The following is a 220,347-nucleotide window of genomic DNA, read 5'->3' on the forward strand; positions in this document are numbered from 1 at the left end:
GCAATTGTCGATTTGGGCGCTGTTCATGCAGGCCAGCTGGGTGGTCAAGCTGGTCATGATCGGGCTGCTCTGCGCCTCGGTGTGGACCTGGGCGATCATTATCGACAAGCTGGTTGCCTATGGCCGCATGCGGCTGGCGCTTAACCGCTTCGAGCAGGTCTTCTGGTCCGGGCAGTCGCTGGAGGAACTCTACCGCACGCTCGCCGACCGCAAGACATCAGGCATGGGCGCCATTTTCGTCGCCGCCATGCGCGAGTGGAAAAAGAGTTTCGAGAAGGGCGCCAAGACGCCGCTCGGGCTGCAGACCCGCATCGACAAGGCGATGGATCTGGCGCTGACGCGCGAGATGGAGAAGCTGGAGGGCCGCCTCGGCTTTCTCGCCACCACGGGCTCGGCAGCCCCGTTCATCGGCCTGTTCGGCACGGTCATCGGCATCATGACCTCGTTCCAGGCCATCGCCGGCTCCAAGAACACCAGTCTTGCGGTTGTCGCACCCGGCATCGCCGAGGCGCTACTGGCGACGGCCATCGGCCTGCTCGCCGCCATCCCGGCCGTTATCGCCTACAACAAGCTGTCATCGGATGCGAGCAAGCTCGCGGTGCGCATGGAAGGGTTCTCCGACGAGTTCTCCGCCATACTCTCGCGCCAAATCGATGAAAAAGTCGCGCCGAAGGCCTGAGGAGTAACTGATGGGTATGTCCGTAGGCATGGCGGGACGCGGCGGGCGCGGCCACAGGCGGCGCGGCCGTCACCATGGGCTGATGTCGGAAATCAATGTCACCCCGATGGTCGACGTCATGCTGGTGCTGCTGATCATCTTCATGGTCGCCGCACCGATGCTGACGGTTGGCGTGCCGATCGACCTGCCCGACACGCAGGCCAAGGCGATGAATGCCGACACGCAGCCGATCACGGTCTCGATCGACGCCACGGGCAAGATCTTCCTGCAGGAAACCGAGATCCCGATCGAGGAATTGGTGGCCAAGCTGCAGGCGATCTCGAAGACCGGTTACGAGGAGCGCATCTTCATCCGTGGTGACAAGTCCACCGACTATGGCACGGCGATGAAGGTGATGGCCCGCATTTCGGCCGCTGGTTACAAGAATATCGGATTGGTTTCGCTGCAGGAACAGGATCAATAGACGCGAGATGAAGACCGGCCTCACCACATCGGTGATCTTGCACACGGCGGTGCTGGCCTTCGGCCTGTTCACCCTGTCGGCGCCGGCCGCGCTTCCGTCCGCCGATGTCGAGTCCGTCGCGGTCGACATCGTGCCGATGGAAGCCATCGCGCAGACGCTGCAGGGCGACAAGAAGGCCGTCATGCATGAAAAGCCGGCGCCGCTGCCAACGCAGCGTCCCGACATCGTGCCGGCCGCGCAGAAGGTCGGCGAAAACAGCGTCGACACCGACAAGCCGATAACGCCGGAGGCCAAGCCGAAGCCCGTCGATATGACTTCGGCCCCGCCGCCCGCCCCGACTCCCAAGGAGATACCGAAGACCGAGGACGTGCCGAAGCCGCAGGAAAAGCCGAAGCCCATTCCGGCGACGGAAGTAGCGCCCGCGCCGACGCCGAAGGAAGAGGTCAAGCCCGAGCCGGTCAAGCAGACCGAGCCCAAGCCGACGCCGGCCAAGCCGGCGCCGACCCCGCCGCCGCAGGACAAGACCGCCGCAATAGATCCGACGCCCGAGGTTAAGCCGGATGCCGTCGCCGAGGCCATAGCCAAGGATCCGCCGACCGAAGAGACGCGGTTGCCGAGCTCGGCGCCCGCACCGGAAGCACGGCCGAAGCCGCAGCCGGCACAGGCCGAAAGCGCCAAGGCCCCCGAGCGCAAGGATGCCGACAAGCCGGTCAAGGAAGCCTCGTCGAAACCGAAGTCCGACGACAAGCAATTCAACGCGAACGAGATCTCCGCGTTGCTCGACAAGCAGAAGCCATCCGGCGGCGGCGCCAAGCGCTCGACGCAGCAGGCCTCGCTCGGCGGCGACAAGGACCAGGGTCAGAAGCTGTCCAAGTCGGAACAGGGCGCCCTGGAAAGCCAGTTGGGTGGGTGCTGGACATTGCCGGCCGGCCTTGAGGGCTCGGAGAATTTCGTCGTGGTCGTGCGCTTCAACCTGGACAATTCCGGCAAGCTCGATGGCCGCCCGTCTGTCGAGAAGTCGAGCGGCAACCGGCAGTTCGATGAAAGCGCGGTGCGCGCGGTTCAAAAATGCGACGTGGCCGGCCTGCAGGTTCCCGCCGGCAAGCAGGACATCTGGAACGACATCCGGGTCACGTTCGATCCAAGGGAGATGCTCGGCCTCTAGGCCTGGCGCCCACCCAATCAAAGAAGAGAAGCGAGAAGATATGAGATCCTTCCTCAAGCCGCTCCTGACGATTGCAGCCATGGCGCTGGGCATGACGGCCGTAGTCCCCATGCCGGCATGGGCGCTCGTCGAGCTCAACGTCAATAAGGGCAATGTCGAGCCGCTGCCGATCGCCATCACGGATTTCCAGGGCGGCGACGCGCTTGGCGCGCAGATTTCCCAGATCGTCACAGCCGACCTGAAACGCTCCGGCCTGTTCGCGCCGATCGACAAGAGCGCCTTCATCGAGAAGATCTCGAACCCGGATGCCGCCCCCCGCTTCGACGACTGGAAGGTTATCAACGCGCAGGCGCTGGTCACCGGCAGTGTCAGCAAGGAAGCCGACGGCCGCATCCGTGCGCAGTACCGGCTTTGGGACACTTTCGCTGGACAGCAGATGTCGGGTGAGCAGTTCTTCGCCAACGACGCCAACCAGCGCCGCGTCGCCCACATCATCGCCGACGCCATCTACGAGCGGCTGACCGGCGAGAAGGGGTATTTCGACACGCGTGTGGTGTTCATCGACGAGTCCGGCGCCAAGAACGCACGCAAGAAGCGCCTGGCCATCATGGACCAGGACGGCGCCAATGTCCGCTATCTCTCGGACGGACGCTCGATCGTGCTGACGCCACGTTTCTCGCCGAACCGGCAGGAAATCACCTACATGTCCTATGAAAGCGGCCAGCCGCGGGTCTATCTCCTGCAGATCGAGACCGGGCAGCGCGAACTGGTCGGCAATTTCCCGGGCATGACCTTCGCGCCGCGCTTCTCGCCCGACGGCCAGAAGGTGATCATGAGCCTGCTGCGCGACGACGGCAATTCCAACATCTTCGCCATGGACCTGCGTAGCCGCTCGACGACACGGCTGACCAACTCGACCGCCATCGACACCTCGCCTTCCTATTCACCGGACGGCAGCAAGGTGGTGTTCACCTCCGACCGCGGCGGCCGCGCGCAGATCTATGTGATGGGCGCCGACGGCTCGGGCCAGACCCGCATCTCCTTCGGCGACGGCGTCTATTCGACGCCGGTGTGGTCGCCGCGCGGCGATCTCATCGCCTTCACCAAGCAGACCGGCGGCGAGTTCCAGATCGGTGTCATGAAGACCGACGGCTCTGGCGAGCGCATCCTGTCGTCCGGTTTCCAGCAGGAAGGACCGACCTGGGCGCCGAATGGCCGCGTCTTGATGTTCTTCCGCGACTCCAATGGTGGTCCGAAACTGGTTTCGGTCGACCTCACCGGCCGCAACGAGCAGCCGATCCCGACCTCGAATTTTGCTTCGGACCCGGCATGGTCGCCGCTGCTGGAATAGCGTCGGCCGAATTGCCACACATGCTGAAAAGGGGCCGTTTCGGCCCCTTTTCCATGCCTTCGTCGCGTTTTGGCCGCATTTCCGCCTAGGGTCCGCGCCAACTGTGACCCTGGATCATAAGGTTGCGGACGGGCGGCCTAAACCAAATTTTAACCGTGTTTCTTGAATGCCGGTTAACCCAAACGTGGTTACTGGGTGATCAACGAAATCACTCGAAATGCGAAGGAGAGGCGGCATGGGCCGTATCGCAGCACTTACCAGAAACCCGGTCATGATCGCGCTGGTGGCGATGCTCGCCATCGCCGGTTGCGCTTCCAAGAAAACACCGAACAATGCCGCCGACCTCGGTCTCAATGGCGCCGGTGCCGCAACGCCCGGCTCGGCGCAGGACTTCACCGTCAACATCGGCGACCGCATCTTCTTTGATACGGACTCGTCCTCGATCCGCGCCGACGCGCAGACGACGCTCGCCCGCCAAGCGCAGTGGCTGAACCAGTACAAGCAGTATGCCATCGTCGTCGAAGGTCATGCCGACGAGCGCGGCACGCGCGAATACAATCTGGCGCTCGGCGCCCGCCGCGCCGCGGCCGCCCGCGACTTCCTGGTTTCCAAGGGTGTCGCTTCCAGCCGTCTGAAGACCATTTCCTACGGCAAGGAACGTCCGGTCGCGGTGTGCGACGACATCTCCTGCTGGTCGCAGAACCGCCGCGCCGTCACCACGCTCAGCGGCGCCGGTTCCTGAGTTGCCCGCGCGTCGGGGGACGCGAGCGCGCCGACTGGCAAAAATGCAACACAGCTTCGCGAAAGGCGGCCTTCGGGCCGCCTTTTTCATATCCGGGTGTCCGAAACAAAATTTGGCCGAAGTCTCGCGTCCTGCTATGAGCCGAGGGCGCTTGGCTGGTCCCATTCTGATTGGAAGGCGCGAACAGACTAACGACACACGGCGAGAGGCACATGCATTTGAGATCGGTTCTGAGCGGCACGCTTGCGGCGCTGCTCCTATCAGGCTTCACCGCCCTGGCAAGCGGTCCGGGCGCAGGCGGCACAGGGCAGTCAACCGACAGCGGCTTTTCCTTCCATCTGCCGAGCATCGAACTGCCCAGCCTCTTCGGCGACAAGAAGAAACCCGACCAGGTACAGCTCGCGCAGCAGTCAAACGGCGCCGGGGCTACCGGGCTCGAGGACCAGCTGCGCCAGATGAACGGCAAGATCGAGGAGCTCAATTTCCAGATCCTGCAGATGCAGGAACAGATCCGCAAGCAGCAGGAAGACAACGAGTTCCGCTTCCAGCAGCTGGAAGGCGGCGCGCAAGGCGGACAGCCTCCGGCGCAGAAAAAATCCGACGCCACCACCGGCGCCAACACCGATGTGGCGGCGGCCCCGGCAACCCAGGCTCCGACCGATGCCGCCGCCGCGCCCGGCGGTAATCAGTCCGCAGGCGGCAAGACGGTCGAGGACGTCATCGTCGAATCGCCCGATGGTGACCCAGGCAAGGTGATCCCCGGCACGGGAGCGCAGGAAAAGACCTTTGGTTCGATCACCGTCGACAAGAACGGCAATGTGATCGATGCCGGCGGCAACACCCAGTCGACCACGCCGGCGCAAGATACTGCCCCGGCCACCGGCGCTCCGGCTAAGGCCGGCAAGTCCAATGGCACGATCGTCGCGGCGCTGCCCTCCACAAAAGACCCGGAAGAACTCTACCGCAATTCCTATCAGTTCATCCTGTCGGGCGATTACAGCACCGCCGAACAGGGTTTTCGCGATCATATCTCGCGCTTCCCGCGCGATGCAAAGACGGCGGACGCGCATTACTGGCTGGGTGAATCGCTGCTTGGCCAGCAGAAATACCGCGACGCGGCGGAGGTCTTCCTCGCCGCCAGCAAGGACTATCCGAAGGCCAAGAAGGCACCTGACATGCTGTTGAAGCTCGGCGTGTCGCTGGTCGGCCTCAAGCAGCACGACGTCGCCTGCGCCACCTTCAGCGAAGTCGGCAAGCGCTACCCCGATATCTCCAATGCACTCAAGGAACGCGTCAAGCAGGAGAAGGCCCTGGCTGCGTGCTGATTTTTCCCAAGCATGTCCTGAGCCCAGGACCGCGACTGCTTTTGGACGACATGCGTTGATGCTCGACACCGAGCCTGATCTTTCGACCAGACTTTTTTCGCATATCGATTTTGCCCACGGCGCCGTTGCGGCCGTCTCCGGCGGCAGCGACTCGACCGCCCTGCTTCTCCTTCTCAAACACCATCTCGACCGAACCGCATCGTCCGCGAAGCTGCTGGCCGTGACGATCGACCATGGCTTGCGTCAGGGTTCGGCAGCCGAGGCGCAAGCCGTGGCGAAGCTGTGCGCTGAGCGCGGCATCGCCCACCGCATCCTGGCCTGGTCCGGGCGCAAGCCATCGACTGGCCTGCCGGCGGCGGCGCGGGAAGCGCGCTACCATCTGCTGGCCGAGGCGGCGCGCGCGGAGGGCATCGGCCTGATCGTCACCGGTCATACCGCCGACGACCAGGCCGAGACGGTGCTGATGCGGCATGCACGGGGCCGGGAGCTTGCCGACATGGCAGGCCGTGGGCTTGCCGGCATGGCGCCGGCCACCCTCTATGACTGGCGCGAGTGGATCGTTCGCCCGCTTCTGGGCACCCGACGCTCGGCGCTTCGCGATTTCCTGCGGCGCGAACATATCGGCTGGGCCGATGACCCGACCAATATCGACGAGGCCTTCGAGCGCCCGCGCGTGCGCGCAGCACTTGCCGGCGAAAGTGCCGAGCATATGGAGAATGCGCTGCGGCTCGCCGGCCACGCCGCGGTCGAGCGCAGGCAGCTTGGCGCCAGCGCCGCCGGTCTGATCCGTCGCTTCGCCAGCCAGCCGAGCACGGGCCTCACCCGGCTCGATCCCGCTCTGCTGATCGCGGACGACCAAGCGGCTATCTATGCCATGCGCATCCTGCTGGCCACCGTCGGCGGCGTTACCTTCCTGCCGGACCAGGCGCGCAGCGCGGCGCTGTTCGGCCGGCTGAAGGCTGGATTTCTTTGCGCCACATTGTCGCGGACGGTGGTCGATTTGCGGCGGGCAGGTCTCTTCCTGCGCCGCGAGGCGCGGGGTTTGCCGCCCGCCGCCACCGCTGTCGACAACACCATCTGGGATGGCCGCCGCCACATCACATTGAACGACAGGTCCGGCGCATTGTTGATCGTCCCGTTGGGGGCGACAGCAGCGAGGCGGCTGGCGATCGATGATGGAGAAACCCCGGCAAGGCTGATGCGTGCCGCACTGGCCGCGGAACCGACATTGCGGCAAGCCCTTGAAAACCCTGGTTTGCCGCAGGGCGAGCCGCGCTCGCCAGCGTTGGCGGCGCGACCGGTCGTGTCGCCGTTTGCCCGCTTCCTGCCGTCTTTCGATCTGGCGCCGGCGCGGGCCGTCGCCGAACTGATCGGCGCGTCACCGCTTCCCGCTTCGCCATTGGGCGGCCACAGTGCCGATTGACGGTGGTCGAAAGCTTAACCCAGACTTGCTGTTCTGCTTGGCAAGGGGAGACGCTCTCCCTATGTTAGGCCCAAGTTTCCTCTCATGATGCTGTCCGTGCGCGGACGCCAACGGGACAATTGATGAATCCGAACTATCGCAACCTCGCGCTCTGGGCGATCATAGCGGTCCTGCTCATCGCTCTCTTCAATCTGTTCCAGACGCCGCAGACGCGCGGGGCTTCGAGCGACGTGCCTTATTCGCAGTTCCTGCAGGATGTCGCGGCCGGTCGGGTCAAGACGGTGACCATCGCGGGCGCCCGCATCACCGGCACCTACACCGACAATTCCACCGGCTTCCAGACCTATTCGCCCGGCGATCCCCAGTTGGTCTCGCGGCTGCAGGACAAGAATGTCACCATCAATGCGCGGCCTGAAACCGACGGTTCCAATTCGCTGTTCGGCTACCTGATCTCCTGGCTGCCGATGATCCTGATCCTCGGCGTCTGGATATTCTTCATGCGCCAGATGCAGTCCGGATCCGGGCGCGCCATGGGTTTTGGCAAGTCGAAGGCCAAGCTTCTGACCGAGGCGCATGGCCGCGTCACCTTCCAGGACGTCGCCGGTGTCGACGAGGCCAAGGAAGATCTGGAAGAGATCGTCGAGTTCCTGCGCGATCCGCAGAAGTTCCAGCGCCTCGGCGGCAAGATTCCGCGCGGCGTGCTTCTGGTCGGCCCTCCCGGCACCGGCAAGACGCTGCTCGCCCGCTCGGTCGCCGGCGAAGCCAACGTGCCGTTCTTCACCATTTCGGGTTCGGACTTCGTCGAGATGTTCGTCGGCGTCGGTGCATCGCGCGTGCGTGACATGTTCGACCAGGCCAAGAAGAACGCGCCCTGCATCATCTTCATTGACGAAATCGACGCGGTCGGGCGCCATCGCGGCGCCGGCCTCGGCGGCGGCAATGACGAGCGCGAGCAGACGCTGAACCAGCTGCTGGTCGAGATGGACGGCTTCGAATCCAACGAAAGCATCATCCTGATCGCCGCCACCAACCGGCCCGACGTGCTCGATCCGGCGCTGCTCAGACCAGGCCGTTTCGACCGCCAGGTGGTGGTGCCGAACCCTGACATCGTCGGCCGCGAGAAGATCCTCAAGGTGCATGTGCGCAACGTGCCGCTGGCGCCCAATGTCGACCTCAAGGTGGTCGCGCGCGGCACGCCGGGCTTCTCCGGCGCCGACCTGATGAACCTGGTCAACGAGTCGGCGCTGATGGCTGCGCGACGCAACAAGCGCCTCGTCACGATGGCCGAGTTCGAGGACGCCAAGGACAAGATCATGATGGGCGCCGAGCGCCGCTCGTCGGCCATGACCCAGGCCGAGAAGGAGCTGACCGCCTATCACGAGGCCGGCCACGCCATACTGGCGCTCAACGTGCCGTCGGCCGACCCGCTGCACAAGGCCACCATCATCCCGCGTGGCCGCGCGCTCGGCATGGTCATGCAGTTGCCGGAAGGCGACCGCTATTCGATGAGCTACAAATACATGATCTCGCGCCTCGCCATCATGATGGGCGGCCGCGTCGCCGAGGAGTTCAAGTTCGGCAAGGAGAACATCACCTCGGGCGCCTCTTCCGACATCGAACAGGCGACCAAGCTGGCGCGCGCCATGGTCACGCGCTGGGGCTTCTCCGACAAGCTCGGCCATGTCGCCTATGGCGACAACCAGGAAGAGGTGTTCCTTGGCCATTCCGTGGCGCGCACGCAGAACATCTCGGAAGAGACCGCGCAGATCATCGACGCCGAAGTGCGCCGCCTGATCGACGAGGCCTATTCGACGGCGAAGTCCATCCTGACCAAGAAGAAGAAGGAATGGATCGCGCTGGCGCAGGGCTTGCTCGAATACGAGACGCTGTCGGGCGACGAGATCAAGCAATTGATCGCCGGCGAAAAGCCCGCGCGCGACCTCGGCGACGACACGCCGCCCAGCCGCGGCTCGGCCGTGCCGAAGTCCGGCGGCCGCCGGAAGAAAGGCCCCGAGCCCGAAGGCGGCATGGAGCCGCAGCCATCGAGCTGAACCAGGGCGGAAAGCAGATCCTCGGGACAAGCCCGAGGATCACGGCTCAACGTCCGCGTGACCGCTTTATCCGCGGTATTCGATTTTATGATTCAGCTTTCAGCCGCGCATTGCACAGGCTGTAATAACCGCCGCCCTTCTGGATCCAGCGAAGGCCGTTCAACGTACCCGCCTCCTTGTTGCCGTGGTAACCCTGCAGGCAGGTCTTCATCCGCGCCTTCGCGGGCTTTTCGGTCTTGAACTCGGCGGCGAGGGTGGTCGGGAATGTCACGCCTGACGGCGCTACAGTGGGGGCGACCGCCGCGTCGGTTTCCTTTTTCGGCTGCGGCGCGGTTTTGACGGCATCCCCGCTGACACTCTCCGCAGCGGGCGTCGCGCATTTCTCCTTGCGGAAAGCGGCCCAGTCCATGCCGTTCAAAGTGCCGCCTTCTTTGGCTGTCCGATAGGTCTCGCCGCATTCCTTCATCGTCAGTGCGCTTGCAGGGGCGACGCTCCAAGCAACCGATGCCGTCACAGCCAATACCGCCAATTTCAAATTGGGCATAAGATCCTCCCGGTTGATAACAAGTTAGACATCCTTTTGTATACTGTTTGTTCCTGATATGTTCAACTAGAATCTTTGGGAGCCAGCGATAAGCCCGGCGGTGGGCAGTGTGGGCGAATTGATGCCGACAGCTCCCGCGATAGATGCGAGCAAGGCCGCGGGCGTCGTCGCGAGCAACAAAAGGCCCGCGAAGCAGATGCATCGCGGGCCTTTGCCTGTCCTTGCCAGACTTTCCGTCTAACTCAATTCGATCTCAACCGGCCCATGCCTCATCGATCCGGGGGAATGCGTGGCTTAGCCCTTCAGCTTGGCGTTGCACAGGCTGTAGAAGCCGCCGCCCTTCTGGATCCACTTCAGGCCGCCAAGCGCATTGGCGTCCTTGAGGGCATAGTACTGGTCGAGGCAAGTGTGCATGCGGCCCTTTCCGGGGGTCTCGCTGGCATATTTCGTCGAGATCGCGGACGGGAAGGTGACGCCCTTGGGCGCAACCGTCGTCGGCTTTGCCGGCTCCTTGGTGTAAGTTGCTTCGCTCGGAGCAGGCACGCTGTCGTCATCGGAGGCGGCGGCGCCGCATTCGGCCTTGCGGAAGTCGTTCCACTTCTGGCCCTTCAGCGTGTTCGCCGTCTTGGCAGCCTGGTACTTGGCGCCGCACTCGGCCATGGTCAGGCCCTTGCCGTCGGCGGGAGCCGCGGCGGCCTTGGTGGTTGCCGGCTTGGTGGTTGCAGGCTTGGTGGTGTCAGCGGCGGCGGATGCGCCGGCGGCGCATTCGGTCTTGCGGAAGTCGTTCCACTTCATGCCGTTCAGCGTGCCGGCGGCCTTCGCCGCCTGGTACTTGGTGCTGCATTCCTTGGCCGTCAGGCCTTTCGCGGTGCTGTCGGCTGCCGCGGCGGCGGCCTTGGCCGGCTTCGTTTCGGTGGCCTTGGCCGGCTTCGTTTCGGCCGCCTTGGTCGTGGCCGGCTTGGTGTCCGTGGTGGCGGCGGCATCGGTGCCGCATTGTGCCTTGCGGAACTGGTTCCAGGTCTGTCCGGCCAGTGTCCCCGCATCCTTGGCGGCGTTATACTTCGTGCTGCACTCGGCCATCGTCAGTGCGTTGGCTGGCGCGGCCAGAAACAACGTCACTACGGCGAGGCCGGTCAAAGTGGCAAGTCGGTGGATGAGCATGGCGTTTCTCCGTTGCAGCAGCCCATTATACGTCCCAGCGAATCAATAACGCTCAACGGTCGGTTGCGCCAGATGCTAAGTGGCGTATATATCGCCCAAAGCTCGCTTCTCCCGATAAGGTGATGAAATCATTGTTCCTTACCGGGTCAAAAACAAGATTTTCCGCGTGCATCCGCAGCGAATAGCTCGCAGAACTGGTATATTGCGACGCCGCGGTGGCGCCATGTCAGGACGCAGCCTTGTTGTGTGCGGTGCACAACAATGATTTTCTAAGGATTGGTTACATATAATCACACAATGTGATCATGGCGCGCTGGCCAATTATGGCATGAGATGCCGGCAAAGAACCTTTAGGGAATTGAACTCGCATGGCAGGGAATTACTTCGGCACGGACGGCATCCGCGGGCGCGCCAACAAGTTTCCGATGACCGCGGAAATCGCCATGCGGGTCGGCATGGCCGCGGGGCTTTCGTTCCAACGCGGCAGCCACCGCCACCGCGTCGTTCTGGGCAAGGACACCCGGCTTTCCGGCTACATGATCGAGAATGCGATGGTGGCGGGTCTTTGCGCCGCCGGTATGGATGTGTTCCTGCTCGGACCGATCCCGACGCCCGCCGTCGCGATGCTGGTGCGTTCACTGCGCGCCGATATCGGCGTCATGATCTCGGCTTCGCACAACCCCTATTACGACAACGGCATCAAGCTGTTCGGGCCGGACGGCTACAAGCTCTCGGACGAGATCGAAGAGCGCATCGAGAGCATGCTCGACAAGGATATCGAACTGACACTCGCCGATTCCGACGGGCTTGGCCGCGCCAAGCGTGTCGACGGCGTGCATGACCGCTACATCGAGTTCGCCAAGCGCACATTGCCGCGCTCGATGTCGCTTTCGGGCCTCAGGATCGTCGTCGATTGCGCCAATGGCGCGGCCTACAAGGTGGCCCCCGAGGCGCTGTGGGAACTCGGCGCCGAAGTCGTGGCCATCAATGTCGAGCCCAATGGCTTCAACATCAATAAGGAATGCGGCTCGACCCATCCGGCCGGCCTGCAGAAGAAGGTGCATGAAGTGCGCGCCGATATCGGCATCGCGCTCGATGGCGATGCAGACCGCGTCGTCATCGTCGACGAGAACGGCGCGATCGTCGACGGCGACCAGATCATGGCGATGATCGCCGAGTCCTGGCACCAGAGCGGACGGCTTGCCGGCGGCGGCGTGGTTTCGACGGTCATGTCCAATCTCGGCCTCGAACGCTTCCTCGGCGACATGAAACTACAGTTGCACCGCACCAAGGTCGGCGACCGCTATGTCGTGGAGCATATGCGCGCGCATGGGCTCAATGTCGGCGGCGAACAGTCCGGCCACATCGTGCTGTCGGATTTCTCGACCACCGGCGACGGCCTGGTGTCGGCGCTGCAGGTGCTGGCCTGCATCAAGCGCCAGGGACGTCCGGTCAGCGAACTGTCGAAGAAGTTCGAGCCGGTGCCGCAACTCTTGAAGAATGTCCGTATCGCCGGCGGCAAGCCGCTCGAGGAAGCTCCGGTCAAGGCCGCGATCGAGGATGCGCGCAACCGTCTCGGCAAGGCCGGGCGTCTCGTCATCCGTCCGTCCGGCACCGAGCCGCTGATCCGTGTCATGGCCGAGGGCGACGATCCGCAGCTGGTCGAGGCCGTCGTCAACGACATTGTCGAGGTCATTTCGGAGACCCGCAGCGCCGCCTGATCTCCGGCGCCCTCAGAGTGTTTCACCGTTTCACGGAATTGCTCCGGGGCGCCACGTCGCTGCTCGGTTGCATCCAGGCCCGCCTTTTCGGCGGGCTTTTTTGTTGGCCGGGGATCGACCCCCTTACTATCGAAATCATGCCCGGATTCCTCGAATTTTACAGATTCGTGGTTAATCGACAGGGTTAAACGCCTTTTAACTTTTCCAATTCATTATCCACGCCTGAAAGCCAATCTCGTTCGGACGCGATCGCGTGCCGAGGGTTCCTAGGGGTGACAAGCATGTTCAATACAGCAAGAAAGGCCCTGCTCGCGCTGCTGTTCGCGGGCCTGGCCTGGCCAGTGTTCGCAGCCGACCTGCCTGAGCCGCAGGTCGAAGAGGCGCCGCCGCCGGTCTACGAGCAACCGGTCGACGTCGGCGGCTGGTATATCCGTGGCGACATCGACTATCACAAGTCCGATGTGCGCGGCATCGACTACATGACCTACGGCATCGATCCCTGTAATTGTACGGTCATACCGGGCGGCAAGAGTTTCGACTACGGCAAGCTCAAGGGCGGCTTCTCGCTCGGCGGCGGTGTCGGCTACAAGATCAATGAGCACCTCCGTGCGGACGTGACCGCCGACTACTGGTTCAAGTCGAACTTCAACGGCGGTACCTCGGATCTCGTCTCGACCTCGACCGAAGTGTCGAAGATGAGCGCCCTGTTGCTGCTGGCCAACGCCTATGTCGATATCGGCACCTGGCACGGCATCACGCCTTATGTCGGCGCCGGTATCGGCGGCGCGCGGGTCAAGTGGGATACCCTCTACGACCCGAACACCACCGAGACCAATCCCGGAGCATCGAACTGGCGCTTCGCCTACGCGCTCATGGCCGGTGCCTCCTATTGCTTGACCGACAAGATCATCCTCGATGCGGGCTATCGCTTCTCCCATATCCAGGGCGGCCGCATGTTCGAATGGGATGCGAGCAGCGCCGGCCCGGGCTTCGACCGCGGCATCAACACCCACGAGGTGCGCGGCGGCCTGCGCTATCAGTTCGGCGGCAACAATGGGTGTGCGGCACCGGTGGTGGCCTATCAGCCTGAACCTGAGCCGATCTACACCAAGTAAGACCTATTCGAGAAATCACAGAGCCGCCCGGCACAGCCGGGCGGTTTTCGTTTGAGCTGGCGCCAACGAATTGCCTGGAGCATCGCCTCGAACGGTGCCCACTCTTGGGCGATTACGCGCCAGCGAAATCAATTCGCTAACGCTCTGTTAGCCTTAACTGTGACTTAACCACTATGGTTAACAATGCCTCCTGAAACGATGGCTGCCATGTCGATTGCAGGTGTCGTCAAATCCGGGAGTCGGGGACCATGACACTCAAATCGCGTATTGTGCTGGCGCTTGCCGGACTCGGCCTCTTGCCGCTGACACCGGCAGTCGCAGCCGACTACGATCCGCCGATCTACGCCGACCAGGCGCCCGATTATGTGCCGGTCGAGGTCGGCTCGGGCTGGTATCTGCGCGGCGACGTCTCCTATCTGGTGCAGAAGAGCTTCAAGAACGATGATTTCGCCTTCACGCCGGCGAGCTTCGACGAGAAAGAAGATCCTATCTTTGCGAGCATCGGCTTCGGCTATCATTTCAACGACTATCTGCGCGCCGATCTCAATCTCGGCTATCTGCCAGGCAACAAGATTGGCGTTGGCTACGACGATTCACTGAGCGTCGTGCCGCCGGCAACCTCCACCGTCGCATCGGCGGAGCTAAAGAACTACGCCTACTCGCTCATGCTCAACGGCTATGTCGACCTTGGCACTTATGTCGGGATCACCCCCTATCTGGGCGGTGGCATCGGTATCGTACAGAGCACGCGCAAGCTCTCGGCCAGCTACTTCACCAACAATAGCGATCCCACCGACGATCTCGTCCAGCAAGACGACAGCACAAAGTATTCCTTGGCCTATACGCTGAATGCGGGCCTTGCCTACCAGGTGTCGAAGAACGTTTCGGTCGACCTGGGCTATCAGTATTTCTCCGCCCCGGATGCCGAATATGTCGCGGCTGCAAGCCTGACCTCCTTCCCGGTCCACAAGGGCATCAGCAATCACCAGATCAAGCTCGGGCTGCGCTACGATCTCTGGTAGACCCGGCACGGACGACGATGTTAGCGGCGGATCCCGGCGGTCCGCCGTTCGCGTTTGAGATCACGCGATCCTGATCGCGGATCGCCGGTATCCCGGCAGCGACAAAAACTTTCCTCTTGACGCCCGAGGCCTGAACGCATATCGCCGTCCGTGGGCCACCCCTCCCCAACGAGGGGCCACTATCTGGAAGGATAGACCACGATGACGACACCTACGAAGCCCGGACTCCGTCCGGCAAATCCCAATTTCTCTTCAGGTCCCTGCGCAAAACGCCCCGGCTGGTCGGTCGAGGCGCTGAAAAATGCCGCGCTCGGCCGTTCCCATCGCGCCAAGATCGGCAAGACCAAGCTCGAACAGGCGATCGAGCTGACACGCGAAATCCTCCAGGTCCCTGCGGACTACCGCATCGGCATCGTGCCGGCGTCGGACACCGGCGCCGTCGAGATGGCGCTGTGGTCGCTGCTCGGTGAGCGTGGTGTCGACATGGTCGCCTGGGAAAGCTTCGGCTCCGGCTGGGTCACCGATGTGGTCAAGCAGCTGAAACTGCCCGACGTGCGCAAGCTCGAGGCCGGCTATGGCGAGTTGCCGGATCTCTCCAAGATCGACTTCGACCGTGACGTGGTCTTCACCTGGAACGGCACCACGTCAGGCGTGCGCGTGCCGGACGGTGATTTCATTCCCGCCGACCGCAAGGGCCTGACAATCTGCGACGCCACTTCGGCCGCCTTCGCGCAAAGGCTCGATTTCGAAAAGCTCGACGTCGTCACCTTCTCCTGGCAGAAAGTGCTTGGCGGCGAGGGCGCGCATGGCATGCTGATCCTGTCGCCCCGAGCCGTCGCGCGGCTGGAGAGCTACAAGCCGGCGTGGCCGCTGCCGAAAATCTTCCGCCTGACCTCCGGCGGCAAGCTGATCGAGGGCATCTTCAAGGGCGAGACCATCAACACGCCGTCGATGCTGTGCGTCGAGGACTATCTCGACGCGCTGCACTGGGCGAAGTCGATCGGCGGGCTCGATGCGCTGGTCGCCAGGGCGGATGCCAATACGGCGGTGCTCGACGGATTCGTCGACAAGTCCTCGTGGCTCGGCCATCTCGCCGTCCAGCCGGCGACGCGGTCGAACACCTCGGTCTGCCTGTCCTTCACCGATGCCGATGTCGCGGCGCTCGACGCCGACGGTCAGGCGGCTTTCGCCAAAAGGCTGGTGTCGACGCTCGACAAGGAAGGTGTCGCCTATGACATCGGCTCCTATCGCGATGCGCCTCCCGGTCTGCGTATCTGGTGTGGCGCGACGGTCGAGACCTCCGATCTCGAAGCGCTGCTGCCCTGGCTCGACTGGGCCTTCGCCGCGCAGAAGGCGTCGCTGAAAGCGGCGGCCTGAGATTTTCCGTGGCGGCCCGCGGGCCGCCCATTCTCGGATCAATCCCATTTCAAGGAGGCCGCCATGGCGCCCCGCGTACTCGTCTCTGACAAACTCTCTCCCACCGCCGTGCAGATATTCAAGGATCGCGGCGTCGAGGTCGACTATCTGCCCGACCTCGGCAAGGACAAGGAAAAGCTGCTCGAAGTGATCGACCAGTATGACGGCCTTGCCATCCGCTCGGCGACCAAGGTCACCGAAAAGCTGATCAACGCCGCCACCAGGCTCAAGGTCATCGGCCGCGCCGGCATCGGCGTCGACAATGTCGATATCCCGGCGGCGAGCCGCAAGGGTATCATCGTGATGAACACGCCCTTCGGCAATTCGATCACGACGGCCGAGCATGCCGTGGCAATGATCTTCGCGCTGGCGCGCCAGATCCCGGAAGCCAACGCCTCGACCCATGCCGGCAAGTGGGAGAAGAACCGTTTCATGGGTGTCGAGATCACCGGCAAGACACTGGGTGTGATCGGCTGCGGCAATATCGGCTCGATCGTCGCCACGCGCGGCGTCGGCCTCAGGATGCATGTCATCGCCTTCGACCCGTTCCTGTCGGACAAGCGTGCCGAGGAGCTCGGCGTCGACAAGGTCGAACTCGATGAGCTGTTCGCCCGTGCGGACTTCATCACGCTGCACACTCCGCTGACCGACAAGACGCGCAACATCATCGATGCCGGGGCGATCGCCAAGATGAAGAACGGCGTGCGCATCATCAATTGCGCGCGCGGCGGGCTGGTCGTCGAAGCCGACCTGATCGCGGCGCTGAAGAGCGGCAAGGTGGCGGGTGTCGGCATCGACGTGTTCGAGGTGGAGCCGGCAGAGCAGAACGCCCTGTTCGGCATGGAGAACGTGGTGGCGACGCCGCATCTCGGCGCCTCAACGGCGGAAGCGCAGGAGAATGTCGCGCTGCAGGTCGCGGAGCAGATGTCGGACTATCTGATCAAAGGCGCCGTCTCCAACGCCATCAACATGCCGTCGATCACGGCCGAAGAAGCGCCGCGGCTGAAGCCATTCGTCAAGCTCGCCGAAGTGCTCGGCGCCTTTGTCGGCCAGGTCACCGAAGACCCGATCACGGAGGTCGAGATCCTGTTCGACGGCTCGACCGCGACGATGAACACGCGCGCCCTGATCAGCGCGACGCTTGCCGGGCTGATCCGTCCGCAGGTCTCCGACGTCAACATGGTTTCGGCGCCGATCATGGTGAAGGAGCGCGGCATCATCGTCGCCGAGGTCAAGCGCGACAAGTCGGGCGTGTTCGACGGCTACATCAAGCTGACGGTCAAGACCGAGCACAGGACGCGCTCGATCGCCGGCACCTGCTTCTCGGACGGCAAGCCGCGCTTCATCCAGATCAAGGGCATCAACCTCGACGCCGAGGTCGGCCAGCACATGCTCTACACCACCAATGCCGATGCGCCCGGCATTATCGGCCTGCTCGGCACGGTGTGCGGCGAGAACGGCGTCAACATCGCCAACTTCCAGCTTGGCCGCAACCGGCCGGGCGGCGACGCCATCGCGCTGCTCTATCTCGACGCGCCGTTCCCCGAAAAGGTGCTGGAGCAGGTGCGGGCGCACAAGTCGATCGACTCCGCCAAGCGACTGCAGTTCGACGTCGGCGGGATCTGATCCAGGCTTTTCGCCTAGATCGGAAGGCGCGGCGTTTGTCGCGCCTTCTTGCTGCTCAGCGCGCCCTGGCCGGCCGGGTCATCGCGCTCTTACGTCCACTATGTTCGGCAAGCCCGATGCCACCCAGCACGAGGACAAGCGCCAGCGCCTGATAAAGCTGGAACGTCTCGCCGACGATCACCACCGAAAGCAGCGTGCCGAAGATCGGCACCAGGTTGATGAACAGGCCGGCGCGGTTGGCGCCGATCAGTTCGTTGCCCCTGATGTAGGTTATCTGCGAGACGACCGAGGCGCCGATCGCAGTGTAGACGATGACCGTCCAGCCGCGCGCGTCGGGCACGATGGCCTTGCCGGCGGCGACCTCCCACAGCAAGAAGGGCAGCGAGGTGATGAGCGCGGCGATCGACATGGCCAGCATCAGGCTCTGCCAGCGCAGCGCCGGCTTCAGCCGCAGCCCGACGGAATAGCCGCTGTAAAGGATGACCGCCACCAGCATGATGGCGTCGCCGAAATTGAGCTCCAGCGTCAGCAGCCGGCGCGGATCGCCGTGGCAAGCGGTCAGGATCACGCCGGCAATGGTCAGCACGACGCCGGCGATCTGCGCCCAGTTCACGCGCAGCCGGAAGAAGACGAAATTGGCCGTCATGATCAGGATCGGCATCGCCGCCTGTTCGATCGAGACGTTGATCGCCGTCGTGTAGTTGAGCGCCGTGTAGAAGATCACGTTGAACAGTGTGAAGCCGCTGGCGCCGAGTGCCGCCAGAATGAGCCAGTGCCGGCGCACCACAGGCCAGTCCTCCTGCATCGTGCGCCAGCCGATCGGCAGCAGGATCGCCACTGCCAGCATCCAGCGCAGGAAGACAAGCATCATCGGCGAGACGTGATCGACCGCCAGCTTGCCGGCCACCGAATTGCCACCCCACAGCAAGGTGGTGAGCAGCAGGAATAAGTAGGCGCTTCGATGCATCGCGGGATTCCGGCCGCGACGGATGCGTCGCGGTGTTTGCCGGCCTATTGCCCCTCGCAGCCCAAGTAAATGATGTCAAAGCCGAAAATTGTTGTGCCTCAGGGCGTTTTCGGCGGCAAAGAAAGGTCGCACTCGCGTGGTCTTGACGCTATAGAGGCCTGTCGTTTCGAACCATATCCAAGCCGCTCGGCGGCGTCTCAAGGGAAAAGAAACATGGCCAATGTGGTGGTCGTCGGCTCGCAGTGGGGCGACGAAGGCAAGGGCAAGATCGTCGACTGGCTGTCGGAGCGAGCCGATGTCGTGGTGCGTTTCCAGGGTGGCCACAATGCCGGCCACACGCTGGTCGTCGACGGCAAGGTCTACAAGCTGTCGCTGCTGCCATCCGGCGTCGTGCGGCAGGGCAAGCTGTCCATCATCGGCAATGGCGTGGTCTTCGATCCGCATGCTTTCGTGGCCGAAGTGGCGAAGCTCAAGGCGCAGGGCGTCGAAGTGACGCCGGATCGCCTGAAAATAGCCGAAAACACAGCGCTTATCCTGTCGCTGCACCGGGAGCTGGACGGATTCCGCGAGGACGCCGCCTCAAATTCCGGGACGAAGATTGGCACGACCCGCCGGGGCATCGGTCCGGCCTATGAGGACAAGGTGGGTCGGCGCGCGGTGCGGGTAATGGATCTGGCGGATTTGGAAACGCTGCCCCTGAAGGTCGACAGACTGCTGACGCATCACAATGCGCTGCGGCGCGGGCTTGGCCATGGCGAAGTCACGCATGACGCGATCATGGCCGAGTTGACCTCGGTCGCCGACGAGATCCTGCCCTATATGGACCGTGTCTGGAAGATTCTCGACGACAAGCGCCGCGCCGGCGAGCGCATCCTGTTCGAGGGCGCGCAAGGCACGCTGCTCGACATCGACCACGGCACCTATCCCTTCGTCACCTCGTCGAACACGGTTGCCGGTCAGGCCGCCGCCGGCTCGGGCGTCGGTCCGGGCGCCATCGGCTATGTGCTCGGCATCACCAAGGCCTACACGACGCGCGTCGGCGAAGGTCCGTTCCCGACCGAACAGAAGAACGAGATCGGCGAATTCCTCGGCACGCGCGGCCATGAATTCGGCGTCGTCACCGGACGCAAGCGCCGCTGCGGCTGGTTCGACGCTGTGCTGGTGCGCCAGGCCGTCGCCGTCAACGGAATCAAGGGCATCGCGCTGACCAAGCTCGACGTGCTCGATGGGCTGGACGAGATCAAGGTCTGCACCGGCTATCGCCTCGACGGCGAGATGATCGACTATTTGCCGGCCAGCCAAGGCGCGCAGGCGCGTGTCGAACCGGTCTATGAGACGCTGGAGGGGTGGAAAGGCACCACTGCCGGCGCGCGCAGCTGGAACGACCTTCCGGCCCAGGCCGTCAAATATGTCCGATACATAGAGGAGTTGATCGGCGCGCCGGTGGCACTCCTCTCCACCAGCCCGGAACGGGACGATACGATACTTGTGACCGATCCGTTTCAAGACTAGTTTCTGAAGCCTTTCCGGGCATCTCGGCTGATTTGCGGGGGCCGGCGCGGAAGCAAAAATACAGGTCGACTGAAGCATGGCAGATTTTGTTGCTGTTCTGAAAAAGGCGCTCGGCAGGCACGGCGACGAGACGCCCGAAAAGCGTACGCGCATCTATGACAGCGTTCGCTCCATGCTGGCCAAGAAGCTCGAGGAATATTCGCCGCCGCTGGCCACCGAAGCCATAAGCGCGCAAAAGCATTCACTGGAAAACGCCATTACGAGCGTCGAGCGCGAGTATGCCAAGAGCGTGCCGGAAACGGATCCGCTCGCTGAGCTGGAACACATCTTTTCCTCGATCGACCGCAACAAGAACCAGCCGAGCCATACGCGCCAGCCGGTGAAGGCGGAGCCGGCGTGGCCGGCACCGCCCGCCGCCAAGCCGGAACCTTACCGTCCCGCGCCCGCCGCGAAGCCCGAGCCTTACCGTCCCGCGCCGCCGCCCGCAGCCAAGGCCGAGCCAAGCTGGCAGAAGCCCACGCCGGTGCAACCGGTGGCCCCCGATCTCGCCGATCGTGCCTTGCCGGGCACGGATGATGACCAGGACGATGACCGCGCCGATGTCTTCCCGAACGATGAGGAGCCGGCGGCGGCCGATACTTTCCGCCTGCGTCCGGCCGAGCGCAGGCGCAGCTATGGCGGGCTGATCGCCGCCGTCGTCGCCTTGCTGGTCATTGCCGGCGGCGGCTATGGCATCTGGCTGAACAAGGGCGCCTTCGGCAAGATGCTGGGCCTGGGCGGCAGCAAGGTCGTCGCCAAGACCGAACCGGTGAAACCGGCGCCGGCCAAGCCGGCGACCGACGCCGCGCCGGCACCGGCGCCCGCGGCAGGCGCCGAGGCGACGAAATTCACGCAGCGGCTGACGCCCGAAGGTGGCGAAACCGATCCCGGCCCGGCCGGCGGACAAACCGGCATAGGCGAAGGTGAATCCGTCGCAGCGCTGACGACACCGCCATCTGCGACGAATGCGCCGGCCAATCCGCCCCCGGCTGCAGCCGCGCCCGCGGCGGCGCCAGCTGCGGCAGCACCTGCCGCGACCGCACCTGCGGCGGGCACCGCGCCCGCCGCAGCCCCGCCTGCCAACGGCGCCGCACCCGCCGCAGGTGCGCCTGCCAACGGAACCGCACCCGCGGCGCCGGCCAATGCCGCTGCCACGCCGCCGCCCGCTCCGGCGGGCGCCGCGCCCGCGGCACCGGCGGCTGCCCCGGCGGCGGCCTCGGTGCCGGTCGGCCAAAAGGCGATCTTCTATGAGGAGCGCACCAGCACCGCGCAGGGCTCGGCCGAGCCCGGCAGCATCGTCTGGTCGCTGGTGCAGGAATCGCCCGGTGGCGACCTGCCGCCCGAGCCGGCGATCCGCGCCGAGGCGACCATCCCCGGCAAGGACATCCAGTTGCGCATGACCATCCGCCGCAACACCGACCAGACGCTGCCGGCCAGCCATATCATCGAGATGATCTTCCTGACGCCCGACGGTTTTGAAGGCGGCGGCGTCGACAACATATTGCGCGTCGCGATGAAGAGTTCCGAGCAGGATGCAGGCAGCCCACTGATCGGCATCCCGGCCAAGATCGCCGACGGCTTCTTCCTCGTCGCGCTCAACGACACCAAGGCCGACGAGGACGCCAACATGACCTTGCTGCGCGGCCAGGACTGGATCGACGTTCCGGTCGTCTACAAGACTGGCCGGCGGGCATTGCTGACCATGGAAAAAGGCATTCCCGGCGAGAAGGTGTTCGACGAGGCGATCAAGGCCTGGCAGACGAAGACGGCGGGCTGAGAAGGCGGCGTAGCGGTCGCCTTCAATCAGAAACCCTGGAGCAGCATGTCGGCGCGGCGACGGTATCGTCATGGTGCCTGGAAAGGTTTCCTTCTGGGTTCTGCAATTCGGAAGCGTCGAAGGCCGACACAAACTGTGTGACCATCACATGATCTTTGCCATTTATAGCGAAGGTCGGGTTCAGTCGGCGGCCAGGAACCGGCGCTGTGTCAGGCGGCATTAAGGGAATGACGACCCTCGTGCTCAGCCCTTCGAGAAGGTCTGACTGCACATCCAACAGATAGCCGTCGCTCTCGCCATTCCGATAGAAGTCGTAACGCGCCATCAGAATGGCCGATGTCTGGCCAATGGCAGTCCGTTGCGCCTGACATATTCATTGGAACTTTCGATGGCTTCCTTATTTTCTTCCTGCCATCGACGCGTTTTTTCCGCCGCTATCGCTTTCGCGATACCTGCCTCGGCGGCGCGGGAGATGTTGATGCCCAACGCCTTGGCGTCTTTGATCAATTGAGAGTCAATGGACGTGTTGACGGACGTTCTCTGAGGTTTTGGTGCCGGTTGAAGCATGGAGAGGCCCTTCTTTATGCGCATAATATGCGCGCACAAAAGCCCCATACAATCGTTTACCCTTCCATCTCCTCGCGCAGCATCTCCAACTCCAGCCACTCTTCCTCCAGCGCGGCCAGCGTCGCGCGTTCCTTGTCGAGGGCGGCGATGGTCTTCTGGAAGGAGGCCGGATCGCGCTCGTAGTAGGCCGGGTCGGCAATGTTGTTCTCCAGCCGCGAGATCGAAGCGGTCACCGCCTCGATCTTCTTGGGGAGCGATTCCAGGGCGAATTTCTGCTTGAACGACAGTTTCTTCGCCGGGCCTTTTGGGGCAGCCGGCTCGCTCTTGCCAGGCGCCGGCACATCGGCGGCTTCAGCCTTGGCGCGCACCTTGCGGTCGTCGAGCCTGGTGCCGCCGCGCTGCGCCAGCATGTCGGAATAGCCGCCGGCATATTCGACCCAGCGGCCGCCGCCATCCGGCGCGATGATGCTGGTGACGGTGCGGTCGAGAAAATCGCGGTCGTGGCTGACCAGGATGACGGTGCCGGCGAAGCCGGCGACCAGTTCCTGCAGCAGTTCCAATGTCTCCATGTCGAGATCGTTGGTCGGCTCATCGAGCACCAGGAGGTTTGCCGGCCGGGCCAGCACGCGCGCCAGGATCAGCCGCGCCCGCTCGCCGCCGGACAGTTCGCGCACCGGCGTGCGCGCCTGCTCCGGCTTGAACAGGAAATCCTTCATGTAGGAGACGACATGGCGCTGCTCGCCATTGATGACGAGGTTTTCGCCGCGTCCGTCGGTGAGGTATTGCGCCAGCGTCTCCTGCGGGTCGACCGCGTCGCGCTTCTGATCGAGCGTGGCGATTTCCAGATTGGTGCCAAGCCGCACCGAGCCCGCCTCCGGCGCCAATTCGCCGGTCAGTATCTTCAAAAGCGTCGTCTTGCCGGCGCCGTTCGGCCCGACGAGGCCGACACGATCGCCGCGCTGGATGCGGGTCGAGAAGCCCTTGACCACGGTGAGGTCGCCAAAGCTCTTCTCGATGTTCTTGGCTTCGATCACCAGCTTGCCGGATTCGGCGGCGTCGCTGGCCACCATGGTCGCGGTGCCTTCGGCGCCGCGATGGCCGCGGAAGCGCTGGCGCATGGTCTGCAACTCGCCCAAGCGGCGCATGTTGCGCTTGCGGCGCGCGGTCACGCCATAACGCAGCCAGTGCTCCTCGCGCACGATCTGGCGGCCGAGCTTGTGCTGCTCGCGCTCTTCCTCTTCCAGCACCTGGTCGCGCCATTCCTCGAAATGGCCAAAACCCTTGTCCAGCCTGCGGGTCTGGCCACGATCGAGCCAGACGGTGGCGCGCGACACGCGCTCGAGGAAGCGGCGGTCGTGCGAGATGACGATGAGCGCCGAGGAGGTGCGCACGAGTTCCTCTTCGAGCCATTCGATGACCGACAGGTCGAGATGGTTGGTCGGCTCATCAAGCAGCAGAATGTCGGGCTCCGGCGCCATGACGCGGGCGAGGGCCGCGCGCCTGGCTTCGCCACCTGAGAGATCGCCCGGCCGTTCCTCGCCCGTGAGACCAAGATGCTCCATCAGATAGCTGGCGCGGTAAGGATCGTCGGCTGGCCCGAGCCCCGCCTCGACATAGGCGCGCACATTGGCGAAACCTTCCATGTCGGGCATCTGCGGCAGATAGCGGACGGTTGCCGAGGGCTGGCGGAACACCTCGCCGTCCTGCGGCTCGATCAGGCCGGCGGCGATCTTGAGCAGCGTCGACTTGCCGGACCCGTTGCGGCCGACCAGCGCAATCTTGTCGCCGGCTGAAGCGGTCAAGGCGGCGCCGTCGAGCAGCGGCGTGCCGCCGAAGGTCAGTCTTATCCCGTCGAGATTGAGAAGGGGCGGGGCCATGTCAGCTTTCAGGTAGTGGATACGGATGCGCGAGCAGCAGCGCGCGGCCGTGGCCGAGCGCGATGTCGAGGCGACCGCGAACCTCGTTGGAAATGGTCAGTGACGAGCCGAAGGCCACCTCGACCTGGCTCAATGGCCATTTGGCGCCGGTGACGGTCAGGCCGGCAAGTTCGGAAAAGCCGAGGATGGAAAACAGCGTGCCGTCGGCATAGTCGAAACCGGCTGTTCCCGACAGCAGCGGGACACCTTCCTGGGCGCCACTGGTCAGCAGCACCTTCGTTCCGGCCTCGGCCAGGCGCAGGGCGAGCGCCAGATGCAGGAAAGCGTGGTCGGCGCGCTTGCCGCCGAACGCGCCTGCCAGCAACAGGCTGGTCGCGCCGCGCTCGAGTGCTGCGGCGATCGCCAGTTCGCCGTCGGTCTTGTCCTTCTCCGCCGGGAAGGTCCGGCGGGGCACCGCGGCAAGGTCGGCGGGGAGATCGGCCGGGACGGAATCGAAATCGCCCACCCACAGTTCCGGCACAAGGCCTAGCAGCCGCGCATGGCCGATGCCGGCGTCGGCGGCAATGACGCGCGAGCCTTCGACCTGGCGGTCGAGCCGGGGCGTGCGGATGAGATCGCCGCCAAGCAGGATGGTGAATGTGCTCATATCCTGTGGCCCTTACCAGCCCGGCACGGGAAACGGAAGGCCGGCAAACTGCCACTTGCGCGGTTCCCCGGCCCGGCCTATGTGTCGAAACGCTCTAACGGGGTGCCGGACGCGATCTTCGCGGACCGGCTGAGAGGCAGTCTCGCCAACCCGCTGAACCTGATCCGGTTTGTACCGGCGGAGGGATTAGACGTTTCGGACAGTCCGGCGCCTCAATTCCTTGCAATTCGAACGAAGGAGGCGCCGATGCGCACGCTTTTATACGCTCTTGTCTCGACCATGGTTGTGGCGCTGTCCGGGCCGGCCTTGGCCAAGGACAAGCTCACCATCTACACCTATGAGAGCTTCACCGCCGACTGGGGTCCAGGTCCCGTGGTGAAGAAGGAATTCGAGGCCGAATGCGGCTGCGACGTCGAGTTCGTCTCGGTCGCCGATGGCGTGGCCCTGCTCAACCGCGTCAAGCTCGAAGGCGCGTCGACCAAGGCTGATATCGTACTCGGCCTCGACACCAATCTCACCGCCGATGCCAAGGCTAGCGGGTTGTTCGCCCCGCATGGCGCGGTGAGCGATGTCAACGTGCCGGGCGGCTGGAGCGACGACACGTTTGTTCCCTTCGACTACGGCTATTTCGCTGTCGTCTACGACTCCGAAAAGCTGAAGACGCCGCCGAAGAGCCTGAAGGAACTGGTCGAAGGCAGTGCCAACGACAAGATCGTCATCCAGGATCCGCGCACCTCAACGCCGGGCCTCAGCCTGCTGTTGTGGGTGAAGTCGGTCTATGGCGACAAGGCGCCGGAGGCCTGGGCCAAGCTCAAGACGAAGGTGCTGACCGTGACGCCGGGCTGGAGCGAGGCCTATGGCCTGTTCACCAAGGGCGAGGCGCCGATGGTGCTGTCCTACACGACCTCGCCGGCCTACCACATGGTCGCCGAGAACACGCAGCGCTACCAGGCGGCTTCGTTCGAGGAAGGCGAGTATCTGCAGATCGAGGTCGCGGGCATCACCACCACGGGGGCGAAGAATCCGCTGGCGGCGAAGTTCATGGCTTTCATGACCGGCCCGAAATTCCAGGACGCGATCCCCGAGACCAACTGGATGTTCCCGGCCGGGAAGACCGACAAGCCGCTCAACCCCGCCTTCGACAAACTGGTCAAACCCACCAAGACCTTGCTGTTCAGCCCCGAAGAGGTCGCCGCCAACCGCAAGGCCTGGGTGGATGAATGGCTGGCGGTGATGAGCAAATAGGCGGGGTGGTGACGCCGGCGCAAACAACGGATTCACGCGTCAGCGCCGGCGTTGTCGCGCTCGCCGCGATCGCGCTGCTGATCGGCGGCGCGTTTGCCGGCTTGCTCATCGAAGGTGCCCATGACTTTTCAGGCGCCTGGGCGGCCTTCGATCCCTATCTGCTGCGCGTCGTGCGCTTCACGCTCTGGCAGGCCGTCCTCTCGACCCTGCTTTCGGCCATCCCGGCGCTGTTCGTTGCACGCGCCCTGTCGCGGCATCCGCGGTTTTTCGGTCGCGCCTTCATCCTGCAACTCTTCGCCGTGCCGCTGGCGCTGCCGGCGATCGTCGCGGCGCTCGGCATACTGGCGCTCTATGGCCGTGCCGGTTATTTCGCCGGGCTGTTCAGCGCCGTCGGCGGCCAGGGCTGGCCAGGCATTTACGGCCTGTCCGGCATTCTTGTCGCGCATGTTTTCTTCAATCTGCCGTTGGCGACTCGGCTGTTCCTCGAGGCGCTGCAGACCATTCCCGCCGACCAGTGGCGACTGGCGAGCCAGCTCGGCATGGGCGCGCGCCCGGCCTTCCGGCTGATCGAATGGCCGACGCTGCGCGCTGCCCTGCCGGGTGTCGCCGGGCTGGTCTTCATGCTCTGCATCACATCCTTCACCATCGTGCTGACGCTCGGCGGCGGCCCGGCCGCGACGACGCTGGAGGTCGGCATCTACCAAGCGCTGCGCTTCGATTTCGATCCCGCGCGGGCCGTCGCCCTGACATTGCTGCAGATCGCGCTGACCTTCATCGTGGTGCTGGCGCTGACGCGGCTTGGCGCCAATGTCGTCGGCGACACCAACCTGCCGGTGGCGCCGCGCCGTTACCTCTCCGTCAACGCGACCGAGGCGTCACTCAACGCCGTGCTGATCGTGCTGGCGCTGCTGTTCGTTGTCGGACCGATGGCGGCCACGGTGCTCGCCGGGTTGGGCGCCGATCTCGGCCGGCTCGCAGGCGAGGCCCCTGTCCGGCAGGCGACGCTGACCAGTGCTGTGCTCGCCTTCCTGTCGGCGCTGCTTTCGGTGATGCTGTCGCTGGCGCTGACCATGGCGCGACGGGCACTCGCGTTGAACCACCGCGCCGGTCCAGGAACACTGCTCGAACATGCCACGGATACCGGCGCCGGTTTTGTGCTGGTCGTGCCGCCGATCGTCATCGGAGCCGGCTGGTTCCTGTTGCTGCGCCATGCCGGCGATGTCTTTGCCATCGCCCCGGTCATGGTCGTCACCGTCAATTCTGTCATGGCGATGCCATTCGCGCTGCGCGCCGTTCGCCCCGCCTATGACGCGGCGAGCGAGCGCCACGAACGGCTCTGCGCGCAGCTCGGCATTTCCGGCTGGGCCAGGCTGCGGCTGGTCGACTGGCCATCTCTGCGGCGGCCGCTCGCCACCGGCTTCGCCTTCGCAATGGCGCTGTCGCTCGGCGATCTCGGTGTGATCGCACTGTTCGGCAGTGATTCCGTGCAGACCTTGCCCTACCTTCTCCTGGCGCGCATGGGCAGCTACCGCACGCAGGACGCCGCCGGCCTGGCGCTGCTGCTTGGCCTGGTCTGCCTAGCCCTGGTACTGGCGGCGGACTGGCTGGGAAGAGACAAGGTCCGAAATGTCTGACGGGGTGATGAGAGGGAAGGGCGTTCCGGTGCGGCTGGACAAAGTCTCGTTCAGCTATGGCGAGGCGCCGCTCGCCTTCGATGTCGCTTTTGCGGCGGCGGAAATCACCGCCATCATGGGGCCGAGCGGTTCGGGCAAGTCGACGCTGCTCAATCTGGTCGCCGGCTTCGAGACGCCGCAGTCGGGCCGCGTGCTGATCGACGGGGCCGATGTCGGCGCAGCGCCGCCGGCTGCGCGGCCGGTGTCGATGGTGTTTCAGGAAAACAACCTTTTTGCGCATCTCTCCGTCGAGCAGAATGTCGGGCTCGGCCGCTCGCCATCGCTGCGGCTGACCGAGGCCGACCGCGAGGCGATCGACGAGGCGCTTGCGCGCACAGGCCTTGGCGGCAAGGAAAAACGCTTGCCGCGCGAACTCTCCGGCGGCGAGCGCCAGCGTGTTGCCCTGGCGCGCGTGCTGGTCCGTGATCGCCCGGTGCTTCTGCTCGACGAACCCTTCGCTTCGCTGGGACCCGCCTTGCGCGACGACATGCTCGACCTGGTTGCCAGCGTGCATGCGGAGCGCGGCATGACGGTGCTGTTCGTCACGCACCAGCCGGAGGACGCACGCCGCATCGGCCGCAATGTGGTGTTTCTGGACAATTGCGCCGTCGCGGCCACCGGCAGCGCGGACGAATTCTTCGCCGGGGCTGGTCCGGAGGCGTTCCGGCGCTATATCGGCGCAAGTGCCGGCAATGCCGTATCACGAGATATTGCCCGGAAGCGGACATAATTTACGGTCAAACCGGCATCAGGCAATGGGGCGCTTGCTTGCCATGGCAGAAGTAGTGTGGCTAGGTCCGCCCTATTGGTCCGGCACAGGCCGTGATTTGCCTACGGTACTCGTCACACGCCCCGAGGGACGTGTGACGAGTACCGTAGAAATTTGTTTTTTGCGCATGACAGGTTCCGGAGATCGCCCCCGATTTTCGTGGTCATGCGCCGGGACCTGAAAGGAAGCCGTCCTGGCGATCGGCGTCGACAAGCTACGAATGAATCCGCTGGCGCGCTTTCTGGCGCTTGCCGGTTTTGCCGTGGCCTTGGCGAGCTGCCAGATGTTCACGCCTCCGGAAGTCCAGGAATCCGGTTTCCAGCCATCCGACAGGCCGATAACGGTCGACAATGTCGGCGCCAACAACAAGCTCGCCGAACTGGCCAAGGCGCAGCATCCGCGCATCCTGGCGACCTATGGCGGCGAATATTCCGATCCCAAGCTCGAGCGCATGGTCGCCAAGGTGGTCGGTAACCTGACCGTTGTGTCGGCGAACCCGACCCAGACCTATCGCATCACCATCCTCAATTCGCCCAACGTCAATGCCTTCGCGCTGCCGGGCGGCTATCTCTACATCACGCGCGGCCTTTTGGCGCTGGCCAATGATTCGTCCGAACTCGCCGCCGTCATCGCGCATGAAATGGGCCACGTCACCGCCAATCACGGGCTGCAGCGCCAGCAGCTGGAGGCCGAGGAAGGCCTGGCGACCAAGGTGGTCTCGGATGTGCTGGGCGACAGCCCGACCGCCAAGGCGGCTCTGATCCGCGGCAAGCTCCGGCTGGCGCAGTTCTCGCGCAACCAAGAGCTCGAGGCCGACGCCATCGGCATCAAGTCGATTGGCGAAGCCGGCTACGACCCCTATGCCGCCGGCCGCTTCCTGCAGTCGATGTCGGCCTATACCGATTTCCGTTCCATCAGCGGCGCCACCGACGCCAGCCTCGACTTCCTGGCGACGCACCCCAACACCCCGCAGCGCATCGACCTCGCGCAGCGCCATGCCCGCCAGTTCGGCGTGCCCGGCGTCGGTACGCGCGACCGCGATTCCTTCCTCGCCGGCGTAGACGGCCTGCTCTATGGCGATACGCCGGAAGAGGGCTATGTGCGCGGCGAGACCTTCCTGCATCCGGGCCTTGGCGTGTCGTTCACGGTGCCGGACGGTTTCATCATCGACAATTCGGCGGCGGCGGTGACGGCGACGGGGCCGGGTGACATTGCGATCCGCTTCGACGGCGTTTCGATCGACAAGAACCGCGCCTTGACCGACTACATCAGAAGCGGCTGGGTGGCCGGTCTCGATGACAGCAGCGTCAAACAGGAAACCATCAACGGCAACGAGGCCGCGACCGCGCATGCCAGTGCCGAAGGCTGGCAGTTCGATATCGCGGTGATCCGTGCCGGCGGCCAGGTCTACCGGCTGCTGACCGCGGCGCCCTCGGCCAGCACCTCTCTGGAGACGGTGGCGCGCTCGGTCAGCGGATCGTTCCGTATCCTGAGTGCCGCCGAGAAAGCAGCCTTGAAGCCACTGCATATCCGCGTGCTCACCGTGCAGCCGGGCCAGACCATGGGCTCGCTCGCCGCGCAGATGGTCGGCGTCGACCGCAAGCTCGACCTGTTCCGGGTGCTCAACGCGTTGTCGCCGGGGGCCGCGGTTTCGGCCGGCGACAAGGTCAAGATCGTCACCGACAAATAAGAGTACGCTGCAAACTCACCCCGCTGGACGCCTGCCGCGGTTTCTGTGCTTCCGGTGCACTCCGCTCCGGTTCTCGAAAACCACGCCATTCGCCTCAGCGGAGCGAGTTTTCAACGCACTCCTGCGCTGTGCTTTGAATGTCAGGCGGCTGTCGCCAGAAATTCCGGATTCTGTTTCACCAGCGCGACCTTGAGCTTTTCCATGGCGCGGGCCTCGATCTGGCGGACGCGTTCCTTGGAAATGCCGAGTGTCTCGCCGAGTGCCTCGAGCGTGGCGCCCTCGTCGTTCAGCCGGCGTTCCTCGATGATCCTGAGTTCCCGCGCGTTGAGCGCGTGAAGCGCTTCTTTCAACCAGCGTGAACGGCGCGCGACATCGATCTTGTCGCCGACGATCTCGTCGGGCAGCGGGTCGTCCGAGACCAGGAAGTCCATCCGCTCGGTCGCGCCCGCATCGTCGGCAAGCGGCATGTTGAGCGAGGAGTCGGGCGCCGACAGCCGTGAATCCATCATCGCCACGTCAGCCTCGGAGACGCCAAGCGCCACCGACACCTCGCGGTAGAGGGTCGTATTGGAAAGCGGCTCGGCGCCGTTCGCCAGCCGGGCGCGCAGGCGGCGCAGGTTGAAGAACAGGGCTTTCTGCGCGGAACTGGTTCCGCCGCGCACGATCGACCAGTTGCGCAGGATGTAGTCCTGCATCGAGGCGCGGATCCACCACGTCGCATAGGTGGAAAACCGCACTTCGCGCTCGGGCTCGAAGCGGGCGGCGGCCTCGAGCAGGCCGACATGGCCTTCCTGGATCAAGTCGCCGAGCGGCAGGCCGTAATGGCGGAATTTCGAGGCCATGGAAATGACCAGCCGCATATGGGCGACAGTGATGCTGTGCAGAGCGTTCTGGTCGTTGTCCTGCTTCCAGAGCAAGGCCAGCCGATGTTCCTCGTCGCGTTCGAGATAGGGAGCTTTCATCGCCGCGCGGACCATGATCCGTCCTGCCGTGTCTTCCATCATAAGGCGCTCCCTGGCACAGGCGATGTAACCGATGTTACGAACTTGGCAGGGCGTCGGTTGAAATCGCGGCGTCGCGCCCTAGAACAGCCAAAACTGCCATGCGCGAGAAAGGTTCCGCTGGCGCCGGCGGGCGGGGAATGCTGTGCGGGCGATTTCGACGCGGTTGCCGGGGATGTCCGGACACTGCAGGGAATCGGATTTAGAGAATTTGGTTTCAGAAATTCTTTGTTTTAGAAACCTGGTTCCTTATTCTTTCGGCTCGCATCTGTCATTTTCCAGCCCTCACAACAGGCCGTTGTCAGGCCAAGGACGGGATCACAAAAAAATGAAATGGTTCAAGTCGCTTATCGTCGCCGGAACGCTGCAGGCCCTGGCGGTCGCATCAGGTCATGCCGGCGCCAATCTCGACCAGATCAAGCAGGCCGGCGTCATCAAGGTCGGCACGGAAGGCACCTACGCGCCCTTCACCTACCATGACGCGTCCGGAGCCCTCGTCGGCTTCGACGTCGAGATCGCCAAGGCGATCGCCGACAAGCTAGGCGTCAAGGTCGAGTTCCTCGAGGGCAAATGGGACGGGCTGATCGCCGGCCTCGACGTCAAGCGATACGACGCCGTCATCAACGAGGTCGGCATCACCGACGCGCGCAAGGCCAAGTATGATTTTTCCGATCCCTATATCGCCTCCAAGGCGGTGCTGATCGTGCGCGGCGACAACGCCGACATCAAGACCTTCGCCGATCTCAAGGGCAAGAAATCGGCGCAGTCGCTGACCTCGAACTTCGGCAAGCTCGCCGAGGCGAGCGGGGCCGAGCTCGTCGGCACCGACGGCTTCGACCAGTCGATCCAGCTGCTTTTGACCGGCCGCGCCGACGCCACCATCAACGACAGCCTGTCGTTCCTCGACTTCAAGAAGCACAAGCCAGACGCCAATGTGAAGATCGCCGCACAAGAGGAAAATGCCGATTATTCCGGCGTCATCGTGCGCAAGGGCGATCCGGAACTGGTTGCCGCCATCAACAAGGCGCTGGCCGATATCAAGGCCGACGGCACCTACAAGAAGATCGCCGACACCTATTTCGGCCAGGACGTTTCGAAGTAACTTTGAGTGGGGCGAGTTGTCGCCCCGCAATGCATCCCAGCGGCGGGCCGTCTTTGACGGCTCGCCGCTTTTGTCGTGATATGGCTGACGCATTCGCGCTTCGATGATGCCATCTCGACCATTCTGGAGGGTCTTTCGTGCCGCACTGGCTGCAACTGATGCTAGAGTCGCTGCCTTCGCTGCTCTGGGCCGCCCTGATCTTCACCGTGCCGTTGACGCTGTTGTCCTTCGTGCTGGGCCTGACGGTTGGCCTCGGCGCCGCACTCGGCCGGCTGTTCGGGCCGAAGCCGCTGGTCATGCTCGTGCGCTTCTATGTCTGGATCTTCCGCGGCACGCCGCTGCTGGTGCAGCTGTTCCTGATCTTCTACGGTCTGCCGTCGGTCGGCATCCTGCTTGATGCTTTTACCGCAGCGCTGATCGGCTTCACGCTCAACGTCGGCGCCTACACGTCGGAGATCATCCGCGCGGCCATCGGCTCCGTGCCGAAGGGCCAGTGGGAAGCCGCCTATTCGATCGGCATGACATGGAGCCAGGCGATGCGGCGCACCATCCTGCCGCAGGCCGGACGGGTCGCGGTGCCGCCGCTCTCCAACACCTTCATCTCGCTGGTCAAGGACACCTCGCTGGCCGCCGCCATCACTGTGCCGGAAATGTTCCAGGCGGCCCAACGCATCGTCGCCACCACCTATGAGCCGCTGATCCTCTATGTCGAGGCGGCGATCCTCTATCTGGCGATGAGTTCGGTGCTGTCGGCCCTGCAAACGAGGCTGGAGGAACGGCTCAACCGCTATGGCGGCTTCCTGGAGGCACGCGCATGATCGGCCTCAGCAATATCGAAAAGCGCTTCGGTGACAATCTCGTGCTCAAGGGCGTGACGGTCGCGATCGCCGAAGGCAGCGTCACGGCCCTGGTCGGCCCTTCGGGCGGGGGAAAAAGCACGCTGTTGCGCTGCATCAACCTCCTGGAGATACCGAACTCGGGCACGGTGCGCATCGGTGACGAGACGCTCGAATTCCGGCCTGGCGTCAAGGTGCCTGCCGCCGACATCAGGCGGCTGCGCCTGCAGACCGGCATGGTGTTCCAGAATTTCCAGCTGTTCCCGCACCGCACCGCCATCGAGAATGTCATGGAGGGGCTGGTGACGGTGCTGAAATGGTCGCCTGAGAAGGCCCGCGAACGGGCGCTCGCTTTGCTGGAAAAGGTCGGGATGGCGCACAAGGCCGATGCCTGGCCGGCGACGCTGTCAGGCGGCCAGCAGCAGCGGGTCGCGATCGCCCGCGCCTTGGCGCCGTCGCCAAAGGTGCTACTGTGCGACGAACCGACTTCGGCGCTCGATCCGGAACTGGCGCAAGAAGTGGTCGACGTGCTCGGCAAGCTCGCCGGCGAAGGCACGACCATGGTGATAGCGACGCATGATTTGCGGCTTGCCTCCAAGATTGCCCAGGAAGCGGTGTTCCTCGATGGAGGCGTCATCGTCGAGCAGGGGCCGTCGGCCACCTTGTTCGGCAATCCGGAGCGCGAACGGACCAAGCGCTTCATCGCGACGCTGAAGCAGGAGGCGGAAAAAGAAGCCGGAGGGCAGGCGTAGGCGCTGCCATTGCCTTGTCCCAGCACAAAAAACCCGGCGCGAGGCCGGGTTTTTCGTGAACTTGAAGGCTCAAGAGCTCAGGCAGCTTCTTCCTGCTCGGCTTCCTCATTGTCGGCCTTGGCGCCGCGCTTAGGGCCCTTGTTGAGGTTGACCTCGATCAGGCGCACGGCTTCGGTTTCCGACATGCGGTTGACGGCCGCGATCTCGCGGGCCATGCGGTCGAGTGCCGCCTCGTAAAGCTGACGCTCGGAATAGGACTGCTCCGGCTGGTTGTCGGCGCGGTAGAGGTCGCGCACGACTTCCGAGATCGAGATCAGGTCGCCGGAATTGATCTTGGCATCATATTCCTGGGCGCGGCGCGACCACATGGTGCGCTTGACGCGGGCGCGGCCCTGCACGACCTTCAACGCGCGCTCGACATAGTCCTCTTCCGACAGCTTGCGCATGCCTATGGAGGTCGCCTTGGCGACCGGCACCTTCAGGCGCATCTTGTCCTTCTGGAAGTCGATGACGAACAGTTCCAGCTTATGGCCGGCCACTTCCTGCTCGTCGATCGACACGATCTGGCCTACGCCATGCGCCGGGTAGACGATGTACTCGCCAGTCTTGAAACCATGACGCGCACCAGTGGACTTCTTCTGCGGGGTGATCGTTGCCATTACGCCCTGAACTCCTTGTTGTGGGCCGGCGGCGGTGCCGGCTGAACTCGTGCGACCGGGGAAACCGATCGTTAGCCGCACAACAGATGAACCCACCGGAAAAGCCAGGACCGGCAAACCGCACGAACTGCGACCGCCTGACCCAGATCGCTCTGGTCCGGAATGGGATTTTCACCTTTCAGTGATTTGGGGCGTCTGCGCCATAAATCGACGTTGTGTCACCGGCATATTTGGCTGATGTAGCACAAAAAGTCGGAAGAATCAAGGTTTTGCTGCGTAAGCGAAGGCCACAACCGATCGCCGCCTGTCAAGGCGGTTAATCCGATGTGCCTGTTACGCTGCGTCATACAAGCCTTTACGGCCGTATTGTCAATCGCCTTCGCCGGGCTCGGCGGAGAAGTATTTCTCGAACTTGCCGGCCTCGCCGTCGAAGGTCTTGGCGTCTGCCGGTGGCTCCTTCTTGGCGGTGATGTTGGGCCATTTCTCGGCATATTCGGTGTTGATCTGCAGCCATTTGTCGAGACCTGGCTCGGTGTCGGGCTTGATCGCGTCGGCCGGGCATTCGGGCTCGCAGACGCCACAGTCGATGCACTCGTCGGGATGGATGACGAGCATGTTTTCGCCTTCGTAGAAACAGTCGACCGGACAGACCTCGATGCAGTCCATATATTTGCATTTGATGCAATTGTCGGTCACGACATAGGTCATCGGTCGGCTCCGGGACGTCCCAGCTTAATGGGCCAGTTTTCTTGGGCTTTTTCCGTGAGGTAACGCCTTTGTCTCTCGCTTGCAAGGGTTGCCATGCGCGGCCGCTTCGGCGTTGGCGGAATGGAATTCCAGGCGGCAGGCGCGGCGAGGGCGGCTGATGTCCCGCGGCAGCATCTCGTTTGCCGGGTTCCGTCCCGCCCCGCGCCCGCCGTCGCCCCGGGATTGCGGCTCGCGATCTGGCCGGCAAGCCTCAATCGTCGCCAAGCAAGCGGTCGGTCTGGCGGCGCTCTCGTTTGGTCGGGCGGCCGCTGCCGGCCTCGCGCAGCGCCGGAATAGCGTCGGGAAGGGCCTCGCCCTTCGGTGTGGGCGGCGGCGACATGTCCTCATAGAGGGCGCGGGCTTCCTCGGCCGGGCCGCGCCGGACACCGGCGCCAAGCACCTTCCAGACGAAAATGCGCCGGTCGAGCGTGATGGTCAGCACGTCGCCCGGCTTGACCAGATCGGAGGCCTGCGCTGCTTTGTCGCGATTGATGCGCACACGCCCGGCAATGACCAGCTTCGCCGCCAGCGAGCGCGATTTCACCGCGCGCGAGAAGAACAGCCATTTGTCGATGCGCTGGCGGCCTTCGGCAACCATCGAACCAAGCCTACTTCTTCAGCTGGTCGCGCAAGGCGGCGAGCTTGGCGAAGGGCGAATCCGGATCAAAGCGCACAGGACGTTCCTCGCGCGGCTTCGGTTGGTACGCGGGCTTTGCGCCCCCCTTGCCCTCGGGCCGGCCACCCTTCCAGTCGGGTCGGCCTTCACGGCGTTCGGGACGCTCGCCTTGCGGGCGCCCGTCACGGCGCTGTTCGCCTTCGCCCTGCGGCTTGGGCTTGAACTTCGAACGGTCGAAGCGCGGCTTGCCGGCGGCATCGCGACGTCCCTCATGGGCGGGACGTTCTCCGGGCGCGCCGGTGGTTTGCGCAGCGCCGGCCTCGGCCGGTGCATTGCCACGGCCGCGCGCCTGTCCGTTGCGCTGGCGGTTGTTGCGGCCTTCGTGATGACGGGGGCGCTGTTCGAAACGGCCCTGGCGCCACAGCAGGATCGGCTTGGGCGCTTCGGCTTCGGCGGCTGGCTCGCCGGCCGCCGCTTCGGCCACCACGGCTGGCTTGCTGGCTTCACCCTCCCCCCCGTGGGGAGGGCCGGCGCGCAGCGCCGGGGTGGGGGCGGCGGCGGTACCGTCAGCACTGCCTGCATCAACTGGCGCGCCGGCTTCGTCAGCACTGCCTGCATCGTTGGCGTCGTCACCCTCACCCGCGTCGCTTCGCGCCGCGACCTCCCCCATCGAGGGGGAGGTAAGGGCGCCGTCGCTTTCGATGGCGGTGACGTCGGAGATGGCTTCTGCAACGAGCGGAACTTCTTCCGTGGCTTCGGCCGAAGCTTCTTCCGCGACAGGCTCTGCTGTCGTTTCCGCTATGACCCCGGCCGGCGCTTCGAGGGCGCCCTCGGCGGCAGCCGGTTCCGAATCCTCGATCGCTGCCTCCGCGGCCGCGTCTGTAGCGGCGGCTTCGGCTGCCTTGGCCTGCTCGGCGCGCGCGGCTTCTTCCGCCGCAAGCTTGGCCGCGGCGGCTTCCCGCGCGGCGGTGTCCTGCGCTTCCAGCCGCGCCTTGACCTCCGCCGCCGGCTTCGGCTCGGCGCGGTAACCCAGGCCCTTCAGGATCTCTTCCATGTCGTCGGCGGTGGCACCGAGGATCGACATCATCGGCGGTGTCACCATGAAGGAATGGCCGTCATAGGCGCCGTCCGGACGCTGGCCTAGGCCGGGCTTCCAGTTGGTCGCCGGGCGGATGAGGTCCGCCAGCCGTTCCAATATGTCGATGCGCACGGCGCGGCGGCCGAGATTGCGGTAGCCGGCCAGTTTGTAGAAAGCCTTGTCGAAGGCCGGATCGATGACCACGGAGGTGCGGCCCGACGCCAGGGCATGGACGACGTCGCCGAAACCAGGCTTGTCCTTGCCGTCATTCTTCAGCGCCCACAGCAAGGTCACCAGCCCGGCGGGGGCCGGCTTGATCAGGGCGGGCACGAAGACATGGTAGGCGCCGAACCGCACACCAAGGCGGCGAAGGGCCGCGCGGCCCTCCTGGTCGAGCGACTTCATCTCCTCGGCTATGTCGCGGCGGTTGATGAGGCCGAAATTCTCGACCAGCTGGAAGGCGATGCCGCGGCCGATGCCGGAAATCTGGTCGGCGTTCTTCAGGTCGACGAGCGGCTTCAGCAGCGTTTCGATCTGGAAATTGACGAAGCGTTCGGCGCGCGCGGCGACCTTGTCGCGTGCCGGGCCGGTCAGCTGTTCGTCGGCGAAAAGCACTAGGCGCGGCTTCAGCGTGTCTTCGCCCGAAACCAGCGTGCCGATCGGCGCGCCGATCCAGCGCAGCGTGCCGTCCGAGCCGAGCGCCAGATCGCCATTGGCGCAGGCGCCGAAGCGTTCGGCGCGCGCCTCGAATTCGGCGGCAAGCGCCTTTTGCGCGGCCGTGCGCACGGCCTTGGCGTCTTCGCCGCCGGCGGTCTGGTCGGCGGTGAAGCGGAACCCTTGCAACTCGCCGACATGGTGGCCTTCGACAAGGACGGTTCCGGTAGGACTGATTTCGGCTTCAGGCATAGTATTTTCTCTAAGGCGCCGCATGAGGACGGAAGTCCTGCGGTCTACGAAGCGTTTCGTCAACCGCTCATGCAACGCATCCGACAATCTGTCTTCGATTTCGCGCGTCTTTTCCTGCCAGTGTGCCTGATCGGCCAGCCAGCCGGGCCGGTTCGACACGAAAGTCCATGTGCGGATCTGGGCAATGCGGTGCGACAGCGTGTCGATGTCGCCCTCGGTGGTGTCGGCGCGGCGCACCTGCTCGGCCATGTAGTTTTCGTCGACATGGCCATGACGGGCGAGGTCCATGTAGATCGAGGCGATCAGGTCGGCGTGCTGGGCAGGCGCAATCTTCCTGTAGTCGGGCAGCGCGCAGGCTTCCCACAGCAGCGCCACGCGCTTGGCATCGGTGGCGAGCGCGCGGATGTCCTCGTCGCGGGAGAGATATTCGAGCGCCTGTGCGTCGACCGCCGGCAATGCGCGCGTCAGGCCCTCGACCGGCGCGTTGGTCTCGATCGAGCGCTTCAGCGCATCGAGGCTGGCGAAGTCGAAATGGGCGGTGCGCCACTGCAGCACCTTCACCGGATCGAAGTCGTGGCTCTCGATCTTCTTGACCAGCTCTTCGTCGAGCGGGTCGACCTGGCCGGTGACGCCGAAAGTGCCGTCGCGCAGATGCCGGCCGGCGCGGCCGGCGATCTGGCCAAGCTCGGCCGCCGTCAGATTGCGATACTGGTAGCCGTCGAATTTGCGGTTCTGAGCGAAGGCGACATGGTCGAGATCGAGGTTGAGACCCATGCCGATGGCGTCTGTGGCGACAAGATAGTCGACATCGCCTGACTGGAACAGCGCCACCTGGGCGTTGCGGGTGCGCGGCGAAAGCGCGCCGAGCACGACGGCGGCACCGCCCTGCTGGCGGCGGATCAACTCGGCGATGGCGTAGACCTCGTCGGCGGAAAAGGCGACGATCGCGGTGCGGCGCGGAAGGCGGGTTAGTTTCTTAGAACCGGCATAGGCCAGGTGCGACAGCCTTGGCCGCGTCACCACCGAGACGCCCTTCAGCAGGCGCTGCAGGATGCCGTGCATCGTGGCAGCACCAAGCAGCAACGTTTCCTGGCGGCCACGCAGATGCAGGATACGGTCGGTGAAGATGTGGCCGCGCTCCAGATCGCCGGCGAGCTGCACCTCGTCGATGGCGACGAAGGCGGCATCCGTCTCGCGCGGCATGGCCTCGACGGTGCAGACCGAATATTTGGCGCTTGGCGGCTGGATCTTCTCCTCGCCGGTGATCAGCGCCACTTTGTGGGCGCCGACCTTTTCACAAACACGTGTATAGACTTCCCGGGCCAGCAGCCTGAGCGGCAGGCCGATGACGCCGGTTTCGTGCGCCACCATGCGCTCGATGGCGAGATGGGTCTTGCCTGTGTTTGTCGGGCCAAGCACGGCGGTCACGTCGCGGCCCGACAGGATCAGCGGCTCAGTGTGTTTCGGCTGGATGTTCATCGACCTGGAAATAAGGCTTTCTGGCCTCTGGTTGTCGGGAGCGTGCCTCAACTGGCGGGTATGACAGCCGACACATAGGGATTTCGGGCGCGAAGCGAAAGCGGAATGTTCCACCGGCGGCTTCGAAGGCAACTCTATCTGGCGCTAAATTGGCTGCTGCTTAACTGACGGAACGAGTCTGGAACGAATCAGCTACGAATCGGCGACTCGCTCAGATTCAGCTTTTGTTCACGGCTACATATGGATTTTGTGATGCTGAGTCTCACCACATGCTGAATCGTCGAACTGGCCCGTTTTATGCTGGGTGAGCCTTATCCTTAACGTTTGCCGGCAAATGAAAGGAGTGGCTCGATGGCTACCGCTCAAGATTATGAAATTATTAATCTTTCTAAATTCACCGTTAAGAAAACACAACTGAATCCGGGCCATTAACGTTAACTTCCGCTCAAAGCCGGAACGAATCGGCGACAAATCAGCGCCAGAGGAATTTTCCCGTTTTGTTCCCTCAATATCTTGTGTTGTGAACAGCTTATCCACCGAGGATTCACAGGCTGACCGAAGTGTTGTGCACAGCCGGAGTTCAGATGGCTCCACTCTTGGGCCCTAGCTTGGCACAAGGGTGCCCATAGATGAATTCGATGCGTCAGCGCGCGTCGTGGCCCATGACGTAGCGTTGCAGTGCCGGGCCAACATTCTTGATGATCTCTTCGTGGGACAGTGCCACCACCGGCCCGAGCCGTAGCAGATACCTGCACATCGCCAGTCCAAGCAACTGAGTGGCAACCAGTCCGGCACGACGGCCGGCATCCGCCGGATCACCTATGGAAGCGACCATCGGTTTCACCTGGTTGGCGAAAACTTCGCGGACTTTCTCGGCTGCATGCTCATTCGACGCGGCCGAGCGAAGCAGGATTATCATGCCGGGACCGTTGGCCGGCCCTTCCCAGTTAACGAGGAAGCGCCTGATCAGCGTTTCGCCGATAGTGGCGGGATCTATCCGTTGATCCGGCAACCGTAGATCCACGACAGCCGCCCTGGCGAACAGTTCATCCTTGCTGTGGAAATAGCGCATCACCATCGCCGGATCGATCGAGGCCTGGGCTGCAACGTCACGGATTGAGGCTCCGTCATAGCCGTGCTCGGCGAAAAGCTGGCGCGCTGCTTCGAGGATTTGAGCCCGCGTGCGGTCTGACTTGGTGATTTTCCTCGGCTGATTCTCGGTCATGAAGACATATATGTCAACGACTGTTGACAAATGCAATGCGGCTCGCTAAAAGTCAACGACTGTTGATAAATGGAGATGGAAATGCTGCCCGAGAAAACTGAAGTCCTCATCATCGGTGCCGGCCTACCGGCATGGCGCTGTCTATTGCCCTGCATCAGGCCGGTGTAGATCATGTGCTCATCGAAAAGCTTCCCCACGGTCTGCAGACGTCGCGCGCCGGTGTCATCCATGCGCAAACGCTGGAATCGCTCGAACCGCTCGGCGTTACCCAGCGGCTGAGTGAACTTTCTGTGAGGCTGGAAGATTTCACCATACGCGACCGAAACGTGGCGCTGCTCAAGCTCGATTTCGGCAGACTCCCATCTAGGCATCCCTATCTGATGATGCTCCCGCAGAACCTGACAGAGCAGGTGTTCGCCGAGCGGATATCTGCCCTGGGCGGCACGATTCATCGCGAAGTCGAGGCCGTGGCGGTAACTCAAGACGGTGACCGCGCGCACGTGACAGTGATCGAAAACGGCCAGGAAGAAATTATATCGGCGCGCTACGTCGTCGGCGCCGACGGCATGCAAAGCCTAGTGCGCAAGTCGGCAGGTATAGAGTTCGACGGCGAGGCCTATGACGGCTCGTTTGTGCTGGCAGACGTTCGTCTCGAATGGCCCGTGGGGCCGACCGAGGTGTCGCTGTTCTTTGCTCCGGCCGGACTGGTGGTGGTGGCTCCGCTCCCGGATGGATCGTACCGGGTCGTAGCAACAATGGATAAGGCTCCGGAAAAGCCTGAGGTCTCAGATATACAGGCATTGCTCGACCGCCGCGGGCCGACCAGAAAGAGAGCCCGGGTGCTCGGCGTGACTTGGAGTTCGCGATTCCGGGTTCATCATCGCCTCGTCCGGGCCTATCGCAAGGACCGTCTGTTCCTGATGGGCGATGCCGCCCATGTCCACAGCCCGGCCGGTGGGCAAGGCATGAACACAGGTATCATCGATGCGGTCGTGCTTGGCCAGTTGCTTGGCGATGTGGTGAACGGCATTCGTTCCGAGGCGGAACTCGACCTTTATGAAACACTACGCCGGCCGGCTGCTCAGGAGGTACTCGGCCTTGCGGGCAGGATGACCGACATGGCGCTTGCTCGCAATCCGGTGAAGCGGTTCCTGCGCAATCTGGCCCTCTCCGTGCTGAACCTCAGCCCGTTCTTGAAGCGTCGCGTTGCGCTGAAACTGTCAGGGCTCAGCCGGGCGCCGCTCGCGCGGCTGCCCGCGCCTTCAGGCACGCCGAGGTCATTGGAGGCCGGCAAGTCCAAAGCCGGACCCAAGCTAAAACTCGCCGCCTGACAATTGCGATTGTCAGGCGAGCAGACCTCCGCCGAGCGTCGGGACGTCTCAGACGAAGTACTGGCCACCATTGGCCGTGATGGTCGAGCCGGTGATGAAGCCGGCATCCTGCGAGGCGAGGAAGACGACGCAGCGCGCGATCTCTTCCGGCTCGCCGAGGCGGCCGACCGGGATCTGCGGCAGGATGCGCTCGTTGAGCACCTTCTCGTCGATGGCCTTGACCATTTCGGTGGCGATGTAGCCAGGGCAGATGACATTGACGGTGATGCCCGCGCGAGCGCCCTCCTGGGCGAGCGCCTTCGAGAAACCGATGTCGCCGGCCTTGGCGGCGGAATAATTGACCTGGCCGGCCTGGCCCTTCTGGCCGTTGATCGACGAGATGGTGATGACGCGGCCGAATTTGCGATCGCGCATGCCGTTCCACAGCGGATGCGTCATGTTGAAGACGCCCGACAGATTGGTGTCGATGACCTCTTTCCACTGGTCGCGGGTGATCTTGTGGAACATGGCATCGCGGGTGATGCCGGCATTGTTGACCAGTACCGAGACCGGGCCGAGGTCGGCCTCGACCTGTTTGATGCCGGCGGCGCAAGCGTCATAGTCGGCGACCGACCATTTGTAGACCGGAATGTCGGTCTCGGCCTTGAACTTCGCCGCCGCCTCGTCATTGCCAGCATAGTTCGCGGCAACCGAATAGCCGGCGGTCTTCAAAGCGATCGAGATCGCCGCGCCGATGCCGCGCGATCCGCCCGTGACGATTGCAACCTTGGTCATGTGTCCCTCCCTTTTTGTCACTGAAGCGAATAGAGAGTAGCGAATGGCGAATAGGGGTTTGATGTCCCATCGCGCCGACGCCGTTCTTTCCTATTCGCTACTCCCTATTCGCCATTCGCTCAGAGCGCTTCCACGCACATGGCCACGCCCATGCCGCCGCCGATGCACAGCGTCGCGAGGCCCTTCTTGGCGCCGCGGCGGCGCATCTCGTAGACCAGCGTGTTGAAGACACGGGCGCCCGAGGCGCCGATCGGATGGCCGATAGCGATGGCGCCGCCATTGACGTTGACGATCGAAGGATCCCAGCCCATGCCCTTGTTGACGGCGCAGGCCTGCGCGGCAAATGCCTCGTTGGCCTCAACCAGGTCGAGATCGCCGACCGACCAGCCGGCCTTCTCCAAAGCCTTGCGCGAGGCCGGGATCGGGCCGGTGCCCATGATCGCCGGATCAACGCCGGCGGTTGCCCAGGACGCGATGCGCGCCAGCGGGGTGATGCCGCGCCTTGCGGCCTCCGCTTCGCTCATCAGCAGCGCGCCGGCCGCTCCGTCATTGATGCCGGAGGCGTTGGCGGCGGTCACCGTGCCGTCCTTGTCGAAGGCCGGCTTCAGCTTGGTCATGGCGTCCAGCGTCGCGCCGTGGCGGATGTATTCGTCCTGGTCGACAATGGTGTCGCCCTTCTTGCCCTTGATGGTGAAGGCGACGATTTCGTCCTTGAACTTGCCGGCCTTCTGCGCGGCCTCGGCCTTGTTCTGCGAGGCCAGCGCGAACTGGTCCTGATCGTCACGGGTGATCTGGAACTGGCGGGCGACGTTTTCGGCGGTGTTGCCCATGTGGTAGCCGTTGAAGGCGTCCCACAGGCCGTCCTTGATCATGGTGTCGATCATCTTGTAGTCGCCCATCTTTACGCCGGCGCGCAGATGCTCGGCGTGCGGTGACAGCGACATCGATTCCTGGCCGCCGGCAATGATCACCTTGGCGTCGCCGGTGGCGATCTGCTGCATGCCGAGCGCGATGGCGCGCAGGCCCGAGCCGCAAACCTGGTTGAGACCCCAGGCGGTGGTCTCCTTGGGCAGGCCGGCAATGATCGAGGCCTGGCGGGCCGGGTTCTGGCCCTGGGCCGCGGTCAGCACCTGGCCGAGGATGACCTCGTCGACCTCGGCTGCCTCGACACCCGCGCGCGACAGAAGTTCCTTGATGACGACGGCACCGAGTTCATGCGCGGGCGTAGCGGCAAACGCGCCGTTGAAGGAGCCGACGGCCGTGCGCGCGGCGCTGGCAATGACGATGGAATCGGACATTTTCTTCTCCAGACTTCAAGGATGTTGTTCTATCGCTGAGGACTTTTCTTGCCCTTTCCCAACCCCAAGTCAAACCGGAAATCGGCATGGCGCCCATGCGCGCCAAGCAGGTCGCGCGCCGCCATGCCGGCGGGCGGGCCGCTGCTGCGCAGCATATTTTGCCTGCTATGCAGCACTATATGATCCCGCACTGCACAAACTGCTTGGAATTATGAGGCTTTTGCGCATATCCTCAAAAAGGGCGCAATCGTTACCGGCTGCTTACTCAGGCGCGCCGGTGTCCGGGGAGGATGCAGATGGCCGCAAAAGACGACCCGATCATTATCAAGAAATACGCCAATCGCCGCCTCTATAATACGGGGACGAGCACCTATGTGACGCTCGAGGATCTGGCCGACATGGTCAAGAAGGGCGAGGAGTTCACCGTCCAGGACGCCAAGACCGGCGACGACATCACCCATCCGGTGCTGACCCAGATCATTTTCGAGCTGGAGAACAAGGATGGGCAGAACATGCTGCCGATCCCGTTCCTGCGCCAGCTGATCGCCTTCTATGGCGACCAGATGCAGATGATCGTGCCGAGCTTCCTCGAACAGTCGATGATCGCCTTCTCCAAGGAGCAGGAGCGCTTTCGCGAGCAGATGAAGGGCGCCATCGGCAAGTCGCCGCTCGATGTGATGAAGATGGCGACGCCGATGAAGGCGCTGGAAGAACAGACCCGCCGCAACATGGAAATGTTCCAGAACGCTATGCGGCTGTTCACGCCTTTCCCGCCCGCGGGCTCGGCGCCGGCCGCGGCTCCCGCCGAGCCAGCCAGGAAGGACGCGCCGCCGGAGAAGTCCGACGATCTGCAGCAGCTGAAAGACCAGATCGCGGCCATGCAGCGCAAGCTCGACACGATGTCGTGAGCCGGCCAGCCGGCAAAGCCAAATCACGCTTGTAGGACACCAGGCTCCTTGCCCGAGGCGAAAGGAAGCTCTTCGTCCTGCCAGCCTGAAATGCCGCCGATCATGATCTTGACCGGCAGGCCGAGGCTGGCCAGTTTAAAGGCCGCCCGGTCCGCGCCATTGCAATGCGGCCCGGCGCAGTAGACCACGAACAGCGTGCCTGCCGGCCATTCTGCCATCCGCTCGGCCGATATCTCGCGGTGCGGCAGGTGCAACGCGCCAGGCACATGGCGGCGCTCATAGGCGTCAGGCGAACCCACCACGTGCAGAAGTACGAAGTCCGGCTTTCCACCGCGCAGCGTCGCGGCGACATCGGAACAATCGGTCTCGAGCGAAAGCCGGTGCAGGAAATGGTCGCGGGCAATCTCCGGCGAGGCCGCTGGAATGTCGGTCACATAGCTCATCAAGGGGCTCCATCACTGATGGAGCTGGTCTCCATCGCTTTTGATGGGGTTGACGTAGCGCAGCGAGCCAGGCGATTGCAGCTGGCAGCTTTGCCATATATCGTCAAGATCATGCCAAATGCGCCCCCTTCCAATCGGCTTGTCGTAGCAGTCGCCTATGACGGGCTATGCACGTTCGAGTTCGGCGTGGCTGCGGAGATGTTCGCCTTGCCCAGGCCGGAAATGGGTTCGGATTGGTACTGTTTTGCCGTCGCCGGCATCGATGCCGGCGAAATGCGTGCAATGGGCGGCGTGCGCATCGTCGCCGATGGCGGACCCGATCTGATCGGCGAGGCCGGCACGGTGATCGTGCCGGGATGGCGCGGTGTGGACTGTCCGGTGCCGCCCTTGCTGATCGAGGCGCTTCGGACGGCCAGTGAGCGGGGCGCACGCATCCTGTCCATCTGTTCGGGCGTCTTCGTGCTGGCCGCGGCTGGCCTGCTGTCAGGCAAGAAGGCAACCACGCATTGGCGCTACAGCGACAGGCTGAGGGAGATGTATCCCGACATCACTGTGGTCCCGGACGTCCTGTACATCGACGAGGGGAATGTGCTGACATCAGCCGGCAGCGCGGCGGGCATCGACCTGTGCCTGCATCTTGTCCGGCGCGACTTCGGCACCAAGGCGGCCAATATGGTGGCGCGCCGCCTGGTCGTGCCGCCACACCGCGACGGCGGCCAGGCCCAGTATGTCGAAAGTTCCGTTCCCGAGCCGCACGAACGCAGCCGGCTTGGACCGTTGATCGACAGAATGCGCGCGGATATTGCCGCCGACTATCCCGTTGCCGCCCTGGCCGAGCTGGCGGGGATGAGCGTGCGGACATTTCTGCGCCGTTTCGCGGCGGCAACCGGGGTCACACCAGCGCGATGGCTGCTCTCGGAACGGCTTTCGCGGGCGCGCACTTTGCTGGAAGACACGAGCATGCCGATCGACCGGATTGCCGAGACCGCCGGGTTTGGCGCGGCGGCGACGTTGCGGCATCACTTCCGCCGGCAATTCGCCACCACGCCCGCCGCCTACCGGGCGCGGTTCGGGACCAACTGCGCCTGACGCCTGACGCTCGCCGTCAGGGTAGCAGTCCCTCATAGCGGCCGCGTGGCCGGATGATGCTGCCGCTGACGATCTGCTCGACCATATGGGCGGCCCAGCCAACACTGCGCCCGAGCGCGAAGAGCTGGAACGGCGCATCGCGCGGCAAGCCAAGACCGCGCGTCACCGCAGCCAGGGCGAAGTCGATGTTCGGGCGCGCGCCGGTCATGGCAATGGCGGCCTTTTCCAACTGCTGCAGCGTCTCGTCGACAGGGATAGCTGCCGAAAGTGCGATGGCACGGGGATCCCCGTCCGGATAGAGCGGATGACCGAATGCCGGCAATGGCCGGTCATGGCCGAGCCAACGCCTGATCGCCGCATCGGCGCCATGCCGCGTCGCATCTTCAGCAAGCTGCATCACCGCCTCGCCGGCGCCACCATGGCGCGGACCGGAGAGTGTTGCCAGGCCCGCCAACAGGCACGCGGCAGGCGAGGCCCCGGTCGAGGCCGCAACGCGGGCGGCGAAGGTCGATGCGTTGAGTTCATGATCGGCAAGCAGGACAAGGGCGCGCCGGATCGCATCCGCACCCGCATCATCCACCGACCAGCCCCGCGCCAATCGCCGATGCACCGGATCCGGCCCCGCTTCGGCACCGAGGGCGCCGGCCAGCACGCCGATTGCGCGCGCGGCGTCGGCACATAACGAGGCGGCGCTGCGTCCAAGCGAAGGCCGAGACTGGCCGGCAAGCAAGGCAAGTTGGGCGAAGGCCGGGGCTCGGCCGGACTGGCGCACCGCATCCGGCAGCGGCGTTTCGAAACGGACAGGTTCAGGCAGGCCCCAAAGCACGGCGGCAGTCTCTTCCAGCGTGGCATGGTCGGCGAGCACGGCGGCGTTCCGGCCCCGATAGATGAGGTGACCGTGCCAGACGGTCGAAATTGCCGTTGCGATCGACGGCTCGCCCCAGGCAATCGCGCTTTCGGCGATGGCCGAGGGGCTGCGTCCGCGCGCCCGGCGTGTTGCCAGCGCCGCGATGTCGTCGGCGCGATACTGGCTGCGGCGCGGATCGGCCCGGTCGGGACGCATGCCGATGCGCCCGCGGCTGACATAGGCATAGAGCGTCTGCGGCCGCACCCTAAGCCTTTCCAGCGCCTCTTCCCGCGATAACCATTCCGACATTTTCGGCTCTGATATTGATTCTATTGATCAAGATTGATGCTTGGGTTGATCAGCCTTATCTCCGATCCGGAAAAGCTTCAAGGAGACAAGGCTATGGCGAATGGGCTCGATGATGTGGTGGCGGCCGAAACCGTGTTGTCCGACGTGGATGGTCTGGGCGGCCGCCTGACGATCCGTGGTCATTCGCTGGCGGAACTGGCCGGACGATGGAGCTTTCCGCAGGTCGCCCGGCTGTTGCTCGACGGTTTCTTCGACTATCTGCCTGGCGATGCCGAACTGGCGGCGCAACTGGGTGAGGCGCGTGTCGACGTGTTCGAGCGGACCCTGCCTTCACTGTCGCTGCTGGCGCCACTCGACATCTACAGCGCCATGCGCGCCGGCATGGCGCTGCTGCCGGACGGCGAGACACTGGCGGACGCGCTGCGGCTGATCGCGGCGCCCGCCGTGCTGACGCCAGCCTTGCTGCGCCTGCAGCGCGGCGAGCAGCCGGCTGCGCCGGACGGCAAGGCCGACCATGCCGCCGACATGTTGCGGATGCTCCGGGGGTCCGTCCCGTCTCCGGCATTGGCAAAGGCGCTTGACACCTATCTGGTGACCGTCTGCGACCACGGCCTCAACGCCTCGACCTTCGCCACGCGCGTCGTTGCTTCGACATTGGCCGGCCTGACCTCGTCGGTGCTGGCCGGGCTCGGCGCGCTCAAGGGGCCGCTGCACGGCGGCGCGCCCGGCCCGGTGATCGAGATACTTGACGCGATCGAGGCGTATGGCGATGCGGCCGGCTGGCTGCGCAACGAGATCGCGCAAGGCAGGCGGATCATGGGGTTCGGCCACCGCATCTACCGCGTGCGCGATCCGCGCGCCGATGTGCTGAAAGCAGTCGTGCGGCAGCTTGGCGGCGAGGGCGAGGCCGGCCTCCGGCTGGCTTTCGCCGAGGAGGTCGAAAAGACGGCGCTCGAGGTGCTGCGGATCGCCAAGCCGCAGCGCTCGCTGCAGACCAATGTCGAGTTCTACACCGCGCTGGTGCTGGAAGCGACGGGTTTCCCGCCACGGGCCTTCAGCAATGTCTTTGCCGCCGGGCGCGTTGCCGGCTGGATCGCGCATGCGCGCGAGCAGCAGACGACCGGACGGCTGATCCGTCCGCAGTCGCGCTATGTCGGCCCAGTGCCGGATCTGGTTGCCTAGGCATCCCTGACCCATAGACACGGCCTCTCCGCTTCAAGCGGGGGCTTTTCTCTCATGACCGAAATTTCATGTGATCACGCGACCGTGTTCGTGTTCTTGCCTTGGTCCGTCCTTATATGCTGCACTGCAACATACGCCGCCAATAGCTGGTTCCTTCCGTGACGTTGGGGCAGGCGGGCGCATCAGGACGACAGGAACGCCATGACGAAGAACGGCAAGGCGGAGGAAAACAAGAAGATCAACATCGCGCTTCAGGGCGGCGGCTCGCATGGCGCCTTTTCCTGGGGCGTGCTCGACCGGCTGCTGGAGGACGGCAGGCTTGAGATATCGGCGGTTTCCGGCACCAGCGCCGGCGCTATGAACGCCGTGGCGCTGGCCGATGGATTTGTGCGTGGCGGGGTCGACGGCGCGCGGCAAAAACTCGACGATTTCTGGCGCGCGGTGGCGGCAAAAGGCCGGTTCAGCCCGGTGCAGCGCATGCCGTGGGATGTCGCCTGGGGCAACTGGTCGATCGAGAACACGCCGGGCTACGTCTTCTTCGACACGATGTCGCGGGTGTTCTCGCCCTATGTCGCCAACCCGCTGGGCCTCAACCCGCTTCGCGACGTGGTCGCGCAGCAGATCGACTTCAGCAATGTGCGCGCCTGCAAGTCGATGGAGTTGTTCATCTCCGCCACCAATGTCGAGACCGGGCAGTTGCGGGTGTTTTCCGATGGCGAGATCGACCTCGACACGGTGATGGCCTCGGCTTGCCTGCCGCAACTGTTCCGCGCCGTTGAGATCAAGGGCGTGCCCTATTGGGACGGCGGCTATGGCGGCAACCCTGCGCTGTTTCCGTTCTTCAAGACGGCGGCGACGGAGGACGTGCTGTTGGTGCAGATCAATCCGGTGGTGCGCGAAGGCACGCCCAGGAGCGCCAACGAAATCCAGAACCGCATCGACGAGATCACCTTCAACGCCGGGCTGTTGAACGAATTCCGTTCGATCGCCTTCGTCAAGGAACTGATCGCCGCCGGTCGGCTGCCGCATGGCGAATACCGCGACATCCGCATGCACCGCATCGACGCCGACGAGGCGTTCAAGGATTTGTCGGCGTCATCGAAGGTCAATGCCGAATGGGCCTTCCTGACCTATCTGCGCGACCTCGGCCGTACCGCCGCCAGCGACTGGCTGGAGGAGAATTACGAGGCCGTCGGCAAGCGGCCGACGCTCGATCTCTCCGGCGAACTCGATGACGGCTACAAACCGCTGCGCGGTCCCGCGCCCGGCCGGCGGGTCAAGGAATTCCTCGCGGCGCGCAAGAACCCCGAAGCGAAGCGGAGCGCCTGACCGGAACCCCGACAGCTCGGCTTCATCCGGCTTTTAGCGCCAGGTCGATCACCTTGATCAGGGCGGCGGCCGCCTGCCGCTGTCCCTCGGGATCGCTGATCCGCGCCTTCATGCCTTCCAGCCCGTCGAGAAGCATGTCGGCAAGCAGTTGCGTCGACAGGCCCCTGGCCGCCAGATCGACGCCGCTCCTGGCCGCTTCGCCATGGATTGCGGCGGCGATAAGTTCGACGAGAGCACCGCGCCAGCCGCCGACCAGATCGCCGAGGCTCGATTTCATGTCCAGCAATTCGGCGCCATGAGGCGAGGCAACGATGGCGCTCATCATCGATATGAAAGCCTCGTCGATGGCTCGCATCATGCGCTCGGTGAAAGCACCATCGCCGGCCAGAGCTATTTTTGCCGCCGCGACCGAGCGCGACAGCACCATCATGGCGATGGCGCGGAAAATGTCGGTCTTGTTCTTGAACTGAAGATAAAGCGCCGGACGCGACATGTCGGCGGCGCGGGCGATGTCGTCCATGGTGGTGCGGGAGAAGCCATAGGCCAAAAACACCTTCATTGCGCCATCCAGGATTCGGAGGCGTTTGGGGTCGGTGGCGGCGATGTCTTCGTTCTGATTCATGGGGCGACATTATCCTGCAAAATCTCAATTGACAAAATTACGGAATTTGTCAATCTGTTTGATAGCGAAGCGACCCAAGGGGGCTCTTCGCCTTCGGGCAGTGGACGACAACAAGGGGTATCCCATGCGCCTCACCGTCGACGGGCAGTCATTCGACATCGAAGCCGATCCGGACATGCCGCTGCTGTGGGCGCTGCGCGATCTCATCGGCAAGACCGGACCGAAGTTCGGCTGCGGCATTGCCGCATGCGGCGCCTGCACCGTGCATGTCGATGGTCAGCCGGTGCGCTCCTGCTCGCTTCCGGTCGGAGAGGTCAGCGGCGCTGTCACCACCATCGAAGGCATCGGCACGGCGGACAGGCTGCATCCTGTGCAGCAGGCATGGCTGGAGGAACAAGTCGCGCAATGCGGCTACTGCCAGGCCGGCCAGATCATGAGCGCGGTGGCGCTGCTCGACGAGGTCGCCGACCCGAGCGACGCCGATATCGACAACGCCATGGGCGGCAATCTCTGCCGCTGCGGCACCTATCCGAAGATCCGCTCGGCCATCAGGAAGGCTGCAGCGCTCAAGACGGCGGGGCTCTGACAATGGCCAGTGTCGGAAAGATCGCCCGCCGCACGTTCCTGATCGGCGCGGCCGCTGTCGCGGGCGGCGTTGCCGTCGGCTACTACTATTATCGCAAACCGTTCCCGAACCCGCTCGAGACCGATCTCGGCAAGGGCGAGGCGACCTTCAATCCCTATGTGAAGATCGGCGCCGACGACACCGTCACCATCGTCGCGCCGCGCGCCGAAATGGGGCAAGGCATCTCGACGACCCTCGCCGTCATGGTCGCCGAAGAACTCGATGTCGGTCTCGACCAGATCAAGGTCGAGCACGGCCCGGCCTCCTACGCCTACTACAACGCGGCGATTCTCGAAGAGGGCGGTCCGTTCGCCTTCTTCGACGAGGGCATGATCGCGCAGGCGGTGCGCTCAGGTCTCGGAGTGGTCGGCAAGCTCCTTGCTCTCCAGGTCACCGGCGGCTCGGCTTCGGCGCGCGACGGTTTCGACAAAATGCGCCAGGCGGGCGCCGCAGCCCGGCATCTGCTGATCGCGGCGGCGGCGCAGAAACTCGGCGTTGCCGCCGCCGATCTGGAAACGGCCAATGGCTCGATTCTCCACAAGGCGTCCGGCACGTCGCTGACCTATGGCGCGGTTGCGGCGGCTGCCGCGGCAACCGCGCCTCCGGCCGAAGTCAGGCTCAAGGACAGGGCCGACTGGAAACTGCTGGGAAAGCCGCAGAAGCGCATCGACATGCTGGCCAAGGTCACCGGGGCGCCGATCTTCGGCATTGATGTCAGGCTGCCGGATATGCTCTACGGCACGGTGAAGATGAGCCCGCGCTTCTGGGCCAAGCCAGTCAAGGCAGATCTCGCCAAAGCCGAGAAAATACCCGGTGTGATCAAGATCGTGCCGCTCGAGACGAATTACGGCCACGGCTTCGGCATCATCGCGCAAAATACCTGGGCAGCCTTCAAGGCGGCCGATGCCATCGACGCCCAGTGGGCGGATCCCGAATATCCGCTCGGCAGCGCTGCCATATCAGGCGTGCTGAAACAGGCGCTCGGCACCAAGGGTTCGGCAATGCGCGACAATGGCGATGTCGATACCGCCTTCGCCGACGCGCCGCGCGAAAGGGTGGTCGAGGCGGACTATGCGGTGCCCTATCTGGCGCATGCGACGATGGAGCCGATGAATGCCACGGCGCGGTTCAAGGATGGTGCCCTCGACATCTGGTGCGGCAACCAGGCGCCGACCCTGGTGCGCCAGCTTTGCGCCAATGCGGTCGGCGTCGGCCAGGACAAGGTCACTGTTCACACCACGTTCATGGGCGGCGGTTTTGGCCGCCGTACCGAGATGGACTTCTCGCTTTGCGCCGCGTTGATGGCGAAAGAGACAGGCGGGCGCCCAATCAAGGTGACCTGGACGCGCGAAGAGGACATGCGTCACGACGCCTACCGGCCGGCCGCGGTCGGCAAGTTCCAGGCGCGGCTTGGCGAGGACGGCATGCCGGTCGCCGTCGACATGAAGATCGCCTCGCCGTCAGTGATCGCCAGCACCTTGCGCCGGCTGTTTCCCTCGATACCGCCGGTCGGTCCCGACAAGTCCATTGTCGATGGGGCCTATGACCAGCCCTACACCATTGCGAACTATCGGGTGAGCGGTGTCGCGGCGCCGGTCTCGATTCCCGTCGGCTTCTGGCGCTCGGTCGGCAGTTCCATCAACGGCTTCTTCCATGAAGGGTTCATGGACGAGATCGCCACCGCCGGCAAAATTGATCCGGTCGAGATGCGCAAGAGATTGATGGCCGCCTATCCCCCGGCAGTGAAGGTGGTGGAGAAAGTCGCGGCGATGGCGAAATGGGGCGAGGCGCTGCCTGCCGGCAAGGCCAAGGGCATGGCCTTCACGCTGTCTTTCGGAAGCTGGGTCGGCGAGATCATTCAGGTGGCGGACACGCCGGCCGGCATCCGCATCGAGAAGGTATGGATCGCCGCCGATGTCGGCACAGCACTCGATCCGGGCATCGTCGAGGCACAGCTGATTTCCGCCGCCATCTTTGGTCTGTCGGCCGCAATGGGACAGCAGATCACCTTCGCCGACGGCGTGGTCGAGCAGTCGAACTTCCACGATTTCGACGCCATGCGGATCTTCCAGTGCCCGGTCTTCGAAGTCGCCATCCTGGAGAATTTCCACAAGATGGGCGGCGTCGGCGAGGTTGGCACGCCGCCGGCGGCACCGGCGCTGGCCAATGCCATCTTCGCGCTTACCGGCAAGCGCATCCGCACGCTGCCGCTGTCGACAAAGGTGGCCTTCGCATGAAGAAGCTTCTCATCATGCTGACGCCTGCTGCCACCTTGTTTACGGCGGCGCCTTCCGCAACCGCGCAGGAGAGCCAGACATCGCCGAGCCCGACGGTCGACATGGCCAAGGGCCTGTCCGAATGGGACAAGGTCTATGCGGTGTTCTCACATCCGCGTTGCGCCGATTGTCATGTCGCGGACGACCGGCCGCGCTGGTCGGGTGCGCATTATGGCGCCACACGCGTGCACGCCTTCAACGTCCAGCGCGGCACCGACGGATCGGGCTTCGGCAATCCGGGCCTGCACTGCACAACCTGCCATTTCTCCAGCAATTCCAATGCATTGCACGGGCCGCCCGGTGCCGAGGGCTGGCATCTGGCGCCGGCCGGGATGGCCTGGTTCGGTAAATCCTCGGCCGAAATCTGCGCGCAGATCAAGGATCCGGCGCGCAATGGCGACCGCACATTGGCTGATGTCGCGCTGCATGTCCGCGACGGCAAACTTGTCGCCTGGGGCTGGGCACCGGGCTCGGATCGTGAGCCGGCTCCGGGCTCGGCCGAAGCGACCTATCAAGCGATCGAAAACTGGATGGCGGTTGGTTCACCTTGCCCGATGCCGTAATGGTCTTGCAACTTTAAGGCTATATTGCAGTGCAACTTTGATGTAGAAACGCGCTCGCCTATCACGGCAATTTGAACACGGTCAGGCGCGCACCCATATCGGCGACGCGCCCGCGTCATGAAGGCGCGGTGCTGACCGAACCCGCAACGGAAAAAACGACGATGCCTAAAATCAGGTTTCACAAGCTTGCAGCCATTGTTGTGCTCATAGGTTTCGCGGCGTGGATGGCGACAGGCGAGTTCTCTTCGGTCGGCAGCGTAGCGGCCAACAAGGCCAAGGCGGCCGAAGTCGAGCAGGGCAAGGCGCCGGACGCGAGCAAGCCGAAGACGGCGGAAGCCGAACCGAAGGCGCAGCTGCGCACCGTGGCCGTGGTAACGCCGCCACGCAAGACCTATGCGCGCGCCATCCGCATTTCTGGCCTGACCGAGGCTGACAAGCGCGCGGTTCTGGCGACCCGCGTCGCCGGCGTCATCGACAAGCTGCCGGTCAAGCAAGGCGATCACGTCAAGACCGGCGACCTGGTGCTGATGCTCGCGGCGGAAGAAAAGATCTCGATGGTCGACAACGCCAAGCAACTTGTGGCGCAGCGCAAGGCCGAGCTCGATGCCGCGGAGCGGCTCGCCCGGACCGGCAATCTGCCCAAGCTGCAGCTCGACACCGCCCGCTCCAATCTGACCCAGGCGCAATCCCAGTTGGATACAGCGCAGGCCGAACTCGACCGTAACGAGGTCAAGGCGCCGTTCGACGGCGTCATCGACCGGGTGCCCGTGGAACTTGGCAGCTCGGTCATGCAGGGCGGCGAGGTGGCGACCATCCTCAAGCTCGATCCGGTGATCGCCCGCGGCGAGATCAGCGAGCGCGACCTCGGCTATCTCAAGATCGGCGACAAGGCCGGCGTCCGGCTGGTCAACGGCCAGACCGTCGAAGGCACCGTGCGCTATATCAGCCGCGACGCGTCGTCGGCGACCCGCACCTTCCGCGTCGAGGTCGCCATCCCCAATGCCGACGGCTCGGTGCCGGCCGGCATGACGGCGGAAATCCAGCTCAGCGCACTGCCGACCGATGCGGTCCTGCTGCCGCGCTCGGTGGTGACGCTGGGCGACAAGGGTGATCTGGGCATCCGCGCCGTCGGCAAGGACAACAAGGTTGCATTCTTCCCGATCGACCTGGTCGACGACACGCCGACCGGCCTTGTGCTTGGCGGCATCCCGGACGATGCGCGCATCATCGTTGCCGGCCAGGAATTGGTGAAGGAAGGCGATGAGGTCAAGCCAGTCGAGGCCGACCAGGCGACCATCAACAAGCTGATCGGCGAAGCCACCGCCGGGACGCAGTAGCGCAGCGAGGCCGGCGCCGGGCTGTGCCCGGCGACGTCAGTCCGTTCGCCACTCCCGAAAGCAACAGCAGGCATAAGTCATGGATATCGTCAGACTCGCAATCAACAATGCCCGCCTGACCATCTCGGTTCTGGTCTTCCTGCTGATTGCAGGCTGGGTCGCCTATCAGTCGACGCCGAAGGAAGCGGAACCCGACGTTCCGATTCCGATGATGTATGTCAGCCTGATCTATCAAGGCATTTCGCCGGAGGATTCCGAGCGACTTCTGCTGCGGCCGATGGAAAGCAAGCTGAAAAGCCTGAAGGGCCTCAAGGAAATGCGCTCGGCCGCCTTCCAGGGCGGCGGCTATGTGCTGGTCGAATTCCAGCCGCAGACCAATCTGGCGACGGCACTGCAGGATACGCGCTCCAAGGTGCAGGACGGCAAGGCCGACCTGCCGCAGGCGGCCGAGGAGCCTGTCGTCAGCGAGGTCAACATTTCCGAATTCCCTGTGCTCGTCGTCACATTGTCGGGCGAATTGCCCGAACGCGTGCTGGCCGCCGCGGCGCGCGAACTGCGCGACCGCATCGAGGAAGTGCCCGGCGTTCTGGAAGGCTCTCTGCAGGGCTCCCGCGACGATCTCGTCGAGGTCGTCATCGATCCGATGAAACTGTCTTCCTACGGGCTGCAGCTCGACCAGCTGATCGGCGCCGTCGGCGCTTCCAACAGCCTGGTCGCCGCCGGCAATATCGAGGGCTCGCAAGGCAAATACGCGGTCAAGGTGCCGTCGCTGATCGAGACGCCGGAGGATGTCGCGGCGCTGCCGGTGGTTGCCGGCCCCAACGCCGTGGTGCAGGCCAAGGACATCGCGACGATCCGCTCGACCTTCGCCGACGCCACCACAATTACGCGCCTCAACGGCAAGCCGGCCATCGCCATCGAGGTCAAGAAGCGCATCGGCGCCAATCTGATCGACACGCTCACCAAGGTGCAGGCGGTGTCTGACGCCTTCGTCAAGACCATGCCCGAGGGGATGCACGTCACCTACACGCAGGACAAGTCGGTCTTCGTCAACCAGCTGCTTGGCGACCTGCAGAACCATGTGATGATCGCCGTCATCCTGGTGTTCATCGTCATCCTCTACGCGCTGTCCGGCCGTGCGTCGCTGCTCATCGGCCTCGCCATCCCGTCGTCCTTCCTGATCGGCATCCTGCTGTTGGCGATGATGGGCTACACGATCAACATGATCGTGCTGTTCAGCCTTATCCTGGCGGTCGGCATGCTGGTCGACGACGCCATCATCGTCACCGAATTCGCCGAACGGCGGATGAGCGAGGGCATGCCGAAGCAAGAAGCCTTCGCGCTTGCTGCCAAGCGGATGGCCGGTCCGGTCATCGCGGCGACGATGACGCGTATCGCCGCCTTCTCGCCGCTGCTGTTCTGGCCCGGTATCATCGGCGACTTCATGAAGTACATGCCGATCACGCTGATCGTCACGCTGTCGGCCTCGATGCTTTATGCGCTGGTCTTCGCGCCGACGCTTGGTGCGATCTTCGCCAAGGCGCCTCAGCATCATGAGGATGGCAATCGCGACGGCTGGTACATGGCTGTCGTCAAGCAGGCGGTGCGCTTCCCCATCACCGTGATGGTGCTGACCGTCATGTTGCTGGCGGGCATCTTCGTTGGCTATTCGAAATACGGTGCCGGCGTCGAGTTCTTCCCGAGCGTGGAGCCCGACTACGGCCTGCTCTATGTGCATGCCCGCGGCAACCTTTCGCTGGCCGAAATGGACACGGCGACAAAGATCGCCGAAAACCGGCTGCTCGGCTGGCCAGGCCTGAAGTCGGTCTACACTCGCGTCGGCAAGTCGCAGGGCGGCGGCCAGGATGTGCCCGAGGATGTCGTCGGCGTCATCCAGTACGAATTCATCGACTGGCGCGAGCGCAAATCGGCGAACCAGATCCTGAACGACCTCCGCAGCGTCATGGCCGGCATTCCCGGCGTCGATGTCGAGGTCCGCGTGCCGGAAGCCGGCCCGCCGACCGGCAAGCCGATCCAGATCAGGCTTTCAGCCATCGATCCCAAGGGATTGGACGACAAGGCGCGTGCGGTGGCGGCGCGCATCGCCAAGGTGCCCGGCGTCATCGACATTTCCGACGGCTTGCCGCCGCCCGGCGTCGACTGGGCACTCGAGGTCGACCGCGCCAAGGCTGCCCAGTACGGCATCAGCCCGACCTCGGTCGGGACGGTGGTGCAGCTCGTCACCAACGGCCTGAAGCTGTCGGAATACCGGCCTGCCGGCGCCGACAAGGCGGTCGACATCCGGCTGCGCTTGCCGGAGGACCGGCGCACGCTGTCGACACTCGACGAGCTCAGGGTGCAGACCTCGCAAGGATCGGTGCCGATCTCGAACTTCGTCGTCCGCAAGGCCAAGCCGAGCGTCGGCATCCTCAACCGCATCGACGGCGCCCGCACCGTGGTGGTGCAGGCCAACGTCACCGCCGGCACCCAGGTCGCCGCCGTGCAGCAGGAGGTCACCCAGGCCGTCGCCGACATGAATCTCGGCAGCGGCATACGCTGGAAACTGGCCGGCTCCAACGAGGACAGCGCCGAAGCCAGCGCCTTCCTCAGCAAGGCCTTCGGGGCGGCGATCTTCCTGATCTTCCTGGTGCTGCTCGCGCAGTTCAACAAGTTCACCAGTGTCTGGCTGGTGCTGTCCTGCGTCGTCATGGCGACGATCGGTGTATTCCTGGGACTGCTGATAACAGGCGAGACGTTCGGCATCGTCATGTCGGGCATCGGGGTCATCGCGCTGGCCGGCGTGGTGGTGAACAACAACATCGTGCTGATCGACACTTATGACCGGTTGCGCGAAGAAGGCTGGGACAAGATGGATGCGGTGCTGCAGACCTGCCGTGAGCGTGCCCGGCCGGTGGTGCTGACGGCGGTGTCAGCCATCCTCGGCGTGCTGCCGATCGCCTTCGGCCTCGGGCTGGAAATCTTCCATCACGAGACGACGATCAACGCGCCGTCGACGCAATGGTGGATTTCGCTGTCCTCGGCGATCGTCTTCGGCCTGTCCTTCGCCACGGTGTTGACGCTGGTGGTGACGCCGTCGATGCTGATGGTGTTCACCCGCGCCAAGGTCAAGCCCGGCGCGCGGCGCGGCCTGATCAGCCGGCTGTTCCGGCGCGGCAAGGGCGAGATCTCGACGGAGACGCCGACGGTGGACGCCGGCGCGGAACCCGCGATTGCCTTTCCAAAAGCCGCCGAATAGGCGGGCGTCCCAATCTGAACGGCAAAGGCCGCCCGGAACAACCGGGCGGCCTTTTGCATTGTTCCCCCAGCGTCGTGCGAAAGCATCGTCCTTGGGCAAACTCAATGCGGGGAATTTCTCATGCCGATCAGCACCCTTGTCATCGTCGTCCTGATCCTTGTCCTGATCGGCGCGGTGCCGACCTGGCCGCATTCACGCTCCTGGGGTTATGGACCCTCGGGCATTATCGGTGTGGTGCTGGTGGTGGTCCTGGTGTTGCTGCTGATGGGGCGGCTCTGAGCCGCCTTTCCGGCTCAATGTGGGTGGAGGGGGCGGGCATGGCCTGACGGCTTAACTCAGGCAGCCTTCATGCCCTTCACAGTAGCGATGCCGATGTCCTCGAGGGCTTGGGCGACAGCCTGATCCAGCGGCGTGTGCGGGATTTCGCCGATGATGCCTTCCAGCCGTGTCGAGGCCAGTTGGTGCGGCTCGAAGCGCAGATAGGACATCGACACGATCTCGCGCCACATCGCGACGAACGGGCTGCCGGCGCGCAGCACCCACCAGGGCATCGAGGTCATCTTGAGCGGCCGGCCAAGCGCCTTCTCGGCTGCGGCCTTGATCTCGAGATCGGTGACGGCATGGCCTGGAAAGTTCAGCGCCTCATAGAAGCCGAGCCTGTCGAGATTCCTGGCCAGTGCGACGAAGCCCACGGCGAAGTCCGGCAGGTAGGCCCATTCATGCACCAGATCGACCGGACCTGGCGCGGTGTAGACGCCCTTGCTCATCTTGGCGGCGACGACCAGGTCGAACCAGGAGCCGCTGCCGGTGCCGCCAAAGAAGTCGCCGGCGCGCAGCAGAATGGTGCGGACGCGGCCGGCATCGGCCTCGCGGCGAAACAACTCCTCCATGGCGCAGCGGATGCGGCCCTTCTCGGTGGTCGGATGGAACGGCGTGTCTTCCGTGATCACCGCCGGCATCGGCGAGCCGTAATTGTAGACGGTGCCGGGGAATAGATGCAGCGCGTTGTTGGCATGGCAGGCGGCCATGACGTTTTCGGCCATCGGCAGGCATTTGCCCCAGTCGGTGTAGATCGGGTTGAGGCCGTTGAAGATGATGTCGACGCCCTCGGTGGCGTGGATCAGCGATTGACGGTCCAGCGCATCGCCGGCAACCGCCGTGGCGCCTGCGAGCTCGGCCGGCACCTTGCCGGTGCGGGTGACGGTGCGGACGTCGAAACCGGCGTCGATGAAGGCCCTGGCAACCACGCGGCCGAGCCGGCCATTGGCGCCGAGAATTGCGATCTTGTTCATTGAATTCTCCTGGTTGGTGGTTGCAGTCCGTATTGGTGTTTGCAGCGCGAATATGATTGCCTCACCGATGAATTGAAATTGACCATGAATGCAGTTTTGATATTCATTATTGAATGGAAAACATCGACTGGAACCTGATCAAGAGCTTCGTCACGGTCGCGGAAACCGGCAGCCTGTCGGCTGCGGCGCGAAAACTGTCGGCCAGTCAGCCGACGCTTGGCCGCCATATCGGCGAGTTGGAGCAGGCGCTCGGTGTGACGCTGTTCAGGCGAGGGCGGAGCGGCTACGCGCTGACGGAAGCCGGCGCCACGCTGTTCGAACGCGGCAAGGCGGTCAGCGAGCAGGCGAGTGCCTTTTCACGCCTGGCGCTGGGTTCGGTCGAGGCAATCGAGGGCACGGTGCGCATCGCCGCCAGCGAAGTGGTGGCGGCCTATGTGCTGCCCGACATGACCGCACGGCTCGGCATCGAGGAACCCGGCATCGAGGTGGAGATCGTTGCCTCGAACCAGGTCGAGAACCTGCTGCGCCGGGACGCCGACATAGCCATCCGCATGGTCAAGCCGGCGCAGAACGAACTGGTGGCACGCAAGGTCTGCGACATCCCACTCTGCGCCTGCGCTGCCATTTCCTATCTTGACCGGCGCGGCCGCCCGCTCGGGCCGGCCGACCTCGTCGACCACCCCTTGATCGGCTTCGATCGCAGCGACGAGATGATCCGGGGCTTTACGCAATTCGGCCTCCCGGTCACCCGGAGCAGTTTCCGCTTCAGGGCCGACAATCAGGTCGTCCTGTGGGAAGCGGTTCGGGCGGGAAATGGCATCGGCCTTGGCCAGGAGCCGCTGGCCGATCGCGACCCGCTGGTGGAGAAGGTGCTGCCCGGCCTGCCGTTGCCAAGCCTGCCGGTGTGGCTGGCGATGCATCGCGATGTGCGCAGCAGCGTGCGCATCCGCCGCGTGGCGGATTTTCTCCACGAGGAACTGAAGCGCTATTCGGCGGGCACGGGGGCGAATTCGGCGCGGTGAGCGAGGCCCGCCATCAGCAGAACGACGATCAGCAGCATCGACATGGCGATGAAGATCGGCCCGAAGCTGGAATGCTCGGCGACGAAGCCGATCGCCGACGGCGCCACCAGGATGCCGGAATAGCCCATGGTGGTAACGACGCTCATGCCGGTGCCCGATGACATGCCTTCCTGGTTGCCACCCGCCGAGAAGATGATCGGCACCATATTGGCGATGCCGAAGCCACACAGGGCAAAAGCCGCGATGGCGAGCCAGGGCGAAGGCGACAGGCCGGCGACCAGCATGCCGGCGGCGGCGACGACAGCCGAGCCGCGCAGCGTCGTCACCGCGCCAAAACGGTTGCGCACGCCGTCGCCGAAGAAGCGCATGATCGCCATGACGCCGGAAAAGGCGGACGGCAAGGTCGGCGCCGAGTTCTTGTCGCAGATACAGCGCCGCCCAATCGAGCACCGCGCCCTCGGAGATCATTGTCAGCAGGGCCATCAGGCCGATCAGGTAGACCAGCGGGTTTGCCGGCAACGTGAATTTATGATGCTCGGCAGCCTGTGGTCTGTCCTCAGCGACGAGATAGCCGACCGCCATCGCGATCGTCGCGAAGGCAAGCACGGTCACGACCGCGGCATGGGCGAGGTGGCCATAGTGCTGGATGGCAAAGCCGCCCAGGCCGCCGCCGGCGAAACCGCCAAGGCTCCAGAAGCCGTGCGAGGACGACATGATGGCGCGGGACATCTTTCGCTCCACCACCACCGCATTGGCGTTCATGGCGACATCCATGCCGCCGATCGAGCCGCCGAAAATGAACATGGCGATTGCCGCCAGCGGCACGTTGGGCGCCAGCGCCACGACCAGAAGGCCGAGGCTGCCGCACAGGCCGAACCAGCGCAGCACGGTGCGCGAGCCATGTTTCGAGATCAGTTGGCCACACCAGGTCATGGCGGTGACCGCACCAGCGCCGAACAAAAGGATCAGCAGGCCGAGGGTGAATTTCGAGATGTCGAGCCGGGTCAGGAACACCGGGATCTGCGGCGCCCAACTGCCGGTCAGGAAGCCATTGGCGAGGAAAATGGCCGCCACGGCCCATCGCCCGCGAATGGCAGTCTGCATGGCGTTTTGCGCATCCATGGCTCGAATCCAGTCAAGAAATGGCTTTGCGCGGCAAATTAGATCGATTCAATTTTCAGTCAAGCACCTCGTACGGGAAGTACTTGGACCAAGATGTGCGGGGTGGACCTGTGGGGGTGAAGCCTACTTCGGAGATTAGCCGAAGCGCTCCTCTTGTCGTCATCCTCGGGTCTGCGCGTCCGCTTCGCTCCCGCTCCGCCCGTGGATGATGAAGCCGCAGGCCACCTAAGGCCGCTCAATGGTCCTCCGGCCGCCTAGCCTCGAATTCCGCCTTCTTGGCGTCCGACGCTTCCGTCTGGTTGAGCGCCTGCCACTCGGCATAGGGCATGCCGTAGACGATCTCGCGCGACTGATCCTTGGAGAGATCGACGCCCTCGGCATTGGCCGCCTCGCGATACCAGTTCGACAGGCAGTTGCGGCAGAAGCCGGCGAGGTTCATCAGATCGATGTTCTGGACGTCGCTGCGTTCCCGGAGGTGCTCGACCAGCCGGCGAAAGGCGGCGGCTTCGAAATCGCGCTTCTGCTCGTCGCTGAGTTTGGTCATCGAAACCTCTGTCATAGCGGCCCGGTGCGCGAGCCGAATATTTTTACCGCATGTATATCGGGACGGCGGTCTATCGCGTCAACGATCGGCGCCAGGCGCTCGGCCCAGGCAAGCGCGCCTTTCTGGTCCGCTATCAGGTCCTGGCGGATCTCGATCAGCGCGTGGGCATAGCCGTTGACGATGGCGTGCCTGAACATGGTGTCGCCGCGCAGCGCGCCGTCATAGGGCTCGTTGTCGCCGACGATGAGGGTCTTGTCCTGCGCCAGCATATCGATCAGCGGTCGCGCCACCCGGTCGTCAATATCCCACAGGATGCCGACATGCCACGGGCGCTGCCTGCCTTGCATCACCGGCGTGAAAGAATGCACGGAGAAGATGAAAGGCGCCCGGCCGGAAGCCTGCGCGACCGAGGCGATCACGGCGCCGACGGCGTCATGGTAGGGCCGGTAGAAGCGGTCGAGCCGCCTTTCGCGCTCTTCCGGCGCGATGGGATAATTTCCCGGCACCACCGTGCCGTCATAGAGCTGGCGGATCAGCGTCGGATCGTCCTCGCCGCGATTGGGATCGATCAACAGCCGCGAGAAATTGGCGATGACCGCCGGCACGTCAAGCAAGCCGGCGAGCTCGCGCGTTACGGCTTCGACGCCGATGTCGTAGGCGATGTGCCGGTCGAATTCAGCTGCGGGCAGACCGAGGCTGCCATAGTCGTCGGGCAGGTCGCGACGGCCATGATCGGCCAGAAGCACGATGCCCCGCTTGCGGTCGCCCTCGACGATGTCGAAAGGCGCGAAAACTGTGGATCGGGTCATTGGCGGGAAATGGTCTGTTCGCTGGCTTCCGGGGAGGGTGCTATCGTCATTCCACGAAGACGACGCGTGCGCAATGCCGTTGTTTGGCCAAGGTTTCTCGGGAAATCTGGCAAAGGGCGACGGTTAGTGCGCCGGGAGCCTTCCTAAATCGATTGGAATTGGTCAAAACGGCGCGTTGACATGCGCCCGGACTTTTCCGAAAAGGGGCGCAGAGAGATGCTGATGTGGTTCTTGAGGGGTTTTCGGATGGGTTCCGCCGGCAGGCAGCGCATGCGCTCTGCCTTTGCCATGCCGTTCCTGACCGTGGCCGTTGGCCTGTCGGCGATGGTCATGACCTCGCCGGCGCGCGCCGATTTCCGCGTCTGCAACGCCACGCAGAACCTGGTCGGCGTCGGCATCGGCTATCGTGCCAAGGCCGGCTGGATCACCGAAGGCTGGTGGCACATCGAAGGATCGAGCTGCAAGACGTTGATCGAAGGGCCGCTGTCATCAAGGTTTTACTATCTTTATGCAGAAGACGCCGAGCGCGGTGGACGCTGGGACGGCCCGATCAACATGTGCGTGGCTGAAAAAGAGTTCAAGATCGCCGGCGTAAACGACTGCGTCGCCCGGGGCTTCCAGCGCGCCGGATTCCAGGAATATGACACGGGCGAACAGGCAAGCTGGATGGTCCAGCTGACCGATGAACCCGCAACGGGAGGCGCACCAGCCGCCCCGGGAACAAATAGTCAATGAGACGCAGCCGCAAGGTCAAGATCCTAGCCACAATCGGTCCGGCATCCTCCTCCGAGGAGATGCTGAAGAAATTGTTCGAAGCGGGCGCCGATGTGTTCCGCATCAATATGAGCCATACCGACCACGAACTGATGCGCACGCTGGTTGGCCGCATCCGCGCCGTCGAGGAAAAGGTGGGCCGGCCGATCGGCATCCTCGCCGACCTGCAAGGCCCCAAGCTGCGCGTCGGCAAGTTCGCCAACGGCAAGGAAGTGCTGACGCCAGGCCAGACCTTCACGCTCGATGACAATCCCGAGCCCGGCACGTCGACGAGGGTCTATCTGCCGCATCCGGAGATCCTGAGCTCGGTCGAGCCCGGTCACCGTCTTTTGATCGACGACGGCAAGCTCGAGCTGAAGGCGGTGAAGAGCGACGGCAAGTCGATCGTCTGCACGGTCGTCGCCGGCACCACGATTTCCGACAAGAAGGGCGTCAGCCTGCCCGATACCGACCTGCCGGTTGGCGCGCTGACCGAAAAGGACCGCAAGGACCTAGACGCGGTGCTCGCCACGGGCGTCGACTGGATCGCGCTGTCCTTCGTGCAGCGTCCCGAGGATCTCGCCGAAGCGCGCAAGATCGCGCGCGGCCGCGCGCTGATCATGGCCAAGATCGAAAAGCCGCAGGCCGTCGCCCGGCTGGCCGAGATCATCGAACTGTCCGACGCGCTGATGGTCGCCCGTGGCGATCTCGGCGTCGAAATGCCCCTGGAAGCCGTTCCCGGCATCCAGAAGCAGATCACGCGCGCCGCGCGCCGCGCCGGCAAGCCGGTGGTGGTCGCCACGCAGATGCTGGAATCGATGATCACCGCACCGGTGCCGACCCGCGCCGAAGTCTCCGACGTCTCGATTGCCGTGTTCGAAGGCGCCGACGCCATCATGCTGTCGGCGGAATCGGCGGCGGGTGCCTATCCCGTCGAAGCCGTGGCGATGATGGACCGCATCGCGACCAAGGTCGAAACCGACCCGACCTATGCCGGCATCATCAACGCCCAACGCTCCGAGCCGGAAGCGACCGGCGCCGACGCTATTTCGCTCGCCGCCCGCGAGATCGCCGAGACGCTGAAACTGTCGGCGATCATCACCTACACGGCGTCAGGCACCACCGGGCTGCGCGCCGCGCGCGAACGGCCCCAGGTGCCGATCATCGCGCTGTCGCCGATCCTCAACACGGCCCGGCGGCTGTCGCTTCTGTGGGGTACGCACTGCGTCGTCTCGCCCGATGCCACCGATCTCGACGACATGGTCAACCGCGCCTGCCGCATCGCGCTGGAAGAAGAGTTCGGCAAGCCGGGCGACCGCGTCATCATCACGGCCGGTGTGCCGCTGAGGACGCCCGGCTCGACCAACATGTTGCGCATCGCCTATGTCGGGTCGGAAAAGCAGGGCAGCCGGTAAGCAGCTGATTTCGTGACTGAAGCAGCGTGTCGCGCGGTTTCGTGCGGCTCGCCGTGGCTGGAATACAAAGGCGCGGGGCAATGATCCCAGCCTTTGTCTAACTTCTGGCCATCGCGATCCCGAGCGCTCTTGCCGCGGCTTTCGCGTGGTCGATGCGCTGGAGGAACCGGCGCGCACGGAGAACCGCGTCATACAGATACTGATCCGGGCCCAGCATCTTTCGCCGGTTCAATTCGGTCGTGTCGAGCAGATCGAAATCGACCGTCTCGATCGTGCAGTGCCAACCGGCACTGTGGGAGGCCCAGCCCTTTCGATGGTGCTCCAGCAGGCGCTCTCGGTTGGAATAACCGTGGTAGTCGAAAGCGATGATGCCGTTCGTCACATAGATATGGTTTCCCGAAAAGCCCTCGGCCGGGATGATCCGCTCCGCATAAAATCCTGCAAGTGGGGGATACTCGAGGAAAGTGCCTGCAAGAATGTGGCATGCGCCGTAGCCGAAGAAAATGCGATCCGGCAGCGCCCATCGCCTTTCCGGGTTTTTCTTGATGCCGTTGAGGACATACATGTCAGGTCGGCGCGAGTTCCGCCTTCGGCTCCTTGATGTCGGCGCATTTGCCCACACCATAGACATCGCCGGCAATTCGGGCCTCCACGGTTCTGGTCATCGCCTCCAGGTCGACATCCTTGCCGGCGACCTTTTCGATGGCACCGGTGACGAGGTCCGAGGCGATCCAGTCCGGCTTGTGGCCGAGATTGTGCACCCAGACGAGCTCGGCGCCTGGGATATCGCGCGCCAGCCCGACGGAATGGATATGGGCGTAGACGACCTTGTCGCGGTCGCCCGAAATGACCACGGTCGGCGCGGTGATCTCTTTGTAGTGCGGTGCGGCGCCAAGCGTATAGCGATAGAGGCCGGCGACGTCGGTGGCGTTAGCGCGAAAGGCCGGCGGCCGCAGCACCAGCGGGATCGCTGCCGTGCCGAGATAATTGTCCGGCACCTTGTTGGGCGAGAAAACGCAGGTCGTCGCATCGGCCATCTGAAACGTGCCGGCAGGATAGGCGAGCGTTTCGGAAAAGAGCCGGCCGATCACAGGAACGGTGGTCAGATCATAGTACCAGGACGTCGCGCCGCCCGGCCAGGGATGGGTCGCCGGCGCCAGGAAGACGAGACCGAGCGTCTTGTCAGCATGTTCGCGGCCGAAAGCCGCCGTCACCACGCCACCGAAGGAATGGCCGACAATGATTGCCTTCTTGATGCCGAGGCGGTCCATTAGGGCAGCGAGGGTATTGGCCTGCGCCGACGGATCCTCATTGTTGCCGGGCCCGCGCTCCGACCAGCCATGACCCGGCCGGTCGAAGAACAGCATTTCGGCGCGGCCCTCGAGCAGCGGCCTGAGCGGCAGCATCTGATCCCCGAGATTGGCGCTGGCGCCATGGATGAAGACGATCGGCGGCAGCTCCGCATTGGCGGGTGCCGGAATGTGGACATAGTGGATGCGCGCGCCGCCGATGTCGGCGAATTCACCGATGGGCGGATTGCGGCGTTCGATCAGCCACGAGCCGACGCGGGTGACGCCGACCAGGGTAAGGACGAGCGCGAGAAGGAAGGCGAACGCGGCGCAGATCAGGTTCATGTGGGGGGAACGTGTGGTGGGGTGGGATTAGTTCTGAAGTAGGCAGTAGGGAATAGGCAGTAGGCAGTAGGCAGTAGGCAGTAGGCCGTGATTCCCAATTTCTACCCTATTCCCTATTCCCTACTGCCTGCATCAAATTCCTTCGCCGGCAAGCTCTTCCGAAAGCGTGGCGACCTGGTCCTGGGCGCTGCGCATCATCGGATAGATGGCGAGCACCTTCTGCCAGGCTTCCAGCGCCGACTGCTTGTGGCCGGTCAGGGCCATGATCTGTGCCAGGCCCGACAGCGCGCCGAAATGGCGCGGCTCGAGTTGCAGCGTGTGGTCGATGTCCGACATCGACTTACCGTAGTTCTTCATCATGAAATGAACCGTGGCGCGGCGGTTCCAGCCTTCGGCATAGGTCGGCTGCAAGATCACCACCTGATCAAGCAAATCGAGCGCGACGTCGAATTTCTGCTTGTCCATCGCTTGTTGTGACCACAGCATCATCAGGTCGATCGAGGCGCTGCCGGACTGGAACCATTCGCTCCAGATGTTGCCGGCAATGCGTTCGGCCGCCTTTTCGTTGCGTTCGCGCTTGAGGTCGGAGAACAGCTTGTCGAGCCGGGCCTGTTTCGTCATCGGCGCGGCAGGAGCCTCCGGGGCAGCCGGCGCCGCCGGCTGATCGTCCGCGGCCCAGACTGGCAGGCTGGTGGCGCCGTAAACAAGCAGGGCTATCAAAAATGCAAAAAGAATCCGCATCGCCCGATCCTAGTCCCGGGCGGCGGAACAGCAAAGTGATTTTAGCGTGAGAAGGTCGGCAGGCCGACAAGCATCAATGGGGCGGAGGCGGAAAGCCTCCGGCCGAAAGCTCAGCCCTGGCGCGCCTTGTAGCGCGGGGCGGTCTTGTTGATGATGTAAACGCGGCCCTTGCGGCGAACCAGCTGGTTGTCGCGGTGACGCGCCTTCAGCGCCTTGAGCGAATTCTTGATCTTCATGGTCTTGCCTGTCGGTGTGGACCCGGTCCCGGGTCGAAATTTTAAGGCGCGCCAGAAGACGCGCCTTTTCAACGGTGGGTGGCTCATAAACGAGGAGCCTTGCCCATGTCAACCGCAAGCATGCTCTACACCTCCATATCATCAAATATCCGCCATATCAGTGGCTCGGCATTGCACGGTTCCGGGCGGGCTGGGATGATGCCGTGTATTTCAAGTGATTTGGGGACGATCATGCGCCGAATATTGCTGTCCGCCTGCCTTGTCGTCCTGGCGGCAAGCGCAGTCGCCCGCGCACAGGAATGCGACCGCTCCGACGACAGCCAGCAGATGATGAATATCTGTGCCGGCGAGGACTACCAGGCCGCCGACGCCAGGCTCAACCAGGCCTATCAGGACCAGATCAGCTCCGATGATGCTGACGGCAAGCGATTGCTGCAGGTGGCGCAACGCGCCTGGATCACCTTCCGCGACGCCGAGTGCGCGCATAGCACAGCCGCCAGCGCGGGCGGCTCCATCCACGCGATGGAGGTTTCGCAGTGCCTGACCAGGCTGACCAATGACCGCATCAAGCAGCTCGCCGCCTCGACCAATTGCGAGGAAGGCGATGCGAGTTGCGCCAGTCCCAACGAGGACAGTGACGAGGTGCAATAGGGTCGCTTCCGGCTATTAAACGCGGCGGCTGACGCGGGTGAAATGGCCCATCTTGCGGCCGGGCCGCGCCTCGGCCTTGCCATAGAGATGCAGCATCAGATCGGGCTCGGCGAGCAGGGTGGGCACGCGCAGCACGTCGTCGCCGATCAGGTTCTCCATCACGCAATCATAGTGGCGGCCGGGGTTGCCCAGCGGCAGGCCGGCTACGGCGCGGATATGCTGTTCGAACTGCGAAACGATGCAGCCGGCCTCGGTCCAATGACCGGAATTGTGGACGCGCGGCGCGATCTCGTTGGCCAGCAGCGAGCCGTCGGCCAGCACGAAGAACTCGACGCCAATGACGCCGACATAATCGAGCGCCGACAGGATTTTTGCCGCAGCCGTTCGCGCAGCTTCAGCCGTTTCAAATTTGACGCCGGCCGGCAGGGTCGATGTGTGGAGAATGCCGTTGCGGTGGACATTCTCGGCCGGGTCGTAGGCAGCCACGGCGCCATCCAGGCCGCGCGCTGCAATCACCGAGATCTCGCGCTCGAAGGGCACGAAGCTTTCCAGGATCAGCGGCACATTGCCCATCGCCTCGCAGGTGCCGGCGAAGCCGCCCGCTTCCATGTTGCGGAAGACGCGCTGGCCCTTGCCGTCATAGCCCATGCGCCGCGTCTTCAATATGCCGCTGCCGCCGAACGCTTTCAGCGCGGCCGTCAGCTCGCTGTCGGTGTCGACCGGACGAAAATCGGCGGTGGCGATGCCGATGCCGTTGAGGAATGTCTTTTCACTCACCCGGTCCTGCGCCACGTCGAGCGCGCGCGCCGGCGGATAGACCGCAACCTTGGCAGCAAGCGCTTCTGCCGCGGCAACGGGAACATTCTCGAACTCGTAGGTGACGACAGCACTGGCCGCCGCCAGTTCGGCAAGGGCGGCCGGGTCGTCATAGGCTGATGTAATCTGCCGGTTGGCGACCTGGGCGGCCGGGCAATCCGGCTGCGGCTCCAGCACAATGGTGCGGTAGCCGAGGCGAGCGCCGGCCATCGCCAGCATGCGGCCGAGCTGGCCGCCGCCGATGATGCCGATGGTTGATCCGGCGGGCAGGCTCACGGCGTGTCCGTCGGTTCGTCGGCGACCTTGGCGGTCTGCGAGGCGCGCCAGGCATCGAGGCGCTGGGCAAGCTTGTCATCGTAGAGCGCCAGCACGGCGGCGGCCAACAGGGCTGCATTGGCGGCACCCGCCTTGCCGATGGCCAGCGTGCCCACCGGAATGCCGGCCGGCATCTGGACGATGGAGAGCAGCGAATCCTGGCCCGACAGCGCCTTCGATTCCACCGGCACGCCGAATACCGGTAGCGGCGTCATCGCCGCCGTCATGCCGGGCAGATGCGCGGCACCGCCGGCGCCGGCGATGATCACCTTGTAGCCGGCCGCCTTGGCGCCCTTGGCGAATTCATAGAGCCGGTCGGGCGTGCGATGCGCCGAGATGATCAGGCGTTTGTGCGGAACGCCGAGTGCCTCCAGCGTTTCGGCAGCCTGGCGCATCGTCGCCCAGTCGGACTGGCTGCCCATGATGATGGCGACGTCGGCGCGTTGATCGTTCAAGGCTAATGCTCCCCGGCGACAAAGGCGCGCCTTAGCGGAATTCGCGCGGGGCCGCAAGGATATGCGGGCATCGGCGGGAACCGACGGCCACAATCCAGGCTAAACCGCCGCCTTGCGGAAGCGGGCGACGAAGTCGTCGAGCTCGGGCCGTTCCATGTCGGAGATCGCCCAGTAGGAGAAGGCGCCGTCGCTCCAGTGCACCATCGAGAAGCCGCCGGAGGAAAGGTCGTCGGGCTGGGTGGCCTTGCCGCCCTGCTGCGGTTCGGCGACCAGCGTGATCAGGTGTTCGCGGTGGCGATAGACCAGGGCCGGCACCGGCCGGCCGGATATCACCTCGACCCGGCCGCCGATCAGCGCGTAGCCATCCTGGGCAAGGTCGGGCGCCGGCGGCGACACGCCGATGCGGGCGTCGAGCCAGGGCTTGACCGTATGGCGGTCGGACGAGACGATATCGATCGGGCTCGCGGCAAGCAGGCTGCGGCGATGGCCGCTGGCGACCGCCGCGGCAAAGCCGTCATCGACGCCGCTCTGCATCACCCATTGCGTCGCCCCGCTGGCCAGCACCGCGCTGATCATGATCGACGCGGCCATGGCGCGCCAGTCGAACGAGCCGAAGCGGCGCGCTCCCGGTGATGGCCGCGCCTGGGAAGGACGTGTCCCGGCTTCCCGTCGCTGGCCGCCGCCAGCGCCCGCAATCAACCCCGGCCATGCTGACGGTGCGCCGCGCTGCGGCTCCGCCTCGACCGGCGCCTGTTGTTCGGTGCCGGCCATGCCGATCGCCGCGATGCGGGCCCGAAACGCGTCGCTGACATCGGGGCGCGGCAAGCGGCTGACAGCGCCCTGCAAGGCGACAATGCGGGCATGCTCGGCGGCAAGCCTGGGGTCGGCGGCGATGCGACGCTCCACGGCAAGAGCGGCCGCCGCATCAAGCTCGCCATCGACAAGGGCATGGATCATCAGTCTGATACCTTCGGGATCGTTGGGCAGTCCGTCGTCGTGCGTCATGACGCTCTCCCCAGTTCAGACGCGAGCAGGCCACGGGCGCGGGCCAGCCTGGACATCACCGTGCCGATCGGCACGGCAAGCATGGCCGATATCTCGCGATAGCTGAGGCCGTTGATGTCACGCAGCACCAGTGTCTCGCGAAATGGCTGCGGCAGAGCCGCGATCGCCGCCTCCAGCGCCGCCGTATCGGCCTTGGCGATCAGGCTCGCCTCCGGGCCGTCCTCGTCGGGCATGCTGGTGCCGTGCGCCGCCGCCATGTCATCGAGGTCGCCCAGATCACCGACGGCCATCATGGCGCGCGGCCGGTTGCGCGCCATCCACGTGTAGGAGGTGTTGCGCACGATGGTCAGCAGCCAGGCGCGGGCGTTGCCGCCGGCATAGCCTGATATGCCGGCATGCGCCTTGATGCAGGCGTCCTGCACCACATCCTCGGCATCGGCGGCATTGCCGGTCAGCCAGCGGGCCAGCGCCAGCGCGTCGCCGAGATGCGGCAGCACCACTTCGTTGAAGCGTTCTGCCAGGGCCCTCTCGCTCAAAGCGGCACCATGATCCGATACTCCAGGCCGTGCCGCCTCAAGATGCGACGGCGACCTTGCCCTGCTCGCAGGGGCAAAGCCCCCGGAAGCAGGCAGAGCCGCCTGCCTTGCCGAAACTGAATTCATCTGCGTCACCGCTGTCAAGCGCCACAAAGGAGAGCCTGATGATCATCATGCTTGCTAGCGCATCGCCACGGCTGCCGTCGTGTTCGCTGTCCTTGCGATGATGGGGCATGCCGGTCTCCTCAACGCCAGTGGTGGCGTATGCCTAGGAGACTTGTCGCGGCGCTGATTTATTCCCACAGCCTGCGATCCGGCTGTTCACAGTCGCGTGATCACTGGTGGTTTGGGATGTTGGCTTGGCGCTCAATCCGGCCAGCGCAAGACGCCGGAAGAATCCTTCCGCGCTGCCTTCATCGCATCGGCGGGACGGTCCTTCGCGGTCAGCAGCGCACGCAACCGTTCCGCGACGACCTCGGCCTCGCCGGGATGCAGATTGCAGGGGTCGAGGAAGAAATGGCCGCGCTCGACTTCGTGGTAGCGCACGATGATCGGCGGCGAGCCCGCCGCCAGCGCCGAGGCGAGGCCGGCGGCGCTGAAGCGGCTCTCCGGCGATACGAAGATCTGCAGCCGGTCGAGCGGATTGGCTGTCGGGTCCGGGATGATCTTGGCAAGGATGCCCGGAAGTCCCTGCAGAGCGTCCTTCCAGAGGTTGAGCGCGGCTTCCTCCCGCCGTCGGATGCCGGCATGATCGCGCTTCTCCCAGGCTTCCAGCGCCGCCATGGTGCCGGCGATGCTTTCCTTGCCGACTTTCATGGCCCGCGCCACGCCGCGGTTCTGCAGATAGGCGGCCCGCACCAGATCCTTGCTGCCGGTGACGATGCCGCTGGTCGGACCTGAGAGGAATTTGTGGCCGCTATAGATGACGACGTCGGCGCCGCGCGCCAGAAAACCGCGCAGATCATATTCGGACGCGGCATCGACGATCACCGGCACGCCTTTGGCGTGGCAGATCTCGCAGAATTCCTCCAGCGACAGCATGCCGTACTGCACCGTGTGGTGGGCGACGACATAGAGGCCGGCCGCCGTGCGCTCGTTGATGGCTTCGCGCACATGGTAGTCCTGGGTGACGCTGACCGTGCCGGCCGGCACCACCCTGGCGCCGGCGACGCGGATCGACTGGTCGATCGGCGCGCCGTAATTGACGATGTGGCCAAGCTGGATGACGACCTCCGATTTGAGGTCGCCGGTGTCGTCGGGCAGGCGCTCGATGGCGAGCAGGCTGGTTCCCGTCATCGCGCCGGCGATCGCCATGGTTATGCCGCTGGCGCAGCAGGCGGTGATGAAGCCGGCCTCGCCGCCGGTAAGGCGCGCCACCACCGTGCTCGCGGCGCGCTGCAGGTCATCCATCTCCACCCATTGCGAGGCCATCTCCGCCATGGCGCTGATCGCCTCCGGCACAATGATCGATGCGCCGAGCGCGGTCATGGTGCCGGAGACATTGATGATCGGCCGCAAGCCCAGCCGTTCGCGGATGGTGGTGTTGGAGCCGGTGTCGGAATAGGTTTTCATGTAAGCGGATCCCGTGAGTGGCAGGTCAGGCGGCGATCTCGACGACCGCCTCGATTTCGACAGTGATGTTTCCAGGCAGCGAGCCGACGCCGATCGCCGAACGGGCATGGCCGCCGATCTTGTCGAAGACATCGGCGAACAGGTCCGAACAGCCATTGACCACTTTCGGGTGGTCGCTGAAAGTTGGCGTCGCGTTGACGAAGCCGAGCAGTTTGACGACGCGCACGATGCGGCCGAGGTCGCCGGCGGCGGCATGCATCACGGCCAGGAGATTGAGCCCGGTCAGGCGCGCATGCTCATAGGCCTGCTCGACCGTCACGTCCTCGCCGACCTTGCCGGTGCAGAGCGTGCCGTCGGCGCGCAGCGGTCCTTGGCCCGACAGGAAGATCAATCGCCCGCTCTCGGCATGGGTGACGAAATTGGCGATGGGCGTCGGCGGCACGGGCAGCGTCAGGCCGAGTTCGGCGAGCCGGATGTAAGGCGTCATGGAAGCAGGCTCCTCGGGACGGCACCGGCCGTCCAATGTCAGAAATGCGAGGCGCGGAAGCGCGCCAGGAAGGTGCGGAGGCGCTCATTGCTGGTTTCCGCCGCCAGGATCTCCTTGGGCGGACCGACGGCGCTGACGCCGCCATCGGCCATGAAGACGATGCGGCTCGAAGCGTCGCGGGCAAAGGCCATTTCATGCGTCACCATCAGCATGGTCATGCCGTCCTCGGCGAGGCTGCGCACCACGGCCAGCACCTCGCCGACCAGTTCGGGGTCGAGCGCCGAGGTGATTTCGTCGAGCAAAAGAATCTTGGGCTCCATCGCCACCGCGCGCGCGATGCCGACGCGCTGCTGCTGGCCGCCGGAGAGCTCGGCCGGCAGGCTGTCGGCCTTGTGCGCGAGGCCGACGCGGCCGAGCCAGTGTTCGGCGATCTGGCGCGCCTCGGTCTGGCTCTTTCCCCGCACCCTGGTCAGCCCGAGCATGATGTTGCCGGCGGCGGTGAGATGCGGAAACAGGTTGAAGCTCTGGAACACCATGCCGGTCTCGGCGCGCATCGCTGCCAAGTCGCGTTCGCTGCGGCGCTGGCGCGTTCCGGCCTCGCGATAGCCGACCTCCTTGCCGTCGATGCGGATCGAGCCTGAGTCATAGCTTTCGAGGAAGTTGACGCAGCGCAGCAGCGTGGTCTTGCCGCTGCCGGAGGGGCCGATGACGGTGACCACTTCGCCGCGCTTGACCTGAAGACTGACAGAACGCAGCACATCGACGGCGCCGAAGGCTTTGGAGACATCGCGCACGTCGAGCAGCGCGGGACTGGCGTTTGCGGCGTCGGACATCGTGCTATTCCCGAATGAAAGAAAAACGCCGCTCGAGCCGACGGCTGGCGAGCGAGAGCGCGTAGTTGACGGCGAAATAGATGAGCGCGCCGAGGATATAGAGCGGCATCGCCTCATAGGTGCGGCCGATCACCTGGTTGATGGCCTGCATCAGATCGGTGATGCCGAGCAGCGAAACCAGCGCGCTGCCCTTGACCGCGTCGGTGACGCCGTTGATCCAGGGCGGCAGGAAGCGCCTGAAGGCCTGCGGAAAGATGACGGAGGTGAGCCGCTGGCGGAAGGTCAGCCCGATCGCCATCGCGGCCTCGGACTGGCCTTTCGGGATCGAGGCGACGGCGCCCCTGAGATATTCGATGACCTGCGCCGTCTTGAACAGGGTGAGCGCCAGCACGGCTGCCCAGAAGGACGGCAGATGCAGCCCGATCGCCGGCAGGCCGTAGTAGACGAAGAACATCAGCACCAGGATCGGAATGCCGCGGATGGTGTCGGAGAAGATGCGCACCGCCCAGCGCAGCGGGGCGGGGCCATAGACCAGGCCGACACCAAGCAGGACGCCTGCGACGAGCGACAGGGTAACGACCAATAGCGACACCCAAAGGGTCACGGCGAAGCCCTTGGCGAGGAAGGGCAGGGCGTAGAGGATCTGGCTCGCCATGTCAGCGCGCCGCCCTGAACCGGCGCTCGACGAGCCTGAGCCCGAAAAGCAGGATGTAACCGGTCAACAGATACATCGCCGTGGTCACCAGATAGACCTCGACGATGCGGAAAGTGTTGAAGTTGATCCACTGGGCGCCGAAGGTCAGTTCCGGCACCGAGATGACCGAGGCGATCGAGGTATCCTTGAACAGCGAGATGAAGGTGTTGGACAGCGCCGGCAGCGTGATGTGCAGCATGGTCGGCAGGCGCACATGGATCAGCCTTTGCCAGGGCGTCAGGCCGATCGCCTTGCCGGCATCGAGCTGGCCGCGCGGGACGGCCTCAAGGCCCGAGCGAAAGACCTCGACCAGATAGGCGCCGCTATAGACAGACAGCGTCAGCACGAACGAGGTCGGCGCGCTGTAGGCCAGGTCGACCACGGTCGGCACACCGTAGAAGACAAGATAGACGAGCAGGATCAGCGGCACGTTGCGGATGAATTCGACATAGGCGGCGATGATCGCCCGCACGACGCGTCCGGCCGAGACGTACCAGACCGCGAGCACCAAGCCGATGACGGTGCCGATGGCAATCGAGATCACCGCAAGCTCGAGGCTGAGCAGCAGACCGCCCCACAGCTTGTCGAAATGCCGCCAGATCAGGTTGAAATTCAGGGCATAGCCCATGCGTGCGCCTCGGTGTGAAGGGCGTCAAGCGGATGCGGAAGGGCTGGACCGCCCTTCCGCATCCGGGATCAGATGACCGGGAAGCCGGGGTGGCGTGCCGGCGGCTCCTGACCGAAATAATCCTTGAAGGCGGCATCATAGAGCGCCGATTCATGGCCGAACATGGCGATGGTGAAGGTCTGGTTGACGAAGGTCAGCCAGTCGAGATCGCCTTGCCGCAAGGCCGCGCCGTAGAGCATCGAATACCAGCTCTTGCCGGCATCGAAATATTTGTCCGGATTGCGCGAGGCGAGCCAGCGAACGGTGGACAGATCGACGGCGGCGGCGTCGGCGCGCTTGGATTCCAGCGCCTGCAGCACGTTGGCCTGGGTGTCGATCTGCAGCACCTGTGCCTGCGGCAAGGCATAGTGGACGGAGCTTTCGGCATCGACATTCTGCAGGATGGAGATGCGCGTCGCCGAACCGCCGGCAAGCAGCTTGTCGAAGGTCTTGTTCTCGGCGGTGGGCAGCGTCAGCAAGGCGACGCCTTCGACATAGTAAGGCCTGCTGAAGTTGATCAGCTGGGAGCGCTGCGCCGTCATCGTCATGAACTGGATGGTGATGTCGACCTTGTTGGTGGTGACGTTGGGAATGCGCTGCGCCGGATCCTGCATGACGAACTCGACCTTGGTCGGATCGTCGAAAAGTCCTTTGGCCAGGATGCGTCCCATGGTGATGTCCATGCCGACCAGTTCGCCGGCATCGTTCTCGAAATGCCACGGCGCGTTGGTGCTGCCGGTGCCGACGATCAGCTTGCCGCGATCGAGCACGGTGCGCAGCAGGCTGTCGGATGCGGCCTGGGCAGCGGCCTTCTGGGCATCGACGGTTGCCAGCACGCCGGCTGTCGCCAGTCCCGCCATTCCCAATTTCAGAAAATCACGTCTTCCGGATGTGTCGTTCACGGCGACCTCCTTTCGTGTTGTGTTCCCCATGCACAGGCAAGACACACGTCGGCGCTTCAAAATGATTGTCTCTTACAAGAGACGCATGTATCCTGTACAAGACAGATACTAACACCAGGAATCGACAATGCAAGATGCCAATGACCTGGCCGTTTCGGCCGACGAAAAGACGACGGCGTCCCGCGAGAAGGGCCTCAACCGGGTGCTCGAGATCCTGGACTTCCTGCACACGACGCAGCGGGCGATCGGCATTGGCGACCTTGCCAAGGGGGTGAACGCACCGCGCTCGACGACCTACACGCTGGTGCGGTCGCTGGTCGATGCCGGCCTGCTGGAGATGGCTGGCGACGGCAACCGCGTCTATTTCGGCAAGAAGCTCTATCTCTATGGAATGGATTATGTGCGCGGCAACGACCTGCTGCGGCGCGGGCGCCAGGAGGTCGACCATCTGTCGCGCGAGACCGGCGAGACCTCGGAACTGTGCATGCTGCAGAGTGGCCGCTACACCATCGTCCACTCCAGCCCGGGCACCCGGCCGTTCCGCATCAGCTCCGCCACCGGCCTGCAGATACCGCTGCCCTGGACCGCCTCCGGCCGGCTGCTTCTGGCGGGGCTGGAGCGGGCCGAGGTCGAAGCCATGGTGTCGGAAGACGATCTCGTGCTGCCCGACGGACGCAAGCTGCGGCTCGACGATTTCATCGACGACATCGCCAAGGCTAGGGTGACTGGCTACTGCGTCACCTCCGGGCTGGTCGATGCCTATACGAAATGTCTTGCCGTGCCGGTCTTTTCGGCGCCGGGCAAGGTCGAGGCGACGATGTGCCTGGTTGTTCCCATCGACACGTCCGAGGAGCGGACCGGCAGTCTCATCGGCCTGCTGCGTGATCGCGCCGGCAGGCTTTCGATCGGCGGATAGGGGAACGCGTTCAGGCGATGATGTCTGGAATGATCTTGTCTTCCAGCTTCATCAGCCGGTCCTTGAGCGCGAGCTTCTTCTTTTTCATGCGCTGGATCTGCAGCGGGTCGCAGTTGGTGGCGATCATCGCGTTGATCGCCGCATCGAAATCGGCGTGTTCCTGCTTCAGCCGGGAAAATTCGAGGCGAATATCGGCCTGTTCCTGATCGGACATTCTCTACCGTCTGCACGTCTGCGTCGCCCAAAAACTGGGCCTGATTGGGCGGGGGTGGCAATTTCTGCCACCGGCGCGCAGCCCATACCACATTTCACATTGTCGTGGAATGCTACCACGCAGCATTCGACATCCCAGTCGGAAGGTGGCAAAGTATCATGCTGCCGTCACAGAACGACCTGCGGTGGACGTGCCGTGACGGCTGCAATCGAGGAAACCATGAAAGGGAGAACCAATCATGTCTCTTGCATCCCATCTTGATGAGTTGCAGCGGAAACACGGCGACATCGAACGCGAGATCGATGACGCGATGAACCACCCGTCGGTGGACGACCTCGAAATCGTGAATCTCAAGCGACGCAAGCTGGCACTCAAGGATGCGATTGAGAAACTGAAAGCGCAACCGACCACGCATTGATGCCCGACTGACATAGCCGCCTACTATGCGGTCTTCCTTGCCGGCGGCAATCGCCGCCGGCGTTGGTGTTTTGATTTCAGCGTGACTTCATAAGCCGCAGCTAACATCCCCCTCCAGATCCATTTGCACCTCGGCCATCGCCGGGCCTTGCGCTGTTTCATGCCGCCAGCGGAGATCAATTGCGGCCAGTGGCGACCTGTCGCCATTGACAAGCCATCTTTGCTCCTCCACCTGATGCCCGGACTTCAGCGCATCGGCCGGGAGCGCACCTTGTGCGTCCAAGCGGACGCACGGCGCCCCAGAGACAAAAGGCTGCCGGCATGACCGGATATTTTTCCTTCCCCTTCCCTCGCCGCACCTCGGTCGGCGTCGATGTCGGCGGCGTGGCCGTCGGCGGCGGCGCGCCTGTCGTGGTGCAGTCGATGACCAACACCGACACGGCCGACATCGATCAGACCGTCGCGCAGGTCGCGGCACTTCACCGCGCCGGCTCCGAGATCGTGCGCATCACCGTCGACCGCGACGAGAGCGCAGCGGCCGTGCCGCGCATTCATGAGCGCTTGCTGCGCCTCGGCATCAATGTGCCGCTGGTCGGCGACTTCCACTATATCGGCCACAAGCTTCTCGCCGATCATCCGGCCTGCGCCGAGGCATTGGCCAAATACCGCATCAATCCGGGCAATGTCGGCTTCAAGGACAAGAAGGACCGACAGTTCACCGACATCGTCGAAATGGCGATCAAACACGACAAGCCGGTGCGCATCGGCGTCAACTGGGGTTCGCTCGACCAGGAGCTTCTGACCCGGCTGATGGACGACAACCAGGACAAGGGTTTTCCGCTGACGGCGCAGGAGGTGACGCGCGAGGCGATCGTGCAGTCCGCCATCCTGTCGGCCGAGATGGCCGAAGAGATCGGCCTTGGCCGCGACAAGATCATCCTGTCGGCCAAGGTCAGCGGCGTGCAGGACCTGATTGCCGTCTATACCGAGCTTGCCACCCGCTCCGACCATGCGCTGCATCTCGGCCTCACCGAGGCCGGGATGGGCTCGAAAGGCATCGTCGCCTCGTCCGCCGCCATGGGCATCCTCTTGCAGCAAGGCATTGGCGACACCATCCGCATCTCGCTGACGCCGGAGCCGAATGGCGACCGCACGCGCGAGGTGCAGGTGGCGCAGGAACTGCTGCAGACCATGGGGTTCCGGCAGTTCGTGCCGATCGTCGCCGCTTGCCCCGGCTGCGGCCGCACGACCTCCACCGTGTTCCAGGAGCTTGCCCAGAACATCCAGGCGGACCTGCGCAAGAACATGCCGGTGTGGCGCGAAAAATATCCCGGCGTCGAGAACCTCAAGGTCGCGGTGATGGGCTGCATCGTCAACGGCCCGGGCGAATCCAAGCATGCCGATATCGGCATTTCGCTGCCCGGCACCGGCGAGACACCGACGGCGCCCGTTTTCGTCGACGGCAAGAAGGCGGCGACGCTGCGCGGGCCGTCAATCGCGGCGGATTTCGAGAAAATGGTCGCCGACTATATTGAGCAGAGGTTTGGGCGCGGCAAGGCCGCGGCCGAGTAGCCGCGATGCAGCGTTTCCTCTTGGCAACGCTGATTCTGCTTTGCGGGTTGGCCTGGTCGACACTCGTTCAGGCCGACCCGCCACAATCGGCCAAGCAACGGCTGATCGACAAGGTCTGCAACCTGATCCAGGCCCATGCCGACCAGAACGGCCTGCCCCGGGATTTCTTCGCCCGGCTGATCTGGAAGGAAAGCCGTTTCGACCCCAACGCCGTCAGCCCTGTCGGCGCCGAAGGTATCGCCCAGTTCATGCCGGGCACCGCCAAGATGCGCGGGCTCGAAAATTCCTTCGACATCTACCAGGCGATCCCGGCCTCGGCGAAATATCTCGCCGAAATGAAAACCGGCTACGGCAATCTTGGCCTGGCGGCGGCCGCCTACAATGCCGGCGAAAGCCGGGTGTCGCGCTGGCTGGGGTCGGGCGGCTTCCTGCCAATGGAGACCGAGAGCTATGTCTTCGATGTCATGGGCGAGCCGGTCGACAAGTTCACCGACCCGGCCTATGCCGGAAAAATCGAGCCGCTCGATGCCAAGACGGATTTTGCCGTCGCCTGCCGCAAGCTGCCTGTCATCATGTCGCAGACCGTGGCCATGGCCTCGATCAACGTCAAACCATGGGGCGTCCAGGTGGCCGGCAATTTCCGCCGCAGCGCTGCAATCAGCCAGTGGCTCAGGGTGAGGAGCCGGTTTCCGGCGCTGCTTGCCGGCCATGATCCGGTGGTGAGCCGGGTGCGCACGCCGATCGGCCGGCGCGGCATCTACGCGGTCAGGATCGGGATCGACGATCGTGCCGCCGCCAATGTCATCTGCCAGAAATTGCAAAGCGTCGGTGGAGCGTGTGTGGTGGTGCGCAACCGGTAGTCCGCCCCGAAGCCGGATACTCTGGTCCGAAGGAGCGTTGAGCGTGAAAGCCAGGATCGTCCTGCTCAATGGCGTCGGCAGTGCGGGCAAAAGCTCGATCGCCAAGGCGTTGCAGACAATAACCGCCGCGCCGTTCCTGCATGTCCAGATGGACAGTTTCCTCGAGATGCTGCCCGATGCCTTGCAGAACCATGCCGATGGCTTCTCCTACGAAACCGTTCGACAGGACGGCAAACCCGCGGTCGTGATCCGGACCGGACCGGTGGGCGAAAGAACTCTGCGTGGCATGCGCCACGCCATTGCCGCCATGGCCGGGCAAGGCAACGACCTGATCGTCGACGATGTGCTGTGCAATGACGAAATATCTGACTATGTCGACCTGCTGTCGGCCTTCGATCTCCATCTGGTCGGCGTGATGGCGCCGCTGGAGGCTCTGGAGGCGCGCGAAGCCCGGCGAGAAGACAGACTGCCGGGGCTGGCGCGCTGGCAATATGAGCGGGTGCACCGGGGCGTATGCTACGACCTCGAGGTCGACACGAGCCGGTTCACACCGCTCGAATGTGCCCGTCGCATCCGGCAACGATTTCAATTATAGGCGGCAGTGGACTGGCCGGGGTTGCCCTGCCTGCGATGGACGACGAGGGCAGCGCGATGTTTGACGCCTACATTATCTGCGGCACGCCGAGAACCGGCAGCACGTTGCTGTGCAAGCTCCTGGCATCCACCGGGACATCAGGCGATCCGCACTCCTTCTATCGGCCGCAGGACCTGTCGGAATGGGCCGAGGAGTGGAAACTGCCCGGTCGCGACACGATGGGCGGACTGGAATTCGATGTCGCCTATCTCAAAGCGGCGATCGTTGCCGGCAAGGGCGACACCGAGATTTTCGGCCTGCGCCTGATGCGCGAGAACCTGGATGAACTTTCGGCGATCCTCGACCGGATTTTCCCGGGGCTGGCGTCAGACACAGCGCGTTTCGAAAAGGCCTTTGGCCGCATTCTCTACATCCACCTGTCGCGTGAGAACAAGCTTGCGCAGGCGATCTCGCTGATCAAGGCGCGGCAGACCGGCCTTTGGCACATTGCGCCGGACGGCACCGAGATCGAAAGGGTCGCACCGGCGCAGGAACCCCACTATGATTTCGAGCGGATCAAAGCGGAACTTGCCAGGCTCGAAGCCTATGATGCGGCCTGGAACATCTGGTTCGTGGCGCAAGGCATAACGCCGCTGCGGGTTGGCTACGATCGTCTCTCCGCCGATCCGGCGGCGGCATTGCTGGGTATCTGCGAGGCCCTCGGCGTTCAACAGCCGAATGCCGATGACATCCGGCCAGGCGTCGCGAAGCTCGCCGACGAGACAAGCCTCGACTGGATGCGGCGCTATCGTCTGGACGCGGCCGGCTGAGTATGGGGCCGAGCATGACCGATCCGATCTACAATGATCCCGACTTCGTTCAGTTCTACGACATCGAGAATCAGCATGGCCGCGCCGATTTCGACTATTGCATCCGTCTTGCCCGGGATGGCGCCTCGGTCCTCGATCTTGGTTGCGGCACTGGTCAACTGGCCGCCGAAATGGCCCAGGGGTACAATGTCACCGGTGTCGATCCCGCATCGGCCATGCTCGACGTCGCACGACGCAGGACCGGCGGCGACAAGGTCGACTGGGTCGTTGGCGACGCGCGAACGGTGCGGCTCGGAAGACGGTTCGATCTGGTGCTGCTGACCGGTCACGTGTTCCAGGTTTTCCTGACCGAACAGGATCAGCGGGGGGGGCTGCGCACCATCGCCGAACATCTCGGTCCCGGTGGGCGCTTCGTCTTCGACACGCGAAATCCCGCCGTGGAGGCGTGGCTGGAATGGACGCCGCAGCGCTCCGAAAGGATGGTGGAGCATCCCAGCCTCGGCACGGTCAGGGCTTGGTATGATGCCGACTGGGATGCCGCCAGTGCGGTGGTCACCTATTCGACCTTCTATGAATTTCCGGGCGGCAGACCAATTCTAGGCGCTGAATCGAAAATCGCGTTTCCGAAGAAGGAAAATCTTGCCGGGATGCTGGATGACGCCGGCCTGCTGGTGGAGCAATGGCTCGGCGACTGGCGGGGCGGACCCTATGCGGACACCTCACCGGAAATCATCCCGATCGGTCGGCCGCGCTGATCTGGTAGCCTGACGGGACTATATCTCACGCCGTCTTGGCCACCACCGTTTCGCTGAGCCATGTGCCGATTTTCGTCCCCAGGCGGTCGGGCGAAACCGGCTTCGGCAGATAGTCGTCCATGCCGGCCTCGATGCATTTGTCGCGATCGCCCTTCAGCGCGTGCGCGGTGACGCCGACGATCGGGATGTGACCGCCCGACGAGACCTCGATCGCCCGGATGGCACGGGTTGCCTCATAGCCGTTCATCTCGGGCATCGAGACATCCATCAGGATCAGTTTCGGATGCAACGAGCGGTACATCTCGACCGCCGTGCGGCCGTTGCCGGCGATGCGGTAACTCAGACCGAGCCCGTTGAGGATCTGGCCGAACACCAGCTGGTTCACCTCGTTGTCCTCGGCGATGAGGATGTCGATCGGGCCGTTTGGCGTGGCGGTCGATTCTGGCACTGCCATGACCGGCATGGCGGGGCCGCGGATGACAGTGAACGCGGGCGGAGCCGCCTGTGGGACCGGCTTCGGCTGGACCGGTTCGCGAATGAATTGCGCCTTGCCGCCTTGCGAGCGGGCCTTCTGGATGACCGAGATGACCGTGCCGAGCAGGACCGCCGAGCGCGCCGGCTTGGTCAGATGCGCCGATATGCCGAAATCGATGATCATCTTGCCGAAATCGACCTGGTCGACCGAGGTCAGGATGACGATCGGGATGGCCGACAGCCGGCTGTCGGCGGCGATCGCCCGGGCGACATCGGCGCCATTCATGCCGGGCATCTGGTAGTCGAGGATGATGCAGTCTACGCTGGCGCCGAGTTGGCAGGCGCGATCGAGGAAGGCCAGCCCCACCGCGCCGCTTTCGGCGGCGGCGCAGTCGAAGCTCCAGCTTCTGAGCTGCTCGAGCAGGATCTCGCGGTTGACCGGATTGTCGTCGATGACCAGCACACGCGCGCCGGTGACGTCGACCGGCACGATCGCTTCGCGCGCCTCGGCATGATGCACGGGCAGCGGCACAGCGAACCAGAAGACGGAGCCGCGCCCGATCTCGCTCTCGACCCCGATCTTGCCGGCCATCAGGTCGACGAGGCGGGCGGCGATGGCAAGGCCAAGGCCGGTGCCTTCGTGACGCCGGGTCGAGGAGCCGTCGACCTGCGCGAATTTCTCGAACACGTTCTGCAGTTTCTCGGCCGGGATGCCAATGCCGGTGTCCTCGACGCGCAACCTGAGCTGGACGACATCGTTGACGGTTTCGCCGCCGACATCGATCAGCACATGGCCCTTCTCGGTGAACTTCACCGCATTGCCGACCAGATTGGTGACGATCTGCCGGAAGCGGCCGGCGTCGCCGACGACATGGGCCGGCAGGCGCGGATCGACACGCACGATCAGTTCGAGGTTCTTTTCGGCGACGCGTGCCGAGACAAGTGTCGCCACGTCCTCGACCGCTTCGGTGAGACGGAAAGGGGCGGGGTCCAGGGTGAGCTGTCCGGCATTGATCTTGGAGAAATCGAGGATGTCGTTGATGATGGTGAGCAGTGCATTACCGGATTTGACGATGACGTCGGTGAAGGTCTTCTGGCGTGGGGTCAGGTCGGTCTTGGCCAGGAGTTCGGCCATGCCGAGCACGCCATTCATCGGCGTGCGGATCTCGTGACTCATATTGGCCAGGAATTCCGACTTGGCGCGGTCGGCGGCCTCCGCCTTGAACAGGGATTCGGCCGATTGGGCAAAGGCGCGGCGGATCGCCTGCTCCATCGGCCGGAAGATCCAGAAGGCGACGATGGCCAGGACGCCGAACAACAGGCCGCTCGCCCACAACAGCAACCGGTCGCTGGACGCGTCGGCCAGATGGCGCTCTTCATCCATGGCGGTGCGGACGCGGACCAGCATCGGCTGGACGAACAGGTCGTTCTGGTTGCGGATTTCCCGATAGCTCCATTCATCGGCCTTCTGCGCCACCGACATCAGGTTGAAGTTGCGCACCATGTCGTGCGCCGACCAGAACAGATCGCCGTTGACCGAAGCAGTTTCGAGTTCGTTGAGGGTCTTGGCCGACAGGCGCGAGCGCAGCGCGGCGAACTGGGCGGACAGCGTGTCGATCTCGCCTGTCAGGCGTTCGGAATGGTCGCGGGCCGAGGCGGTCAGCGCGTCGCGCGTTTCGTTGCGCCAGGCGGAACCGGTGGTCTCGGCGAAGCTGGTCGCGTTGCGCAGGTCGCGGGTGAAGACGACGAGGTTGCTGCTCAGCGCGTCGATCTCGTGGCGGAAGGAATTGACGCGGTTGAGCGCAACCATGATGGCCGTGGAGGCCAGCGCGAAAATCAGCAATCCTGAAAGATAGCGAATCCGGACAAACCGGATGAAGGAAGAATATTCCGGCATGCGCAACCCCAACACATACGCATTATTTTAACGACCGGGATTACGCTTCATTTACATTAAGATTTCGTTCGTGCGGCGGCGCGGCGATCAGATCGATGCGGTGATGCCGCCGTCGACATAAAGGATATGGCCGTTGACGAAGGACGAGGCGTCGGAGGCCAGGAACACGCAGGCGCCGACCAGTTCCTCGACCTTGCCCCAGCGGCCGGCCGGGGTGCGCTTTTCGAGCCAGCCGCTGAAAGCCGGATCGGCGACAAGGGCCGCATTGAGCGGCGTGTCGAAATAGCCGGGGGCGATGGCGTTGCATTGCAAGCCGTGTTTGGCCCAGTCCGTCGCCATGCCTTTGGTCAGGTTGCCGACCGCGCCTTTCGTCGCTGTGTAGGGGGCGATGCCGGGGCGGGCAAGTGCCGTCTGCACGGAGGCGATGTTGATGATCTTGCCACGGCCGCGGCTGATCATGTGGCGTGCGACCGCCTGGCCGACATGGAAGACGCTGGCGATATTGGTCTGCAGCAGCCGCTCGAATGCATCGGCCGGAAAATCCTCGAGCGGCGTGCGGAACTGCATGCCGGCATTGTTGACCAATATGTCGATCGGTCCGCCGGACAGCTCGAAATTGTCGATGGCTGAACGGACCGCGTCATGGGCGGTCGCGTCGAAGGCAAGCGTACGCGCCCCGGGGATCTGCGCCGCCGCGGCGCCGAGCTTCGCCGCGTCGCGGCCGTTGAGGATCACGCTTGCGCCGGCTTGCGCCAGGCCCTTGGCCAGAGCGAGCCCAATGCCTTGCGACGAGCCGGTTACGAGCGCCTGGCGCCCGCCGAGATCGAACAGATTGGCCGACATCGAAGCTGATCTCCCATTTGTCTCGCGCCGATGTCGCGGCCCGCGCTCAACTGTTGCGCGTCGCGACGAAGGTCGCAGCCTCCTTCAGCAGCGCCGCCTTGTCGCCATAGGGGTCGAGCAGCGCGTGCGCCTGCCCGACAAGACCGTGCAGCTGGCTGCGCGCCCAATTCGCGCCATGCAGCGCCACCAGCGTTCCCTTGCCGGCGGCGGCGTCCTTGCCGGTCGCCTTGCCCATCTGGCCGGCGTCGGCGGTCAAATCGAGCAGGTCGTCGGCAAGCTGGAAGGCAAGGCCGATGGCCGAGCCGAACTCGGCCAGTCTTTCGCGGTCCTCGGCCGCAGCGCCGCCGATGATGGCGCCGGCCTCGCAGGCGAAGCGGATCAGGGCGCCGGTCTTCATCGCCTGCAGCGTTATGATGCCCGCCTCGTCGGGCGGTGTCTGCTCGGCTTCGAGGTCGAGCTTCTGGCCGCCGACCATGCCGCCGGCTCCGGCCGCGCGAGCAAGCGCCAGCACCAAGCCCGCTCGCCGCTCGGCCGGAAGCAAGGTCGCCTCGCTGGCGACGATGTCGAAGGCCAGCGTCAGCAGGGCGTCGCCGGCCAGGATCGCGGTTGCTTCGTCGAAAGCCTTGTGCACGGTCGGCTGGCCGCGGCGCAGATCATCATCGTCCATCGCCGGCAGGTCGTCATGGATCAGCGAATAGCAATGCACGCATTCGAGCGCCGCCGCGACGCGCAGTGCTGCTTCGCCATCGGCGGAGAAAAGGGCGGCGCTTGCCATGACCAGAAAGGGGCGCAGGCGCTTGCCGCCGTTCAGCACGCCATGGCGCATCGCCGCCATCAGGCGATCGGGCCGCGCGATCTCTCCCGAAAGCGGGCGATCGTCGAGCAAGCGCCGCAGCAGCACCTCGACGGCGGCTGCCCGCCTGATGAGCGCCATTTCGAACGCCATTTCGTCGTCATTCGTCATGATCGGGACCGGTAGCCGACACTCAGACGTTGCGCAAGAAGGCAAGCGCCATTATGCCGGAGCGAGGAGAAGCACGGGTTGGGCAGCTTGGCGGAACCGATCGTCGATCATGAAACCGAAAAGCTGGACATGGCGACGAGATCGCGCGGCGTGAACCGCCGCAGTCTCAGGCGCTGGGTCCGGCGCGGCCTTGTCGTGGCCGCCGTACTGGCGCTCATCCCGACCGTGCTGACCTTCCTTTACCTGCCGTCCTTCGTGCATCCGGTGTCGACGCTGATGCTGAAGGACCTGGCGACCTTCTCCGGCTATGACCGGCGCTGGGTGTCGATCGACGATGTCGCACCGGTATTGGCCCATTCCGTCATCATGTCGGAGGATGGGCAGTTCTGCTTCCACCGCGGCGTCGATCTCGGCGAATTGCGCGGCGTCGTCGACGATGCGCTTGCCGGCGAGGCGACGCGCGGCGCCTCGACTATCACCATGCAGACGGTGAAGAACCTTTTTCTCTGGTCGCGCCCGCTGGGCTCGGTGCGCAAGATCGTCGAACTGCCGCTCGCCGTCTTTTTCGACGCGGTGATGTCGAAACGCCGCATCATGGAAATCTACCTCAACATCGCCGAATGGGGGCCGGGCATCTACGGCATCGAGGCGGCGGCGCAGCATCATTTCGGCATTCCCGCAAAACAGCTGTCGCGCCGGCAGGCCGCGCTTCTCGCCGTCACCTTGCCCAATCCGATCGCCCGCAATCCGGCCAGACCCGGACCTGGCCTCAGACGGCTCGCCAATCTGATCGAGCGACGCGCCGGCCGCTCCGGCGCCTATGTCGGCTGTCTCGAGTAGCCGACACAAAAAAATTCGTGGCAGCGCTGGCCAAAACTGTGCCAGGCGTGTATAGGCACCCGACTTTCTCAGATTTAGGCCCCGACATGGCCCTTTCACGAGGGCGGGCGGGGCTTTTGACCATGTAGTGGAGCATATCCATGGCCGTTCCGAAACGCAAAACCTCTCCGTCCAAGCGCGGCATGCGCCGCTCGGCCGACGCCCTCAAGGCCCCGACCTATGTCGAGGACAAGAATTCCGGCGAAATGCGCCGTCCGCACCACATCGACCTGAAGACCGGCATGTATCGCGGTCGCCAGGTGCTGACCCCCAAGGAAAGCTGAGACCAGCTTTTTGAAGGGTTGAGTTACAAAAGACCGGCCTCTGGCCGGTCTTTTTGCGTTGGCGGAACCTAATTGCCGAGGCCCAGGCTGCACCGGCACGTAGTGCGCGCCGGCCACGTCAAGCGCCGAACCTCTGTCCTGCTCCATGTCGGCTGACATGGTTGTTGCATCCGGTCTTCGACCGTGTTTGCGGCCTCACACGAAAAATCTTGACGGCGTGGCTGTGGCGCATTCTACAGAAGGTGCCCCATATGGAGACGCCAGATGTTCGGTGCCGTCCCGCTTTTGATCGTGCCTTTCATTCTCTACAATCTTGGCCTGCTCGGAATTTTCGGCGGCGGCGACGACCCGTGGGAGGGCGAGATCTTCTCGTTCCGCATGATGTCGGGCGGGGTGTTCTCGATGACGCTCGGCGACCTGATGATACTGATCGGGCTGATCGTCCTGTTCCTCGAAATGGTGAAGTCTGCGCGCACGACCGGCGCTTCGATCATGGATCATCTCCTGTCGACGCTGGTCTTCGTCGCTTTCCTGGTCGAGTTCCTGCTGGTCAAGGGCGCGGCGCACTCGATCTTCTTCACGCTGATGATCATCGCGCTGTTCGATGTGCTGGCCGGTTTCGCTGTGTCGATGCGGTCAGCGAGCCGGGACATCAACCTCAACTAAGCACTCAGCCCGGATCTGCGGTGAAGCCTGCGGCCTCGATGCCGGCGATGGCCGCGGCCTCGTCATTGTCGGACGTGTCGCCTGAAATGCCGACGGCTCCGACAATACTGCCGGCCTTGTCGCGGATCAGCACGCCGCCCACGACTGGCAGCACACGTCCGCCCGACACGTCGGAGATACCGGAGACCAGATGCGGGCGCTCCTTGGCGAAGGCCTCGACCTTGCGCGAGCCCATGCCGATGGCCAGCGCGCCATAAGCCTTGCCCGCCGACATTTGCGGGCGCAGGAACGAGGCGCCGTCCTGGCGCTGGAACGCGACCAGATGGCCGCCGGCGTCAAGCACGGAGACGCCGAGCGGCCTGAGCTTGAGATCGGCGCCCTTGGCGAAGGCGGCATCGATGATTTGCCGGGCTTTTTCGAGCGGCAGTGCGGTCATGGCAATCTCCTGTTGGAAAGGGACAATCATCGGCGGCCGGCCGGCCGAAGCAATCCCGGTTTCGGTTGAAATTGCTTCTTGTGAAGCGGCGGGATGAAGAGTTGCTGCCAGGACGGCGCCGGCGAGCGGCTGGATCGGCAGGCGAACGGCGTCGGCTGGTCAGGCCGGGTTGCCGAAGGGCCGTGGGGTTATTTCTTCTTGGCGCGGGTGGGCTTCTTGACGGGCGCCGCCGTCGCGCTGGCAAGGTCTTCGGCTTCCTTTGCCAGCCGCAGAGCCCGTAGCTTGTCGGTCTTGGCCTTGCGGGCGTCGCTCTCCGCCGCATATTCGGCCATTGCCTTTTGGCGAACCGTTGCCGCCTCTTCCTGCTTCTTGAAGCGCAGATCGGCGCGCGCGCGGGCGGCATCCCGAGAGTTCTCAACCAAGACCTTATCCAATCCCGTGAATTGTGGTTTCCGCCTGTTCTAGCAGAGCCGGCCTCGCAACGGGGAAAATAGTTGGTTACGCGGCCGGACTGGCATCGAGAGCCTTGCTGGCGACCACGGCCTGATAGGCGGCCTGCAGGGTCGCGCGGACAGAAGGACCGGATGCCATGTCGAGCGGCATGCCCAGATGCTCATGGCGTAACTCGTCCATGAACTTCTCCCACATTGGCGGTCCGCCCTTTTCCAACAGTTCGGCGCGGATCGAGAGTTCCTCGGTGGTCGGCAGCCAGACGCGGCCCCAGGCGCCGAGATGGGCGAGAATCGGCACCAGCGTGATGGCCATCTCGGTCAGGCTGTAGATCGCCTTCTGCTTGTGAGAAGGGTCGTCGGCCTTGGTCAGCATGCCCAATTCCATCAGCCGCTTCAGCCGGTCGGCAAGGATGTTGGAGGCAATGCCTTCCATCGATCCGTTGAGCAGTTCGCGGAAATGCCGCCTGCCGCCAAAAATCATGTCGCGAAGGATGATCAGGCTCCAGCGGTCCCCGAACACTTCCAGCGACAGGTTGATCGGGCAGCCGGACCGGCGATCGAGGCTCATTCGATTCTCTCCACACAAAACCAGTTGCATTATCGTATCAGTCTTATTATCGTGCAACCGATTGCAAAATGCAATCGGATTAGGAGACTGAGTGATGACGAAGACCAATCGCCCCGAGATCAAATCCGAAGCCTTCGGCGATCCTGAAAATCCCGCGCTGCTTCTGATCATGGGCGCGATGGCCTCGATGCTGTGGTGGCCGGAGACATTTTGCCGGGAGTTGGCGGATGCCGGCCTGTATGTGATCCGCTACGACAATCGCGATACCGGCCGTTCGATCAAATATCCGCCGGGCAAGCCGCCCTATACATTCGACGACATGGCGGACGATGCGATTGGCGTGCTCGACAGCCATGGCATCGGCAAGGCCCATGTCGCCGGCATGTCGATGGGCGGCAGGATCGCGCAACTCGTGGCGCTCAAGCACCCGTCCCGCGTCGCGTCGCTGACGGTGATCAGCAGTTCGCCGGTGGGGATGGACACTTCGCATCTGCCGCAGACAACCGATGCCTATATCGAGCATTCGGCCGCGGGCGCCGATGTCGACTGGTCGGACCGCCGCCAGGTGATCGATTTCATGGTCAAGGACACGCAAGCGATCGCCAGCACCACACATCCGTTCGACGAAGCCCGGATGAGAGCCTTCATCGAGCAAGACTACGACCGCTCCGGCGGGTTCCTGAGCGCAACCAATCATTTTTCACTCAAGGGTGGCGATGCGTGGAAGGACCGCCTGCAGGAGATGGCGGCGCCACTGCTGGTCATCCATGGTACTTCTGATCCGATCTTTCCGGTCGAACATGGCGAGGCGCTGGCCAAAGCAGTCGCCGGCGCGGAACTCCTTCGCGTCGCGGGCGGTGGCCATGAGCTGCATCCGCAGGACTGGTCCGACATAGAAGCCGCCATCGTCGCCCATATCAGGTCCAACTGAACCATCGCGGGCGGTCTTGACGGACAAGGCATGTCGCAATAGTTAAGTAAATGCTTCAGTGTTGATCTCCCGCCCATCGACGAAACACGAAACAGAAGAGCACAGAATGTCCCTCACGCTGCATTTCCACCCGCTGGCCTCTTTCTGCTGGAAGCCACTGATCGCGCTCTACGAGAACGCCACCGCCTTCAACCCGGTCATCGTCGATCTCGGCGACGAGCGCTCGCGCGCGGCCTTTCTGAAGATATCGCCGAGCGGCAAGATGCCGGCGCTGCACGACGATGCGCGCGACCGCACGGTGCTGGAATCGACCATCGTCGTGGAATATCTGGCCGCGCACTATCCCGGGCCGGTCGCGCTCGTTCCCACCGATATCGACCTGGCGCTGGCGGTCCGCCAGGCCGACCGCTTCTATGATTTCTACGTGCAGGAGCCGATGCAGAAAATCGTCGGCGACCGGTTGCGGCCTCGGGACAGGACCGATCCGTTCGGCGTCGAGCAAGCGCGCGGCCAGCTGCGCAATTCCTACGCCATCGTCGAGCAGGAGATGCAATCGAAGACCTGGGCGGTGGGCGACGCCTTCAGCCTGGCCGATTGCGCGGCCTCTCCGGCACTCTTCTATGCCAACAAGGTGGAGCCGTTCGGCGACAAATACCCCGCCGTGAAACGCTACCACGACCGTCTGCTGCAGCGCCCTGCCTTTGCCAGGGTGGTCGAGGAGGCGCAGCCCTATTTCAAGTTCTTTCCCTACAACAACGGCTGACTGCGATGCTGCACGATCCCGCCCAGCTCGACCTGATGTTCCAGGCGCTCGCCGATCCGGCGCGGCGGCAGATGGTCGACCGGCTGTCGCGCGGCCCCGCCTCGGTCAGCCAGCTGGCCGAGCCGCTGGCGATGTCGCTGTCCGCCGTCGTCCAGCATCTCAACGTGCTGGAGGCGAGTGGCCTGGTGCGCACGCAGAAGGTGGGGCGGGTACGGACCTGCCAGATCGAGCACAAGGCGCTGAGGGCGGCGGAGCATTGGATCAACGAGCGGCGCCTCTCCTGGGAACGCCGGCTGGATCGGCTCGGTGATTTTCTGGCGGAAACCAAAGACGAAACATGAAGGAGGCCATCATGACCGAACCATCGGTGACCCACGCAACAATCGTGCTGGAGCGCGTCTACGACGCCTCGCCGGCGCGGGTGTTCCAGGCCCTTGCCGACCCACAGGCGCGCGCCCGCTGGGGAGCGCCGTCGAAAAATGTCGACCTGGTCTACGACAAGGCCGATTTCCGCGTCGGCGGGCTGGATATCAGCCGCTGCGGGCCGCACGGCAGCCTGATTTACCGCGTCGAGACCCGCTACATCGATATCGAGCCGGAGCAACGCATCGTTTCGACCGAGCTCGTTTGCGAGGGTTGGAACCGGCTTTCCGCCTCGCTGATCACGGTCGAGCTTCAGCCGGTGGGGGCGTCGACGCGGCTGGTGCTGACCGACCAGATCGCGGCCTTTGGCGGCAAGGACATGATCGCCGGCAGCCAGGCAGGGTTCAGCGCGGCGCTGGACAATTTGGCGGTGGAACTCCGGCATCAGTTGATGCCTGAAGCCTAAGGGCCGGCAGGACCTATTTCGGCAATCCAGTTACCAACAAGGACCCAGACCATGACCGAACGATCCGTCGTCCATTCCACCTTCGTCGTCGAGCGGAGCTATCCGGTGGCGCCGGCGAAAGTCTTCTCCGCGTTCAGCAATCCTGATGCCAAGCGGCGCTGGTTCGTCGATCCCCATGACCCCATGCCCAGCCGGCATGACATGGACTTTCGCGTCGGTGGCAAGGAGGTTAATGCAGGCTGCCAGAGCGATGGGCAGATGCATTTCTTCAACGCGGTCTATCAGGACATCGTGCCGGACCAGCGCATCGTCTACAGCTATGAGTTGCTGTTCGGTGAAACCCGCGTCTCTGTGTCACTGGCGACGATCGAGTTTGTGGCCGAAGGCGGGGGCACGCGGCTCGTGATGACGGAACAGGGCGCCTTTCTCGATGGCCACGACACCTCAGCAACGCGAGAGCATGGAACGGGCGAACTGCTCGATGCGCTCGGCGCCTTCCTGAAAGTCCAAGCCTGACTATCGTGGCGATGTCGAGGATAAAGGGCGAGCGGATCAGGCTTCCCAGAATTGATCGAGCCAGATGTTGAGTCTCAGGAAGCCGGCATTGCTTACCGTGTAGACGCGCCGCGTGCCCTCAGCCTTGGCGTTGACCAATCCGGCGTCGAGCAACACTTTCAGATGCTGTGATACGGCCGGGCGTGAGACTGGCAACCCGGCTGCCAACTCGTTGACGGTCTTCGGGCCGCGTCGAAGTTCTTCCAGAAGGTGGCGCCGATTGGGGTCGGCGATCGCCATGAAGGCGTCGGAAAACATCATGCCTCATTTGTGAGGCAAAGTTTTTCGAATCTCAACTGTCTGCTTCTGCTTTTCTTCTTGGGTCAAGCCGCAATGCTTCCGGCGTCACGGAGCGGTCGGCCGGCTGCGTCTTGAAGGCGTCGCGATCGCCGATCGGCACCGGGGCGCGGCGGCTGATGCGCAGCAGCGTGTAGCCGGCCAATGACAGATGCGCGAAAGCGGTCGCCAGGAACAGGCCCTCAGGGCGCATCCAGCCCATCAGCGCCGCCGCCAGCAAAGGCCCGATCATGGTGCCGAAGCCGTAAAGCAGCAGAAGTCCACCAGACACCTTGACGAAGTCCTCGGCACGGGCGTGGTCGTTGGCATGCGCCACGGCGATCGAATAGAGCGTATAGGCGAAGGCGCCGTAGGCGGCGGTGAAGACGATGACGAAGATGCCGGTACGCGGCTCGAACAGGAAGATCAGAAGCGCGAAGAGCGCCGCGCCGAAAGCGGCGCCAGCCAGCACGAAACGCCGGTCTGTCTTGTCGGAGAGACGCCCGGCCGGCAGCTGCATGGCGGCACCGGCGACGACGACAAGGCTCATCATCAAGGCGATCTCGGCAGTGGAAATGCCGATGCGCGCGCCATAGACCGCACCAAGCGTGCCCCAGGCGCCGTTGGCAATGCCGATCAAAACGCAGGCGATCGCCGACACCGGCGAGTTGGCGTAGAGCCCCTTGACGTCGAGTTTGACGTCCTGCAGCGGTTTGGGGTGCGACGCCGTCGAAACCGCTGTCGGGAGCAGCGACAGGCAGAACAGGATGCCGGTGATCATGAACAGCGACGCCGATCTCACGTCGCCGCCGGCGACGATCATCTGGCCGCCCATGATCGAGGCATAGGTGACCATCATGTAGAGGCCGAAGACGGTGCCGCGATTCTCGTTGGTGGCCTTCTCGTTCAGCCAGCTCTCGATAACCATGAAGGCGCCGGCCATGGTGAAGCCGGTGAAGGCGCGCAGCAGGATCCAGACATATTCGTCGATGATCAGGCCGGTGAGCAGGGCCACGATGGCGCCGGATGCGGCAAAGGCGCCGAAGGCGCGCACATGTCCGGCGCGGCGCACGATGCGCGGGGCAAAGAAGCAGCCGGTGACGAAGCCGCCGGCCCAGGCCGTGCCCATCAGGCCAAGCGATGCGGTGGAGAACCCTTCCACCTGGCCGCGCAGGGGCAACAGCAGCCCATGCAGACCCGATGCCGCCAGCAGGAAGGCAGTGCCGCGAAGCAGGGAGAGGATCGGTCTGTAGGATGCGAGCATTTTCTGATCCGGCTGGGCTCTGGGAGGGACTGAAGGTCTGAAGACAGTCGCATTCGGGCTTTTCGGCGGCGGGCTGTGCCGCCCGTCTGCCTATCCGCGACGGAACAGTGCCTCGGCGGCCGATTTTGTGTTGTCCTTGGCCTTGAGCTCCGCCTCCAGCCTTGCGATTTCGTCGCGCAGGATGCCGATGCGCTCCGACAACTCGCCAACCGAGAGCAGCGACAGGTCCTGCCCGATCTCGTGCGGGCGTGCCTTCTTCTTGGGTTCGTCGTCGAAGATCGCCATCGTTGCTCCTCCTCCGCCACACCAGATTGGCCATTTGCCTGATTTGGCAATCAGCATACATAGGGCAAGCGCGTCGATGCAAACAGCCGGTAAGAATGCGGCGAGGAAAGACTTCATGGCGAACGGACAGAAAATTCCGGCGAGGATGGCGGCAATCGCTATCTCGGAACCGGGTGGCCCACGGGTGCTGAAACCGGAAACGCGCGATGTGCCGCAGCCCGGCCCAGGCGAGATCCTGATCAAGGTGCATGCCGCCGGCGTCAACCGGCCCGACGTGCAGCAGCGCAAGGGCGCCTATCCGCCGCCGCCCGGCGCATCGGACCTGCCGGGCCTCGAAGTGTCGGGCGAAGTGGCTGCCCTTGGCGACGAGATATCGCGCTGGCGCATCGGCGACCGGGTGTGCGCGCTGACGCCCGGCGGCGGCTATGCCGAATATGTCAAGGTTCACTCCGGCAGCGTGCTGCCGCTGCCCGCCGGTTTCACCCACACCGAAGCAGCGGCCGTGCCGGAAAACTATTTCACCGTCTGGCACAATGTGTTCGAGCGCGGCGGCCTGAAGAAAGGCGAGACGTTGCTGGTGCATGGCGGCTCGTCCGGCATCGGCACCACGGCGATCCAGCTGGCTTCGGCCTTCGGCGCCTATGTCATCACCACTGCCGGATCCAGGGAAAAATGCGACGCCTGCCTGAAGCTCGGCGCCGACCGGGCGATCAATTACCGCGAGGAGGATTTCGTCACAGCGGTCAAGGAGGCGACGGATGGCAAGGGGGCCAATGTCATCCTCGACATGGTCGGCGGCGACTATGTCCAGCGCAACTACGAGGCGGCAGCCGTCGAGGGCCGCATTGTCCAGATCGCCGTGCAGGCTGGTGCTGTCGCCAGCGCCGATTTTTCCAAGATCATGGTCAAGCGACTAACCCATACCGGTTCGACGCTGCGGCCGCGCACCGTCGAGTTCAAGGCGGCGATCGCGGCGGCGTTGGAGGCGCAGGTATGGCCGCTGCTCGGCACGCGCAAGGTCGCACCCGTCATGGACATGATCTACCCGCTCACCGATGCCTGGCGCGCGCATGAGCGGATGGAGGAGGGCGAGCATATCGGCAAGATCGTGCTCGACGTCGGCTAGGACGTATCGATATTCCGGTGATGCCGGTCTGCAAATGGCTGATGCCTGCGCTTCCGGTGCTCGCGTACGAAAAGTACGCTCCGCTCCGGTTCTCGGTATCAACCATTTTCGACTCGGCCTGACCGGAATCTCGACACGTCTTGGGACAGCCCCCTTCGTCCACTGCCTACAAGATGAACAGAGGCTTAATGGTGCAATGCAGCATTTGCATCATTGCTATGCAAAATCGGTCGTTCAAGTTCCCACCGATGATCACTATCTGTGCAGCATCGAAACGAACACCCCATCACGAGGACTACCATGAACCCGATCCGCGCTTTCCGTAACTGGCGCATGTACAACGAGACCGTGCGCGAACTGAACCGTCTCAACGCTCGTCAGCTCAGCGATCTCGGCATCAACCGCGCCGATATCGAACGGATCGCCCGCCAGGCGATCTGATATCAAGCACGACCCGGCCGCAGGGCCGGGCTCATGCTGAGAAGTAGAGCCGTCGCAGACGTTTCCCGTTTCCGGTTCCGAGCCCGCTGGACCCCGTCCAGCGGGTTTTGTCTTTTTGGGGATTCAGGCAGTTGCAGGGTCGCGTCGCGGGATTCGCCGAGACTGTGGCGCGCCAGCAAAGCCAGCATACGAACGCGCTTGCCAGCTCCTAAACCCATCGGGGCCGCCGCGCCTGCAAAAACATTGCGAAACAGTAAGGGAACGGTTATACAGGCCGCGAATTTCCCATTTTGGTGGCTCTAAACCACCGCCCGCGCGGGAACGCGGGCGAACGAGAAGGATTTTTGAAATGGCCAACACGCTGCTGATGCCCAAGGCGACCGCCGTCTGGCTGGTCGACAACACCGCGCTCTCCTTCGAGCAGATCGCGCAGTTCTGCGGGCTGCATCCGCTCGAGGTCAAGGCAATCGCCGACGGCGAATCGGCGCAAGGCATCAAGGGCATGGACCCGATCATGACCGGCCAGCTGACCCGCGACGAGATCGCGCGCGCCGAGAAGGACCCGAACCAGCGCCTGAAGCTTTCCGACCCCAAGGTGCGGGTGCCGGAATCCAAGCGCAAGGGGCCGCGCTACACGCCGCTGTCGAAGCGCCAGGATCGGCCGAACGCCATCCTGTGGCTGGTGCGCAACCATCCCGAACTCAAGGACGCACAGATTTCGCGTCTTGTCGGCACCACCAAGTCGACGATCGAGCAGATCCGCGAACGCAAGCACTGGAACTCGGCCAATCTGCAGCCGATGGATCCGGTGACGCTGGGTCTCGCCTCGCAGATCGATCTCGACATGGAAGTCAACCGCGCTTCGCGCGGCCGCGAACAGGCGCAGCCGGTCGGTGACACGCTGCTGCCGGCGGCCCTGACCGAGCGGCTGGTGCCGGCGCCCGAAAAGCCGAAGGACGAGGATGCCGAACTCGACGCCAACGCCGTGTTCGCCAAGCTCTCGGCGCTGAAGTCGAAGAACGAAGACGCTGACGACGAATGAGGACAGGTCGGCCTTGGCCGATCAATCGACAACGATTGAAGCGACGAACGCCCGGAGCCATAGCGAAAGGGCAGGTCGCGCTTAAAAAAAAGCCCGCTTCGAGCGGGCTTTTTTTTTCCATATGCAATCTCAGCTTCGCGCCACTCGGTCCGGCGCCATACCGTAATCCTCGCTGCGCTCCACGGCCCGGTAGAAGTCGGCAAGCTGCTTGCCGCGCTCCGGCTTGAAGATGCGGCCGGCGATCACCACCGAGGCGATGCGGTCAATGCGGAAGGCGCGGAAGTCGTCGCGCATCTCGCACCAGGCGACCAGCGTCCAGACCTTGCCCCAGAACCACAGGCCGAGCGGCCTGATGTCACGCGCGGTGCCGCGCCCGGCCTCGTCGCAATAGTCGATGGTCAGCACCTGGCGCTTTTCGACGGCACGCTCGATCAGGTCGATCGCCTCGCGGGCGGCGTCGCTGACCACCCACATCGGCGTGTGGATCTCGGTACGGGCGATGCGGTCCTTTTCGGCATCGGGCAGCACGGCGCCGATCTTGACCAGCGCCTCGTCGGCGGCCCGCGCCATGGCGGCGCCGCCAAAGGCGCGCACCATGCGCGCACCGGCAACCAGCGCCACGATCTCGTCACGCGTGAACATCAGCGGCGGAAGATCGAAACCCTCCCTCATCATGTAGCCGACGCCGGCCTCGCCGTCGATCGGCACTCCCGTCGATTGCAGGTCGGCTATGTCGCGATAGATCGTTCGCTCGGAAACCTCGAGCCACGTGCCGAGCTTCTGGGCGGTGACCAGACGCCCACCCCGCAGATGCTGCACGATCTGAAAAAGCCTGTCGGCGCGGCGCATCGTTTGCTTCCCCAGTGTTGCTGCTGGAGCGGTTCCTGGACCGGAGCCGCTTCCAGACGACATTCATTACGGTTTCAGCCCTTCGCGCTTGCGCTGCGCGGCGATGAATTCCGCGCCAAAGGACAGTTTCTTCGTTGTCGGCGTCTTCGCATCCAGCACGCGCCAGAAGGGGGCGACGTCGCTCAGCGTCATGCCGCGCTCGAGATCTTCCCTGGCGGCTTCGGCAACCGTACGCAAATGGTAGCCGATGGTCACCGGACATGTCACTTCGGCGCCATGTTCGATAGCAAGGGCTGTGCGCAGCGCACGGACATCCATCTCGACGCCTTCCGGAATCGAGCGGATGAAATCATCGACCTGGCGCGCCGTCGGCACCAGCATCGGCTGGCCTTCGACCACGTCACCCACCGTGCGTGGCGTTGGTTTCACGCCGTTGATGCCAGGCGTGTTCAGCCTGTCGTTCCAGCTTTTCATCGATCGTTCTCTCGGCCGGCCATGCGCATTATCCCACCATCGCACGTCCCTCCTGACAGCATACTGTCAGGAGGCTTCAGCATATTCCCTGGCAAACAGCGTCCGCATCTGCGCGAGATCGCCGTCTCTTTCGGGATAGAGCGTCTTCAGAAAGGCAAGGGCAAAGGTGCCGGGCGCCGAACCCGGCGCGGACACGATCTTGCCGTCGGCGACCGCATGCGGCACGTCCTGATAGTTGCCGTCGCCGGCATAGCCGGCTTCATGTCCGTTGATCCAGTCGCGGCCATTGCTGGTATGTTTGGCTTGTTCGAACATGCCGGCCCGGGCCAGTGCCAGCGTACCGGCGCAGATGCCGCCGACGACGCCGCCGCGCGTTGCAACGGTATTGAGCAGTTGAGCGACATCCGGAGGTGTTTTGCCAGCCCACTGGTCGGAACCGATGACGGCGACCGCGTCAAGATCGGCATTCTCGTCGATGCCGGCTGAGCGGTCGGGTGTCAGCCGAAAACCGCTGATGCCGGTCACCGGCTTGCCTCCCGGGGTCAATGACACGGCACGAGCGCCGAACCACTCAACCGCCGAGGCGGCCAGCAAGCCATATTCCCAGTCGGCAAAACCTTCGATGAAGACGAAGCCGATTGTCTTCTGATCAGGCATAAGCTCGCTCCGTCCCCCAGCGCGCCGCGTCTTTGTTTTCATGCATGTCGGGCCCCCCTAAACCGGGGGCCACTTTTGGGCGACATGCACTGATATCTGGGCATTGGCGCGCCCGTGTCCAATATCAATGTCGAAAAATCGCCTCAATTGCCGCGGAAGCGACGTTCCGCATACATATCGGGCCAACCGATATCCTTGCGGATGTCCGCGGGCAGCGCGTTCATGAAACGCTGCGTACGAATTTCGTTGCGCATGGTGCGAACCTTGCCGACATAGTGCTGCATGCCGCGCAGGATGGTGAAACCGTTCATGGCTATTCTCCTCTCTCTAACTGGAGGCAGTATCGCACACCCCTCCTGACAGCAGTCTGTCAGGAGGATGGCAGGGCGCGCGACGATCGTTCCGGCTGGCGGGAATTGTCCTCGGCCCGTGGCCCTCGACCTAGCTGGCGGATGGAGGATTGTTCACCGCGAGGCTGCCTGCGGAGCGCCATTGTTCAATTGGAGGCGACGGACCGTCAGGATCGGCGGCCTTCAGCGGCGTGACCGGAGTTCTGATATGAAGGGAGAAAATTCTTCCCCAAAACCAGGGAGACGACCATGAGCCTGCAACTGACAGGAATCCACCATCTGACCGCCATCACCGCCAACGCACCGGGCAATCTTCACTTCTACACGAAGGTGCTGGGCTTGCGGCTGGTCAAGAAGACGGTGAACCAGGACGACACGTCGGCCTATCACCTTTTCTATGCCGACGGCGAAGCGACGCCGGGCACCGACCTGACCTTCTTCGACTGGCCGGTTGGCCGCGAACGGCGCGGCACCCACAGCATCGCGCGAACCAGTCTCAGGGTCGGCAGTCCGGAGAGCCTGGCCTGGTGGAAACAGCACCTGGCCGCCGAAGGCATCATGATAGGAGAAATTGCGAACATTGGCGGCTACCCGTCCCTCGATTTCGAGGATCCCGAGGGCCAGCGTCTGCGGCTCGTCAGCGATGGCGGCAAGGGCGGCAGCCATCCCTGGGCGCAAAGCCCGGTGCCGGCCGAGCATCAGATCCGCGGGCTCGGGCCGATCGTCATCAGCGTCCCCGACATCACCAACACCGAGGCAGTGCTGACCCGAGTGATGAACATGCGCAAGGACCGCGATTATGCTTCGCCGGATGGCGAGGGCCAGGTCCACGTCTTCGAGATGGGCGCTGGCGGGCCGGCGGCGGAGCTTCATGTCGCTGTGCAGCCCGGGCTGGCTCCCGCAAGGCAAGGCGCCGGTGCGGTTCACCATGTTGCCTTCAGGGCGCCGGACCAGGAGACGCTGCATCAATGGACCGCCCGTCTGGCTGAATTCCGCCTGCCGTCGAGCGGCGAGGTCGAGCGCTACTACTTCCGCTCGCTCTATTTCCGTGAGCCCAACGGCATCCTGTTCGAGATCGCCACAGACGGGCCGGGCTTCACCGCCGACGAGCCGCTGGAGACGCTGGGCGAAAGCCTGGCACTGCCGCCGTTCCTCGAACCGAAGCGGGCCTCGATCGAAGCCGGCCTCAAGCCGCTGAAGCAGATCACTGTCTGAAAGGTGGGCGCCGCGTTTCCGGTTCGGATTGTGGCGCCTGTTCTTTCTCAGAGATCGAACAAGGCGCTTTGACAGCCGGCGACGTTGCTGGTCAAAGGCGGCATGACGAAACTCCTCGCCCTTGTCATTGTCGGTTTCATGGTCATCCAGCTGATCAAGCCGATCGGCTGGCCGGGACTCAAGCGACGGAGCGACTTCTGGAAGCTGGCGTTTCTCGCCATGGCCGCGATCTCGCTGGCGGCCGTGCTCGGGCATCTGACATAGGCCTGCAAGCCGTGTCGGCCGTCGGTGTTCAGCTGGCGAGCACCAGACCCACGAGATGCTCGGCCCAGGCGCGGTAGCCCGCCTCCGAGGCGTGGAAGCCGTCCGAGGCGAAACCCTGTTCGGGATTGGTGATCGGCAGGCGCGGGGCCGGCACCGCACCGCGCTCCAGGCAGAGCCGTTCACCCATTCGGTTCATCGCGGTGGCGCGGATCTCGAGGATTTTGCCGAGCAGCGGCGGCATGGCCGGCGCCCGCGTGAACTCCAGCACCGGCGACCACACCACGCGCGCTTCCGGCCATTTGGCGCGCAGGCCGTAGAGCAGGCCGCCGAACTCCTTCTTGAAGCGCGGCACTGAATGAAAATTCTTGGTGTCGTTGGTGCCGATGGCGAGTACGATATGCGTCCACGGATCGGCCGACAGATTGGGCAGGACATGGTCGCGGATCTGGCCCGACGTCGCCGAATTGAAGCCGGCGGCGCGCCAGCGCACCGCGCGGCCGGTGCGCTGAGAGATCAGCACGGCGAGCTGCGCGGCAAGCCCGTCCTCGGAATTGCCGATGCCGACCGAGGCGGCCGAGGAGTCGCCCAGCACCAGAAGCGAGATATCAGGCGCCTTGCCGGCAAGATCGTGCATGACCGGTCCCCGTGCCGGCAGCATGCGCGTGGTGCGGCGGCGCACGCCGAGCCCCTGCCAGATATAGACGGGGAAGGCGAGCCAGGTGAGAGAGGCCGGGAAGCGCATGGCGGAACCGTGGAATGATCTAGGGCAGGCTTAGCGCATGTTGGGGCCGAGGTGAACGGATCCTTGCATCGCCGGCCGGTGCCCTAAGGTCAGATATCGTCCCGTTGCGACCTGTTCCCATATTCATCGTGCAGCCGCACCCAGTCCATGAAGGTCCCGTAAGGACCGGTCTCGTCACGACCTTTCGGTGCAATGTCGAGATACTGATAGGCGCCGATGAACTGCTCGCTGCCGCGCGCGCGTGACATGAAGGTCAGGAAGATGTCACCGGTTTCGCCCTTGTAGAAGACAGTGGTGCCGGGCAGATCCTTCGATGTTAGCACCGGTGTTTCGAAATTGTAGACCGCTTCGCCGGATGCGAGCTGTTTGTCGGTGAAGGACACCTGCATATCGAAGTTGAAGTCCGACGCATAGGAAGACACCCAGTCGAACGTCCAGCCCATTCGCTGCTTGTAGGGCAGCAGCTCGGCAAGCGGCGCCCGCGATATGGTGACAAGGGACACGTCATGATGCCTGAGATGCCGGTTGGCGCCGTCCATATGGTCGGCTACGAAGGCACAGCTTTCACAGTGATGAATGGAGCCTGGCGCGAACACGAAGTGGTAGACGATCAGCTGGCTGCGGTTGGCGAAAAGATCGGCCAGTTTCTTCGGTCCTTGCTCCGTCTCAAAGACGTAGTCCTTCCTTACTTTCAGCCAGGGCAGTTCCCGCCGCTCAGCCGCAATACGCTCGCGCAGCCGCGTCAGTTCCTTTTCACGCGCCAGATGCGCCTTGTGCGCCTGGAACCAGTCTTCGCGTGAAACGACCTTGTTGCGATACATGAACCTCTCCCTGTCTCTCTCATGCCAAGGACGTTCGGGACGAGCGCAAACCGACACCGCCGGCAACGCCCAGAGGAAATAGGGATGAGGAGGTCTTCCCCCAAATCGCAGGCAACAAAAACCCGGGCGCATTGGCCCGGGTTTGAACGGAGGCGGAAAAGCTGGGTTCAGGCGGCCTGTTCGAGGCTCGGCTTCCATTTTCCAAGCGCCGCCAGATAATTCATATGGGCGCGATGGGTGAAGGCGGCCTGGCCGGCGGCGACATTCGACGCCTTGCCGCTCCATGCCTTCTGGGGGGCCGCCTGCAGCGCGCGGCCGTAGGAGAAGGTCAGCTTCCACGGGTGCGGTCCGATGGCGTTGATGGCGTTGAGGTTGGCGGTCGCCTCCTCGTCCTCCTGGCCGCCGGAGAGGAAGGCGATGCCCGGGACCGCCGCCGGCACGGTCTCGCGGAACAGTTTTATGGTTTTCTCGGCGACTTCTTCGGGGCTGTCCACCGTGCCCGACTTCTTGCCCGACAGCACCATGTTGGGCTTCAGGATCGTGCCTTCGAGTACGACGCGCGCCGCATGGAGTTCATCATAGAGCTTGATCAGCGTCGCCTTCGAGACCTCGTAGCAGGTGGCGATGTCGTGGGCGCCGTCCATCAGCACTTCCGGCTCGACGATCGGCACGATGCCGGCTTCCTGGCAAAGGGCGGCATAGCGGGCGAGCGCATGGGTGTTCGCGCTGATCGAAGTGGCCGAGGGCACCCCCTTGCCGGTGTCGATGTCGATCACCGCGCGCCATTTGGCGAAGCGGGCGCCGAGCTTGTAGTATTCGGCAAGGCGCTCGCGCAGGCCGTCGAGGCCTTCGGTGATGGTATCGCCGGGAAAGCCGGCCAGCGGCTTGGCGCCGGCATCGACCTTGATGCCGGGAATGGCGCCTGATGCCTTGATGATGTCGACCAGTGGCGTGCCGTCGGCCGCCTTCTGGCGGATGGTCTCGTCATAGAGGATGACGCCGGAAATGTACTTGCTCATCGCGTCCCTGGCGCGGAACATCATCTCGCGATAGTCGCGGCGGCTGTCGGCGGTCGATTCGACGCCGATGACGTCGAAACGCTTCTTGATCGTGCCGGAACTTTCGTCGGCGGCCAGCAGGCCCTTGCCGTTGGCCACGATCGCGGCGGCAATGTCTTCGAGACGTTCGCTCATCATGCTTCTCCTGAAAAGGGTTCGTTCCGCGCTTAACGGAAGTCTACCGCCAAAGGAATGGCATCGGAAAGCTCGAATCGATTGAAAGTCCCGGGCGCCTCTTTGTGTTGATCGCCTCAGCGTTTCAGCACGTCGACGCCTGGCAGCGGCTTGCCTTCCATCCATTCCAGGAAGGCGCCGCCGGCGGTCGAGACATAGGTGAAGTCGTCGGCGACGCCGGCATGGTTGAGCGCCGCCACCGTATCACCACCACCGGCGACGGAGACGAGCTTGCCGGCCTTCGTGCGCGCGGCGGCGTGTTTTGCCGCCGCCACCGTGGCGTGATCGAAGGGCTCGATCTCGAAGGCGCCGAGCGGGCCGTTCCAGACCAGCGTCGCGGCGCGGTCGATCCATTCGCCGATCGTCTTCACGGTCTTTTCGCCGACATCCAGGATCATGCCGTCGGCCGGGACATCGGAGATGGCGACGGTCTCGCAGGCGGCGCCCGCCTTGAATTCCTTGGCGACGACGCCATCGACCGGCAGGATGATGGCGCAGCCGGCCTCGGCGGCCTCGATCATGATCTGTTTGGCGGTGGGGGCAAGGTCATGCTCGCACAGCGACTTGCCGACATCGGTGCCACGCGCGGCAAGGAAGGTGTTGGCCATGCCGCCGCCGATCACCAGCGCGTCGACCTTCTTCACAAGGTTCATCAAAAGGTCGATCTTGGTCGAGACCTTGGCGCCGCCGACGATCGCCACGACCGGGCGGACCGGGTTGCCCAGGCCCTTCTCCAGCGCTTCGAGCTCGGCCTGCATGGTGCGGCCAGCAAAGGAAGGCAACAGACGCGCCAGCCCTTCGGTCGAAGAGTGGGCGCGGTGCGCCGCGGAAAAGGCGTCGTTGACGAAGATGTCGCCATTGGCGGCGAGCCGCTCGCTGAAGGCCGGGTCGTTCTTCTCCTCGGCCTTGTAGAAACGGGTGTTTTCAAAGAGCAGCACGTCGCCCTTGTTCATGGCCGCGACAGCACTTCCCGCCATGTCGCCGACGCAATCCGAGGCGAAGCCGACGGGGCGGCCGAGCACCTCGGCCGTCGCCCTGGCGATCGGCTCCAGCGAGAATTCCGGCGACGGCCCATCCTTCGGACGACCGAAATGGGCGAGCAGGATGACCTTGGCGCCCTTGCCCGACAGTTCGGCGATGGTCGGCGCGATGCGTTCGATGCGGGTGGCGTCGGTGACCTTGCCGTCGGCGACGGGAACGTTGAGGTCGACGCGCACCAGCACGCGCTTGCCGCTGATGTTGCCGATATCGTCCAGTGTCTTGAAGGCGGCCATGCCGGTTCCTTTCCTAGGGAAAATCGCCGGGACCTTACCCCGCATCGGTGCCGATGCAAGGCTTTGGCCGCGACGCGATGCGAAATTTTGAGGCGGGCGCGAACATAGTCCGTGAAGATCGCCCCTCGATGACGGGGCAAGGCCAACGATCGCTCTTTTCAGCTCCCGGTCGTGGCCTTTTCAACCGGCGGCTCGGGCGGCTCATCTGTCTGTGTCGCCGCCTCCTGCGTCTCGGTCGGCTTGCGCCAGCTGCGGATGAAGGCGCCGAGGCGGTCGCCCATCTCGCCGGCGCTGAGGAACACCGGCACCCGCGCCACCGGCGCGGTCGGCTCGAAGGAAAGGCCGAGACCCGTGATTCTGCCCTTGTCGTCGACATCCCTGACGATCAGCTCGATCGAGCCGATCAGCACGCGATCGGCATATTCGGCATGGCCGCCAAGCCGCGCCGTGACCAGCGCGCCGACGGTGAGCTTTTGCTCCGCCTCGGTCAGGCCCGGAGCGTAGGCTGCCTCCAATTCGGCCGCCGCGCGCGCCGGGTCGACCGCGAAGGCGCCGAAGAAATCGGCGTCTTCCGGGTCGACCACCGCGCGGCTGGCGAACAGCTTGTCGAGCAGGCGCGGGTAGCGGTCCGGCACGAAGATGTAGACCTGGTCTCCGGCGGCCAGCCGGCCCATGTCCTGAAAGCGCATGGATCGTCCGTCGCGCAGCACCAGCGAGGGCCGCGCCCAACGCGGAATGCGCTCGCCGCGCGCCACCGGGCTGCCATGCGCCACGCGATAGGCGAGAAGCTCGTGATGGGCGGAGCCCGGCAATTCCAGCTCGACCTTGTCCAGCGGTCCGAGGCGCGCCGGCACGATGAGGCCGAGGCGACGCGCCAGCGGTCCAACGGTCCAGCCCTGGATGACCAGCGACACCAGCACGATGATGAAGGCGGCGTTGAAGATGGTGCGGCCGTTTTCCAGCCCGCCGAGCAGCGGGGTGATGGCGAGCAGGATCGAGACGGCGCCGCGCAGGCCGACCCAGGAAACGAAGGCGACTTCGGGGCGCGGCAGGCGGAACGGGATCAGGCAGAGCCAGACAGCGATCGGGCGGGCGACGAACATCAGGAAAAGGCCAAGCGCTATCGCCGGCACCATGATCGCCGGAAATTGCGAAGGGGTGGCGAACAGGCCCAGGATCAGGAACATGATGATCTGCGCCAGCCATGACATGCCGTCCTGGAAACGCTTGAGGATGGTGACGGCGCGGATGTCGGAATTGCCGGCAATGAGGCCGGCGATATAGACAGCCAAGAAACCGGAGCCGCCGATGGCGCCGGCTGCGGCGAAGACCATCAGCGACAGCGTCAGCACGAAGATCGGCAGCAGGCCGTGGTCGAGATTGAGCCGGTCGACGAGACGCACGATGGCAAGGCCGCCGAGTGCGCCGATGATGGCGCCAAGGCCCATATTGACGAGGAAGCCGAGGATCAGGCTGGTGACCAGGACATTGGCTTCGGGGTTGGCGTGGGCGGCGATGACCTCGACCAGGGTGATGGTCAGGAAGATGGCGATCGGGTCGTTGGTGCCGGATTCCACTTCGAGCGTCGAGCGCACGCGCTCACGCAGATTGATCTCGCCGGCGCGCAGCAGGAAGAACACCGCCGCGGCGTCGGTCGAAGCGACGGCGGCGCCGAGCAGGAAGGATTCCAGCCAGCTGAGGTCGAGCAGATAGTAGGCCGCGGCGCCGAACAGGCCGGTGGTGAGAAGCACGCCGAAGGTCGCCAGCGACAGCGCCGGGCCTGCCGCCTGCCGCAAGGCATTAAGCGGTGTGCCGAAGCCGGAATCGAACAGGATGACTGCCAGCGCCAGTGAGCCGGCAAAATAGGCGATGCGGGCATTGTCGAATTCGATGCCGAGGCCGTCGGTTCCAGTGGCGAGCCCGATGCAGAGAAAGAGCAGCAGAAGAGGGGCACCGAAGCGGAAGGCGATCAGGCTCGAAAACGCGGCGGCGACAACAAGCGCGGTGCCGACCAGCGTGACGAGATAGATCGCATGCTCCATCCGTGATTTGCCCCTCGAATTCCTCTGTTTCCGGCTTTACGTGAGAGTGGGGCGAAGGCATGGCCAGTGCAAGGCGAGAGGGTGGTTTTTTGGCTGAAGCCGCTTATTTTCGGACGGCGGACCGTTGCTGTTCCGGCAAATGAAAAACGCCCGGACGAAGCCGGGCGTTTCAAGCATCGAGAAGGTAGTCTTCGATCAGGCGATGGTCTTGCCGAAGGCGACCGCGGTGTCGCCCATGCGGTTGGAGAAGCCCCATTCATTGTCGTACCAGGACAGCACCGAAACGAAGTTGCCGTCCATCACCTTGGTCTGGTCGAGCGCCATGATCGAGGAGCGCGGATCATGGTTGAAGTCGATCGAGACGTTCGGGTGATGGGTGACGCCGAGAATGCCCTTCAGCTTGCCGTTGGAGGCGGCGATGACCGCGTCGTTGATTTCCTGCACTGTGGTCGAGCGTTTGGCGATGAACTTGAAATCGACGACCGAGACGTTCGGGGTCGGCACGCGGATCGAGATGCCGTCGAGCTTGCCCTTGAGGTCGGGGAGAACGAGGCCGATCGCCTTGGCGGCGCCGGTCGAGGTCGGGATCTGCGACAGGGCCGCGGCACGGGCGCGGTAGAGATCCTTGTGCATGGTGTCCAGCGTCGGCTGGTCGCCGGTGTAGGAGTGGATCGTCGTCATCATGCCCTTTTCGATGCCGACCGTTTCGTGCAGCACGGCGGCCAGCGGCGCCAGGCAGTTGGTGGTGCAGGACGCGTTCGAGATGACGATATGGTCCTTGGTCAGCTTGTCGTGGTTGATGCCGTAGACGACGGTCAGGTCGGCGCCATCGGCAGGCGCGGAGACCAGCACGCGCTTGGCGCCGGCGGTCAGGTGAGCGGCGGCCTTGTCGCGGGCGGTGAAGATGCCGGTGCATTCGAGCGCGATGTCGACGCCGAGTTCCTTCCACGGCAGCTGCGTCGGGTCCTTGATGGCGGTGACCTTGAACTTTTCCTTGCCGACGGTGATCTGGTCGCCGGATACCGACACTTCATGCGGGAAGCGGCCATGCACGCTGTCGTAGCGCAGCAGGTGTGCATTGGTCTCGACCGGGCCGAGATCGTTGACGGCGACGACGTCGATGTCCTTGCGGCCGGATTCATGGATGGCTCGCAGAATGTTGCGGCCGATGCGGCCGAATCCGTTGATGGCAACTCTGACGGTCATTTTTCTCTCCCTGGGAGCTGGAAGGCTGACGATGGGTCCGCAGCTTCATAGCGGCGGATGGGCAAAGAATCCAGCCGCAGCGACATGGATTTAAATCGATTAGGTTGGGCCAGTCCGGCGAAATCGCTTTGCGTGGTTTCGCCGGGCGTTTTTGTTTGCCCATGCCGTTGTCCCAAAACCGCGACGCGCTTTTGGGCGGCATGCTCAGCCTTACTTGGCGTGCAGGCGAGCTTCCGCCGCCTTGGCCGCCACCTCGGCGGTGATGCCGAAATGCGGGTAGAGCTGCTCGATCGTGCCCGAGGCGCCGAAGCCGGTCATGCCGACGAAGATGCCGTCCGAGCCGATGAGATGATCCCAGCCCTGGCGGATGCCGGCCTCGATCGCCATCTTGATCGGCGCGTTGCCGATCGTCTTCTTGCGGTAGTCGTCGCTCTGCTTGTCGAACAGCTCGAAGCAAGGCACCGACACGACGCGGGTCGGGTGGCCATGCTTCTCGAGCAGGTCGCGGGCGCCGAGCGCGATCTCGACCTCGGAGCCGGTGGCGAAGATCGTCACCGCCGCCTCGCCGCTGGCCGCGGCCAGTTCGTATGCGCCCTGGCTGCTCAGGTTCTTGGCCGAGTGCTCGGTGCGCACCGTCGGCAGATTCTGGCGGGTCAGCGCCAGCGTCGACGGCGTCTTTTCGGATTCGAGCGCGATCTGCCAGCATTCGGCGGTTTCCACCGCGTCGGCCGGGCGGAAGACATTGTGGTTGGGAATGGCGCGCAGAGCCGCCAGATGCTCGACCGGCTGGTGGGTCGGGCCGTCCTCGCCCAGACCAATGGAATCATGGGTCATGACGAAGATCGACCGGATGCCCATCAGCGAGGAAAGCCGCATCGACGGGCGGGCATAGTCGGAGAAGCACATGAAGGTGCCGCCATAGGCGATGAGGCCGCCATGCAGCGTCAGGCCGTTGATGGCGGCGGCCATGCCGTGCTCGCGGATGCCGTAGTGGACATAGCGCTGGCCGTAATCGTCCGGCGTGATGTTCTTGGTCTGGCTGGTCTTGGTGTTGTTGGAGCCGGTCAGGTCGGCGGAGCCGCCGATGGTTTCCGGCACGGCGCCGTTGATGACTTCAAGCGCCATTTCCGACGATTTGCGGGTGGCGACCTTCGGCTTGTCGGCCGAGAGCTTCTTCTTGTAGTCGGCGATGACGGCGTCGAAATTGGACGGCAGCTTGCCGGCCAGGCGGCGCTCGAACTCGGCCTTCAGCTTCGGCTCGGCCTTGGCGAGACGGCCTTCCCAGTCGGCGCGCGGCTTGGCGCCGGCCTTGCCGGCGGCGCGCCAGGCATCGAGGATGTCGGCCGGGATCTCGAAGGGCGGCGACTCCCAGTTGAAGAACTTGCGCGCACCGGCGATCTCGTCGGCACCGAGCGGTGAACCATGCGCCTTGTTGGTGCCGGCCTTGGTCGGCGCTCCGAAGCCGATGGTCGTCTTGCAGGCGATCATCGTCGGCTTGTCGGAATGGCGGGCGGCTTCGATGGCATAGGCGATGGCTTCCGAATCGGTGCCGTCGATATGGCTGGCGTTCCAGCCGGAGGCCTGGAAGCGGGCGACCTGGTCGGTGTTGTCGGCAAGCGAGACCGGGCCGTCGATCGAGATGTTGTTGTTGTCCCAGAAGACGATCAGCTTGTTGAGTTTGAGATGCCCGGCCAGCGCGATGGCTTCCTGCGAAACGCCTTCCATCAGGCAGCCGTCGCCGGCCAGCACATAGGTGTAGTGGCTGACGAGGTCGTTGCCGAAAGCGGCGTTCATGATGCGCTCGCCGAGCGCGAAGCCAACCGAATTGGCGAGACCTTGGCCGAGCGGGCCGGTCGTCGTCTCGATGCCGGTGGCATGGCCGTATTCGGGATGGCCTGCCGTCTTCGAGCCCAACTGACGGAAGTGCTTGATCTGGTCGAGGGTCATGTCCTCGTAGCCGGTCAGGTGCAGCAGCGAATAGAGCAGCATCGAGCCATGGCCCGCCGACAGGATAAAGCGGTCGCGATCGGGCCAGTGCGGGGCCTTGGGATCGTATTTCAGGAATCGGGTGAACAGCACCGTTGCAATGTCGGCGCAGCCCATGGGCAGGCCGGGATGGCCGGAATTGGCCTTCTCGACGGCATCCATGGAGAGAAAGCGGATCGCATTGGCCATCCGGTCATGTTGTTCACGCGACGTCATGGTTCCTCCAAAGGTGGGGGCTTGGGAGCGCCCTTGAAAAGGTGCGCGACACATAGCAGGCGCGGGCTTTTAGTCAACAAATCGGGCGCAGATTTGCCGGTCTTGTGATGCTGGCTGTGGGCCCACATTAGCGTTAGCGGGGGACAGTCGCGAGAGCTTTGTTGACGTTGCCTTCACCCGGTGCCTAATGTTTCACGGATAACGCGTTCTGAACGCGAACGATTCGGTGATGGGCAGGGCACAGGACGAAGGCCATGACCGGGGAAACCACGCTCAAGGAAGTCATCTCCAGGCTAGGCAAGGCCATCGAGGGGCTGGAAAATGCCGTCGCGGCCAAGTTGGAGCATGAACGCGACTACTCGGAAGCCGAGGCCGAGGTGCAGCGGATGAATGCCGACCGCTCCCGGCTGGCGCAGGAACTCGACAATTCCGAAGCGCGCGCCGAGCGACTGGAGGACGCCAACAAGGAAGTATCGCGACGGCTGGTGACCGCCATGGAAACCATCCGCGCCGTGTTGGACAGATAGGAGCTGGCCCATGGCACAGGTCACGGTTTCAATCGACGGCAAACAGTATCGTATGGCCTGCGACGAGGGCCAGGAAGAGCATCTGATCGACCTCGCCGAACGCTTCGACCGTTATGTCTCGCATCTGAAGGATTCTTTCGGCGAGATCGGCGACCAGCGGCTGACCGTCATGGCCGGCATCATGGTGATGGACGAACTCTCGGAACTGCAGAAGCGCGTCAAGGGCATGGAGAGCGAAGTGCTGACCTTGCGCAAGACGCGCGACGAGGCGCTGACCAAGGCCGACAAGAGCGACAGCGTGCTGACCAGCGCGCTTGGCGCGCTGGCGCAGCGCATGGAAGATCTCGCCACGTCGCTGGCCGTGAAAACCTAGACTTTCGCGACGCCGACAGCGAAATTTCTACATTCCCCAAGAAAAGGCGAAAATTTTTCGCGGCCTGCATCATTGCCGGGGGACCTCACCGTTTTGAACGTCGCCGATGGAGTGGTAAAAGGTGGGAGACCGCCAATTGGCGGCATTCACAGGGGTAGGAACCATGAGCCTTCGTATCAACGACATCGCGCCGGATTTCACGGCCGAGACCACGCAAGGGACGATCAGCTTTCACGACTGGATCGGTGACGGCTGGGCGATCCTGTTCAGCCACCCGAAGAATTTCACGCCTGTCTGCACGACCGAGCTTGGCACGATGGCCGGGCTGGAAAACGAGTTCAAGAAACGCAACGTCAAGATCATCGGCATCTCCGTCGATCCGGTTGCGAGCCACGATAAATGGCAGGCCGACATCAAGACGGCGACCGGCCAGACGGTGCACTATCCGCTGATCGGCGACAAGGACCTCAAGGTCGCCAAGCTCTATGACATGCTGCCCGCCGGCGCGGGCGAGACTTCGGAAGGCCGCACGCCCGCCGACAACGCCACGGTGCGCTCGGTCTATGTCATCGGGCCGGACAAGAAGATCAAGCTGGTGCTGACCTATCCGATGACCACGGGCCGCAACTTCGACGAGATCCTGCGCGCGGTCGATTCCATGCAGCTCACCGCCAAGCATCAGGTGGCGACGCCGGCAAACTGGAAGCAGGGTGAGGACGTCATCATCACCGCCGCCGTTTCCAACGAAGATGCGATCAAGCGTTTTGGCGCCTTTGACACCATCCTGCCTTATCTCAGGAAGACCAAACAGCCGTCCGCCTGAAGCAGGCGCCGGAACGGTTTTTGCCTTTTCCACCCCAGCGGGCCAAGTCATGCTTGACTGGCCCTGCCTGGGTGGACAACCATGCTCTTATTGGAGCCTGGCGGAGAAAGCCGTTCCTGCCGGCTGGGTTGGGGGAGTTCGGTTTGGACGTGGCTTTGGCAAGACCTGAGGTGAAAGGCTTTTATGACAAGCCGACCGGAGCCATTCAGTATGTCGTCGCCGATCCGGCGACGAAGCGATGCGCCATCATCGATCCGATCCTCGACTTCGATGAGAAATCCGGCGCGACGGGAACGAAGAGCGCGGATGCCCTGCTCGATTTCGTCGGGGAGAACGGCCTGGAGCCCGAGTGGATCCTCGACACCCACCCGCATGCCGACCATTTCTCAGCCGCGCACTATCTGAAACGGAAGACCGGGGCGCGGACGGCGATCGGCGCCAGGGTCGTGGACGTCCAGACCCTGTGGAAGGCGATCTACAACTGGCCGCATTTTCCCGCTGACGGCTCGCAATGGGACAGGCTGTTCAGGGAAGGCGAGACGTTTCGGATCGGCAGCCTACCAGTCAAGGTGCTGTTCTCACCCGGACATACGCTGGCCTCGATCACCTATGTGATCGGCGATGCCGCCTTCGTGCACGACACGCTGTTCATGCCCGACAGCGGCACGGCGCGGGCGGATTTCCCCGGCGGCAGTGCCGCGCGGCTGTGGCGCTCGATCCAGGGCATCCTCGCTTTGCCCGATGAGACGCGCGTCTTCGTCGGACATGACTATCAGGCCGGCGGCCGCGAGCCCTTGTGGGAAAGCACGGTTGGCCTGCAGAAGGCCGGCAATATCCATCTCGTTGCCGCGCACAGCGAGGCTGAGTTCGTGGCGCTGCGCGAGGCACGCGACAAGACATTGCCGATGCCGCGGCTGATCCTGCACGCGCTGCAGGTCAACATGAATGGCGGCCGGCTGCCGGAACCGGAAGCCAATGGCCGGCGGTATCTGAAATTTCCGCTGGATGGGCTTTGAGGCGATCGCGACGCCCCGCCGCGCGTACGAAAAAGGCGGCGCCAGTTTCCTGACGCCGCCTTGATGTTTTGTCGCCGAAGCTGCCTTAAGCCGCCGGCTGTGCCTCGATGGTACGCAGCGCCTGGGTCTGGCGCTTGGCGGCGGCCTTGACCGCATCCTGCACCTTCTCGAAGGCGCGCACCTCGATCTGGCGCACGCGCTCGCGGCTGATGTCGAACTCGGCCGAGAGCTCTTCCAGCGTCAGCGGTTCCTCGGCGAGGCGACGCGCCTCGAAGATGCGCCGCTCTCGCTCATTGAGCACGGCAAGAGCGCCCGACAGCATACCGCGCCGGTTTTCCAACTCGTCCTGCTCGATCAGCATCTCTTCCTGGCTTTCGTGGTCATCGACCAGCCAGTCCTGCCATTCGCCGGATTCGCCTTCCGTCGCCCGGATCGGCGCGTTGAGCGAAGCGTCGCCCGACAGGCGGCGGTTCATCGACACCACCTCGGCCTCGGTAACGTTCAGCCGCGTGGCGATCTCGGCGATCTGGTCCGGCTTCAAATCGCCGTCATCCAGCGCCTGGATCTTGCCCTTCACCTTGCGCAGGTTGAAGAACAGACGCTTCTGGTTGGCGGTCGTGCCCATCTTGACCAGGCTCCACGAGCGCAGGATGTATTCCTGGATCGAGGCTTTGATCCACCACATGGCGTAGGTCGCGAGGCGGAAGCCGCGCTCGGGTTCGAATTTCTTGACGGCCTGCATCAGGCCGACATTGCCTTCCGAGATCACCTCGCCGATCGGCAGGCCGTAGCCGCGATAGCCCATGGCGATCTTGGCGACGAGCCGCAAATGGCTGGTGACGAGCTTATGCGCGGCGGACGTGTCTTCATGCTCGGCATAACGCTTGGCGAGCATGTACTCTTCCTGCGGCTGAAGCATGGGAAAGCGGCGGATTTCTTCCAGATAACGGCTGAGGCCGCCTTCGCCGGAAACAATACTAGGTAGTGACTGGGCCATGATAGCGCCCCCTCTCTATTGGAGTGATGCCCCCGAAACGCGGCAGGCATGTGACGCGAACACCAAAAGGCTCGCTCGCGGCATAAGGTCTTATACAGGAACAAAACCAGAAAAGACAGGCATTTGTTCAACACGAAACAGTGTGTCACGCTGAAGTGAACAACGCCAGTCAGGTTTTTTGATGGCTAGATTTCGGGCTTGTTGATGGCAGGTTTAGAGATTGCGAAAGCCGCCGACGAGTTCCTCCATGTCCCTGGGTATCGGCGCCTCGAACCTCATCGTTAGATGGGTATCGGGATGGCGAAATGCAAGGAGCCAGGCATGCAAAGCTTGCCGGGAAAATGCCTTGACCCGACTTTTCAGGGGTTCCGGCAGCCGGTTAGCCTTGGTGCGGAAGGCCTGTCCGTAGTCGGGGTCGCCGATGACCGGATGGCCGATATGGGCCATATGGACGCGGATCTGGTGAGTGCGGCCGGTCTCCAGCCGGCATTCGACCAGGCTGGCGGTGGCGAATTCCTGCTGTGTTTCGCCGAAACGCTCCTGAACCGCAAAGTGGGTGACGGCATGGCGGGCGTCGTCGCGGCCTTCCGGCACCACGGCGCGGCGCACCCGGTCGGCGGCGCGGCCAAGCGGTGCATCGACCGTTCCGGTCGGCCGCTGCGGTATGCCCCAGACCAGCGCCAGATAGGCGCGTTCGAGATCGCCGGTCCGGCCGTGATCGGCGAAGGCCTCCGACAGCGCCTTGTGGGCGCGGTCGGTCTTGGCCACCACCATGACGCCGCTGGTCTCCTTGTCGAGGCGGTGGACGATGCCCGGCCGGCGCACCCCGCCAATACCCGACAGGCTGTCGCCGCAGTGATGGATCAGAGCGTTGACCAGCGTGCCGGTCCAGTTGCCGGCGCCGGGATGCACGACAAGTCCCGCCGGCTTGTTGATGACGATCAGCGCGTCATCCTCATAGAGCACATCGAGCGCGATGGCCTCGCCCTGCGGCGCGGCAGGCTCGGGTTCCGGCATGGCGACCGACACGCTTTCGCCAACGGACATCTTGCGCTTGGTCTCTTCGACAGGCTTGCCGTCGACGCTCACGGCGCCTAGCCTGATCAGCATCTGCACACGGCTGCGCGACATGTCAGGGCCGAGGCTGGCGGCGAGCCACTGGTCGAGGCGCTGGCCGGCCGCAGCCGCGCCCACCACCAGCACTGTCGGCCCTGCCGCCATGAATCGGTCCTCTATCAATTCGGGGGCCTCTTCGTTATGAGCGCTCATCGAAAACCGTTCCGGAATATTTGCCATGGCCCGGCCCGATGCCGACGAAGATCAGGAAAAGCCGCTCGACCCCGAGGTCGAAAAGCTGCGTGGCAAACTCGTCCGCTTCATGGCCATCAATCTCGGCCTGCTGTTGCTGGCTCTTATGGTGGTGATCGCGGCGATTGTCTACAAAGCCCGCAAGGCACCGCCGGCAAGCCCGCCACTGGCCGGCGACATCCAGGTGCCCGCCGGCGAGCCGCTGAGCGGCGACATCGTGCTGCCGGTCGGGGCGAAAGTGGTCAGCCAGTCGCTGTCCGGCAATCGCATCTCGATCGACGCCGAGCTTGCCGACGGCGGCCGTGCGATCTTCGTCTATGACATCGCCGAGCGCCGCCTGATCGGGCAGTTCGCAATCCGCAACAAATAGGGCCGGCCGCAATGCAACAAACACGTTTGTCGCAGAAATGAACAGGCCTCAGGCATGACAGGCTTCGCCGGGAATCGTCGTGTTGCAACCGTAGCGCTTGTCGTCGCCGACTATGACGAGGCGATCGCCTGGTATGTCGGCAGGCTGGGTTTCCAGCTCCTCGAGGACGTCGATCTCGGCGGCGGCAAGCGCTGGGTCACAGTCGCGCCGGCCAACGGGCAGGGCGCCAGGCTGCTGCTCGCCGAGGCGTCCGACGGGGCGCAGAGGCAAAGCATCGGCAATCAGACGGGCGGCCGGGTCTTCCTGTTCCTCGAAACCGACGACTTTGCCCGCGATCATGCGGCGATGCTGGAAAAGGGCGTCGAATTCCGTGAGGCGCCGCGTTTCGAACCCTATGGCACGGTCGCGGTTTTCGCCGATCTGCACGGCAATCTCTGGGACCTGATCGAGCCGAAACGGTAAAGCGCGGGCGGCTTTTTGTTCAATGCGGTAAAGCCGCCGAACCCCAGTTGCTTTTTCCCAGTCGTCAGCCTATATCGCCGGTTCTTGAGCGCGCCCATCGTCTAGCGGTCAGGACACCGCCCTCTCACGGCGGGAACAGGGGTTCGATTCCCCTTGGGCGTACCAAAGACTCAATGATTAACTGAATGTGGAAACCGTCAAGGAACGGTCAAATAAGCTGTCTGGGAGTACCGGCCAGGGTTGCCCAGGTGGGAACTGCGGGTGGCGGCTAGGCAGCCGGCGTCCCCTTCGCCGTAACGGCGCGGTGGATCTCCTCGGTCAGGCTGTTGTTGACCTTGATGAGCCGGTGCACCTCATCCTGGATTTTCAAGAGCGCTTCGGCATCCTTGTAGGTCTGCAGCGCCTGCTTGTCCGAGGCGGCGGCCGAAACCTTTTGGCCAACCATGATTACCGACAGCAGCACCAGCTGCAAAAATGTTTGTGCGATCCAAGCGATCAGCGTTGCAACTCCGCCCTGAATGGCAGCCGGCAAGCTGATGGGGGCGATCCCGGCAAAGACATAGGCGCACCACATCGTGCCAACAGAATTCGTGATGAGGAGAGCGATTCTCCCGTTCAGGCCCAATTGCTCATGCCGGGTGAGGTGAGGTCCGACCTTCTCGCGTTCCTTGATTCGCGGATCGGGAATGTGTTCGACGTTCACGATCGGCTTTTCCATGATCGAGATCATGGCCGGCTGATACCGGAAACACAAGTCAACCACGTGCCGAACCTGGCGCCTAAGCCGGTCAACGGTGAGGCGGGCAGATGCCCAATGGACTACCTATAATAGTACCTGTGGTGGTGGTGCCTGTGGTGGTGGTAATAGTGTCTATGGTGGTAGTAGTACCGGTGCGGATAGTAATAGCGGTGGTAGTACCTGTAGTGATGTCGGTAGTATGGGCGATATGGCTCGTAGTACGGGTCGCCGTAGTAATCGTCACTATAGCGGTAGGGGAAAGGGAACCCTCCGAAACCACCATAATAGCCGCCGAAGGGCGAGAACAGAAACTGCGCCTGGGTCGGCGAAATGACGGCGGCTGTGGTAGCAAACGCGAGCACGGACGCGAGTATCAGCTTCCTCACGGTTACCTCCATCGGTTCGATTGTGAATAACGCGAACGCCGATCGAATCGTTCCTTATGCTGGGTGGTGGTTTGGCTGCTCGAGTGAATCGCCCCCGCTCACCTTGCGCGAGGAAGGCACAGGCATGATGATGACAGTCTGCACGGCTTCCTAGGTCGCATCGATCGTGCAAGACCTGCGCCGGCGTCCAAGGGCCTGTCAAAATAGATGTTGATAGATGTTGCCTTCATGATCGACTCACCAAAGCGTCAGGATCCCGATGAGGCCATCGAGCCGGGTTTTCAGGCAATCGAGGCGCGCAGAGTTCCCTTGCCCGTCGGTTACCGACAAGGTGTGATCTCCGCGATCACCGTATTGCTGGGGTTTTCGCTTCTTTTCCTGCGGTATTGGAATTTCGAAGCTGGGGGCGGATGGACTGTCGCCTCGATCCTGGCGACGCTTCTGCTCGTGTTGGCCATCGTCCTCCAACTCGTCGCATTGTGGCGTTCGCTGCTGCCGCGCGACGACGACGAGCCGGTCTATCAGGTCACACTGCGCTGGTTCCTCGCCTCGATCATTGCTCTGCTTGCGGGCGTGCTGCTGGCCGGGCTGACCGCTTCGCACGTCTTCAATCTTTAATCGGGACGATTCCGGGCCGCTCGACCATCGGCTTTTACGCCGCAAGGTCGTGCTGTCGACCGCACGGAAAAGCCCCGCCGACCGGGAGTCAAGCGGGGCCCTTGGAGAGTAGCCGCAAAGGGGACTGGCTTCGGACTACTCATTGATCCGTAGGATCATCTTCAATGTAGTCCTCGGGATGAGATGCCGCATCGGCCGAATAGATGAAGGAAGCGGCCTTATTCTCATTTCAAGGCCATCCTCTCTACAATAGAGAGGGACTGGACAATACACGAGCACGCATCCGCGCGGATTGAGTTTGGCCGTTGGCGAAGCCCGCGATAAGCGCCGGTCCGCATGCCCGAATCCCCCAATTTAAGTCAGGCCGCGACGCTTGAAAGCGCAACGATCTCTGTTACTTACAGTGTGTTGGGATGGCGTCCGCGGCAGCGCGGATTGGGTTGGGTAGAGTTGGAATGGCGTCAGGAAAGATTTGCGCACGCTGCCATGGCGGCGGCAAGGTGTTTGACTGCTCGAGATGGAGTGCGTCGAAGGGCCATTGCTGTCCGCAAGGGACGCATCAGACCAGTTGCCCGGGGGAAACCCTCATTTGCACCGAGTGTGGCGGTGTGGGGATGATCGCGGAAGGCGAGTTCAGGGCCGTCGCTTAGTCCTGGCTTCGGCGAGGGCGCGATGCGGTCAGCCTTGGCGTTGCGCCGTGCCCCATCACTTGGAAAGATCCTGCAGCTTTGCGGCTACGGGCGGTTTCGCCGTCGTGCAACGATGGGGCTTGCCGCTTCTGGCGCGGCGGGGCCGATTGCATTAGCATCATGTCATGGATTTCGAGGCACGGCCCAGCGGCGCGCAGAACGCCGGGTGCCAGGCGGATCCTGACGAGCACTCGATGCCGCGGGGAGAAGGCCAATGCAGAAACTGCAAGCGCAAGGCGTCCACCACATCACGCTGGTCGGCGCTGGGCGCCAGACCTCGATCGATTTCTGGGAAGGCGTCCTCGGCATGCCTTTCATCTTCGAGCAGCCCAACCTCGACAAGGCCAGCGAGAGCCATCTTTATTTCGATCCGGGCGACGGCCGGCTGATCACCGTCTTCACCGATGAGAGCCGCACGCCGCAGAAGCGACGCACGCCGACCGATCCAGGTTGCGTCCACCACATCGCGTTCGCGGTGTCGCGTGTCACCTTCCTGCAGGCGGTCGCCCGGCTCGACGAGCGCGGCATCAAGCACAGCGGCGTCAAGGATCGCGGCTTCATGGATTCGATCTATTTCGAGGATCCGCTTGGCCTTTTGATCGAACTCGCTTCCTACCGCTTCGAGCCGCCGGTGGGTTTCACCCATGCCGATGTGCTGATGCAGGCGCACAGGCTGCGCGTCGGGCGCGGCGACTACAATATCGCCGAGGTGCATCTTGCGGACGCGATCCAGGCGCTCGTCGAAAGCTCACGCGCGACCTTGTCGGACGACCGGGCGCCGAAGAATCCATACTGACGGCCAACAAAACAGAGGGAGGACAACAATGGCAAAGACAGTGACCAAGAGCCCCGGGGAATCGGCTGCCAAGGCAAAGGCAGAAGCAGCCGCGAAGCCGGCGGTGAAGGCAGCCGCGAAGGCCGCGCCAAAGGTGGCCGCGAAAGCGGCGGCAAAACCGGCGGCGCAAAAGTCGGCGCCCAAGGCTGCCAAGGCCAAGTCGGCGAAAAAGCCGGCGTTGAAGCTCAGCATGCTGAAGCCGAGCGTCAACAACATGACTGTGCGGGTGTTTGCCCGGGCGGCAGGGTTCGACGCCGCCGAGACCGACGCCTGGGGCCACACGCGTTCGCCCGAATATCTGGCGCGCAATCCGGCGCATCTGACGCCGATGATCGAGGACAAGGGGCTGCCCAGGGGCGTGCTTTGGGAGAGCTGCGCCATCATGCAGTATCTCGCCAACAAGCACGGGCTGGAGAAATTCTATCCCAGGGCGCCGGCCAAGCGGGCGATGATCGACAGCGCCATGTTCTACCTGATCGGCACGCTCTACCCTTATGTGGCGCGCGCCACCTATCCGGCACTGGGTTTTCCGCAATATGCCGGCGAGGTCGGCCACAGCGATGCCCATCCCGACAGGAAATCGGAGGCACAGAAGGCGGCGATGGCGGCGATCGCCGAGCCGCTGGAGGTCTTCCACAGCTTCTTCAGGGATGGCAAGCCGTTCATCGGCGGCAAGAACCCGTCGATCGCCGACATAAGGCTGGCGGCGACGCTCGAGTTCCTGGCGGTCATCGACTATGCGCTGCCCAAATGGGCGCAGGATTACATGGCGGCAATCGAGAAGAAGCTCGGCAAGGCCTACGCCGAGCCGGCCGGCGACGTGCGTGGCTATATCGCCTATGTGCGGTCGCAGGCGAAGGCTTCGGCTTAAGGATTCGTTAACCAAAGCCCTGTCTACTGGCGGGAATTCACCGCGCGACCACGGATGTACTGGCGCATTGTCGGTGGAAGGAAAGGTCGGCTCCGTGCCGGCCTTTTTGCTTTTTGGACCCCATGCCGGGACATCGCGCGACGGTGTGATGGGGCCGTGGCGGAGCATCAACTTTTTGCACCGGGATATTGTCATCGCCGACGTTGTCTCTAACATCCCGTTCAGCGGATCCGGCTTGGAATGCCGGCCTGGAGTGAGATGAGGGCCTGCGATGAAATGCGTGGCGGCAATGCTGATGATCGCCGGTGGAATGCTGGCTGGGACGCTCCTTCCGTCACAGGCAGCAGTGCTCAATACAATGGATGATGTCGGGGACGCGATCCAGGCATGCTGGACGCCGCCGGCGGATGCCGGGAATTCGACCGTAACCCTGAGTTTCAGCTTCAAGCGCGACGGCTCGCTGATCGGTCCGCCACGACCGACCGCCGCCAAGGTGCCCGGCGATGACAAGGCGCGAAAGGCGTACATCGACGCGGCCATCGCCGCCGTCAAGAATTGCACGCCTCTGAGTTTCTCGCCGGCTTTGGCGCAAGGCATTGGCGGCAACGTCTTCACGTTGCAACTGGTTTCCCCAAAGAAATAGCTGGCCCGCCGACCTTTCAGCGAGAAATGCCGCTTGGGTGCATCCTACGCATTGCCTGTAAGGCTTCCGCTTCCGCCACGCCGGCTTTTCCAGAACCCATTGCTCAATGGCTCAGGCGTCGAGCCTCGGCATGCCGTGCCAGGTCCGGTGTCTCGAAAACATAGTCGCTCCAGGCCGATTCCGGAATCTGCCCGGCCAGATAGCACTCGAGCAACAGGTTTTCCTCGGGATTGAGTGGTCGTGGCGCGCGCTCGTGATCCAGCCCGAGAGAATGAAAAAGGTTTCTTGTCAGTTCCGATACCGTGAAGTGGATCGACATCTGCGTTCTCCCTGCGCCTTCAACGCGGCAGCCAGGCAAAGGTTTCAGCGTCAAGCTTCGGTAGCGTCGGATTGATCGTTCGCCTGCGGGAACCACGGCCCGGCAATTTCGATAGCCGGCGACCTGGCCGCTTTGCTTTGCGGTTCGTCTCAGTGTTGAAAGAAAAATACAATATCGAATTCACAGAAGCCATTCTACAACATCAAATGAAAGTCTGCTTTGGCCAAAGGGCTTCAATTGTTAGGTATAGCTCGCTTGGTGGAAGATTATCCAAGGCGAAATAATGCGATTCCGGGCTAATCAGCAACAAGGACCATGTCGGCCGCTTAGCTGCAGTCGATCGAAGCCGGTACGCGAGCGGTGCGTGTGGTCGGCCTCCTTCTTCCCGGCTGAATGACCTCTCTCGCCACGCGTCCCTCAGATACAGGCTGCATAGAGCTGTCATGGCGCAGCCGGCGCCAGGACCCGCCTGGAACGGAGGGGCGCTCACGGCGTTGTGATCGACAACAGCCGGGAGAAACGCCATGGCTACGTTCAGAGAGATGCGGGTTCTGGAGATCGTCGAAGACGGCTCCCTGACCAACGACCAGAAGATCGCCGCACTGCGTGAGATCGAATCCGAGGCACGGGGCCTGCAGCGGGCCGCGTCGGAGGGTCCGATGGACGACGATGACGGCTGGCAGGACGATTTGCGCCAGGTTCGCCTTGCACTCGACAAGCTCGGCGCGAAGGAACCCAAGAAGGGCGCGGCATCGCTGTAAGGCCGCCGGTCAACTTTCCCGAATTGCGCCTATTCGCAGACCATTCGAACGCGTTCGCCTGGCGCGCTTACGTTCCTGCATGCCAATTGCTTTTCGGGGTCCGACGGCGGGGGAGGCGGCGGTGAATATCGCGTCTGATGCCGTCTGTGCCCGGCAGGTTTCAAAACCCTGCGTTCGGCAAATTGTCCGGGCGGCTGTGGCGGCACCGGAAAGGCGCCGTTGTCGGCTGGCGGCGTGTAGTCGACATTGGGTGGCGGCCGGTCCCAGAAGCGCCTGGCGTCGAGCGGCCGCGGGATGATGACCGTGCCGTCATAGCTGCGCGCACAACCGCTGCCGAAAAGCAGCGTCATGCCCAGCAAGAAAGGCCCTATCCGTCGATACATTAGCAACACCCCTGCGCGGCTTATAACGCGGCCTTGGCCCGCCCGACAACCGGAGGGAATAACGCAGCAAGAGCGTGCCGGTTGCGCCGTTAAGGTTAGCGGATCGTTAATGCTTCTCGGGCACATTCCGCCGACGAACCGCGGAGGGAGGGTTCGGCCTTGATTTTCGGGGTGGGGACAGGATGGCGGAAGCGGACGAAGCAATCGGCGCGCGCGGCAAGCGTGGGCCCGACAAGCCGGTGCATCGCGGCGACGCGCCGCCACGCGCGGACATGGATTCGCCCGACGCGCTTCGCCAACTGCTCGAGGCGGGCTCGGACTGGATCTGGGAGACCGACGCCGAGCTGCGATTCTCCTGGCTTTCACCCACTTACCAGGCGGCCACCGGCATCGATCCGGCTGATGTGCTGGGCCGGTTCCGCTTCGATTTCCTCAACCAGGTCCTGAAGGGGAATCACAGTGCGGCGGCGCATCTGGAGGATTTGCAGGCACGCCGGCCATTCCGCGACTTCGTCTACGAATTGAAGGGAGGCGGCGCCGACTGCCGCTGGGTGCTGACTTCAGGCTTCCCACGGTTCGACAATGAAGGGAAATTTGCCGGCTATCGCGGCATAGGCCGCAACGTCACCGCACTGGCCGCCGCCTTCGAAACCGTGGAGCAAAACCCGTTGTCGGGCAGCGATCCCGACCGGCATCTTGCCGATCTCGAACGGACGATGGACGCCATGCACATGGGCGTCGTGCTTCTGGATGCCAAGCTCGACACGCTGATCGTCAACAAGGCCTATCGCGACCTGTCCAGCATTCCGGACGATGCCGTGACCGTCGGCGCTCCGTTCAGCCGGTTGATGGAACTCAACCGCCGCAACGGCATCTATGGCGATATCGACGAACAGCAGTGGCAGCGCTACCTCGCCAGCCGTATCGAGGAGATTCGCGCCGGCTCCGTCGCGCCTCGCGAATTTGTCCATGCCAGCGGCAGGACGATGATGTTCTCGGTGACGGCGCTGTCCGGCGGCAAGCGGCTCCTGACCTACTATGAGGTCACCGAACTCAAGCGTCGCGATGCCGAGATCGAAAGCGCCAACGCCAAGATCGCCGAAACCTTCGTCAATCTGCGCACCATGGTCGATGAGATGCCGATCGGTGTCCTCGTGCTGGATGCCGATATGCGCGCCGAAGTCATCAATCGCGCCTTCTATGACTTCTGGCGGATCGATCCGGGCCGCGCCGGGATCGGCTCGGCCTTTCGCGAACTCATGGAAGCCAGCCGCAGCATCGACCCTTACGGCGCCGATGACGTCGCCTGGCAACGGCATAGCGCCGAGCGCGAAGCCGAAATCAGGGCCGGCGTCGCCGGCTCCAGACAATTGCCGCACAATGACGGGCGTACGCTTGTGGCATCGCTGGCGCCGCTTCCCGGCGGCAAGCGGCTCATCTCCTATGTCGACGTCACCGACATGAAAGGGCGTGAGACCGAGGCACAGGACGCGCGCAAGCATCTCGCCAGCGTGCTGGAATCGCTGCCGGCCGGCGTCATCATCTACGACCGCGACGACAAGTTCGTCTTCGCCAACCGCAAGCTGCAGGACACGCTGCCGGCGCTGAAGCCCTTCTGGCAGTCCGGCTGCAGCTTTCGCGAGGCATTGGAATTCGGCCAGTCGATCGGCTATTTCCGCTCGAGCGGCGATGCCGGGATCGACAGGCTGTACGAGGTCGAACCCGAACGCTGGCTCGACAGCATGCTGGCGCGTTATCGCTTGCCAAATTCTTCCTACGAGCGCCTCAACGCCGACGGGCGCTGGTACCAGGTCTACGACATGCGCACCGATGACGGGACGTTCATCGGCGTGCGCGTCGACATCACCGACATCAAGAGCCGCGAGGCGGCGCTGCGCGACTCGATGCGCCAGATCGATCTCTTCCGCCACGTCATGGACGAGTTGCCAGTGGCGGCCTTCATCAAGGCGCAGGACCTGAGCATCGAATTCGTCAACAAAGCCTGGTGCGCGCTGACCGGGATCGCCAAGGAAGACGTCATCGGCCGGACCGACCGTCAGCTGTTTGGAACGCAAGACGCGGAAGGCTACAGCCATGACGACACCCAGGTCGTCGTAACCGGCAAGGGCCTCGAGGTCGAGGAACCCGTCACCCATCGCGACGGCACGGTGCGGCAGTTGATGACGCGCAAGAGCCGTCTGGTGGCGACAGACGGATCGGTGCATCTTGTCGGCTCCAGCACCGACATCACCGACGTCAAGGCGCGCGAGAAGGCTCTGGAAGAGAGCATGCGCGAGAACGAGGTGTTCCGTAGCCTGATCGACAATGTACCGGTGTCGATCTATGCCAAGCGCTCCGATCTCAGGCAGTTCTATGTCAACAAGGGCTGGTGCGATCTGACGGGTTTCAGCAGGGAAGATGCGATCGGCAAGACCGACATCGAGATTTTCGGGGAGGACGGCGAGGCTTTCGTGGCCGGCGATCTGGCAGTGCTGCGCACCGGCGACACCCAGGAGGTCGAAGAGACTGTGCGGCTTGCCGACGGCAGCGTCAGACATCAGTTCGCGCGCAAGGGCGCGATGATCGCCTCGGACGGTTCGCTCTACCTGATCGGATCGACCACCGACATCACGGAACTGAAGATGCGGGAGGCCGAACTCAGCGAGGCGCGCCAGCGCGCCGTGCTCGCCGACCGCGCCAAGTCGGAATTCCTCGCCAATATGAGCCATGAAATCCGCACGCCGATGAACGGTGTGCTGGGCATGGCCGAACTCCTGGCCAAATCCAATCTCGATCCCAAGCAGAAGACGTTCACCGACATCATCGTCAAGTCGGGCAACGCGCTGTTGACCATCATCAACGACATCCTGGATTTCTCCAAGATCGATGCCGGCCAGATGGTGCTCGACCCGGCGCCCTTCAACCTTGCCGAGGCGATCGAGGACGTGGCGACGCTGGTGTCGACACGCGCCAAGGAAAAGGACCTGGAACTCATCGTGCGTGTCGAGCCGAGGCTCGAAAGCCTGTTCGTCGGCGATGTCGGCCGCATCCGCCAGATCGTCACCAACCTGCTTGGCAATGCGGTGAAGTTCACCGACGAAGGCCATGTGTTGGTCGACGTGACCGGCGAGAGGGTTCCGACCGGAACCATGCTGACGATCTCGGTCACCGACACCGGGATCGGCATCCCCGAGGAGAAACTGAAACTGGTGTTCGAGAAATTCAGCCAGGTCGACACCTCCTCGACACGGCGGCACGAGGGCACCGGGCTTGGCCTTGCCATCACCTCACGGCTGGTCGAACTGATGGGCGGCACCATCGGTGTCGAGAGCGCCGAGGGCAAGGGCTCGACCTTCTGGTTCACCGTGACGCTGCCCGGGGCCGGACAGCAGAACGGGCAGCGCATCATGCCGGTGGACGTGACGGGCGCCCGCGTGCTGATCGTCGACGACAATGCCGTCAACCGGGCCATCCTGACCGAGCAGATGACCTCGTGGACGTTCGATTCCTGCGCGGCCGAAAGCGGCGCGGAGGGCCTCAAGGTGCTGATCGCGGCTGCCGCCTACGGCGTGCCTGTGGATTGCGTCGTGCTCGACTACCAGATGCCCGAGATGAGCGGCGCCGAAATGGCGCGCATCGTGCGCAGCACCGAAGGCCTCGCCGACACGCCCATCATCATGCTGACCTCGGTCGACCAGTCGCTCGCCAACACCAGCTACCGCGATCTCGGCATCGACGCCCAGCTGATCAAGCCGGCGCGCTCCTCGGTGCTGCTGGAGACGCTGGTGGCGACCATCCAGCGCCATCGCCACGCCACGGACAGCCACGCCATCCAGCCGCTTGCGGCCGAAAGGCCCGATGCTCCCCAGCCGCCGCCGCTGGCGCTGTCCGAACAACGCGCGCAATTGCAGCCGCCGCCGGTTCGGCCCCGGCTGGCTGCTACTGGCGGCGACGGACACAGGCTGGATATACTGGTGGCCGAGGACAATGAGGTGAACCAGATGGTCTTCACCCAGATCCTTGGCGAGACAGGCTACGGTTTCGAGATCGTCGGCAACGGCCGCAAGGCGCTCGAGGCTTTCGGCAAGCTCAATCCGTGCATGATCCTGATGGATGTTTCGATGCCGGAAATGAGCGGGCTCGAGGCGACCGCCGCGATCCGCCAGCTGGAGCAGGAAACCGGCACGCATGTGCCGATCGTCGGCGTGACCGCGCATGCGCTCAAAGGCGACCGCGAACGCTGCCTGGAGGCGGGCATGGACGACTATCTGCCCAAGCCGATCAGCCCCAGGGCCCTGCTGGAGAAAGTCGAGCGCTGGGTCGGCGCCGGCCGCCAGCTCCAGCGTAACGCGGGATAGCTGCGCTGCGCCCGATTCCAGGGCCCGAAGGGGCAAGCCGAGGGAATCAATCGCGGATCATGCCGCTACCCCTGCGTGCAATGCCTATGGTGCGATCGCACCATACCAAAGGCGGCGCCGAGCCGGGACAATGGCAAAATCGAATTCCGCCCTTGCAGTTACGGGCGGGAGCAGCGACCGCCGGCAAGAAACAGCGTCAACCTACCCCAACGGACCTGTTTTTGGCGATGGCCCGGCCACGACACGCTCTGGCCTTGAGCAACGCGCTCCCGTCCGGATTTTCTTCATCCGAGAAAGCCCCGTCGAAATCCGGCGGCGGCTCCAGCCCGCGGATGGCTCAAGCCCCTGATTCCGGGGTGAAACTCGGGTCAGGCCACGGCCACCCGACGCCACCGCCTTTTCCAACGCCGGCGACGCGTTACCGGGCTGACACGAAACTGTCATGCGACTGTAATAATCGAAGTCTATTGGCCTCAGCGGGCGCTGGTTAGGAATGGCGCCGAGAGACCATCTTCCGAACAGGAGCAGGCCACATGAGACATTTCATCCGCTCGGCGGCCGTTGCGATCGCAATGGCTACAGCGTCTACCTTCACCCTTTCCGCAGCCATCGCAGCTGACCTTTCCGGCGCTGGCTCCACCTTCATCTATCCGGTGTTCGCCAAGTGGGCCGACACCTACAAGAAGGACACCGGCGTCGGCCTCAACTACCAGTCGATCGGTTCGGGCGGCGGCATCAAGCAGGTCATCGCCAAGACCGTGACCTTCGGCGCCACAGACAAGCCGATGTCCGATGCCGATCTGGAAAAGAACGGCCTCGTGCAGTTCCCGATGGTGATGGGCGGCATCGTGCCGATCGTCAACCTCACCGGCGTCAAGCCGGGCGAACTCGTCCTCGATGGCAAGACGCTCGCCCAGATCTATCTCGGCGCCATCACCACCTGGGACGATGCCGCGATCAAGGCCCTGAACCCCGGCCTCACCCTGCCTTCGACCGCGATCGCCGTCGTGCATCGTTCGGACGGCTCGGGCACCACCTTCAACTTCACCAACTATCTGGTGAAGCTTTCGCCCGACTGGAAGGACAAGGTCGGTTCGGACACCGCCGTCGAATGGCCGACGGGCGTCGGCGCCAAGGGCAGCGAAGGCGTTGCCAACACCGTCAAGCAGACGGATGGCGGCATCGGCTACGTCGAATACGCCTATGCCAAGCAGAACAACCTGTCCTACTCCAAGATGCTGAATGCAGCCGGCAAGGTCGTCGAGCCGTCGCTCGAATCCTTCGGCGCTGCCGCTTCGAATGCCGACTTCAAGACTGCCAAGAACTTCAACGTCATCATCACCAACGAGCCCGGTGACACCACCTGGCCGATCGCTGCCTCGACCTGGGTCCTGATCCACAAGGCTCCGGATGATGCCGCTGCCACCGGCGAAGCCCTGAAGTTCTTCGCCTGGGCCTACAAGGACGGCAAGGAAACCGCCAAGGCGCTTGACTACGTCTCGATCCCCGACAGCGTCGTCGACCTGATCAAGGCTTCGTGGAAGGCCGACATCCAGGCTGGCGGCAAGCCCGTCTACGCCGGCGAGTAACATCCTGCGAAGGAGCGCCGCACCCGCGGCGCTCCTTTTCTCATCAACTGAAAGAGCCGAGCTTGACATGAGCGCTGTCCAGGAAGCCTTGCCAGCCGTCAGAGGTTCGCGCGACGCCACCGTTCGACGGTTCGCGCTGACCGATTCGATCTTCCACGGACTGACCCGCGCCGCTGCCATATTGGTGCTGGTCCTGCTCGGTGGCGTAGCGATCTCGCTGGTAGCCGGTTCCTGGCAAGCCCTGTCGACCTTCGGCTTTTCCTTCCTGACCAGCGAAAGCTGGAACCCGGTGACGGAGAAGTTCGGTGCCCTGGCGCCGATTTACGGCACCATCATCACCTCGGCCATCGCCATCCTGATTGCCGTGCCGCTCGGCATCGGCATCGCCATCTTCCTCACCGAACTTTGCCCGCGCCCGCTGCGGCGCCCGATAGGCATGGCGGTTGAATTGCTGGCCGGCATCCCTTCGATCATCTACGGCATCTGGGGCCTGTTCGTGCTGGCGCCCTTCCTGCAGACGACGGTGCAGCCCCTCATCATCAGCATGTTCCACGGCGTTCCGGGCCTCAACGGCCTGTTCGCCGGCCCTCCCTACGGCATCGGCCTGCTGACCTCGGCGATGATCCTGGCGATCATGATCCTGCCCTTCATCACCTCGATCACCAAGGACGTCTTCGATACGGTGCCGTCGGTGCTGAAGGAATCGGCCTACGGCATCGGCTGCACGACCTGGGAGGTCACGCGCCGCGTCGTCATTCCCTACACCCGCATCGGCATCATGGGCGGCGTCATGCTCGCTCTCGGTCGCGCGCTCGGTGAAACGATGGCGGTCACCTTCGTCATCGGCAACGCGCACCGCATCTCGACGTCGCTGTTTGCGCCGGCAACGACCATCTCGGCGACCATCGCCAACGAATTCACCGAAGCCGTTGGCGATCTCTACACGTCCTCGCTGGTCGCGCTCGGCCTGATCCTGTTCGTTATCACCTTCCTGATCCTTGCCATCGCCCGCTACATGCTGATGCGCATCGATGCCCGCACGGGAGCCTGACCGATGTCGACAGCCGCATCGCTTCACCAGAGCCGCAAGCGTAGGAACGGCGTGATGATGACGCTGTGCGTCATCGCCGCCGGCATCGGCCTTGCCTGGCTGGCGCTGATCCTTGGCGCCCTGCTCTACAAGGGCCTGTCGGGCGTCTCGCTCTCGGTCTTCACCGAAATGACGCCGCCACCCGGCGACGCCGGCGGCCTGCTCAACGCCATCTACGGCAGCATTGTGATGACCATCATCGGCATCATCGTCGGCACGCCGATCGGCGTGCTGGCCGGCACCTACATGGCCGAATATGGCCGCTTCTCGAAGCTCACCACCGTAGTACGTTTCATCAACGACATCTTGCTGTCGGCGCCGTCGATCATCATCGGCCTGTTCGTCTATGAGCTGATGGTGCGGCCGATGGGGCATTTCTCAGCGATCGCCGGTGCCGTGGCACTTGCCATCCTGGTCATCCCCGTCGTCGTGCGCACCACCGAGGACATGCTCAATCTGGTGCCGAATGCCTTGCGCGAAGCCGGCACCGCAATCGGCGCGCCGCGCTGGGTGGTCATCCGCTCGGTGGCCTATCGCGCCGCGCTTTCGGGTATCGTGACCGGCATATTGCTGGCCATCGCCCGTATTTCCGGCGAAACGGCACCGCTTCTTTTCACGGCGCTGAACAACCAGTTCTGGTCGAGCAATCTCAACGCGCCGATGGCCAGCCTGCCTGTCACCATCTTCCAGTTCGCTCTCAGTCCCTATGAGGAATGGCAGCAGCTGGCCTGGACCGGCGCACTCATCATCACATTGACGGTTCTCGCGCTCAGCATCTTTGCGCGCAGCCTGACCGGACGCAGAGAGGACAAATGAGCCAGATGTTGTCTCCAGACATGACGATCGCCGCCGAGGCGGTGACCAAGGCCAAGATCGAGGTCAAGAACCTCAACTTCTACTACGGCCAGTCGAAGGCGCTGAAGGATATCACGCTGTCGCTGCCCGAGCGCAGCGTCACCGCCTTCATCGGCCCGTCGGGTTGCGGAAAGTCGACGCTGCTGCGCGTCTTCAACCGCATCTACGAGCTCTATCCCAAACAGACCGCCGAGGGCCAGGTGCTGCTCGACGGCCAGAACGTTCTCGACCGTTCGCAGGACCTCAACCTGCTGCGCACCAAGATCGGCATGGTGTTCCAGAAGCCGACGCCATTCCCGATGTCGATCTACGAAAACATCGCTTTCGGCGTCAGGCTCTACGAGAAGATCAGCAAGGCCGAGATGGACGGCCGTGTCGAGCAGGCGCTGAAGCGCGCAGCACTGTGGACCGAGGTCAAGGACAAGCTCAATGCCAGCGGCCTCAGCCTGTCGGGCGGCCAGCAGCAGCGGCTGTGCATCGCCCGCACCGTGGCGGTGAAGCCGGAGGTCATCCTGCTCGACGAGCCGGCCTCGGCGCTCGATCCGCTGTCGACCGCCAAGATCGAGGAACTGATCGACGAGCTGCAGGCCGACTACACGATCGTCATCGTCACCCACAACATGCAGCAGGCGGCGCGCGTCTCGAAGCAGACGGCCTTCATGTATCTGGGCGAACTGGTCGAATTCGACCGCACCGAAAAGATTTTCACGTCGCCTCGCGAGAAGCGCACGCAAGACTACATCACTGGCCGCTTCGGCTGATCGCACGCATACGAGGACCAGGATCATGGCCGAACACACAGTCGCAGCCTTCGACGAGGATCTCGGACAGATCAGCAGGCTGATCAGCGACATGGGCGACCTTGCCGGTTCGATGGTCGGCGGCGCCACCAAGGCGCTTCTGAACTCCGACAATGCTCTCGCTCAGCGCGTCGTCTCCGACGATGCCATCATGGATGCGCGCCAGCGCGAACTCGACGACCGCGCCATCACGCTGATCGCCAAGCGCCAGCCGATGGCCGACGACCTGCGCCATGTCGTAGGCTCGATCCGCATGGCCGGCGACCTTGAACGCATTGGCGACCTTGCCAAGAACATCGCCAAGCGGGTCGGCACTGTCGGCCTCAGCGCCACGCCGCGCGACCTGTCGCATTCCATCGACGCCATGGCCCAGCTGGTGCTGATCCAGGTGCAGGGGGTGATCGAGGAGTATGCGGCGCGTGATGCCGCGGCCCTGGCGAAGCTGCGTGCCGACGACGAGCGGATCGACGTCAAATACACCTCCGTCTTCCGCGAACTGCTGACCTATATGATGGAAGATCCGCGCAACATCACGGCCTGTACGCATCTGTTGTTCTGCGCCAAGAATCTCGAACGCATCGGCGACCACGTGACCAACATCGCCGAGAATGCGTACTATGTCCTGACCGGCACGCAACTGCCCGCCAACCGTCCAAAACAGGACGAGACGGCGATGTCGGCGCCGGTGGCCTGAGCTCAGGGGTAACCAATCGATGATCGCACCACGCATCATGGTGGTGGAGGACGAGGAGCCGCTGGGTGTGCTCCTCCGCTACAATCTGGAATCGGAGGGTTATCAGGTCGAGGTGGTGACTCGCGGCGACGAAGCCGAAATCCGCCTGCAGGAGAACGTGCCCGATCTCCTGGTGCTCGACTGGATGGTGCCGGCGGTGTCCGGCATCGAGCTCTGCCGGCGCCTACGAATGCGGCCCGAGACCGAGCGGCTGCCGATCATCATGCTGACCGCGCGGGGCGAAGAAAGCGACCGGGTACGTGGGCTCTCCACCGGCGCCGACGACTATCTGGTCAAGCCGTTCTCGACGCCGGAATTCATGGCTCGCGTCAAGGCGCTGCTGCGCCGCGCCAAGCCGGAAGTGCTGTCCAGCGTGCTCAAGGTCGGCGATATCGTGCTCGACCGTGAATCGCACCGGGTCTATCGCAAGAAGAGCGAGATCCGGCTAGGGCCGACCGAATTCCGCCTGCTCGAATTCATGATGCGGCATCCCGGCCGCGTGTTCTCACGCAGCCAGCTGCTCGACAATGTCTGGGGCGAGACGATCTATATCGACGAGCGCACCGTGGACGTGCATGTCGGCCGGCTGCGCAAGGCGGTCAACAATGGCCGCATGCCCGACGTCATCCGCACCATTCGTGGGGCGGGCTACGCGATCCGCGAGGATTGAGCACGACCTGACTCAGGCGACGTTTTTCTTCGCGGCAAGGCCTGCTTTCGTTTGCACGCCCGGCGCGAAAATCTCCTGGTCGACGAAGGTCAGGGCGCGCATGGCGCAGCCTTCGCGGATCAGCGGCAGTTCGTTCGGCTCGGTGTCGAAGGAGATCGACTCCGAATGCTGGCCGCCGGCGGTCTGGGCAATGGCCTCGCGCAACGCCGGCTCGATCAGGTCGAAGGCGGCGGCGCTGACGCCGACCATGGCCACGGGCGCGGGATCGATCAGCGCAAACAGGCTGCCGAGGCCGTAGCCGAGTGCCTCCCCGGCCTTGCGATAGGCTTCGCGCTCAGGCCCGTCGCGTTCGCGTGCCGTCGCGGCGAGCGCCCGCATCTGCGCGTCGCTGACATCGGCAACCGGCTCGGTGTCCTCGCTGAGCTGCCTGGCGTTGCGCCAGATGGCATAGTTGCCGGCATAGGCCTCGACGCAGCCACGCCGCCCGCAGCGGCAGAGCGCGCCGCCGGGCCGATGGATCATATGGCCGAACTCGCCGCCCGAGGAATGGGTGCCGGTGAACAGCTCGCCCTTCAGCACCAGCCCCATGCCGATACCGTGCGAAAGCAGGATGGCGATGAAGTCGTCGCGATAGCGCTCGGGATCGCGCCAGCGCAGCGCCACCGCCATCATATTGCAGTCGTTTTCCATGGTGGCGGGGATGCCGAACTCGGCTTCGAGTATGTCGGCGAAGGCGATGTCGGTCTGCGGGGTGATCGGCGACCAGAGCATTGCCCGGGCCTTGGTGTCGGTGATGCCCTGGATCGCCAGCGCGATACGGGCGACGCTGCGCACATCGATGTCGGGATCCTCGAGACGCCGCCTTACGATGGCCACGCATTCGCCGATCAGCGCCTCGCGCGACATGGTCAACGTGTCCAACCGGCGCTGTTCTTCCGATATCACCTGGCCGGCATAGTCGATGACGGCGACCGACAGGAAATTCAGCGACAGCACCACGGTCATCACAGTCGCGGCCTCGGGGTTGAGGCCGAGGCCGACCTGCGGCCTGCCGCGCTTCAGCGCGCCGGCCTCGCTGGGCCTGCCCTCGGCCAGGATGCCTTCGCCGATCAGGTCGGAGGAAATGGCCGATATGGTCGAATGGCTGAGGCCGGTGGTCGCGGCGATCTCGGTGCGCGAGGGCCGGCCGGCCCGGCGCACGGCCGCAATCACCATGGCGCGGTTGCGCCGGCGCAGATCGTCGTGGCGGATTCCGACCGACATGCTTTTTCACATCCTCCCGATCGCCGCGGTTCTTCCGGTCCTCCCTCGAACGCTGCCGGCGACACGATCAAATACTGGCAGAAGCGGCCAGTCCTGTCATTTATTTATTCCGAGGCTCGAAAAAAAATCAGAAGGACATCAAAATCCCTCAGAATCGTTGTTGACAGCGTTCCGGTGTTGGATCAGTGTTTTTTCGAGGCTCGAAAAAATAGAGCCTTTGTGCCGGCCTTCGGGCCAGTTTGGTCGCGCCATACGCGGCGCAGGGAGGAATATCATGAAGAGATTCACAGCCGCCATCCTGGCGGGTGTCGCCATGTCGCTGACGCTTGCGTCGGTCGCGCAGGCGAAGGACAAGGTCATCGGCGTTTCGTGGTCCAACTTCCAGGAAGAGCGCTGGAAGACCGACGAGGCCGCCATGAAGAAGGCCATCGAGGCCGCCGGCGACAAGTACATTTCCGCCGATGCGCAGTCCAATCCCGGCAAGCAGCTTACCGATGTCGAGAGCCTGATCTCGCAGGGCGCCAATTCGTTGATCATCCTGGCGCAGGATGCCTCGGCCATCGGCCCGGCCGTGCAGAAGGCGCTGGACGAAGGCATTCCGGTCGTCGGCTATGACCGCCTGATCGAGAACAAGGACGTCTTCTACCTGACCTTCGACAACAAGGAAGTCGGTCGCTTGCAGGCCAGCGCGGTGTTCAAGGCCAAGCCGGAAGGCAATTATGTCTTCATCAAGGGCTCGGGCGCCGATCCGAACGCCGACTTCCTGTTCGCGGGCTCGATGGAAGTGCTCAAGGCTGCCATCGACAGCGGCAAGATCAAGAATGTCGGCGAGGCCTATACGGACGGCTGGCTGCCCGCCAACGCCCAGAAGAACATGGAGCAGTTCCTGACCGCCAACGACAACAAGGTCGACGCGGTCGTCGCGGCCAATGACGGCACCGCCGGCGGCGTCGTCGCGGCGCTGACGGCGCAGGGTCTTGCCGGCACCGTGCCGGTTTCGGGTCAGGACGGCGACCATGCCGCGCTGAACCGCATCGCGCTCGGCACCCAGACCGTGTCGGTGTGGAAGGACGCGCGCGAACTCGGCAAGAACGCCGCCGAGATCGCCTCGCAGCTGGCCGACGGCAAGAAGATGACCGACATCGCCGGTGTGAAGGACTTCACGACGCCTGGCGGCAACACCGTCAAGTCGCTGTTCCTGACCCCGGTCGCGATCACCAAGGACAATCTCAACGTCGTCATCGACGCCGGTTGGATCAAGAAGGACGAAGTCTGCGCGGGCGTCGCCGCCGGCAGCGTCGCCGCCTGCAAGTAAACGGCGCAATACCGTTCGATATCGACGCCGCGGCCCAAAAGCCGCGGCGTTTCTCAAGGGGCTTCCCGCTTCAAATGACCGCGGAAAGCAAATAGCATCCATGTTCGGTATCCGCGCCAGACGGTAAACCGATGGGAGGATAGCATGACCGACACGACCTCTAATCAACCGGTCGGCAGCACCGCAGCGGACAAGGCGCGTGCATCCGAACTCAGCGCCATCGGACGGTTCCTCAAGGCTACCGAGCTCGATACGCGTATGCTGGGCATGGTCGGTGCGCTGCTGGTCATCTGGGTCGGCATCCACATCCTGTCGGGCGGGCTTTTCCTGACACCGCGCAATCTGTGGAACCTGTCGGTGCAGACCTCGTCGGTCGCGATCATGGCGACCGGCATGGTGCTGGTCATCGTCATGCGCAACATCGACCTCTCGGTCGGATCCGTCGAAGGCGTGATCGGCATGATCATGGGCGTGGCGCAGGCTGAATTCCTCATCCGCGTCGTCGGCTTCCAGCTTGGAAATCCCTGGCTCTGGATCATCGCGCTGGCGGCCGGCGTGGTGCTTGGTCTGCTGATCGGCGCATTTCAGGGCTTCATCATCGCCTATATGGAGGTTCCCGCCTTCATCGTGACGCTGGGCGGCCTGCTGGTCTGGCGCGGCATGGCATGGCTGATCACCAGCGGGCGCACGGTCGCGCCGCTCGACGCAACCTTCCAGCTGATGGGCGGCGGACCACGCGGCTCGATCGGCGCCACTGCCAGCTGGATGGTCGGTGCCGTCGCTTGCGCGGCTGTCGCTTTCGCGCTGCTCAACGGCCGGTCGCAGCGCAAACGGTTCCACTTTCCACTGCGCCCGGTTTGGGCCGAGACCTTGCTTGGCGCGGTTGCCTGCGCCGCTATCCTTGGCGCCGTCTGGATCGCCAATTCCTATCCATGGCCGATCGGCATCGTGCGCCAGTACGCCCAGCAGAACGGCATTACCGTTCCCGAAGGCGGGCTGTACATCGCGCATGGCATTGCCATACCGGTGCTGATGGCGGTGGCGGTGGGTATCATCATGACCTTCATCACCAAGCGCACGCGTTTCGGCCGCTACGTCTTCGCCATTGGCGGCAATCCGGAGGCGGCTGAACTTGCCGGCATCAACACCCGCTGGGTGACCATGAAGGTGTTCATGATCATGGGCGTTCTGGCCGCAATCAGCGCAGCGATCTCGTCGGCCCGGCTCAACGCATCGACCAATGCGTTGGGCACGCTGGACGAGCTTCTGGTCATCGCCGCCGCAGTCATCGGCGGCACCTCGCTTGCCGGCGGCTCCGGCACGGTGATGGGCGCCATGCTGGGCGCGCTTCTGATGCAGTCATTGCAGTCGGGCATGGTGCTGCTCGGCATCGACTCGCCGCTGCAGAGCATCGTCGTCGGCGCCGTGCTGGTCATCGCCGTGTGGCTCGACACCGTCTATCGCAAGCGGGTTTAGGGGAGAAACGATCATGGCCGACAAAACCGCTCCCGCAACTGCCCCGGTGGGCACACCGCTGATCGACATGCGCAACATCTCGATCGCCTTTGGCGGCATCCGCGCCGTCGACGATGCCTCGATCGATCTTTTCCCCGGCGAGGTCGTGGCGCTGCTCGGCCACAACGGCGCCGGCAAATCGACGCTGATCAAGATCCTGTCCGGCGCCTACAAGCGCGATGCCGGCCAGATCTTCGTCAACGGCGAGGAGGCTTCGATCTCCAACCCGCGCGACGCCAAGAAATACGGCATCGAGACCATCTACCAGACGCTCGCTCTGGCCGACAATGTCGACGCCGCCGCCAATCTGTTCCTCGGCCGCGAGCTGATGACCGGCTGGGGCACGCTCGACGACGTTGCCATGGAGGCCGAGGCCCGCAAGGTGATGGGCCGGCTCAATCCGCGCTTCCAGCGCTTCAAGGAGCCGGTGATCAAGCTGTCGGGCGGCCAGCGGCAGTCGGTGGCGATCGCGCGCGCGATCCTGTTCAACGCCCGCATCCTGATCATGGACGAGCCGACGGCAGCCCTTGGTCCGCAGGAGACGGCGCAGGTCGGCGAACTGGTCAAGCAGCTCAAATCCGATGGTATCGGCATCTTCCTCATCAGCCACGACATCCACGATGTGTTCGAACTGGCCGACCGGGTCTGCGTGATGAAGAACGGCCAGGTCGTCGGCACAGCGCGCACCACCGACGTCACCCAGGACGAGGTGCTCGGCATGATCATCCTGGGCAAATGCCCGCCCGGCGCCATTCCCGGGCCGGGCGCGCTGAAGATCGCCGCCTGAGGCCTGCCGGCGGCCCGGTATGCTTGATCGGCATTGCCGGCTGCCGCCCACGTGATATGCCATTGATCGCGATGGCTTGGCCTTGCCATTGTGTTGGCGGGGCGACTTGCCCATAAAGGTCCGGTATTGCTCATGGACCGCATCATCCGTTGAAGAAACTTTTTCCAATCGTCGCGTTCATCGCCGTAGCGCTGATCAGCATGACCATGGCGGGGTTCGCCTATTTCGCGACGCAGGAAGCCTCCCGCATCAAGTTCGAAGCGGCGGCCGATGACGCGCTCAACCGGATCGAGAGCCGTATCGACCTGCATCTGTCGCTGCTGCGGTCCACACAGGCCCTGTTCGACGCCCGCAATGGCGATATCTCGCAGACCGAGTTCAAGGCGTTCTTCAACGCGCTCGATGTCGACAACAATTTCGCCGGCCTGCGGGGCATCGGTTTCCTCGGACTCGTCAAGACGGGTGACGAGGCGGCGCTCGAACGCGATATCCTGCACGATTTTGGCGTCAGCCATCCGGTCTATCCGGAAACCACGCAGCCCTGGCGCGCGCCCATCATACTGTTCGAGCCGCTGGATCCGTCCAACCAGGCCAGCATCGGCTACGATATGTTCAGCGAACCGGTGCGGCGCGCGGCGATCGAAAAGGCGATGGCCGACGACCAGCAGCACGCCAGCGGGCTTGTGCAACTGGGCCAGGGCACGGGCGCGACACAGACTTTCCCGGGCTTCCTGGTCTTCGTGCGGCTCAATGTCGAAACCGCGCCTGAGGTCATCAACGCATCGCGGTCCTCGACCGCGGGCTTTCTCTATGCGGCCTTCAGGGCCCGCGACCTGTTCCAGATCGCGCTCAGCCGCGCGCCGCTGCTGCCGGTCAACACCGAGATCTACGACGGCGAGGTGAACAGCGACAATCTCTTGTTCCGGTCGGAGACGCCGCCGGCCTCCGCCTTTGGCGATCGGCTGCTCGTCACCCGCAAGATCACGGTGGCCGGCCGCCAATGGACCGTGCTGTTTCGGCCGACCAGCGCCTTCTCGCAGCCGTCGTCGCGCGCCATCCCGGTGATGCTGGGGCTGTTCGGCCTGCTCGCTGCGGGCGCCATCGCGCTGGTGGCGCGCTACCAGGAGCGGGCCTACGAGGCGGCCTCGCGCCTGCACGAGACGACCGAAAAGAGCCTGCTCGAAAAGGACCTGATGCTGCAGGAGATGAAGCACCGCATCAAGAATTCGATCACCCGGGTGCTGGCGATCGCGCGGCAGACGGCGTCGCGGGCGACGGACGTCAACGAGTTTTCGGCGTCTTTTTCGGCCAGGCTGCAGGCGATGGCAGCCTCCCAGGACATGCTGACGCGCTCGCGCTGGCAGAAGGCCGATCTCGCCGACCTCCTGCGCATCGAGCTTGGGCAGGTGTTCGGCAAGGACCTGCCCGAGGGGCTGCTGTCGGGGCCCGAGGTGCTGCTCGACGAGACCACGACGCAGGCGCTTGGCCTGACCTTTCACGAGCTGGCGACCAATGCGCTGAAATATGGCGAAGCCGGCAATTCCGCCAATTCGCTCAGGAGCGACTGGGCGCTCAAGGTGGACTGGTCGGTGGAAGGGCGCGGGCGGGAGCGGATGCTGGCGCTGAACTGGCGCGAGGCCGGGAAGAAAAAAGTCGAGGCGCCGGCCGAGACCGGATTCGGCACCAAGCTGATCGACCTCAATGTCACGCGCGAACTGAACGGAACGATCAAGCGCGATTTTCAGGCCGATGGTCTGAAGGTGGAAATCAGAATTCCGCTGACAGGCTGACGGCGAACAGTCAGGCGGACAGCAAATGGCACGCCCATACGTGCAAAATCCGGAGGCCGGCGGACCGGCCTCCGGATCGAAGTTTCGACTATCGCCGAATCAGTTGCAGCGTGCCGTGTAAATCCGGCCGCGATGATCGCGATACTGGCAATAGCCGTTGCGCAGGTTGCGCACCAGCAGGCCGGAACCGGCACCGACAGCCGCACCGATCAGCGCGCCCTTGCCGCCGCCGACCAGACCGCCGACGCCGGCGCCGATCAAGCCGCCGCCAACCACGTCCTGCTCGGTCGTGGTGCAGCCGCTGAGAGCGGCCACCGCAACCATGGCAATAATCATCTTCCGCATTGAGTCACTCCTCACTTTGTGTCCACACTTTGGTAAGCTCCAACAGCCATTTAGCATGAAATGACGGCCTTTGCTGCTCGAATCTATTCTTGGCTAAGATAGTCTTTTTCTGGGCGCGCCGCATTGGATGCCATGACAAGGCTGGAAATGGCAAGAGAGGCGTCGAGGCTGCCGTCGGGACGCACATTCCAGACGACCTGGTCGTAGTCATCCTCGAGTGCGGGGTCGACGGCGAGACATCTGGCGACGATATGCTGCGCCTGCCCCGATACGTCGCCCATGGCGAAGGGGCGTTCGGCGGTGCATGCGTCGGCGGTTTCGAAAATGCTCACTGGCACCTGCAGCTCACGACAATCGGTCATCGAGTTGCTGCAGCCGATGACAAGCAACAATGCAGCGATGTGTTCCATGGCGACATGCCCTCTCGCCACAATAACGGCCTATATCGACCAAAAGTTCCTGAGCGGTCGGGGTGACATGCGAATAATGCCGCGGCTGCAAGCGGTTAACAGCGCGCACTGTTGCCAGCAGGGATTTTCGGTCAGGTCAGATTGAACAGGGCGATGAGGAGAATTGTCGAGGCCGCAGCCAGGACGATGCCCCACGGCAATGTGTGTTGCGGCGAGGCAAGCGGTTCCGCGGATGCGCCAGGATCGTGGAATTCGCCCATGGAAACACGGGCGGCCTGTTCCAGTCTGTTCATGTCGGTGACCGTCAAGCATTCCTCCCACACCATGCCCCAACCCAGCGGATTGCGGCGGCATCTGGGTTAAAACAGCATCCGCTCTTATGGTGAACAGCCGGTTAAGGATCGTTGATGGCAGCCCGCCCCTCACTGCGTCTCGAAATTGCTGTGCGGGACGACAAGACGGTATTCAAGGCGGCCGTCCGCGATGTCGAGGCTTGCGGTTCCGCTCAGGGATGCCGGCACCACCCGCTCCAGCGCGACGCTGCCGAAACGCTTTTGACTCCCCCGGCCGCCATTGGCTCCTATGGTTTCGGCCCATGTCAGCGAGAGTGTAACCTCGCCAGGGGCCATGATGTTGAGATTGGCGGTCACTTCGACGAATCCATCCGGCCGGGACAGGGCGCCATAGCTGACCGAGTTGACGGCAAGCTCATGCATCGCCAGGCCGACATGCAGCGCGGCATTGGGATTGAGGTAGGGGTTGGCGCCCTGGAGGCGAAGGCCGTGCGATGTGTTCGTCCCATAGCGGCCGACCTGGCTCATGACCAGTTCATGAAGGGCCGCACCTCGCCAATTGGAGGATGTCACCAGATCCTGGGAGGAGGAGAGCGACTGCAGCCGGCCGCGAAAGCGCGTGAGGAAGTCGCCGATGCCATCGGAATAGCGACCGGTCTGCGTCGCGATGCTCTGGATGATCGCCAGCAGATTCTTCGAGCGATGGCTGACCTCGCGCAGCAGCGCCGTCAGGGTCTGTTCGCGCCGCTTCTGCTCGGTCGTCTCGACCATGGTGGTGACGACACCTTGCACGTCGCCGGCATCGCCCCGGTCGGCATCGACCCAGATCTGAAACCAGCGGACGCCGTTCTCGACCGGAACACTGATCTCAAGGCGCTCGGGGTTGCCGGTGGCGACCACATCGCGTTTGGCGGTGCGGATGCGGTCGGCCTGCGCCATCGGCAGGATGCCATTGCCGTCGGCACTGTCCGAAGCCCAGGGCGCGCGCATGTTGCGGGCCCAGACGGTCTTCATCTCGCGATCCTGATAGAGGACGGAAATGCCGGCATTGTGCAGCGCGTGGAGAAGAGCCCGGCCAAGCTGCATGCCACTTTCCGCCGGATGCAGGGCGATGACTTCGTCACTCGCTGCGCCTTCCATTTTATCTGCGGTCCTGGAGCGCATCGGCCAATCTGTCCACCCAATTCAGGCTGAACGGCTCACTGTGAAATGGGTTCCCAATGAATTTCCCGGGAACTTACCTACTTCCAGCTACTTCCAGGGGATGATCGCTGGACAAACGGAAACCGTTTGTCCGAGAAAACCGGTTCCCACTTTTCGGGATCCTGCTCTAAAGCGGTCCGCCGGACGGTGTCCCTTTGAAGGATACCGCCCGGCGGGGGCTGGAAACCGTTTGAGGGGTGCGGCTTCCAGTGTTCGCTCGGAGAAGCGTTCGCCCTCACGCCCGTCTGAACAGGCCGGCCAGCAGCGAAATGACCAGGAAGGCGAGAAAGATGAAGAACAATATCTGCGCTATGCCGGCGGATGTACCGGCGATGCCGCCGAACCCAAGCGCGCCGGCGATAATCGCCACGACAAGAAATACGAGCGCCCAGTAAAGCATGGTTCATCTCCTTCCGAATGTGCAGGGAAAACGTGGGTGCATGCGGTTTGTTCCACCCTTTGCCGAAAATGGCGTTGCTTGCAAACCGTTAGAGCAATTCCAGGAAAAGTTTGAGCGCTTTCCCTTGGGAATTGCGTCAAAACAACAACTTAGAGCGGCTCGCCGTTTCCGTGAAACGGTGAGCTGCTTGAGGCAAAGCGCCTCAAAATTCGCGACTGATGGATCTGGTAGCCAAAAAGGCCGCCTGATGCATCGCATCGGACGGCCTTTGTTTTGCTTTCCCGGCTGGAAAGGCCGCGCCCCTATGCGGCGGCCTTCGCCTGACGGTCGAAGAACAGCGCCTGGCTGATCAGTGCCTTGACCATGTCGGGATTGAACGGCTTGGTCACCAGGAAGGCTGGTTCGGGGCGCTCGCCGGTCAGGAGGCGTTCGGGAAAAGCGGTGATGAAGATCACCGGTACAGAAGTTGACGACAGGATCTCGTTGACCGCCTCGATGCCCGAACTGCCGTCGGCGAGCTGGATGTCGGCCAGCACCATCTTCGGCCGCGTCTTGCCGAACATCATCACTGCCTCGGCATGCGTGCGCGCGGTTCCAACGACACGATGACCAAGGCTCTCGACCATCTCCTCTATATCCATGGCGATCAGCGGTTCGTCCTCGATGATGAGCACATCGGTCGCCACCTGGCGTGAAATCTCGTTGCTTGCCTGGGCAAGCAGCTCCGAGAATTGCTGGTCGCCGACGTTAAGTATCTCGGCCGCCTCGTCCTCGCTGAAACCTTCGACGGCAACCAGCAGGAAGGCCTGACGCGGAAGGGGGGCGATGGCGTTGAGATTGGCGGCGGCGCGCTGCTCCCACGCCGACTGCGCCTGCTCCGGTGGCACGCGGATGGCGACAGACGTGAAAAGTTTGGCGAAAACCTTGTAAAGGGCGATACGGTCGCTCGATGCTTCGGGGAAGATGTCGACATCGGCGATGATGGCCTCAAGCATCGCAGCGACCAACGCGTCGCCGCTCTCTTGCGATCCCGAGACGGCGCGCGAGAAGCGGCGCAGGAACGGCAGGTGCGGTGCGATGGTAGCGGATAAACTCATGATAAGACGTCTCCCTCAGTATGACGCGATTGCCTGAATTGCAGGTCAAGCTGATTTGCAAGCCCGCTAAGACAACGCGGCTTTTCTCAAAAAGTTCCGACCGATATGGAACGAAAAGCCGGGAAGGGCGTTTGATGTGGGGATGGGCAACCAGACGAGGGTGCCGCTTGCCTTGTGTTGAGTTGAGTATGAGCGGCCTAGTGCTGGGAATATAAGGGCGAAATGAAGGACATGACGAAAGATATTTTGGCTGGCGCCGAGGGCAGGCGCCGGAACGGTGTCGGTGACCCGCTGGGGCCCAACTCCGAAATCGGACGCAAACTCAAACAATATTATGACGAGCTGGTCTCCGACGATGTGCCGGATCGCTTTGCACAGCTGCTCAGCCAGCTGGAACAGGCCGAACCCGCACAGAAGAAGGACTAAGCGATGGCAGCGGTCTCCCAAGGCTTCAAGACCGATCTGCTTGGGGCGATCCCGAGCTTGCGGGCCTTTGCCGTGTCGCTGACGCAGAATGCCGACAAGGCCGACGACCTTGTTCAGGAAACGCTGGTCAAGGCCTGGGACAAGCATGAGAGCTTCCAGCCCGGCACCAACCTCAAGGCATGGCTTTTCACCATCCTTCGCAATGAATTCTATTCGCAGATGCGCAAACGCGGCCGCGAAGTACAGGACAGCGACGGCATCATGACGGCCAGGCTCGCGGTGCATCCGGCCCAGCACGGCCAACTCGATCTCAAGGATTTTCGCGGCGCTCTCGAGCAGTTGCCGGAAGACCAGCGCGAGGCCATCATCCTCATCGGGGCATCGGGCTTCTCCTATGAGGAGGCCGCTGAAATCTGCGGTTGCGCGGTCGGAACGATCAAGAGCCGCGTCAGCAGGGCGCGCACGCGCCTGCAGGAAATCCTGAAGATTTCAGGCGAGGACGAATATGGTCCCGATGCGATCTCTGCCCAGGTGACGGGGACGGCGGCGCGTTGAGGTGAGGCCAGGTCGCGGAACTCGGATCCGATCGCATCACTCTCAACCGGCAGAGCCTCGTCCATAGGCCAGCGCCACCGCTTCGACGAGATCTTCGCCTGAATAGGGTTTGGTGACCAGCCTCACCCCTGGAAAGGATAGCTTGATCTCGTCGGCATCCGAATAGCCGGAGGCAAACACGAAAGGCACGCCCGTTTCGCGCAGGCCGGCGGCGAATTCGAGCGTCGAAGCGCCGCCCAGCATAAGATCGACGATGGCTGCGTCAAACTGCATCGCGATCTTTCCGCCATCGACCTCGGCCAGATCACGTGCAATCACCACCTCGCCGGCGCCGTGGTCGCGGCAGAGCTGCTCGACATCCATGGCGATGAGGAATTCGTCCTCCAGGACAAGAATTCGCAATCCGTCAAGCAAATGGGTCACAGGCAATCGCTCCTTGAAACGCGGGGAGTCATGATCGCTATTTGGCGCGCTGTCATTTAAAAAAGACATGCCGACAGTGGCGGAATGCCGATCCCCGGCAAAGCGTTTCAAATCGACCTGCCAGCTGGCAGGCTTTTCGAAGAGGGTCGAGATGCCAAGCCAGAATGCACGTTCTTTTGCCAGCCGCCAATACCCTTGCGAGAATTGTCCGTTGCGGCCCCTGCCGGTCTTCCGCGAGTTCGAAAAACAGGAACTGGCCTTCATCAGCACCTTCAAGAAAGGAGTTCGCGGTCGACAAGGGCGCAACGGTCCTCGTGGAAGGAAGCCACAGCGCCCATCTCTACACCGTGCTGTCCGGCTGGGCGTTCCGCTACAAGCTGTTGCCGGACGGTCGCCGACAAATACTCAACTACCTCATGCCCGGCGATCTCATCGGCCTTCAAGGCAGCGTCATGGGGGAAATGCAGCATTCCGTCGAGGCCCTGTCGCCAATGCTGCTTTGCGTCTTCGAGCGCGACAATCTGCATGAACTCTACCGCAACCATCCAGGTCTCGCCTACGACATCACCTGGATCGCGTCGCGCGAAGAACGCATGCTGGACGAGAACCTGCTCAGTCTGGGCCGCCGCAGCGCGATCGAGCGCGCCGCCTATCTGATTGCCTTCATAGGCAGCCGTGCCAAGGTCGTCGGGCTGAACGGCAAGCAATCCATCCAGATTCCGATCACGCAGCAACATATCGCCGACACGCTTGGTCTTTCGCTGGTTCATACCAACAAGACGATCCGCAAACTGATGGACCGCAAGCTGATCCTCTGGCGCGATGGTGGCTGCGAGGTGGTCGATGCGGAAGGGCTCAAGCAACTCGCCGGCTGGGAAGGGCTGGGCGAGGGGCGTCGCCCCCTGATCTGACGAAGCGCCTTTCGTCACGGCTTGGCGATTGATGTGTGCGTGCGTGTTTTCGGCTAGTTTGTCCCGATGCCGGAACCTTGAGACGCAAGGCGCGTTTGAAATCGAGCAATCACAAGGAGTTAAGCAATGGCAACCGCTGCAGGGAAGACCGCCAATGAAGCGCGGGCGAATTCGGATCTCGAAGCCGACATAAGGCAGTTGAAGGCCGATATCGACAAGCTCACCAAGCAGTTGGCCAAAACTGGCGAACACGGCTATGGCACGGCCCGCCGCGCGGCCACCGAGGGCGTTGAGCAATTGCGCGTCCAGGGTGAAGCTGCGTTTGACAGTCTGCGCGGCAGTGCCAAGGACATCGAGGCACAGCTGCTGGCAAATGTTCGCGAAAAGCCGGTGACGTCGCTGGCGATCGCCGCCGGTGTCGGCTTCCTCTTCGCGCTGCTTGCGCGGCGCTAGTTCCACCCAAATGGGACTGTTGGCATCCCTGCTCTCGGGTTTCGCCTCGGGTGAAACCGTGGCCGCCCTACGTCGCGCGCGTACGACGGCGATTGTCTATGCGCTCGCCGCTTTGGCGGCTTTGTGCGGTCTCGGCTTTCTGGTCGGGGCAGCCTATATCTGGGCCGCCGCCCGCTATGGATCGTTCGCCGCGGCGCTTGGCTTCGGCGTCGGCTTTCTGGTGATCGCCGGCCTCGTTCTTCTGATCCATCTGTTGATGTCCGGCGCCCGTGCCCGCCGCGAGGCAAGGCGGCGCAGTGCAGACCTGAAGGCGATCGGCATCACGGCGGCACTCGCCGTGCTGCCGGCCTTGCTCAAGGGAAAGGGTGGCCTCGGCGTCATTCTAGGCCCGGCCGTGGCGCTCGCCGCCTATGCCATCTACCGCGAGAATGTGAAGCCCGACGATCCTGATGCCGGCAAGGGGAAATAGCGTCGGCCTGGAATCAGAGATACGTCATTTGGACAGATCTTCCAGCGGCATCGATATTTGGGCGAAGACGCCTTCCCTGCGGAATTCATGGGTCACTTCGCTTGAAATGACCTTGGCCAGGCTGCGGCGGATGAGGATCGAGCCGAAGCCGTGGCGCTCCGGCGGGACGACTTCAGGGCCGCCACTTTCGCGCCACGTCAGCACCAGGCGGTGGTTGCCCTTCCTGCCTTGCGTCTTCCAGTCGAGATCGACCTTGCCGGATGCAATCGACAGCGATCCATATTGCAGCGCATTGCTGGCCAGTTCGTGCAGGATGAGCCCGAGGCCGACGGCCTGATCGGGCGACAGCAAAAGGTCGGCGCCGGAAACGGCGATACGCGGCTGGTCGGCGGTGTCAAAGGGCCTGATCTCGATCTGGACGAGTTCGCGGATGCCGATGCCGCGCCACTCGCGGTCGGACAAGAGATTGTGGGCGATGCCCAGCGCCTGAAGCCGGGCGCCGAAGGCCTCAAGGAATTCGCTCGGCTGGCGGGCATGACGCACGGTCTGCGTCGCCAGCGCCTGGACGGTCGCCAGCGTGTTCTTGACGCGATGATTAAGCTCGCGCAGCAGAAGCCGCTGCCGCTCCTCGCCGAGCTTGCGTTCAGAGATGTCGTAGTTGACGCCGAAGATCAGCGTCGGCTTGCCGGCGCCGTCGCGCTCGATGACGCGGCCGCGCGTGGCCACCCAGCGCGGCGGATGAAAGCCCTTCACACGGTATTCGCCGAAATAGTCGTCGCTGCCGGACAGGGCATCGCGAAAGCGGGTCTCGGTCTGGTAGACATCGCGGGGATCGATGGCGGTCAGGATGTCGCGCGCCCGCAGCCGGGTCGAGCGCGGCAGGTTGAACAGTTCCGACAGCCGGACATCGCATTCGATCATGTCGGTGCGGATATCCCAGGCCCAGCTGGCGAGCGAAGCCGCGTCGAGCGCGATGGCGCGCCGCTTTTCCTCGCGCGCCAGGGCCGCCTCGGCAATGGCGCCGCTGCGGGTCGCGTCCTTCAAGGTGAACAGGCTGGCGGCGAGGCCGGCCAGCGTCTTCAACTGGTCCAGCTTGGCGCCGGAGGGATAGGCATGCGGTTTGCGGTCGAGCACGCACAGCGTGCCGATCCTGACGCCTGCCACCACCATCGGCGCGCCGGCATAGAAGCGCACATGTTGCCTGCCGGTGACCAGCGGGCTGGCTCTGAAGCGCGGGTCCGTCGTCGCGTCCGTCACCACCATGGGCTCGTCGCCGGCGGCGATGGCGTGGGCGCAGAAGGAGATGCTCGTCGCGGTCTCGGTCTCGTCGAGGCCAAAGCACGACTTGAACCATTGCCGCTCGATATCGACGAGCGTGACAAGGGCGGTGGGCGCTTGCATCACAGCCGCGGCAAGGCTGGTGATGCGGTCGAAATCCGGGTCGGCCGCCGTATCCAGCACCTCCAGCCCGTTCAGCACGGCCAGCCGGTCCTCGGCATTGACCGCGAGCGCCACCTCGGCCGGCAGGCTCGCCCCTATTTCCGTCTTGCTATCCACCCCAATCCCCAAATGCCCATGCCGGCCTTCGCCGTCTTGCCGATCCGCCTGCCCACCGCAAGCGGGCCTCCCGGAACCATCCTAGCGAGGAACCGTTACCCGACCGTGATTTGCCGAGTGCGCCAACAGGCGCAAAACGAAACAAGGACCGGCCATGATCAAGATCATTCCTCAGGACAAGGCGCGGCAGGGGCGGTGGGGTTGGCATGGCTTGCGTATCCTGATCGCCGCGCTGCTTCTGGCCTTTGCGGCCTGGGGCATCGCTGAAATCTATGGCGAGGTGGCCAAGACACCGGCGACGCAGCAAGGAAGTGCACCAAGCGGCTAGATTTTCGGCCGTCATCGTTGGAGATCGCATCAGGCGGCCTTTGCCGCGGCGATGCTGGCCGGCACCAGGACGTTCAGCGCGCCGGGCTGGATTTCGATCGTCGTCTCACGCTCGAGCCTGACCAGTTCGCCATCCATGACGGCGCGGAACTTTCTGCTGCCGGAATGGATTTTCAGGACGGTGCGGTCGGCCTGGTGGATCTCGACATGTTCGTTGTCGCGCCATCTGCCGCGCGCCACGTTGAAGAGGAATTTCATTAGTTCGGCGCGCTGCTGCGCCACCGTGACATAGATGCCGAGCACGCCACCCGAAGGATTGTCCGCATAAGGCAGATGGCCTTCACCGAACAGATTGTTGGTGACGCCGATGCCTGAGATGCGCGCCGTCATCTCGGCCTTGCCGACAGTGAGCGTGACGTTCATCGCCGGCGGGTTCTTGATTGTCGCCCATGCCGCTTTGGCCGAGGCTCCGATCTTGCCAAGGCGCGAGCCGAATTCCATCCCCTGGCGCAGTTGCACCATCTTGGCATGCATGCCGATCGAGAATTGATGGACGAAGGGCCGGCCGTTGGCGGTGGCCATGTCGACGGCGATGATCTCACCGTCGGCGAAGGATTTCAGCGCGGCATCGAGCGACTGCGGAATGCCGAGGCCACGCGCGAACAGGTTCATGGTGCCGGCCGGCAAGATGGCAAGCGCCTTTTTGTTGCCCATCAGCCTCGCGGCCGCCGCCGAAATGGTTCCATCACCGCCACCCGCCAGCACGACATCGACGGTGCGACGCGAGGCGGCGTTGTCGAGGGTTTCGACAACGTCCTTGCCGGCAACCACGTCGATGCTCAAGGAGTGGCCTGCCGCTTCCAGCGTCTGGCGCATCCTGTCGGAAAAGGCGGCGAGGTCGGTGGTGCGCAAGGTGCCGCCATCCTGGTTCAGCACCGCTGCAAATTTCATGCCCCGCTCCGTTGTCAGCCCAAAACGGGCCAGGACGAACCCAGCCGGAGGCTGAAACGTGGCGATGCCGGAATGGTTCCGTTGGAAACGGTGCAATTCAACGCGTGTTCTCCAGCCGCCCGCGCAACTGCTGCGTGTTTTCCGCACGAAATCCACGCCAATTTTGTCGGAACAACAGCATGGTCACGACGTTTGTGAACCATAGAGATGCCGCGCCCGATCTTCCCAGCGACGGTTCAATCGGGCGCGGCGTGCACGAAATCACGCACCAGGAGAGACTATCATGATACGCACCCTTTTAGCCACGACCGCACTCACAACGTTGATCGCGACGGGCGCCCTCGCGCAAAGCGGTACGAACCCTGCTCCGGCCGATCCACCGGCCGTCCAGGAGCCGGCTGCGGCCGCTCCGGTGCCGCACGCCGAAGGCAGCATCGTCACCAACATCATCGGCGAATCCGTCTATAACGGCACCGGTGATAACGCCGAGAACATCGGCAAGGTCAGCGATGTCGTCTTCGACAAGGACGGCATGGCCAAATCCGTCGTCATCGGCGTCGGCGGCTTTCTGGGCGTCGGGGCGAAGAATGTCGCCTTCGACTATGACAAGCTGCAATGGGCCGAGAAGAACGGCGACCGCTGGTTGGTTGCCCAGACAAGCAAGGATGAGCTGAAGGCGCATCCGGAGTTCGACAGCAAGCCCTACGGGCCAACGCCGGCTCCTGCCACTTCCACCGACGCGGCAGCACCGAAAGCGCCTGCGACGACGGATACCGCACAGGCCCCTGCAGCCGCGCCGGCCGAGCCGGTGAAGCGTGCTGATGGCAATCTCGCCACCAACATCATCGGCAAGACCGTCTATAACGGCACGGGCGACGATGCGCAGAATATTGGCAGCGTCAACGACATCGTGCTGTCCAAGGAAGGCAAGGCCGAATCTCTGGTGATCGGTGTCGGCGGCTTCCTTGGCCTAGGCGCCAAGAATGTCACCTATGACTTCAACAAGGCTAAGTGGGCGGAGAAGAATGGCGACCGCTGGCTGGTGGCGCAGACCACCAAGGAGGCGCTGCAGGCGCAGCCGGATTTCAACCGCAAGGCCTATGATCCGGCGCCGGCAACCACGGCAACCAATGAGCCGGCGGCAACTGCGCCGGCCGCGACCACGGCTCCTGCTGCCGCGCCTGCGGACAAGACGGCCGAAGCACCAGCGGCTACGACCCCTGATGCTACCGCTCCTGACCAGACGCAGACCGCCGCCATCGACAAGTCGACGCTGACCGCGATGCCGGTCGGCGAGATCAAGGCCAGCGATCTGAAGGGTACCACTGTCTACGGCGCCAATGACGCCAAGGTCGGCGAGATCGGCGATGTCGTGCTGACGCCCGACAAGAAGACGGATGCGGTCATCGTCAATGTCGGCGGCTTCCTTGGCATCGGCGAGAAGGAGGTGGCGGTCGGCCTGGATAATCTGAAGTTCATGACCGACAAGAACGGCAAGAAATATCTCTACACGACCTTCACCAAGGAACAGCTCGAGGCGCAGCCTGCCTATGACAAGGGCAGCTATGCCGAGAAGCGCGACCAGCAGCGGATGATTGTGAAGTAGGCAGTAGGCAGATAGGCAGTAGGCAGTAGGCAGTAGGCAGTAGGCAGTAGGCAGTAGGCAGTAGGCAGTAGGCAAGCCCTATTCCCTACTGCCTATTCCCTTGCTCACATGTCCCACCACGCCATTTTCCGTGAGTTCCGCCAGCGCCAGCGACTGGTCGAGATGTTCGGCCCGCCAGGCGAGAAGCCGCTCAGCGAATTGCAGGCGGGTGGACAGATGCGCAGGGCTGGTGGCGAGGTTGGTCAGTTGGCCAGGATCTGCCTCGACGTTGAAAAGCAGGGGCGGCAAGCCGCCGCCAAAATGCACGTATTTGAATTTTTTGGTGCGGATGACAGCCAGGTTGCACTGGCGCGAGGCAATGCCGAAATGCGCTTCGGCCTCGCCGTCCGCGATCGAGCGGAAATCGAACTCCCAGTGCGCGGCGTCGCGCCAGGCGGCGGGGCTTCCGCCGCTCAGGAATGGTTTCAGCGAGCATCCGTCAAGGTGCGGTTCAGGGGGCTCGCCAAGCAGGTCTATAAGCGTGGGCAAGATGTCCACCGCTTCGGTGAAGCGATCGACCGTGCTGCCGGCCGCCTTGCGATGCCGCGGATCGCGAATGATCAGCGGGATGTGGTAGCTGCCGTCGAAGTAGCCGCCCTTGCCCAGCATGAAATGGTCGCCCATCATCTCGGCATGGTCCGAGGTAAGGACAATGATGGTGTCGTCCCACGCGCATGAAAGCTTGAGCGCCTGCCATATCACGCCAAGCTGTGCATCGACCTCCGAGATCATGCCGTAATAAATCGCTCGGATGCGTCGGAAATCATCCTCGCTCCAGTCATGCACCTTGCCTGCGGCACCGGGGCGGAATTTCGCGCGGTTCCGCCGGCTGAGATCATAGGCGAGATAGGGATGGCTCTGCGCTTCGGCCCGCCAGCTCTCCGCGCGGTGGAATGCCGGGCCGTCGGCCGGATCGTATAGCGTGTTGTAGGGCTCCGGCACGATGAAGGGCGGGTGCGGGCTGATGAAGGAGAGATGCGCGAACCAGGGCGTGGCCTGTTCCTGCTCGCCGAGCCAGCGGATGAATTCACCGGCAAGGAAGGCCGCCGGCGTATGGTCCTTCGAATAGATTGGCGGCGCCTCGGTCACAGTGTCATCGTCTTCATCGCCTACAGGACGGTGGATGTCCGGAGATCCGGCGCTGGCATCGATGCCCTGCTGCTTCAGCCAGGACAGCCACTGCTTCTGATGCTCGGGCAGCAGCTGACGCACCGTGAATCCGGGCAGCACGCCTTCATAGGTTTTCAGCCTCGGATCACCTGAAGTCAGCAGGCGCGGGTCGAGCGACACGTCGGTGTAGCCGAACAGCGTCGGATCGTAGCCGATGCTGCGCGCGTGCTGCGCGATGTTGCCGTGACGGGCGTCCAGCGGTGAGCCGTTGCGGCAGACGCGGTTGTTCATCTGGTAGAGACCGGTGTAGAGGCAGGCACGCGCCGGCGCGCAAGGCGCCGCACCGCCATAGTGCTGCTTGAACAGCACGCCTTCGGCGGCAAGCGCGTCGGCATTCGGCGTCCTCACCACGGGATGACCGGCGGCCGACAGGCAATCGCCACGCCATTGGTCGCAAGTGATCAGGAGAACGTTCGGGCGCCTGGCTTTTCCTGTCACTCGCGATACCTTTCGCTGCATGGTCGAATGCCATTCATGGAGCCGATTTCCAGCAAGGGCGCAAGACCGCCCGCATTAGTCGTTCGGTGAACAAAATTCTTTTGACTGTTCACTTTTACAGCACAGTCCATTCTGTGTTTGCCGCCTTTGCCGCAGGCGGCCATGTCCTCATATTGGCGTGGACAGCGGCGAAGGCCGCACAAACAACAAGGGAAGGAGCGACATAATGCTCGACCAGATCAAGGGCCTGCATCACGTCACCTCGATGGCGAAGGATGCCCGGCAGAACAATGATTTCTTCACCCACAAGCTCGGCCTGCGCCGGGTCAAGAAGACCGTCAATTTCGACGCGCCCGACGTTTACCACCTTTATTATGGCGACGAGGTTGGCACGCCCGGTTCGGTGATGACCTATTTTCCGTTTCCCAACATCGGCAAGGGCCGTCCCGGCGTCGGCGAGGTCGGCACCACGGTCTATTCCGTGCCGGAAGGCACGCTCGCCTATTGGGAAAAGCGCTTCGCTGATGAAGGCGTGAGCGGCGTTTCCCGCGAGGAGAGTTTTGGTGAGAAGCGGCTCAGGTTTGCCGGCCCCGATGGCGACGGTTTCGCGCTTGTCGAGGACAAGGCGGATAGCAGAGCGCCGTGGGCCAAAGGCGGCATTGCGACCGACGAAGCGATCCGCGGCTTTCACTCGGTTTCGCTCAGGCTGAAGGATGGCGGCGCCACCGAGGAGCTGTTGAAATTCATGGGCTACGAGGAAGTCGATAAGTCAGGCAATGTCAGGCGGCTTGCGGTGAAGAACGGCAACGGCGCCGATGTCGTCGATATCGAATCGCTGCCGGCTGCTGCCTTCGCCGATCTCGGCGCCGGTTCGGTGCATCACGTCGCCTTCGCCGTCGAGAACCGCGCCAAGCAGCTCGAAGTGCGCAAGGCGTTGATGGATACGGGCTATGGGGTGACGCCGGTGATCGACCGTGATTATTTCTGGGCGATCTATTTCCGCACGCCGGGCGGCGTTCTGTTCGAAGTCGCAACCAACGAGCCGGGCTTCGACCGCGATGAGGACACCGCGCATCTGGGCGAAGCGCTGAAGCTGCCGACGCAGCACCAGCATTTGCGGCCCTATCTCGAACAGCATCTGCAGAAGCTGGAAGGCTGAGGCCATGAGCACGGACGCTTACATCCATAAGGTGCTGCCCGGTTCGCCGGGCGGCCCCATGCTTTTCGTCTTTCACGGCACCGGCGGCGACGAGAGCCAGCTTCTGTCGCCTGGACGCGATCTCGTGCCCCAGGCCACCATCATTTCGCCGCGCGGCGATGTGTCCGAATACGGTGCGGCGCGCTTCTTTCGTCGCACCGGCGAGGGCGTCTACGACATGGACGACCTGGCGCGGGCAACGGACAAGATGGTGGCCTTCGTCAAGGGGCATGTCGAAGCGGCGAAGCCGTCGGCGGTGCTTGGTCTCGGCTATTCCAACGGCGCCAACATACTGGCGTCCGTGGTGTTCGCCGAGCCCGAGCTGTTCGACGCCGCGGTGCTAATGCATCCGCTGATCCCGTTCGAACCGCAGGTCGAGGGCAGCCTTGCCGGCCGTCACATGCTGCTGACCGCCGGCAAGCGCGATCCAATCTGCCCGCCGAACCTGACGACGCGGCTCGAAGCCTATTTGCGTGCCGACGGCGCCGATGTCACAGTGGAATGGCACGAAGGCGGGCACGAGGTGCGGCCAAATGAAATCGAAGCGGCGCGGCGGCTCTTTGCCGGTGTCGCTCAAGGAGTTTAGACATGCCCGACCAACTGCCTGAAATCGAACTGGAAGACCGCGGCTCCAAAGGGCGCTATGTGCTGCGCGGGCCTGGTGGCGCCGAGGCCGAGATGACCTTCACCAAGATCGGTGAACACCAGATCATCATCGACCACACCGAAGTGCCGGACGCGTTTCGCGGCCAGGGTGCCGGGCTTCGGCTCGTCACCCGCGCCGTCGAGGATGCGCGCGCGGCGGGCAAGAAAATCATCCCGCTTTGCCCGTTCGCCAACGCCCAGTTCCGCCGCCACGCGGAATGGGCTGACGTGCTGAAGCACTAGGAGACGCAGGCACGTCATCGATTGGCTACAGCGGGGGGACAAAGTGGCAGTCCCCGCTGCCGGTTGGCTTTGTCATTTGCCGCGACCAGATATCTTGCCTAGATATGATATCTCGCCGTGCCGACAAACGAACTGAATGATCCCCCGATGACCGAAACCGACCTCGTCCCCGTCTTCGACGGTCACAACGATACGCTGCTGAGGCTGTATCAGTCGAAGGACAGGGACGCCGAAAAGCTGTTCGTCGAAGGCAAGTCGGGCGGCCATATCGACCTGCCGCGCGCCAAGGCGGGCGGCTTCGCCGGCGGCATGTTCGCGATCTTTCCGCCGCCGATCGAGAAGGCCAGGCGCAGCGCCGTGCCCCTGGCGCCGAGCGACAGCGAGCCGCTGCCGCCGGAGGTGCCGCGCGCCGATGCGCTCAACTCGACGATCGCGATGGCTTCCATTCTGTTCCGGCTGGAACGGGCCGGGGCTCTGGCTGTCTGCCGCAGCGCCGGCGATGTGCGCAACGCCATGGCCAAAGGCACGATCGCTGCGGTGTTCCACATCGAGGGCGTCGAGGCGATCGATCCGGAATTGACCATGCTCGACGTGTTGCATGCCGCCGGCCTGCGCTCGCTCGGCATCGTCTGGAGCCGGCCGAATGCTTTCGGCCATGGCGTGCCGTTCCGCTTTCCGTCGTCGCCCGATACCGGCCCGGGGCTGACCGATGCCGGCAAGGCGCTGGTCAAGGCCTGCAACGAACTGAAGATCATGATCGATCTTTCGCATCTCAACGAGAAGGGTTTTCGCGATGTCGCCGGTCTCAGCGACGCGCCGCTGGTCGCCACCCACTCCAACGTGCATGCGCTATGCACCCACTCGCGCAATCTCACCGACTGGCAACTCGGCGCCATTCGCGAGTCCGGGGGCATGGTCGGGCTGAACTTCGCCACCGGCTTTCTGCGTGAGGACGGCCGCATGAATGCAGACACCAGCCTCGACATCATGGTGCGCCATGTCGATTCCCTGCTGCAGGCGCTAGGCGAAGACGGCGTCGGCCTCGGCTCGGATTTTGATGGCGCCATGATCCCGGCGGTTATCGGCGACGTCGCCGGCCTGCCGAAGCTGATCGATGCCTTGGCCGCGCGTGGTTTTGGCCGTGCCCTGATCGAGAAGATCGCCTACCGCAACTGGCTGAGCATGCTCGAAAGAACCATTGGGTAGCGCCCAGGCGCTACTCGAAACCGATCCTTTTGAGCCAATCCTTGCCGACGCCGCGGTCGCGGATGATCGGCAGCGGGTTCTCCGAATCTAGCCGCGCGCAGATGCGGTAGACCTCAAGCGTCTCGGCGCTCATCTCGCCGCGCTTGTAGAAGAACATGGCGGCGGCATAGCGCGTGCGTCCGGACCATTTCTCGCCGAGCGGCGTTTTGACCAGCTCCCACTGCTCGGCCGCCTCCAGCTCGGCTTCGTCGGCCATGGTCAGAAATCCGCCGGCGGATTGGCTGTGCGGCGGTCGAGTTTGATGAAGGGCCGCGCCACCACCTTGGCCCGTTTCATCAGCTTCTGATACTGCAGCTCGCGCATGGCGTAGATCTCGACCCAGAGGTCTTCCACGACGGTATCACCATAGGGCCGCGCCAGCGAGGCGATGGCGATGTTGCGCTTGGCCATTGGCGACCACATGGCGGCGCTGACCAGTCCGACCTCTTGATGCTTCTTGTGATAAACGATCGCGTGTTCGGCCGGGATGTTGCCCTCGATCTCCAGCCCCACCAGCATATGGCGCAGCCTGCGTTTGACGCGCGCCTCGAGAATGGCGCGGCGGCCGTTGAAATGGGCTTTCTGCGGATCGATCATGAAGCCGAGCCCGATCTCGTCGGGCCGGCGCAAGCGGTCGGCCCGGATGGCGTGCTCGGCGGTGGTGAAGTCGGCATTGGCAACGATCAGCCCGGCCTCGATCCGCGTGCGGTTGAGGGCAGTGTAGCCGATGGCGCGGATGCCGCGCGGTTCGCCCGCTGCCATCAGCCGGTCCCAGAGGCTCAGGGCCTTGTCGGCAGAAACGAACAGTTCGTAGCCGAGATCGCCGGTGAAGCCGGTGCGCGAGATGGTGACGGTTGTGTCGTCGTGCCGGAAATCCGCAAGGTCGAAGACCCTGAGTTTTTCGACGCCGGCAAAGCCGGCCTCGCGCAGCACGGCGAAGGAGGTTGGGCCTTGAAGGGCGAGCCCGGCGACGGCCTCGGTCTCTTCTTCGACCGTCACATCGAATCCAACGGCGCTATCCAGCAGCCAGGGCAGATGCCGCTCCTGCGAACACAGGCGGAAGCGCGTCAGCGACAAGCGAAACAGCGTGCCGTCGTCAAGGACAAAGCCCTCGTCGTCACACCATGCCGTGTAATGGACGCGGCCGGGCCTGAGCTTGGTGACATCGCGCAGCGTGACGCGGTCGAGGAAGGCTTCGGCGTCCGGCCCTTCGACCCGGTATTTGGTCATCGGCGAAATGTCGAACAAAGCCGCCTGACTGCGTATGGCGAAATATTCCAACTCCTCGTCCCACAGCGAATGCGGCGCGCGATAGCCGGCCCAGTTGTACCAGTCCTGGGTCTTGGCCAGTGCGTCGAGGCGCGGCTGGAACGGTGTGCCGAGGCGCAGCGTGCGGAAATGGGATTGCGCGGCTATGCGGGCGGAAACGGCCGCGTCTTCTGTCTTTGCAACGGGCTTCTTCCTGGTTGCCTGGGCCATGACCTATCCCTTCATTGCAATGATGCGCCGCGCCGCGTTGAGGCCGGGAGCGCCGGAGACGCCGCCGCCGGGATGCGAGCCGGCGCTGGCCAGGAACAGACCTTCGAGCGGCGTGTCGTAGCCCGACCAGCCGGTGAGGGGACGCGAGATCAGCATCTGGTCGGCCTGCAGCTCGCCATGGTGCCAGTGGCCGCCAGGCATGCGGTAGCGCGCCTCGATATCGGCCGGCGTCAACAGCTCGGCATGGACAACGCTCTTGCCGATGCCGGGTGCGTAAGCCTCGAGCCGCGCCACGATTGCCTCGAGGAATTTCGGCTTGCCGGCAGCCCAGCCTTCCTTCAACGCGTAGGGCGCGTATTGCACCACCGCCGACAGCACGCAGGCGCCATCAGGCGCAAGCGATGTGTCGGCGAGGCTGGGCAGCGTGATTTCGAGCACCGGCTCGGGTGAGAATTCGCCATACTTGCATGGGTTGAAGGCGCGTTCGACATGGTCGGGCGAGGGCGCGATGACCAGACGGCCCTTGTGAGCGGCGGCATCGGCGCCGGTGAATTGGGGCGGCTGGTCGAGCGCCAGATGCAGCTTGGCGGCATCGCCCTTCATGCGGATGTTTTTCACCTTGCGCAGGAAACCGGTGTCGATCTCGCGTGGTCCGACAAGGTCGAGGAAAGTGGTCGCCGGATTGATGGCCGAGACAATGGTCCTGGCGCGCAATTCCTCGCCAGTGTCGAGCGCGACGCCGACGGCATGGCCCTTCTCGACGATGATTTTCGCTGCGGTAGCCGATGTGCGGATGATGACGCCGGCTTTTTCCGCCGCGGCACGAATGGCGGCGACGACTGCGCCCATACCGCCTTGCGGCAGGACCTGCGCGCCGGCCGCTCCGCCGGTCTCGCCCGCCAGGCGATAGTAGAGCCCGAGCAGGGAGGTCGGCGAGCGCGGGCCGAGATGGCTGCCGAGCGTCGCGTCGAAGGCGAGCAGGCCTTTCAGCCTGTCATCTTCGAGCTGTTCGTCGAGCAGGTCGGCAACGTTCATCAAGAGCACGCGCAGGAAGTCGCGCATGTCTTCCTTGCCGAGTTTTTTCAGCGCCAGAGCGGTCTGGCCGAGCCCCGCGGTCTCCAGCAACGACATGCCGGCGAGATCGGGCGGGCGGCGCGAGAGAAAGGGCTTCAGGATGCCGGCATGGCGCAACAGTTGCGCGCGCAAGCCCTTCCAGGCCGACTGTTCGGAGGAACTGGCGCCGGTCAGGACCTCGCCATAGGCGCCATGCAGCATCAGCGCCGGGCCGTCCTTCGACAGTGCCACCGACGGCAGGAAGGCGGCGCGGGCGAATCGCAGTCCATGCGTCTCCAGCTCGAGTGTCTTCGCCACATCGGGATGCAGACGGTTCAGCAGATGAGCGACCGAAGAGACGCGAAAGCCCGGGGCGAATTCCTCGGTGCGCGCGGCGCCGCCGACTTCGCTACCGGCCTCCAGCACCAGCACCTTGCGGCCGGCCTTGCTCAGCGTGGCCGCGGCGACAAGGCCGTTGTGGCCGCCGCCGATGACGATTGCATCAAATGACGTCATGGGCCGGGCTCATATGCGAGGTTGATTTGGCGAGGTCGCGCAGGATTTCCACTGCTGCATTGCGGCCGGGCGCGCCCATGACACCGCCGCCCGGGTGGGTCGAGGAGCCGCACATATAGAGCCCGCCGACGGGCGAGCGGTATTGCGCGTAGCCCGGCACCGGGCGGTTGAACAGAAGCTGGTCGAAGGTCAGTTCACCCTGGAAGATATTGCCTTCGGTCAAGCCGACCTCCGCCTCGATTTCGCGTGGCGTGCGCACCTCCATGTGGACGACGCGGTCGCGAAAACCCGGCGAGTACTCGGCGATTTGCGCAACCACGCTTTCGGCGAAGCCGTCACGGTCGGTACCGGTCCAGTCGCGGCCGTTCACTTTGGGTGGCGCGTATTGCACAAAGCAGCTCATGAAGTGCTTGCCAGGCGGCGCCATGGTCGGATCGAGCGTTGTCGGGATGACCATGTCGAGGAAGGGGTCGGCCGACCAGCGCCCGGCCTTCCAGTCGTCATAGGCGCGCTCCATGCGCCCGATCGAATCGGTGAAATGCATGTCGCCGCGATAGACTGGCGAGTCCTTCGGCAGCGCCGGGAATTCCGGCAGCGAATCGAGCGCGATGTTGACCTTGCCGGAGGAGCCGCGGAGCTTGAAGTTCTTGACCCGGCGCAGGAAAATGTCGGGCAGTTCCTTTTCCTCGACCAGCTTCAGGAAGGTGCGCTTCACGTCGGCATTGGAGACGACGACCTTGCCGTAGATTTCCTCGCCGCCGGCCAGCACCACGCCCTTGGCCTTGCCTCGGCTCACCAGCACATGGTCGACCTCGGCGCCGGTGCGGATGGTGCCGCCCGAGGCCTTGAACGACGCGGCCAGCGCCCTGGTGACCGCGCCCATGCCGCCGCGCGCATAGCCCCAGGCGCCGACCGAGCCGTCGACCTCGCCCATATAGTGGTGCAAGAGCACGTAGGCCGTGCCGGGCGACATCGGCCCGAGCGCGGTGCCGATGATGCCGGACAAAGCGAAGTTCGCCTTGATGACATCTGTCTCGAAATACTCGTCGAGGAAGTCCGAGATCGACATGGTCCAGAAGCGCAGCGTCAGCGCCATCTCTTGCGCCGACAGGCCTGCGAATTTCTTGCCGAGATAGAGCAACTCGCCGATGTCGCGCGGCTTGAGGCTGGTCGGGTCGGGCGCGGTGCGCATCAAAAGCGGCTGGATGAAGCGGCACTGCCGCGTCACGTCGCGGGCGTAGCGGTCATAAGCCTCGGCATCGCGCCTGGAGAAGCGGGCAAATTCGCGCCGATGTGCATCATGGTCGCGGTAATTGGCGAGATAGTCGCCGTCGCGGGTGAACACCGCGCCGCCCTCATAGGAAATGACCTGCAGGCCAAAGCGCGGCAGTTCGAGGTCGCGCATGATCTCGGGGCGAAACAGCGAGCAGACATAGGAGCAATTGGAATAGAGGAAGCCCGGCGTCAGCTCGCGGCTGGTGGCCGCGCCGCCGAGCCAGTCGTTCTTCTCCACCACCAGCACATCCAGCCCCGCGCGCTGCAGGTAGCAGGCATTGACCAGGCCGTTGTGTCCGCCGCCGATGATGATCGCGTCCCAAGCTTTCATTGTGGCCCAGTCTCATTGTTTCCGCGCAATTCCCAAGGCAAAGCCACCCACGCTTTTCCTGGAATTGCTCTGTGCGACCCGCTGTTCATTTTTGCGTGATCCGTTCCCGAACATATGGAATTTGGCACGATATCGGCCATTCTGTCCAGCCATACTGAATGAATGTTCAACAAATCATGTTGCGTTTTCTCACGCATGCGCTAGGCTTTGCCGGCGTTCGAAACGAGCATTCATCGGTTGGGATCGAGGGCTGATGATCGAAACGGCAGATGCCGAGTATGACGACACCGCCATCCGTTTCCTCGAGGCGCTGTGGGGCGATGGTTATCTGTCGCCGGGCGGGCCTGAGGAGGTCGACCGGGTCGTCGAAGGGCTTTCGCTCGAGGGCAAGACGATCCTCGACGTTGGCTGCGGCTCCGGTGGCATCACCCTGCGTCTGGTCCAGCGCCATGGCGCCGCCCACGCCACCGGTTTCGATGTCGAGCAGCCGGTGATCGACGCGGCTAGGCGGCGAGCAGCCGAGCGCGGGTTCTCGGACCGCGTCAGCTTCGTTCAGGCGCCACCCGGACCGCTGCCTTTCGCCGATCGCTCCTTCGATGCCGTTTTTTCCAAGGATGCACTGCTGCATGTGCCGGACAAGGACGGCCTGTTCGCCGAAATCTTCCGCGTGCTGAAGCCGGGCGGCGTCTTTGCCGCCTCCAACTGGATGATCGGGCATGATGGCGAACCCTCACCCGAAATGAAGGCCTATATCGCCGCCGAAGGGCTGTCCTTCGCCATGGCCTCGCCGGCGCGCTATGCGCAGGCGATGCGAGGAGCGGGCTTCGCCGACGTCACCGTCAGGGACCGCAATCCCTGGTACCGCGAGGTGGCGCGCGGCGAATTGCAAAGGCTGAAAGGGCCGCTCTATGCGCCGGTCGCCGCCGTGGTCGGCGCTGCCTATGTCGACAAGAACATCCGAACCTGGGAGGCCATGCAGAAGGTGCTTGACAGTGGCGAGCACCGCCCCACTCATCTGCGCGGTTGGAAGCCGGTTGGATAGCCGGCAATGCTGGAGACCGTCACATCCATGAAGACTTCCGAGGCCAGAAACATTCTCGCCGAAACGGCGCGAAAGGGCGATGCCGAAAAACGCGGACGCAAGGCTTCGAAGGAGGTCCGTCAGCTGCAGCTGATCGAGGCGACGATCGATTCGCTGGCCAAGCGCGGCTATGCCGAGACGACGATGGCCGATGTCGCCGATGGCGCGGGCCTGTCGCGCGGCATCGTTAACTTCCATTTCGAGAGCAAGGAAAAGCTGCTGATCGCGACGCTGCAACACATGTATGACGAGTATTCGGCGCATTGGCGCGCCTCCCTGGAGAAGGCAGGCGACGATCCGGCGCGGCAGCTGCAGCAACTGGTGTGGGCCGACTTCGACCGCTCGATCTGCAACAAGCGCAAGCTCGCCGCCTGGCTGGCCTTTTGGGGCGAGGCCAAATCGCGTCCGACCTATCAGGCGCTGAGCAGTTCACGCGATGCCTATTACCAGCAGGTCTTCATCGATCTCTGCACGACGCTCAAGCAGAGCGGCTCGTATGCCTATGAGCCGCAGGTGATGGCGCTGGCGCTGTCGGCCATGCTGGAAGGGCTGTGGCTGCGGCTGATGATGGGCACCGAGGACACAACGCGCGAAACAGCCTTGCAGGCTGCCAACGCTTTTTTGGCCGCGGCCTTCCCGAAGCACTACGGTTAGCAACAGCCGGCCGCCAAGACCGGCAAGACCAAAAGAGGATGGAACAGCATGAAGAACCTTAGCCGACGCCTGACATTGACATTGGCGCTGGGCGGCGCGCTCGCGGCTTCCGCGGCAGCGTTCGCCGTTGCCGCCGACAAGGACCTGATCGTGTTCGATTGGTCCGGCTATGAGGATCCGAGCTTCCATCCGAAATATGTCGAGAAGAACGGCGATTCGCCGACCTTCGCCTTCTTCGGCGACGAGGATGAGGCGTTCGAGAAGGTGCGGTCGGGTTTCAAGGCCGATCTCGGCCATCCCTGCTCGCAGAGCGTGACGAAGTGGCGTGAGGCGGGCCTGCTGCAGCCGCTCGACACGTCGAAGATCGCGGGCTGGAAAGACCTCAATCCCGGCATCATGGCGATGAAAAACCTCGCCACCACCGATGACGGCAAGGCGTGGTTCATGCCTTGGGATTGGGGCAACACGCAGCTCACCTACAACTCCTCCAAGATCGACGCCAAGGATGTGCAGTCGCTGAAGGCGTTCGCCGATCCGAAGTTCAAGGGACGGGTGTCGATCGGCGACAATGTCGACGACGCCTATGCGCTGGCGAGCCTCGCCATCGGCCTGCGGGACTGGACCAAGATGACGGACGACCAGTTCAAGCAGGCCTCCGATTTCCTGCGCCAGGTACACAAGAACGTCCGCTCCTATTGGACCGACACCACCGATATCGTCCAGTTGCTGTCGGGCGGCGAGGTCGACCTCGCCTGGGCCTGGAACGATGCGACGGTGCAGTCCGTCAAGGCGGGCGTGCCGATCAAGTCGGTAAAGGATACGAATGAAGGCATCTCGACCTGGGTCTGCGGCTATGTGCTGTTCAAGGACGCGCCCGGCAATATCGCCAAGGCCTATGATTATCTGAACGCCATCAACGATCCGGAGACCGCCAAGGTGCTGGTCAAGGACTGGGGCTATGGCCAGGCCAACGCCAAGGGCATGGCCGGCGTCGACCAGGCGATCCTCAAGGAAAAAGGCTATGACGACGTGCAGAAATTCGTCGACAAGACGCTGTTCCAGTCGCCGCTGCCGTCGGATCTCAAGCTGAAGATGATCGCCGAATTCGAGAAGATCAAAGCCGGATATTGATCTTGTCCTGACTGCCCGTCCGTTGCCGGCATGGCGGGCGGACGGCCTCGCCAAAGCGGACAATATCTCCTAACCTCGCAGCAGCTTTTTCGCGATGGGGGAGTTTCGCCATGACGCCGATGCTACGCCGCCTGGCGCTTGCAGCCGCTTGCACGATCGGCGCCGGCGCGGTCTATGCCTGGGCGGAAGGTGGCGGCGATCTCGTGGTGTTCGACTGGTCCGGTTACGAGGATCCGCTGCTGCATCCCGCCTACACCACCAAACACGGCGCCGAGCCGACCTTTGCCTTCTTCGGCGACGAGGACGAGGCCTTCGAGAAGATGCGGGCTGGCTTCAAGGCCGACATTGCCCATCCCTGTTCTCAAAGCGTGGCGAAGTGGCGCGACGCGGGCCTGCTGCAGCCGCTAGACACGTCAAAGATCACGGGCTGGAAAGACCTCAATCCCGGCATCATGGCGATGAAGAACCTCGCCACCACGGCCGACGGCAAGGCCTGGTTCATGCCGTTCGACTGGGGCAACACGGCGTTGCTCTACCGCACCGACAATGTGACGGGCGATGAGGCGAAGTCGCTGCGGATCCTGGCCGATCCGAAATTCAAGGGTCGCGTCACCATCGGCGACAATGTCGACGATGCCTACGCGCTGGCGAGCCTGGTCATCGGCCTGAAGGACTGGACGAAGATGACCGACGCGCAGTTCAAGGAGGCGTCCGATTTCCTGCGCCAGGTGCACAAGAACGTGCGTCTCTACTGGACCGACTCGAGCGATATCGACCAGGCTTTTTCCGGCAATGAGGTCGACCTTGCCTGGGGCTGGGGCCAGACACTGATCGCGATGAACGGGCAAGGCGTTCCCGTCGCCATGAACCGCGATACCAAGGAAGGCTTGTCCACCTGGGTGTGCGGCTACGTGCTGATGAAGGACGCGCCGGGCAAGCTCGACCAGGCCTATGATTTCCTGAATGCGGTCAATGCGCCCGATATTTCGAAATTCATGGTCACGACATTTGGCTACGGCCATGGCAACAGCGCCGGCATGGCCGCGATCGACCACAAGGTGCTGGCCGAGCGCGGCTTCGACGATATCGACAAGTTCCTCGACAAGACGCTGTTCCAGCAGCCGGTCGCGCCCGAATTGAAGAAGCGCATGGTCGACGAATTCGAGAAGATCAAGGCCGGCTATTGAACGACAAAATCGAAAGAACCGACGTCGTCATCGTCGGTGCCGGCTTTACCGGCCTGTCGGCGGCGCTTGAGCTGAAGCAGGCCGGCATAGGTTTTGTGCTGCTTGAGGCACGCGCCCGTGTCGGCGGGCGAGTGGAAGCCGTTCGGAATGGGCTTGGCGAGCGGCTCGATAGCGGCGGCCAATTCCTGTGCGAGGACATGCCGGAAGTGATGGCGCTGGCGAAGGCGCGCGGCAAGACATTCGTCGAGACCTATGTCGAGGGTGATTTCATCACGCATCCGTCGATGCCGGCCAAGGATGCCAAGCAGACCTATCACGGCGCGATGGCGATCCGCGAGCGCATGAACGGCATCGAGCCGGACGACCCGTCGATAGAAGGCATGAGCGTCGCCGCCTGGCTGGAACAACAGCATGATCCCATCGACGCCAGGAAGGCTTTCCGCTCGATGATCGAAGGCCTGTGGTGCCTGCCGATGGACAGGGTGCCACTCTGGTACCTGATCGACAATGACCGGCGCATCACCAACGAGGTGCCGGAGCTGCAATACTTTCTGCGCGAGACGATGCAGTCGCTGGCCGAGGATCTTTCTGGCGATCTCGGCGACCGGGTACGGCTCGGCGAACCGGTCACGCGCATCGAGCATGGGCCGCAAGGTGTTCGTGTCGTCACGGGCAATGGCGTGATCGAAGCGCGCCAGGTGCTGGTCGCGCTGCCGCCGGCGACGGCCGCAAGACTCGCTTTCGCGCCGGCCTTGCCGGCGGCACTCGCGAAGGCGCTTGGCGTCTGGCAGAGCGGCGCGGTGATCAAGATCCTGGTGCGCTATCCCAGGCCATTCTGGCGCGAGCAGGGTTTGAGCGGCATGGTGATGTGGCGCGACCTGCCGGGGCTTTTTGCCTGCGACGCCAGCAAGGACGGGGAGCATGCCGCGCTCGTCGTCTTCGTTGGCGGGCCGCTGGCGTTGCGCTGGCGTGCGCTCGACGAGGCGGGACTGCGGACGGAAGTGGTCACCCGGTTGCAGGACGCTCTCGGCCCGGATGCCGGCGATGCCGTCGATTTCAGCTCACGCGACTGGATAAAGGATCGCTGGAGCGGCGGCGCCTATAGCGACCTCATCGTCGACGTGACGGCCAGGGATGCCGAGCGGACGATTCTCGCGGGCGCGCCGCCAGTGCATTTTGCCGCTTCGGAACTGTCGCCGTCATTCCCCGGCTATGTCGAAGGCGCGATCGTCGCCGGGCGCATCGCGGCGAGAAAGATAATCGCCGAGCTTGTTAGCTGAGCATGATCCCTGGACAGGACGGGTTCGCGATTGTCCGACAAAACGGGTTTCCGTTTGTCCGACAAAACCGGTTCCGGTTTGTCCGACAAAACCGGTTTCCACTTTTGGGGATCATGCTTCAATCCCCCATCGCTACCAGCGCCTCGGGATCGTAGGCAAGGCGGATCGGGGTGCCTACGGGAATGTCGTCGGCGCCGAAATCATTGGTTTCGGTTACCGACAGCGGCTTTTCCAGCCCCGGTATCTCGACGATCAGATGGGTGATCTCGCCGAAATAATGGCGTTCGACCACCTTGCCGGCAACCTCGAATTTTGCCGTGGCATTGTCCCACAGCACGCGCAGGCGCTCGGGTCGGATCCCCAGCGTTGCCGCGCCGCCATTGCGCACGAAGGCCTTCGGCTTGTCGGTCTTGACGCGGCCGAAGCCGAGCGTGTCGACGATCAGCGAGGCGCCGTTCTCCTCGACGATCTCGGCCTTGACGAAGTTCATGCCGCCGAGGAAGTCGGCGACCTGGCGGTTGACCGGGCGCTGGTAGATTTCCTTGGGCGAGGCGACCTGCGCGATCCTGCCGCCAAACATCACCGCGATGCGGTCGGACATTGCGAGCGCTTCATACTGGTCATGGGTGACCAGTACGAAGGTGATGCCGACGGCCTGCTGCAGCCGGCGCAGTTCGACCTGCATCTGCTCGCGCAATTTCTTGTCGAGCGCCGACAGCGGTTCGTCGAGCAGCAGTACCTTGGGCCGCATGACCAGCGCGCGGGCCAGCGCCACGCGCTGGCGTTGGCCGCCGGACAATTCGGTCGCCAGCCGCTTGCCGAGCCCGGTCAGCGAGACCTGCGCCAGCGCCTCCTCGACGCGGCGTTTCTCCTCACCGCCCTGCAGCTTCAGCCGCTTCAGCCCATAGGCGACGTTCTGCTCGACATTGAGGTGCGGGAAGATCGCATAGCTCTGGAACACCATGTTGGTTGGCCGGCGGTTGGCCGGGATGCCTTCCATCGGCTGGCCGCCGACCGCGATCGATCCGCTGGTCGGGTTGTCGAAGCCGGCGATCATGCGCAAAAGCGTGGTCTTGCCGCAGCCGGAGGGGCCGAGCAACGAGAAGAATTCGCCCTCCCTGATGGTTAGGGACGCGTCGTCCAGCGCCTTGAACGATCCATAGCTGCGGGTGACGTTGCGGATCTCGATCATTGCCCGATCAGGCTGGGCTCGGTCAGCTTGGGCCCGATCAGACTGGGTCCGGTCCGCCTGGGGGCGCTCGATCGGCGGCTGTTCAGGCATAGAGGCCTCCCTCGTTCTGGGTGCGTCTGGCCGCGCGGCGGCGCAGGATTTCGGCGATTGTCATCAACAGGAAGGAGGCAACCAGAAGCAGCGTGCCCAACGCCAGCACACCGGGCAGTTTCGAGGCGAAACGCAACTGGCCCCAGATGTAGATCGGCAGCGTCGCTTCGGTGCCGGTCAGGAAGAAGGCGATGATGAACTCGTCGAGCGAAATGGTGAAGCAGACGAGCAGGCTGGAGATGATGGCCGGCGCCACCATCGGCAGCGTCACACGGCGGAAGGTGCCGAAGGCGCTTTCGCCGAGATCGGCGGAGGCTTCCTCCAGACTGCGGTCGAAGCCCTCGAAGCCGGAAGTCAGCACCGTCATCGAATAGGGAATGCAGACCAGCACGTGGCCGAGCACGACCGTGAACAGCGAGAGGCTGAGGCCCAGCTGCAGCATCACCAGCAGCATCGAGATGGCGACGATCACCTCGGGCAGCACCAGCGGCGCCATGATCAGGCCGTTGATGGTGCGGCGGCCTGGATAGCGATAGCGGGTGATCGAACGGGCGGCGAGGATGCCGAGCACGGTGGCCAGAACCGACGCGCAGACGCCGACTTTCAGGCTGTTCCAGGCTGCATCCAGCAGGGCCGGCGTGTGCGGCAGGTCCGCATACCATTGCAGCGTGAAGCCGGTGAGCGGGAATTTCGGCGTCGGCGCCGTGTTGATCGAGAAGATCGGCAGGAAAATCACGGGCAGATAGAGGAAGACGATATAGAGGAAGGCATAAACGGACAGCCAGCCGCCCGACAGGAAGCCCCGCACCCTCATCGTGCCAGCCTCTGCAGTGCGCGGATGATCAGAACCGTGGCGCCGGCCATCAGGGTGACGATCAGCATGGTGGTGACGGAAAGCGCGGCACCCAGCGGCCAGTTGGCGGCTTTGCCGAACTGCGCCTGGATGGCGTTGGCGATCATCACGCCGTCCTTGCCGCCGACCAGCTTCGGCGTGACATAATCGCCGACAGTCGGGATCATGACAATCAGCGCCGCCGAGATGACGCCCGGCGCCGACAGCGGCAACGTCACGCGCAGGAATGAACGCAAGGGACCGTCGCCGAGATCGGTGGCGGCTTCGACCAGCGTGCGGTCGACCTTTTCCAACGAGACGAAGATCGGCAGGATGGCGAAGGCCGCCCAGGCATGGGTCAGCGTGATGATGACGGCGCTCGAATTGTAGAGCAGAGCCGTCGACGGCTCGTCGATGATGCCGAGGCCAATCAGGCCGGAATTGAGCACGCCATTATAGCCGAGGATGACCTTCCACGACATGACGCGCAAGAGATAGCTGGTCCAGAACGGGATGGTGATGAGGAACAGCCACAGGCTCTTGTGACGGCCGCCGTGGAAGGAAATGAAGTAGGCGATCGGGTAGGCGAGGATGACGGTGAACAGGCTGACCGTCAGCGAGATGTAGAGCGAGCGCCACAACAGATCGCGGTAGATCGGCTCGGTCAGCGCCACGCGGTAGTTTTCGAGCGTGAAGGTGCGGTCGATGGTCAGGTAGTGCTGCGTCCAGAAGGAGTGGGCGATGACCACCAGGATCGGCAGGACCAGGAGGATGAGGGCGTAGAGAAAGGTCGGGCTGATCAGGGCAAAGCCCTGGACGGGTTCGGAGTGCAGAAGGGCATTTCGTCTGGCCCGCGTCATGCGCAACGGGGGCGACCCTTCCACTGCCGCCGTCATTGCCAGCCTCCGGGGGGCAGGGCTCCGGGCGTGATCTCGGTTGCTGGCCTGGACTGTTCCGCCATGCGGCATCCCATTGTGCTGACGCCGGCTGTTTGTTCCCACTTATCCTTGGAACGCGATCGGATGCAAAACCGGTTACCACTTTTGCTGGTCGCGTTCCTAGCTTGCCGGCTTTCTTTCATCATGCGCGCATCCGTGGATTGAAATCAAGCGCTATTTCTGAGATATTGATTGAACGAACATTCAAAATTAGGTGAAGAAAGCCGCCATTTCCGGCGTTTGCCGCCAAATTTGAGGTTCAAGGAAAAATCGACAGAGATGTGGAGACGACAATGGCTGCGGTGAGGGACCTGAAGGCGACCGAAATGGCGACGTCCGGCGGCGACGATGCCATTGAACTGGGCAAGCGCCATCTCATCCAGCCCTGGCCTTATGCCGGTTCCGTCGGTGCCGAAGCCCGCGCGCTGATCGGCGAAGGCGATGGCATCTACATCACCGACAACACCGGCAAACGGCTGATCGACGGGCCTGCCGGCATGTGGTGCGTCAATGTCGGCCACCGCCGCGAGGAACTGGCCAGGGTGATGTATGACCAGGCGATGGCGCTGTCCTACAACACGCCCTGGTACACGATGAACGCGCCGTCGGCCGAACTTGCCATGCGTATCGCCGGCCATGCGCCGGGCGACCTCAGCCATGTCTTCTACACGACCGGCGGCTCTTCGGCCGTGGAGACGGCGCTGCGCTTCATGCAGTTCTACAACAATGTGCGCGGTCGACCGGAAAAGAAGCTGATCCTGTCGCGCGGCGGCGCCTATCACGGCTCGACCTATCTGTCGGCCTCGCTCAATGGCCGCCCACGCGACCGCGATTGGATGGACGGCGCCGACGAGCTGGTGATCAAACTATCCTCACCCGATCCGTTCCGCCGTCCGCAAGGCATGAGCCTTGCCGCCTTCACCGACGTCCTCGTCGACCAGTTCCGCGACACGGTCGCCCGCGTCGGCGCCGACAGAATAGGTGCTTTCGTCGGCGAGCCGGTGCAGGCCTCGGGAGGCGTCGTGATCCCGCCGGACGGCTATCTCAAGCGCATCCGCGAGATCTGCCGCGACAACGACATCCTCTATGTCTCCGACGAGGTGGTCACGGGCTTCGGCCGGCTTGGCCATGTCTTCGCCTCGGGCGAGGTGTTCGGCATCGATCCCGACATGATCACCTTCGCCAAGGGCGTCACCTCGGGTTATTTCCCGCTCGGCGGCGTCATCATCTCTGAACGGCTGCTGCAAGAGTTGCGCCGTTCGAACCATCCCGATGCGATGTTCGGCCATGGCCTGACCTACACCAGCCATCCCGTCGGCTGCGCCGTAGCGTTGAAAAACCTCGACCTGCTGGAAGAGGGCCTGCTCGCCCATACGCAGGCGGTGGCGCCCTATTTCCAGGCGCGGCTGAAGACGCTGGAGGAGCTGCCGCTGGTCGGCGAGGTGCGCGGCGCTGGGCTGATGGGCTGCGTCGAATGCGTCGCCGACCGTGAAAGCAAGGACCCGCTGCAACTCGACAAGGATGTCGGCAAACGCATCGACGCCCACTGCCATGAGCTCGGCCTGCTGGTGCGGCCGCTGATCAACATGTGCGTGATGTCGCCGCCGCTGATCATCACGCGCGAGCAGATCGACGACATGGTCGGCATTTTGCGCGAGGGCATTTCGCGGACCATGGATGATTTGAGGAAAGAAGGTGTGTGGCGGGGGTGAAGTTCCTCCCTTCTCCCCGTTTCATGGGGAGAAGGAAGCTACGACCGCGACCTCAGCGCGTCGTTCAAATTCCACATGTCCTTCTCCTCGGGCGCCGTCTCCAGGCCCAGCACGGGCAGCATCTTGCGCAGATGGTCGTGATGGGTGCGCACGCCATATTCGAGGTCCGACAGGTAAAAACCCTCGAAGGCTTCGGACAGCATGGATTCGTTCGACCATACCGACAGCTGGACATCTTCCGACATGGTGTCGCGGTCGATGCGGAACGAGAGGTAGCGGGCGGCGGCCTGTTCGCGGCTTTCGTCGCGGTAGCGGTAGATGGCGCCGCGCAGCAGGGTCTCGCCCGTCGACAGCGGAAACTCCTGATAGAACTGCACCGACTCGGGCATCACCGAAATGACCGCGTTGGGGAAGATGCCGTAATAGACCCAGGCCTTCTTCAGATGGTCCGGCAGATGCGTCGGCACTGGCGCGATCTTGACGTAGTTCTTGACGCTCCAGCGGCGGCCGGCATGCGGATTGTAGGTGGCGAAGGAGCGCGACACGCCGTTGATGAAGGGCTCGTCGAAATAGGTCGCCCCATAGAGATCCTGCAGGGCAGGATGCGCCATGGCGACGTGATAGCCCTCATTGTCGACATCGCGCACCGACTTCCAGTTGACCGGAGTCTTCTGGGTCCAGATGCCCCAGGACGGCACCATGTCGGCGGCCTTGTAATGCGCGAATTCGGGCTCGATCGGCTTCATCAGCTCGGCGACCGAAGGCTGCGGTCCGCCATTGCGGAAACGGATGAAGATGAAGCCCATCCAGACTTCCAGGTCGAGCTGCATCAGGCCGAACTCGGTCTTGTCGAGATCGGGGAAGGAGCGCGGACGCGCGGCGCCGCGCAGCGTGCCGTCGAGATTGTAGACCCAGCCGTGGAACGGGCACACCAGCGCGTTCTTGCAATTGCCCTGGCTGTCGGCGACGACACGGCTGCCGCGGTGGCGGCACATATTGTTGAAGCCGCGCACGACGCCGTCCTTGCCGCGCACGATCAGAGCGCGCTCGCCGACCAAATCCATGGTCAGATAATCGCCGGCGTTCGGGATGTCGCAGACATGGCCGACGATCTGCCAATGGTTGCGGAAAACATGCTCCTTCTCGAGTTCGAGAAGGGCATCGGAATGGTAACTCCAGCCCGGTAGTCCCCGGCGGTCCCAGTCGTTGGGGATCGCCACGTCACGGAGGTGCGGGTTCATAAAACGTCTCTTCTTTTTTGTTGAATAATCATTCAATAAAATCATATTTTGCATTGAAATGCAATGGCTTGTGAAAATCGCAAAGATTTTTGAGCGGAGTCCATGCGTTCGTTCTTGGCTGAATTCCATGCTCCGGATGCTCGAGAAAATCGCGGAGAATCCGGGTGTTAGCTCCGGTTTCCGAAACGCCATCTAGTGTGATTTCGCAGAGCGCACGGGCTGCAGAACAAGTCACCTTGCCGGTGGCAAAAACGCTCGCCGCGCCGCGGCTGCTGTTCGGCAGGCACTTGGGTTGGGCGGCCCGGCGGAGTCGGGCTGAGGTTGCCTTGTATCGGCCACAGGCGAGCCGGGTGACCGATTATGCCCGGTTTTGCCCGATAGCGTCGTTTCAATCTGGTTACATTGCCAGAGCTGCACCAATTTTGTGCTGTTACAAAGTGCGAATAAGTTCGTTTCATCGTCAAAAAGAAACGCAGCGAAGGGGAAGGCAATGCATGCGAAAGTCGAGATCATCGCCAGCCAACACCGCCTCCAGGCTCCAGAGCGCGCTGACCGCCGCCCGAAACTGGCGCTACGCCAACGCGCCAGCGATCACCCCATGGCCATGTTCATGGGGCTGGCTGCTTGCGCCATCATCGGCATGGCGCTCACGCCGACAGTGGGGCCGGCCTTCGCCTCGCTGAATCCGCCGGCCAATGTGGTCGAAGGGGCGCCAACGACAATCAAGACCGCTCGCCTGCCGATGCCGGCGCTCGACTTTGCCTGCAAGGGGCAGGCATGGGGCGCCGAGAGCGTCGATTGCCTGCGAGCCATCGCCGAACAGTCCGGGACGCATAAGGCCCGCGCGATCCGCATGATCGCCAATGCCGCGCCGCTGACCAACACGCCAAACATTTTCTGATTTCCGTCGAAGCGTGATCCCGAACCGTTCCCTTTCGGGTTCCCGCTCTGACCTCCCCGAGCGCTCCTCCAGCGCTCCATTCAGCTCCCGCCGCACAGCCGGCCGGGAGCTTCTTTTTTAGCCCTTCAACGCGGCCTGCTCGGCGATGGATGAAAGCACGCTGCGCACGTCCAGCGTGCTGAACGGCTTTTCCAGGATCTGCGGCCGCTGCTGCGCCGGCAAGGCTTCGATTTCCGCCTTGGCGCCGATCAGATCACCAGTAACCAGCACGAAACGCCGTGCCAGTTCGGGCCTCTCGGCGAGCAGCTCGCGGTAGATGGCCATGCCTGATGTGCCGGGCATGCGCAGGTCCGAAAAGACGATGTCGGGCGGCATGTGGCCGCTCAAGGTGGCGGCGCCCGATTCCCAGACCGGCGCGATGCGCGACTTGATGCCCATCAATTCGAGAATGTCGGACAAGGAGCCAGCGACATCAGGCTCGTCATCGATGATCAAGGCATGACGCAGGCCGCTCGAGCGTGGCTGGCTTTCTCCGGCAGCGGCGATGCCAGGCGAAATGGCTGGCAACTGGACAACGAAACGCGCGCCTCGGGGCTGCACTTCCTCGAACCAGACATTGCCATTGTGCCGCTCGATGATCGATTTCGAGATCGACAGGCCGATGCCGGTGCCGACACCGACCGGTTTGGTGGTGAAATAGGATTCGAAGATGCGGTTGCGGATCGCTTCGGGAATGCCGGGCCCGTTGTCCTCGACCGAGAAGCAGGGATTGTCGCGATCGCTGCGGAAGGTCCGCACCTTGATCAGCCGGTCGCCGGCAATGCCGGCCAGCGCGTGCTGGCTGTTGATAAGGAAATTGGCCGCCACCTGCGTCACGTGGTCGGCGTCCGCCATGGCCAGCAGCGGACCCGGCGCGAAATCGGTGTCGATGATGATGCCGCTCGAGCGTGCGCCATAGGCGGTCACCTCGAGGGCAGCGCGGATCACCTGGTTGAGATCGGTCTCGGCCTGGGCCGCGGGATGCAGACGGACCATCGACAGGAAGCTCTTGACGATGCGGCCGCAGCGCTCGGCCGCGGCACGCACCTTCTCGGCGCGAACCTTGGTCTGCGGGTCGGAGGCGAATTCGTGCAAGAGCGTCGATTGCGCCACCACCACCGCCAGCGGATTGTTGAGCTCGTGCGAAACACCCGCGAGCAGCGAGCCCATCGCAGCCATCTTCTCGTTCTGGTGCAGCTTCTCGCGCTGCCGGTTGATCTCTTCCTCGGCCCGCAGCCTGTCGCGCAGGTCGCGGATAGAGCCGAAGATCAGGCGGCGGTCGGCGACGCGCATCTCGGTCGCCGTCAGCTCGATCGGAAACACCTCGCCGGCGGCATTCTGTGTCACGGTCTCGAGCCTTTGGCCGACCATCGGCGCGCCGCGGCCCGACATGTAGTCGGCGCCCGAGGAATAGCCCTTGCGGTAATATTCCGGCACGACGGTGTCGAGCAGGTCCTTGCCGAGTATGTCGCTGCGCTGGAAGCCGAACATCTTTTCGGCGGCAGGATTGAATTCAATGATCGATCCGGCCTCGTCGATGACGATGATGGCGTCGAGCGAAGCCTGCAGCATGGTGCGGCGGATCACTTCGCTGGCATGGGCGTCCGAAGGCGAGTGTTCGATGGCGTCGCCGATGGCGAGCGCGATGATGTGCAGCGTCGCCTCCTCCTCGTCGGTCCACTCGCGCTCGTCGACGCAGTCATTGACGGCGAGCGTGCCCCACAGATGGCCATGGGCGAAGACCGACACCGACAGGAACGACTTGATGTTCTGCTTTTCGAAATCGGTTCTCAGGAACCCTTCGAGATCGCGCGTATGCCCGGCAAAGATCTTGCCCTGCCGTTCGTTCTCGGCGACGCGTTCCAGCAGCGGGTCCGAATTGACGATCGACTGCATGATGACGGTCGGCGATGCCAGTTCGCCGCCAAAGTCGGGGTCGATCCAATAGGCGGCAACCGACTGGGCAAAACCCTGGCCCGGCAGTTCGCGCAAGCGAAACAGGATGCCGCGCTGACATTCGATGGCCCGGCAAAGGGTTTCCAGTATGCCGTCCATCTCGCGCTGCCAGTCGCCGGCCTCGCGCAGCCGGCGAACGACACGCACGGCCGCCATTGCCGCGCCCTGCCTGAAACCCTGCATATCGGTGCTTGTTGCTTCGCCCGTCATTTTCAGCCGTTATTCCAAAGTGATGCCAATTCGATCGGCGAGCAACGGCTGTGACCCTGTGACCCTTACAGGCCTTGGCGCTCAGTTGCTGTCGCCGGTCGGCAGCGAGAAGATATAGCCTTCGCCGCGCACCGTGCGCAGGAATTTCGGGTTGGCCGGATCCGCCTCGATCTTCTTGCGCAGGCGCATGATGCGGATGTCGACTGCGCGCGACGATTCCGGATCCTCGGTGAAGCCGATCGCCTCCGAGATCGCGGCGCGCGTCAGCAGCCGGTTGGCGCGGGTCAGGAAAACCTCCAGCACGTCGAATTCGCTCTTGGCCATGTCGATCACGGCGCCGTTGGCGCCGGTGACCAGCCTGCCGTCGAGATCGGCTTGGAACGGGCCGAAGGCGACGGAACGGCGGTCCGTCGTGGTCTTCCTGTCGAGCCGTTCCGTCGGCTGCGGAACCCGGCGCAGCACGCTGCGCACCCTCGCCAGCACTTCGCGCAGTTCGTATGGCTTGACGATATAGTCGTCGGCGCCGAGCTCCAGCCCGACGATGCGGTCGAGCGCCGTGCCGGCGGCGGTCGCGTAGATGATGCCGATCGGCATTCTCGAGCGCAGCCAGCGGCCGAGCGACAGCCCGTCCTCGCCGGGCATGGCGATGTCGAGAATAGCCAGATGAAAGGCTTGGGCCTCGATCAGGCTGCGCGCGGCGGCGGCGGTTTCGGCGGTCGCCACATCATAGCCGGCGGCGCCGAGATATTCGGCAACCGCGTCCCTCAGGTCGGGCTCGTCCTCGACGATCACTATCCTTGCCCGCACGATGCTCTCGCTCCCACTTTCAGTGGAAAGTAGATTGGGTATAAACATCATGTCCAGCACTCATATCCGGTTGGAAGGGAACGGTTGGAAAACATGGCTGCACGAGCCGTCATTGCGCTTGTTTCCGTCGCCGCCTCGGTCGCGACCGAACTTGCCGACCATCTCGAGCGGCGTGGCCATGATGTGCGCCAGGCGCGGCAGGCCTGGGAGGCCGAATCGCTGCTGGCGGGCGGAGGCATCGATGTCGTTGTCGTCGGTGACAGTCTCAGCCAGGCGGAAGGGCGGGATCTGCTCAGGCGCTATGGCGGCCAAGGCGAGGGCGGCCGGGACGGGCCCGATTTCATCCTGATCTGCCGGCCGTCCGATCTCGTCGACAAGGTGCTGGCCCTCGAACTGGGTGCGGCCGACGTCGTCGAAAGCCCGCTCAATGTCAGGGAACTCGCCGCCAGGGTCGGCGGCCTGCTGTCGCGTCGTGGCAGGGGCAAGCAGGAACTGATCGTGCTGGAGAACGCGACCGTCGATTTGAGATCGGCCATCGTCATGCACCGCTCCGGTACGGAGGAACAGCTTTCGCCCGGCCAGGTGGCGCTGCTCAGGCTGTTCCTGGCGAGCCCCCGCAAGGTGCTGACGCGTGACGACATCATCGCGGCGGCACCGGCCGAGAATGCCGACGCCTTCGATCGTTCGATCGATTCGCGCATCGTGCGGCTGCGCCGCAAGCTCGACACCGAGACCATCACCACCATACGTGGCGCGGGCTACCGGTTCGATCCGCCACAGCAATTCACCGACTGACGGCAGCGTACCGGGGCTGTCTTTCTGGCTGAGCATCGGATTTTCCTCCTGCCGATGCTCCCGCGGTTCAGCGCACCACCAGCAGCGACGGGCCCGACGGCATGTCGCCGCTCACGACGAGTTCGTTTGCGTGGGCACGCTCCTTGAGGAGCACGGTGGCCAGGGCGGCAAAGCCAAGCAGGCCCTGCGCATAGAGCAGTGCGGAAAGCACCGAGGCGGCGAATTTCGTCTTCATCGTTCCAACTCCCCAGAATTCTTCAAGAATGAGTATGTCGCGGGTCGCTTCAGGAAACTCCCGAAGTGCCCGCGCCGCTCACGGAGCCCCCCGCTGCGGCGCGGGCCTTCGGTCCTCTCGGCTGCAAGTTGCCGGAGGGGCCGCGCAATGCCAGCAACCGAAGGCCAACCCGCCAGAGGGCCTTGAGCCGGGTAATGCGCAGGCTGGAAACAATCCAGACCGAGGCGGAAAACAGGGCGACGTGCAGGGTAGAGATCTCACTCGAACTCATCGCCGCCAGCTTTGCCACCGGGCCGCCGGCAACCGTGCCGGCACCGCCAATGACTGCCGCCGCGACGCTGATCCTGAAGAGCCAGGACCGAGTGTTCGTTTTCGTTCTCATGGTCGTTGCCGTCTGCTTTCGTTGCGTCAACCTTGCGTGTGGCCCGTATCCGGATCATGCCGCCCGAAGCCGCGCTTTGTTGCAGGTTGGTTTCGGGATTGCCGCTTTATCTTTCACATAAAGGCAATTCGAACTTTCGTTTTGCTGGGAATACCTATGTGCCGTATCTCGCTGGCGTCTTAAGGTGCGATCGTTGTCGCTGTGATCGCTTGGGCTGTTAACCAGGGGAAACAGATTCGAAACACAAACGAGCATTTCGTGAAATCTCCTCGAAACATGCCGCAACGATAAGCCGCTCATCGAATTGGAGCCGGCCTGACCGGCACAGAGAGGGGACGTCATGCACACCACCATTTCCGCCAAGCTCATCAACATCACCGCCGCCGCGCTCACGGGTGCAGCACTTCTGTTCGGCGCCAACGCAGCCCATGCCGCCAACAAGATCGTGGCGCGTGTCTCGCTTTCGCAGCAGATCATGGAGGTCTCGGTTGACGGACGGCCGACCTTCGCCTGGAAGGTTTCCACCGGCGACAGGGCACATGTGACGCCGACCGGCTCGTTCAAGCCGACGCGCATGCATGAGATGTGGTATTCCAAGAAGTACGACAACGCGCCGATGCCGCACTCGGTGTTCTTCAGCGGCGGCTACGCGGTGCACGCCACCTATGCCATCAAGCGCCTCGACCAGCCGGCCTCGCATGGCTGCGTGCGGCTGCACCCGGACAATGCCGCCGATTTCTATCAGCTTGTCGAGACCTTCGGGCCGGCCAACACCAGCATCGTCATCGTCAAGTAGCAGGCTGAGGAACGGGCCGGCAGACCGCCGCGCCTGTCCAGGACTCCCTCCGGAACATCCCGGCGGTATCGAGCGCAGCCAAAAAAAGAGGCCGGGATTTTCCCGGCCTCTTTTTGTTTTTCGGTTTCTGTCAGTCCGGCAATGCCGGCATCAGCTTCGGATCCGGCTTTTCCGCAAGATGCGGCAGGTCCTTGCTGGCGATGAAGGTGTAGAACATGGGCACGACGAAGAGCGTGAACATGGTGCCGACGAGGATGCCGGTGAAGATGACCAGGCCCATCGAATAACGGGCCGCGGCACCGGCGCCGCTCGACGTGATCAGCGGTACGACGCCCAGCGCCATCGCCGCCGTCGTCATCAGGATCGGCCGCAAACGCACCTTGGCCGAGGCGATGATGGCGTCACGCCGCCGCATGCCATGGGCCTCGCGCTGCTGGTTGGCGAATTCGACCAGCAGGATGCCATGCTTGGTGATCAGGCCGATCAGAGTGATCAGACCGACCTGCGTGTAGATGTTGAGCGTGCCGAGGCCGAGATTGAGCGGCACGATGGCGCCAAAGATCGACAGCGGCACCGCCATCATGATGATCAGCGGGTCACGGAAGCTTTCAAACTGCGCCGCCAGCACCAGGTAGATGACGATGACGGCCGCTGCGAAAGCGATCAGGATGGTGTTGCCCTGTTCCTTCTCTTGCCGGGACTGGCCGGAATAGTCGATGAAGAAGGTGTCGGGCAGGCTCTCTCTGGCGATATCCTCGAGGACCTTCAACCCGTCGCCCGTGGTGACGCCCGGCAGCGGCAATGCCGATATGGTCGACGAATTCAGCTGGTTGAACTGTTCGATCGCGGCCGGCGAGGCATTGTTGGAAATCTTCACGACGGCCGACAGCGGCACCATCTCGCCCGTGACGCTGCGCACAAAATACTCGCCGAGCCTTTCGGGGTTGTCGCGGAATTGCTGCGGCACCTGCGGGATGATGTCGTAGCTGTTGGAGTCGCGGTCGAACTGCGCCACTTCGCCGCCGCCGACCAGCAGCGTCAGCGTTCGGCCGATATCGGCGATCGGCAGGTTCAGCGCCGCCGCGCGGTCGCGGTCGATAGTCACCGTCACTTGCGGCGAGTCATAAGACATCGAGTTCTGCACGACGATGAAGCGGCCGGAGGCCTGTGCCTTGTTCTTGATCTGCTCGGCCGCCTTGTACACTTCCGCGGAATTGCCGGTCGAGCGCACCACCAGGGCGATCGGCAGGCCGCCACCTGAGCCCGGCAGCGTCGGCGGTGCGAAGACGAAGGCCTGCACGCCCGCCACCTTGGCGAGACGAGCAGTGATGTCGGCCTGCAGTTCCTTGGAATTGCGCTTGCGCTCCGCCCAATCCTTGAAAGCAAAACCGACGAAGGCGCTGTTTGTCGTGCCGCCGAAGGCGACCGCCGAGAACTGTGCCCGCGTTTCCGGAATATCCCTCACCAGGCCGAGCATCTGGTTCACATAGGCTTCGGTATAGTCCGATGTCGCGTAGGTCGGCGCGGTCACGATCGAAAGCAGAAAGCCCTGATCCTCTTCCGGCGCCAATTCGCTCGAGGTCTTGGTGAACATGAATCCGGTCACGCCGACGAGCGCCAGCACGATGATCAGCGTCAAAGGACGATAGTTCAGCGAACCTGTGACGGCACGCTCATAGACGTGCTCGACCCGCGCGAAAATGCCATCGACAATGCGCTGGAAACGGCCTGCGTTGCCAGCCTTCAACAGGCGCGCCGACATCATCGGGGTGATGGTGACGGCGATGACGCCCGACAGTACGACCGATCCGGCGAGCGTCACCGCGAATTCGCGGAACAGCGCGCCGGTCAGGCCGCCGGTGAAGGCCAGCGGCGCAAACACGGCCGCCAGCGTCATGGTCATGGCGACGATGGCCGAGGCGATTTCGCGCATGCCGCTGAACGCGGCCTGCATCGGCGTCATATGGTCTTCTTCCATGTGGCGGTGGATGTTCTCCACCACCACGATGGCGTCATCGACCACAAGGCCGATCGCCAGGACCATGGCCAGCAGCGACAGAAGGTTGATCGAATAGCCCACTGCAAACAACAGGAAGCAGACGCCGATCAGCGACAGCGGAATGGTGATGATCGGCATCATCACCGAACGGAACGAGCCAAGGAACAGGAGGATGACCACGATGACGATGGCGACAGCCTCGCCGATGGTCTTGAACACCTCCTCGATCGAGGCGCTGATCTGCCCGGTCGCGTCGTAGACGACCTCGATGGTCATGCCTTTCGGCAGCGTCTCCTGGATCTGCGGCACAAGCTTGGTGAGCGCTGCCGCAGTGGTCAGCGGGTTGGCCGCCGGGGTCGGGAAGATGGCGAGGAAGGTGCCGGGCTTGCCGTTGAAGGAGACCCTGGTGTCGGTATTTTCCGCGCCGAGCTCGACGCGGGCCACGTCGCGCAGCCGCACCACATTGCCGTCGGTCGAGCGCAGGGGCAGTTCGGCAAAGGCTTCCGGCGTCTGCAGCGTCGAGCGCACGGTGATCGACGAGACGACATATTCGTTCTGGGTGTTGCCGGGCGCCGACAGGAAGTTGGAATTGTTGATCGCCGTCAGCACTTCCGCCGCCGTGACACCGCGCGCGGCAAGCCGGATCGGGTCGATCCAGACGCGCATCGAGTATTGCTGGGCGCCGAAGATCTGGACGTCGGCGACACCTTCGACCGTCGACATACGGGGCCGGATGACGCGCTCGATATACTCCGTCAGTTGCTCCTTCGTCATGTTCGGATTCTGCATCGAGATGTACATCATCGCGAACTGCTGGCCGGTGCCCTTGACGATGACAGGGTCCTTGGAGGCGTCCGGCAAGGTACCGCGCACGCCCTGAACCTTGGACAGCACTTCGGTCAGCGCCACGTCGGGGTTGGAGCCGAGCTTCATCTGCACCGTCACGGTGCTGGAGGACGGACGGCTGGACGAGGTGACGTAGTCGATGTTCTCGGTCGAGGCGACGGCGCGCGCGATCGGGGCGGAAATGAACCCCTGGATCAGGTCGGCGCTGGCGCCCGGATAGGCCGTGGTGATGGTGATCGCGGTTTCGTCAACCTTCGGATACTGCCGGATCGACAGGTTGAAGATGCCCTGGAAACCCAAGAGCAGGATCAGGCAGCCAAGGACCGTCGACAGGACGGGCCGGCGAATGAAGAGATCGGAAAAGCTCATTGCTGGTCGGCCTGCTTGTTCGCCGATTTGGTCGGGTCGATCGTGTTGTCGACATTGACGGACATGCCGTTGAAGAGGCGGTTTTGACCCGCAGTGACGACCTCGTCGCCGGCCTTCAGCCCTTCGACGATCTCGACCATGCCCTGGTTGCGGCGGCCAGGCTTGACGAAGACCTGCGACAGCACCAGCGCGGGCTTGTCGCCTTCCGCCGCCGGCTTGGCCGCATCGGAAGCGGCCTTGTCCGCTGGCTTGGCCGCATCGGCGGCAGGCTTCATGGCATCGGCAGCCGGTTTCATCGCGTCCGCCGGCTTGGTGTCCGCCGGCTTGTCGGTCGCGGCGGCAGCGGGTTTTTCTTCCGGCTTGGCGGGCTGCCCCGAGGCCGTACCGGCGGGCTTGGCCGGCTGCACCACGAAGATATAGTCGCCATAGAGGCTGGTGGTCAGCGCCGTCTGCGGAAGCGTCAGCACGTTCTGCTCCTCGGGCAGTTCGACACGCACCTGCACGAACTGGCCAGGGGTCAGCTTGCCGTCGGGGTTGGCGACTTCCGCCCGGATGTTGACCAGCCGGCTGGACGGGTCGATCTTGGGGTCGATGCCGCGAATGGCGCCGGCGAACGGCATGTCCGCACCGCTCAAGCCCAGCCGAACCGTCTGGCCGATCTTGAGCAGCGGGAGCTGCTGTTCGGGTACCGAGAAATCGACCCGCATCGTGTCGAGGTCCTGCAGTGTCACGACGGCGGTGCCAGGCGCCATATACTGGCCGATATCGATCTTCGGAATACCGACCGTACCGGCGAAAGGCGCCGTCAGCTGCTTCTGGTCGAGCACGGCCTGCAGCTTGGTGACCTGGGACGCCGAAGCCGAAGCCGCCGCCCGTGCGGTGTCCAGGGTGGAGTCGGAGCCGACGCCACGCCTGGTCAGTTCGATGGCGCGGGTCAGCGATACCTGGTCAAGCGCGGCCTGCGCCTTCTGCGCGTCGAGATCGGCGCGCTCGACGGCGTCGTCAAGCTGCAGCAGCACCGCATTGGCAGCCACTTTCTCGTTGGCATGGAAGGAAATTTCCTTGACGATGCCTGCGGTCTCGACCGTCAGGTCGACACCGCGCACGGCTCGCACCGTACCGATCGCCTCGACGCCCGGCGTCCAGCTCGACGGCTTGGCGATGGTCGTTGAAACGGTCGCCGCCGGCGGCTTCATCGTGGCGAAATACTGCTTGATGCCGTTGTCGCGCAGGAAATTGAAGCCGACGATGCCGCCGACGACAATGACCAGCACAGCCAGGACGACGATGATGAGAAAGATACGGAGTATGCGCTTGAACAAGGAGGTCCCCTCAGTCGAAATCCGGCGCGAAGCGCGGACATCGGGACACATATCGACTGCGGGTCCCGATTTCAAATGATGGCGGCTTTACTGTACCGTCTGGACGGTCTTGTCAATTGGGCCTAAGCTTGCGAAGGGAGGCGCCATGAGAGCCCGACGAGCGAACTCGCGCGAGAAGATACTCGCGGCGGCGGCTGATGTTGCCCGCGAATCCGGGCCCGGCAGCCTGTCGCTGGATGCCGTCGCCAGCCGCGCCGGCGTGTCGAAGGGCGGGCTGCTCTACAATTTCCCGACCAAGGCCAGATTGATGCAAGCGCTGGTCGAGGGCTATCTGCGCGATTTCGAGCAAGCTCTGGAGACCGCCAGCAGCAACGACAAGGGCAGTAATCCGCTCGCGGTCTACATCAGGCTGTCGGCCAATGATTGCGAGGAAAAACAGCCCGCGGCCTCGTGGATATTTTCGGCGATCGCCGAGGATCCCGATTTCATGACGCCGATAAAGACGTTCCAGCAGCAGCTTTTCGAACGGCTGAAGGGCGAGACGAACGACCTCAAATCGCTGCTGGTCTGTTATCTCGCCATCGAGGGGCTGCGCAGCATGAACCTCTTCGATTCCGACGTGCTGTCCAAGGACGAACGGCAACTGCTGGTGGCGTCCCTGCTGGAAATCGCAGGATCACCCGATGCCGAGCATGCACCCAGGACGCAATCCTGAGGGCCTTCAGCGGCGCCGGTTTCAGGTTCAAAAAGCCTTGCCGGTGTCAGGGTTGAAGAGCCGCAGCGCGTCCTCGCTGAAGGCGAAGCTGACCGCCTGACCTTTCGCGACGCGGGATGCCGGCGGCAGGCAGGCCGTCAGCCGCTGGGTGCCGATCCGCGCAGTGGTGACCAATTCGGGACCGGTCAACTCGACGACTTCTATTTCCACCGGCAGTGATGACGCTGAGGCATCCGCCGCGACCCGCAGTGCTTCGGGCCTAATGCCGACCACGACGCGCGCGCCGTCGGCGACTGTCTGGCTGAAACGGGCAGGCAAGGGCAGCCGCGCGTCCGAACCGTCGATCGCCAGCTCGCCGTCCGTGAGGGTGGCCTTGAGCATGTTCATCGACGGTGCGCCGACAAAGCCGGCGACATAGAGCGTTGCCGGTTCATTGTAGATTTCCTCCGGCGTTCCGAGCTGCTCGATCCTGCCGTCGCGCATGACCGCGATGCGGCTCGCCAGTGTCATCGCCTCGATCTGGTCGTGGGTGACGTAGACGACGGTGGTCTGCAGCATCTGGTGCAGGCGCTTCAGCTCGGTGCGCATTTCCAGGCGCAGCTTGGCGTCGAGATTGGACAGCGGCTCGTCGAACAGGAACACCTGCGGCTTGCGCACCAGCGCCCTGCCGATGGCGACGCGTTGGCGCTGGCCGCCGGAAAGCTGGCTCGGCTTGCGGTCGAGCAGGGCTTCGATCTGCAGCAGTCTTGCAGCTTCCGCCACCGCCTTTTCGCGCTCGTCGGCGGCGACGCCGCGCATCTCCAGCCCGAAGCCGATGTTGCGGCGCACGGTCAGGTTCGGATAGAGCGCATAGGACTGGAAGACCATGGCGATGTCGCGGTTCTTGGGATGAACGCCAAGGATCGAGCGGCCGCCGATCAGCACGTCGCCGCTTGTCGCTTCGGCCAGCCCTGCGATGATGTTGAGAAGCGTCGACTTCCCGCAACCCGACGAGCCGAGCAGCACAAGGAATTCGCCGCTCTGCAGCGCGATGTCGATGCCTTTCAGCGTTTCGACACTGCCGTAATTCTTGCGGACGTTGCGGATTTCAAGCGCGCTCATGCGTGGCTTCCCTTGGATGCATCGGTCCGCCGTAGTTACGCGGCAAGGTTGATATGGCGCGCGACGCCACCTGCGTCGCGGCTGCAAGTGAGGCGGTCAGCGTCTGGTCCTGCGCCAGTGCGGCCAGGAAGGCCGCATTGAACACATCGCCGGCGCCGATCGTGTCGACGACCTTGACGTCGGGCGCCGTCGCCGTGACCAGCGCTCCGCCGGGGCCGATGGCGATCGCCCCTTCGGGACCGCGTTTGACGACGGCGATAGCGCCCTTCTTCATGCTGGACTGGATTTGCCGCGCCGCCTCGACCGGATCGGGCAGGCCTGCCAGGGTCACGGTCTCCACCTCGTTGAACAAGGCAAGGTCGCAGCGCGCAAGCCAGGTGCGGGCCGCCTTGCAGTTCGCCGCGGTCCAGCCCTCAATCGGCCAGCCGGTATCCAGCGCCACCGCGATATCGTGCCGGTTCGCCCAGTCGAAGAACGCCTCGTAGTCGCGCGTCAGATCATCGGTGAGGAAGGAGCCGCACAGCAACGCATAGCCGCCGGCGAGCTGCTTGCCATCGAGCACCGAAAATACGTCGGCAAGGCTGAAGCGGGGCAGGTGTCCGCGCGTGGTGAAGAAGGTCCGTTCGCCGTCGGGGTGGGTCATGCCGACGGACAGCGTCGTGCTCTCCGGGCGCACAGGCCATTTGTCGGCACGGCTGCCGAACGCCTCGCGCAGCCAGTGGCCGAACTGATCGTCGCCGACATTGGCGGCGATCTCGAAATCAATGCCCAACGCCTGCCAGGCGAGCCCGGTGTTGCCGGCCTGTCCGCCGACGCGCAATTCATCATGGTCGACCACGGTTTCCGTGCCCGCCTTCGGCCACGGCGCGACCGGGCCGACAATCAGGTCGACGTTGACATTGCCGATCACCGCTAGCGGACGCATCACTCGCTCCTGGTGATCTTGGTGGAGCGCACGGGCGTGCCGGCATTGTCGACGTGGCTGTCGGCAAAGGCGATCATCAGCCGCTGCGCCACCGGCAGCATGGCGAAGATCGCGGCGAGACCCGAAGCCGGCTTGAAAGAGAGCGTGACGGCGCCTGCGACCGGCGATTGCCCGGAGGCGTCGAAGATCACGAGCGGTGCGCCGGCCTCGACCACGGAAACGGCCATCGCCGTCACCAGTTCCGCCGTCGGATCGTTGCCGCGAAACAGGATGACGCCAATTTTCGGGCCGAGCATTTCCATAGGACCGTGCCGCAACTGACCGCCTTCGAGTGAAAAGCAGGGCAACCGCGACAGTTCGGTGAGGCCGAGCGCCAGCGCTTCGGCCACACCTTGCAGGCGGCGGCCCGAGGTGACGATGGTCGTCACCTCCGCCAACGCTGCGAGCGCTTGCGTGATGTCGTTGTCCTGTTTCTGATCCAGCGCGCCAACGGCCGCACTTGTGTCCTCACCCAACGCAGCCAGGATGGCCAGATGCAAGGCGAAGGTCACGGTCAGGCTGCGGGTCGCGGCGAAGGCTAGTTCGGTGCCGCCGGCGCCGACCAGGCAAGGCGCGGTGCGGGCGAGAAAGGAGCCGCCCTCGAGCGTCAGGCCGAAAACATCGGCAACGCTTCCGGCTTCCGCAAACCACCTGACGACCTCCGCGCTCTCGCCGGACTGCGAGGTGACGAGCACCGTCTTACCATCCAGCGGCACCGGCTGGCCGAGCTGTTCCGAGAGCGGCAGTGCCAGCGCATCGATGCCATGCGCGCGATAGTGCGGTTCGACGGCGCGCCCGACGGCATGCGAGCCGCCCATGCCGAGCAGCAGCAGACGCCCGGTCTTCCTGATCGAGGCGGCGACGTTTGCCGCCATGGCGGTGTTGTTCCCGAACGAAGCACGCGCATCCGCATTTTGGCGCGCCATTTCGCGGTCGATGACGGCCAGTCCGGCCGGCCGAATTCTTGTTGCAGTCATCGTCATCCTTTCACACCGCCGCTGGTCAGGCCCGAGATCAGCGCCCGCTGCATGACCAGGCCAATCAGCACCGGCGGCAAAGCGGCCAGCACGCCGGCGGTGGCGATCAGCCCGTAGTCGGAAACACGGCCGCCGGCCAAATCGGCGATGGCGACGGTCAAGGTCTTGGCGCGCTGGTCGGAGGTGAACAGCAGCGCATAGAAGAATTCGTCCCAGGCAAGCAGCACGGCAAACAGAGCCGATGTCGCCGTCACCGGCGCCGCCAGCGGCAGGGTGATGATGCGCAAGGTCTGGAACAGGCCGGCGCCGTCGATCATCGCCGCCGCCTCGATCTCGCGCGGGATCGAGTCAAAACCGGATTTCATCAGCCAGGTGGTGAAGGGCGCCAATATGGTCAAATAGACCAGCGCCAGGCCGAAGACATTGTTGAGCAGGCCAAGATGCGACAGGCCCATATAGAGCGGCACGGCGAGCGCCACCGGCGGCAGCATGTAGGTGGCGATGACCATCGACAGCGACCAGCCGATCGTCGGCGTGCGCGACACCGCCCAGCCGGCAGGGATGGCCAAAGCGAGTGCGGCCAGCGTCGCCATGCCGGCGATCTCCAGGCTGTTGCGCAGGGACGAGGTGAAGGCAGAGCCGGCGCTGTTTTCGGCGGTCGACAGCAATGTCTGGTAGCGCGAGAAGTCGGCGGCCTGCGGCCACCAGCGCAGCGGCTTGGCGGCGAGATCGGCGGCCGGCGAAATGCTCATGATGAACAGCCAGGCGATCGGCGCCAGGATAATGGCGGCGAGCAGCAGCGCGCAGGCATGGATGAAGATGGTGAAGGCGGGGCTTCTGCGTTCCATCAGGCGGCACTCCCGGCGGTCTTCCTGACCAGCGCCGCATAGGCGACGGCGAGCACGGTGACGAGCAAGGTGACGATCAGCGCCAGCGATGCGCCCGAGCCGGCGCGCTGGAAGGAGAAGGCTTCCTGGTAGACGAGGATCGACAGCGTGCGCGTGCTGTTGGCCGGGCCGCCACGGGTCATCACCCAGATGATGTCGAAGACCTTGAAGGCCTCGATGGTGCGCAGCACCAGCGCCACCATCAGCGGCCCGGCGAGATAGGGCAGGATGACGAAGCGGAAGCGGTTGAACGGTCCCGCGCCATCGACGAGCGAGGCGGCGGTGATGTCGCGTGGCACCGCCTGCAAAGCGGCGAGCGCGATCAGCGCCACCAGCGGAAAGTTCTTCCAGCAGTCGGCGACGATCAGAGCCGTCAGCGCCGTGCCCGGCTCACCCAGCCAGGAGCGGTAGGCGTCGATGAGATTGAGTTGCGTCAGTGCGGCGTTCAGCGCGCCATATTCGGGATTGTAGATCAGCCGCCATAGCGTCGCGTTGACCACGGTCGGCAATGCCCAGGGCAGGATCATCAAGGCGCGCAGGACGGCGCGACCGTGGAACTGCTGATTGAGGAGCAAGGCGGCGAGAACGCCGATCACCATTTCGGCGGCAACCGAAATCACCGCGAACAGCGTCGTGGTGACCAGCGTGCGCGAAAAATTCGAGCTCGACAGCATGTTGGTGTAATTGTCGAATCCGACGTAATTGCCGCCGGTGCCGACCAGCTTGGCGTCGGTGAAGGAAAGACCGACCGTATCGACCAGCGGCCAGCCGATGACGGCGACCATGACCACGAGCAGCGGCAGCATCAAGAGCCATGCACGGGTTGTCATCCAGGTGCTCGACATCGGAGCAGCCTCTCTTCATTCATGGTGATTTCAGACATAGCACGGGCGGCACTCGCGCATGACCCAGGAAGTCGGAACCGATTTCCGGGAGGATCGTGCGCAAGATCAGAAAACGCTACAGCGTCCTTTGCCCGTCCAAGGGGACGGGCGGCGCTGTAGTGCCGCCCGTGATCGGAGAAAACGGCTCAGAGGCCGCTGTTCTTGGCCGCCGTGTTCAAGGCGTCTTCAGGCGAGGATTGGCCGAGCAGCGATTCCTGGATGGCCTGCTGCAGCGCTGTCGACAGTTCCTGGTACTTCGGCGTGGTCGGACGCGGATACATGGCGGCGAGGCCGAGCTGGGCGGCGGCGATCAGCTCTTCCTGACCCTTGGTGACGGCCGGGTCGTCATAGGACGAGGCCCAGATCGGCAGCGACAGCTTGGCATACTGGTTCTGCGTCGCCTGCGAGGTCATGTATTCGATGTATTTCCAGGCTTCGTCCGGATGCTTCGAAATCGCGGTGACGCCGAGGCCCATCGAACCGTTGACGGCCGACACCTCGCTGATGCCGGTGACGCCCGGCGCCGGCACGACGCCGACCTTGCCGGCCACCTTCGAGTCCTTCGGATCGTTGGCCATGTTGTACATGTAGGTCCAGTTCAGCGCGAAGGCGGCGTCGCCGTTTTCGAAGACCTTGCGCACGTCCTCTTCCAGGAATTCCTTGGAATTCGGGTTGGTGAGGCCGGACTTGTAGCTGTCGACCATGTATTTCAGCGCCGAGAGGCCGCCGCCATTCTGGAAGTCCGGCTTGCCGTCCTTGAGGAAGTCGCCGCCATAGGCGCTGACCAGCGTGGTGTAGTCGCAGATCGCGGCTTCGGCCTGCGACCAGCTCCAGGCGATCGGTGTCTTCAGCAGGCCCTTGTCCTGGATGATCTTGGCCTGCGCGCCAAGCTCTTCCCAGGTCTTTGGCGGCGTCTTGATGCCGGCCTTTTCCAGGATGTCCTTGTTGTAGAACAGATATTTGGTGTCGAGGATCCACGGCATGCCATAGTACTTGCCGTCATACTGGACCGTGGTCCAGGCGCCGGGCAGCACACCCTTCTTCATGTCGTTGGTGATCTTCGACGAGACGTCGACCAGCACCTTGTTGGTCGCGTATTCGGCCGGCCAGATGACGTCGAACAGGACGACGTCGTAGCCGCCGCCCGAACCCTGGGCGAGCACCGTCTTGTCGTGCAGGCCTTCATAGGGCACGAATTCGAGATTGACCTTGACGTCCGGATTGGCCTTGGTGAAGGCGTCCGTCATGGCGCGCACATCGGCCTCGCTGTAGGCGGCCTGCGCCATGAACAACGCATTGAGCGTCGTTTCGGCGAAAGCGTGAGGGACGAGCAGTCCTCCGGCGAAGACCGCGCCGACCAGTGTTTTGGTGATTGTCCTAAGCATCTTCTTCTCCCATTTCCGGCGTTGACGGGCCGGCGATGCGGGCGTTTCGCATTGCCTTCCCGGATCCATGTCGCGTGACCTGATGCTTACCCTGCCGACCAGTGGCGACAGGCGGAGCGCCTTGGCCATCTTGTTTTGGGACATTCGGATTGCATTAAGTCAACTCGCTTGACTTAATTAGTCGATCAATATTCTAATGGAGTCAAGAGGGGAAAAGCCGGTGGACGACATCAGCCCGATCCGCGCCAAAAGCGGCACCAACCAGGAAGGCACCAGCGCACACAATCGCCGGGTCATGATCGAGGCGCTGCGCCTCAACGGGGCGCTGTCGCGAGCCGATTTGGCGCGGGCGACGCAGCTCACCAAGCAGGCGGTCTCCAACATCATCGAGGATCTCGAAAGCGACGGCCTGGTCGTGGCGCTGGACGCGGTGCGCAAGGGCCGGGGGCAGCCGTCGACGCCCTACAGGCTGGTGCCCGAGGGCGCCTTCGCCATCGGCCTGCATATCGACCGCCATCTGACGCGCGCGGTGGCTGTCGACCTGATGGGCAGCGTGCTGGCGCGGGCCGAGGCGAACCTGCCTTTCGACGAGCCGTCGAAGGGCGTCGAGATCATCCTAAAGCTGATCGCCGGCGTGCGCCGCGACCTGGCCGGCATTTCGGCCCAGTCGGAAAAACGGCTGGTCGGTCTCGGCGTTGCCATGCCCGGTCCTTTCGGACTGAAGGATTCGGACGACAAATGGATGATGCCGGCCTGGCAGAAATTTCCACTGCTGGATACGCTGGCCAAAGGCACGGGGCTGAATGTCGGCTTGCAGAACGATGCCGCCGCCTGCGCCACTGCCGAACGCATCGTCGGCGCGGCGCATGGCGTCGACCACGCGGTCTGTCTCTATGTCGGCTACGGCATCGGCGCCGGACTGATCCTCAATGGCGAGCTCTACAGCGGCGGCCATGGCAATGCCGGCGAAATCGGCATGGCGCTGCTGGGGCCGGCCGGCCCGGGCTCGACGCCGCTCGAGCACCGCGCCTCGCTGGCTTCGCTCTACCAGCATCTCGGCCTCAATCCGGCGGATAGCGATATCTACGAACAGATGAACGCCCTGGTCATCGCCGAGGATCCAAAGATGATGGCCTGGATCGATGGTGCGGCGCATGATCTGCGCTGGAGCGTGCATCTCATCGAAACAATCTTCGATCCGCAGACCGTGATCCTGACCAGCGGCGCGCCGGAAGCGCTGGCCCGCCGGCTGGTCGAGGCTATGCATCCGCTGCCGCCGTCGATCGCCGACCGGGCTGGCCGTAACCTGCAGCGCCTGCAGCTTGGCACCACCGACCCCTGGTCGATCGCGCTCGGTGCTGCAGCGGCGCCGATCAGCCGTGCCTTCGATCCGCTGTTCTCGGCGATCCTGAAGACGCGATCCAGCGGCGCCTGAAGCGTCGACCGCCCGGCTTTTCGTCTGGGATATCGCTCAGAGGTTGTGTTCGATATCGTCATACAGGGTTCATTGTGCGGACATAGCGTTCGTCCCGGTTCTTTGCTGCAATGCAATAGGAGTGGGACATGGTGGACATAGTTTCTAGTGAAGCGGGCATTCCGAGACCGGATCATCCGCTGCACAGTTCGGGTAGCGCGAAGTGGTTCCTGCCGGCCTTCGGCGTATTGGTGCTCGTCGGCGTCGTCTATGTCGGCTACGCGCTCAGCCGGGATCTGGCCGAGGCCAAGACCGTGCCGTGGATCCTGCTCGGCATAGCCTTGCTGATCGCGCTCGGCTTCGAATTCGTCAACGGCTTCCATGATACGGCCAATGCGGTGGCGACGGTCATCTACACACGCTCCATGCCGGCCGAATTCGCCGTCATGTGGTCGGGCGCCTTCAATTTCCTGGGGGTTCTCACTTCCAGCGGCGCGGTCGCCTTCGGCATCCTGTCCCTGTTGCCGGTCGAGCTGATCCTGCAGGTCGGCTCTTCCTCCGGCTTTGCCATGGTGTTCGCGCTGCTCGTTGCCGCCATCCTGTGGAACCTCGGCACCTGGTTCCTCGGCCTGCCGGCGTCGAGTTCGCACACGATGGTCGGCTCGATCATCGGCGTCGGCCTCGCCAACCAATTCATGGCGCCCGCCGGCAGTGCCACCAGCGGTGTCGACTGGTCGCAGGCGACCAATGTCGGCATCACCTTGCTGGTGTCGCCGATCATCGGCTTCTTTGCCGCGGCGATCCTGCTCTATGCGATGAAGCTGCTCGTCCGCAATCCTGCCCTCTACGAGGCACCGAAAGGCAACACGCCGCCGCCATGGTGGATCCGCGGCCTGCTGATCTTCACTTGCACCGGCGTCAGCTTCGCGCACGGCTCCAACGATGGACAGAAGGGCATGGGCCTGATCATGCTGATCCTGATCGGTGTCGTGCCGACGGCCTTTGCGCTGAACCGGACGCCCGACATCAACTACCTCGAGGCCTACAAGGCGGCTTCCGTCAGCGTCGAACAGGCTCTGGGCAAATATGTAAAGCCCGGCGTCACCATCGCGGATGCCAAGGATGCCAAGGCAGCCGTCCAGGATGCCGTGCGCACCCGGACCTGGAGCGACCAGACGACGGTCGCGCTGCAGACCTACATCCACAACACGACCGCGGGCCTGCAGCCCTATGCCACCGTCGACAACGTGCCGACCGATCTGGTCAGCAACGCCCGCAACGACATCTACCTGATCGGCGAGGCGCTCAAGCTGATCGACAAGAAGAAGTTGCTGCCGATGGAGGCAGCCGATCTCAAGGCGGTCACCGACTATCATAAGGCCGTCGACAACGCGACGAAGTTCATCCCGATCTGGGTGAAAGTCGCTGTAGCCCTGGCGCTCGGCCTCGGCACCATGGTCGGCTGGAAGCGCATCGTCGTCACCGTCGGCGAGAAGATCGGCAAGAGCCATCTGACCTATGGCCAGGGTGCCGCCGCGGAGCTTGTCGCGATGGTGACCATCGGCATGGCCGATCGGCTCGGGCTGCCGGTGTCGACGACCCATGTGCTGTCGTCGGGCGTCGCCGGAACGATGGCGGCGAACGGTTCGGGCCTGCAATGGTCGACAGTGCGCAACCTGCTGCTTGCCTGGGTGCTGACGCTGCCATGCTCGATCACGCTCGCCTTCGTGCTGTTCATCGTCTTCCGCCAGGTGTTCTGAGCGCCAGACCGTCAAAAGAACGGCGCCACCTGCGGCGCCGTTTTCTTTGTCCTGCGAAGACCAATGAAGAGTCAGAGCGTGCGCCTTCCCAAACGGGCGCGCCGCTTCGAACGTTCAGCTTTCGATGGAACCGTTGGCCGGCTCCCACCGCCGCGCAACTTCCGCCCTGTTACGGCGGCGCAGCTGGCGTAGCGACAACATGTGCAACAGGATCGAGCTTGGCACCACGAAAGCAGGGGTCAGAACACCCGGATAATCGCCTGCGCCGATGCTCTGCACATCAGGGACAATCAACTGCCACGGGCCGGGCGAGGTGATTATGCCCATGGTGATCGCGACTGCGAAGTCGGCAAGCCCGAGGATGTTCCAGAGAGTTGCCGCCCTCCGGCCTTTGTCCGTGCCGCTCGCCACTGCGATCGCAACCGGCAACGCGAACAATCCGATCAGCATGTCGCCGATGCCTGCCGGCGCCGCGAACGCGCCGGGCAGCGTACCACGCAGCCAGGCCGCGATAGCCCAGGTGCCGAATACGCGGTAGAGCTGAAGCATGACGAGCCAGCTCGCTGGCATCGCATCGAGCACTAGCCCGATCCTCCTCGAGAGCAGTAAGAACGGCGCCCCGATGACCACCGGTAGGAAGATCGCCGATGGCAATACCGGAAAAGAGGCAGTGTCCGCGTGAAAGACGCCGTTGATCGCGGCGCTCCAGCTGAAAGCGAGCCACAGCGTGTCCGGGATCATGATCGCCAGCCAGGTCCTGCGGCGTTGAGCTGGCGTCAAGCTCGTGTGTTCGAGGCCGAGCCACAATCCCAGCGCGATGAGCCCGTGGGCTGCGAGCTGGTGAGCCGTGGTCGGAACGCCAGTGGCCGGGATCGCCGGCCATCTGTAGATCACCAGGAGCCAAAGCGACGTGAGCGGCGCAAACCAGAGCAGGCCGCGCCAAGCGTCACGCGATGGAGCGATAGCAGGGGAAACAGCTTCGACGGTCATCAGCGGTACTCCACTAAGCCTGGCGGATTTGCCTGCGCTCAGAAGTACGCCTGTTTTCAGCGAGCTAATATTCGCGACAATGTTGATAGGCTGTGAAGAAGAACTTCACAGTCCGGCCGAGCTTGCTCGACGGCGTGAAGACGTGCTCCGTAGTTTTGCCGAGCTGCCGCGGAACTCATGGTGGCGGCCAGGCGGATCGCATCCTTGTCCCGCATGTCTGGACAGCGCTCGTGATAGGCACGATGCGCGTGTCGGTTTGCCCAACCGGCGGAGGATGCCGTTCGCGGGCGAAGTCCGCTGGACGCAAATGTCAGGTCGGGTCTTCGCGATGCAGGTCGTGGATGGTGACGCCGTCAGCATTGGCCGGCATGGTCAGCCATTTGCGATGGCGCAAGGTGCGCTGCGTGTCTTCCAGACCGGTTTCCCAATGCTCGCGCATCGAGGTGCCGGAGAACTCGTAGTCCTTGGCGTGACCTTCATAGCCCTTGTGCTGGTAGATCAGGTGCACGATGTTGACCACGCCGGCGTCCGAATAGTCCGCGATGAGCGCTTCTTCCGCTGGTGTGAGCTGTTCCTTGGGTACGCGCTTGAGTGCATCGAGCAGGCGCATCTTCAGGCCATGGATGCGCTTGAAATTGTCGGTGTTCTGGCGCGTGCGGCTGGAATACATGATGTCCTTGTGACGCGACAGCACGTCGGGCATGCTGCGCGGCAGCACGCCGCGGGCGCTGAACAGGTCGACCTGGAACACCAGCGACGAGCGATCCTCTTCCTGGTCGAGCAGATATTGCAGCGGCGTGTTGGAGACGATGCCGCCGTCCCAATAGTACTCGCCTTCGATACGGACCGATGGAAAGGCGGGCGGGAGCGCGCCGCTGGCCATGATGTGCTCGGGTCCGATGCGCACCTTGTCTGTGTCGAAAAAGACGAAGTTGCCGGTCCGGACATTGACCGCGCCGACGCTCAGCCGCTTCTTGCCGTCGTTCAGCACATCGAAGTCGATCAGGCTTTCCAGCGTGTCTTTCAGTTCAGCGGTGTCGTAGAAGCTGGTCGCACCCTCGGCGCCCTGCGGCTCAAACCATGGGTTGGGGTTGCGTGGCTTGAAGAAGCCGGGCTGGCCCATGGTCATGGTCATCCATGACGAGGTGCGGTTGCGGATGTCGCGGTAGATGTCGCCTTCCGGCGTGTAGGACCAGATCTTGCGGCCCGAGATCGTCTGCCAGAACTGTTCGAGCCGCTGCAGGCGGCGGCTGGGTTCATTGCCGGCGATGATCGAGGCGTTGATGGCGCCGATCGAAACGCCGGACAGCCAGCTCGGCTCGCAGCCGGCATCGGCCAGCGCCTGGTAGACGCCGGCCTGGTAGGCGCCAAGCGCGCCGCCGCCCTGGAACACCAAAGCGATGCGGTCATACTGCGCCGATATCTCCGCGATCGTCGCGGCGAATTCCTTGTTTCGGTGGCGTTCAAGCACGAATTTTCTCCGGCTGGGTTGTGCTGGTTGCGAGCCGGCTGTGATCGGCAAGATAGTCGTGGACGACCTCGCCCAACCCAAGCGTCAAATCGGCCTTGAAGTGGACGGCGGATACGATGTCGAGCACCGGCAGCTTCGCCACGTCGGCCATGACGTGGGGCCTGAGATCAAGCGCCGCGGGCGCCGTCCAGGCTTCCTTCAGCGTGATGTCGGTGAGGTAATAGCGCACCAGCTCGCAGATGCGCGGGCCGCCGTCGACATGCGGGATGATCTTGATCAGGAAATTGGGGGCGGCGAGCGATGCGAGCACGGAATCGTGATCGGCTTCCCGGTGCTTGTAGCCCATCGTGCCGGTGGCGCACAGAACGCTGCCATAATGCAGCGTGCCGACGATCACCTCGCCTTCGTGGACGATCTTGGGGTTGGCCAGTTTCTTCGGAAAGCCCCACAGCTCGCGGCCGCCGGCAATCGGCGCGTCATCGTCGAGATACATGGAATGGACGTAGCCGCCATGCTGGCCCTTGTATTTCACCGGGATGACCTGTCCGGTCTCGGTATAGTCGCCGAAGCCGGTGGAGTCCGGCATACGGATGAATTCGTACTTGACCAGCGGCTCGTCGATTTCCAGCGGCGCCGGGACGACGGCCTCCAGCGCCTCGCGTGTCGTGCGGTAGGTGATGATGATGTATTCGCGGTCGAAGAACCGGTAGGGACCGGGCGGGAAGGACGGATTGGTCAGCGGCATCGCATAGGCGCGCTTCACGACATCGGCGATTTCCAAGCTGCACCCCCAAGGTTCTGATGAATTTCGTTCAGGAATGACCGCGCGAATGCGCAATCGATTATGTTGCACGGCACCATGACAGTGCCGTGTCAGGCAAACGACCTTGGTTTCGCAGCGGACTGGGGCCGTGCCGGCGCTGTCGTCCAGCTGTAATCGCATCGACACATGGCTCTGTCATTGTCATGTTGCGACGCACAATTATATCCTTCCATTCTCCTCCACCTCTCGCGAGATCATCATGGGTTCCCTGTCTTCGAAGAATGCCCTCGTCACCGGCTCGACCAGCGGTATCGGCCTAGCCATCGCCCGCGCCTTCGCCGCCGAGGGCGCCAATGTCACCATCAACGGTCTCGGTGATCCGGCAGCCATCGAGCAGGAGCGCGCGGGCATCGAGAAGGATTTCGGTGTTAAGTGCCGCTACTCCGACGCCAACATGATGGATGGCGCGGCGGTGAGCGGCATGGTGCATGACGCCGAGGCGGCGTTCGGCAGCCTCGACATCCTGGTCAACAATGCCGGCATCCAGCACGTCGCGCCGATCGAGGAATTTCCCGACGACAAGTGGGAAGCCATCATCCGCATCAATCTTCTGGCCGCCTTCTATGCCATCAAGGCGGCGGTGCCAGGGATGAAGGCGCGCAAATGGGGCCGCATCATCAACACGGCGTCGGCGCACGCGCTGGTCGCCTCGCCGTTCAAATCGGCCTATGTTTCGGCCAAGCACGGCATTGCCGGGTTGACCAAGACGGTGGCGCTGGAAGTGGCGCAGGACGGCATCACCGTCAACGCAATCGCGCCCGGCTATGTCTGGACGCCGCTGGTCGAGAAGCAGATCCCCGACACCATGAAAGCGCGCGGCATGACCGAGGAACAGGTCAAGCATGACGTGCTTCTGGCTGCACAGCCGACGAAGGAATTCGTCACCGTGGAGGAACTTGCCGCGCTGACACTGTTCCTATGCTCGGACGCCGCCAGGCAGATCACCGGCACGACCTTGCCGATGGATGGCGGCTGGACGGCGCAGTAGAGGGTCGATCAAGGCGTTGCGTTTCTGGCTGGCGCCACGCGGCGCCGGCGGGAAGGGTGCGGTCAGGTCCATGAAAATCATCCAGCTCTCCGATCCGCATCTGATGACGCCAGGTTGCCTGCTCTACGGCTCCGACCCGCTGGCGAGGCTGGAGGCCTGCCTTGCCGATATCGGCAAGAACTACGCCGATGCCGAACTGGTGGTGATCTCAGGCGACCTGACCAATGATGGCGAGCGGGAAGCCTATGCGGGGTTGCGGGACAGGCTGGCGCAATTTTCTCCACCCTGCCGGCTGATGCTCGGCAACCATGACGACCGGGCGCTCTTCCTTGAAATGTTTCCCAACGCGCCTGCCGAGCAAGGGTTCGTGCAGAGCGTGTTCGATGGCACAGAGGGCCGGCTGATCCTGCTCGACACGCTGGACGACGGCCAGGTCGAGGGCAGGCTGTGCGCGGCGCGACTCGACTGGCTCGATGAACGGCTGCGAGAGGCGGGGGACCGGCCGGTCCTCCTGTTCATGCATCACCCACCCTTCCGGATACACATGCCGGTGCTCGACGAGGTCAGGCTTGCTGACGCCGATGCCTTCCATGACGTCCTGTCGCGTCACGGAAATGTCCGCCACATCTTCGCCGGCCACGTCCATCGGCCGATCGCCGGCAGCTGGCGCGGCATTCCCGTCAGTACGCTGCGCAGCACCAACCACCAGACCGCGCTCGATTTTTCGCAGAGCTGGCGCCTGGGCCACGAGCCGCCCGCCTATGCGGTGATCTTCATCGACGCGGATGGCGTCATCGTCCACTTCCACGATTTTCCGCTGCCGCCGGTATCGGATCGAGTTCTGTAGAGTTCGCGATTCCGAGAAGGGCTCCGGCGGCCGTGACGCGGCGAGCGGCGCGACCGGCCGAATGAGGCCGCCGATCTCCCGTGCACCAGGGATACTCCCGGCGAACGTCTGCCCGCGCACCGCCCTGCGCGGTTGCCTGCTTTCATGGTGTTTTTGGCTCATACCCGGTCTCCGCGAAAGGGCGCCAAAAAGCACATGAAATTGGACATTAGTCTTGACAGAAATACATATGTTCAATACCCGTCAAGCGAATGAACAAGCCTGCAATGTGGGAGGAATGAGCGGTATGGCTTCCAATATTTCGTTGACGGGCCTTGCCCGCGATCTCGATGAGCGCGGCAAGTCGGGCAAGCCCATCCGCATCGGCCTGATCGGCTCCGGCGAGATGGGAACCGACATCGTCACCCGCGTCGCCCATATGTCCGGCATCGAGATCGGCGCGATCTCGGAACTGAACCTGGCGGCCGCCAGTAGGGCGGTGGACATCGCCTTCCAGGAAACCGGTCATGCGCGCGAGGTGTCGAACGCCTCGGCGATGACGGCCGCCATGGAGGCCGGCAAGGTGGCGGTGACCAACGACGCCAGCCTGGTCATCGACAATGATCTGATCGACGTGGTCATCGACGCGACCGGCGTTCCCGCCGTCGGGGCCGAGATCGGCCTGCGCGCCATGGAGCACGGCAAGCATCTGGTGATGATGAATGTCGAGGCCGACGTCACCATCGGCGCCTATCTGAAGAGCGAGGCCGACCGGCTGGGCGTCACCTATTCGCTCGGCGCCGGCGACGAGCCGTCCTCCTGCATGGAGCTGATCGAATTCGTCTCGGCCATGGGACATCCGATCGTTGCCGCGGGCAAGGGCAAGAACAACCCGCTCAACATCGACGCCACGCCGCCCGCCTATGAGGAAGAGGCCAGGCGCCGGCATATGAATGTGCGCATGCTGGTCGAATTCGTCGACGGCTCGAAGACCATGGTCGAGATGGCGGCGATCGCCAATGCCACCGGGCTGGTGCCCGACAAGGCTGGCATGCACGGCCCGGCGGCGACGCTCGGCGAGCTCTCGAAAGTGCTGGTGCCTGAAAAGGATGGCGGCGTGCTGTCCAGGGTCGGCGTCGTCGACTATTCGATCGGCAAGGGCGTCGCGCCCGGCGTCTTCGTCGTCGCCGACATGTCGCATCCGCGCATTTCGGAGCGCATGGAAGATTTGAAGATGGGCAAGGGTCCGTACTTCACCTTCCACCGCCCCTATCACCTGACCTCGCTCGAAGTGCCGCTGACCTGCGCCCGCGTCGTGCTGTACGGCAAGGCCGACATGGTACCGCTGGCGAAGCCCGTGGCCGAAGTCGCCGCCGTGGCCAAGAAGGACATGCAGCCTGGCGAAAAACTCGATGCGATCGGCGAATATTGCTACCGCGCCTGGATCATGACGGCGCCGGAAGCGCATGCCGCCAAGGCCATTCCCTGCGGCCTGCTGCAGGGCGGCTCGGTAACCGCGCCGATCAAGAAGGGCGAGCTCATCACCTATGCCAATGCCGCCCCGGCCGTGGGCTCCAAGATCGCCGAACTGCGCGCCCGCCAGGACAAGCTCGTCTACGGAACCGTGGGAGCCTGATCATGGCCGGTGCCAGTAAAGCCGTCACGGACAGTCGCGCTAACCTGCCTTTCGTCTATCGGCAGTACAGCGCCGAGCAGCTCAGAGAGGTGCTCTACAAGATGTACCTCATCCGCCGCTTCGAAGAGGGCGCGGAGGAGAGCTACATGCGCGGCCTGATCCATGGCACCATGCATCTGTCGATCGGCCAGGAGGCCAGCGCCATGGGCATCTGCATGCCGCTTGGCGAAGATGACCAGATCACCTCGACCCATCGCGGCCATGGCCACTGCATTGCCAAGGGCGCCGAGGTCAAGCGCATGTTCGCCGAGTTCTTCGGCAAGACGTCAGGCTACTGCAAGGGCCGCGGCGGCTCGATGCACATTGCCGATGTCGCCAAGGGCAATCTCGGCGCCAATGGTATTGTAGGCGGCGGCATTCCGATCGCCGTCGGGGCGGCACTCTCCTCCAAGATGATGAAGACCGGCAAGGTCGTCGTTTCCTTCTTCGGCGACGGCGCCAACAATGAAGGCGCCTTCCACGAGGCGCTCAACATGGCGGCGGTCTGGAAGCTGCCGGTCATCTTCGTCTGCGAGAACAATGGCTACGGCATGTCGACCTCGACCGCCCGCTCGACCGCGGTCAAGAACATCGCCGACCGCGCCGCCGCCTATTCGATGCCCGGCGTCATCGTCAACGGCAACATCTTTTCGGAGGTCGCCGAGGCCTCCTACAAGGCGGTCGAGCGCGCCCGCGCGGGCGAAGGGCCAACGCTGATCGAATCCAAGACCTATCGCCATCGCGGCCATTCCAAGAGCGACCGCAACCGCTATCGCAGCAAGGAAGAGATCGAGGACTGGATGTCGAACCGCGATCCGATCACGCTGTTCGAGAACGAGCTGCGCGAATTCGGTTTCATCGACGACAACGGCATCCAGACCATTCGCAGTGGGGTGGCGCAGGAGATCGCCGACGGCATCGAGTTCGCCAAGGCGAGCCCGTCGCCTGACGTCAGCGAGACCGGAAATTACGTGTATACGGAGCAGGCGTGATGGACGCGATGGTGCGTGAACTGAGCTACGCCCAGGCGATCCAGGAAGCCATGGCGATCGCCATGGACATGGACGAGCGCGTCTTCCTGATGGGCGAGGATATCGGCGTCTATGGCGGCGCCTTCCAGGTGACCGGCGATCTGGTCGACCGCTATGGCACCGAGCGGGTGATCGACACGCCGATTTCGGAACTGGGCGGCGCTGGCGTCGCCGTCGGTGCGGCGCTCACGGGCATGCGGCCGATCTTCGAATTCCAGTTTTCCGATTTCGCGACGCTCGCCATGGAGCAGATCGTCAACCAGGCGGCCAAGATGCGCTTCATGCTGGGCGGCGAGGTCTCGGTTCCCGTGGTGATGCGCTTTCCCGCCGGTTCGGGCACGGGTGCGGCCGCCCAGCACAGCCAGAGCCTGGAAGCCTGGCTTGGCCATGTGCCGGGCCTGAAGGTCATCCAGCCGGCGACGCCCTATGATGCCAAGGGCATGCTCCTGGCTGCGGTCGCCGATCCCGATCCGGTGATGATCTTCGAGCACAAGCTGCTCTACAAGATGAAGGGTCCGGTTCCCGAGGGCTATTACACGGTGCCGATCGGCAAGGCCGACATCCGCCGCGAGGGCCGCGATCTCACCATCGTCGCCACGTCGATCATGGTGCAGAAGGCGCTCGACGCCGCCGCCGTGCTGGAAGCCGAAGGCATCGATGTCGAAGTCGTCGACCTCCGAACCATCCGGCCGATGGACAAGCAGACCGTCATCGACAGCGTCAAGAAGACGTCGCGGCTGATGTGCGTCTACGAAGCGGTCAAGACACTGGGCATCGGCGCCGAGGTCAGCGCCATGATCGCCGAGAGCGAGGCGTTCGACTATCTCGATGCGCCGATCGTGCGGCTGGGCGGCGCCGAGACGCCTATCCCCTACAATCCGGAGCTCGAAAAAGCCACGGTGCCGCAAGTTCCAGACATCATCACCGCCGTGCGTGACCTCGTGAAAGGGGTTCGCTGAGACATGCCGACCGAAGTCATTCTTCCCAAGGTCGACATGGACATGGCGACCGGACAGATCTCGCGCTGGTTCGCGGAGGAAGGCGCCCGGGTCAAGAAGGGCGACGTGCTGTTCGAGATCGAGACCGACAAGGCTGCAATGGAGATCGATGCGCCGGCCAGCGGCGTGCTGCGCGACGTCACCGGCAAGGAAGGCGTCGACATTCCCGTCGGCGCGCCGGTTGCGTGGATTTATGCCGACGATGAAAGTTATGCGCCAATCTCCCCCCTCGAGGGGGAGATGTCGGCAAAGCCGACAGAGGGGGTCGCCTCAGAAGGCATCTCCCAGTCCAGCACCGCCCTGGCGCCGAGCCCGGTCGAGCCGACCCCACCCGACCGGCCTTCGGCCGGCCACCCTCCCCTCGAGGGGGAGGGGAAAGCCCGAGCGACGCCTTTGGCGCGGCGGCTGGCCCGGGAAGCTGGGCTGGACCTTGCGGCATTGTCAGGCACAGGCCCGCGCGGGCGCGTTATAAAAGCCGATATCGATGCGGCGATCTCCTCCCCCCTTGAGGGGGAGGTCTCAGCGAAGCGGACGGAGGGGGTCGCCTCAGAAGGCACCGCCCAATCCAGCACCGCCTATGCGCCGAGCCCGGTCGAGCCGACCCCACCCGACCGGCCTTCGGCCGGCCACCCTCCCCTCATGGGGGAGGGGGACGTTCTGCGTCTTTTCGAGCAAGGCTCCTACGAACTCGTCCCGCATGACAATATGCGCAAGACCATCGCGCGCCGGCTGGTCGAGGCCAAGTCCACCATCCCGCATTTTTATCTTACGCTCGACTGCGAGCTCGATGCGCTCCTGGCGCTGCGCACGCAGATCAATGCCGCCGCCCCGATGAAGAAGACCGAGAAGGGCGAGGCTCCGGCGTACAAGCTGTCGGTCAACGACATGGTCATCAAGGCGATGGCGCTGGCGCTGAAGGCGGTGCCGGATGCCAATGCCTCGTGGACCGAAAGCGCCATGGTCAAGCACAAGCATGCCGATGTCGGCGTTGCCGTGTCGATCCCCGGCGGCCTGATCACGCCGATCATTCGGCATGCGGATGAAAAGACGCTGTCGACCATTTCCAACGAGATGAAGGATCTGGCCAGCCGTGCCCGCAGCCGCAAGCTGAAGCCGGAAGAATATCAGGGCGGCACGACGGCCGTTTCCAACCTCGGCATGTTCGGCATCAAGGACTTCGCCGCCGTCATCAATCCGCCGCATGCGACCATCCTGGCCGTCGGCGCCGGTGAGGAGCGGGCTGTGGTCAAGAATGGCGAGATCAAGATCGCCACCGTGATGTCGGTGACGCTGTCGACGGACCATCGCGCCGTCGATGGGGCCCTTGGCGCCGAATTGCTGGTCGCCTTCAAGCGGCTGATCGAGAACCCGATGGGCATGCTGGTGTAAGGTCAGTCGAGCGCTTTTGATGAGCGTTGGGAAACATAGCCCTTAGTCCGGCGTGCAGTTGCGCCCATCAGGCTCGCGGAAAGCCAATTCCGCGGGCCCTCCTGTCGTGCCGTGAGAGCATCTCGTGCCAAGCCATCGCTTGATCTGATCGCGCATCCCCCGCTGTCATCCACCAGTCATATGCGCCGTGCAGGGAGGAGGAGACGGGGAGCCGGCCAGGGGCCGGACCGGTCATGCACAGACAGGACAGGAGGTCTCATGAAGACGCTACTCATCAAGCTGCTGGCCAGCCAGTTGGCGGTCGTGGCAACTTTGTTTGCCGGCGTGGCAAACGCCGAAACACTGACGCTCTACACATCGCAGCCGGAAGCCGATGCGGCCAAGACCGTGGATGCCTTCAAGAAGGCGCAGCCCGGCATCGACGTGACCATCTATCGCTCTGGGACCAGCGACATCCTCACCAAGATGGCGGCCGAGTTCGCCGCCGGCAGCCCGCAACCCGACGTGCTCTTGATCGCCGACGCGGTTTCGATGGAGCTGCTGAAGAAGGACGGCCGGCTGCTGCCCTATCCCGAGGCCAAGCTCGACGGCATCGAGGCCGATGCCTATGACGCCGACAAGACCTATTTCGGCAGCAAGCTGATCACCACCGGCATCGTCTACAACACCGCGGCCGCCGAAAAGCCGCAGCATTGGGCCGATCTCGCCAAGCCCGCCTATGCCGATGGCCTGGTCATGCCGAGCCCGCTCTATTCGGGCGCGGCGGCCTACCTGCTTTCCGGTTTTGCCGGCGATACCAATTATGGCTGGGATTTCTTCCAGAAGCTGAAGGCCAACAACACCGTCAGCGTGCGCGGCAATGGCGCGGTGCTGAAGTCGGTGGCATCAGGCGAAAAGCCCTATGGCATCCTCGTCGACTTCATGGCGATGAACGCCAAGAAGAAGGGCTCGCCGGTCGAGTTCGTATTCCCGAGCGAAGGAGTGCCGGCGGTGACCGAACCGGCCGCCATCATGAAGACCGCGAGGAATGTCGACGGCGCCAAGAAGTTCGTCGACTTCATCCTGTCGGATGAAGGCCAGAAGCTGGCGCTGTCCATGGGTTATCTGCCGGCGCGCGCCTCGCTCGGCCGTCCCGAATGGCTGCCGGAAGGCATCAAGGTCAAAGTGATGCCGTTCGACACCAAGGCGATCGTCGCCAAGACCGACGCCGACAAGGCGAAGTTCCAGGAACTGTTCGGCGGCTGAGCCGGCAATCGTGGCGGGATGTCGTTTGGGCGGCATCCCGGACCTCGGGAAACGCAACCATGCCAACACCCATCAGAAATGGCCGGGGCCAGGAAATGGCCCTGACGGCGGCAGTGGCCGTCGTCATCGTGCTGCTTTCGCTGCTGCCCATGCTGCGCCTCATCAAGGAGATCGTGGCGCCTGGCGGCACGCTATCGACCGTGGCCGTCGAGGCGGGCTTGAGAAGCCCGGCGACCTGGATCGCGACATGGCATACGTTGGTCGTCGGCATTGGCGGCACCTTGCTTGCGGTGCTGTCGGGCACGCTCGTGGCGGTGCTGGTCTCGCTGACCGATATACGCGGTCGCAGCGCCCTAGTGTTGTGCTATGTCATGCCGCTGATGATCGCGCCGCAGGTGACGGCTCTGGCCTGGCTGCAACTGTTCGGCCCGGCAAGCCCATTACTCAAGCTCTTCGGCGCGGCACCACCGCTCGGCACGAAAAACCCGCTTTACTCGACCTCGGGCATCATCCTGCTGCTTGGCGTGCAATATGGCCCGCTGGTCTTCCTGCTGGTGCGGGCCGGGCTGCGCAAGCTGCCGCGCGAACTGGTCGAGGCCGCGCGCGCCTGCGGCGCCGGTTGGTCCACCGTGCTGGCCACCATCGTGCTGCCGCTGATGACGCCGTCGATCATGGGGGCCGCGGCACTGGCCTTCGTGTCCTGCGTCGGCAATTTCGGCATTCCCGCCTTCCTCGGCATCCCCGCCAACTATCTGGTGCTGCCCACGCTCATTTATCAGAAGCTGGCCGGCGGCGGTCCGGCCGTGCTCGGCGAGACCGCGTTCCTTTCGGTGCTGATCGGCGTGATCGCCGTGGCCGGCATTCTCGCCCAGGAGATGATGAGCCGCCGCCGCGACTACCGCATCTCTTCGACATCGCTGCCGGCCGAACCTTACGAACTCGGCGGCTGGCGGCCTGTCGTCGAGGTCGGCATATGGCTGCTGATCGTGTTGGTGCTGTTCCTGCCGCTGTTCGGGCTGGTGCTGACCTCATTGGTGCCGGGGTATGGCATCGCGCTCACTGCCAAGACGGCGACGCTCGACAATTACCGCTTCGTGCTGTTCGAGCATGATGCCGCCAACCGCGCCTTCTTCAACAGTTTCCGGCTATCGATCGCGGCCGCCTTCTTCGCGGTCGTCGTCGCCGTGCCGGTCGGCTATCTCATCGCCTGGGGCAAGCAGCGCTGGGTACGGCTGCTCAATTTGGCTGTCGAACTGCCCTATGCCTTGCCCGGCGTGGTGTTGGCGGTTGCCTCGCTGCTGCTCTTCCTCAGGCCGATCCCGCTGACCGGCATCCAGCTCTACAACACGGTCTGCATCATCCTCTACGCCTACCTCGCACGCTTCCTGGTGCTGGCGCTGCGGCCGACCATCAGCGGCTATCACCAGATCGACCGGGCGCTGGAGGAGGCCGCGCAGGTGGCGGGCGCCGGGCTGCTCACACGCATGCGCACCATCATCTTTCCGCTGATCGCACCGGCGGCGATCGCCGGTGGTCTTTTGATCTTCATGACGGCACTCAGCGAACTCACCGTCTCGGCGCTGCTGTGGTCGTCAGCTCGGAAACGATCGGCGTGGTGATGTTTTCCTTCGAACAGGGCGGCGATTCCAACTACGCGGCGGCGATGTCGGTCATCACGGTCGCGGTCACCTTCGTGCTGATGCTGGTGACCAATCTGCTAGCCCCGCATCTTCCGAGTGGAGTTCTGCCATGGCGCGACTGAGCCTGGACCATGTGACCAAGAGCTTCGCCGACTTCGATGCGGTCAAAGACGTCTCGATCGACGTTGCCGACGGCGAGTTCCTGGCAGTGCTTGGACCGTCCGGCTGCGGCAAGACGACGTTGCTGCGGCTCGTCGCCGGCTTCGAGAAAGTGAGCTCCGGCGAAATCCGCATCGGCAACGATGTCGTGTCGAACAGCGGCGGCAGCGTCGCGCCGGAAAAGCGGCGCGTCGGCATCGTCTTCCAGAACTACGCGCTGTGGCCGCATATGACGGTGGCCGAGAATATCGGCTATTCGCTGAAGGTGGCGAAGCTCGACAAAGCGTTGGCGCGCCGAAAGATCGAAGACGCGCTGGCTCTGGTCAATCTGCAGGGGTTGGGTGAGCGCAGGCCGGCCAATCTTTCCGGTGGTCAGCGCCAGCGCGTGGCGCTCGCACGTTGCCTTGTCGCCGCACCGTCGCTGGTGCTGTTCGACGAGCCGCTCGCCAATCTCGACGTGCATCTGAGAGCCTCGATGGAGGATGAGTTCGCCGCCTTCCACAAGCGCACCGGCACGACCATCGTCTACATCACCCACGATCAGGCCGAGGCGATGGCGCTGGCCGATCGCATCGCGGTGATGGACCATGGACGCCTGGCACAACTGGCGACGCCGCGCGAACTCTATCATGAGCCGGCAAATGAGATGGTGGCGTCCTTCATCTCGCAAGGCATCCTGCTGCCGGCGGATATCCTGACGGGTGAAGACGGTGGCCATTGCAAGGTCAGGGTTCTGGGAACCGAGCTGGTGGTCCGCTGCCGCCCCGGCGAGCGGCCGCGTGCGGGTGCCAGGATCTGCTGCCGGTCGGCTGATCTCGCCGTCTCGCCGGATGGGTCGGGCTTCGATGGTCTCGTCAAACGGGTGGTGTATCAGGGCGGTGCGGCGCGCGTCGAATTCACCCCTGCGGCCGGCCCTGACCTCACCTTGCATTTCGAGCAGCCAGACCCGGTCACTCTGCAGAGTGGAGCCCAGGCACGGCTGCGCATGAGATCCGGCTGGCTGATCCCGGCGGCGGAGGCAGCCGCGGGACAGAGCCTTGGGCTTTGATAAATATCGGCTTGTCGTGAATGTCAGGACGGACGCTGCTCATTGATGCGCGTCAGCAGCCCGGTAAAGCTGCCACCCGGTATTTTGCCACCTCGATCACCAAGCTGTCAGCGGCTAAACCGCGCCAATTCCGTGCCTGTGCTTGAAGCCGCCGCTATTTCATTCCACATCGGGCGTAATGAACGGCAAGATACGAGAGTGGCTTCGCAATTGGCGATGGGCCTTGGCCGCATCGCTGATCCTGCATGCCTTGATCGTAGCGTTCTTGTTCTTTGGCGTGCCGAGATCCGAGCAGCAGCCGGATCAGCAGGAACAGCCCGTCAATGTCGCGATTGTGCCGCCGCCCGAGAAGCCTAAGCCGAAACCTGCTCCAAAGCCACCGGAGCCGACACCTGACAAGAAGGCTGAAAAGCCGCCTGAACAAAAGCCGCCTCCAGAGCCGCCGAAACCGCCAGACGACCATGTTCTGAAGCGCGTTTTCCAGTACGGCCAGAAGGATGCGGGGCCGGAGAAATCGCTCGACGGAAGCAGCGCTAAACCCAACACGCCGTCACAGGCCCAGGATGAGGTGGCGAAGCCGCCTGTAACACCAACACCCGCGCCGACCCAGCCCGCCCCGGCTGCAACGCCACAGCAGAAGGCAGAGCCCAGCAAGCCTGACGAGAAGCCGGCCACCGTTGCGCCGGACGCCAAACCTGCGCAAAATGAGGAGAAGCAGGCGACCGACGCCGCTGAAAAACAGCAGCCAGACAAACAGGAGCTCGCACCGCAACCCGCCGAAAAGCAAGCGGTTGTGACGCCAAAGCCATTGGCGGCTGAGGCTGGTGGTAAGCCGGCGCCTCCAGCCTCAACTGGAAAGGCAAAGCCCAAACCTGCCAAGACGTTGGCGTTCAAACCCGCAAGAGCCTTCAAAGCGCCGATCGGGAATGCTGGAAGGTCAACCAACAACGACGTTGCGGGATCGCCAATCTATTCCGGCCTTCCGGGCGTCAGAAAGCTCTATTCGCAAGGGGCAACCGGCGACGCGTTCGCCACAAGCTCCATGGAGAACGTGCCACGCGGTCAGCGCGTGGCCAACCTTTGCGGCAATGTTCTGAGCCAGGAACTGCAAAGTGCCGACTATTCGGTCAAATGGGTGCCAACCATTACGCTGGACAAAGGCAATGTCCTCAATCCTCCGCTGGCCGCCTTCAGCACGAGAAACACCTGGTACAATCTAAACTTCCGGTGCGAGGTCGACGCCGATGCGACGAGAGTCCTGTCGTTCAACTTCCGCGTTGGGTCATTGATCCCGCCCGGCGAATGGGCCAGCCGTGGATTCACCAAGTATCCGCTGAACTAGGCCGGCACGCCGATCCGGCCAATTGCCGGCTAACTTCGTGCCTGTCGGCGCAGACGAAATCGGCACCGGCCGCCGTCAGTCGCGCGGCGTGCTCGGCATGGTGTGGCCACCGCCGGTGTAGCCGATCGCCGTCATGCCGGCGGCAACCGCGCCTGGATGCCGACGGGCCGAATCCTCGACGACGATGCAGTCGGCAGGTTTGGCACCCATACTGGCGGCAGCGAACTGGCTGATCCCAGGTCTTGATGGATCGGATCGTGGGCAGCCGCTCGTTGAGCCGCCCCAGCGCCTTGGTCGGGCTGCCCTTGTGCGCGGACATCCGATCACCTAGCTGTCAGCGGCTAAAACGCGCCAATCCAATGCCTGTGCTTGAAGCCGCCGCTATTTCATTCCACATCGGTCAGGATGAAGGACGAGGCACGAGAACGGCGTCGGAATCTGATGTGGGGTATCCCCGCATCGCTGATCCTGCACGTGCTTGTCGTGACGCTCCTTGTCTATGGCCTGCCCGTGCTTCCCCAACAGCCGCGCGAGGAGCAGCCGGTCAATGTCGCTCTCGTGCCTCCACCTGATCAGCCAAAGCCGAAACCTGTTCCGCCGCCGCCAAAGCCACCGGAACCGAAGGTTGAAAAACCGCCTGAGCAGAAAGTTGAAAAACAACCTCCGTCGGAGAAGCAGCCTCAGAAGCCAACGCCAGTCGAGGTCCTGAAGCCTGTTTTTCAGTTCGGCGACAAGGATACCGGCCCGAGGAAATCCCTGCACGGGGCAAGCGCCCGCGACAGCTCGCCGTCGCCAGCCAAGGATGACGATTCGAAGCCGCCGGTCATAGCGAAGCGGGCAGAAAACCAGTCTACCACGCCATCGGAGCAGCCGGCGGACCCAACCAAGGTCGACGAGAAGCCGGTAACCGCGACGGCGGACGACAAGCCCACACAGGATGCGGAGAAGCAGGCGGCGCTCGACGCCGCCAAGCAACAGGATGAGGCACCAGCGTCTTTGGCTGCCGATAGCAGTGGCGAGATCGAGCTTCCGACATCAGCCGAGGCACCAAAGCCCAAACCCACAAATGCGCCGAAGCCCAGCCCCTCAAAGGCCTCGAAATCTGCATCTCGGAACGATTCGGGTCTTCCGGCTGTTCGCAGGCTCTACTCCCAGGGCGCTACCGGCGATGCGCTGGCCACGACCTCGATGGGTGGCGTGCCTCGCAGTGAGCGCGCTTCTTTACTTTGCGCCAGCGAGTTGCAACAGCAACTGGTGGACGGCTCCTATTTTCCTTATCAGTGGCCGAAAGTTCCGCTGAAGGGGGGCAATATAATCGACGCCCCGGATGTCGCTTTCAGTACGAGAACCACATGGTACCATCTGAGCTTCCGGTGCGAGGTCGACACCGATGCCACGAGGGTCTTGTCGTTCGACTTCCGTGTCGGCGCTGAGATTCCACGCAGCGAATGGCCGCGGCCTCTCTAGTTTCTGCAAGCCTAGGCCGGCACGCCGATCCCGGCCAACTGCCGGCTAATTTCATGCCAGTCGGCGCAGACGAAATCGGCGCCGGCCGCCGTCAGCCGCGCGGCGTGCTCGGCATAGGTGTGGCCGCCGCCGGTGTAGCCGATCGCCGTCATGCCGGCAGCGGCCGCGCCCTGGATGCCGAAGGGCGAATCCTCGATGACGATGCAGTCGGCCGGATTGGCGCCCATCCTGGCGGCGGCGAACAGGAAGATGTCGGGCGCCGGCTTGCCGTTCTTGACCATGGAGGAGCTGTAGATCGCCTCGCCGAAGACATGCGCCAGGCCGGTAACGGCGAGGCTGTGGTTTATCCGCTCGACGGAGGAGGACGAGGCAACGCAGCGGTCACCCTCGAGCGTCTCCAGAAACGCCGCTATTCCCGGCGTCGGCTTCAACTCCTCGGTGAATAGCACCTTGGTCTCGGCCCAGATGTCGCCATCGGCGGCAGCGGGAAACTGATGGCCGGTCAGTTCCCTGATCCGGGCGATGATGTCGGACTGCTTCATGCCGACGCACTGGGCGATGATGCCGCCATGTACGCCCGGCATGCCGTGCTTTTCATAGACGCGCTCATAAGCCCTGGCGGCCAGCGGCTCGCTGTCGACGAGAACACCGTCGCAATCGAAAATGATAGGCCTTGGTCGCGCCACGCGCTCGTCTCCTCACGCCAATTTCAGCACATCGCTATCGGTAAAAAAACAAATGTTCAATAGCGCGATGCCTTGAGCGCGTTTTGGGGCTGAAATGGCGGGCAGTCAAAGCTGGCGCAGCGCATCGCTTGCGCGGCCGGATCCGAGCGCCCGTTGCATGGCTTGCCGGGACTGCGCGCGGTCCGGCGTGATCCAGTTCGGCTCGGCTCCGAGGAAGCGGTCGAGGAAAGCCACCGCGTAGGCCGGCATCTCGGTCACGTTCTCGCGATAGGACCACCAGGTGCGCAGATCGTCGGCGCATTTGTCGATACTGGGCGCCTTGCCGAACTCCTGCTCATAGATCGCTGAAATCACCGAGACGCAGTAATTGGTATAGAGAAAACCTTCCGGCCAGAAGCGGATGATTTCCAGCGTGCCGGCATTCTGATCCGTTTCGATGAGCTCGGCGAGGCCCGAGATTTCCCGGGCCGGCGCCTGCTTGATCAGCTCGCGCAGCACCAGGCCGGCGGCAAAGACGATGAAGTCGGCACGGTCGATCGCGGCGAAGCGCTTCTGCGCCTCCATGATCTCGACCCAGTCGAGAAAAGCTCGGGTCAGCTTTGCCTCGTCGATCTCGAAGCGCACGCCGAACGTGTCCGAGACCACCTTGGCGCTGCCACGGAAAGTGGCGCGAAACCAGCGCAGCTGCCGCAGCCGGTGGCGCAGGTCGGGCATAAGGGCCAGTTCATCCCTGAAGGGCAGTTCCATTTCATGCATCCCGTTTGACGACAGGCTAGCACAGCCATGCCGCCGCCGAAATCGGCAGGCGGCCCTGTGGATGGCGTTGCGGAGGTCAATATCATACATATTGACATTCTTGGAAACAAATGTTCTCACTTTGCTGTTGTCGCGTGCCGGTCCAAGGTGCGGCTCAACATAGGCTTCGGGAGGAGAACCGAATGGCGATTTGGCAGTGGGGACTGCTTCTGCTGGTTATTGTGTGGGCGCTGCAGTCGCTCGGCGTCTGGCTGCAGATGCGGCACTACTCGGATGTCTTCCGAGGCGTCACCGACCAGTACAAGGATGGCTTCGTCGGAGCCGGCAATTTTCGCGGCCGGCTGGCCAAGGGCACCATCGCGCTCGTCGTGGTGACGCCTGACCTGATCGTGCGCCGCCTGATGGTGATGAGCGGCCGGTCCGTCTTCACCAAGTTCAAAAGACATGAAGAATTCGAGGGTGTTCCCCTCGATCGAGTCCGGTCCAACCCTGCGATCATGGGGGAGGGGGAACCCGGTGTGGCCGAGGCCGTGAAGCGGGCGATCGAACAGATCGACAAAGCACGGTCGGAGCCGGGGAAGAAGCCGGGCCTGGCCGGCCTGAACATAGCTAGGGCTTAGAGGACGCCGCGCACCGACTGGGATAACTGGCGGGCGGCATAAGGAGGAGAAATGTCTGTATTTTCGTTGTTGGCGCAGCATGCCGACATGGCCGTGCATAATCTGCATGTCGCAGGCGCCATGGTTTCGGATGCTGCATTGCATGGCAAGCTCGCTGTCGAGCATGCTTCCGACCATCTCGTTGTCCTTGCGCAAGCAGACAGCGGACCCATAACCGTCGATCAGTTCAAGGAAAAGCTGAAGGAAGTCCAGCAGGAAGAGCAGCTCGGCTGGCTGACCGCCATCGGCAAGTACTTCATCGGCATCTTCCAGAAGGGCGGCGAAGTGTTCGCCGGCTTCGTCACCGGCATCATTCCGACGCTGGTGGTGCTGATGACCGCGTTCTACGCCGTCACCGAACTGGTCGGTGAGGAGCGCGTGCATGGCCTGGCGCGCGGCGCCGGCAGGATCGCCTTGACCCGCTATACGCTGCTGCCGCTGCTGGCGGTGTTCTTCCTCACCAATCCGATGGCCTATACGTTCGGATCGTTCCTAGAAGAAAAGCACAAGCCGGCCTTCTATGACGCGGCCGTGTCCTACGTGCATCCGCCGCTCGGCCTCTTCCCGCACATCAATCCCGGCGAATATTTCGTCTGGGGCGGCATTCTCGTGGCTCTGCTCGAGCTTGAGAAGAAGGGCGTTGTCGTCGCCGGTTACCACGTCAAGGTGGCGATCTGGTACGCCATTGTCGGCCTCGTCGTCATCCTGCTCAAGGGCATGCTGACCGAGCGCATCACCACCATCATGGCACGCCGCCAGGGCGTCGAGCTGTAAGGGCGGGGAGGACATCATGGACAGGACATTCAAAGCCGTAAAGATCTCCCGAGGCAACACAGGCTGGGGCGGCCCGCTCGTCATCGAGCCGACCCTCCAGCGCGACAAGGTCGTTTCCGTCACCGGCGGCGGCATCCATCCCGTCGCCCAACTTATCGCCGACATGACCGGCGCCACGGCCGTCGACGGCTTCAAGGCGCCGCCGATCGAAGGCGAGATGGCGGTGGTCGTCGTCGATTGCGGCGGCACCGCACGTTGCGGCGTCTATCCGCGCAAGCGCATCCCGACTGTCAATCTGACGCCGGTCGGCCAGGCTGGGCCGCTCGCCCAGTTCATCACCGAGGACATCTACGTTTCGGGCGTGAAGCCGGCCAACGTCACAATGGCGGACGGGTCCGAGGCGGTCACCACTGCGGGGGGAGCAGCATCGATGAGTTCAGGCAACAACACTGCAGCCGCGGCGCCACAGCCGCTGCCGAGCGAAGGCGGGCTGATCGGCCTGATCAGCTCGATCGGCCGCGTCATGGGCCGGGTGGTCGGCATCTTCTTCAATGCCGGCCGCCGCACGATCGACCAGGTGGTGCGCAACGTGCTGCCGTTCATGGCCTTCGTGACCATGCTCATCGGCCTGATCCTGTACACCGGCATCGGCGATGTGCTGGCGCAGCCGATGGGACCGCTGGCCAACAACATTGTCGGCCTGCTGATCATCTCGGCCATTTGCGGCCTGCCGTTCCTGTCGCCCATCCTCGGGCCAGGCGCGGTCATCGCGCAGGTCATCGGCGTGGCCATCATCGGCCCGCAGATCGCCAACGGCACGATTTCGCCGGCGATGGCTCTCCCGGCGCTGTTTGCCTACAATACCCAGGTGGGCTGCGATTTCGTCCCCGTCGGCCTGGCGCTCGGTGAAGCCAAGCCGAAGACGATCGAAATCGGCGTGCCGGCGGTGCTCATCAGCCGCCAGATCATGGGCCCGGTCTCGGTGCTGATCGCCTGGGTCGTCAGCCTGATCGTGTTTTAAAGAGAGTAAGGAAATGAGGTTCGCCACATGACGGTTCTGTTGAGAACACGGGTCACTTCCATCGGGCCCGAAGTGGCGGATCTTGCCGAAGGGGGCGTGGTCATCCTGTTCGCGGATGGCTCGCCGCCGGAGCTTGCCGAGGTTTCGGTGCTCCATAAGACGGAACTCGGGCCTAGCGACGGCGCGCCGCAAAAGGGCGCGTCGATCACCCTTGGTCCGGTTTCCGCAGTCATAACCGCGGTCGGCTCCAGCGCGTGGAGCAAGGTGCTCGAGATGGGCCACGTCGTCATCTCGTTCAACGGCGCCACTGAGGCCGAGAGGCCGGGCGAGATCTGCGCATCGCAGGTCGATGCCCAGGCGCTGGTGGCCGCCCTGAAGACGGACGCGATCATCACCATCGCCGCCTGAAGCATTCGCGCCGCGGCCCATCTGGTTTTGGCGCCAGGGCAATTCCGGGAAAACCGTGAAACGGTTTTTCGCCCGGAATCGCGTTAGAACAAAGAGTTAGAGCAATTCGCCGTTTCCGAGAAACGACGAATTGCTCTTGAAAAAGCAGAGTATTTGCCATGGAACGCTCGACCATCGTCAGAGTGCATGAAGGTTTGCACGCCCGTCCCGCCACGCGGTTCGTCAAGCTCGCCAAGGGCTTCGAATCCGACGTCGAACTGGTCAAGGACGGCAAGGCGGTCAGCGCCAAGAGCTCCGTCAAGCTGATGCTGCTGGCGGTCAAGGAAAACCAGGAAGTCACCGTGCGGGCCAATGGCGCCGACGCCATCGAGGCGATCGAAGCGCTGATCGGCTATCTGGAAAATCCCAAGGCGGGTCTCGACGACGAAGCCGAGCCGCAGCGCCCGGCCAATGATGCCGGCCAGGCGGCACCCGCACCGGCGCCCCAACCCGTGCCGGCTGCATCAGGCGAAGGGAGCGGCTTGCGCGGTGTCGCCGCCAGTGAAGGCGTCGCGATCGGGCAGGCCTTCGCGCATTTTCCGCCCGAGATCGCCGGACAGGGCCGCCTGTTGCATGCCGGCGAGATCGCCGGTGAGATCGACAGGCTCCGTGCCGCCGTCGCCGCCGTCCAGGCGCGCATGGACCGGGTCCTGGCGCAAGACAGCCTGTCGGCCGGGGACCGAGGCATTGTCGCGGCACTCAGGGATATCGCCGCCGACGACAGCCTGACCGGCGAGGCCGAAAACGCGATCAGGGGCGGCAACGATGCGGTCTCGGCCGTCATCACCGCAGCCTCCACCATCGCTGCCGATTTCAGCGCGGTCGACGATCACTACCTCAATGCGCGGGCCGACGATGTCCATGCCGTCGGACGGCAAATCTGCCTGGTGCTGCTCGGCCAGGACGAGGTCAGCCTCGAAAGCATCCCCGAAGGCGCCATTCTGATCGCCGACGATATCGGCGCGTGGGATCTGGCGCGGGCGCCGCTGAAGCGCATCGGCGGGGTCATTTGCGGCCATGGCGGTGCCACCTCGCACATCGCCATCATCGCCCGCTCGCACGGCATTCCGGCGGTGCTGGGCCTTGGCGACCAGGTCAATGCCTTGCGCACCGCGCGGAACGTGGCGCTCGACGGCAACACCGGCCATGTGATCATCGACCCGGATGCGGCGACGCGCGCCGAATACGCCGGCCGTGTCGAGGCGGCGGCGAAAGAGCGCGCCGGCCTGACCGCCTTCAAGACGGTGACGCCGAAACGCGCCGACGGCAAGGTGATCGAGGTCGCTGCCAATATCGGTTCGCTCGAGGAAATCGAGGCGGCGCAGGAAGCGGGCGCCATGGGCGTCGGGCTGTTCCGCACCGAACTCCTGTTCATGCGCCATATGCATCTTCCCTCGGAGGACATGCAGGCCGAGACCTATGCGGCGCTGGCCAAGGCCTTCGCGCCCTATCCGGTCATCGTGCGCACGCTCGACATCGGCGGCGACAAGCCGATCGCCGGCATCGAGTTTCCCGACGAGGAAAACCCCTTTCTCGGCTGGCGCGGCATCCGCATGTGCCTCGACCGGCCTGACATCTTCAAGCGCCAGCTGAGGGCGCTGCTGCGGGCGGCCGTGCACGGCAACATCAAGGTGATGCTGCCGATGGTGTCCGATATTTCCGAAGTCACGCGCACCCACGCACTGGTCGATGAATGCGCCGCTGAGCTCAAGGCCGAAGGCGTGCCGCATGCGACATTCGAACTCGGCGTGATGATCGAAACCCCGGCCGCTGTGCTGATCGCCCCGGTGCTGGCCAAGGAAGTCTCCTTCTTCTCGATCGGAACCAACGACCTGACCCAATACATCATGGCCGCCGACCGGCTCAACCCGACCGTCGCCAAGCTCAACGACGTCACCAATCCGGCGGTCATGTCGGCGATCGAGCTGACGGCCAAAGCCGGCGTCGCCGCCGGCATCATGGTGGGTATGTGCGGTGAGGCAGCCGGACGCCCGGATCTGATCCCGGCCTTCATCGAGATGGGCCTGACCGAGCTTTCGATGAGCCCGGCCTCGATCCAGCGCGCCAAGAAGACGATCACGGCCATGGCAGCTGGGGAATAGGCCGCATACTCATAAAGGCCAGAAAATCAGTTGTTGAATGCTTCGATCTCCTTGATGGGAGAGTGCGAAGCCTAGTCTTTCGTATAGTCAGGCCCGACACGTGTCGGCAGGCCGTCGGCGAGTTTCAACCAAGGCAGCTTCTCCTCAAAAGCGACGTGCAGCGTTGGTGCAAGTTTTTCCGGCTCCTCCATCGCTGCGGCAAAAAAATGCATGACGCCGGACATGTTCTTTGAGCGAAAGGACAGCGGCGAGCCACAGTGATCGCAAAATGTTCTTTCCACACCGGGAGAAGAGTTGAACACCTTCGGTGACTTGCCCAGCCATCGCCATTGGTCGTCCAAGACTCCAATGTAGGTGGTCATCGGCGCAGAACATTGCCGCCGACAACTTTCACAATGACAGCTCACGCATGCTTGTGCCGGGCCGTCGACTTCAAAAGCAATAGCGCCACATAAGCAATGACCGCGCATGCAAATCCTCCCTGAGTCACTGAACTGACCGACAATTTATACCGGTCGTAGTGAGGGAGTCGCCATGAAACGCGCTGAACTGGCGCCCAATTCCGACGCAAGCAATTGTCTTGCTTGGGCGACGGGAGCTTACGGCAAATGCGCAAGCAAGGTGGCGAAGACTGGTGTCAGTTCCTCGACCGGGCTCGCCTTGGCGCAGGCCTGCGCGATGCGGTCGTGACGGATATCGGCAGCCAGGATCGCGATCTCCAGCATGTCGGGCTCCGGCGCGCCGTCACGGCCGGTTGTCGCCAGGCCGCAGGCCAGAACCACTGGTGCAAGGCAGCTTATGTCGAGCGCGCGCTCGCCGGCCGTTTCAGGCGCGGCTTCGCCAAGGCGCACCGGACGCTGGCTGAGCAGCTCGACCAGCAACGCCGCGCAAGTGGCCGCGATTGCCTGCAGTCCGGCGCCCGGCGCGGTCAACGCGGCCAGAAGATCACCATGGCGCTTGCGCATCGTGGCATGCGCGGCGGCGAAATCTGCTTCGTGGATGCGGGCATTGTCGATCTTCAGCCCGGCGAGCACCGCCTTGGTCAGATAGTACACGTCGCGCCGGAACAGGCGCTCGGCGCTCAACTGCAGGTCTTCGTTGCCGGCCGGAAAATAGGTGCCGAGGCCTTTCACGGTCGTGCCGTCCACCTTGATCGGGCGCTCGTGCGGGACAAAGGATTCGGCGATCGACAGCGCCTCGTCGACGGCGCTGGCGGCATGGCTGAGCAGCCCTTCAATGCCCTTGCCCGGAAACGGTGGCAGCCGGCTGGTCGCTTCGCGCAGCACGCTGGCATCACCGGTGCCGTCATGACGGCTTTGCCGGATGATGTCGCGGACTTCCCGCAACCGATCCTTCAAATTGACGCGGACGTCTTCGGAGATTTGTCGGAGCATCGCGGTCTGCCTCGAAAGTGCCTGCAAGACGGCCGGCGAGGGGCCAGCCGCCGACTCTACATTGTTCCTATCGATTGGTAGATCAATAGGCGATACTAGACCAGCATGCAGAATCGGCGACGACGCGCTCGTCCGTCGCACGGGGGAGGGATGATTGGCCAGGCGACGACAAACCGAAGAAGGGCGGGCCGAAGAGGGGCGGACAGGAGCCGAGGCGACCGAGCAGGTCGCTAGTGAAAGCCGGACGGACCGCCTCAGGATTCGCGCCGCCTGGATGTATTTCGTCGAGCAGATGACGCAGAACGAGATCGCCGACGTGCTTGGCGTCGGCCGCGTCACCATCGTGCGCATGCTCGCCGAGGCGCGTTCGCGCAACGAGGTGAAGATCACCATCGAGAGCGAATTGTCGGAGATCGTGCGGCTGGAGCGCGCGCTGGAGCGGACTTTCGGCCTGCAGCAGGCGCTGGTCGCCCCGCTCACCGCGCCCAATGCCGATCCGATCCCCGCAATCAGCGCCAAGACCGGCGCGTTCCTGTCCGACACGATGAAATCAGGCATGCGCGTTGGCGTCGGCTGGGGCCGGACGCTGTTTTCGAGCCTGCCCTTCATCAGCGCCAAGTCGCTCACCGATTTCAAGGTCATCTCGCTGCTGGGCGGTGTCGGCGTGGTGCGACGCTACAATCCGGCCGAGTTCGCCTGGCGGTTCGCCCAGATCTTCCAGGGCGACGGCTATCTGATTCCGACGCCGGCCGTCGTCGACAGCGTCGAGACCAAGATCGCTCTGGTCGAGCGCTGCGGCCTGCAGGAGGTTTTCGAGATGGCCAACGTGCTCGATGCGGTTCTGCTGAGCGTCGGCGGCATCGCCTCGGCGACCACCTTCTCACGCGGCGGCTTTCTCAGGGAAGCGGACCGCGAGGCCCTGCTCGAGCGTGGCGCCGTTGGCGACCTTCTGTTCCATTTCTTCGACCGCAACGGCGATCTGGTCGACCATCCCGTTAACAGCCATGTGATGTCGGTGGAAGTCGACCGTCTGCGCGCGGCGCCAATCCGTATCCTCACCTCCGGGGGCGAGGAGAAGACCGAGGCGCTGCTCGGCGCGATGAACCTGATCGCGCCGACGATCCTGATCACCGACGAGGAAAGCGCCAAGCGCATGCTCGAAGCGGTCAGCGCAAGCTGAAGGATCCCGTGACATAGTCGGGCCAGGCCTGCTGTTCGTCGAAGACGGAGGCAAGATCCGGTGTGTCCGCCAATATGCCGCCGAGCACCAGCGCCGTGGCGACGCCGGCGGCG

Annotated in this window: 218 protein-coding genes, 1 tRNA gene, 4 pseudogenes and 1 riboswitch (2 of these 224 only partly in view); of the genes and pseudogenes, 121 read left to right on the forward strand and 102 right to left on the reverse strand. The window is 63.6% G+C overall.

Annotated elements, in window-relative coordinates:
- The 8 genes from tolQ to ftsH form a co-directional block, all read left to right on the forward strand.
- On the forward strand, window positions 1-679 hold the 3' portion of the coding sequence (gene tolQ / locus ACWGS8_RS01340) for a protein TolQ (RefSeq protein WP_010912029.1). The gene continues 32 nt to the left of window position 1, outside the view; only the last 679 of its 711 coding nucleotides appear in the window; its start codon lies off the left edge, out of view; its stop codon occupies window positions 677-679.
- A 10-nt stretch (window positions 680-689) separates the two neighbouring features.
- Window positions 690-1,142 carry a protein TolR gene (tolR, locus tag ACWGS8_RS01345; protein ID WP_454579258.1) on the forward strand — a complete coding sequence of 151 codons (453 nt, stop codon included), beginning with the start codon at window positions 690-692 and terminating at the stop codon, window positions 1,140-1,142.
- Window positions 1,143-1,149: 7 nt separating this feature from the next.
- The gene (locus ACWGS8_RS01350) at window positions 1,150-2,307 is read left to right on the forward strand and encodes a TonB family protein (protein ID WP_454579259.1); all 1,158 of its coding nucleotides are present in this window, start codon (window positions 1,150-1,152) and stop codon (window positions 2,305-2,307) included.
- A gap of 40 nt (window positions 2,308-2,347) precedes the next feature.
- The gene (gene tolB / locus ACWGS8_RS01355; protein ID WP_454579260.1) at window positions 2,348-3,658 is read left to right on the forward strand and encodes a Tol-Pal system beta propeller repeat protein TolB; all 1,311 of its coding nucleotides are present in this window, start codon (window positions 2,348-2,350) and stop codon (window positions 3,656-3,658) included.
- Window positions 3,659-3,893: 235 nt separating this feature from the next.
- On the forward strand, window positions 3,894-4,400 hold the full coding sequence (gene pal, locus ACWGS8_RS01360) for a peptidoglycan-associated lipoprotein Pal (RefSeq protein ID WP_010912025.1): 507 nt from the start codon (window positions 3,894-3,896) through the stop codon (window positions 4,398-4,400).
- 212 nt (window positions 4,401-4,612) lie between these two features.
- A complete protein-coding gene (ybgF, locus tag ACWGS8_RS01365) occupies window positions 4,613-5,725 on the forward strand; it encodes a tol-pal system protein YbgF (protein WP_454579261.1) in 1,113 nt (370 codons plus the stop codon).
- 58 nt (window positions 5,726-5,783) lie between these two features.
- A complete protein-coding gene (gene tilS / locus ACWGS8_RS01370) occupies window positions 5,784-7,148 on the forward strand; it encodes a tRNA lysidine(34) synthetase TilS (protein ID WP_454579262.1) in 1,365 nt (454 codons plus the stop codon).
- A 122-nt stretch (window positions 7,149-7,270) separates the two neighbouring features.
- The gene (ftsH, locus tag ACWGS8_RS01375; RefSeq protein WP_019861731.1) at window positions 7,271-9,199 is read left to right on the forward strand and encodes an ATP-dependent zinc metalloprotease FtsH; all 1,929 of its coding nucleotides are present in this window, start codon (window positions 7,271-7,273) and stop codon (window positions 9,197-9,199) included.
- An 85-nt stretch (window positions 9,200-9,284) separates the two neighbouring features.
- On the opposite strand, the gene ACWGS8_RS01380 is transcribed toward ftsH, so the two are convergent.
- Window positions 9,285-9,743 (reverse strand): hypothetical protein, encoded by a 459-nt coding sequence (locus ACWGS8_RS01380; RefSeq protein ID WP_454579263.1) that lies wholly within the window; start codon window positions 9,741-9,743, stop codon window positions 9,285-9,287.
- A 294-nt stretch (window positions 9,744-10,037) separates the two neighbouring features.
- Complete coding sequence (locus ACWGS8_RS01385; RefSeq protein WP_454579264.1) at window positions 10,038-10,904, reverse strand: hypothetical protein; 867 nt, start codon at window positions 10,902-10,904, stop codon at window positions 10,038-10,040.
- Window positions 10,905-11,272: 368 nt separating this feature from the next.
- Here ACWGS8_RS01385 and glmM point away from each other — a divergent pair, with 368 nt between their 5' ends.
- The 5 genes from glmM (at window position 11,273) to serA (ending at window position 17,804) form a co-directional block, all read left to right on the forward strand.
- Window positions 11,273-12,625, forward strand: a complete 1,353-nt coding sequence (gene glmM, locus ACWGS8_RS01390; RefSeq protein WP_095772060.1) for a phosphoglucosamine mutase — start codon at window positions 11,273-11,275, stop codon at window positions 12,623-12,625.
- Between the two features lie 281 nt (window positions 12,626-12,906).
- Window positions 12,907-13,740 carry an outer membrane protein gene (locus tag ACWGS8_RS01395; RefSeq protein ID WP_454579265.1) on the forward strand — a complete coding sequence of 278 codons (834 nt, stop codon included), beginning with the start codon at window positions 12,907-12,909 and terminating at the stop codon, window positions 13,738-13,740.
- Between the two features lie 248 nt (window positions 13,741-13,988).
- Window positions 13,989-14,762 carry an outer membrane protein gene (locus ACWGS8_RS01400; protein WP_454579266.1) on the forward strand — a complete coding sequence of 258 codons (774 nt, stop codon included), beginning with the start codon at window positions 13,989-13,991 and terminating at the stop codon, window positions 14,760-14,762.
- 201 nt (window positions 14,763-14,963) lie between these two features.
- Window positions 14,964-16,139 carry a phosphoserine transaminase gene (locus ACWGS8_RS01405; RefSeq protein ID WP_454579267.1) on the forward strand — a complete coding sequence of 392 codons (1,176 nt, stop codon included), beginning with the start codon at window positions 14,964-14,966 and terminating at the stop codon, window positions 16,137-16,139.
- A 63-nt stretch (window positions 16,140-16,202) separates the two neighbouring features.
- The gene (gene serA / locus ACWGS8_RS01410) at window positions 16,203-17,804 is read left to right on the forward strand and encodes a phosphoglycerate dehydrogenase (RefSeq protein WP_454579268.1); all 1,602 of its coding nucleotides are present in this window, start codon (window positions 16,203-16,205) and stop codon (window positions 17,802-17,804) included.
- A 55-nt stretch (window positions 17,805-17,859) separates the two neighbouring features.
- Here the strand turns inward: serA and ACWGS8_RS01415 are convergent, their stop codons facing one another.
- Window positions 17,860-18,771 (reverse strand): DMT family transporter, encoded by a 912-nt coding sequence (locus ACWGS8_RS01415; protein WP_454579269.1) that lies wholly within the window; start codon window positions 18,769-18,771, stop codon window positions 17,860-17,862.
- Between the two features lie 213 nt (window positions 18,772-18,984).
- On the opposite strand from ACWGS8_RS01415, the gene ACWGS8_RS01420 reads away from it, so the two are divergent.
- A complete protein-coding gene (locus ACWGS8_RS01420) occupies window positions 18,985-20,283 on the forward strand; it encodes an adenylosuccinate synthase (protein ID WP_010912013.1) in 1,299 nt (432 codons plus the stop codon).
- A 76-nt stretch (window positions 20,284-20,359) separates the two neighbouring features.
- Entirely contained in the window at window positions 20,360-22,099 is a 1,740-nt protein-coding gene (locus tag ACWGS8_RS01425; RefSeq protein ID WP_454579270.1) for a hypothetical protein, read from the forward strand.
- Window positions 22,100-22,121: 22 nt separating this feature from the next.
- On the opposite strand, the gene ACWGS8_RS01430 is transcribed toward ACWGS8_RS01425, so the two are convergent.
- The 4 genes from ACWGS8_RS01430 to ACWGS8_RS01445 form a co-directional block, all read right to left on the reverse strand.
- A complete protein-coding gene (locus tag ACWGS8_RS01430) occupies window positions 22,122-22,424 on the reverse strand; it encodes a CcdB family protein (protein WP_454579271.1) in 303 nt (100 codons plus the stop codon).
- Window positions 22,424-22,606 (reverse strand): type II toxin-antitoxin system CcdA family antitoxin, encoded by a 183-nt coding sequence (locus ACWGS8_RS01435; protein WP_454579272.1) that lies wholly within the window; start codon window positions 22,604-22,606, stop codon window positions 22,424-22,426. Before ACWGS8_RS01435 ends, ACWGS8_RS01430 begins: the two co-directional genes overlap by 1 nt.
- Window positions 22,607-22,722: 116 nt before the next feature.
- On the reverse strand, window positions 22,723-24,543 hold the full coding sequence (locus tag ACWGS8_RS01440; protein WP_454579273.1) for an ABC-F family ATP-binding cassette domain-containing protein: 1,821 nt from the start codon (window positions 24,541-24,543) through the stop codon (window positions 22,723-22,725).
- 1 nt (window position 24,544) lies between these two features.
- Window positions 24,545-25,189 carry a thiamine diphosphokinase gene (locus tag ACWGS8_RS01445; RefSeq protein WP_454579274.1) on the reverse strand — a complete coding sequence of 215 codons (645 nt, stop codon included), beginning with the start codon at window positions 25,187-25,189 and terminating at the stop codon, window positions 24,545-24,547.
- A gap of 88 nt (window positions 25,190-25,277) precedes the next feature.
- Window positions 25,278-25,392: riboswitch (TPP riboswitch) on the forward strand.
- A gap of 43 nt (window positions 25,393-25,435) precedes the next feature.
- On the opposite strand from ACWGS8_RS01445, the gene thiB reads away from it, so the two are divergent.
- From thiB to ACWGS8_RS01465, 4 genes are all read left to right on the forward strand, one after another.
- Window positions 25,436-26,434, forward strand: coding sequence for a thiamine ABC transporter substrate binding subunit (gene thiB / locus ACWGS8_RS01450; RefSeq protein WP_454579275.1), 999 nt, complete (start codon window positions 25,436-25,438; stop codon window positions 26,432-26,434).
- A complete protein-coding gene (thiP, locus tag ACWGS8_RS01455) occupies window positions 26,410-28,068 on the forward strand; it encodes a thiamine/thiamine pyrophosphate ABC transporter permease (RefSeq protein WP_454579276.1) in 1,659 nt (552 codons plus the stop codon). The genes thiB and thiP overlap by 25 nt, the downstream gene beginning before the upstream one ends.
- On the forward strand, window positions 28,061-28,837 hold the full coding sequence (thiQ, locus tag ACWGS8_RS01460; protein ID WP_454579277.1) for a thiamine ABC transporter ATP-binding protein: 777 nt from the start codon (window positions 28,061-28,063) through the stop codon (window positions 28,835-28,837). The genes thiP and thiQ overlap by 8 nt, the downstream gene beginning before the upstream one ends.
- A gap of 259 nt (window positions 28,838-29,096) precedes the next feature.
- Window positions 29,097-30,566 (forward strand): M48 family metalloprotease, encoded by a 1,470-nt coding sequence (locus ACWGS8_RS01465; RefSeq protein WP_454579278.1) that lies wholly within the window; start codon window positions 29,097-29,099, stop codon window positions 30,564-30,566.
- 140 nt (window positions 30,567-30,706) lie between these two features.
- Here the strand turns inward: ACWGS8_RS01465 and ACWGS8_RS01470 are convergent, their stop codons facing one another.
- Window positions 30,707-31,570, reverse strand: coding sequence for an RNA polymerase factor sigma-32 (locus tag ACWGS8_RS01470; RefSeq protein WP_454579279.1), 864 nt, complete (start codon window positions 31,568-31,570; stop codon window positions 30,707-30,709).
- 325 nt (window positions 31,571-31,895) lie between these two features.
- Between ACWGS8_RS01470 and ACWGS8_RS01475 the strand changes: the two genes are divergently transcribed.
- The 3 genes from ACWGS8_RS01475 (at window position 31,896) to ACWGS8_RS01485 (ending at window position 34,257) form a co-directional block, all read left to right on the forward strand.
- Window positions 31,896-32,669 carry an amino acid ABC transporter substrate-binding protein gene (locus ACWGS8_RS01475; RefSeq protein WP_454579280.1) on the forward strand — a complete coding sequence of 258 codons (774 nt, stop codon included), beginning with the start codon at window positions 31,896-31,898 and terminating at the stop codon, window positions 32,667-32,669.
- Window positions 32,670-32,806: 137 nt separating this feature from the next.
- Complete coding sequence (locus ACWGS8_RS01480) at window positions 32,807-33,487, forward strand: amino acid ABC transporter permease (protein ID WP_454579281.1); 681 nt, start codon at window positions 32,807-32,809, stop codon at window positions 33,485-33,487.
- Window positions 33,484-34,257 (forward strand): amino acid ABC transporter ATP-binding protein, encoded by a 774-nt coding sequence (locus ACWGS8_RS01485; protein WP_454579282.1) that lies wholly within the window; start codon window positions 33,484-33,486, stop codon window positions 34,255-34,257. The genes ACWGS8_RS01480 and ACWGS8_RS01485 overlap by 4 nt, the downstream gene beginning before the upstream one ends.
- A gap of 77 nt (window positions 34,258-34,334) precedes the next feature.
- On the opposite strand, the gene ACWGS8_RS01490 is transcribed toward ACWGS8_RS01485, so the two are convergent.
- From ACWGS8_RS01490 to ACWGS8_RS01510, 5 genes are all read right to left on the reverse strand, one after another.
- A complete protein-coding gene (locus tag ACWGS8_RS01490) occupies window positions 34,335-34,916 on the reverse strand; it encodes a CarD family transcriptional regulator (protein ID WP_010911999.1) in 582 nt (193 codons plus the stop codon).
- A gap of 369 nt (window positions 34,917-35,285) precedes the next feature.
- Window positions 35,286-35,624 (reverse strand): ferredoxin FdxA, encoded by a 339-nt coding sequence (gene fdxA / locus ACWGS8_RS01495; protein WP_008873823.1) that lies wholly within the window; start codon window positions 35,622-35,624, stop codon window positions 35,286-35,288.
- A gap of 250 nt (window positions 35,625-35,874) precedes the next feature.
- Window positions 35,875-36,261 carry an RNA-binding S4 domain-containing protein gene (locus ACWGS8_RS01500; protein ID WP_454579283.1) on the reverse strand — a complete coding sequence of 129 codons (387 nt, stop codon included), beginning with the start codon at window positions 36,259-36,261 and terminating at the stop codon, window positions 35,875-35,877.
- 10 nt (window positions 36,262-36,271) lie between these two features.
- Window positions 36,272-39,742, reverse strand: a complete 3,471-nt coding sequence (locus ACWGS8_RS01505; protein ID WP_454579284.1) for a helicase-related protein — start codon at window positions 39,740-39,742, stop codon at window positions 36,272-36,274.
- A 643-nt stretch (window positions 39,743-40,385) separates the two neighbouring features.
- Entirely contained in the window at window positions 40,386-40,967 is a 582-nt protein-coding gene (locus tag ACWGS8_RS01510) for a TetR/AcrR family transcriptional regulator (protein ID WP_454579285.1), read from the reverse strand.
- A gap of 131 nt (window positions 40,968-41,098) precedes the next feature.
- Here ACWGS8_RS01510 and ACWGS8_RS01515 point away from each other — a divergent pair, with 131 nt between their 5' ends.
- Window positions 41,099-42,298, forward strand: coding sequence for an FAD-dependent oxidoreductase (locus ACWGS8_RS01515; RefSeq protein ID WP_454579286.1), 1,200 nt, complete (start codon window positions 41,099-41,101; stop codon window positions 42,296-42,298).
- A gap of 48 nt (window positions 42,299-42,346) precedes the next feature.
- On the opposite strand, the gene phbB is transcribed toward ACWGS8_RS01515, so the two are convergent.
- Both phbB and ACWGS8_RS01525 read right to left on the reverse strand, forming a co-directional pair.
- Window positions 42,347-43,072: an acetoacetyl-CoA reductase gene (gene phbB, locus ACWGS8_RS01520; RefSeq protein ID WP_454579287.1), complete on the reverse strand. Its 726-nt coding sequence runs from the start codon at window positions 43,070-43,072 to the stop codon at window positions 42,347-42,349.
- A gap of 119 nt (window positions 43,073-43,191) precedes the next feature.
- On the reverse strand, window positions 43,192-44,370 hold the full coding sequence (locus tag ACWGS8_RS01525; protein WP_032932053.1) for an acetyl-CoA C-acetyltransferase: 1,179 nt from the start codon (window positions 44,368-44,370) through the stop codon (window positions 43,192-43,194).
- A 296-nt stretch (window positions 44,371-44,666) separates the two neighbouring features.
- On the opposite strand from ACWGS8_RS01525, the gene phaR reads away from it, so the two are divergent.
- The gene (phaR, locus tag ACWGS8_RS01530) at window positions 44,667-45,278 is read left to right on the forward strand and encodes a polyhydroxyalkanoate synthesis repressor PhaR (RefSeq protein ID WP_454579288.1); all 612 of its coding nucleotides are present in this window, start codon (window positions 44,667-44,669) and stop codon (window positions 45,276-45,278) included.
- A 23-nt stretch (window positions 45,279-45,301) separates the two neighbouring features.
- On the opposite strand, the gene ACWGS8_RS01535 is transcribed toward phaR, so the two are convergent.
- The gene (locus ACWGS8_RS01535; RefSeq protein WP_454579289.1) at window positions 45,302-45,721 is read right to left on the reverse strand and encodes a rhodanese-like domain-containing protein; all 420 of its coding nucleotides are present in this window, start codon (window positions 45,719-45,721) and stop codon (window positions 45,302-45,304) included.
- A gap of 111 nt (window positions 45,722-45,832) precedes the next feature.
- On the opposite strand from ACWGS8_RS01535, the gene ftrA reads away from it, so the two are divergent.
- Entirely contained in the window at window positions 45,833-46,810 is a 978-nt protein-coding gene (ftrA, locus tag ACWGS8_RS01540; protein WP_454579290.1) for a transcriptional regulator FtrA, read from the forward strand.
- Between the two features lie 16 nt (window positions 46,811-46,826).
- Here the strand turns inward: ftrA and ACWGS8_RS01545 are convergent, their stop codons facing one another.
- Window positions 46,827-47,966, reverse strand: a complete 1,140-nt coding sequence (locus ACWGS8_RS01545; protein ID WP_454579291.1) for a citrate/2-methylcitrate synthase — start codon at window positions 47,964-47,966, stop codon at window positions 46,827-46,829.
- Between the two features lie 93 nt (window positions 47,967-48,059).
- Between ACWGS8_RS01545 and ACWGS8_RS01550 the strand changes: the two genes are divergently transcribed.
- Window positions 48,060-49,148, forward strand: a complete 1,089-nt coding sequence (locus ACWGS8_RS01550) for a citrate synthase/methylcitrate synthase (protein WP_454579292.1) — start codon at window positions 48,060-48,062, stop codon at window positions 49,146-49,148.
- Between the two features lie 201 nt (window positions 49,149-49,349).
- On the forward strand, window positions 49,350-50,477 hold the full coding sequence (locus ACWGS8_RS01555; RefSeq protein WP_454579293.1) for a patatin-like phospholipase family protein: 1,128 nt from the start codon (window positions 49,350-49,352) through the stop codon (window positions 50,475-50,477).
- A 22-nt stretch (window positions 50,478-50,499) separates the two neighbouring features.
- Here the strand turns inward: ACWGS8_RS01555 and ACWGS8_RS01560 are convergent, their stop codons facing one another.
- A complete protein-coding gene (locus ACWGS8_RS01560) occupies window positions 50,500-51,099 on the reverse strand; it encodes a TetR/AcrR family transcriptional regulator (protein ID WP_454579294.1) in 600 nt (199 codons plus the stop codon).
- A 124-nt stretch (window positions 51,100-51,223) separates the two neighbouring features.
- Between ACWGS8_RS01560 and ACWGS8_RS01565 the strand changes: the two genes are divergently transcribed.
- The 6 genes from ACWGS8_RS01565 (at window position 51,224) to ACWGS8_RS01590 (ending at window position 59,435) form a co-directional block, all read left to right on the forward strand.
- Window positions 51,224-51,685, forward strand: coding sequence for a (2Fe-2S)-binding protein (locus ACWGS8_RS01565; protein ID WP_454579295.1), 462 nt, complete (start codon window positions 51,224-51,226; stop codon window positions 51,683-51,685).
- Between the two features lie 2 nt (window positions 51,686-51,687).
- Complete coding sequence (locus ACWGS8_RS01570) at window positions 51,688-53,961, forward strand: molybdopterin cofactor-binding domain-containing protein (RefSeq protein WP_454579296.1); 2,274 nt, start codon at window positions 51,688-51,690, stop codon at window positions 53,959-53,961.
- Window positions 53,958-54,563 (forward strand): hypothetical protein, encoded by a 606-nt coding sequence (locus ACWGS8_RS01575; RefSeq protein ID WP_454579297.1) that lies wholly within the window; start codon window positions 53,958-53,960, stop codon window positions 54,561-54,563. Before ACWGS8_RS01570 ends, ACWGS8_RS01575 begins: the two co-directional genes overlap by 4 nt.
- 161 nt (window positions 54,564-54,724) lie before the next feature.
- The gene (locus tag ACWGS8_RS01580; RefSeq protein ID WP_454579298.1) at window positions 54,725-55,900 is read left to right on the forward strand and encodes an efflux RND transporter periplasmic adaptor subunit; all 1,176 of its coding nucleotides are present in this window, start codon (window positions 54,725-54,727) and stop codon (window positions 55,898-55,900) included.
- 79 nt (window positions 55,901-55,979) lie between these two features.
- Window positions 55,980-59,156, forward strand: a complete 3,177-nt coding sequence (locus ACWGS8_RS01585; RefSeq protein ID WP_454579299.1) for an efflux RND transporter permease subunit — start codon at window positions 55,980-55,982, stop codon at window positions 59,154-59,156.
- Between the two features lie 120 nt (window positions 59,157-59,276).
- Complete coding sequence (locus ACWGS8_RS01590; RefSeq protein ID WP_454579300.1) at window positions 59,277-59,435, forward strand: DUF3309 family protein; 159 nt, start codon at window positions 59,277-59,279, stop codon at window positions 59,433-59,435.
- A 56-nt stretch (window positions 59,436-59,491) separates the two neighbouring features.
- Here ACWGS8_RS01590 and ACWGS8_RS01595 read toward each other — a convergent pair whose 3' ends face one another.
- The gene (locus tag ACWGS8_RS01595) at window positions 59,492-60,448 is read right to left on the reverse strand and encodes an SDR family oxidoreductase (protein WP_454579301.1); all 957 of its coding nucleotides are present in this window, start codon (window positions 60,446-60,448) and stop codon (window positions 59,492-59,494) included.
- 113 nt (window positions 60,449-60,561) lie between these two features.
- On the opposite strand from ACWGS8_RS01595, the gene ACWGS8_RS01600 reads away from it, so the two are divergent.
- Window positions 60,562-61,470 (forward strand): LysR family transcriptional regulator, encoded by a 909-nt coding sequence (locus ACWGS8_RS01600; protein ID WP_454579302.1) that lies wholly within the window; start codon window positions 60,562-60,564, stop codon window positions 61,468-61,470.
- Here ACWGS8_RS01600 and ACWGS8_RS01605 read toward each other — a convergent pair.
- The 3 genes and pseudogenes from ACWGS8_RS01605 to ACWGS8_RS01615 all read right to left on the reverse strand — a co-directional run bounded on the left by ACWGS8_RS01605 (window position 61,434) and on the right by ACWGS8_RS01615 (window position 63,945).
- A pseudogene (locus tag ACWGS8_RS01605) lies at window positions 61,434-62,592 on the reverse strand (MFS transporter). The gene ACWGS8_RS01600 and the pseudogene ACWGS8_RS01605 sit on opposite strands and share 37 nt — an antisense overlap.
- A 235-nt stretch (window positions 62,593-62,827) precedes the next feature.
- Window positions 62,828-63,136 (reverse strand): DUF1244 domain-containing protein, encoded by a 309-nt coding sequence (locus ACWGS8_RS01610; protein ID WP_454579303.1) that lies wholly within the window; start codon window positions 63,134-63,136, stop codon window positions 62,828-62,830.
- A gap of 11 nt (window positions 63,137-63,147) precedes the next feature.
- Window positions 63,148-63,945, reverse strand: a complete 798-nt coding sequence (locus ACWGS8_RS01615; RefSeq protein WP_454579304.1) for an N-formylglutamate amidohydrolase — start codon at window positions 63,943-63,945, stop codon at window positions 63,148-63,150.
- A gap of 270 nt (window positions 63,946-64,215) precedes the next feature.
- Between ACWGS8_RS01615 and ACWGS8_RS01620 the strand changes: the two genes are divergently transcribed.
- Window positions 64,216-64,680: a DUF1036 domain-containing protein gene (locus ACWGS8_RS01620; RefSeq protein ID WP_454579305.1), complete on the forward strand. Its 465-nt coding sequence runs from the start codon at window positions 64,216-64,218 to the stop codon at window positions 64,678-64,680.
- On the forward strand, window positions 64,677-66,113 hold the full coding sequence (gene pyk, locus ACWGS8_RS01625) for a pyruvate kinase (protein ID WP_454579306.1): 1,437 nt from the start codon (window positions 64,677-64,679) through the stop codon (window positions 66,111-66,113). The genes ACWGS8_RS01620 and pyk overlap by 4 nt, the downstream gene beginning before the upstream one ends.
- A gap of 97 nt (window positions 66,114-66,210) precedes the next feature.
- Here pyk and ACWGS8_RS01630 read toward each other — a convergent pair whose 3' ends face one another.
- The 4 genes from ACWGS8_RS01630 to ykgO all read right to left on the reverse strand — a co-directional run bounded on the left by ACWGS8_RS01630 (window position 66,211) and on the right by ykgO (window position 68,724).
- Window positions 66,211-66,678: a hypothetical protein gene (locus ACWGS8_RS01630; protein WP_454579307.1), complete on the reverse strand. Its 468-nt coding sequence runs from the start codon at window positions 66,676-66,678 to the stop codon at window positions 66,211-66,213.
- 1 nt (window position 66,679) lies between these two features.
- On the reverse strand, window positions 66,680-67,747 hold the full coding sequence (locus ACWGS8_RS01635; RefSeq protein WP_454579308.1) for an alpha/beta fold hydrolase: 1,068 nt from the start codon (window positions 67,745-67,747) through the stop codon (window positions 66,680-66,682).
- 132 nt (window positions 67,748-67,879) lie between these two features.
- The gene (locus ACWGS8_RS01640; protein ID WP_454579309.1) at window positions 67,880-68,488 is read right to left on the reverse strand and encodes a tetratricopeptide repeat protein; all 609 of its coding nucleotides are present in this window, start codon (window positions 68,486-68,488) and stop codon (window positions 67,880-67,882) included.
- 110 nt (window positions 68,489-68,598) lie between these two features.
- A complete protein-coding gene (gene ykgO, locus ACWGS8_RS01645) occupies window positions 68,599-68,724 on the reverse strand; it encodes a type B 50S ribosomal protein L36 (RefSeq protein ID WP_006327841.1) in 126 nt (41 codons plus the stop codon).
- Between the two features lie 231 nt (window positions 68,725-68,955).
- Between ykgO and ACWGS8_RS01650 the strand changes: the two genes are divergently transcribed.
- On the forward strand, window positions 68,956-69,375 hold the full coding sequence (locus tag ACWGS8_RS01650; protein ID WP_454579310.1) for a lysozyme inhibitor LprI family protein: 420 nt from the start codon (window positions 68,956-68,958) through the stop codon (window positions 69,373-69,375).
- Window positions 69,376-69,390: 15 nt separating this feature from the next.
- On the opposite strand, the gene ACWGS8_RS01655 is transcribed toward ACWGS8_RS01650, so the two are convergent.
- From ACWGS8_RS01655 to ACWGS8_RS01705, 11 genes are all read right to left on the reverse strand, one after another.
- Complete coding sequence (locus ACWGS8_RS01655) at window positions 69,391-70,467, reverse strand: 5-(carboxyamino)imidazole ribonucleotide synthase (RefSeq protein ID WP_454579311.1); 1,077 nt, start codon at window positions 70,465-70,467, stop codon at window positions 69,391-69,393.
- Complete coding sequence (gene purE / locus ACWGS8_RS01660; protein ID WP_284278166.1) at window positions 70,464-70,961, reverse strand: 5-(carboxyamino)imidazole ribonucleotide mutase; 498 nt, start codon at window positions 70,959-70,961, stop codon at window positions 70,464-70,466. The genes ACWGS8_RS01655 and purE overlap by 4 nt, the downstream gene beginning before the upstream one ends.
- Window positions 70,962-71,060: 99 nt before the next feature.
- Window positions 71,061-71,966 carry an anti-sigma factor family protein gene (locus tag ACWGS8_RS01665; RefSeq protein ID WP_454579312.1) on the reverse strand — a complete coding sequence of 302 codons (906 nt, stop codon included), beginning with the start codon at window positions 71,964-71,966 and terminating at the stop codon, window positions 71,061-71,063.
- Window positions 71,963-72,502 (reverse strand): sigma-70 family RNA polymerase sigma factor, encoded by a 540-nt coding sequence (locus ACWGS8_RS01670; protein WP_454579313.1) that lies wholly within the window; start codon window positions 72,500-72,502, stop codon window positions 71,963-71,965. Before ACWGS8_RS01670 ends, ACWGS8_RS01665 begins: the two co-directional genes overlap by 4 nt.
- A gap of 37 nt (window positions 72,503-72,539) precedes the next feature.
- On the reverse strand, window positions 72,540-72,737 hold the full coding sequence (locus ACWGS8_RS01675) for a hypothetical protein (protein ID WP_454579314.1): 198 nt from the start codon (window positions 72,735-72,737) through the stop codon (window positions 72,540-72,542).
- 131 nt (window positions 72,738-72,868) lie between these two features.
- Window positions 72,869-74,074: an aminotransferase class V-fold PLP-dependent enzyme gene (locus ACWGS8_RS01680; RefSeq protein ID WP_454579315.1), complete on the reverse strand. Its 1,206-nt coding sequence runs from the start codon at window positions 74,072-74,074 to the stop codon at window positions 72,869-72,871.
- A gap of 25 nt (window positions 74,075-74,099) precedes the next feature.
- Window positions 74,100-74,561 carry a RidA family protein gene (locus ACWGS8_RS01685; RefSeq protein ID WP_454579316.1) on the reverse strand — a complete coding sequence of 154 codons (462 nt, stop codon included), beginning with the start codon at window positions 74,559-74,561 and terminating at the stop codon, window positions 74,100-74,102.
- Window positions 74,562-74,599: 38 nt separating this feature from the next.
- On the reverse strand, window positions 74,600-75,394 hold the full coding sequence (locus ACWGS8_RS01690; RefSeq protein WP_454579317.1) for an amino acid ABC transporter ATP-binding protein: 795 nt from the start codon (window positions 75,392-75,394) through the stop codon (window positions 74,600-74,602).
- A gap of 4 nt (window positions 75,395-75,398) precedes the next feature.
- The gene (locus ACWGS8_RS01695; RefSeq protein ID WP_454579318.1) at window positions 75,399-76,049 is read right to left on the reverse strand and encodes an amino acid ABC transporter permease; all 651 of its coding nucleotides are present in this window, start codon (window positions 76,047-76,049) and stop codon (window positions 75,399-75,401) included.
- 1 nt (window position 76,050) lies between these two features.
- The gene (locus tag ACWGS8_RS01700; protein ID WP_454579319.1) at window positions 76,051-76,716 is read right to left on the reverse strand and encodes an amino acid ABC transporter permease; all 666 of its coding nucleotides are present in this window, start codon (window positions 76,714-76,716) and stop codon (window positions 76,051-76,053) included.
- Between the two features lie 68 nt (window positions 76,717-76,784).
- Window positions 76,785-77,615 carry a transporter substrate-binding domain-containing protein gene (locus tag ACWGS8_RS01705; protein ID WP_010911956.1) on the reverse strand — a complete coding sequence of 277 codons (831 nt, stop codon included), beginning with the start codon at window positions 77,613-77,615 and terminating at the stop codon, window positions 76,785-76,787.
- A gap of 169 nt (window positions 77,616-77,784) precedes the next feature.
- Here ACWGS8_RS01705 and ACWGS8_RS01710 point away from each other — a divergent pair, with 169 nt between their 5' ends.
- Complete coding sequence (locus tag ACWGS8_RS01710; protein WP_454579320.1) at window positions 77,785-78,573, forward strand: IclR family transcriptional regulator; 789 nt, start codon at window positions 77,785-77,787, stop codon at window positions 78,571-78,573.
- A gap of 10 nt (window positions 78,574-78,583) precedes the next feature.
- On the opposite strand, the gene ACWGS8_RS01715 is transcribed toward ACWGS8_RS01710, so the two are convergent.
- Window positions 78,584-78,787, reverse strand: coding sequence for a YdcH family protein (locus ACWGS8_RS01715; protein WP_010911954.1), 204 nt, complete (start codon window positions 78,785-78,787; stop codon window positions 78,584-78,586).
- Between the two features lie 238 nt (window positions 78,788-79,025).
- Between ACWGS8_RS01715 and ACWGS8_RS01720 the strand changes: the two genes are divergently transcribed.
- The 6 genes from ACWGS8_RS01720 to ACWGS8_RS01745 all read left to right on the forward strand — a co-directional run bounded on the left by ACWGS8_RS01720 (window position 79,026) and on the right by ACWGS8_RS01745 (window position 83,795).
- Window positions 79,026-79,205, forward strand: a complete 180-nt coding sequence (locus ACWGS8_RS01720; RefSeq protein WP_010911953.1) for a YdcH family protein — start codon at window positions 79,026-79,028, stop codon at window positions 79,203-79,205.
- A gap of 320 nt (window positions 79,206-79,525) precedes the next feature.
- Window positions 79,526-80,776, forward strand: a complete 1,251-nt coding sequence (gene ispG / locus ACWGS8_RS01725; RefSeq protein ID WP_454579321.1) for a flavodoxin-dependent (E)-4-hydroxy-3-methylbut-2-enyl-diphosphate synthase — start codon at window positions 79,526-79,528, stop codon at window positions 80,774-80,776.
- Window positions 80,777-80,781: 5 nt separating this feature from the next.
- A complete protein-coding gene (locus tag ACWGS8_RS01730; protein WP_454579322.1) occupies window positions 80,782-81,636 on the forward strand; it encodes a transglycosylase SLT domain-containing protein in 855 nt (284 codons plus the stop codon).
- A gap of 43 nt (window positions 81,637-81,679) precedes the next feature.
- Window positions 81,680-82,231 carry a phosphotransferase-like protein gene (locus ACWGS8_RS01735; RefSeq protein WP_454579323.1) on the forward strand — a complete coding sequence of 184 codons (552 nt, stop codon included), beginning with the start codon at window positions 81,680-81,682 and terminating at the stop codon, window positions 82,229-82,231.
- Between the two features lie 56 nt (window positions 82,232-82,287).
- A complete protein-coding gene (locus tag ACWGS8_RS01740) occupies window positions 82,288-83,040 on the forward strand; it encodes a Stf0 family sulfotransferase (RefSeq protein WP_454579324.1) in 753 nt (250 codons plus the stop codon).
- A gap of 14 nt (window positions 83,041-83,054) precedes the next feature.
- Window positions 83,055-83,795: a class I SAM-dependent methyltransferase gene (locus ACWGS8_RS01745; RefSeq protein WP_454579325.1), complete on the forward strand. Its 741-nt coding sequence runs from the start codon at window positions 83,055-83,057 to the stop codon at window positions 83,793-83,795.
- Window positions 83,796-83,820: 25 nt separating this feature from the next.
- Here the strand turns inward: ACWGS8_RS01745 and ACWGS8_RS01750 are convergent, their stop codons facing one another.
- The 3 genes from ACWGS8_RS01750 to ACWGS8_RS01760 all read right to left on the reverse strand — a co-directional run bounded on the left by ACWGS8_RS01750 (window position 83,821) and on the right by ACWGS8_RS01760 (window position 87,973).
- Window positions 83,821-86,166 carry a response regulator gene (locus tag ACWGS8_RS01750; RefSeq protein ID WP_454579326.1) on the reverse strand — a complete coding sequence of 782 codons (2,346 nt, stop codon included), beginning with the start codon at window positions 86,164-86,166 and terminating at the stop codon, window positions 83,821-83,823.
- A gap of 87 nt (window positions 86,167-86,253) precedes the next feature.
- Entirely contained in the window at window positions 86,254-87,009 is a 756-nt protein-coding gene (locus ACWGS8_RS01755; protein ID WP_454579327.1) for an SDR family oxidoreductase, read from the reverse strand.
- 46 nt (window positions 87,010-87,055) lie between these two features.
- On the reverse strand, window positions 87,056-87,973 hold the full coding sequence (locus ACWGS8_RS01760) for a polyprenyl synthetase family protein (RefSeq protein WP_454579328.1): 918 nt from the start codon (window positions 87,971-87,973) through the stop codon (window positions 87,056-87,058).
- 78 nt (window positions 87,974-88,051) lie between these two features.
- Here ACWGS8_RS01760 and ACWGS8_RS01765 point away from each other — a divergent pair, with 78 nt between their 5' ends.
- From ACWGS8_RS01765 to ACWGS8_RS01775, 3 genes are all read left to right on the forward strand, one after another.
- Window positions 88,052-88,813 (forward strand): biosynthetic peptidoglycan transglycosylase, encoded by a 762-nt coding sequence (locus tag ACWGS8_RS01765; protein ID WP_454579329.1) that lies wholly within the window; start codon window positions 88,052-88,054, stop codon window positions 88,811-88,813.
- A gap of 140 nt (window positions 88,814-88,953) precedes the next feature.
- Window positions 88,954-89,136 (forward strand): 50S ribosomal protein L32, encoded by a 183-nt coding sequence (rpmF, locus tag ACWGS8_RS01770; RefSeq protein ID WP_008834724.1) that lies wholly within the window; start codon window positions 88,954-88,956, stop codon window positions 89,134-89,136.
- A gap of 264 nt (window positions 89,137-89,400) precedes the next feature.
- Window positions 89,401-89,802, forward strand: a complete 402-nt coding sequence (locus ACWGS8_RS01775; protein WP_454579330.1) for a hypothetical protein — start codon at window positions 89,401-89,403, stop codon at window positions 89,800-89,802.
- Window positions 89,803-89,806: 4 nt separating this feature from the next.
- Here ACWGS8_RS01775 and ACWGS8_RS01780 read toward each other — a convergent pair whose 3' ends face one another.
- From ACWGS8_RS01780 to ACWGS8_RS01790, 3 genes are all read right to left on the reverse strand, one after another.
- Window positions 89,807-90,238, reverse strand: a complete 432-nt coding sequence (locus ACWGS8_RS01780) for a GlcG/HbpS family heme-binding protein (protein WP_454579331.1) — start codon at window positions 90,236-90,238, stop codon at window positions 89,807-89,809.
- Window positions 90,239-90,426: 188 nt separating this feature from the next.
- The gene (locus ACWGS8_RS01785; protein ID WP_454579332.1) at window positions 90,427-90,660 is read right to left on the reverse strand and encodes a hypothetical protein; all 234 of its coding nucleotides are present in this window, start codon (window positions 90,658-90,660) and stop codon (window positions 90,427-90,429) included.
- A gap of 76 nt (window positions 90,661-90,736) precedes the next feature.
- Window positions 90,737-91,258, reverse strand: coding sequence for a winged helix-turn-helix transcriptional regulator (locus ACWGS8_RS01790; protein WP_454579333.1), 522 nt, complete (start codon window positions 91,256-91,258; stop codon window positions 90,737-90,739).
- Between the two features lie 94 nt (window positions 91,259-91,352).
- Here ACWGS8_RS01790 and ACWGS8_RS01795 point away from each other — a divergent pair, with 94 nt between their 5' ends.
- From ACWGS8_RS01795 to ACWGS8_RS01815, 5 genes are all read left to right on the forward strand, one after another.
- Window positions 91,353-92,189, forward strand: a complete 837-nt coding sequence (locus tag ACWGS8_RS01795; protein WP_454579334.1) for an alpha/beta fold hydrolase — start codon at window positions 91,353-91,355, stop codon at window positions 92,187-92,189.
- Window positions 92,190-92,295: 106 nt separating this feature from the next.
- Window positions 92,296-92,952, forward strand: a complete 657-nt coding sequence (locus ACWGS8_RS01800) for a glutathione S-transferase family protein (RefSeq protein WP_454579335.1) — start codon at window positions 92,296-92,298, stop codon at window positions 92,950-92,952.
- A gap of 5 nt (window positions 92,953-92,957) precedes the next feature.
- Window positions 92,958-93,293 (forward strand): ArsR/SmtB family transcription factor, encoded by a 336-nt coding sequence (locus tag ACWGS8_RS01805; RefSeq protein ID WP_454579336.1) that lies wholly within the window; start codon window positions 92,958-92,960, stop codon window positions 93,291-93,293.
- An 11-nt stretch (window positions 93,294-93,304) separates the two neighbouring features.
- Window positions 93,305-93,781 (forward strand): SRPBCC family protein, encoded by a 477-nt coding sequence (locus tag ACWGS8_RS01810; RefSeq protein WP_454579337.1) that lies wholly within the window; start codon window positions 93,305-93,307, stop codon window positions 93,779-93,781.
- A 51-nt stretch (window positions 93,782-93,832) separates the two neighbouring features.
- Window positions 93,833-94,297: an SRPBCC family protein gene (locus ACWGS8_RS01815; RefSeq protein WP_454579338.1), complete on the forward strand. Its 465-nt coding sequence runs from the start codon at window positions 93,833-93,835 to the stop codon at window positions 94,295-94,297.
- Window positions 94,298-94,333: 36 nt separating this feature from the next.
- On the opposite strand, the gene ACWGS8_RS01820 is transcribed toward ACWGS8_RS01815, so the two are convergent.
- The 3 genes and pseudogenes from ACWGS8_RS01820 to ACWGS8_RS01830 form a co-directional block, all read right to left on the reverse strand.
- Window positions 94,334-94,597 (reverse strand): ArsR/SmtB family transcription factor, encoded by a 264-nt coding sequence (locus tag ACWGS8_RS01820; RefSeq protein ID WP_010911936.1) that lies wholly within the window; start codon window positions 94,595-94,597, stop codon window positions 94,334-94,336.
- Window positions 94,598-94,628: 31 nt separating this feature from the next.
- A pseudogene (locus ACWGS8_RS01825) lies at window positions 94,629-95,888 on the reverse strand (MFS transporter); the annotation flags it as partial.
- Between the two features lie 78 nt (window positions 95,889-95,966).
- A complete protein-coding gene (locus ACWGS8_RS01830) occupies window positions 95,967-96,161 on the reverse strand; it encodes a DUF1192 domain-containing protein (RefSeq protein ID WP_027047479.1) in 195 nt (64 codons plus the stop codon).
- Between the two features lie 115 nt (window positions 96,162-96,276).
- On the opposite strand from ACWGS8_RS01830, the gene ACWGS8_RS01835 reads away from it, so the two are divergent.
- The 3 genes from ACWGS8_RS01835 to ACWGS8_RS01845 all read left to right on the forward strand — a co-directional run bounded on the left by ACWGS8_RS01835 (window position 96,277) and on the right by ACWGS8_RS01845 (window position 98,770).
- Complete coding sequence (locus ACWGS8_RS01835; protein WP_454579339.1) at window positions 96,277-97,287, forward strand: NAD(P)H-quinone oxidoreductase; 1,011 nt, start codon at window positions 96,277-96,279, stop codon at window positions 97,285-97,287.
- A 300-nt stretch (window positions 97,288-97,587) separates the two neighbouring features.
- Window positions 97,588-97,728 carry a DUF1127 domain-containing protein gene (locus tag ACWGS8_RS01840; RefSeq protein ID WP_064987068.1) on the forward strand — a complete coding sequence of 47 codons (141 nt, stop codon included), beginning with the start codon at window positions 97,588-97,590 and terminating at the stop codon, window positions 97,726-97,728.
- Between the two features lie 349 nt (window positions 97,729-98,077).
- The gene (locus tag ACWGS8_RS01845) at window positions 98,078-98,770 is read left to right on the forward strand and encodes a DUF1013 domain-containing protein (RefSeq protein WP_044548374.1); all 693 of its coding nucleotides are present in this window, start codon (window positions 98,078-98,080) and stop codon (window positions 98,768-98,770) included.
- A gap of 129 nt (window positions 98,771-98,899) precedes the next feature.
- On the opposite strand, the gene ACWGS8_RS01850 is transcribed toward ACWGS8_RS01845, so the two are convergent.
- The 4 genes from ACWGS8_RS01850 to ACWGS8_RS01865 form a co-directional block, all read right to left on the reverse strand.
- Window positions 98,900-99,619, reverse strand: coding sequence for a helix-turn-helix transcriptional regulator (locus tag ACWGS8_RS01850; RefSeq protein ID WP_095201249.1), 720 nt, complete (start codon window positions 99,617-99,619; stop codon window positions 98,900-98,902).
- A 66-nt stretch (window positions 99,620-99,685) separates the two neighbouring features.
- Complete coding sequence (locus tag ACWGS8_RS01855; RefSeq protein ID WP_454579340.1) at window positions 99,686-100,093, reverse strand: hypothetical protein; 408 nt, start codon at window positions 100,091-100,093, stop codon at window positions 99,686-99,688.
- Between the two features lie 66 nt (window positions 100,094-100,159).
- The gene (locus ACWGS8_RS01860) at window positions 100,160-100,750 is read right to left on the reverse strand and encodes a type 1 glutamine amidotransferase family protein (RefSeq protein WP_454579341.1); all 591 of its coding nucleotides are present in this window, start codon (window positions 100,748-100,750) and stop codon (window positions 100,160-100,162) included.
- A 143-nt stretch (window positions 100,751-100,893) separates the two neighbouring features.
- Window positions 100,894-101,061, reverse strand: a complete 168-nt coding sequence (locus ACWGS8_RS01865) for a hypothetical protein (RefSeq protein WP_454579342.1) — start codon at window positions 101,059-101,061, stop codon at window positions 100,894-100,896.
- Window positions 101,062-101,349: 288 nt separating this feature from the next.
- Here ACWGS8_RS01865 and ACWGS8_RS01870 point away from each other — a divergent pair, with 288 nt between their 5' ends.
- The gene (locus ACWGS8_RS01870) at window positions 101,350-102,315 is read left to right on the forward strand and encodes a ring-cleaving dioxygenase (protein ID WP_454579343.1); all 966 of its coding nucleotides are present in this window, start codon (window positions 101,350-101,352) and stop codon (window positions 102,313-102,315) included.
- 102 nt (window positions 102,316-102,417) lie between these two features.
- Complete coding sequence (locus tag ACWGS8_RS01875; RefSeq protein WP_454579344.1) at window positions 102,418-102,579, forward strand: hypothetical protein; 162 nt, start codon at window positions 102,418-102,420, stop codon at window positions 102,577-102,579.
- A gap of 28 nt (window positions 102,580-102,607) precedes the next feature.
- Here the strand turns inward: ACWGS8_RS01875 and ACWGS8_RS01880 are convergent, their stop codons facing one another.
- The 7 genes from ACWGS8_RS01880 to tkt form a co-directional block, all read right to left on the reverse strand.
- Window positions 102,608-103,321 (reverse strand): SGNH/GDSL hydrolase family protein, encoded by a 714-nt coding sequence (locus tag ACWGS8_RS01880; RefSeq protein WP_454579345.1) that lies wholly within the window; start codon window positions 103,319-103,321, stop codon window positions 102,608-102,610.
- 89 nt (window positions 103,322-103,410) lie between these two features.
- A complete protein-coding gene (locus ACWGS8_RS01885; RefSeq protein ID WP_454579346.1) occupies window positions 103,411-104,142 on the reverse strand; it encodes a DUF899 domain-containing protein in 732 nt (243 codons plus the stop codon).
- Window positions 104,143-104,309: 167 nt separating this feature from the next.
- Window positions 104,310-105,335 carry a class I fructose-bisphosphate aldolase gene (locus ACWGS8_RS01890; RefSeq protein ID WP_454579347.1) on the reverse strand — a complete coding sequence of 342 codons (1,026 nt, stop codon included), beginning with the start codon at window positions 105,333-105,335 and terminating at the stop codon, window positions 104,310-104,312.
- A gap of 116 nt (window positions 105,336-105,451) precedes the next feature.
- On the reverse strand, window positions 105,452-106,648 hold the full coding sequence (locus ACWGS8_RS01895) for a phosphoglycerate kinase (RefSeq protein WP_010911922.1): 1,197 nt from the start codon (window positions 106,646-106,648) through the stop codon (window positions 105,452-105,454).
- Window positions 106,649-106,806: 158 nt separating this feature from the next.
- Window positions 106,807-108,690, reverse strand: a complete 1,884-nt coding sequence (locus ACWGS8_RS01900; RefSeq protein ID WP_454579348.1) for a potassium/proton antiporter — start codon at window positions 108,688-108,690, stop codon at window positions 106,807-106,809.
- Window positions 108,691-108,885: 195 nt separating this feature from the next.
- Window positions 108,886-109,896, reverse strand: coding sequence for a type I glyceraldehyde-3-phosphate dehydrogenase (gene gap, locus ACWGS8_RS01905; protein WP_454579349.1), 1,011 nt, complete (start codon window positions 109,894-109,896; stop codon window positions 108,886-108,888).
- A 210-nt stretch (window positions 109,897-110,106) separates the two neighbouring features.
- Complete coding sequence (tkt, locus tag ACWGS8_RS01910) at window positions 110,107-112,098, reverse strand: transketolase (RefSeq protein WP_454579350.1); 1,992 nt, start codon at window positions 112,096-112,098, stop codon at window positions 110,107-110,109.
- Between the two features lie 254 nt (window positions 112,099-112,352).
- On the opposite strand from tkt, the gene ACWGS8_RS01915 reads away from it, so the two are divergent.
- The 4 genes from ACWGS8_RS01915 to ACWGS8_RS01930 all read left to right on the forward strand — a co-directional run bounded on the left by ACWGS8_RS01915 (window position 112,353) and on the right by ACWGS8_RS01930 (window position 114,837).
- On the forward strand, window positions 112,353-112,625 hold the full coding sequence (locus tag ACWGS8_RS01915) for a DUF4164 domain-containing protein (RefSeq protein ID WP_095089347.1): 273 nt from the start codon (window positions 112,353-112,355) through the stop codon (window positions 112,623-112,625).
- 10 nt (window positions 112,626-112,635) lie between these two features.
- Window positions 112,636-112,998, forward strand: coding sequence for a cell division protein ZapA (locus ACWGS8_RS01920; protein WP_454579351.1), 363 nt, complete (start codon window positions 112,636-112,638; stop codon window positions 112,996-112,998).
- A 163-nt stretch (window positions 112,999-113,161) separates the two neighbouring features.
- On the forward strand, window positions 113,162-113,821 hold the full coding sequence (locus ACWGS8_RS01925) for a peroxiredoxin (RefSeq protein WP_454579352.1): 660 nt from the start codon (window positions 113,162-113,164) through the stop codon (window positions 113,819-113,821).
- Between the two features lie 143 nt (window positions 113,822-113,964).
- A complete protein-coding gene (locus ACWGS8_RS01930; RefSeq protein WP_454579353.1) occupies window positions 113,965-114,837 on the forward strand; it encodes an MBL fold metallo-hydrolase in 873 nt (290 codons plus the stop codon).
- Window positions 114,838-114,922: 85 nt separating this feature from the next.
- Here ACWGS8_RS01930 and rpoH read toward each other — a convergent pair whose 3' ends face one another.
- Both rpoH and ACWGS8_RS01940 read right to left on the reverse strand, forming a co-directional pair.
- Entirely contained in the window at window positions 114,923-115,834 is a 912-nt protein-coding gene (rpoH, locus tag ACWGS8_RS01935; protein WP_010911914.1) for an RNA polymerase sigma factor RpoH, read from the reverse strand.
- Window positions 115,835-116,047: 213 nt separating this feature from the next.
- Window positions 116,048-117,103: an RluA family pseudouridine synthase gene (locus ACWGS8_RS01940; protein ID WP_454579354.1), complete on the reverse strand. Its 1,056-nt coding sequence runs from the start codon at window positions 117,101-117,103 to the stop codon at window positions 116,048-116,050.
- Between the two features lie 25 nt (window positions 117,104-117,128).
- Between ACWGS8_RS01940 and ACWGS8_RS01945 the strand changes: the two genes are divergently transcribed.
- The 3 genes from ACWGS8_RS01945 to ACWGS8_RS01955 all read left to right on the forward strand — a co-directional run bounded on the left by ACWGS8_RS01945 (window position 117,129) and on the right by ACWGS8_RS01955 (window position 118,139).
- Window positions 117,129-117,512, forward strand: a complete 384-nt coding sequence (locus tag ACWGS8_RS01945; protein ID WP_454579355.1) for a fimbrial protein — start codon at window positions 117,129-117,131, stop codon at window positions 117,510-117,512.
- A gap of 54 nt (window positions 117,513-117,566) precedes the next feature.
- Window positions 117,567-117,974 carry a VOC family protein gene (locus tag ACWGS8_RS01950; protein WP_454579356.1) on the forward strand — a complete coding sequence of 136 codons (408 nt, stop codon included), beginning with the start codon at window positions 117,567-117,569 and terminating at the stop codon, window positions 117,972-117,974.
- A gap of 90 nt (window positions 117,975-118,064) precedes the next feature.
- A tRNA-Glu gene (locus ACWGS8_RS01955) sits at window positions 118,065-118,139 on the forward strand.
- A 103-nt stretch (window positions 118,140-118,242) separates the two neighbouring features.
- Here ACWGS8_RS01955 and ACWGS8_RS01960 read toward each other — a convergent pair.
- Together ACWGS8_RS01960 and ACWGS8_RS01965 are read right to left on the reverse strand one after the other, a co-directional pair.
- Window positions 118,243-118,692, reverse strand: a complete 450-nt coding sequence (locus tag ACWGS8_RS01960) for a hypothetical protein (RefSeq protein WP_454579357.1) — start codon at window positions 118,690-118,692, stop codon at window positions 118,243-118,245.
- 101 nt (window positions 118,693-118,793) lie between these two features.
- Window positions 118,794-119,099, reverse strand: coding sequence for a hypothetical protein (locus ACWGS8_RS01965; RefSeq protein WP_454579358.1), 306 nt, complete (start codon window positions 119,097-119,099; stop codon window positions 118,794-118,796).
- A 228-nt stretch (window positions 119,100-119,327) separates the two neighbouring features.
- Here ACWGS8_RS01965 and ACWGS8_RS01970 point away from each other — a divergent pair, with 228 nt between their 5' ends.
- The 4 genes from ACWGS8_RS01970 (at window position 119,328) to ACWGS8_RS01985 (ending at window position 122,755) form a co-directional block, all read left to right on the forward strand.
- Window positions 119,328-119,717, forward strand: a complete 390-nt coding sequence (locus ACWGS8_RS01970) for a hypothetical protein (RefSeq protein WP_454579359.1) — start codon at window positions 119,328-119,330, stop codon at window positions 119,715-119,717.
- A 903-nt stretch (window positions 119,718-120,620) separates the two neighbouring features.
- A complete protein-coding gene (locus tag ACWGS8_RS01975) occupies window positions 120,621-121,202 on the forward strand; it encodes a VOC family protein (RefSeq protein WP_454579360.1) in 582 nt (193 codons plus the stop codon).
- 28 nt (window positions 121,203-121,230) lie between these two features.
- Window positions 121,231-122,112, forward strand: a complete 882-nt coding sequence (locus ACWGS8_RS01980; protein ID WP_454579361.1) for a glutathione S-transferase family protein — start codon at window positions 121,231-121,233, stop codon at window positions 122,110-122,112.
- 271 nt (window positions 122,113-122,383) lie between these two features.
- On the forward strand, window positions 122,384-122,755 hold the full coding sequence (locus ACWGS8_RS01985) for a hypothetical protein (protein ID WP_454579362.1): 372 nt from the start codon (window positions 122,384-122,386) through the stop codon (window positions 122,753-122,755).
- A gap of 103 nt (window positions 122,756-122,858) precedes the next feature.
- Here the strand turns inward: ACWGS8_RS01985 and ACWGS8_RS01990 are convergent, their stop codons facing one another.
- A complete protein-coding gene (locus ACWGS8_RS01990) occupies window positions 122,859-123,074 on the reverse strand; it encodes a hypothetical protein (RefSeq protein ID WP_115140735.1) in 216 nt (71 codons plus the stop codon).
- Between the two features lie 524 nt (window positions 123,075-123,598).
- Here ACWGS8_RS01990 and ACWGS8_RS01995 point away from each other — a divergent pair.
- The 8 genes from ACWGS8_RS01995 to phoB all read left to right on the forward strand — a co-directional run bounded on the left by ACWGS8_RS01995 (window position 123,599) and on the right by phoB (window position 134,313).
- Entirely contained in the window at window positions 123,599-123,835 is a 237-nt protein-coding gene (locus ACWGS8_RS01995) for a hypothetical protein (protein ID WP_454579363.1), read from the forward strand.
- A gap of 565 nt (window positions 123,836-124,400) precedes the next feature.
- Complete coding sequence (locus tag ACWGS8_RS02000; RefSeq protein ID WP_454579364.1) at window positions 124,401-128,576, forward strand: PAS domain-containing protein; 4,176 nt, start codon at window positions 124,401-124,403, stop codon at window positions 128,574-128,576.
- Window positions 128,577-129,109: 533 nt separating this feature from the next.
- A complete protein-coding gene (gene pstS / locus ACWGS8_RS02005; protein ID WP_454579365.1) occupies window positions 129,110-130,165 on the forward strand; it encodes a phosphate ABC transporter substrate-binding protein PstS in 1,056 nt (351 codons plus the stop codon).
- A gap of 67 nt (window positions 130,166-130,232) precedes the next feature.
- Window positions 130,233-131,216, forward strand: a complete 984-nt coding sequence (pstC, locus tag ACWGS8_RS02010; RefSeq protein WP_454579366.1) for a phosphate ABC transporter permease subunit PstC — start codon at window positions 130,233-130,235, stop codon at window positions 131,214-131,216.
- A 3-nt stretch (window positions 131,217-131,219) separates the two neighbouring features.
- Window positions 131,220-132,071: a phosphate ABC transporter permease PstA gene (gene pstA / locus ACWGS8_RS02015; RefSeq protein WP_454579367.1), complete on the forward strand. Its 852-nt coding sequence runs from the start codon at window positions 131,220-131,222 to the stop codon at window positions 132,069-132,071.
- A complete protein-coding gene (gene pstB, locus ACWGS8_RS02020; protein ID WP_010911898.1) occupies window positions 132,068-132,871 on the forward strand; it encodes a phosphate ABC transporter ATP-binding protein PstB in 804 nt (267 codons plus the stop codon). The genes pstA and pstB overlap by 4 nt, the downstream gene beginning before the upstream one ends.
- A 25-nt stretch (window positions 132,872-132,896) precedes the next feature.
- Complete coding sequence (phoU, locus tag ACWGS8_RS02025; protein ID WP_454579368.1) at window positions 132,897-133,604, forward strand: phosphate signaling complex protein PhoU; 708 nt, start codon at window positions 132,897-132,899, stop codon at window positions 133,602-133,604.
- 19 nt (window positions 133,605-133,623) lie between these two features.
- Window positions 133,624-134,313, forward strand: coding sequence for a phosphate regulon transcriptional regulator PhoB (gene phoB, locus ACWGS8_RS02030; protein WP_010911896.1), 690 nt, complete (start codon window positions 133,624-133,626; stop codon window positions 134,311-134,313).
- A gap of 12 nt (window positions 134,314-134,325) precedes the next feature.
- Here the strand turns inward: phoB and ACWGS8_RS02035 are convergent, their stop codons facing one another.
- Window positions 134,326-135,576: an ROK family protein gene (locus tag ACWGS8_RS02035; RefSeq protein WP_454579369.1), complete on the reverse strand. Its 1,251-nt coding sequence runs from the start codon at window positions 135,574-135,576 to the stop codon at window positions 134,326-134,328.
- A gap of 274 nt (window positions 135,577-135,850) precedes the next feature.
- Here ACWGS8_RS02035 and xylF point away from each other — a divergent pair, with 274 nt between their 5' ends.
- From xylF to ACWGS8_RS02055, 4 genes are all read left to right on the forward strand, one after another.
- A complete protein-coding gene (gene xylF / locus ACWGS8_RS02040; protein ID WP_199651710.1) occupies window positions 135,851-136,891 on the forward strand; it encodes a D-xylose ABC transporter substrate-binding protein in 1,041 nt (346 codons plus the stop codon).
- Window positions 136,892-137,035: 144 nt separating this feature from the next.
- Window positions 137,036-138,367, forward strand: a complete 1,332-nt coding sequence (locus tag ACWGS8_RS02045; RefSeq protein WP_454579370.1) for a sugar ABC transporter permease — start codon at window positions 137,036-137,038, stop codon at window positions 138,365-138,367.
- A gap of 13 nt (window positions 138,368-138,380) precedes the next feature.
- Window positions 138,381-139,193 (forward strand): ATP-binding cassette domain-containing protein, encoded by an 813-nt coding sequence (locus ACWGS8_RS02050; RefSeq protein WP_454579371.1) that lies wholly within the window; start codon window positions 138,381-138,383, stop codon window positions 139,191-139,193.
- Window positions 139,194-139,342: 149 nt separating this feature from the next.
- Window positions 139,343-140,983 (forward strand): CHASE domain-containing protein, encoded by a 1,641-nt coding sequence (locus ACWGS8_RS02055; RefSeq protein ID WP_454579372.1) that lies wholly within the window; start codon window positions 139,343-139,345, stop codon window positions 140,981-140,983.
- A gap of 99 nt (window positions 140,984-141,082) precedes the next feature.
- On the opposite strand, the gene ACWGS8_RS02060 is transcribed toward ACWGS8_RS02055, so the two are convergent.
- The 6 genes from ACWGS8_RS02060 to ACWGS8_RS02085 form a co-directional block, all read right to left on the reverse strand.
- Entirely contained in the window at window positions 141,083-141,328 is a 246-nt protein-coding gene (locus ACWGS8_RS02060) for a YMGG-like glycine zipper-containing protein (RefSeq protein WP_095772156.1), read from the reverse strand.
- Between the two features lie 83 nt (window positions 141,329-141,411).
- The gene (locus tag ACWGS8_RS02065) at window positions 141,412-141,738 is read right to left on the reverse strand and encodes a hypothetical protein (RefSeq protein WP_454579373.1); all 327 of its coding nucleotides are present in this window, start codon (window positions 141,736-141,738) and stop codon (window positions 141,412-141,414) included.
- A gap of 131 nt (window positions 141,739-141,869) precedes the next feature.
- Window positions 141,870-142,046: a hypothetical protein gene (locus tag ACWGS8_RS02070; RefSeq protein WP_454579374.1), complete on the reverse strand. Its 177-nt coding sequence runs from the start codon at window positions 142,044-142,046 to the stop codon at window positions 141,870-141,872.
- 114 nt (window positions 142,047-142,160) lie between these two features.
- Window positions 142,161-143,195: a sensor histidine kinase gene (locus ACWGS8_RS02075; protein ID WP_454579375.1), complete on the reverse strand. Its 1,035-nt coding sequence runs from the start codon at window positions 143,193-143,195 to the stop codon at window positions 142,161-142,163.
- Window positions 143,196-143,469: 274 nt separating this feature from the next.
- Entirely contained in the window at window positions 143,470-143,634 is a 165-nt protein-coding gene (locus ACWGS8_RS02080; RefSeq protein WP_010911886.1) for a DUF1328 domain-containing protein, read from the reverse strand.
- Between the two features lie 302 nt (window positions 143,635-143,936).
- The gene (locus ACWGS8_RS02085; RefSeq protein ID WP_454579376.1) at window positions 143,937-144,731 is read right to left on the reverse strand and encodes a response regulator; all 795 of its coding nucleotides are present in this window, start codon (window positions 144,729-144,731) and stop codon (window positions 143,937-143,939) included.
- A gap of 222 nt (window positions 144,732-144,953) precedes the next feature.
- On the opposite strand from ACWGS8_RS02085, the gene ACWGS8_RS02090 reads away from it, so the two are divergent.
- Entirely contained in the window at window positions 144,954-145,157 is a 204-nt protein-coding gene (locus ACWGS8_RS02090) for a NepR family anti-sigma factor (RefSeq protein WP_010911884.1), read from the forward strand.
- 3 nt (window positions 145,158-145,160) lie between these two features.
- Entirely contained in the window at window positions 145,161-145,712 is a 552-nt protein-coding gene (locus tag ACWGS8_RS02095; RefSeq protein WP_027031435.1) for an RNA polymerase sigma factor, read from the forward strand.
- Window positions 145,713-145,754: 42 nt separating this feature from the next.
- Here the strand turns inward: ACWGS8_RS02095 and ACWGS8_RS02100 are convergent, their stop codons facing one another.
- A complete protein-coding gene (locus tag ACWGS8_RS02100; RefSeq protein ID WP_454579377.1) occupies window positions 145,755-146,246 on the reverse strand; it encodes a response regulator in 492 nt (163 codons plus the stop codon).
- Window positions 146,247-146,286: 40 nt separating this feature from the next.
- Here ACWGS8_RS02100 and ACWGS8_RS02105 point away from each other — a divergent pair.
- From ACWGS8_RS02105 to ACWGS8_RS02115, 3 genes and pseudogenes are all read left to right on the forward strand, one after another.
- Window positions 146,287-147,046, forward strand: a pseudogene (locus ACWGS8_RS02105) (Crp/Fnr family transcriptional regulator).
- 126 nt (window positions 147,047-147,172) lie between these two features.
- Window positions 147,173-147,499: a DUF883 family protein gene (locus ACWGS8_RS02110; RefSeq protein ID WP_454579378.1), complete on the forward strand. Its 327-nt coding sequence runs from the start codon at window positions 147,173-147,175 to the stop codon at window positions 147,497-147,499.
- A gap of 10 nt (window positions 147,500-147,509) precedes the next feature.
- A complete protein-coding gene (locus ACWGS8_RS02115) occupies window positions 147,510-147,968 on the forward strand; it encodes a hypothetical protein (protein ID WP_454579379.1) in 459 nt (152 codons plus the stop codon).
- A 24-nt stretch (window positions 147,969-147,992) separates the two neighbouring features.
- Here ACWGS8_RS02115 and ACWGS8_RS02120 read toward each other — a convergent pair whose 3' ends face one another.
- The gene (locus ACWGS8_RS02120; RefSeq protein ID WP_454579380.1) at window positions 147,993-149,525 is read right to left on the reverse strand and encodes a sensor histidine kinase; all 1,533 of its coding nucleotides are present in this window, start codon (window positions 149,523-149,525) and stop codon (window positions 147,993-147,995) included.
- Between the two features lie 154 nt (window positions 149,526-149,679).
- Between ACWGS8_RS02120 and ACWGS8_RS02125 the strand changes: the two genes are divergently transcribed.
- A complete protein-coding gene (locus ACWGS8_RS02125; protein WP_454579381.1) occupies window positions 149,680-149,853 on the forward strand; it encodes a hypothetical protein in 174 nt (57 codons plus the stop codon).
- A gap of 29 nt (window positions 149,854-149,882) precedes the next feature.
- Here ACWGS8_RS02125 and ACWGS8_RS02130 read toward each other — a convergent pair whose 3' ends face one another.
- A complete protein-coding gene (locus ACWGS8_RS02130) occupies window positions 149,883-150,803 on the reverse strand; it encodes a diacylglycerol/lipid kinase family protein (RefSeq protein ID WP_454579382.1) in 921 nt (306 codons plus the stop codon).
- Window positions 150,804-151,086: 283 nt separating this feature from the next.
- Between ACWGS8_RS02130 and ACWGS8_RS02135 the strand changes: the two genes are divergently transcribed.
- Window positions 151,087-152,409 carry a PRC-barrel domain-containing protein gene (locus ACWGS8_RS02135; RefSeq protein ID WP_454579383.1) on the forward strand — a complete coding sequence of 441 codons (1,323 nt, stop codon included), beginning with the start codon at window positions 151,087-151,089 and terminating at the stop codon, window positions 152,407-152,409.
- Window positions 152,410-152,487: 78 nt separating this feature from the next.
- Here the strand turns inward: ACWGS8_RS02135 and ACWGS8_RS02140 are convergent, their stop codons facing one another.
- Window positions 152,488-154,056: an alkaline phosphatase family protein gene (locus ACWGS8_RS02140; protein ID WP_454579384.1), complete on the reverse strand. Its 1,569-nt coding sequence runs from the start codon at window positions 154,054-154,056 to the stop codon at window positions 152,488-152,490.
- Window positions 154,057-154,282: 226 nt separating this feature from the next.
- Here ACWGS8_RS02140 and ACWGS8_RS02145 point away from each other — a divergent pair, with 226 nt between their 5' ends.
- The 4 genes from ACWGS8_RS02145 (at window position 154,283) to ACWGS8_RS02160 (ending at window position 157,348) form a co-directional block, all read left to right on the forward strand.
- Complete coding sequence (locus tag ACWGS8_RS02145; protein WP_454579385.1) at window positions 154,283-155,215, forward strand: ring-cleaving dioxygenase; 933 nt, start codon at window positions 154,283-154,285, stop codon at window positions 155,213-155,215.
- A gap of 4 nt (window positions 155,216-155,219) precedes the next feature.
- Window positions 155,220-155,840 (forward strand): alpha/beta hydrolase, encoded by a 621-nt coding sequence (locus tag ACWGS8_RS02150; RefSeq protein WP_454579386.1) that lies wholly within the window; start codon window positions 155,220-155,222, stop codon window positions 155,838-155,840.
- Between the two features lie 2 nt (window positions 155,841-155,842).
- Complete coding sequence (locus ACWGS8_RS02155; protein ID WP_010911871.1) at window positions 155,843-156,142, forward strand: GNAT family N-acetyltransferase; 300 nt, start codon at window positions 155,843-155,845, stop codon at window positions 156,140-156,142.
- Window positions 156,143-156,289: 147 nt separating this feature from the next.
- Window positions 156,290-157,348, forward strand: a complete 1,059-nt coding sequence (locus tag ACWGS8_RS02160) for a dipeptidase (protein ID WP_454579387.1) — start codon at window positions 156,290-156,292, stop codon at window positions 157,346-157,348.
- 10 nt (window positions 157,349-157,358) lie between these two features.
- Here the strand turns inward: ACWGS8_RS02160 and ACWGS8_RS02165 are convergent, their stop codons facing one another.
- Genes ACWGS8_RS02165 through ACWGS8_RS02180 form a run of 4 tightly spaced genes read right to left on the reverse strand, consistent with a single transcriptional unit; the run spans window position 157,359 to window position 162,041 of the window.
- Window positions 157,359-157,604 carry a hypothetical protein gene (locus ACWGS8_RS02165; RefSeq protein ID WP_454579388.1) on the reverse strand — a complete coding sequence of 82 codons (246 nt, stop codon included), beginning with the start codon at window positions 157,602-157,604 and terminating at the stop codon, window positions 157,359-157,361.
- 2 nt (window positions 157,605-157,606) lie between these two features.
- Window positions 157,607-158,866 (reverse strand): aminomethyltransferase family protein, encoded by a 1,260-nt coding sequence (locus ACWGS8_RS02170; protein WP_454579389.1) that lies wholly within the window; start codon window positions 158,864-158,866, stop codon window positions 157,607-157,609.
- Window positions 158,867-158,869: 3 nt separating this feature from the next.
- Window positions 158,870-160,435, reverse strand: a complete 1,566-nt coding sequence (locus ACWGS8_RS02175) for a phytoene desaturase family protein (protein ID WP_454579390.1) — start codon at window positions 160,433-160,435, stop codon at window positions 158,870-158,872.
- Window positions 160,422-162,041, reverse strand: a complete 1,620-nt coding sequence (locus tag ACWGS8_RS02180) for a phytoene desaturase family protein (protein ID WP_454579391.1) — start codon at window positions 162,039-162,041, stop codon at window positions 160,422-160,424. The genes ACWGS8_RS02175 and ACWGS8_RS02180 overlap by 14 nt, the downstream gene beginning before the upstream one ends.
- Window positions 162,042-162,294: 253 nt before the next feature.
- On the opposite strand from ACWGS8_RS02180, the gene ACWGS8_RS02185 reads away from it, so the two are divergent.
- The 5 genes from ACWGS8_RS02185 (at window position 162,295) to ACWGS8_RS02205 (ending at window position 167,374) form a co-directional block, all read left to right on the forward strand.
- The gene (locus ACWGS8_RS02185) at window positions 162,295-163,083 is read left to right on the forward strand and encodes a class I SAM-dependent methyltransferase (RefSeq protein ID WP_454579392.1); all 789 of its coding nucleotides are present in this window, start codon (window positions 162,295-162,297) and stop codon (window positions 163,081-163,083) included.
- 6 nt (window positions 163,084-163,089) lie between these two features.
- Window positions 163,090-163,776 carry a transcriptional regulator BetI gene (gene betI, locus ACWGS8_RS02190; protein ID WP_454579393.1) on the forward strand — a complete coding sequence of 229 codons (687 nt, stop codon included), beginning with the start codon at window positions 163,090-163,092 and terminating at the stop codon, window positions 163,774-163,776.
- 48 nt (window positions 163,777-163,824) lie between these two features.
- Complete coding sequence (locus ACWGS8_RS02195; RefSeq protein ID WP_454579394.1) at window positions 163,825-164,907, forward strand: ABC transporter substrate-binding protein; 1,083 nt, start codon at window positions 163,825-163,827, stop codon at window positions 164,905-164,907.
- A gap of 110 nt (window positions 164,908-165,017) precedes the next feature.
- A complete protein-coding gene (locus ACWGS8_RS02200) occupies window positions 165,018-166,094 on the forward strand; it encodes an extracellular solute-binding protein (protein ID WP_454579395.1) in 1,077 nt (358 codons plus the stop codon).
- Window positions 166,091-167,374, forward strand: coding sequence for a flavin monoamine oxidase family protein (locus tag ACWGS8_RS02205; RefSeq protein ID WP_454579396.1), 1,284 nt, complete (start codon window positions 166,091-166,093; stop codon window positions 167,372-167,374). Before ACWGS8_RS02200 ends, ACWGS8_RS02205 begins: the two co-directional genes overlap by 4 nt.
- A gap of 118 nt (window positions 167,375-167,492) precedes the next feature.
- On the opposite strand, the gene ACWGS8_RS02210 is transcribed toward ACWGS8_RS02205, so the two are convergent.
- From ACWGS8_RS02210 to ACWGS8_RS02220, 3 genes are all read right to left on the reverse strand, one after another.
- A complete protein-coding gene (locus ACWGS8_RS02210) occupies window positions 167,493-168,566 on the reverse strand; it encodes an ABC transporter ATP-binding protein (RefSeq protein WP_019861565.1) in 1,074 nt (357 codons plus the stop codon).
- Window positions 168,567-168,648: 82 nt separating this feature from the next.
- On the reverse strand, window positions 168,649-169,470 hold the full coding sequence (locus tag ACWGS8_RS02215; RefSeq protein ID WP_010911859.1) for an ABC transporter permease: 822 nt from the start codon (window positions 169,468-169,470) through the stop codon (window positions 168,649-168,651).
- Window positions 169,467-170,384: an ABC transporter permease gene (locus ACWGS8_RS02220; protein ID WP_454579397.1), complete on the reverse strand. Its 918-nt coding sequence runs from the start codon at window positions 170,382-170,384 to the stop codon at window positions 169,467-169,469. The genes ACWGS8_RS02215 and ACWGS8_RS02220 overlap by 4 nt, the downstream gene beginning before the upstream one ends.
- 335 nt (window positions 170,385-170,719) lie before the next feature.
- Here ACWGS8_RS02220 and ACWGS8_RS02225 point away from each other — a divergent pair, with 335 nt between their 5' ends.
- Window positions 170,720-172,138 (forward strand): aminotransferase, encoded by a 1,419-nt coding sequence (locus ACWGS8_RS02225; RefSeq protein WP_454579398.1) that lies wholly within the window; start codon window positions 170,720-170,722, stop codon window positions 172,136-172,138.
- A 38-nt stretch (window positions 172,139-172,176) separates the two neighbouring features.
- On the opposite strand, the gene ACWGS8_RS02230 is transcribed toward ACWGS8_RS02225, so the two are convergent.
- Complete coding sequence (locus ACWGS8_RS02230) at window positions 172,177-173,379, reverse strand: aromatic ring-hydroxylating oxygenase subunit alpha (RefSeq protein ID WP_454579399.1); 1,203 nt, start codon at window positions 173,377-173,379, stop codon at window positions 172,177-172,179.
- Window positions 173,380-173,869: 490 nt separating this feature from the next.
- Between ACWGS8_RS02230 and ACWGS8_RS02235 the strand changes: the two genes are divergently transcribed.
- On the forward strand, window positions 173,870-174,280 hold the full coding sequence (locus ACWGS8_RS02235) for a hypothetical protein (RefSeq protein WP_454579400.1): 411 nt from the start codon (window positions 173,870-173,872) through the stop codon (window positions 174,278-174,280).
- 117 nt (window positions 174,281-174,397) lie between these two features.
- Here ACWGS8_RS02235 and ACWGS8_RS02240 read toward each other — a convergent pair whose 3' ends face one another.
- A complete protein-coding gene (locus ACWGS8_RS02240) occupies window positions 174,398-176,485 on the reverse strand; it encodes an ATP-binding protein (RefSeq protein WP_454579401.1) in 2,088 nt (695 codons plus the stop codon).
- Between the two features lie 81 nt (window positions 176,486-176,566).
- Complete coding sequence (locus tag ACWGS8_RS02245; protein WP_454580106.1) at window positions 176,567-177,340, reverse strand: response regulator; 774 nt, start codon at window positions 177,338-177,340, stop codon at window positions 176,567-176,569.
- A gap of 45 nt (window positions 177,341-177,385) precedes the next feature.
- Between ACWGS8_RS02245 and ACWGS8_RS02250 the strand changes: the two genes are divergently transcribed.
- Entirely contained in the window at window positions 177,386-178,087 is a 702-nt protein-coding gene (locus ACWGS8_RS02250) for a winged helix-turn-helix domain-containing protein (protein ID WP_454579402.1), read from the forward strand.
- 67 nt (window positions 178,088-178,154) lie between these two features.
- Here ACWGS8_RS02250 and ACWGS8_RS02255 read toward each other — a convergent pair whose 3' ends face one another.
- Window positions 178,155-178,322 carry a hypothetical protein gene (locus tag ACWGS8_RS02255; protein ID WP_454579403.1) on the reverse strand — a complete coding sequence of 56 codons (168 nt, stop codon included), beginning with the start codon at window positions 178,320-178,322 and terminating at the stop codon, window positions 178,155-178,157.
- Between the two features lie 194 nt (window positions 178,323-178,516).
- Between ACWGS8_RS02255 and ACWGS8_RS02260 the strand changes: the two genes are divergently transcribed.
- On the forward strand, window positions 178,517-178,825 hold the full coding sequence (locus tag ACWGS8_RS02260; RefSeq protein WP_454579404.1) for a hypothetical protein: 309 nt from the start codon (window positions 178,517-178,519) through the stop codon (window positions 178,823-178,825).
- 219 nt (window positions 178,826-179,044) lie between these two features.
- Window positions 179,045-179,500: a L,D-transpeptidase gene (locus ACWGS8_RS02265; protein WP_454579405.1), complete on the forward strand. Its 456-nt coding sequence runs from the start codon at window positions 179,045-179,047 to the stop codon at window positions 179,498-179,500.
- Between the two features lie 130 nt (window positions 179,501-179,630).
- Here ACWGS8_RS02265 and ACWGS8_RS02270 read toward each other — a convergent pair whose 3' ends face one another.
- Window positions 179,631-182,714: an efflux RND transporter permease subunit gene (locus tag ACWGS8_RS02270; RefSeq protein ID WP_454579406.1), complete on the reverse strand. Its 3,084-nt coding sequence runs from the start codon at window positions 182,712-182,714 to the stop codon at window positions 179,631-179,633.
- Window positions 182,711-184,036: an efflux RND transporter periplasmic adaptor subunit gene (locus ACWGS8_RS02275; protein WP_454579407.1), complete on the reverse strand. Its 1,326-nt coding sequence runs from the start codon at window positions 184,034-184,036 to the stop codon at window positions 182,711-182,713. Before ACWGS8_RS02275 ends, ACWGS8_RS02270 begins: the two co-directional genes overlap by 4 nt.
- Window positions 184,037-184,181: 145 nt before the next feature.
- Between ACWGS8_RS02275 and ACWGS8_RS02280 the strand changes: the two genes are divergently transcribed.
- Window positions 184,182-184,751, forward strand: a complete 570-nt coding sequence (locus ACWGS8_RS02280) for a TetR/AcrR family transcriptional regulator (RefSeq protein WP_454579408.1) — start codon at window positions 184,182-184,184, stop codon at window positions 184,749-184,751.
- Between the two features lie 27 nt (window positions 184,752-184,778).
- On the opposite strand, the gene ACWGS8_RS02285 is transcribed toward ACWGS8_RS02280, so the two are convergent.
- From ACWGS8_RS02285 to ACWGS8_RS02310, 6 genes are all read right to left on the reverse strand, one after another.
- Entirely contained in the window at window positions 184,779-185,852 is a 1,074-nt protein-coding gene (locus ACWGS8_RS02285) for an ABC transporter ATP-binding protein (protein WP_454579409.1), read from the reverse strand.
- Window positions 185,839-186,777, reverse strand: coding sequence for a PfkB family carbohydrate kinase (locus ACWGS8_RS02290; RefSeq protein WP_454579410.1), 939 nt, complete (start codon window positions 186,775-186,777; stop codon window positions 185,839-185,841). Before ACWGS8_RS02290 ends, ACWGS8_RS02285 begins: the two co-directional genes overlap by 14 nt.
- A complete protein-coding gene (locus tag ACWGS8_RS02295; protein ID WP_454579411.1) occupies window positions 186,777-187,799 on the reverse strand; it encodes an SIS domain-containing protein in 1,023 nt (340 codons plus the stop codon). The genes ACWGS8_RS02290 and ACWGS8_RS02295 overlap by 1 nt, the downstream gene beginning before the upstream one ends.
- Window positions 187,796-188,641 carry a carbohydrate ABC transporter permease gene (locus ACWGS8_RS02300; RefSeq protein WP_454579412.1) on the reverse strand — a complete coding sequence of 282 codons (846 nt, stop codon included), beginning with the start codon at window positions 188,639-188,641 and terminating at the stop codon, window positions 187,796-187,798. Before ACWGS8_RS02300 ends, ACWGS8_RS02295 begins: the two co-directional genes overlap by 4 nt.
- Window positions 188,641-189,525 (reverse strand): carbohydrate ABC transporter permease, encoded by an 885-nt coding sequence (locus tag ACWGS8_RS02305; protein ID WP_454579413.1) that lies wholly within the window; start codon window positions 189,523-189,525, stop codon window positions 188,641-188,643. The genes ACWGS8_RS02300 and ACWGS8_RS02305 overlap by 1 nt, the downstream gene beginning before the upstream one ends.
- A 185-nt stretch (window positions 189,526-189,710) precedes the next feature.
- A complete protein-coding gene (locus ACWGS8_RS02310) occupies window positions 189,711-190,949 on the reverse strand; it encodes an extracellular solute-binding protein (protein WP_454579414.1) in 1,239 nt (412 codons plus the stop codon).
- Between the two features lie 220 nt (window positions 190,950-191,169).
- Here ACWGS8_RS02310 and ACWGS8_RS02315 point away from each other — a divergent pair, with 220 nt between their 5' ends.
- Both ACWGS8_RS02315 and ACWGS8_RS02320 read left to right on the forward strand, forming a co-directional pair.
- Complete coding sequence (locus ACWGS8_RS02315; protein ID WP_454579415.1) at window positions 191,170-192,384, forward strand: ROK family protein; 1,215 nt, start codon at window positions 191,170-191,172, stop codon at window positions 192,382-192,384.
- 128 nt (window positions 192,385-192,512) lie between these two features.
- Window positions 192,513-194,123, forward strand: coding sequence for an inorganic phosphate transporter (locus ACWGS8_RS02320; RefSeq protein ID WP_454579416.1), 1,611 nt, complete (start codon window positions 192,513-192,515; stop codon window positions 194,121-194,123).
- Between the two features lie 114 nt (window positions 194,124-194,237).
- Here ACWGS8_RS02320 and ACWGS8_RS02325 read toward each other — a convergent pair whose 3' ends face one another.
- The 3 genes from ACWGS8_RS02325 to ACWGS8_RS02335 form a co-directional block, all read right to left on the reverse strand.
- On the reverse strand, window positions 194,238-195,113 hold the full coding sequence (locus ACWGS8_RS02325) for an MFS transporter (RefSeq protein ID WP_454579417.1): 876 nt from the start codon (window positions 195,111-195,113) through the stop codon (window positions 194,238-194,240).
- 310 nt (window positions 195,114-195,423) lie between these two features.
- On the reverse strand, window positions 195,424-196,584 hold the full coding sequence (locus tag ACWGS8_RS02330; RefSeq protein ID WP_454579418.1) for a patatin-like phospholipase family protein: 1,161 nt from the start codon (window positions 196,582-196,584) through the stop codon (window positions 195,424-195,426).
- Window positions 196,577-197,365, reverse strand: a complete 789-nt coding sequence (locus ACWGS8_RS02335) for an acetoacetate decarboxylase (protein WP_454579419.1) — start codon at window positions 197,363-197,365, stop codon at window positions 196,577-196,579. Before ACWGS8_RS02335 ends, ACWGS8_RS02330 begins: the two co-directional genes overlap by 8 nt.
- A 241-nt stretch (window positions 197,366-197,606) precedes the next feature.
- Between ACWGS8_RS02335 and ACWGS8_RS02340 the strand changes: the two genes are divergently transcribed.
- From ACWGS8_RS02340 to ACWGS8_RS02385, 10 genes and pseudogenes are all read left to right on the forward strand, one after another.
- Window positions 197,607-198,395: a 3-hydroxybutyrate dehydrogenase gene (locus ACWGS8_RS02340; RefSeq protein ID WP_454579420.1), complete on the forward strand. Its 789-nt coding sequence runs from the start codon at window positions 197,607-197,609 to the stop codon at window positions 198,393-198,395.
- Between the two features lie 70 nt (window positions 198,396-198,465).
- The gene (locus ACWGS8_RS02345; protein ID WP_454579421.1) at window positions 198,466-199,242 is read left to right on the forward strand and encodes a phosphodiesterase; all 777 of its coding nucleotides are present in this window, start codon (window positions 198,466-198,468) and stop codon (window positions 199,240-199,242) included.
- Between the two features lie 286 nt (window positions 199,243-199,528).
- Complete coding sequence (locus ACWGS8_RS02350) at window positions 199,529-200,857, forward strand: NAD(P)H-dependent oxidoreductase (RefSeq protein ID WP_454579422.1); 1,329 nt, start codon at window positions 199,529-199,531, stop codon at window positions 200,855-200,857.
- 2 nt (window positions 200,858-200,859) lie between these two features.
- The gene (locus ACWGS8_RS02355; RefSeq protein WP_454579423.1) at window positions 200,860-201,888 is read left to right on the forward strand and encodes a thiamine pyrophosphate-dependent dehydrogenase E1 component subunit alpha; all 1,029 of its coding nucleotides are present in this window, start codon (window positions 200,860-200,862) and stop codon (window positions 201,886-201,888) included.
- Window positions 201,888-202,886 (forward strand): alpha-ketoacid dehydrogenase subunit beta, encoded by a 999-nt coding sequence (locus ACWGS8_RS02360; protein ID WP_454579424.1) that lies wholly within the window; start codon window positions 201,888-201,890, stop codon window positions 202,884-202,886. Before ACWGS8_RS02355 ends, ACWGS8_RS02360 begins: the two co-directional genes overlap by 1 nt.
- A gap of 3 nt (window positions 202,887-202,889) precedes the next feature.
- Window positions 202,890-204,314: a pyruvate dehydrogenase complex dihydrolipoamide acetyltransferase gene (locus ACWGS8_RS02365; protein WP_454579425.1), complete on the forward strand. Its 1,425-nt coding sequence runs from the start codon at window positions 202,890-202,892 to the stop codon at window positions 204,312-204,314.
- 258 nt (window positions 204,315-204,572) lie between these two features.
- A complete protein-coding gene (locus ACWGS8_RS02370) occupies window positions 204,573-205,559 on the forward strand; it encodes an ABC transporter substrate-binding protein (RefSeq protein WP_454579426.1) in 987 nt (328 codons plus the stop codon).
- A gap of 59 nt (window positions 205,560-205,618) precedes the next feature.
- Window positions 205,619-207,321 (forward strand): annotated as a pseudogene (locus tag ACWGS8_RS02375) (ABC transporter permease).
- A complete protein-coding gene (locus ACWGS8_RS02380) occupies window positions 207,309-208,406 on the forward strand; it encodes an ABC transporter ATP-binding protein (RefSeq protein ID WP_454579427.1) in 1,098 nt (365 codons plus the stop codon). Before ACWGS8_RS02375 ends, ACWGS8_RS02380 begins: the two are co-directional and overlap by 13 nt.
- A gap of 178 nt (window positions 208,407-208,584) precedes the next feature.
- Window positions 208,585-209,748: a DUF930 domain-containing protein gene (locus tag ACWGS8_RS02385; RefSeq protein WP_454579428.1), complete on the forward strand. Its 1,164-nt coding sequence runs from the start codon at window positions 208,585-208,587 to the stop codon at window positions 209,746-209,748.
- A gap of 75 nt (window positions 209,749-209,823) precedes the next feature.
- Here the strand turns inward: ACWGS8_RS02385 and ACWGS8_RS02390 are convergent, their stop codons facing one another.
- Entirely contained in the window at window positions 209,824-209,958 is a 135-nt protein-coding gene (locus ACWGS8_RS02390) for a hypothetical protein (protein ID WP_454579429.1), read from the reverse strand.
- A 195-nt stretch (window positions 209,959-210,153) separates the two neighbouring features.
- Here ACWGS8_RS02390 and ACWGS8_RS02395 point away from each other — a divergent pair, with 195 nt between their 5' ends.
- Complete coding sequence (locus ACWGS8_RS02395) at window positions 210,154-211,215, forward strand: DUF930 domain-containing protein (protein WP_454579430.1); 1,062 nt, start codon at window positions 210,154-210,156, stop codon at window positions 211,213-211,215.
- 11 nt (window positions 211,216-211,226) lie between these two features.
- Here the strand turns inward: ACWGS8_RS02395 and ACWGS8_RS02400 are convergent, their stop codons facing one another.
- Together ACWGS8_RS02400 and ACWGS8_RS02405 are read right to left on the reverse strand one after the other, a co-directional pair.
- Window positions 211,227-211,901, reverse strand: a complete 675-nt coding sequence (locus ACWGS8_RS02400) for an HAD family hydrolase (RefSeq protein WP_454579431.1) — start codon at window positions 211,899-211,901, stop codon at window positions 211,227-211,229.
- A gap of 105 nt (window positions 211,902-212,006) precedes the next feature.
- Window positions 212,007-212,648 carry a hypothetical protein gene (locus ACWGS8_RS02405; protein WP_032933820.1) on the reverse strand — a complete coding sequence of 214 codons (642 nt, stop codon included), beginning with the start codon at window positions 212,646-212,648 and terminating at the stop codon, window positions 212,007-212,009.
- Between the two features lie 191 nt (window positions 212,649-212,839).
- Here ACWGS8_RS02405 and ACWGS8_RS02410 point away from each other — a divergent pair, with 191 nt between their 5' ends.
- The 5 genes from ACWGS8_RS02410 (at window position 212,840) to ptsP (ending at window position 217,660) form a co-directional block, all read left to right on the forward strand.
- Window positions 212,840-213,277, forward strand: a complete 438-nt coding sequence (locus ACWGS8_RS02410; RefSeq protein ID WP_027047457.1) for a transcriptional regulator GutM — start codon at window positions 212,840-212,842, stop codon at window positions 213,275-213,277.
- Window positions 213,278-213,328: 51 nt separating this feature from the next.
- Window positions 213,329-214,090 carry a PTS glucitol/sorbitol transporter subunit IIC gene (gene srlA / locus ACWGS8_RS02415; protein ID WP_027047456.1) on the forward strand — a complete coding sequence of 254 codons (762 nt, stop codon included), beginning with the start codon at window positions 213,329-213,331 and terminating at the stop codon, window positions 214,088-214,090.
- A gap of 16 nt (window positions 214,091-214,106) precedes the next feature.
- Window positions 214,107-215,111, forward strand: a complete 1,005-nt coding sequence (gene srlE / locus ACWGS8_RS02420; RefSeq protein ID WP_454579432.1) for a PTS glucitol/sorbitol transporter subunit IIB — start codon at window positions 214,107-214,109, stop codon at window positions 215,109-215,111.
- Between the two features lie 27 nt (window positions 215,112-215,138).
- Window positions 215,139-215,519 (forward strand): PTS glucitol/sorbitol transporter subunit IIA, encoded by a 381-nt coding sequence (locus tag ACWGS8_RS02425; RefSeq protein ID WP_199644674.1) that lies wholly within the window; start codon window positions 215,139-215,141, stop codon window positions 215,517-215,519.
- A 158-nt stretch (window positions 215,520-215,677) separates the two neighbouring features.
- Window positions 215,678-217,660, forward strand: a complete 1,983-nt coding sequence (ptsP, locus tag ACWGS8_RS02430; RefSeq protein ID WP_454579433.1) for a phosphoenolpyruvate--protein phosphotransferase — start codon at window positions 215,678-215,680, stop codon at window positions 217,658-217,660.
- A gap of 71 nt (window positions 217,661-217,731) precedes the next feature.
- On the opposite strand, the gene ACWGS8_RS02435 is transcribed toward ptsP, so the two are convergent.
- Together ACWGS8_RS02435 and ACWGS8_RS02440 are read right to left on the reverse strand one after the other, a co-directional pair.
- Window positions 217,732-218,130 (reverse strand): GFA family protein, encoded by a 399-nt coding sequence (locus ACWGS8_RS02435; RefSeq protein ID WP_454579434.1) that lies wholly within the window; start codon window positions 218,128-218,130, stop codon window positions 217,732-217,734.
- Between the two features lie 129 nt (window positions 218,131-218,259).
- A complete protein-coding gene (locus ACWGS8_RS02440; protein ID WP_454579435.1) occupies window positions 218,260-219,054 on the reverse strand; it encodes a hypothetical protein in 795 nt (264 codons plus the stop codon).
- Window positions 219,055-219,208: 154 nt separating this feature from the next.
- Between ACWGS8_RS02440 and ACWGS8_RS02445 the strand changes: the two genes are divergently transcribed.
- On the forward strand, window positions 219,209-220,234 hold the full coding sequence (locus ACWGS8_RS02445; RefSeq protein WP_454579436.1) for a sugar-binding transcriptional regulator: 1,026 nt from the start codon (window positions 219,209-219,211) through the stop codon (window positions 220,232-220,234).
- Here ACWGS8_RS02445 and ACWGS8_RS02450 read toward each other — a convergent pair.
- A protein-coding gene (locus ACWGS8_RS02450; protein WP_454579437.1) for a TIGR01459 family HAD-type hydrolase crosses the window boundary here: on the reverse strand, window positions 220,221-220,347 show its 3' end. 725 nt of this gene lie beyond the right edge of the window; only the last 127 of its 852 coding nucleotides appear in the window; its start codon lies beyond the right edge, outside the window — the gene reads right to left on this strand; it ends in the stop codon at window positions 220,221-220,223. The two genes, ACWGS8_RS02445 and ACWGS8_RS02450, sit on opposite strands and share 14 nt — an antisense overlap.

It is taken from the genome of Mesorhizobium sp. 43Arga, assembly GCF_053714255.1.

What these genes read in the sequence shown, in the direction of transcription:
- tolR (WP_454579258.1), top strand. Translation starts at nt 690, where the DNA reads ATGGGTATGTCCGTAGGCATGGCGGGACGCGGCGGGCGCGGCCACAGG.
- ACWGS8_RS01350 (WP_454579259.1), top strand. Translation starts at nt 1,150, where the DNA reads ATGAAGACCGGCCTCACCACATCGGTGATCTTGCACACGGCGGTGCTG.
- tolB (WP_454579260.1), top strand. Translation starts at nt 2,348, where the DNA reads ATGAGATCCTTCCTCAAGCCGCTCCTGACGATTGCAGCCATGGCGCTG.
- pal (WP_010912025.1), top strand. Translation starts at nt 3,894, where the DNA reads ATGGGCCGTATCGCAGCACTTACCAGAAACCCGGTCATGATCGCGCTG.
- ybgF (WP_454579261.1), top strand. Translation starts at nt 4,613, where the DNA reads ATGCATTTGAGATCGGTTCTGAGCGGCACGCTTGCGGCGCTGCTCCTA.
- tilS (WP_454579262.1), top strand. Translation starts at nt 5,784, where the DNA reads ATGCTCGACACCGAGCCTGATCTTTCGACCAGACTTTTTTCGCATATC.
- ftsH (WP_019861731.1), top strand. Translation starts at nt 7,271, where the DNA reads ATGAATCCGAACTATCGCAACCTCGCGCTCTGGGCGATCATAGCGGTC.
- ACWGS8_RS01380 (WP_454579263.1), bottom strand. Translation starts at nt 9,743, where the DNA reads ATGCCCAATTTGAAATTGGCGGTATTGGCTGTGACGGCATCGGTTGCT.
- ACWGS8_RS01385 (WP_454579264.1), bottom strand. Translation starts at nt 10,904, where the DNA reads ATGCTCATCCACCGACTTGCCACTTTGACCGGCCTCGCCGTAGTGACG.
- glmM (WP_095772060.1), top strand. Translation starts at nt 11,273, where the DNA reads ATGGCAGGGAATTACTTCGGCACGGACGGCATCCGCGGGCGCGCCAAC.
- ACWGS8_RS01395 (WP_454579265.1), top strand. Translation starts at nt 12,907, where the DNA reads ATGTTCAATACAGCAAGAAAGGCCCTGCTCGCGCTGCTGTTCGCGGGC.
- ACWGS8_RS01400 (WP_454579266.1), top strand. Translation starts at nt 13,989, where the DNA reads ATGACACTCAAATCGCGTATTGTGCTGGCGCTTGCCGGACTCGGCCTC.
- ACWGS8_RS01405 (WP_454579267.1), top strand. Translation starts at nt 14,964, where the DNA reads ATGACGACACCTACGAAGCCCGGACTCCGTCCGGCAAATCCCAATTTC.
- serA (WP_454579268.1), top strand. Translation starts at nt 16,203, where the DNA reads ATGGCGCCCCGCGTACTCGTCTCTGACAAACTCTCTCCCACCGCCGTG.
- ACWGS8_RS01415 (WP_454579269.1), bottom strand. Translation starts at nt 18,771, where the DNA reads ATGCATCGAAGCGCCTACTTATTCCTGCTGCTCACCACCTTGCTGTGG.
- ACWGS8_RS01420 (WP_010912013.1), top strand. Translation starts at nt 18,985, where the DNA reads ATGGCCAATGTGGTGGTCGTCGGCTCGCAGTGGGGCGACGAAGGCAAG.
- ACWGS8_RS01425 (WP_454579270.1), top strand. Translation starts at nt 20,360, where the DNA reads ATGGCAGATTTTGTTGCTGTTCTGAAAAAGGCGCTCGGCAGGCACGGC.
- ACWGS8_RS01430 (WP_454579271.1), bottom strand. Translation starts at nt 22,424, where the DNA reads ATGGCGCGTTACGACTTCTATCGGAATGGCGAGAGCGACGGCTATCTG.
- ACWGS8_RS01440 (WP_454579273.1), bottom strand. Translation starts at nt 24,543, where the DNA reads ATGGCCCCGCCCCTTCTCAATCTCGACGGGATAAGACTGACCTTCGGC.
- ACWGS8_RS01445 (WP_454579274.1), bottom strand. Translation starts at nt 25,189, where the DNA reads ATGAGCACATTCACCATCCTGCTTGGCGGCGATCTCATCCGCACGCCC.
- thiB (WP_454579275.1), top strand. Translation starts at nt 25,436, where the DNA reads ATGCGCACGCTTTTATACGCTCTTGTCTCGACCATGGTTGTGGCGCTG.
- thiP (WP_454579276.1), top strand. Translation starts at nt 26,410, where the DNA reads ATGGCTGGCGGTGATGAGCAAATAGGCGGGGTGGTGACGCCGGCGCAA.
- thiQ (WP_454579277.1), top strand. Translation starts at nt 28,061, where the DNA reads ATGTCTGACGGGGTGATGAGAGGGAAGGGCGTTCCGGTGCGGCTGGAC.
- ACWGS8_RS01465 (WP_454579278.1), top strand. Translation starts at nt 29,097, where the DNA reads ATGAATCCGCTGGCGCGCTTTCTGGCGCTTGCCGGTTTTGCCGTGGCC.
- ACWGS8_RS01470 (WP_454579279.1), bottom strand. Translation starts at nt 31,570, where the DNA reads ATGATGGAAGACACGGCAGGACGGATCATGGTCCGCGCGGCGATGAAA.
- ACWGS8_RS01475 (WP_454579280.1), top strand. Translation starts at nt 31,896, where the DNA reads ATGAAATGGTTCAAGTCGCTTATCGTCGCCGGAACGCTGCAGGCCCTG.
- ACWGS8_RS01485 (WP_454579282.1), top strand. Translation starts at nt 33,484, where the DNA reads ATGATCGGCCTCAGCAATATCGAAAAGCGCTTCGGTGACAATCTCGTG.
- ACWGS8_RS01490 (WP_010911999.1), bottom strand. Translation starts at nt 34,916, where the DNA reads ATGGCAACGATCACCCCGCAGAAGAAGTCCACTGGTGCGCGTCATGGT.
- fdxA (WP_008873823.1), bottom strand. Translation starts at nt 35,624, where the DNA reads ATGACCTATGTCGTGACCGACAATTGCATCAAATGCAAATATATGGAC.
- ACWGS8_RS01500 (WP_454579283.1), bottom strand. Translation starts at nt 36,261, where the DNA reads ATGGTTGCCGAAGGCCGCCAGCGCATCGACAAATGGCTGTTCTTCTCG.
- ACWGS8_RS01505 (WP_454579284.1), bottom strand. Translation starts at nt 39,742, where the DNA reads ATGAACATCCAGCCGAAACACACTGAGCCGCTGATCCTGTCGGGCCGC.
- ACWGS8_RS01510 (WP_454579285.1), bottom strand. Translation starts at nt 40,967, where the DNA reads ATGACCGAGAATCAGCCGAGGAAAATCACCAAGTCAGACCGCACGCGG.
- ACWGS8_RS01515 (WP_454579286.1), top strand. Translation starts at nt 41,099, where the DNA reads ATGGCGCTGTCTATTGCCCTGCATCAGGCCGGTGTAGATCATGTGCTC.
- phbB (WP_454579287.1), bottom strand. Translation starts at nt 43,072, where the DNA reads ATGACCAAGGTTGCAATCGTCACGGGCGGATCGCGCGGCATCGGCGCG.
- ACWGS8_RS01525 (WP_032932053.1), bottom strand. Translation starts at nt 44,370, where the DNA reads ATGTCCGATTCCATCGTCATTGCCAGCGCCGCGCGCACGGCCGTCGGC.
- phaR (WP_454579288.1), top strand. Translation starts at nt 44,667, where the DNA reads ATGGCCGCAAAAGACGACCCGATCATTATCAAGAAATACGCCAATCGC.
- ACWGS8_RS01535 (WP_454579289.1), bottom strand. Translation starts at nt 45,721, where the DNA reads ATGAGCTATGTGACCGACATTCCAGCGGCCTCGCCGGAGATTGCCCGC.
- ftrA (WP_454579290.1), top strand. Translation starts at nt 45,833, where the DNA reads ATGCCAAATGCGCCCCCTTCCAATCGGCTTGTCGTAGCAGTCGCCTAT.
- ACWGS8_RS01545 (WP_454579291.1), bottom strand. Translation starts at nt 47,966, where the DNA reads ATGTCGGAATGGTTATCGCGGGAAGAGGCGCTGGAAAGGCTTAGGGTG.
- ACWGS8_RS01550 (WP_454579292.1), top strand. Translation starts at nt 48,060, where the DNA reads ATGGCGAATGGGCTCGATGATGTGGTGGCGGCCGAAACCGTGTTGTCC.
- ACWGS8_RS01555 (WP_454579293.1), top strand. Translation starts at nt 49,350, where the DNA reads ATGACGAAGAACGGCAAGGCGGAGGAAAACAAGAAGATCAACATCGCG.
- ACWGS8_RS01560 (WP_454579294.1), bottom strand. Translation starts at nt 51,099, where the DNA reads ATGAATCAGAACGAAGACATCGCCGCCACCGACCCCAAACGCCTCCGA.
- ACWGS8_RS01565 (WP_454579295.1), top strand. Translation starts at nt 51,224, where the DNA reads ATGCGCCTCACCGTCGACGGGCAGTCATTCGACATCGAAGCCGATCCG.
- ACWGS8_RS01570 (WP_454579296.1), top strand. Translation starts at nt 51,688, where the DNA reads ATGGCCAGTGTCGGAAAGATCGCCCGCCGCACGTTCCTGATCGGCGCG.
- ACWGS8_RS01575 (WP_454579297.1), top strand. Translation starts at nt 53,958, where the DNA reads ATGAAGAAGCTTCTCATCATGCTGACGCCTGCTGCCACCTTGTTTACG.
- ACWGS8_RS01580 (WP_454579298.1), top strand. Translation starts at nt 54,725, where the DNA reads ATGCCTAAAATCAGGTTTCACAAGCTTGCAGCCATTGTTGTGCTCATA.
- ACWGS8_RS01585 (WP_454579299.1), top strand. Translation starts at nt 55,980, where the DNA reads ATGGATATCGTCAGACTCGCAATCAACAATGCCCGCCTGACCATCTCG.
- ACWGS8_RS01590 (WP_454579300.1), top strand. Translation starts at nt 59,277, where the DNA reads ATGCCGATCAGCACCCTTGTCATCGTCGTCCTGATCCTTGTCCTGATC.
- ACWGS8_RS01595 (WP_454579301.1), bottom strand. Translation starts at nt 60,448, where the DNA reads ATGAACAAGATCGCAATTCTCGGCGCCAATGGCCGGCTCGGCCGCGTG.
- ACWGS8_RS01600 (WP_454579302.1), top strand. Translation starts at nt 60,562, where the DNA reads ATGGAAAACATCGACTGGAACCTGATCAAGAGCTTCGTCACGGTCGCG.
- ACWGS8_RS01610 (WP_454579303.1), bottom strand. Translation starts at nt 63,136, where the DNA reads ATGACCAAACTCAGCGACGAGCAGAAGCGCGATTTCGAAGCCGCCGCC.
- ACWGS8_RS01615 (WP_454579304.1), bottom strand. Translation starts at nt 63,945, where the DNA reads ATGACCCGATCCACAGTTTTCGCGCCTTTCGACATCGTCGAGGGCGAC.
- ACWGS8_RS01620 (WP_454579305.1), top strand. Translation starts at nt 64,216, where the DNA reads ATGCGCTCTGCCTTTGCCATGCCGTTCCTGACCGTGGCCGTTGGCCTG.
- pyk (WP_454579306.1), top strand. Translation starts at nt 64,677, where the DNA reads ATGAGACGCAGCCGCAAGGTCAAGATCCTAGCCACAATCGGTCCGGCA.
- ACWGS8_RS01630 (WP_454579307.1), bottom strand. Translation starts at nt 66,678, where the DNA reads ATGTATGTCCTCAACGGCATCAAGAAAAACCCGGAAAGGCGATGGGCG.
- ACWGS8_RS01635 (WP_454579308.1), bottom strand. Translation starts at nt 67,747, where the DNA reads ATGAACCTGATCTGCGCCGCGTTCGCCTTCCTTCTCGCGCTCGTCCTT.
- ACWGS8_RS01640 (WP_454579309.1), bottom strand. Translation starts at nt 68,488, where the DNA reads ATGCGGATTCTTTTTGCATTTTTGATAGCCCTGCTTGTTTACGGCGCC.
- ykgO (WP_006327841.1), bottom strand. Translation starts at nt 68,724, where the DNA reads ATGAAGATCAAGAATTCGCTCAAGGCGCTGAAGGCGCGTCACCGCGAC.
- ACWGS8_RS01650 (WP_454579310.1), top strand. Translation starts at nt 68,956, where the DNA reads ATGCGCCGAATATTGCTGTCCGCCTGCCTTGTCGTCCTGGCGGCAAGC.
- ACWGS8_RS01665 (WP_454579312.1), bottom strand. Translation starts at nt 71,966, where the DNA reads ATGACGCACGACGACGGACTGCCCAACGATCCCGAAGGTATCAGACTG.
- ACWGS8_RS01675 (WP_454579314.1), bottom strand. Translation starts at nt 72,737, where the DNA reads ATGCCCCATCATCGCAAGGACAGCGAACACGACGGCAGCCGTGGCGAT.
- ACWGS8_RS01680 (WP_454579315.1), bottom strand. Translation starts at nt 74,074, where the DNA reads ATGAAAACCTATTCCGACACCGGCTCCAACACCACCATCCGCGAACGG.
- ACWGS8_RS01685 (WP_454579316.1), bottom strand. Translation starts at nt 74,561, where the DNA reads ATGACGCCTTACATCCGGCTCGCCGAACTCGGCCTGACGCTGCCCGTG.
- ACWGS8_RS01690 (WP_454579317.1), bottom strand. Translation starts at nt 75,394, where the DNA reads ATGTCCGACGCCGCAAACGCCAGTCCCGCGCTGCTCGACGTGCGCGAT.
- ACWGS8_RS01695 (WP_454579318.1), bottom strand. Translation starts at nt 76,049, where the DNA reads ATGGCGAGCCAGATCCTCTACGCCCTGCCCTTCCTCGCCAAGGGCTTC.
- ACWGS8_RS01700 (WP_454579319.1), bottom strand. Translation starts at nt 76,716, where the DNA reads ATGGGCTATGCCCTGAATTTCAACCTGATCTGGCGGCATTTCGACAAG.
- ACWGS8_RS01705 (WP_010911956.1), bottom strand. Translation starts at nt 77,615, where the DNA reads ATGGCGGGACTGGCGACAGCCGGCGTGCTGGCAACCGTCGATGCCCAG.
- ACWGS8_RS01710 (WP_454579320.1), top strand. Translation starts at nt 77,785, where the DNA reads ATGCAAGATGCCAATGACCTGGCCGTTTCGGCCGACGAAAAGACGACG.
- ACWGS8_RS01715 (WP_010911954.1), bottom strand. Translation starts at nt 78,787, where the DNA reads ATGTCCGATCAGGAACAGGCCGATATTCGCCTCGAATTTTCCCGGCTG.
- ACWGS8_RS01720 (WP_010911953.1), top strand. Translation starts at nt 79,026, where the DNA reads ATGTCTCTTGCATCCCATCTTGATGAGTTGCAGCGGAAACACGGCGAC.
- ispG (WP_454579321.1), top strand. Translation starts at nt 79,526, where the DNA reads ATGACCGGATATTTTTCCTTCCCCTTCCCTCGCCGCACCTCGGTCGGC.
- ACWGS8_RS01730 (WP_454579322.1), top strand. Translation starts at nt 80,782, where the DNA reads ATGCAGCGTTTCCTCTTGGCAACGCTGATTCTGCTTTGCGGGTTGGCC.
- ACWGS8_RS01740 (WP_454579324.1), top strand. Translation starts at nt 82,288, where the DNA reads ATGTTTGACGCCTACATTATCTGCGGCACGCCGAGAACCGGCAGCACG.
- ACWGS8_RS01745 (WP_454579325.1), top strand. Translation starts at nt 83,055, where the DNA reads ATGACCGATCCGATCTACAATGATCCCGACTTCGTTCAGTTCTACGAC.
- ACWGS8_RS01750 (WP_454579326.1), bottom strand. Translation starts at nt 86,166, where the DNA reads ATGCCGGAATATTCTTCCTTCATCCGGTTTGTCCGGATTCGCTATCTT.
- ACWGS8_RS01755 (WP_454579327.1), bottom strand. Translation starts at nt 87,009, where the DNA reads ATGTCGGCCAATCTGTTCGATCTCGGCGGGCGCCAGGCGCTCGTAACC.
- ACWGS8_RS01760 (WP_454579328.1), bottom strand. Translation starts at nt 87,973, where the DNA reads ATGACGAATGACGACGAAATGGCGTTCGAAATGGCGCTCATCAGGCGG.
- rpmF (WP_008834724.1), top strand. Translation starts at nt 88,954, where the DNA reads ATGGCCGTTCCGAAACGCAAAACCTCTCCGTCCAAGCGCGGCATGCGC.
- ACWGS8_RS01775 (WP_454579330.1), top strand. Translation starts at nt 89,401, where the DNA reads ATGTTCGGTGCCGTCCCGCTTTTGATCGTGCCTTTCATTCTCTACAAT.
- ACWGS8_RS01780 (WP_454579331.1), bottom strand. Translation starts at nt 90,238, where the DNA reads ATGACCGCACTGCCGCTCGAAAAAGCCCGGCAAATCATCGATGCCGCC.
- ACWGS8_RS01790 (WP_454579333.1), bottom strand. Translation starts at nt 91,258, where the DNA reads ATGAGCCTCGATCGCCGGTCCGGCTGCCCGATCAACCTGTCGCTGGAA.
- ACWGS8_RS01795 (WP_454579334.1), top strand. Translation starts at nt 91,353, where the DNA reads ATGACGAAGACCAATCGCCCCGAGATCAAATCCGAAGCCTTCGGCGAT.
- ACWGS8_RS01800 (WP_454579335.1), top strand. Translation starts at nt 92,296, where the DNA reads ATGTCCCTCACGCTGCATTTCCACCCGCTGGCCTCTTTCTGCTGGAAG.
- ACWGS8_RS01805 (WP_454579336.1), top strand. Translation starts at nt 92,958, where the DNA reads ATGCTGCACGATCCCGCCCAGCTCGACCTGATGTTCCAGGCGCTCGCC.
- ACWGS8_RS01810 (WP_454579337.1), top strand. Translation starts at nt 93,305, where the DNA reads ATGACCGAACCATCGGTGACCCACGCAACAATCGTGCTGGAGCGCGTC.
- ACWGS8_RS01815 (WP_454579338.1), top strand. Translation starts at nt 93,833, where the DNA reads ATGACCGAACGATCCGTCGTCCATTCCACCTTCGTCGTCGAGCGGAGC.
- ACWGS8_RS01820 (WP_010911936.1), bottom strand. Translation starts at nt 94,597, where the DNA reads ATGATGTTTTCCGACGCCTTCATGGCGATCGCCGACCCCAATCGGCGC.
- ACWGS8_RS01830 (WP_027047479.1), bottom strand. Translation starts at nt 96,161, where the DNA reads ATGGCGATCTTCGACGACGAACCCAAGAAGAAGGCACGCCCGCACGAG.
- ACWGS8_RS01835 (WP_454579339.1), top strand. Translation starts at nt 96,277, where the DNA reads ATGGCGAACGGACAGAAAATTCCGGCGAGGATGGCGGCAATCGCTATC.
- ACWGS8_RS01840 (WP_064987068.1), top strand. Translation starts at nt 97,588, where the DNA reads ATGAACCCGATCCGCGCTTTCCGTAACTGGCGCATGTACAACGAGACC.
- ACWGS8_RS01845 (WP_044548374.1), top strand. Translation starts at nt 98,078, where the DNA reads ATGGCCAACACGCTGCTGATGCCCAAGGCGACCGCCGTCTGGCTGGTC.
- ACWGS8_RS01850 (WP_095201249.1), bottom strand. Translation starts at nt 99,619, where the DNA reads ATGCGCCGCGCCGACAGGCTTTTTCAGATCGTGCAGCATCTGCGGGGT.
- ACWGS8_RS01855 (WP_454579340.1), bottom strand. Translation starts at nt 100,093, where the DNA reads ATGAAAAGCTGGAACGACAGGCTGAACACGCCTGGCATCAACGGCGTG.
- ACWGS8_RS01860 (WP_454579341.1), bottom strand. Translation starts at nt 100,750, where the DNA reads ATGCCTGATCAGAAGACAATCGGCTTCGTCTTCATCGAAGGTTTTGCC.
- ACWGS8_RS01865 (WP_454579342.1), bottom strand. Translation starts at nt 101,061, where the DNA reads ATGAACGGTTTCACCATCCTGCGCGGCATGCAGCACTATGTCGGCAAG.
- ACWGS8_RS01870 (WP_454579343.1), top strand. Translation starts at nt 101,350, where the DNA reads ATGAGCCTGCAACTGACAGGAATCCACCATCTGACCGCCATCACCGCC.
- ACWGS8_RS01875 (WP_454579344.1), top strand. Translation starts at nt 102,418, where the DNA reads ATGACGAAACTCCTCGCCCTTGTCATTGTCGGTTTCATGGTCATCCAG.
- ACWGS8_RS01880 (WP_454579345.1), bottom strand. Translation starts at nt 103,321, where the DNA reads ATGCGCTTCCCGGCCTCTCTCACCTGGCTCGCCTTCCCCGTCTATATC.
- ACWGS8_RS01885 (WP_454579346.1), bottom strand. Translation starts at nt 104,142, where the DNA reads ATGTATCGCAACAAGGTCGTTTCACGCGAAGACTGGTTCCAGGCGCAC.
- ACWGS8_RS01890 (WP_454579347.1), bottom strand. Translation starts at nt 105,335, where the DNA reads ATGAGCGAACGTCTCGAAGACATTGCCGCCGCGATCGTGGCCAACGGC.
- ACWGS8_RS01895 (WP_010911922.1), bottom strand. Translation starts at nt 106,648, where the DNA reads ATGGCCGCCTTCAAGACACTGGACGATATCGGCAACATCAGCGGCAAG.
- ACWGS8_RS01900 (WP_454579348.1), bottom strand. Translation starts at nt 108,690, where the DNA reads ATGGAGCATGCGATCTATCTCGTCACGCTGGTCGGCACCGCGCTTGTT.
- gap (WP_454579349.1), bottom strand. Translation starts at nt 109,896, where the DNA reads ATGACCGTCAGAGTTGCCATCAACGGATTCGGCCGCATCGGCCGCAAC.
- tkt (WP_454579350.1), bottom strand. Translation starts at nt 112,098, where the DNA reads ATGACGTCGCGTGAACAACATGACCGGATGGCCAATGCGATCCGCTTT.
- ACWGS8_RS01915 (WP_095089347.1), top strand. Translation starts at nt 112,353, where the DNA reads ATGACCGGGGAAACCACGCTCAAGGAAGTCATCTCCAGGCTAGGCAAG.
- ACWGS8_RS01920 (WP_454579351.1), top strand. Translation starts at nt 112,636, where the DNA reads ATGGCACAGGTCACGGTTTCAATCGACGGCAAACAGTATCGTATGGCC.
- ACWGS8_RS01925 (WP_454579352.1), top strand. Translation starts at nt 113,162, where the DNA reads ATGAGCCTTCGTATCAACGACATCGCGCCGGATTTCACGGCCGAGACC.
- rpoH (WP_010911914.1), bottom strand. Translation starts at nt 115,834, where the DNA reads ATGGCCCAGTCACTACCTAGTATTGTTTCCGGCGAAGGCGGCCTCAGC.
- ACWGS8_RS01940 (WP_454579354.1), bottom strand. Translation starts at nt 117,103, where the DNA reads ATGAGCGCTCATAACGAAGAGGCCCCCGAATTGATAGAGGACCGATTC.
- ACWGS8_RS01945 (WP_454579355.1), top strand. Translation starts at nt 117,129, where the DNA reads ATGGCCCGGCCCGATGCCGACGAAGATCAGGAAAAGCCGCTCGACCCC.
- ACWGS8_RS01950 (WP_454579356.1), top strand. Translation starts at nt 117,567, where the DNA reads ATGACAGGCTTCGCCGGGAATCGTCGTGTTGCAACCGTAGCGCTTGTC.
- ACWGS8_RS01960 (WP_454579357.1), bottom strand. Translation starts at nt 118,692, where the DNA reads ATGGAAAAGCCGATCGTGAACGTCGAACACATTCCCGATCCGCGAATC.
- ACWGS8_RS01970 (WP_454579359.1), top strand. Translation starts at nt 119,328, where the DNA reads ATGATCGACTCACCAAAGCGTCAGGATCCCGATGAGGCCATCGAGCCG.
- ACWGS8_RS01975 (WP_454579360.1), top strand. Translation starts at nt 120,621, where the DNA reads ATGCAGAAACTGCAAGCGCAAGGCGTCCACCACATCACGCTGGTCGGC.
- ACWGS8_RS01980 (WP_454579361.1), top strand. Translation starts at nt 121,231, where the DNA reads ATGGCAAAGACAGTGACCAAGAGCCCCGGGGAATCGGCTGCCAAGGCA.
- ACWGS8_RS01985 (WP_454579362.1), top strand. Translation starts at nt 122,384, where the DNA reads ATGAAATGCGTGGCGGCAATGCTGATGATCGCCGGTGGAATGCTGGCT.
- ACWGS8_RS01990 (WP_115140735.1), bottom strand. Translation starts at nt 123,074, where the DNA reads ATGTCGATCCACTTCACGGTATCGGAACTGACAAGAAACCTTTTTCAT.
- ACWGS8_RS01995 (WP_454579363.1), top strand. Translation starts at nt 123,599, where the DNA reads ATGGCTACGTTCAGAGAGATGCGGGTTCTGGAGATCGTCGAAGACGGC.
- ACWGS8_RS02000 (WP_454579364.1), top strand. Translation starts at nt 124,401, where the DNA reads ATGGCGGAAGCGGACGAAGCAATCGGCGCGCGCGGCAAGCGTGGGCCC.
- pstS (WP_454579365.1), top strand. Translation starts at nt 129,110, where the DNA reads ATGAGACATTTCATCCGCTCGGCGGCCGTTGCGATCGCAATGGCTACA.
- pstC (WP_454579366.1), top strand. Translation starts at nt 130,233, where the DNA reads ATGAGCGCTGTCCAGGAAGCCTTGCCAGCCGTCAGAGGTTCGCGCGAC.
- pstA (WP_454579367.1), top strand. Translation starts at nt 131,220, where the DNA reads ATGTCGACAGCCGCATCGCTTCACCAGAGCCGCAAGCGTAGGAACGGC.
- pstB (WP_010911898.1), top strand. Translation starts at nt 132,068, where the DNA reads ATGAGCCAGATGTTGTCTCCAGACATGACGATCGCCGCCGAGGCGGTG.
- phoU (WP_454579368.1), top strand. Translation starts at nt 132,897, where the DNA reads ATGGCCGAACACACAGTCGCAGCCTTCGACGAGGATCTCGGACAGATC.
- phoB (WP_010911896.1), top strand. Translation starts at nt 133,624, where the DNA reads ATGATCGCACCACGCATCATGGTGGTGGAGGACGAGGAGCCGCTGGGT.
- ACWGS8_RS02035 (WP_454579369.1), bottom strand. Translation starts at nt 135,576, where the DNA reads ATGTCGGTCGGAATCCGCCACGACGATCTGCGCCGGCGCAACCGCGCC.
- xylF (WP_199651710.1), top strand. Translation starts at nt 135,851, where the DNA reads ATGAAGAGATTCACAGCCGCCATCCTGGCGGGTGTCGCCATGTCGCTG.
- ACWGS8_RS02045 (WP_454579370.1), top strand. Translation starts at nt 137,036, where the DNA reads ATGACCGACACGACCTCTAATCAACCGGTCGGCAGCACCGCAGCGGAC.
- ACWGS8_RS02050 (WP_454579371.1), top strand. Translation starts at nt 138,381, where the DNA reads ATGGCCGACAAAACCGCTCCCGCAACTGCCCCGGTGGGCACACCGCTG.
- ACWGS8_RS02060 (WP_095772156.1), bottom strand. Translation starts at nt 141,328, where the DNA reads ATGCGGAAGATGATTATTGCCATGGTTGCGGTGGCCGCTCTCAGCGGC.
- ACWGS8_RS02065 (WP_454579373.1), bottom strand. Translation starts at nt 141,738, where the DNA reads ATGGAACACATCGCTGCATTGTTGCTTGTCATCGGCTGCAGCAACTCG.
- ACWGS8_RS02075 (WP_454579375.1), bottom strand. Translation starts at nt 143,195, where the DNA reads ATGCGCTCCAGGACCGCAGATAAAATGGAAGGCGCAGCGAGTGACGAA.
- ACWGS8_RS02080 (WP_010911886.1), bottom strand. Translation starts at nt 143,634, where the DNA reads ATGCTTTACTGGGCGCTCGTATTTCTTGTCGTGGCGATTATCGCCGGC.
- ACWGS8_RS02085 (WP_454579376.1), bottom strand. Translation starts at nt 144,731, where the DNA reads ATGAGTTTATCCGCTACCATCGCACCGCACCTGCCGTTCCTGCGCCGC.
- ACWGS8_RS02090 (WP_010911884.1), top strand. Translation starts at nt 144,954, where the DNA reads ATGAAGGACATGACGAAAGATATTTTGGCTGGCGCCGAGGGCAGGCGC.
- ACWGS8_RS02095 (WP_027031435.1), top strand. Translation starts at nt 145,161, where the DNA reads ATGGCAGCGGTCTCCCAAGGCTTCAAGACCGATCTGCTTGGGGCGATC.
- ACWGS8_RS02110 (WP_454579378.1), top strand. Translation starts at nt 147,173, where the DNA reads ATGGCAACCGCTGCAGGGAAGACCGCCAATGAAGCGCGGGCGAATTCG.
- ACWGS8_RS02115 (WP_454579379.1), top strand. Translation starts at nt 147,510, where the DNA reads ATGGGACTGTTGGCATCCCTGCTCTCGGGTTTCGCCTCGGGTGAAACC.
- ACWGS8_RS02125 (WP_454579381.1), top strand. Translation starts at nt 149,680, where the DNA reads ATGATCAAGATCATTCCTCAGGACAAGGCGCGGCAGGGGCGGTGGGGT.
- ACWGS8_RS02130 (WP_454579382.1), bottom strand. Translation starts at nt 150,803, where the DNA reads ATGAAATTTGCAGCGGTGCTGAACCAGGATGGCGGCACCTTGCGCACC.
- ACWGS8_RS02135 (WP_454579383.1), top strand. Translation starts at nt 151,087, where the DNA reads ATGATACGCACCCTTTTAGCCACGACCGCACTCACAACGTTGATCGCG.
- ACWGS8_RS02145 (WP_454579385.1), top strand. Translation starts at nt 154,283, where the DNA reads ATGCTCGACCAGATCAAGGGCCTGCATCACGTCACCTCGATGGCGAAG.
- ACWGS8_RS02150 (WP_454579386.1), top strand. Translation starts at nt 155,220, where the DNA reads ATGAGCACGGACGCTTACATCCATAAGGTGCTGCCCGGTTCGCCGGGC.
- ACWGS8_RS02155 (WP_010911871.1), top strand. Translation starts at nt 155,843, where the DNA reads ATGCCCGACCAACTGCCTGAAATCGAACTGGAAGACCGCGGCTCCAAA.
- ACWGS8_RS02160 (WP_454579387.1), top strand. Translation starts at nt 156,290, where the DNA reads ATGACCGAAACCGACCTCGTCCCCGTCTTCGACGGTCACAACGATACG.
- ACWGS8_RS02165 (WP_454579388.1), bottom strand. Translation starts at nt 157,604, where the DNA reads ATGGCCGACGAAGCCGAGCTGGAGGCGGCCGAGCAGTGGGAGCTGGTC.
- ACWGS8_RS02170 (WP_454579389.1), bottom strand. Translation starts at nt 158,866, where the DNA reads ATGGCCCAGGCAACCAGGAAGAAGCCCGTTGCAAAGACAGAAGACGCG.
- ACWGS8_RS02175 (WP_454579390.1), bottom strand. Translation starts at nt 160,435, where the DNA reads ATGACGTCATTTGATGCAATCGTCATCGGCGGCGGCCACAACGGCCTT.
- ACWGS8_RS02180 (WP_454579391.1), bottom strand. Translation starts at nt 162,041, where the DNA reads ATGAAAGCTTGGGACGCGATCATCATCGGCGGCGGACACAACGGCCTG.
- ACWGS8_RS02185 (WP_454579392.1), top strand. Translation starts at nt 162,295, where the DNA reads ATGATCGAAACGGCAGATGCCGAGTATGACGACACCGCCATCCGTTTC.
- betI (WP_454579393.1), top strand. Translation starts at nt 163,090, where the DNA reads ATGCTGGAGACCGTCACATCCATGAAGACTTCCGAGGCCAGAAACATT.
- ACWGS8_RS02195 (WP_454579394.1), top strand. Translation starts at nt 163,825, where the DNA reads ATGAAGAACCTTAGCCGACGCCTGACATTGACATTGGCGCTGGGCGGC.
- ACWGS8_RS02200 (WP_454579395.1), top strand. Translation starts at nt 165,018, where the DNA reads ATGACGCCGATGCTACGCCGCCTGGCGCTTGCAGCCGCTTGCACGATC.
- ACWGS8_RS02210 (WP_019861565.1), bottom strand. Translation starts at nt 168,566, where the DNA reads ATGATCGAGATCCGCAACGTCACCCGCAGCTATGGATCGTTCAAGGCG.
- ACWGS8_RS02215 (WP_010911859.1), bottom strand. Translation starts at nt 169,470, where the DNA reads ATGAGGGTGCGGGGCTTCCTGTCGGGCGGCTGGCTGTCCGTTTATGCC.
- ACWGS8_RS02220 (WP_454579397.1), bottom strand. Translation starts at nt 170,384, where the DNA reads ATGACGGCGGCAGTGGAAGGGTCGCCCCCGTTGCGCATGACGCGGGCC.
- ACWGS8_RS02225 (WP_454579398.1), top strand. Translation starts at nt 170,720, where the DNA reads ATGGCTGCGGTGAGGGACCTGAAGGCGACCGAAATGGCGACGTCCGGC.
- ACWGS8_RS02230 (WP_454579399.1), bottom strand. Translation starts at nt 173,379, where the DNA reads ATGAACCCGCACCTCCGTGACGTGGCGATCCCCAACGACTGGGACCGC.
- ACWGS8_RS02235 (WP_454579400.1), top strand. Translation starts at nt 173,870, where the DNA reads ATGCATGCGAAAGTCGAGATCATCGCCAGCCAACACCGCCTCCAGGCT.
- ACWGS8_RS02240 (WP_454579401.1), bottom strand. Translation starts at nt 176,485, where the DNA reads ATGACGGGCGAAGCAACAAGCACCGATATGCAGGGTTTCAGGCAGGGC.
- ACWGS8_RS02245 (WP_454580106.1), bottom strand. Translation starts at nt 177,340, where the DNA reads ATGTTTATACCCAATCTACTTTCCACTGAAAGTGGGAGCGAGAGCATC.
- ACWGS8_RS02250 (WP_454579402.1), top strand. Translation starts at nt 177,386, where the DNA reads ATGGCTGCACGAGCCGTCATTGCGCTTGTTTCCGTCGCCGCCTCGGTC.
- ACWGS8_RS02255 (WP_454579403.1), bottom strand. Translation starts at nt 178,322, where the DNA reads ATGAAGACGAAATTCGCCGCCTCGGTGCTTTCCGCACTGCTCTATGCG.
- ACWGS8_RS02260 (WP_454579404.1), top strand. Translation starts at nt 178,517, where the DNA reads ATGCGCAGGCTGGAAACAATCCAGACCGAGGCGGAAAACAGGGCGACG.
- ACWGS8_RS02265 (WP_454579405.1), top strand. Translation starts at nt 179,045, where the DNA reads ATGCACACCACCATTTCCGCCAAGCTCATCAACATCACCGCCGCCGCG.
- ACWGS8_RS02270 (WP_454579406.1), bottom strand. Translation starts at nt 182,714, where the DNA reads ATGAGCTTTTCCGATCTCTTCATTCGCCGGCCCGTCCTGTCGACGGTC.
- ACWGS8_RS02280 (WP_454579408.1), top strand. Translation starts at nt 184,182, where the DNA reads ATGAGAGCCCGACGAGCGAACTCGCGCGAGAAGATACTCGCGGCGGCG.
- ACWGS8_RS02285 (WP_454579409.1), bottom strand. Translation starts at nt 185,852, where the DNA reads ATGAGCGCGCTTGAAATCCGCAACGTCCGCAAGAATTACGGCAGTGTC.
- ACWGS8_RS02290 (WP_454579410.1), bottom strand. Translation starts at nt 186,777, where the DNA reads ATGCGTCCGCTAGCGGTGATCGGCAATGTCAACGTCGACCTGATTGTC.
- ACWGS8_RS02295 (WP_454579411.1), bottom strand. Translation starts at nt 187,799, where the DNA reads ATGACGATGACTGCAACAAGAATTCGGCCGGCCGGACTGGCCGTCATC.
- ACWGS8_RS02300 (WP_454579412.1), bottom strand. Translation starts at nt 188,641, where the DNA reads ATGGAACGCAGAAGCCCCGCCTTCACCATCTTCATCCATGCCTGCGCG.
- ACWGS8_RS02305 (WP_454579413.1), bottom strand. Translation starts at nt 189,525, where the DNA reads ATGTCGAGCACCTGGATGACAACCCGTGCATGGCTCTTGATGCTGCCG.
- ACWGS8_RS02310 (WP_454579414.1), bottom strand. Translation starts at nt 190,949, where the DNA reads ATGCTTAGGACAATCACCAAAACACTGGTCGGCGCGGTCTTCGCCGGA.
- ACWGS8_RS02320 (WP_454579416.1), top strand. Translation starts at nt 192,513, where the DNA reads ATGGTGGACATAGTTTCTAGTGAAGCGGGCATTCCGAGACCGGATCAT.
- ACWGS8_RS02325 (WP_454579417.1), bottom strand. Translation starts at nt 195,113, where the DNA reads ATGACCGTCGAAGCTGTTTCCCCTGCTATCGCTCCATCGCGTGACGCT.
- ACWGS8_RS02340 (WP_454579420.1), top strand. Translation starts at nt 197,607, where the DNA reads ATGGGTTCCCTGTCTTCGAAGAATGCCCTCGTCACCGGCTCGACCAGC.
- ACWGS8_RS02345 (WP_454579421.1), top strand. Translation starts at nt 198,466, where the DNA reads ATGAAAATCATCCAGCTCTCCGATCCGCATCTGATGACGCCAGGTTGC.
- ACWGS8_RS02350 (WP_454579422.1), top strand. Translation starts at nt 199,529, where the DNA reads ATGGCTTCCAATATTTCGTTGACGGGCCTTGCCCGCGATCTCGATGAG.
- ACWGS8_RS02355 (WP_454579423.1), top strand. Translation starts at nt 200,860, where the DNA reads ATGGCCGGTGCCAGTAAAGCCGTCACGGACAGTCGCGCTAACCTGCCT.
- ACWGS8_RS02360 (WP_454579424.1), top strand. Translation starts at nt 201,888, where the DNA reads ATGGACGCGATGGTGCGTGAACTGAGCTACGCCCAGGCGATCCAGGAA.
- ACWGS8_RS02365 (WP_454579425.1), top strand. Translation starts at nt 202,890, where the DNA reads ATGCCGACCGAAGTCATTCTTCCCAAGGTCGACATGGACATGGCGACC.
- ACWGS8_RS02370 (WP_454579426.1), top strand. Translation starts at nt 204,573, where the DNA reads ATGAAGACGCTACTCATCAAGCTGCTGGCCAGCCAGTTGGCGGTCGTG.
- ACWGS8_RS02380 (WP_454579427.1), top strand. Translation starts at nt 207,309, where the DNA reads ATGGCGCGACTGAGCCTGGACCATGTGACCAAGAGCTTCGCCGACTTC.
- ACWGS8_RS02385 (WP_454579428.1), top strand. Translation starts at nt 208,585, where the DNA reads ATGAACGGCAAGATACGAGAGTGGCTTCGCAATTGGCGATGGGCCTTG.
- ACWGS8_RS02390 (WP_454579429.1), bottom strand. Translation starts at nt 209,958, where the DNA reads ATGGGTGCCAAACCTGCCGACTGCATCGTCGTCGAGGATTCGGCCCGT.
- ACWGS8_RS02395 (WP_454579430.1), top strand. Translation starts at nt 210,154, where the DNA reads ATGAAGGACGAGGCACGAGAACGGCGTCGGAATCTGATGTGGGGTATC.
- ACWGS8_RS02405 (WP_032933820.1), bottom strand. Translation starts at nt 212,648, where the DNA reads ATGGAACTGCCCTTCAGGGATGAACTGGCCCTTATGCCCGACCTGCGC.
- ACWGS8_RS02410 (WP_027047457.1), top strand. Translation starts at nt 212,840, where the DNA reads ATGGCGATTTGGCAGTGGGGACTGCTTCTGCTGGTTATTGTGTGGGCG.
- srlA (WP_027047456.1), top strand. Translation starts at nt 213,329, where the DNA reads ATGTCTGTATTTTCGTTGTTGGCGCAGCATGCCGACATGGCCGTGCAT.
- srlE (WP_454579432.1), top strand. Translation starts at nt 214,107, where the DNA reads ATGGACAGGACATTCAAAGCCGTAAAGATCTCCCGAGGCAACACAGGC.
- ACWGS8_RS02425 (WP_199644674.1), top strand. Translation starts at nt 215,139, where the DNA reads ATGACGGTTCTGTTGAGAACACGGGTCACTTCCATCGGGCCCGAAGTG.
- ptsP (WP_454579433.1), top strand. Translation starts at nt 215,678, where the DNA reads ATGGAACGCTCGACCATCGTCAGAGTGCATGAAGGTTTGCACGCCCGT.
- ACWGS8_RS02435 (WP_454579434.1), bottom strand. Translation starts at nt 218,130, where the DNA reads ATGCGCGGTCATTGCTTATGTGGCGCTATTGCTTTTGAAGTCGACGGC.
- ACWGS8_RS02440 (WP_454579435.1), bottom strand. Translation starts at nt 219,054, where the DNA reads ATGCTCCGACAAATCTCCGAAGACGTCCGCGTCAATTTGAAGGATCGG.